169 protein-coding genes, 3 tRNA genes and 5 pseudogenes (1 of these 177 cut by a window edge) are annotated in these 178,354 nt (G+C 65.1%); 117 read left to right on the forward strand and 60 right to left on the reverse strand.

Annotated features, from left to right (window positions below; translation table 11 throughout):
• Positions 1-660, forward strand: the 3' portion of a protein-coding gene (gene gnd, locus BKA23_RS13345) for a phosphogluconate dehydrogenase (NAD(+)-dependent, decarboxylating) (RefSeq protein ID WP_145229252.1). The gene continues 354 nt to the left of window position 1, outside the view; the window shows 660 of its 1,014 coding nt (coding positions 355-1,014); its start codon lies off the left edge, out of view; the stop codon is at positions 658-660.
• Between the two features lie 165 nt (positions 661-825).
• Here the strand turns inward: gnd and BKA23_RS13350 are convergent, their stop codons facing one another.
• The gene (locus BKA23_RS13350; RefSeq protein WP_145229253.1) at positions 826-1,923 is read right to left on the reverse strand and encodes an alpha/beta hydrolase; all 1,098 of its coding nucleotides are present in this window, start codon (positions 1,921-1,923) and stop codon (positions 826-828) included.
• A 198-nt stretch (positions 1,924-2,121) separates the two neighbouring features.
• On the opposite strand from BKA23_RS13350, the gene recF reads away from it, so the two are divergent.
• The 10 genes from recF to BKA23_RS13395 all read left to right on the forward strand — a co-directional run bounded on the left by recF (position 2,122) and on the right by BKA23_RS13395 (position 11,236).
• Positions 2,122-3,264 carry a DNA replication/repair protein RecF gene (gene recF, locus BKA23_RS13355; protein ID WP_145229255.1) on the forward strand — a complete coding sequence of 381 codons (1,143 nt, stop codon included), beginning with the start codon at positions 2,122-2,124 and terminating at the stop codon, positions 3,262-3,264.
• Complete coding sequence (locus BKA23_RS13360; protein ID WP_145229257.1) at positions 3,261-3,875, forward strand: DciA family protein; 615 nt, start codon at positions 3,261-3,263, stop codon at positions 3,873-3,875. Before recF ends, BKA23_RS13360 begins: the two co-directional genes overlap by 4 nt.
• A gap of 83 nt (positions 3,876-3,958) precedes the next feature.
• Positions 3,959-4,771 (forward strand): hypothetical protein, encoded by an 813-nt coding sequence (locus tag BKA23_RS13365; RefSeq protein WP_145229259.1) that lies wholly within the window; start codon positions 3,959-3,961, stop codon positions 4,769-4,771.
• A gap of 200 nt (positions 4,772-4,971) precedes the next feature.
• Complete coding sequence (gene gyrB, locus BKA23_RS13370; RefSeq protein ID WP_145229619.1) at positions 4,972-7,110, forward strand: DNA topoisomerase (ATP-hydrolyzing) subunit B; 2,139 nt, start codon at positions 4,972-4,974, stop codon at positions 7,108-7,110.
• A 145-nt stretch (positions 7,111-7,255) separates the two neighbouring features.
• Entirely contained in the window at positions 7,256-9,877 is a 2,622-nt protein-coding gene (gene gyrA / locus BKA23_RS13375) for a DNA gyrase subunit A (RefSeq protein WP_145229262.1), read from the forward strand.
• Positions 9,874-10,476: a DUF3566 domain-containing protein gene (locus BKA23_RS13380; RefSeq protein ID WP_246104654.1), complete on the forward strand. Its 603-nt coding sequence runs from the start codon at positions 9,874-9,876 to the stop codon at positions 10,474-10,476. Before gyrA ends, BKA23_RS13380 begins: the two co-directional genes overlap by 4 nt.
• Before the next feature lie 130 nt (positions 10,477-10,606).
• A tRNA-Ile gene (locus BKA23_RS13385) sits at positions 10,607-10,683 on the forward strand.
• A gap of 29 nt (positions 10,684-10,712) precedes the next feature.
• A complete protein-coding gene (locus tag BKA23_RS17850; protein ID WP_211841719.1) occupies positions 10,713-10,838 on the forward strand; it encodes a DLW-39 family protein in 126 nt (41 codons plus the stop codon).
• A 48-nt stretch (positions 10,839-10,886) separates the two neighbouring features.
• Positions 10,887-10,959: transfer RNA gene (locus BKA23_RS13390), tRNA-Ala, on the forward strand.
• A 31-nt stretch (positions 10,960-10,990) separates the two neighbouring features.
• Positions 10,991-11,236, forward strand: a complete 246-nt coding sequence (locus BKA23_RS13395) for a hypothetical protein (protein WP_145229263.1) — start codon at positions 10,991-10,993, stop codon at positions 11,234-11,236.
• Positions 11,237-11,389: 153 nt separating this feature from the next.
• On the opposite strand, the gene BKA23_RS13400 is transcribed toward BKA23_RS13395, so the two are convergent.
• From BKA23_RS13400 to BKA23_RS13420, 6 genes are all read right to left on the reverse strand, one after another.
• Positions 11,390-12,025 carry a class I SAM-dependent methyltransferase gene (locus BKA23_RS13400; protein ID WP_145229265.1) on the reverse strand — a complete coding sequence of 212 codons (636 nt, stop codon included), beginning with the start codon at positions 12,023-12,025 and terminating at the stop codon, positions 11,390-11,392.
• Positions 12,026-12,077: 52 nt separating this feature from the next.
• Positions 12,078-12,524, reverse strand: a complete 447-nt coding sequence (locus tag BKA23_RS13405; RefSeq protein WP_145229267.1) for a hypothetical protein — start codon at positions 12,522-12,524, stop codon at positions 12,078-12,080.
• A gap of 177 nt (positions 12,525-12,701) precedes the next feature.
• Positions 12,702-12,983 carry a fumarylacetoacetate hydrolase family protein gene (locus tag BKA23_RS17855; RefSeq protein ID WP_211841720.1) on the reverse strand — a complete coding sequence of 94 codons (282 nt, stop codon included), beginning with the start codon at positions 12,981-12,983 and terminating at the stop codon, positions 12,702-12,704.
• Positions 12,984-13,145: a hypothetical protein gene (locus BKA23_RS17860; RefSeq protein WP_211841721.1), complete on the reverse strand. Its 162-nt coding sequence runs from the start codon at positions 13,143-13,145 to the stop codon at positions 12,984-12,986.
• Positions 13,142-13,825: a DsbA family oxidoreductase gene (locus BKA23_RS13415; protein ID WP_170226524.1), complete on the reverse strand. Its 684-nt coding sequence runs from the start codon at positions 13,823-13,825 to the stop codon at positions 13,142-13,144. The genes BKA23_RS17860 and BKA23_RS13415 overlap by 4 nt, the downstream gene beginning before the upstream one ends.
• A 66-nt stretch (positions 13,826-13,891) precedes the next feature.
• Positions 13,892-15,355 (reverse strand): DHA2 family efflux MFS transporter permease subunit, encoded by a 1,464-nt coding sequence (locus tag BKA23_RS13420; protein WP_145229271.1) that lies wholly within the window; start codon positions 15,353-15,355, stop codon positions 13,892-13,894.
• 90 nt (positions 15,356-15,445) lie between these two features.
• Between BKA23_RS13420 and BKA23_RS13425 the strand changes: the two genes are divergently transcribed.
• Positions 15,446-15,853 carry a winged helix-turn-helix transcriptional regulator gene (locus BKA23_RS13425; protein WP_145229273.1) on the forward strand — a complete coding sequence of 136 codons (408 nt, stop codon included), beginning with the start codon at positions 15,446-15,448 and terminating at the stop codon, positions 15,851-15,853.
• A gap of 110 nt (positions 15,854-15,963) precedes the next feature.
• Here BKA23_RS13425 and BKA23_RS13430 read toward each other — a convergent pair whose 3' ends face one another.
• Together BKA23_RS13430 and BKA23_RS13435 are read right to left on the reverse strand one after the other, a co-directional pair.
• Positions 15,964-16,347, reverse strand: a complete 384-nt coding sequence (locus BKA23_RS13430; RefSeq protein ID WP_145229275.1) for a helix-turn-helix domain-containing protein — start codon at positions 16,345-16,347, stop codon at positions 15,964-15,966.
• Positions 16,348-16,601: 254 nt separating this feature from the next.
• Entirely contained in the window at positions 16,602-17,042 is a 441-nt protein-coding gene (locus BKA23_RS13435; protein ID WP_145229277.1) for a MarR family winged helix-turn-helix transcriptional regulator, read from the reverse strand.
• Positions 17,043-17,115: 73 nt separating this feature from the next.
• Here BKA23_RS13435 and BKA23_RS13440 point away from each other — a divergent pair, with 73 nt between their 5' ends.
• Positions 17,116-17,487 (forward strand): VOC family protein, encoded by a 372-nt coding sequence (locus BKA23_RS13440; protein ID WP_145229280.1) that lies wholly within the window; start codon positions 17,116-17,118, stop codon positions 17,485-17,487.
• A gap of 54 nt (positions 17,488-17,541) precedes the next feature.
• Here the strand turns inward: BKA23_RS13440 and BKA23_RS13445 are convergent, their stop codons facing one another.
• Entirely contained in the window at positions 17,542-17,868 is a 327-nt protein-coding gene (locus BKA23_RS13445) for a YciI family protein (RefSeq protein WP_211841722.1), read from the reverse strand.
• Positions 17,869-17,892: 24 nt separating this feature from the next.
• Between BKA23_RS13445 and BKA23_RS13450 the strand changes: the two genes are divergently transcribed.
• Entirely contained in the window at positions 17,893-18,726 is an 834-nt protein-coding gene (locus BKA23_RS13450; protein WP_145229282.1) for a LysR family transcriptional regulator, read from the forward strand.
• A 28-nt stretch (positions 18,727-18,754) separates the two neighbouring features.
• Here the strand turns inward: BKA23_RS13450 and BKA23_RS13455 are convergent, their stop codons facing one another.
• The 3 genes from BKA23_RS13455 to BKA23_RS13465 all read right to left on the reverse strand — a co-directional run bounded on the left by BKA23_RS13455 (position 18,755) and on the right by BKA23_RS13465 (position 20,940).
• Positions 18,755-19,297 carry a chromate transporter gene (locus BKA23_RS13455; RefSeq protein WP_145229284.1) on the reverse strand — a complete coding sequence of 181 codons (543 nt, stop codon included), beginning with the start codon at positions 19,295-19,297 and terminating at the stop codon, positions 18,755-18,757.
• Complete coding sequence (locus BKA23_RS13460; protein WP_145229285.1) at positions 19,294-19,842, reverse strand: chromate transporter; 549 nt, start codon at positions 19,840-19,842, stop codon at positions 19,294-19,296. The genes BKA23_RS13455 and BKA23_RS13460 overlap by 4 nt, the downstream gene beginning before the upstream one ends.
• 282 nt (positions 19,843-20,124) lie before the next feature.
• On the reverse strand, positions 20,125-20,940 hold the full coding sequence (locus BKA23_RS13465; protein ID WP_170226525.1) for a LysR family transcriptional regulator: 816 nt from the start codon (positions 20,938-20,940) through the stop codon (positions 20,125-20,127).
• 80 nt (positions 20,941-21,020) lie between these two features.
• On the opposite strand from BKA23_RS13465, the gene BKA23_RS13470 reads away from it, so the two are divergent.
• Positions 21,021-21,944: an alpha/beta fold hydrolase gene (locus BKA23_RS13470; protein ID WP_211841723.1), complete on the forward strand. Its 924-nt coding sequence runs from the start codon at positions 21,021-21,023 to the stop codon at positions 21,942-21,944.
• Positions 21,945-21,950: 6 nt separating this feature from the next.
• Here BKA23_RS13470 and BKA23_RS13475 read toward each other — a convergent pair whose 3' ends face one another.
• On the reverse strand, positions 21,951-22,460 hold the full coding sequence (locus BKA23_RS13475) for a hypothetical protein (RefSeq protein ID WP_145229289.1): 510 nt from the start codon (positions 22,458-22,460) through the stop codon (positions 21,951-21,953).
• Positions 22,461-22,699: 239 nt separating this feature from the next.
• On the opposite strand from BKA23_RS13475, the gene BKA23_RS13480 reads away from it, so the two are divergent.
• Positions 22,700-24,088, forward strand: coding sequence for a DUF5956 family protein (locus BKA23_RS13480; protein WP_145229291.1), 1,389 nt, complete (start codon positions 22,700-22,702; stop codon positions 24,086-24,088).
• A gap of 434 nt (positions 24,089-24,522) precedes the next feature.
• Here BKA23_RS13480 and BKA23_RS13485 read toward each other — a convergent pair whose 3' ends face one another.
• From BKA23_RS13485 to BKA23_RS13495, 3 genes are all read right to left on the reverse strand, one after another.
• Positions 24,523-25,968, reverse strand: coding sequence for an MFS transporter (locus BKA23_RS13485; RefSeq protein ID WP_145229293.1), 1,446 nt, complete (start codon positions 25,966-25,968; stop codon positions 24,523-24,525).
• A gap of 51 nt (positions 25,969-26,019) precedes the next feature.
• The gene (locus tag BKA23_RS13490; RefSeq protein ID WP_211841724.1) at positions 26,020-26,937 is read right to left on the reverse strand and encodes a helix-turn-helix transcriptional regulator; all 918 of its coding nucleotides are present in this window, start codon (positions 26,935-26,937) and stop codon (positions 26,020-26,022) included.
• Between the two features lie 309 nt (positions 26,938-27,246).
• Positions 27,247-29,424 (reverse strand): MMPL family transporter, encoded by a 2,178-nt coding sequence (locus BKA23_RS13495; RefSeq protein ID WP_145229295.1) that lies wholly within the window; start codon positions 29,422-29,424, stop codon positions 27,247-27,249.
• 340 nt (positions 29,425-29,764) lie between these two features.
• On the opposite strand from BKA23_RS13495, the gene BKA23_RS13500 reads away from it, so the two are divergent.
• The 4 genes from BKA23_RS13500 (at position 29,765) to BKA23_RS13515 (ending at position 34,594) form a co-directional block, all read left to right on the forward strand.
• Positions 29,765-30,232, forward strand: coding sequence for a Fur family transcriptional regulator (locus BKA23_RS13500; RefSeq protein ID WP_145229297.1), 468 nt, complete (start codon positions 29,765-29,767; stop codon positions 30,230-30,232).
• 47 nt (positions 30,233-30,279) lie between these two features.
• Entirely contained in the window at positions 30,280-32,517 is a 2,238-nt protein-coding gene (gene katG / locus BKA23_RS13505; protein ID WP_145229299.1) for a catalase/peroxidase HPI, read from the forward strand.
• A gap of 251 nt (positions 32,518-32,768) precedes the next feature.
• Positions 32,769-33,788 carry an ATP-binding cassette domain-containing protein gene (locus tag BKA23_RS13510; protein WP_145229301.1) on the forward strand — a complete coding sequence of 340 codons (1,020 nt, stop codon included), beginning with the start codon at positions 32,769-32,771 and terminating at the stop codon, positions 33,786-33,788.
• Positions 33,785-34,594: an ABC transporter permease gene (locus tag BKA23_RS13515; RefSeq protein ID WP_145229303.1), complete on the forward strand. Its 810-nt coding sequence runs from the start codon at positions 33,785-33,787 to the stop codon at positions 34,592-34,594. The genes BKA23_RS13510 and BKA23_RS13515 overlap by 4 nt, the downstream gene beginning before the upstream one ends.
• Here the strand turns inward: BKA23_RS13515 and BKA23_RS13520 are convergent.
• Positions 34,576-37,746: an AfsR/SARP family transcriptional regulator gene (locus BKA23_RS13520; RefSeq protein ID WP_145229305.1), complete on the reverse strand. Its 3,171-nt coding sequence runs from the start codon at positions 37,744-37,746 to the stop codon at positions 34,576-34,578. The two genes, BKA23_RS13515 and BKA23_RS13520, sit on opposite strands and share 19 nt — an antisense overlap.
• Before the next feature lie 168 nt (positions 37,747-37,914).
• Between BKA23_RS13520 and BKA23_RS13525 the strand changes: the two genes are divergently transcribed.
• The 4 genes from BKA23_RS13525 to BKA23_RS13540 all read left to right on the forward strand — a co-directional run bounded on the left by BKA23_RS13525 (position 37,915) and on the right by BKA23_RS13540 (position 41,640).
• Positions 37,915-39,186, forward strand: coding sequence for an EfeM/EfeO family lipoprotein (locus BKA23_RS13525; protein WP_145229307.1), 1,272 nt, complete (start codon positions 37,915-37,917; stop codon positions 39,184-39,186).
• A gap of 17 nt (positions 39,187-39,203) precedes the next feature.
• Positions 39,204-40,460: a Dyp-type peroxidase gene (locus BKA23_RS13530; RefSeq protein ID WP_145229309.1), complete on the forward strand. Its 1,257-nt coding sequence runs from the start codon at positions 39,204-39,206 to the stop codon at positions 40,458-40,460.
• Between the two features lie 127 nt (positions 40,461-40,587).
• Complete coding sequence (locus BKA23_RS13535; protein WP_145229311.1) at positions 40,588-40,890, forward strand: ArsR/SmtB family transcription factor; 303 nt, start codon at positions 40,588-40,590, stop codon at positions 40,888-40,890.
• An 84-nt stretch (positions 40,891-40,974) separates the two neighbouring features.
• Positions 40,975-41,640 (forward strand): NIPSNAP family protein, encoded by a 666-nt coding sequence (locus tag BKA23_RS13540; protein WP_211841726.1) that lies wholly within the window; start codon positions 40,975-40,977, stop codon positions 41,638-41,640.
• Positions 41,641-41,783: 143 nt separating this feature from the next.
• Here BKA23_RS13540 and BKA23_RS13545 read toward each other — a convergent pair whose 3' ends face one another.
• From BKA23_RS13545 to BKA23_RS13555, 3 genes are read right to left on the reverse strand one after another with little or no spacing between them, the layout of a single operon-like run.
• Entirely contained in the window at positions 41,784-42,944 is a 1,161-nt protein-coding gene (locus BKA23_RS13545) for an alpha/beta hydrolase-fold protein (protein ID WP_246104655.1), read from the reverse strand.
• Positions 42,928-43,881, reverse strand: coding sequence for a Type 1 glutamine amidotransferase-like domain-containing protein (locus BKA23_RS13550; RefSeq protein WP_145229313.1), 954 nt, complete (start codon positions 43,879-43,881; stop codon positions 42,928-42,930). Before BKA23_RS13550 ends, BKA23_RS13545 begins: the two co-directional genes overlap by 17 nt.
• A complete protein-coding gene (locus tag BKA23_RS13555) occupies positions 43,878-45,092 on the reverse strand; it encodes an ATP-grasp domain-containing protein (protein WP_145229314.1) in 1,215 nt (404 codons plus the stop codon). The genes BKA23_RS13550 and BKA23_RS13555 overlap by 4 nt, the downstream gene beginning before the upstream one ends.
• A 76-nt stretch (positions 45,093-45,168) precedes the next feature.
• Between BKA23_RS13555 and BKA23_RS13560 the strand changes: the two genes are divergently transcribed.
• Positions 45,169-46,116 carry a CPBP family intramembrane glutamic endopeptidase gene (locus BKA23_RS13560; RefSeq protein ID WP_145229316.1) on the forward strand — a complete coding sequence of 316 codons (948 nt, stop codon included), beginning with the start codon at positions 45,169-45,171 and terminating at the stop codon, positions 46,114-46,116.
• Positions 46,082-47,380: a DNA polymerase IV gene (gene dinB, locus BKA23_RS13565; protein ID WP_145229318.1), complete on the forward strand. Its 1,299-nt coding sequence runs from the start codon at positions 46,082-46,084 to the stop codon at positions 47,378-47,380. Before BKA23_RS13560 ends, dinB begins: the two co-directional genes overlap by 35 nt.
• A gap of 86 nt (positions 47,381-47,466) precedes the next feature.
• Here dinB and BKA23_RS13570 read toward each other — a convergent pair whose 3' ends face one another.
• Complete coding sequence (locus BKA23_RS13570) at positions 47,467-48,744, reverse strand: hypothetical protein (protein WP_145229320.1); 1,278 nt, start codon at positions 48,742-48,744, stop codon at positions 47,467-47,469.
• 23 nt (positions 48,745-48,767) lie between these two features.
• On the opposite strand from BKA23_RS13570, the gene BKA23_RS13575 reads away from it, so the two are divergent.
• The 3 genes from BKA23_RS13575 (at position 48,768) to BKA23_RS13585 (ending at position 50,754) form a co-directional block, all read left to right on the forward strand.
• Positions 48,768-49,274, forward strand: coding sequence for a peptidylprolyl isomerase (locus BKA23_RS13575; protein WP_145229321.1), 507 nt, complete (start codon positions 48,768-48,770; stop codon positions 49,272-49,274).
• Positions 49,271-50,149, forward strand: a complete 879-nt coding sequence (locus tag BKA23_RS13580) for a rhomboid family intramembrane serine protease (RefSeq protein WP_145229323.1) — start codon at positions 49,271-49,273, stop codon at positions 50,147-50,149. The genes BKA23_RS13575 and BKA23_RS13580 overlap by 4 nt, the downstream gene beginning before the upstream one ends.
• 209 nt (positions 50,150-50,358) lie before the next feature.
• Positions 50,359-50,754, forward strand: coding sequence for a VOC family protein (locus BKA23_RS13585; RefSeq protein ID WP_145229325.1), 396 nt, complete (start codon positions 50,359-50,361; stop codon positions 50,752-50,754).
• 104 nt (positions 50,755-50,858) lie between these two features.
• Here the strand turns inward: BKA23_RS13585 and BKA23_RS13590 are convergent, their stop codons facing one another.
• Entirely contained in the window at positions 50,859-51,188 is a 330-nt protein-coding gene (locus BKA23_RS13590) for a VOC family protein (protein WP_145229327.1), read from the reverse strand.
• Positions 51,189-51,274: 86 nt separating this feature from the next.
• Between BKA23_RS13590 and BKA23_RS13595 the strand changes: the two genes are divergently transcribed.
• The 4 genes from BKA23_RS13595 to BKA23_RS13610 all read left to right on the forward strand — a co-directional run bounded on the left by BKA23_RS13595 (position 51,275) and on the right by BKA23_RS13610 (position 54,091).
• On the forward strand, positions 51,275-52,099 hold the full coding sequence (locus BKA23_RS13595) for a sigma-70 family RNA polymerase sigma factor (protein WP_145229329.1): 825 nt from the start codon (positions 51,275-51,277) through the stop codon (positions 52,097-52,099).
• A 57-nt stretch (positions 52,100-52,156) separates the two neighbouring features.
• On the forward strand, positions 52,157-52,855 hold the full coding sequence (locus BKA23_RS13600; RefSeq protein ID WP_145229331.1) for a hypothetical protein: 699 nt from the start codon (positions 52,157-52,159) through the stop codon (positions 52,853-52,855).
• Positions 52,856-52,891: 36 nt separating this feature from the next.
• Positions 52,892-53,524, forward strand: coding sequence for a chloramphenicol phosphotransferase CPT family protein (locus BKA23_RS13605; protein WP_145229333.1), 633 nt, complete (start codon positions 52,892-52,894; stop codon positions 53,522-53,524).
• A 102-nt stretch (positions 53,525-53,626) separates the two neighbouring features.
• Positions 53,627-54,091, forward strand: coding sequence for a GNAT family N-acetyltransferase (locus BKA23_RS13610; RefSeq protein ID WP_145229335.1), 465 nt, complete (start codon positions 53,627-53,629; stop codon positions 54,089-54,091).
• A gap of 442 nt (positions 54,092-54,533) precedes the next feature.
• Here the strand turns inward: BKA23_RS13610 and BKA23_RS13615 are convergent, their stop codons facing one another.
• Positions 54,534-55,130, reverse strand: a complete 597-nt coding sequence (locus BKA23_RS13615) for a P-loop nucleotide/nucleoside kinase family protein (RefSeq protein WP_145229337.1) — start codon at positions 55,128-55,130, stop codon at positions 54,534-54,536.
• A 598-nt stretch (positions 55,131-55,728) separates the two neighbouring features.
• On the reverse strand, positions 55,729-56,181 hold the full coding sequence (locus BKA23_RS18185; protein ID WP_342783616.1) for a cell division protein CrgA: 453 nt from the start codon (positions 56,179-56,181) through the stop codon (positions 55,729-55,731).
• A 79-nt stretch (positions 56,182-56,260) separates the two neighbouring features.
• Between BKA23_RS18185 and BKA23_RS13625 the strand changes: the two genes are divergently transcribed.
• The gene (locus BKA23_RS13625; protein ID WP_145229339.1) at positions 56,261-56,884 is read left to right on the forward strand and encodes an aminodeoxychorismate/anthranilate synthase component II; all 624 of its coding nucleotides are present in this window, start codon (positions 56,261-56,263) and stop codon (positions 56,882-56,884) included.
• A 111-nt stretch (positions 56,885-56,995) separates the two neighbouring features.
• Here the strand turns inward: BKA23_RS13625 and pknB are convergent, their stop codons facing one another.
• The 7 genes from pknB to BKA23_RS13660 all read right to left on the reverse strand — a co-directional run bounded on the left by pknB (position 56,996) and on the right by BKA23_RS13660 (position 65,682).
• Positions 56,996-58,807 carry a Stk1 family PASTA domain-containing Ser/Thr kinase gene (gene pknB / locus BKA23_RS13630; RefSeq protein ID WP_145229341.1) on the reverse strand — a complete coding sequence of 604 codons (1,812 nt, stop codon included), beginning with the start codon at positions 58,805-58,807 and terminating at the stop codon, positions 56,996-56,998.
• Positions 58,804-60,078: a serine/threonine-protein kinase gene (locus BKA23_RS13635; protein WP_145229343.1), complete on the reverse strand. Its 1,275-nt coding sequence runs from the start codon at positions 60,076-60,078 to the stop codon at positions 58,804-58,806. The genes pknB and BKA23_RS13635 overlap by 4 nt, the downstream gene beginning before the upstream one ends.
• Positions 60,079-60,142: 64 nt before the next feature.
• The gene (locus BKA23_RS13640; RefSeq protein WP_145229345.1) at positions 60,143-61,597 is read right to left on the reverse strand and encodes a peptidoglycan D,D-transpeptidase FtsI family protein; all 1,455 of its coding nucleotides are present in this window, start codon (positions 61,595-61,597) and stop codon (positions 60,143-60,145) included.
• 46 nt (positions 61,598-61,643) lie between these two features.
• Positions 61,644-63,005, reverse strand: a complete 1,362-nt coding sequence (locus BKA23_RS13645; protein WP_145229347.1) for an FtsW/RodA/SpoVE family cell cycle protein — start codon at positions 63,003-63,005, stop codon at positions 61,644-61,646.
• Positions 63,006-64,274 carry a PP2C family protein-serine/threonine phosphatase gene (locus tag BKA23_RS13650; protein WP_145229349.1) on the reverse strand — a complete coding sequence of 423 codons (1,269 nt, stop codon included), beginning with the start codon at positions 64,272-64,274 and terminating at the stop codon, positions 63,006-63,008.
• Between the two features lie 8 nt (positions 64,275-64,282).
• On the reverse strand, positions 64,283-64,762 hold the full coding sequence (locus BKA23_RS13655) for an FHA domain-containing protein FhaB/FipA (protein ID WP_145229350.1): 480 nt from the start codon (positions 64,760-64,762) through the stop codon (positions 64,283-64,285).
• Positions 64,759-65,682 carry an FHA domain-containing protein gene (locus tag BKA23_RS13660; RefSeq protein ID WP_145229352.1) on the reverse strand — a complete coding sequence of 308 codons (924 nt, stop codon included), beginning with the start codon at positions 65,680-65,682 and terminating at the stop codon, positions 64,759-64,761. The genes BKA23_RS13655 and BKA23_RS13660 overlap by 4 nt, the downstream gene beginning before the upstream one ends.
• A 272-nt stretch (positions 65,683-65,954) precedes the next feature.
• Here BKA23_RS13660 and BKA23_RS13665 point away from each other — a divergent pair.
• Positions 65,955-66,037: transfer RNA gene (locus BKA23_RS13665), tRNA-Leu, on the forward strand.
• 95 nt (positions 66,038-66,132) lie between these two features.
• Here the strand turns inward: BKA23_RS13665 and BKA23_RS13670 are convergent.
• The gene (locus BKA23_RS13670) at positions 66,133-66,927 is read right to left on the reverse strand and encodes an NAD(P)H-binding protein (RefSeq protein ID WP_145229353.1); all 795 of its coding nucleotides are present in this window, start codon (positions 66,925-66,927) and stop codon (positions 66,133-66,135) included.
• 34 nt (positions 66,928-66,961) lie between these two features.
• Between BKA23_RS13670 and BKA23_RS13675 the strand changes: the two genes are divergently transcribed.
• On the forward strand, positions 66,962-67,378 hold the full coding sequence (locus tag BKA23_RS13675; RefSeq protein WP_145229355.1) for a LysR substrate-binding domain-containing protein: 417 nt from the start codon (positions 66,962-66,964) through the stop codon (positions 67,376-67,378).
• Positions 67,379-67,442: 64 nt separating this feature from the next.
• On the opposite strand, the gene BKA23_RS13680 is transcribed toward BKA23_RS13675, so the two are convergent.
• Positions 67,443-68,078, reverse strand: coding sequence for a TetR/AcrR family transcriptional regulator (locus BKA23_RS13680; RefSeq protein ID WP_170226526.1), 636 nt, complete (start codon positions 68,076-68,078; stop codon positions 67,443-67,445).
• Between the two features lie 305 nt (positions 68,079-68,383).
• Between BKA23_RS13680 and BKA23_RS13685 the strand changes: the two genes are divergently transcribed.
• The 6 genes from BKA23_RS13685 to BKA23_RS13710 all read left to right on the forward strand — a co-directional run bounded on the left by BKA23_RS13685 (position 68,384) and on the right by BKA23_RS13710 (position 74,646).
• Positions 68,384-68,947: a PadR family transcriptional regulator gene (locus BKA23_RS13685; RefSeq protein ID WP_145229359.1), complete on the forward strand. Its 564-nt coding sequence runs from the start codon at positions 68,384-68,386 to the stop codon at positions 68,945-68,947.
• A gap of 46 nt (positions 68,948-68,993) precedes the next feature.
• Positions 68,994-69,926 carry an extracellular solute-binding protein gene (locus BKA23_RS13690; RefSeq protein ID WP_145229362.1) on the forward strand — a complete coding sequence of 311 codons (933 nt, stop codon included), beginning with the start codon at positions 68,994-68,996 and terminating at the stop codon, positions 69,924-69,926.
• Positions 69,923-71,791: an ABC transporter ATP-binding protein/permease gene (locus tag BKA23_RS13695; protein WP_145229364.1), complete on the forward strand. Its 1,869-nt coding sequence runs from the start codon at positions 69,923-69,925 to the stop codon at positions 71,789-71,791. The genes BKA23_RS13690 and BKA23_RS13695 overlap by 4 nt, the downstream gene beginning before the upstream one ends.
• Before the next feature lie 110 nt (positions 71,792-71,901).
• Complete coding sequence (locus tag BKA23_RS13700; RefSeq protein ID WP_145229366.1) at positions 71,902-72,684, forward strand: trypsin-like serine peptidase; 783 nt, start codon at positions 71,902-71,904, stop codon at positions 72,682-72,684.
• 91 nt (positions 72,685-72,775) lie between these two features.
• Entirely contained in the window at positions 72,776-73,591 is an 816-nt protein-coding gene (locus BKA23_RS13705; protein WP_145229368.1) for a hypothetical protein, read from the forward strand.
• Between the two features lie 230 nt (positions 73,592-73,821).
• Positions 73,822-74,646 carry an RNA methyltransferase gene (locus BKA23_RS13710; RefSeq protein ID WP_211841727.1) on the forward strand — a complete coding sequence of 275 codons (825 nt, stop codon included), beginning with the start codon at positions 73,822-73,824 and terminating at the stop codon, positions 74,644-74,646.
• A gap of 59 nt (positions 74,647-74,705) precedes the next feature.
• Here the strand turns inward: BKA23_RS13710 and BKA23_RS13715 are convergent, their stop codons facing one another.
• Positions 74,706-75,308: a hypothetical protein gene (locus BKA23_RS13715; protein WP_145229370.1), complete on the reverse strand. Its 603-nt coding sequence runs from the start codon at positions 75,306-75,308 to the stop codon at positions 74,706-74,708.
• A 109-nt stretch (positions 75,309-75,417) separates the two neighbouring features.
• On the opposite strand from BKA23_RS13715, the gene BKA23_RS13720 reads away from it, so the two are divergent.
• From BKA23_RS13720 to BKA23_RS13730, 3 genes are all read left to right on the forward strand, one after another.
• On the forward strand, positions 75,418-77,259 hold the full coding sequence (locus tag BKA23_RS13720; protein WP_170226528.1) for an ATP-binding cassette domain-containing protein: 1,842 nt from the start codon (positions 75,418-75,420) through the stop codon (positions 77,257-77,259).
• The gene (locus BKA23_RS13725) at positions 77,256-79,043 is read left to right on the forward strand and encodes an ABC transporter ATP-binding protein (RefSeq protein WP_145229374.1); all 1,788 of its coding nucleotides are present in this window, start codon (positions 77,256-77,258) and stop codon (positions 79,041-79,043) included. The genes BKA23_RS13720 and BKA23_RS13725 overlap by 4 nt, the downstream gene beginning before the upstream one ends.
• A 120-nt stretch (positions 79,044-79,163) precedes the next feature.
• Positions 79,164-80,390: a M20 metallopeptidase family protein gene (locus tag BKA23_RS13730; protein ID WP_145229376.1), complete on the forward strand. Its 1,227-nt coding sequence runs from the start codon at positions 79,164-79,166 to the stop codon at positions 80,388-80,390.
• Positions 80,391-81,440: 1,050 nt separating this feature from the next.
• Here BKA23_RS13730 and BKA23_RS13735 read toward each other — a convergent pair.
• Positions 81,441-82,004: an NADPH-dependent FMN reductase gene (locus tag BKA23_RS13735; protein WP_145229378.1), complete on the reverse strand. Its 564-nt coding sequence runs from the start codon at positions 82,002-82,004 to the stop codon at positions 81,441-81,443.
• 169 nt (positions 82,005-82,173) lie between these two features.
• Between BKA23_RS13735 and BKA23_RS13740 the strand changes: the two genes are divergently transcribed.
• The 10 genes from BKA23_RS13740 (at position 82,174) to BKA23_RS13785 (ending at position 90,773) form a co-directional block, all read left to right on the forward strand.
• On the forward strand, positions 82,174-83,679 hold the full coding sequence (locus BKA23_RS13740) for a toxic anion resistance protein (RefSeq protein WP_246104656.1): 1,506 nt from the start codon (positions 82,174-82,176) through the stop codon (positions 83,677-83,679).
• 9 nt (positions 83,680-83,688) lie between these two features.
• The gene (locus tag BKA23_RS13745; protein WP_145229380.1) at positions 83,689-84,216 is read left to right on the forward strand and encodes a hypothetical protein; all 528 of its coding nucleotides are present in this window, start codon (positions 83,689-83,691) and stop codon (positions 84,214-84,216) included.
• 43 nt (positions 84,217-84,259) lie between these two features.
• Entirely contained in the window at positions 84,260-84,814 is a 555-nt protein-coding gene (locus BKA23_RS13750) for a TerD family protein (RefSeq protein ID WP_145229640.1), read from the forward strand.
• Entirely contained in the window at positions 84,811-85,782 is a 972-nt protein-coding gene (locus BKA23_RS13755; protein WP_145229381.1) for a hypothetical protein, read from the forward strand. The genes BKA23_RS13750 and BKA23_RS13755 overlap by 4 nt, the downstream gene beginning before the upstream one ends.
• Before the next feature lie 44 nt (positions 85,783-85,826).
• Positions 85,827-86,414: a TerD family protein gene (locus BKA23_RS13760; RefSeq protein WP_145229383.1), complete on the forward strand. Its 588-nt coding sequence runs from the start codon at positions 85,827-85,829 to the stop codon at positions 86,412-86,414.
• A gap of 213 nt (positions 86,415-86,627) precedes the next feature.
• Positions 86,628-87,773, forward strand: a complete 1,146-nt coding sequence (locus BKA23_RS13765; RefSeq protein WP_145229385.1) for a DUF475 domain-containing protein — start codon at positions 86,628-86,630, stop codon at positions 87,771-87,773.
• Positions 87,770-88,360 (forward strand): TerD family protein, encoded by a 591-nt coding sequence (locus tag BKA23_RS13770; RefSeq protein WP_145229387.1) that lies wholly within the window; start codon positions 87,770-87,772, stop codon positions 88,358-88,360. The genes BKA23_RS13765 and BKA23_RS13770 overlap by 4 nt, the downstream gene beginning before the upstream one ends.
• 6 nt (positions 88,361-88,366) lie before the next feature.
• Positions 88,367-89,077 carry an HAD family hydrolase gene (locus BKA23_RS13775; RefSeq protein WP_145229388.1) on the forward strand — a complete coding sequence of 237 codons (711 nt, stop codon included), beginning with the start codon at positions 88,367-88,369 and terminating at the stop codon, positions 89,075-89,077.
• Positions 89,074-89,970, forward strand: coding sequence for a phosphoribosyltransferase family protein (locus BKA23_RS13780; RefSeq protein WP_145229391.1), 897 nt, complete (start codon positions 89,074-89,076; stop codon positions 89,968-89,970). The genes BKA23_RS13775 and BKA23_RS13780 overlap by 4 nt, the downstream gene beginning before the upstream one ends.
• Entirely contained in the window at positions 89,937-90,773 is an 837-nt protein-coding gene (locus BKA23_RS13785; protein WP_145229393.1) for a phosphoribosyltransferase family protein, read from the forward strand. The genes BKA23_RS13780 and BKA23_RS13785 overlap by 34 nt, the downstream gene beginning before the upstream one ends.
• A gap of 62 nt (positions 90,774-90,835) precedes the next feature.
• Here BKA23_RS13785 and BKA23_RS13790 read toward each other — a convergent pair whose 3' ends face one another.
• Positions 90,836-91,384 (reverse strand): dihydrofolate reductase family protein, encoded by a 549-nt coding sequence (locus BKA23_RS13790; protein ID WP_145229395.1) that lies wholly within the window; start codon positions 91,382-91,384, stop codon positions 90,836-90,838.
• 308 nt (positions 91,385-91,692) lie between these two features.
• On the opposite strand from BKA23_RS13790, the gene BKA23_RS13795 reads away from it, so the two are divergent.
• Positions 91,693-93,120 (forward strand): amidase, encoded by a 1,428-nt coding sequence (locus BKA23_RS13795; RefSeq protein ID WP_145229397.1) that lies wholly within the window; start codon positions 91,693-91,695, stop codon positions 93,118-93,120.
• Positions 93,121-93,143: 23 nt separating this feature from the next.
• On the opposite strand, the gene BKA23_RS13800 is transcribed toward BKA23_RS13795, so the two are convergent.
• The gene (locus BKA23_RS13800) at positions 93,144-94,733 is read right to left on the reverse strand and encodes an amidohydrolase (protein ID WP_246104657.1); all 1,590 of its coding nucleotides are present in this window, start codon (positions 94,731-94,733) and stop codon (positions 93,144-93,146) included.
• A 224-nt stretch (positions 94,734-94,957) separates the two neighbouring features.
• Between BKA23_RS13800 and BKA23_RS13805 the strand changes: the two genes are divergently transcribed.
• The 11 genes from BKA23_RS13805 to BKA23_RS13850 all read left to right on the forward strand — a co-directional run bounded on the left by BKA23_RS13805 (position 94,958) and on the right by BKA23_RS13850 (position 105,411).
• Positions 94,958-96,160 carry an OmpA family protein gene (locus BKA23_RS13805; RefSeq protein ID WP_145229401.1) on the forward strand — a complete coding sequence of 401 codons (1,203 nt, stop codon included), beginning with the start codon at positions 94,958-94,960 and terminating at the stop codon, positions 96,158-96,160.
• Position 96,161: 1 nt separating this feature from the next.
• Complete coding sequence (locus tag BKA23_RS17695) at positions 96,162-96,308, forward strand: hypothetical protein (protein WP_170226530.1); 147 nt, start codon at positions 96,162-96,164, stop codon at positions 96,306-96,308.
• Positions 96,308-97,819, forward strand: coding sequence for a sunset domain-containing protein (locus BKA23_RS13810; protein ID WP_145229403.1), 1,512 nt, complete (start codon positions 96,308-96,310; stop codon positions 97,817-97,819). Before BKA23_RS17695 ends, BKA23_RS13810 begins: the two co-directional genes overlap by 1 nt.
• A gap of 97 nt (positions 97,820-97,916) precedes the next feature.
• The gene (locus BKA23_RS13815) at positions 97,917-98,798 is read left to right on the forward strand and encodes a CPBP family intramembrane glutamic endopeptidase (protein ID WP_246104658.1); all 882 of its coding nucleotides are present in this window, start codon (positions 97,917-97,919) and stop codon (positions 98,796-98,798) included.
• Positions 98,795-99,442 carry an ABC transporter ATP-binding protein gene (locus tag BKA23_RS13820; RefSeq protein WP_170226532.1) on the forward strand — a complete coding sequence of 216 codons (648 nt, stop codon included), beginning with the start codon at positions 98,795-98,797 and terminating at the stop codon, positions 99,440-99,442. The genes BKA23_RS13815 and BKA23_RS13820 overlap by 4 nt, the downstream gene beginning before the upstream one ends.
• On the forward strand, positions 99,442-100,791 hold the full coding sequence (locus tag BKA23_RS13825) for a hypothetical protein (protein ID WP_145229408.1): 1,350 nt from the start codon (positions 99,442-99,444) through the stop codon (positions 100,789-100,791). Before BKA23_RS13820 ends, BKA23_RS13825 begins: the two co-directional genes overlap by 1 nt.
• Before the next feature lie 82 nt (positions 100,792-100,873).
• Positions 100,874-101,455: an RNA 2',3'-cyclic phosphodiesterase gene (thpR, locus tag BKA23_RS13830; RefSeq protein ID WP_145229410.1), complete on the forward strand. Its 582-nt coding sequence runs from the start codon at positions 100,874-100,876 to the stop codon at positions 101,453-101,455.
• A gap of 21 nt (positions 101,456-101,476) precedes the next feature.
• Positions 101,477-102,961, forward strand: coding sequence for a long-chain-fatty-acid--CoA ligase (locus BKA23_RS13835; RefSeq protein ID WP_145229412.1), 1,485 nt, complete (start codon positions 101,477-101,479; stop codon positions 102,959-102,961).
• Between the two features lie 32 nt (positions 102,962-102,993).
• Positions 102,994-103,452: a MarR family winged helix-turn-helix transcriptional regulator gene (locus BKA23_RS13840; RefSeq protein ID WP_145229414.1), complete on the forward strand. Its 459-nt coding sequence runs from the start codon at positions 102,994-102,996 to the stop codon at positions 103,450-103,452.
• A 23-nt stretch (positions 103,453-103,475) separates the two neighbouring features.
• Positions 103,476-104,564, forward strand: coding sequence for an App1 family protein phosphatidate phosphatase (locus tag BKA23_RS13845; protein WP_145229416.1), 1,089 nt, complete (start codon positions 103,476-103,478; stop codon positions 104,562-104,564).
• Entirely contained in the window at positions 104,557-105,411 is an 855-nt protein-coding gene (locus BKA23_RS13850; RefSeq protein WP_145229418.1) for an Fpg/Nei family DNA glycosylase, read from the forward strand. Before BKA23_RS13845 ends, BKA23_RS13850 begins: the two co-directional genes overlap by 8 nt.
• Positions 105,412-105,469: 58 nt before the next feature.
• Here the strand turns inward: BKA23_RS13850 and BKA23_RS13855 are convergent, their stop codons facing one another.
• Together BKA23_RS13855 and BKA23_RS13860 are read right to left on the reverse strand one after the other, a co-directional pair.
• Positions 105,470-105,766 (reverse strand): type II toxin-antitoxin system death-on-curing family toxin, encoded by a 297-nt coding sequence (locus BKA23_RS13855; RefSeq protein ID WP_342783617.1) that lies wholly within the window; start codon positions 105,764-105,766, stop codon positions 105,470-105,472.
• 66 nt (positions 105,767-105,832) lie between these two features.
• Positions 105,833-106,030, reverse strand: a complete 198-nt coding sequence (locus BKA23_RS13860) for a CopG family transcriptional regulator (protein WP_246104659.1) — start codon at positions 106,028-106,030, stop codon at positions 105,833-105,835.
• Positions 106,031-106,232: 202 nt separating this feature from the next.
• Between BKA23_RS13860 and BKA23_RS13865 the strand changes: the two genes are divergently transcribed.
• Positions 106,233-106,562 carry a rhodanese-like domain-containing protein gene (locus BKA23_RS13865; protein ID WP_145229423.1) on the forward strand — a complete coding sequence of 110 codons (330 nt, stop codon included), beginning with the start codon at positions 106,233-106,235 and terminating at the stop codon, positions 106,560-106,562.
• A gap of 23 nt (positions 106,563-106,585) precedes the next feature.
• On the forward strand, positions 106,586-107,434 hold the full coding sequence (pdxY, locus tag BKA23_RS13870) for a pyridoxal kinase PdxY (protein WP_145229425.1): 849 nt from the start codon (positions 106,586-106,588) through the stop codon (positions 107,432-107,434).
• Positions 107,435-107,519: 85 nt separating this feature from the next.
• Here pdxY and BKA23_RS13875 read toward each other — a convergent pair whose 3' ends face one another.
• A complete protein-coding gene (locus BKA23_RS13875; RefSeq protein WP_170226534.1) occupies positions 107,520-108,188 on the reverse strand; it encodes a TetR/AcrR family transcriptional regulator in 669 nt (222 codons plus the stop codon).
• Between the two features lie 130 nt (positions 108,189-108,318).
• Between BKA23_RS13875 and BKA23_RS13880 the strand changes: the two genes are divergently transcribed.
• Both BKA23_RS13880 and BKA23_RS13885 read left to right on the forward strand, forming a co-directional pair.
• A complete protein-coding gene (locus tag BKA23_RS13880) occupies positions 108,319-109,938 on the forward strand; it encodes an MFS transporter (protein ID WP_170226536.1) in 1,620 nt (539 codons plus the stop codon).
• A gap of 277 nt (positions 109,939-110,215) precedes the next feature.
• Entirely contained in the window at positions 110,216-111,190 is a 975-nt protein-coding gene (locus tag BKA23_RS13885; RefSeq protein ID WP_145229430.1) for a family 43 glycosylhydrolase, read from the forward strand.
• 1,166 nt (positions 111,191-112,356) lie between these two features.
• On the opposite strand, the gene BKA23_RS13890 is transcribed toward BKA23_RS13885, so the two are convergent.
• Positions 112,357-112,623, reverse strand: a complete 267-nt coding sequence (locus BKA23_RS13890; RefSeq protein WP_145229432.1) for a hypothetical protein — start codon at positions 112,621-112,623, stop codon at positions 112,357-112,359.
• Between the two features lie 203 nt (positions 112,624-112,826).
• Between BKA23_RS13890 and BKA23_RS13895 the strand changes: the two genes are divergently transcribed.
• The 3 genes from BKA23_RS13895 (at position 112,827) to BKA23_RS13905 (ending at position 116,006) form a co-directional block, all read left to right on the forward strand.
• Positions 112,827-113,840 (forward strand): phospholipase D-like domain-containing protein, encoded by a 1,014-nt coding sequence (locus BKA23_RS13895; protein ID WP_145229434.1) that lies wholly within the window; start codon positions 112,827-112,829, stop codon positions 113,838-113,840.
• An 879-nt stretch (positions 113,841-114,719) separates the two neighbouring features.
• Complete coding sequence (locus BKA23_RS13900) at positions 114,720-115,463, forward strand: TetR family transcriptional regulator (RefSeq protein WP_145229436.1); 744 nt, start codon at positions 114,720-114,722, stop codon at positions 115,461-115,463.
• Positions 115,464-116,006, forward strand: a complete 543-nt coding sequence (locus BKA23_RS13905; RefSeq protein WP_145229438.1) for a HutD/Ves family protein — start codon at positions 115,464-115,466, stop codon at positions 116,004-116,006.
• A gap of 30 nt (positions 116,007-116,036) precedes the next feature.
• Here BKA23_RS13905 and ppk2 read toward each other — a convergent pair whose 3' ends face one another.
• Positions 116,037-116,996, reverse strand: coding sequence for a polyphosphate kinase 2 (ppk2, locus tag BKA23_RS13910; RefSeq protein WP_246104660.1), 960 nt, complete (start codon positions 116,994-116,996; stop codon positions 116,037-116,039).
• A gap of 45 nt (positions 116,997-117,041) precedes the next feature.
• A complete protein-coding gene (locus BKA23_RS13915; protein ID WP_145229440.1) occupies positions 117,042-117,518 on the reverse strand; it encodes a DUF6328 family protein in 477 nt (158 codons plus the stop codon).
• A 129-nt stretch (positions 117,519-117,647) separates the two neighbouring features.
• Between BKA23_RS13915 and BKA23_RS13920 the strand changes: the two genes are divergently transcribed.
• Positions 117,648-118,853 (forward strand): ATP-binding protein, encoded by a 1,206-nt coding sequence (locus BKA23_RS13920; RefSeq protein WP_145229442.1) that lies wholly within the window; start codon positions 117,648-117,650, stop codon positions 118,851-118,853.
• 274 nt (positions 118,854-119,127) lie between these two features.
• Here the strand turns inward: BKA23_RS13920 and BKA23_RS13925 are convergent, their stop codons facing one another.
• Positions 119,128-119,916 (reverse strand): TY-Chap2 family putative peptide chaperone, encoded by a 789-nt coding sequence (locus BKA23_RS13925; RefSeq protein ID WP_145229444.1) that lies wholly within the window; start codon positions 119,914-119,916, stop codon positions 119,128-119,130.
• Positions 119,917-119,918: 2 nt separating this feature from the next.
• Positions 119,919-120,236 carry a hypothetical protein gene (locus BKA23_RS13930; protein ID WP_145229446.1) on the reverse strand — a complete coding sequence of 106 codons (318 nt, stop codon included), beginning with the start codon at positions 120,234-120,236 and terminating at the stop codon, positions 119,919-119,921.
• Between the two features lie 340 nt (positions 120,237-120,576).
• Here BKA23_RS13930 and BKA23_RS13935 point away from each other — a divergent pair, with 340 nt between their 5' ends.
• The 8 genes from BKA23_RS13935 to BKA23_RS13970 all read left to right on the forward strand — a co-directional run bounded on the left by BKA23_RS13935 (position 120,577) and on the right by BKA23_RS13970 (position 134,593).
• A complete protein-coding gene (locus BKA23_RS13935; RefSeq protein ID WP_211841728.1) occupies positions 120,577-121,065 on the forward strand; it encodes an NYN domain-containing protein in 489 nt (162 codons plus the stop codon).
• 263 nt (positions 121,066-121,328) lie between these two features.
• On the forward strand, positions 121,329-123,041 hold the full coding sequence (locus tag BKA23_RS13940; RefSeq protein WP_170226540.1) for an N-6 DNA methylase: 1,713 nt from the start codon (positions 121,329-121,331) through the stop codon (positions 123,039-123,041).
• Positions 123,042-123,150: 109 nt separating this feature from the next.
• On the forward strand, positions 123,151-124,548 hold the full coding sequence (locus BKA23_RS13945) for an N-6 DNA methylase (protein WP_246104661.1): 1,398 nt from the start codon (positions 123,151-123,153) through the stop codon (positions 124,546-124,548).
• Entirely contained in the window at positions 124,545-126,038 is a 1,494-nt protein-coding gene (locus BKA23_RS13950; protein WP_145229451.1) for a type I restriction-modification system subunit M, read from the forward strand. Before BKA23_RS13945 ends, BKA23_RS13950 begins: the two co-directional genes overlap by 4 nt.
• On the forward strand, positions 126,035-127,180 hold the full coding sequence (locus BKA23_RS13955) for a restriction endonuclease subunit S (protein WP_145229453.1): 1,146 nt from the start codon (positions 126,035-126,037) through the stop codon (positions 127,178-127,180). The genes BKA23_RS13950 and BKA23_RS13955 overlap by 4 nt, the downstream gene beginning before the upstream one ends.
• Positions 127,180-130,116: a type I restriction endonuclease subunit R gene (locus BKA23_RS13960; protein WP_145229455.1), complete on the forward strand. Its 2,937-nt coding sequence runs from the start codon at positions 127,180-127,182 to the stop codon at positions 130,114-130,116. Before BKA23_RS13955 ends, BKA23_RS13960 begins: the two co-directional genes overlap by 1 nt.
• A 380-nt stretch (positions 130,117-130,496) precedes the next feature.
• Entirely contained in the window at positions 130,497-131,864 is a 1,368-nt protein-coding gene (locus BKA23_RS13965; protein WP_211841729.1) for a hypothetical protein, read from the forward strand.
• Entirely contained in the window at positions 131,861-134,593 is a 2,733-nt protein-coding gene (locus tag BKA23_RS13970; RefSeq protein ID WP_145229457.1) for a phospholipase D-like domain-containing protein, read from the forward strand. The genes BKA23_RS13965 and BKA23_RS13970 overlap by 4 nt, the downstream gene beginning before the upstream one ends.
• A gap of 471 nt (positions 134,594-135,064) precedes the next feature.
• On the opposite strand, the gene BKA23_RS13975 is transcribed toward BKA23_RS13970, so the two are convergent.
• Positions 135,065-136,537: a gamma-aminobutyraldehyde dehydrogenase gene (locus tag BKA23_RS13975; RefSeq protein WP_145229459.1), complete on the reverse strand. Its 1,473-nt coding sequence runs from the start codon at positions 136,535-136,537 to the stop codon at positions 135,065-135,067.
• A gap of 91 nt (positions 136,538-136,628) precedes the next feature.
• Positions 136,629-137,969: an aminotransferase-like domain-containing protein gene (locus BKA23_RS13980; protein ID WP_145229461.1), complete on the reverse strand. Its 1,341-nt coding sequence runs from the start codon at positions 137,967-137,969 to the stop codon at positions 136,629-136,631.
• Between the two features lie 234 nt (positions 137,970-138,203).
• On the opposite strand from BKA23_RS13980, the gene BKA23_RS13985 reads away from it, so the two are divergent.
• From BKA23_RS13985 to BKA23_RS14005, 5 genes are all read left to right on the forward strand, one after another.
• Positions 138,204-139,694 (forward strand): CoA-acylating methylmalonate-semialdehyde dehydrogenase, encoded by a 1,491-nt coding sequence (locus tag BKA23_RS13985; protein WP_145229463.1) that lies wholly within the window; start codon positions 138,204-138,206, stop codon positions 139,692-139,694.
• Positions 139,695-139,762: 68 nt separating this feature from the next.
• The gene (locus tag BKA23_RS13990; protein ID WP_145229465.1) at positions 139,763-141,130 is read left to right on the forward strand and encodes an aspartate aminotransferase family protein; all 1,368 of its coding nucleotides are present in this window, start codon (positions 139,763-139,765) and stop codon (positions 141,128-141,130) included.
• A gap of 113 nt (positions 141,131-141,243) precedes the next feature.
• Positions 141,244-142,611 (forward strand): NAD(P)/FAD-dependent oxidoreductase, encoded by a 1,368-nt coding sequence (locus BKA23_RS13995; RefSeq protein ID WP_246104662.1) that lies wholly within the window; start codon positions 141,244-141,246, stop codon positions 142,609-142,611.
• On the forward strand, positions 142,608-144,164 hold the full coding sequence (locus BKA23_RS14000; protein WP_145229467.1) for an APC family permease: 1,557 nt from the start codon (positions 142,608-142,610) through the stop codon (positions 144,162-144,164). Before BKA23_RS13995 ends, BKA23_RS14000 begins: the two co-directional genes overlap by 4 nt.
• 52 nt (positions 144,165-144,216) lie before the next feature.
• Complete coding sequence (locus tag BKA23_RS14005) at positions 144,217-144,591, forward strand: cupin domain-containing protein (protein ID WP_145229469.1); 375 nt, start codon at positions 144,217-144,219, stop codon at positions 144,589-144,591.
• A 36-nt stretch (positions 144,592-144,627) separates the two neighbouring features.
• On the opposite strand, the gene BKA23_RS14010 is transcribed toward BKA23_RS14005, so the two are convergent.
• The gene (locus BKA23_RS14010; RefSeq protein ID WP_145229471.1) at positions 144,628-144,939 is read right to left on the reverse strand and encodes a hypothetical protein; all 312 of its coding nucleotides are present in this window, start codon (positions 144,937-144,939) and stop codon (positions 144,628-144,630) included.
• Positions 144,936-145,244, reverse strand: coding sequence for an AbrB/MazE/SpoVT family DNA-binding domain-containing protein (locus tag BKA23_RS14015; RefSeq protein ID WP_145229473.1), 309 nt, complete (start codon positions 145,242-145,244; stop codon positions 144,936-144,938). Before BKA23_RS14015 ends, BKA23_RS14010 begins: the two co-directional genes overlap by 4 nt.
• A gap of 150 nt (positions 145,245-145,394) precedes the next feature.
• Here BKA23_RS14015 and BKA23_RS14020 point away from each other — a divergent pair, with 150 nt between their 5' ends.
• Positions 145,395-145,772 carry a GNAT family N-acetyltransferase gene (locus tag BKA23_RS14020; RefSeq protein ID WP_145229475.1) on the forward strand — a complete coding sequence of 126 codons (378 nt, stop codon included), beginning with the start codon at positions 145,395-145,397 and terminating at the stop codon, positions 145,770-145,772.
• 72 nt (positions 145,773-145,844) lie between these two features.
• Positions 145,845-146,237: a DUF3290 domain-containing protein gene (locus tag BKA23_RS14025; protein ID WP_145229477.1), complete on the forward strand. Its 393-nt coding sequence runs from the start codon at positions 145,845-145,847 to the stop codon at positions 146,235-146,237.
• Positions 146,238-146,383: 146 nt separating this feature from the next.
• Here BKA23_RS14025 and BKA23_RS14030 read toward each other — a convergent pair whose 3' ends face one another.
• Positions 146,384-147,199 (reverse strand): acyl-CoA thioester hydrolase/BAAT C-terminal domain-containing protein, encoded by an 816-nt coding sequence (locus BKA23_RS14030; protein WP_170226542.1) that lies wholly within the window; start codon positions 147,197-147,199, stop codon positions 146,384-146,386.
• A 210-nt stretch (positions 147,200-147,409) separates the two neighbouring features.
• On the opposite strand from BKA23_RS14030, the gene BKA23_RS14035 reads away from it, so the two are divergent.
• Together BKA23_RS14035 and BKA23_RS14040 are read left to right on the forward strand one after the other, a co-directional pair.
• Complete coding sequence (locus BKA23_RS14035) at positions 147,410-147,775, forward strand: hypothetical protein (protein WP_145229481.1); 366 nt, start codon at positions 147,410-147,412, stop codon at positions 147,773-147,775.
• 24 nt (positions 147,776-147,799) lie between these two features.
• A complete protein-coding gene (locus BKA23_RS14040) occupies positions 147,800-148,045 on the forward strand; it encodes a hypothetical protein (protein ID WP_145229484.1) in 246 nt (81 codons plus the stop codon).
• On the opposite strand, the gene BKA23_RS14045 is transcribed toward BKA23_RS14040, so the two are convergent.
• A complete protein-coding gene (locus tag BKA23_RS14045) occupies positions 148,042-148,965 on the reverse strand; it encodes a LysR family transcriptional regulator (protein WP_145229485.1) in 924 nt (307 codons plus the stop codon). The genes BKA23_RS14040 and BKA23_RS14045 overlap by 4 nt on opposite strands.
• A gap of 94 nt (positions 148,966-149,059) precedes the next feature.
• Between BKA23_RS14045 and BKA23_RS14050 the strand changes: the two genes are divergently transcribed.
• From BKA23_RS14050 to BKA23_RS18255, 7 genes and pseudogenes are all read left to right on the forward strand, one after another.
• Entirely contained in the window at positions 149,060-149,665 is a 606-nt protein-coding gene (locus BKA23_RS14050) for a LysE family translocator (RefSeq protein WP_281287567.1), read from the forward strand.
• Between the two features lie 257 nt (positions 149,666-149,922).
• Positions 149,923-150,711: pseudogene (locus BKA23_RS14055) on the forward strand (IS256 family transposase); the annotation flags it as partial.
• A gap of 241 nt (positions 150,712-150,952) precedes the next feature.
• Entirely contained in the window at positions 150,953-151,093 is a 141-nt protein-coding gene (locus BKA23_RS14060) for an IS110 family transposase (RefSeq protein ID WP_145229489.1), read from the forward strand.
• Positions 151,094-151,210: 117 nt separating this feature from the next.
• Positions 151,211-152,458: an IS256 family transposase gene (locus tag BKA23_RS14065; RefSeq protein WP_145224741.1), complete on the forward strand. Its 1,248-nt coding sequence runs from the start codon at positions 151,211-151,213 to the stop codon at positions 152,456-152,458.
• 83 nt (positions 152,459-152,541) lie between these two features.
• The gene (locus tag BKA23_RS14070) at positions 152,542-153,609 is read left to right on the forward strand and encodes an IS110 family transposase (protein WP_281287568.1); all 1,068 of its coding nucleotides are present in this window, start codon (positions 152,542-152,544) and stop codon (positions 153,607-153,609) included.
• Between the two features lie 98 nt (positions 153,610-153,707).
• Positions 153,708-154,181 (forward strand): annotated as a pseudogene (locus tag BKA23_RS14075) (transposase); the annotation flags it as partial.
• 1 nt (position 154,182) lies between these two features.
• Positions 154,183-154,698, forward strand: coding sequence for a type ISP restriction/modification enzyme (locus tag BKA23_RS18255; protein WP_170226547.1), 516 nt, complete (start codon positions 154,183-154,185; stop codon positions 154,696-154,698).
• On the opposite strand, the gene BKA23_RS14080 is transcribed toward BKA23_RS18255, so the two are convergent.
• Entirely contained in the window at positions 154,626-156,002 is a 1,377-nt protein-coding gene (locus BKA23_RS14080) for an ISL3 family transposase (protein WP_246104663.1), read from the reverse strand. The genes BKA23_RS18255 and BKA23_RS14080 overlap by 73 nt on opposite strands.
• Before the next feature lie 99 nt (positions 156,003-156,101).
• On the opposite strand from BKA23_RS14080, the pseudogene BKA23_RS14085 reads away from it, so the two are divergent.
• Positions 156,102-157,058 (forward strand): annotated as a pseudogene (locus BKA23_RS14085) (type ISP restriction/modification enzyme); the annotation flags it as partial.
• Between the two features lie 416 nt (positions 157,059-157,474).
• Entirely contained in the window at positions 157,475-159,127 is a 1,653-nt protein-coding gene (locus BKA23_RS14090; protein ID WP_145229495.1) for a GIY-YIG nuclease family protein, read from the forward strand.
• Positions 159,128-159,245: 118 nt separating this feature from the next.
• Here BKA23_RS14090 and BKA23_RS14095 read toward each other — a convergent pair whose 3' ends face one another.
• Together BKA23_RS14095 and BKA23_RS14100 are read right to left on the reverse strand one after the other, a co-directional pair.
• Positions 159,246-160,538 (reverse strand): hypothetical protein, encoded by a 1,293-nt coding sequence (locus tag BKA23_RS14095; RefSeq protein WP_145229496.1) that lies wholly within the window; start codon positions 160,536-160,538, stop codon positions 159,246-159,248.
• On the reverse strand, positions 160,531-163,248 hold the full coding sequence (locus BKA23_RS14100) for a helicase HerA-like domain-containing protein (protein ID WP_145229498.1): 2,718 nt from the start codon (positions 163,246-163,248) through the stop codon (positions 160,531-160,533). The genes BKA23_RS14095 and BKA23_RS14100 overlap by 8 nt, the downstream gene beginning before the upstream one ends.
• 163 nt (positions 163,249-163,411) lie before the next feature.
• Between BKA23_RS14100 and BKA23_RS14105 the strand changes: the two genes are divergently transcribed.
• Both BKA23_RS14105 and BKA23_RS18260 read left to right on the forward strand, forming a co-directional pair.
• Positions 163,412-163,888, forward strand: a complete 477-nt coding sequence (locus tag BKA23_RS14105; protein WP_145229500.1) for a hypothetical protein — start codon at positions 163,412-163,414, stop codon at positions 163,886-163,888.
• A gap of 639 nt (positions 163,889-164,527) precedes the next feature.
• Positions 164,528-164,815, forward strand: a complete 288-nt coding sequence (locus BKA23_RS18260) for a DUF2752 domain-containing protein (protein ID WP_211841731.1) — start codon at positions 164,528-164,530, stop codon at positions 164,813-164,815.
• A gap of 478 nt (positions 164,816-165,293) precedes the next feature.
• Here the strand turns inward: BKA23_RS18260 and BKA23_RS14115 are convergent, their stop codons facing one another.
• The gene (locus tag BKA23_RS14115; RefSeq protein ID WP_145229502.1) at positions 165,294-165,992 is read right to left on the reverse strand and encodes a GntR family transcriptional regulator; all 699 of its coding nucleotides are present in this window, start codon (positions 165,990-165,992) and stop codon (positions 165,294-165,296) included.
• Positions 165,993-166,110: 118 nt separating this feature from the next.
• On the opposite strand from BKA23_RS14115, the gene BKA23_RS14120 reads away from it, so the two are divergent.
• From BKA23_RS14120 to BKA23_RS14170, 12 genes and pseudogenes are all read left to right on the forward strand, one after another.
• Entirely contained in the window at positions 166,111-166,401 is a 291-nt protein-coding gene (locus BKA23_RS14120) for a hypothetical protein (protein ID WP_145229504.1), read from the forward strand.
• Positions 166,398-166,751 (forward strand): ribbon-helix-helix protein, CopG family, encoded by a 354-nt coding sequence (locus BKA23_RS14125; RefSeq protein WP_145229506.1) that lies wholly within the window; start codon positions 166,398-166,400, stop codon positions 166,749-166,751. Before BKA23_RS14120 ends, BKA23_RS14125 begins: the two co-directional genes overlap by 4 nt.
• Positions 166,752-166,821: 70 nt before the next feature.
• Complete coding sequence (locus BKA23_RS14130) at positions 166,822-167,109, forward strand: transposase (RefSeq protein ID WP_145229508.1); 288 nt, start codon at positions 166,822-166,824, stop codon at positions 167,107-167,109.
• A 56-nt stretch (positions 167,110-167,165) separates the two neighbouring features.
• Positions 167,166-167,648 carry an IS3 family transposase gene (locus BKA23_RS14135; protein WP_170226549.1) on the forward strand — a complete coding sequence of 161 codons (483 nt, stop codon included), beginning with the start codon at positions 167,166-167,168 and terminating at the stop codon, positions 167,646-167,648.
• A 538-nt stretch (positions 167,649-168,186) separates the two neighbouring features.
• Entirely contained in the window at positions 168,187-168,759 is a 573-nt protein-coding gene (locus BKA23_RS18290) for a hypothetical protein (protein ID WP_484336727.1), read from the forward strand.
• The gene (locus BKA23_RS18295; RefSeq protein ID WP_484336728.1) at positions 168,705-169,628 is read left to right on the forward strand and encodes a reverse transcriptase domain-containing protein; all 924 of its coding nucleotides are present in this window, start codon (positions 168,705-168,707) and stop codon (positions 169,626-169,628) included. Before BKA23_RS18290 ends, BKA23_RS18295 begins: the two co-directional genes overlap by 55 nt.
• Before the next feature lie 107 nt (positions 169,629-169,735).
• Positions 169,736-170,203: pseudogene (locus tag BKA23_RS14150) on the forward strand (IS3 family transposase); the annotation flags it as partial.
• Between the two features lie 38 nt (positions 170,204-170,241).
• Positions 170,242-170,493, forward strand: a pseudogene (locus tag BKA23_RS14155) (transposase); the annotation flags it as partial.
• 1 nt (position 170,494) lies between these two features.
• Positions 170,495-170,767: a hypothetical protein gene (locus BKA23_RS14160; protein WP_145229512.1), complete on the forward strand. Its 273-nt coding sequence runs from the start codon at positions 170,495-170,497 to the stop codon at positions 170,765-170,767.
• A 288-nt stretch (positions 170,768-171,055) separates the two neighbouring features.
• On the forward strand, positions 171,056-172,294 hold the full coding sequence (locus BKA23_RS17705; protein ID WP_170226551.1) for a prenyltransferase/squalene oxidase repeat-containing protein: 1,239 nt from the start codon (positions 171,056-171,058) through the stop codon (positions 172,292-172,294).
• Positions 172,295-172,347: 53 nt separating this feature from the next.
• Positions 172,348-173,139, forward strand: a complete 792-nt coding sequence (locus BKA23_RS14165) for an alpha/beta fold hydrolase (protein WP_170226554.1) — start codon at positions 172,348-172,350, stop codon at positions 173,137-173,139.
• Positions 173,140-173,243: 104 nt separating this feature from the next.
• On the forward strand, positions 173,244-174,218 hold the full coding sequence (locus tag BKA23_RS14170; RefSeq protein WP_145229516.1) for a phosphotransferase family protein: 975 nt from the start codon (positions 173,244-173,246) through the stop codon (positions 174,216-174,218).
• A 19-nt stretch (positions 174,219-174,237) separates the two neighbouring features.
• On the opposite strand, the gene BKA23_RS14175 is transcribed toward BKA23_RS14170, so the two are convergent.
• Positions 174,238-174,927, reverse strand: a complete 690-nt coding sequence (locus tag BKA23_RS14175) for an ArsR/SmtB family transcription factor (protein ID WP_170226556.1) — start codon at positions 174,925-174,927, stop codon at positions 174,238-174,240.
• A 94-nt stretch (positions 174,928-175,021) separates the two neighbouring features.
• Entirely contained in the window at positions 175,022-175,594 is a 573-nt protein-coding gene (locus tag BKA23_RS14180; RefSeq protein WP_145229519.1) for a TetR/AcrR family transcriptional regulator, read from the reverse strand.
• An 83-nt stretch (positions 175,595-175,677) separates the two neighbouring features.
• Between BKA23_RS14180 and BKA23_RS14185 the strand changes: the two genes are divergently transcribed.
• Positions 175,678-176,559, forward strand: a complete 882-nt coding sequence (locus BKA23_RS14185) for an SDR family oxidoreductase (RefSeq protein ID WP_145229521.1) — start codon at positions 175,678-175,680, stop codon at positions 176,557-176,559.
• Between the two features lie 58 nt (positions 176,560-176,617).
• Here BKA23_RS14185 and BKA23_RS14190 read toward each other — a convergent pair whose 3' ends face one another.
• Positions 176,618-177,145 carry a nitroreductase family protein gene (locus BKA23_RS14190; RefSeq protein WP_145229523.1) on the reverse strand — a complete coding sequence of 176 codons (528 nt, stop codon included), beginning with the start codon at positions 177,143-177,145 and terminating at the stop codon, positions 176,618-176,620.
• Between the two features lie 213 nt (positions 177,146-177,358).
• Here BKA23_RS14190 and BKA23_RS17710 point away from each other — a divergent pair, with 213 nt between their 5' ends.
• Positions 177,359-177,502, forward strand: a complete 144-nt coding sequence (locus BKA23_RS17710; RefSeq protein ID WP_170226558.1) for a hypothetical protein — start codon at positions 177,359-177,361, stop codon at positions 177,500-177,502.
• Positions 177,503-177,626: 124 nt separating this feature from the next.
• Here the strand turns inward: BKA23_RS17710 and BKA23_RS14195 are convergent.
• Positions 177,627-178,354: VOC family protein (locus BKA23_RS14195; RefSeq protein WP_342783618.1), on the reverse strand; the 728-nt coding region annotated here is incomplete at its 5' end.

Consider the following 178,354-nt stretch of genomic DNA (forward strand, 5'->3'; position numbering starts at 1 on the left):
GGCAACAGCAAGTTCACCGACGACGCGAAGCACGCCGAGGAACTGTCGGCGAAGGGCATCGAGTTCGTCGACTGCGGCGTCTCCGGCGGCGTGTGGGGCCTGGACAACGGATACGGACTGATGGCCGGTGGCACCAAGGAGAACATCGACCGGATGATGCCGATCTTCGACGCGCTGCGCCCTGAGGGGCCGCGCGACGAAGGCTTCGTGCACGCCGGCGACGTCGGTGCCGGTCACTACGTCAAGATGGTTCACAACGGCATCGAGTACGGCATGATGCAGGCCTACGCCGAGGGCTACGAGCTGCTCGAGGCCAAGGAGATCGTCAAGGACGTCCCCGCTGCGTTCAAGGCATGGACCCGCGGCACGGTCGTGCGTTCCTGGCTGCAGGAGCTCATGGCGGCCGCTTTGGAGAAGGACCCCGACCTGTCGGATCTGTCCGGATTCGTCAACGACTCCGGCGAGGGTCGCTGGACCGTTCAGGAGGCCGTCGAGTATGGCGTGCCCATGCCGGTCATCTCGGCGTCGCTGTTCCAGCGGTTCTTCTCCCGTCAGGGTGAGAACTCCCCCGCCATGAAGGCCGTCGCAGCGCTGCGCAATGGTTTCGGTGGCCACGCGGTCACCAAGAAGGGTGAGAAGGGCATCGTCACCGATCACTGATCGGCGCAGCCCTGCTGACTGACCGGCCGACCCTCTGTCGGCAGTGGCCCGACGACATACGACAGCCGCGTCATACAACTCGGATTTCTCCGAACGTATGACGCGGCTGCTGTCTTTCCAGGTGCTGTCTTCCCAGGTGGCGCCTGTTCAGGTGGGTGTCGGCCGCTACTTGCGCGTGACCGGGCTGCGGTGGGATTTCTTGGCGCTGGGGGTCTGCGGACCCTCCAGCACCGTGTTGATCCAGGCGAAGACCGCCGGTTCCTCGTCGCCCCAGGTGCGCCAGTTGTGCCCGCCGGAGGACAGCACGAACGGTGTGGCGAAGACGGTGGGCCAGCGGATCGCGCGCTGCAAGGTGATGATGTTCTCCACCGGACTGTCCAGGTCCTGCTCGCTGGTAGCCGCCATGAGCTGCACCGGGGGCGCCGATCGTGCCAGCCAGACCGGGCTGTTCACCAGACGCAGGGTGTCGTTCGGTAGCACACTCGGGTCGCCGGTGAACGGGTCGGAATCCATGCCGGCGCCGATCCCGAAGATCTTGGGGTACTGCATCGGCAGCTTGATCGCGCAGAAGCCACCCGTGGAGAAGCCCGCGAGCGCCCACGCCTTCGGCGACTTGATGACGCGGAAGTGGCGCTCGATGAAGTTGGGCACGTCCTTGGCCAGCCACGTGGCGTTCTTGCTCTGTGGGGTGTCGGAGCAGTCGGTGTCGACATTGCCGGGGTTGATCGTCGGCATCACGATGATGGCCGGCTTGAGCTTCCCGTCAGCCATCATCCGGCCGAGCGTCTGCGGCATACCGCCCTTGGTGATCCAGTCGTGGGCCTCACCGGGCACGCCGTGCAACAGCATGATCACCGGAAAGTTCGTGTGCTTGTAGGCAGCCTCGGAATACTGCGGCGGTGTCCAGATGTAGATCTCGGCGGCCAGTCCCGAGGCCGGTCCGCGGAAGAACGTGCTGACCGTGCCGGCATCGGCCTTGCTGATCGTCGCCACCTGCGGCGGCGGTCCGGCCATGACCAGGTGACTGGGATTGTCGGTGCCGAGCAGGTCCGACCACGAGGCGTAGAGGCCGAAGTGGTTGTTGACCCAGGTGGCCATCAGCGCGATAGCGACGACCTGGCAGACCACGAGCATGAACAGTCGTTGCAGCGTCTTGACCGCGACCGGTCCGAGAACCCTGTTCCACAGCAGCAATGCGGCGATCACAGCCAGCACGGTCAGCACGATCAGCGTGTAGTAGAACGGCTGCCCGGTGAGGCTCATGGTGCGCTGGTGCTCCTGGTCGTGATGATGGTCCGGAACCCGGGCCGATCTGCTGACGTATGACGGAGGCATCGGCCGATCGGCTGATGAGAACCCTTGTCAATTCCCGCCAGGATGAAAGTATTTCGCGAGTCTGGATGTTTTCTGGACGTTTGATGTACGAGCGATAACGACGCGATCGCACCTAGACTCACTGGCGTGTTCGTGCGCCGGCTGATCCTGCAGGACTTCAGGTCCTACGCATCAGCGGACCTTGAGTTCGACGCCGGAGTGAGCACTTTGGTTGGCCTGAACGGCCAAGGGAAGACGAATGTCGTCGAGGCGCTGGGCTATCTGGCCAGTCTTTCCTCCCACCGAGTCGCGCAGGACGCCCCATTGGTGCGCGCCGGCGCGGATCAGGCGGTGGTGCAGGCGGTCGTCGAGCGGGACGGCCACCAGACACAGCTGCAGTTGGAGATCAATCCCGGCCGGTCCAACCGTGCCCAACTGGGTCGCTCTCCGCTGACCCGGCCACGGGATCTGCTCGGATCTCTGCGCACGGTGTTGTTCGCTCCCGAGGATCTGGCACTGGTCAAGGGTGACCCGAGCGAGCGCCGCCGGTTTCTGGACGATCTGCTGGTGGCTCGGCAACCACGCTGGGCTGCCGCGCGATCGGACTACGACAAGATCCTCAAGCAACGCAACGCTCTGCTGAAAAACGCTCGTACTGCAGCAGATCGGGGCGCAGCTTTGGCAACCCTCCCGGTCTGGGACACCCATCTGGCACAGGTGGGAGCCAACTTGGTCTATGCCCGATTGCGCCTGCTACGCGATCTGCAGCCCTATCTGCGGCTCGCGTATGACGAGGTCAGTGCCGGCCAGTCCGACGCACGCACAACCTACCGAAGCTCGCTGTACGACGAACTCGCCGAGCAGGTGGCCGCCGGTGAGGTGCCGGACGTCGCCGATCTGGAGGCCGGGTTCGTCAAGAGCCTGGAACAGCAGCGCGGACCTGAAGTCGATCGTGGCATCACCCTCGTCGGCCCGCATCGTGACGACGTCGTCCTTCAGCTGGGTGCGCTGCCGGCCAAGGGATATGCCAGCCACGGCGAGTCATGGTCCTTCGCGCTCGGTCTGCGCATCGCTGCCTTCCAATTACTGCGGCACGACCTCGGGTCTGATCCGGTGCTCGTGCTCGACGACGTCTTCGCCGAGCTCGACGCGGGCCGACGACGACGCCTGGCGCTGATGGTCGGCGATTGCGAGCAGGTGCTCATCACTGCTGCGGTCGGCGAGGATGTGCCCGAGTCGCTGCACGGCGGCCGATTCACCGTCACGCTCGGATCGGTGACCAAGGCATGACTCGACGTGGGCCAAGCAAGCCGGACGCATCGGCTGACGACCAGTCGGCTGACGATCCTGTAGAGGTCGCCGGTGGAGACGATAGGCCCGCGCTCGCGCCGGAGGATGCTGCCGAAGATCAACTGGTGGCTGCGCGTGATGCGCTCAGGAGGGCTCGAATCACCGCACGCGACAAGGGTTTTCGGCCCGGTGCTCCTGGGCGGCGGAAGCGGACGGCGGCAGACCTCGGCACCGGTCGTCGTCGTGACGACGGCCGTGACCCCGGGGTGTTGGGTGACCAGCTCGACAAATTGCTGGTGGAGCGGGGCTGGCAGGTGGACGTCGCGGCCGGCTCGGTGATGGGTCGCTGGGCCGAGATCGTCGGCGCGGATGTCGCGGCGCACGCGACGCCGGTCACCTTCAACGACAACGTGCTCACGGTGCGCGCCGAGTCGACCGCGTGGGCCACCCAGTTGCGCCTGCTCAGCTCCACCCTGATGGCAAGGATGGAGGAAGCGGTCGGACCGGATGTGGTGCAGGAGATACGCGTCGTCGGCCCCAACTCACCGAGTTGGTCACGCGGTGTCCGCAAGGCTCCCGGCGGCCGCGGACCGCGGGACACCTACGGCTGAGGCACCCGCACGGTTGGCTCAATGAGGGTCGATCCGCCTACAGTGGCCCGCACCAAGCAACCGTCAAGGAAGCAGTCAATAACGTGAGTCACGACCAGCCCGGTTCGGGCGACCCGCGCGGGGGCCGGGACGACTTCGACCATTTCTTCACCGATCGCAATGGTGGCGGCCAGCCGCCGCAGGACCCGGACGCCACCGTCTGGGGTGGCGCGGGTGAGCAGCACGGCCAGGCTGAGCAGGGTGCCTACACCCAGCGGATGCCGGCGCGACCTTACGAACCGCAGCAGTACGACGCCGAGTATGACGCCGGCTATGCCAACCAGCCCCGCGAGGACTATGGCCGGCCCCAGGGCGGCGGCTACTACGACGAGCCGCCGCGCAACGGAAGCAAGGCGCTGGCGCCGATCCTGGTCATCGTCGCCTCACTGATCGTCATTGCACTGGTGGCCTTCTTCGCGCTCCACCACTCGTCGTCCAAGGACAACGACGCCGCCACGACTCCGTTGCCGAGTCAGACGAGTCAGTCGACCCCGTCCACGACGCAGTCGCAGTCGCAATCTCAGAGCCCGAGTCAGACGCAGAGTTCGCCGGAGTCGAGCACCGACCAGTCGAGTTCGTCGGACTCTCCCTCGTCCAGCGCCAACCCGCTCTTTCCTTCGTCGGCGACAGCCTGCCCAGGAACCTCGGAATACGCGACGGGGCCGAAGACATCGTGCCCGTTCGCAGCGGTGGTGGCCTCCACCTACGCCGCCAAGAAGGATTCGTCCGGTAACGCGACCTTCTCGGCGGTCAGCCCGGAGACCGGTGACACCTACCAGGTCAGCTGCACCTCGGGGGACTACGTCACCTGTGTGACGACCACCAAGGCGATCGTCTACATCGCACCGTCGCAGTAGCGTCGCTCGCGTTGTACGGGCACGGGGACGTACAGGGAGTCGGTCGGCGGCCCGATTGGGCGGCATACGCGCATTGAGGCGGTGTCAGCGCACAACCTCACCGCGCCAGCCGGTAGACTGGTCACAGGTTTCGCGGCATACACCGTCAGCGGCTCGCCCTCACCCGAGGACGAGCCGCGTGTCTGCCCGGATCACCCGTGATGCGCCCAGCCCTAAGGAGCACTGTGCCCGACAATCCCGAGCAGAACCCGGGTCAGGACGACGTATCCGAGAACGGAGTGGTCGAGGGCGCTGCCACCGGCGCGCGATCAGCCGGAAGCATCGATGAGGGCGCCTACGGTGCTGACGACATCCAGGTGCTCGAAGGTCTGGAGGCCGTGCGCAAGCGGCCCGGCATGTACATCGGCTCCACCGGTGCGCGCGGCCTGCATCACCTGGTCTGGGAGATCGTCGACAACGCCGTCGACGAGGCGATGGCCGGCTACGGCGACCATGTCGAGGTCACGATCCTGGCCGACGGCGGGGTGCGCGTCCGTGATCATGCCCGCGGCATACCCGTCGAGGTCAACAAGGCGTATGGCGTCTCCACGGTCGAGCTCGTGCTGACGCAGCTGCACGCGGGCGGCAAATTCGGCGGCGGCGCCTACAAGGTCTCCGGTGGTCTGCACGGCGTCGGATCGTCGGTGGTCAATGCGTTGTCGACCAAGATGACCGCAGAAGTCCGCAGCGGCGGCAAGGTCCATTTCATGGAGTTCGACCACGGCGAGCCGGTCGCGCCGTTGCAGGTCGTCGGCACCACGGACCCCGATGACACCGGCACCACCATTGCCTACTGGGCGGACCCGGACATCTTCGACACGGTCGACTACGACTTCGAGACCATCCGTGCGCGCTTTCAGCAGTACGCCTTCCTGAACAAGGGTCTGGCGATCACGTTGACCGACGAGCGTTCGCAGAATGTCGACGACGCCGCCGAAGAAGAGGCACTGGCCGGCGCCGCCGCGCAGGACGGCGTCGAGGACGCGTCCGGCAAACCACGCACGATCACCTACCGCTACGACGACGGCCTGATCGACTACGTCAAGCACCTGAACTCGTCGAAGAAGAGCGACCCCGTCCACGACGACATCATCGCGTTCGAGCACGAGGACCCCGACCGGCTGCTGTCGGTCGAAATCGCGATGCAGTGGACCACGGCATACAGCGAGTCGGTGCACACCTACGCCAACGCGATCAACACGCACGAGGGTGGCACCCACGAAGAAGGCTTCCGCGCGGCGATGACCACGCTGGTCAACAAGTTCGCCCGGGACAACAAGCTGCTCAAGGAGAAGGACGACAACCTCACCGGTGACGACATCCGCGAAGGTCTGACCGCCGTGGTGTCGGTGAAGCTCGGCGAACCGCAGTTCGAGGGCCAGACCAAGACCAAGCTCGGCAACTCCGAGGTCAAGGGTTTCGTGCAGGGCGCTGTCCGCGAAGAGTTCGAGCACTGGCTGGCACAGCACCCGCGTGAGGGTCAGGCGATCGTCCGCAAGTCGGTGCAGTCGGCAGCGGCACGTATGGCGGCGCGCAAGGCGCGCGAGGCCACCCGGCGCAAGGGCCTGCTGGAGTCCGGCGGTCTGCCGGGCAAGCTGAAGGACTGCCAGTCCAACGACCCGACGATCTCCGAGGTCTTCATCGTCGAGGGTGACTCCGCCGGTGGCTCGGCCGTGCAGGGGCGCAACCCGCACAACCAGGCGATCCTGCCGATCCGCGGCAAGATCCTCAACGTCGAGAAGGCCCGCATCGACAAGGTGCTCGCCAACAACGAGGTGCAGGCGCTGATCTCGGGCTTCGGAACCGGTATCGCCGAGGACTTCGACATCAGCAAGGCGCGCTATCACAAGATCGTGCTGATGGCCGATGCCGACGTCGACGGCATGCACATCCGGACCCTGCTGCTGACGCTGCTCTTCCGCTTCATGCGCCCGCTGATCGAGGCGGGGTACGTCTACCTTGCGCAGCCGCCGCTCTACCGCATCAAGTGGAGCAACCGCGAGCACGAGTTCGCGTTCTCCGACAAGGAGCGCGACGGCCTGATCTCTGTCGGCACGGCCGCCGGTGGCCGGCTGCCCAAGGAGAACCCGTTCCAGCGGTATAAGGGTCTGGGTGAGATGAACTACCAGGAGCTGTGGGAGACCACGATGGACCCCGACCACCGCACCCTGTTGCAGGTCACGCTCGACGACGCCGCTGCCGCCGACGAGATCTTCGCGATCCTGATGGGCGAGGACGTCGAGTCCCGGCGAGGGTTCATCCAGCGCAACGCCAAGGACGTCCGGTTCCTTGACATCTGACGAAACACGCAATGGAGGTTGGCCGCGAGCGCAGCGAGTGGCCGGCCGCAATGGAGTGTGAGGAAGCTGTCACAGCGGCTCGACATCTGATGGTCGACACAAGCACCGCCATACACACTTATCGCCTTGATTGACAAGGAAGTTCATGACTGACGACACAACGCCGCCCGGCGGTGAAGGCCGGTCGAACATCGACCCGATCGACCTCAACACCGAGATGCAGCGCAGCTACATCGACTACGCGATGGCGGTCATCGTCAGTCGTGCGCTGCCGGATGTGCGGGACGGCCTCAAGCCGGTGCACCGCCGCATCATCTACGCGATGTATGACGGGGGCTACCGCCCCGACCGCGGTTACAACAAGTGCAGCCGCGTCGTCGGTGACGTCATGGGTCAGTACCACCCGCACGGTGACTCGGCGATCTACGACGCGCTGGTCCGTCTGGTGCAGCCGTGGTCGATGCGCTATCCGCTGGTCGACGGCCAGGGCAACTTCGGCTCGCCCGGCAACGACGGCGCTGCCGCTCCGCGGTACACCGAGTGCCGGATGGCGCCGCTGGCGATGGAGCTGGTGCGCGACATCGACAAGGAGACCGTCGACTTCGAACCGAACTACGACGGAAAGACGATGCAGCCGACGGTGCTGCCGGCGCGCTACCCCAACCTGCTGGTCAACGGCTCGGCCGGTATCGCTGTCGGTATGGCGACGCAGATTCCGCCGCACAACCTGCGTGAAGTGTGTGCCGGTGCGACCTGGCTGCTGAACAACCCGGAGGCGTCACGCGAAGAGCTGCTGGAGAAGCTGCTCGAACTGATCCCCGGTCCGGACTTCCCGACCGGCGCGCTGATCATGGGCCACAAGGGCATCGAGGACGCCTATCGCACCGGTCGCGGCTCGATCGTCATGCGCGCGGTCGTCAACGTCGAGGAGATCCAGGGCCGCCAGTGCCTGGTGGTCACCGAACTGCCCTACCAGGTCAACCCGGATGCGCTCGCCGAGAAGATCGCCATGCTGGTGCGCGACGGGAAGATCGCCGGAATCGCCGACCTGCGCGACGAGACCTCCGGTCGCACCGGCCAGCGCCTGGTGATCGTGCTCAAGCGCGATGCAGTCGCCAAGGTGGTGCTGAACAACCTCTACAAGCACACGCAGCTGCAGCAGAATTTCGGCGCCAACATGCTGGCACTGGTCGACGGCGTGCCGCGCACGCTGCCGGTGTCTGCCTTCGTGCGGTACTGGTGCGACCACCAGATGGATGTCATCCGGCGCCGCACCGAGTATCTGCTGCGTGAGGCCGAAGAACGTATCCACATCCTGCGTGGCCTGCTCAAGGCGCTGGACCAGCTCGACGAGGTCATCGCCCTCATCCGCCGCAGCCCCTCGGCCGACGCCGCCGAGACCGGGCTGATGGAACTGCTCGAGGTCGACGAGATCCAGGCCCGCGCCATCCTCAACATGCAGCTTCGCCGGCTCGCCGCACTGGAACGCCAGCGGATCATCGACGAGCACGACGAGCTGCAGGCCAAGATCGAGGACTACCAGGACATCCTGGCCAAGCCCGAGCGGCAGCGCGAGATCATCAAGGACGAACTCGCCGACATCGCCGCGCGGTATGGCGATGACCGTCGCACCCAGATCGTGCCCTTCGACGGCGACATGTCGATGGAAGACCTGATCCCCCAGGAGGACGTGGTCGTCACCATCACCCGCGGTGGCTACGCCAAGCGCACCAAGACCAGCGAGTACCGCTCGCAGCGTCGCGGTGGCAAGGGTGTGCGTGGCGCGAATCTGCGCGGCGACGACGTGGTGTCGCACTTCTTCACCACGTCCACGCACGACTGGCTGTTGTTCTTCACCAACACCGGCCGCGTCTACCGGGCCAAGGCGTACGAGCTGCCCGAGGGCAGTCGCGACGCCAAGGGTCAGCACGTCGCGAACCTCATGGCCTTCCAGCCCGGCGAACACATCGCCCAGGTCATGACGTTGCGTGACTACGAACAGGCGCCCTACCTGCTGCTGGCGACCAAACGTGGTCTGGTCAAGAAGACGCGCCTGGGCGAATACGACTCGCCACGGTCCGGCGGCCTCATCGCGGTGAACCTGCGCGAGGGTGACGAACTCGTCGGTGCAGGTCTCGCCGGCCCGGACGACGACGTGCTGCTGGTCTCGCGCAAGGGGCAGTCGGTGCGCTTCCACGACACCGACGAGGCGCTGCGACCGATGGGCCGATCGACCTCGGGTGTGACCGGCATGAAGTTCCGTGACGGCGACGAGTTGCTGAGTATGAACATCGTCGAAAACGGTTCTGACCCGGACGTCTTCGTGGTCTTCGAGAACGGTCTCGCCAAGCGGACCGCTGCCTCGGACTACCCGGTCAAGGGTCGCGCGACGCTCGGCGTGAAGGTGGCCTCGTTCTCCGACCGCGGTGGTGATCTGGTCGGCGCGCTGACCGTCGACGAGACCGACGAGGTGCTCGTGGTGATGGAGCGCGGCAAGATCGTGCGCTCGCGGGTCGATGAGGTGCGTCGCACCGGCCGGTCGACTCAGGGAGTGCAGTTCGCCGCTCCGGACAAGGGCGACTCGATCGTCGCCGTCGCCCGCAATGCTGAACGGGAAGTCGAGGACGATGAGGTCGATGGCGTACCGTCAGGCACGTCACCGGACGGCTCCGGTGGCGGTGTCGGCAATGCAACGGTCGATGCGGCACCCGATGCCGCGGATGCTGCGGCCGACAATCCTGACGACGAGCCTGGAGGCGAGCAGTGACCAGCAGCGACACACCGGACGCACGGGGTGGGAAGGCTGCAGCCAGGACTGCCGAGCCGGCGGCCAAGCTGCCGACTCCGGCCGGTCGCGGGGGCGCTGCAACGACCACGACGGCGCGCCCGGGCGCGGCGCGTCCCGCCGCCAAGAAGGCTGCCGGTGGACGCGGCGCGTCGACCGGGGCACGACCGGCGGCGAGGAGCGCTTCCGGCGCGGTTCGGCGGCCGGGCGGGCGTTCCACTCCCCGACGGGTGCGCCTGACGCTGTCGCGCGTCGACCCGTGGTCGGTGATGAAGATCGCCTTCCTGTTGTCGGTCGCTGTCGGCATCGCGATGGTGGTGATGATCGCGGTGCTGTGGACGGTGCTGTCCGGCATGGGTGTCTTCAGTAATCTCAACGATCTGCTGCGCACCCTCGATCGCGAAGGGTCGACCTTCAACATCCTCGATTACATCGGCTTCGGCCGGGTGGTGTCGCTGTCGGTGGTCATCGGCGTCATCGACGTGATCCTGATGACCGCGCTCGCGACGCTGGGTGCCTTCCTCTACAACATCTGTGCGTCGTTGGTCGGCGGCGTTCAGATGACCCTGTCGGACGAGTAGTCCGGCTGCGTGACCTGCGAGGCGAGCGAGAGCTGCGGCATACGTGCTCGTTTTGATTGTGGGGCACGCGGTGAGGTAACCTCGTGCGGCGCCTGCGACCGGCTATCGGTTGCAGGCCTGCATGATGAACGGGCCTATAGCTCAGTCGGTTAGAGCGCTGTCCTGATAAGACAGAGGTCACTGGTTCAAGTCCAGTTAGGCCCACCAACCCGTTCGACGATCTGTTGGAGTTTTCGATGTTCAAGAAGCTGCTCGCCCTGGCGCTCATCGCCGGTGCCGCCGTTGTCGTGAAGCAGAAGCTGGACCAGCAGGGCAACACCAAGGACCTGTGGGCCCAAGCCGTCGATCAGCCGAAGAGCTGACGCGACGCGACGAGATGCGGCGCTTGCCTCGTCCCGTCACCTGACCAAGGGGACTTAGCTCAGCTGGTAGAGCACCGCCTTTGCAAGGCGGGGGTCAGGGGTTCGAGCCCCCTAGTCTCCACTCCACGCGTCTTACTCGAACCCTCGACATCATGCTTGAGGGTTGGAGTGGGACGCTTCTTTTCGCCTTGGTGGTGGTCGGCCCAGCTCAGGGCTTGCTGCTGGGTGTCGGGATCGAGCAGCAGCCCGAAGGATGGGGTTGGCTCGGTGCGGATCGTGTCGTCGGCGTCGAGGTAGATGTGGGTGAGGAACGCCTGGTTGGCCATCCGGCGGATAGTCGCCGAGCCGCAGGCGTAGACGACCTGCCGGTCCCCGGCCAGCGCCAAGCACTCGTGTAGGTGGGTGCGGGCTGAGGCGACTACATGGCCTCGGGCGACACCCCGACCAGGGGATGGGGCGGCCTGGTGCAGTGAGGCTGACCGCTCGGCTTCTGTTGAAGTTCGATCACGTGGCATCTGCTCGCGTCGCCGTGACGGTGACAGCCGCGTAGGTCATCGTGAAGCTGTCTCCAACAGCGTCGATGACAGCACCTTTGCCCCCAAGTAGCACATCGAGCTTGTCTTGGGACAATTGGTTGAGCCCGCCAGCGGTGGGGAGGACGAGAGCCACTGGTCGCGCGTGCAGGTCTGCTGCCGATCCGTGCGCCATCGCTCTGGTTCGCTGAAGCGGCCTGCCCGGCGTATCCCGTCGGAGGTCTTGTCGAAGATTGGGGCGTAGGCGTCGGGGCCGGCGAACATGCCCTGAGAGAACGGTGTGTCGGACAGGATGCGGGCGTAGACCAGCGCAAGCGATTCCGCGAGGTCCGGTGGGAACTGGAAGGTGTTCCATAACGCCGCGAGCCGCCCGCCCGGGCGGAGAACCTGCGCGGCTTTGGTCGCGCCGGCCACAGGGTCGATCCAGTGCCAGGTCTGTCCGGCGATCACGATGTCGAACCTCCGTCCGGCGGGGTCCCAATCCTCGAACTTCGCGATTTCGACCTCGAACCCCTGGCTGCGGGCGAACTCGGCCATTCGGCCGTCAACCTCAACCCCGAGCACCCGACACCCAGCGGACTGAAAGCCCTCGGCGGAGATGCCGGTGCCGATCCCTACGTCGACCCGGGATGACTTGACGACGGCGTGCTGCATAGGAGCAGATGGGTGGGGTGGCACCCATCTGCTCCTATGCAACTCCGCCTGATCACAGGAGTTCAAAGTATCCGGTGTCTGAGACTACTTTGCTCGGGAAGACCGAACCCTTCTTGGCGGCTTCGCGCAGGCGACGGCGGAACTCGGGATCTTGGCTGTCGCCTATATAGAGACTGAGGTCCTCAGTGAGCCAGTGCGGTACGACGGCGACTCGGTGGGTGGTGTGCGAGTCGAGGTACCAGGTGATGTTGAGAACCGAGCCACTTTCCTGCTCGCACCAGGTAGTGATCTCGACGTTCGGTGCGACACGCTGGTAATAGATCCGCTGAATGGCTGATCGACCCGCGTGCGGCCCCTCCACCAGCGTCAGCTTGATGTGGTCCACTGCCATGTGGACGGGTTCGAAGCGCCACGGCTTCGGTTCGAACAGTTCGGCGTTGTCGTCGTACCAACCCCCTTCCCACCAGCGGAATGTCTTGCCGAGCATCGTGTCGACCATCGGATCTCCTTCGCGTTGTTCGGATCGTCAGTCACTGCAACTGTTGCGTGACGTTCGGCTTTCGCCAGACCTCTGGCTTCGGTTTTCTCGAGGGTCTGGCTGCATCGCCCGAGGGCGGCGACGGGCGTACCCGACGCAGTTTCTCGCCTCTGTCGAGGGATGCGATCGATGCAGCCGCTAGGGCGGCGGTGACCTGCGCTCCGTCGGGTGCGTCTGCGAGATCGGCTCGGCAGCGCCAAGGTCAATACCGAATCCAGGCGTCGGCTGCTTCTGTCCGATCGTGTTGCGCAAGTTGCCGATACCCTCGACGCCCGGCTCGACCACGTCGCCAGGACGGATCCAGCGGTTGAGTTCGAGGCCGCATCCTCGCGCGACGGTGCCGCTGCCGATGACATCGCCGGGCTGGAGCGGTTGGTAGGCGGACAGGGTGGAGATGACTTCAGCGAAGCTGAACAGCATCTAGCCGAGGGTGCCGCTCTGGCGCTCATCATCGGCATGAGCGTCTTTCTCTGTCGTGGTGCCATCAGGGGTGCCTGTTTCGGTGGTGATGCATTCTCCGGTCTCGACATCGCAGTACCCGGAGAGTTCGGCAGGGATGATTTCGGTGATGTTGATGTTCATTGGTCGCTCCATGCTTGGTTGATTGCGTTGGTGTATCCGCCGGTGTCGGTGGAGCCGGGGATCGCGATGCGGCCGTCGAAGACGGCGTACGGCACGCCGGTGATGCCGAGTTCGCGGGCTTGCGTCTCGTCGGCACGGACTGCGTCGGCGTATTCGTTGCTTGAGAGGACTGCTTCGACGCGGTTTCGGGGGATGCCGAGTTGGGTGGCCGTGTCGGTGAGGACGGCGTGGTCGTACACGTTGGCGTGGCCGCTGAATTGTGCTCGTTGGAGAACGCCGAGCAGTTGGTCAGCGAGTCCGAGGGTGTCGGCGAGATGAAGGACTCGATGCACGTCGAAGCTGTTGGCCAGTACCCGATCGCCGGTGTAGGGCAATCCTTCCTGGTGGGCGATGGCAGCGACCTTGTCCTCCATGCGCGCAGCGTCAGCGGGGGACAGGCTGTACTTGGCGGCGAGAAGCTCGAGGTTTGGCTTTGCTTCCTGCGACATGTGTGGGTCGAGTTCGAAGGAGTGGACCTTGACGGTGATGGCTTCGGCGTGCGGGGAGGCTGCGATGGCCTGGTCCAGCCGGTTCTTGCCGATGTAGCACCACGGGCAGGCGAGATCACCCCAGACATCAATCTGGAGCCGCTTGTCCGTTGAGGCTTTCGCGGTCGTGTGCGTTTGCGGTGAGGTGGTCATGTGAGGATTTCCTTTCGGCATGGGGATGAGGGCGCAGTTCCGGGCCACCTGTCGGCGCGGGCTGTGTCAGTTGGTGGCCGGCTCGGGGGCTGGCGGGGCAGGCACGGGCTTGGGTTTGGCCGGGAGCAGCGTGGCGATGAGGACTGAGGCGAGGCTGACCGCGGCGGTGATGACGAAGACGGTGCGGTAGCCGTGGACCACACCGGCAGCCGCGCTGAGCCCGTGGTGGTGGGCGGCGTCGGATGCTGCGATGGTGACCAGGATCGCGAGTCCGATCGCTCCGCCGACCTGACGTGACATGTTGACCAGTCCCGAGGCGAGACCGGCGTGTTGGCGGTCGATCCCGATCGTGGCAGCCGCGACGATCGGCACGAACATCAGACTCATCCCGGCCCCGGCGATCAGCAGCGGTCCCAGCACATGGGCCGTGTAGTCAGAGTGGACGGAGATTCTCGACAGCCACGCCATGCCTATGGCGGCGAGCACGCCGCCGACGATGAGCAGCATTCGCGGGCCGAAGATCGGCACCATCTTTTGGCTGGCGATCGCACCGATCGCCGTCACGATCGTCATGGGTACCAGGGTCAGCCCGGTGTGGATGGCGCTGCAGCCGAGAATCTGCTCCTCGTAGAGAGACAGGAAGTAGACGACGGCGGTCAACGTCACGCCGAGAGTTGCGAACAGGACGTTGGCGATGCTGAGTGGACGATGGCGAAAGATGCTGAACGGGACCAGCGGCGCAGCGGTGCGTGTCTCGATCGCCACGAAGGCCACCAGCAGCACGATGGCGGCGGCCAGGGTTGCGATCACGCGCGCTGACCCCCAGCCGCTTGTGCTCGCGTCCGACAGGCCGTAAACGAGTGCGGCCACCCCGAGAGTCGCCGTCACCGCGCCGGGAATGTCGAGACGACGCCAGTTACTGTCCGCCACGGAAGGAAGCAAGCTGACGGCGGACGCGAGCAGCAGGGCGACGCCGACCGGCACGTTGAGCAGTAGCACGTACCGCCAGCCCAGCGCAGAGGTGAGGACACCTCCAAGCACCAGGCCGGCCGCGCCGCCGATCGAGGCCGCGGCCGACCACAGGCCCAGCGCGCGGGTCCGGTGATGGTTCTCCATCGGGGTGGTGATGATCAGGCTGATGGTCGAGGGCGTCATCGCGGCAGCACCGAGCCCCATTACGAAGCGGGCCGCGAGCAGCCATCCACTGTCCTGGGCCAGCCCGGCGGTCAGGCTGGAGAGCGTGAAGATCACCAGCCCGGTTTGAAAGACGTTCTTTTGCCCGAAGAGATCCCCGGCTCGGGCGGAGAGCAACAGGAACCCTCCGTAGGTCACGAGGAAGCCGTTGATGACCCACTGCTGGCCGGTGATGGACAGCCCGAGCGCCCGATGTATGCCCGGTAGAGCGACGGTCACGATCGTGGTGTTCATCACCAGGACGAACTGAGTCGTGCAGGCGATGGCGACGATCACCCAGACCGGCACCCGGAGCTTCGGGGGGGCGGCGGGCTCAGCGGATTTCAGGCTGGTCATCGGGTTTTCTTTCGTAAGTAGAGGCTAGTTACTTGTTGTGCGTCACCACATCGTCTGTTATCTTTGCGTCATGCACAAGAAGGCACATTCATGTCAGTAGGGCACATCGGGACGCCCACCCCACTTGTGCTCAACGAGGACTGCCCGACCCGCGAGGTTCTCGACCGGGTGGGTGACAAGTGGAGCGTTCTGGTCATCGTCCTTCTCGGCCAGCGCACCCACCGCTTCAACGAGCTGCACCGCACGATCGAGGGCATCAGCCAGCGCATGCTCACGCTCACGGTCCGCGCCCTGGAGCGCGATGGGCTGGTCAACCGCACCATCTACCCCACGGTCCCACCCCGCGTCGACTACGAACTCACAGAACTCGGCAGGACACTGCTCGTCCCGCTCGAAGCCCTGAACACTTGGGCCAACTCCCACCGCGACGACATCCGAGCGGCGCGCGAACGACACGATGCCGAGACGGCGGACCGCACTGTCCAGGCAAGCGGTTGATCGCGATGCGCCTGCCGCTCTCTCGACAGCGGCAGGCGGGCCAACACCGAGGGGGACGCGGACGGTAATTCCACGCGGTCCCAGCGTCCGGTGATGTTTAGCGCGCTGATTCAGCCGGTTCGTTGCGTCAACGTCACGACCCTCCTGCGGCCACCCGGCCGGATCGTCACCGCTCGCTCCACCAGCACTCGCCGAATCGTCTGATCGGCCACCCCGAAGTGTTGACCGACGTTGTGCACCGTCCACCCTTCCCCGTACAGACGGACCGCCTCGTCAATCTGCGCCTCGGTCACGACCGGCCGAGTCTTGCCCGCATGAGCAACGTGCCGGGCGACCGTCGTGCGATGAAGCTCGTAGGTCTTCGCCAGCTCGCAGACACGAGCACCGGCCTCATACTCTGCGATCAACGCCTCAAACGCGGCCGGGGCGAGCCGCCGCTGTGCTTGCCGAAGCACCCGCACGTTCGGACCCCGCGCATCCTCAAACACCGTCACCGGCGGCTCCTGAGCCACCTCGGCCCCCTTCCCGACCCGACGAAGTAGCCGCCTGACCAGGGATTTTGCAGACGGCCAAGAGTTTGAGAACTCTCTACGTAGGTCCACTGCAAGCGTCCTACTCCTACCCGTTGTCATCATTGACGGGGATGCGGGTAGGACGCTTTTTGTATGCCGCTGATCGCCGGCCGGTGCCAGCGAACAGTCGTGGTTCCGCGGAATGATTCAGGGCACCGCGGGTGGCCTTGCCGTCGTCATACCTCAAGAAGCGAGTCGCGGCAGGTGGCAAGCAGCGCCAGGAGCCGGGTGAGATCACGGCCGGTGAGGTCACTGGTCATCGTCGACACGACTGCGGCAACCTCGCCGCGTGCCTGACCGACCAGCGCCGCGGCGGTCGTGCTGAGGGATGTGGCCCGCTCGCGTCGGGGGCCAGGGTCGTCGGAGCGTTCGACGAGTCCGCGCCGTTCAAGCCCTTGGAGAAGCACGTTCATGGCCTGGCGTGAGACGAAGGCGCGGCGCGCAAGTTCGGACCCGGTGATGCCGGGGGTGTCATGGAGGGCTTGGAGACAGGCGTATTGCGGCACGCTCAAACCGAGAGGACGCAGCGCTTCGTCCATGCGCTGATGCAGGATCGACTGGGTGGCCTTGATCAGTACACCCAACTCCTCCTGCGGATTCAGCGACCTGTCGTTCATGTCAACAGCTTGACAGACAATGGTTGAGTGTCAAATTATTGACACTCAACCATCACATGACCGGAGTAATTCGATGACTGCTACGACTGGACCCGACTTTGTTTCGTTCCAGGTGCGCAATGTGAAAACGTCCGCACGGTTCTACGAGGAAACGATCGGGCTCACGCGACTCCCTGCCCCGAACCCGGCCGCGGCGGTGTTCTCCGCCGGCGGCGTGGCGTTCGCGGTTCGCGAACCGCTCCCCGGTGTGGATCTTGACGCGATCAGCCAACTCGGCGCGGGCGTCGGCGTGTGGTTTCACAACGAGGACGCGACCGGGCTGCACGCGCGGCTGACAGAGCTGGGAGTAGCGATCGTGGCTGAGCCGACGGAGGGTCCGTTCGGAGTGCAGTTCTCCTTCCGTGACCCGGACGGTTACGTCGTCACGGTCCACTCCAAGGCGTAACACCGCTGTGACCTGGCTCGTCGTGACGTTCTCGGTGACGGGACCGGATTGCTCCTAGAGATCGGACAGTGGGGCACGACGGATCGGCTGGAACTCGACGACGGTGTGAGAAGCGAGTCCGGCCGTTGCGAACGGGTCGCGCGCGACGATGGCACGGATGACCTCCGCGGGATGGTCCCCAGTGAGAATCACCCCACCGGTGCGAGGCGTCTTAGGGCCGGAGGCCACGAAGACCCTTGCTGCGTATTGCTCGTCGAGCCAGGCGTTGTGGTCGGGCAGCGCTGCGTCGATCCGATCAAGGGATGCCGTGTAGTCGATGAGGATGACGAACATGACCTCGACGCTACGGACGAGACGCTGGGCCGAGAAGGACCAGATCACCCACGGTCCTATAGGTTCTGTCCTATGGGTCAGACCGATGCCGTCGACCAGATCTCGGTCCTGCACCTGCGTTACTTCCTCGCGGTCGTCGAAGAAGGCTCGGTGCGGGCGGCGGCTGACCGGCTCCGAATCGCGCAACCAAGTCTGAGCCAGCAGATCGGACGCCTCGAACGACGTCTGGGGATGCGCCTCTTCCACCGGCATCCCGCTGGTATGACGCCCACCCACGACGGCGAACAGATCGCCGCCGTGGCTCGCACGTTCATGGCCGGCTTGTGCAGTGACAAAGCAGGCCAACGTCCCGTGTCGCGTGTGAGTGTGCCCCGAGGAACAGAAGGACGAGTCCTCGGTCTGCTGCTCGACCGATTCGGTGACGGCGTGCAGTTCGTTCGCATCGACAGTGCTCGCGCGGCGCGTGCCCTTGCCCGTGGCGACGTGGAGGCGGCTCTGGTGCGGCATCCCCTCCCTCGCCTTGCAGCGGATTGTGAGGTGCTCGAGGTGTATGACGCACCGCTCGGCGTCGTCGCATCCGCAGAGCATCCGCTCGCGACCCGCCAGGAACTGGACTGGGTCCACCTTCGCGACCAGCGGCTGCTGTGGTTCGACGAACAGCGAGCGCCCGAGTTCGCCCAATGGCTCCTCGGTGTATGCCGCGAGCGGGGTTGGGATCCGCTGTTGTACGTCATGGATCCTGCGGGCAGCGGACTGGTGGATGATGCGCTCGCGCGCTCCTCGGATCTTGTCGCTCTTCGGCCTCGGCCGGACTCCACCGGACCGGCGATCACCTGGATACCGTTGACGGAGCCGCCGATCGAGCGCTACCTGCTCATCGGTCGGAAGCCGGTGGCACGTCGCTAGCAACCGAATCCGGTCAGCCCGAATCCGGTCAGTGCGTCGGTATCAAGCCTGTCGTGGACAGTGCCATCCCGGCGATCGCGCACCCGGCCAGCAGGACCAGCGGATGCAGACGGCGCACGAAGCTCAGGCCCGCGACTGCACCACTCATCACCAGCAGCAGCCATCTGATGTCCGTGGTCTGGATGATCACTGCCGCGCCGCCCGCCACGAGACCGGCGCTGACCGGGACGATGGCCGTTTGCAGGCGCTTTCGCCAAGGGCGGTCCGCGAAGCGATCCCAGCGGCCGGCGACGAAATAGGCGAGCGTCGAGGACGGCACGAACTTGCCGATGCTCACAGCCACGACGCCCGCGACACCGGCAACATGCCACCCGATGAGCGGGACGATCATCAGGTTCGGTCCCGGGGCGGCCTGCGAGAGAGCGAACATCTGGGAGAACTGCGCATTGGTGACCCAGTGGAACTGATGCACCACCAGCGTGTGCATCTGCGGCAGCACGGCGTTGCCGCCGCCGAACGACAGCACCGACAGTTCACCGAAGGCCAGCACGAGCCAGATCAGCTCTCTCATCGCGACTGCTCCGGTCGCACCATTAGCAGGGCGACCGCGGTGCCTGCGACCAGCACGATCGGCAACGAAATGCCCAGCAGCCAGATGGCGGCGAGCACTGCCAGGGCGACCACGGCTGCTTGCGGCTTCGCACGCAATGCCAGCAGCAGCCGGACGGCGACTCCACCGACCAGACCGGAGGCTCCCGCTGCCAATCCCCACATCGCCGCATGAACCAGCGGCTGCGTGTCGAATGCTGAATACACCGTCCACGCCATGATCACCAACAGCGTCGGCACCGCCAGCAGCCCACCGGCGGCACACACTGCACCGGCACGACCGTGGAACCGGCGACCGATGACGACCGACAGATTGACGACGTTGCCGCCCGGCAGGAATTGGCACAGCGCCAACAGCTGGGCGAATTCTGCGGCATCGAGCCAGCCTCTGCGCTCGACGATCATCCGGCGGCTCAGTGGGAGTACGCCACCGAATCCAGTCGCGCCCAGTACCAGGAAGCCAGTGAACAACTGCCCTTTGGTCGGGGTCTCCACCTCGTTCGTCATGTCAGTCCCTCCACCCACATATCTTCACGTCAAGATAATAATATCTCGATATCAAGATAGTTTTCAAAACGACCCGGGTGCGGCCGCATGGGGTGACGGCCCGCGGCATACAACGCGGAGCTGAGACGCTGGGGTCTGAACTCGCGTTGGTGGTCAATCAGCCTGCCGTCGTCATCGTCCGCCACACCGCCGCGAACTCGACGAGACGCGTCGCTGCTGGGTTCACGATGGCATACAACGCGGACGTTCGGGCGATCGAGGTGACCGACGTGCTGCCGCGGTTCAGGGGTGATCGGCACCCGACACGTACGCGGCCTTGAGGCTGCGCGCCGCGTGCACGTGCCGGGGCCGGTGCGCGAGGACGATCGGAAGGGGTGGGATGCCGTCCACGTCGAGATCGTGGCCTTGCACGGTCGCTCGAGGCAGGACGGTTGCCCCCAGGCCTGCCCGCACGGCACCGATGATCGCGTCGACGGAGTTCAACTCGGTGAAAGTGGCTGACCAGCCGCGTTGTTCGGCGATGCTGCGCAATCTGTCGGCGCAGACGCAGCCGTCACCGAATCCGAAAAGTTGGGTCACCGGCCGACGGATGCGCGCTCGGGCGAGGACGAGTGGCAGGCGGTCCAGGCGCAGCAACTGCAGGTCGGTGAGATCGCCGTTGTCGGCGACGATCGCGACGTCGAGCTCGTCGGACCGCAGCGCCGAGATGAGTTCGGCGGACGTGCCTGTGCTGAGTCGTATGCCGGTGGCCGGCATGGCGCTTCCGAGGTGGGCGAGCAACGGGGCCAGCGACGTGGCAGCGACGATTTCGATCGCGCCGAGGCGCAACGACTCCGGCTCGGCGGCTTCGGTCGTCGCGGCCACTGCTTGCTCGGCGAGGTCGTTGATCTGAGCCGCGAAGGGCAGCAGTCGTGCTCCGGCATCGGTGAGTTGCACACCGCGGGAAAGGCGCTCGAAAAGCGTTACGCCCAAGGATTTTTCGAGGCCCGCCAGGCGTGTGGACAACGCCGATTGGGTCATGCCGAGCCGGCCGGCGGCTCCGGAGATCGAACCGGTCTGCGCGACGATGCGAAACGCGGTCAAGCCTTTGAGATCCATGTCATCCATCGTATTGATAGATGCCTGCCCATCGATGAATCCGATATCGATCGACGGGCGGTCTCCGTAGGCTGGTCCGGGTGATCGACGATGTGCGTGGACGCCACGACACCGGTTCTGTGACGGGATCCGTCCTGCGGATCGTGTTCGAGGAGTACGGCGATCGCGGGTCACCGACCGTGGTCCTGTTGCATGGCTGGCCCGATGACGTGCACACCTGGGACGCAGTCGTGCCCGCACTCGTCGAGGCTGGAATGCATGTGGTGGTGCCCTACCTGCGGGGTTTCGGGCCGACCCGATTCCTGCACGACGACACGATGCGGTCCGGTCAGCTGACGGCGCTCGCTGCCGACGTCCGCGACCTGATGGACGGCCTCGGCATCGACGAGTTCATGGTGGTGGGGCACGACTGGGGCGCGCGGGCGGCATACATCTCGGCTGCCGTGTGGCCGGAGCGGGTGCGCGCATGCGTGGCGTTGTCGGTCGGGTGGGGTACGAATTCTCCGGATCAGAAGCTGAGTCTGGAGCAAGCCCAGAACTATTGGTATCACTGGCTTTTCGGACTTCCCCGCGGAGCCGATCTGGTGCGTGAACACCGCGAGGAGTTGACCGGGTACATCTGGCGGATCTGGAATCCTGAGGCCGACGACACAGTGCTGCACGCAGACTTCGAGGTCACCAAGGCTTCGTTCGACAATCCGGACTGGGCCGACGTGACGCTGCATTCGTATCGATCGCGCTGGGGTTTGGCGCCTTTTGATCCCGCGTATGCGGAGCTGGAGGATGCCGTCCAGCGGGCGAGCGCGATCGCGGTGCCGACGTTGGTGCTGCACGGCGCGGACGACCCCTGCAACGCGCCGACCACCTCAGCCGGCCGGGACGACCTGTTCTCCGGTGGGTACCGCCGCGTCATACTGCCCGGTGCCGGGCACTTTCCGCAGCGGACTGCACCCGAGGCCGTATGCCGCGAGCTCGTGCCTTTTCTCACCGGATCCCGGGGTTGATCGTGGTCAGCTGCCGGACTTGCCGGTGATCTTGACGTTTTTGTAGCCCATGACCAGGACCAGCACGCCCAGGCCGGCGAGTCCGGCGACGACGGTCAGTCCGATCAATGCCGCGCTGGGTGTTCCGGAGCGCCTGCCCAGGTCGTCGAGGCAGAAGATGCAGCCGGCGATGACGATGCAGAAGGCGATCGCGAATGCCAGACGGACCGGCGGATCGAGCATGACCGGGTCGCTCAGTTCGGCGCCGCCGCTGATGGCTGCGGCCGACACCGCGCTGCTGATCGCCTTCGCCGTGGCCTCCGGCGTGCTTTCGCTTCGCAGAGCCGTCCCGACGACGGATTTCGCTTGCGCGACGGTGAGTGGACTGTTCAAGGCGACGTGATCGACGAGTTTGGTTTCGTCCGAGTCGTTTTCGGTCATCACCCGTTGCAGGGCATCGGGCGACAGTGCGCTGGAGGAAGCGGGCGGAACGGTCAGCCGCTTGAACCGGTCGACGGGATCTTCGGCGAATTTCACGGACGTGCTCCTTCGCGATGGGCCGGTTGGCCCGGGATGACGACGATCGCGTCGAGCAACGTCATACTCGCGGATCGCTGCAACGCGCAAGGTGTTGCGGGGAGGTCCGGTCGCGTCGCCAGACATGACCTGGCAGTAGATGTCGTTATACGCGTCGGATAACGGCGGTTGATGACAGGTCAGCGGGGCGAGCGCCGCGTATCCGGCTGTCCACTGACGCGCGGCGCCATACTGGCGCGATGGGGGATCCATGGGGGCGTGACCAACCGGCGGCTGACGTCGAGATCGGCGAGTTGCCCGAGCGACTCGTGCGGTTGGCGCAGGTGCAGGCGACGGGAGTGCCGCTGACGCGTGTCGACCCGTATGCCCAAGGATTCCCCCAGCCCGAGGAACTCCCCGAGGTGCGGGCGCTGATGCGCGACGGCTGGCGACCACTCAGCAGTGCGCCGCTGTACTGCCTGCTGCCCGCCGCGTGGCCACCGGAGCATCGCACCTGGGTGCCCGATCGGCTGCCGACGGTGTGGATATCGGGCACCACCGGCGAGTACGAGGGCCGGATCTTCGTGGCGCCGGACGATCGGCTGGGCGACGACGGGCCCGAGGAGTCGGCGAAAGCCGCGGCCCACGATGCGGGTCTGCCGGGTCCGCCCCGCGGCCGGATCTGGTTGGTCCGCTCGCCGTGGCCACGGATACCTGTCGAGGTCATTTACTCGATCGTCTGGTGCGTCGTCGATCAGGCGAATCCGGAGGATCAGATCGGCGAGTTCTACCGTGCTGCTACGGAGGTGCTGAGGTGGAACGAGGAGCGCGCGTTGCGCGAGTGCCCACCCGACATACGTGCGCTGCTGGATGCTTGGACGGCGAGCGGCCGCACCGGTGAGGACACAAGTACAGTCGTCGAATTGCTCTTGACACCAACCACTCTCAGTGATGCGCAGAATCGCACGGGGCTTGACGAGGCGACTCTGCTCGCCTGGCTCACTGCACTGCACGGCATGTATGACGATGCGACACTCGAGGCGATCCGTCGTTGGAACGACCTCGGCCTGCCGGGAAATCCACCGCCTGAGCCGCGGCGATTCATGCGGCGGAATTTCGACGAACTCAAGGCCTTCGTCGACGGGGGGTTCGACCTGTATGCCGCGGACCGTCTCGAATACGCCGGTGTCGAGAAGGCGCTGCTGTGGCGCGAGGCGGGCTTCGACGAGGCCGACACCTACGAGCTGTTGCGGTCGGATCCCGATCTCACTCCGGAGGAGGCCCGGGCGTTCGACACTCTCGAAGTTGATGCGGATCTCGATGCTGGTCGGCGCCGGAGGCGTCGCAGCGAGTGGATTTACTACGGCTTCTCGGCGGCTGAGGCTGGGGCGTGGGCGGGCGCGGCTCTGTCGCCATACCAGGCTCGGCTCTGGCGCGCCCACGGTTGGCAACCCGGCGATGTGCCTCGCGGGCGACGGTTCCCGCCGCAGTTCGTTGAGGAGGGAGGATATGTGGCGGGATTCGTGGATCCCAGAACTGGCGAACGGATGAACTCGAGCTGGGACGAGATCGCCGACCCGCCGGGCACTCGTGGCCGTAACGCCCGTCGCCGGCGAGGTGACCCGGACCCGTGGATCAACTCCGATTGATGTGGATCAGCGAAAGTCGTGGTCCGGGCGGATGGACGAGGGCGGCCGCAGCGTATCGCGGTGACCTGGCAGATGTGGTCGCTATGGGTCCGATAACGGCGGTTGGTGACAGGTAAGCGGCGGAGGGCGCTGGCGCAGCAACCCGCCAGGTCGGAGCGCTGCGCGGTTTCCCGGGACCTGCCGCATTCGATCGGGTGGAGTCCACCACCCACACGTCGTCATCGACGACCTGGTGCGTGAGCCAAGTTCGGTGATCAGCCACGCCATCGTGCTCGCGAGTTTCCGGATCAGCGCCGACTCTGGACACCCTCATCCTCAGATCACAGCCGCCACACCGGCAACACCCTTTTGAATCATCCCCAGGGTCGTCATCAGCGTCGTATTACGACAACTGGTGCCAGGTCGACGACGGTCGCTGCCGCTGCTGGGCCTGTTCATCCACTGGTCCGGCCCGAAACGCTGCCCGCGGAGGGGCCGGATGGGACCAGGACAGCCGCTGCGACGCCAACAGCCATGAACACGGCGAGGGCGACGAAGGAAACGACAAAGCCGTGGAGCGTCGGCATGCCGTTGGTGACGCTGCTTGAGATGAGGGTGGCAACCACCTGGGTTCCCGCGGCACCGCCTACGAAGCGGATCACGCTGTTCATCCCGCTCACCTCGCCGACGTTTCGGCCGGGAACGGAGTGGACGACGACGGTGAACAGGGTCGCCAAGACGACGCCGAATCCGGCTCCGGCCAAGGTGAGGCTGATCATCATGTCGTAAGGGTGGCTGTTCCACAGCGCCATGAACCCGAATCCCACACCGGCCAAAGCCGAGCCACCGACGAGAGCGTGGCGCGGACTGAACGCCTTGGCGGCATGCCGCGCCAGCGAGCTCCCGATGCCCATGGCGACCACCAGTGGCAGCAGGTACAAGCCGATCTCCATCAGGGAGGCGCCATAGGAAAATCCGGTTGATGCCGGCAATTGGGCGAAGACCGGGTAGGCGGCGAAAGCGCCGTACATGCCGGCGCCTGCCATCAGGGCGAAGACGTTGGTGGTCCAGACGGCACGCTGCCGCGTGAGGCTCATGTTGATGACAGGGTTCTTGCTCTGCAGCTCCGCGATCACCCAGATGACGCCCACGACCGATCCACCGACGAGGAGTCCCAGTGTCTTGGCGGATGACCACCCCCATTGGTTACCTTCGCTGATTCCGAACACGACCGCTGTAATTGCAATCATCATCAAGGCGGCATTGGCCCAGTTGATCGTGCCCCCGGTCCTCACCTGAGACTCTCTGACGTAGAGCCACGTGCCGAGCAGGGCAAACAGGGTGAGGATCAGTGGGATCCAGAACAGCCAGTGCCAGCTGGCGTGCGGGATGAGCAGCCCCGGGAGGAGGACTCCAGCGCTGCCGACGCTGATGGTGCCCGTCAAGGCGGCAATGCCGCCCGGAACCCGCTCCTGGGGTAGCTCGTCGCGGACGATTCCGAACGCAAGCGGAAACAGTCCGCCCGCTGCTCCCTGCAGCGCTCGGCCGACGATCTCGAGCGCCAGCGAGCTGGAGACGGCCGAGATCAGAATTCCGACGGCCAGGATGGCCAGCGTGATCAGCAGGATGCGGCGTTTGCCGTACATGTCGCCGAGTCGGCCGAGAAGGGCCGTCGAGCCGGCACCGGAAAGAAAGAAGGCCGTCAGCAGCCAGGTCACGCCGGACTCGGTGGTGTGCAGCGTGGATTCGAAGAACGGCAGTGCGGGGACGAGAACCGACGCCAGTACTCCGTAGGCAAGGGCTCCCAGAAGCAGCGATCCTAGAATGAGTCTGGAATGGGCGGGCGGGGTGTTCGACGGCGGCCCCTGCAGGGTTTCGCCGGCTTTCATCGTTGAGGTCATAGATCGAGCATGATTCTCGATGTAATGGCGCGCTACTGGTTGCGCGTCGGATTATGCCAATGCGCCGCCAGGGCTCCGAACGTCTGACGGATCGGCCGTCTCCGGGTCGGCGATCGCCTGCTGATAGCGGCCCGGTGTCTGTCCGACGAGCGTGGTGAAGGCGCTGATGAAGCTGGTGGGATTTGCCCATCCGAGACGAACCGAGATCTCGGTTACCGATTTGCCGTCGCTGAGATCGATCAAAGCGCGCTGGATGCGTAGCAGGGTGCGCCATTGATAGAAGCTCATTCTGAGCTCGTTGCTGAACAGCCTGCTGAGGGTCCGGGCGCTGACGCCCGTGGCGTGGCCGAGCTCTGCAAGCGTCGCCGGATTTCCAGGTTCTTCATGCAAGAGGTCCGTGACTGCCTTCAGTCGGTCGTCGCTCGGCTCCGGCAGACGCAGAGGCTCCTCGGCGGCAGCGGCCAGTTCTTCCGCCATAACGGCCCAGAGCAGGGTCACCCTCGCCGCTCGGGCTTGCGTCCCTTCGGTTTTCAGCAGCGCGAGGTACGCCTCGCGCAGCAATGGGGTCACAGCAAAGACTGATGGCTGTTCCGGCAGCTGCGGGTACAGGCTCGACGGGACCTGCAGCAGGCCGACGTTCGTCTCGCCGTAAGCTCGTCGGCTGTGCTCGAAGTGCGGCGGCACCCAGGTGACTCGGCTCGCTGGTGCCATCCACGTGCCGGCCTTCGTGAAGGTGACAAGCGCCCCCGACGCAGCGTAGGCCAAGTGTCCGAAGTCATGAGCGTGGGCAGCGACAACGTCGCCATGGCTCAGCGGACCACAGGTCGAGGCGACAAACGTTGCCTCCGTATCGCAGGCTGCCATATCGCCGACGATAGTGGACGAGTCTCGGAGGTTCGCCTCGTCGAGCCCGCGCTCAGCGACGCTGAGCTGGCAGTAGTTGTCGCTATCGACGGTAGGTAACGACACTTGGTGACAGCTCGGCGGCGGAGAGTCGAGGCCGGCGCGTCGGTGAACGCACCAACTCCGCGTGGGACGAGATCCTTGACCCGCCGGGCACGTGCGGCCGTCACCCGCACGGCCGTCAGGAGCGCGGCTGTCACACGGCTGCCGTCACCCGCGCCGCCGGCGAGCGGAGACGGTGGCGGTCGATCGCGATGCCCGATCTGGGCGCACGCGAATCGACCTGGCAGCCGGTGTCGTCATCCCGCGCGGATAACGACAACGTCTGCCAGGTCAACCGGAGGTGGGGCCGAGTCACGCCGGCACGCGGCTCACTCAGGAGACCGGGGTCAGTTCGACGCCGCTCCTTCGCTGCGTGCTCGGCCGGGTGAGGCTGGTGCCTTCGACGTCGAGGTCGGGCAGGATGCGGTCCAGCCACCGCGGCATCCACCAGGCGTGCCGACCGAGCAGCGCGAGCACCGCCGGGACGAAGACCATCCGCACGACGAAGACGTCGAGGATCACGCCGAGCGCGAGCGCGAAGGCAATGACCTGAGTGGTCGGGTCACTGCCGAACGAGCCGCCGCCAAAGACGCTGATCATGATCGCCCCGGCCGCGATGACGACGCCGGCCGCCGCCGCGAATCCCCGCGTCAGGGCCTGACGCGGCGCGACTCCGTGCGCCACGTGCTCGCGCATTCCCGAGACGAGGAACATCTCGTAGTCCATGGAGAGACCGAAGAGCACACCCGTGACGATCACCGGCAGGAAGCACAGCAGCGGTGACGGGGTCAGGTGCAGCAGACCGGCGCCCCAGCCCCACTGAGCCATCGCGGTGACCCCGCCGAGCGTCGCGAGCAGACTGAGCACGAATCCCGCGGTTGCCTTCAGCGGCACCAGGATCGAGCGGAAGACCACCATCAGCAACAGGAACGCCAATCCGACGATCAGCCCCAGGTACATCGGGAAAGCAGCCATCACCTTCGCGGAGATGTCGATGTCGACGGCCGTGTTGCCGGTGGTCTCCACCTGCGGCGCGCCAGGCAGATCGGCTGTCGTCGTGGAGGATCGGAGCGTTGTGACCAGGTTGATGGTCGCCTGGTCGCTCGGCCCGGATGACGGCAGCACGGTGGCGAGCACGGTGTCGCCCTTGACACCGGTCACGAAGACCTCGGCCACGTCGGCGATGCCCTTGAGCCGGTGAGTGAGGGCGGTCGCATCGGCGCTGGTGGCCGCCGACGGATACGTGGCGAGCACCTCCAGCGGACCGTTGATGCCCTCGCCGAATCCCTCTGCGCGCAGGTCATAGGCCTGCCGGGCGGCGGTTGACGCGGCATACTGCCCGTCGTTGGTGAGTGAGGTCCGCATCGACAGCGCCGGTATGGCGATCGCGCCGAGGACGACCACCGCCGTGACGAGCGCGGCCATCGGTCGGCGGGTCATGAGCGAGACCCAGCGGGCGGCGATCCGACCCGGCGCGGCCTTCGTGGGTCGGGTGGGGTCGGCCATCCGGCGACGAGCGCGGCGGCTGAGCACACGAGGGCCGATCAGGCGCAAGAGCGCCGGTGTCAGCGTCAGCGACATGAGCATGGCAACCAGGACGGCGAAGGCACCGGCCAGTCCCATCTGGGTGAGGAACTGGATGCGGATCACGGCGAGTCCGGCCAGCGCGATGATCACGGTGGCGGCCGCGAAGACCACGGCGGATCCGGCGGTGCCCGTTGCGAGGGCGATGGAGTCGCGGACGTCCATGCCGTCCTTCACCTGTCGCCGATGCCGGTTGACGATGAACAGCGAGTAGTCGATGCCCGTGGCCAGACCCAGCAGTGTCGCCAGGACCGTCGCGATCGAGTTGAGTGATACCAAAGACGTTGCCAGATGGACAGATTCGAGGCTGACGCCGAGCCCGATCACGGAGGTGAGCAGCGGAAGGCCTGCGGCATACAGCGCTCCGAAGGTGATGAGGAGCACCACGAATCCCACCAGCAGCGAGATGCCCTCGGTGTTGCCGCCATCCGGCACGGGCACGAGTTCGGAGCTGGCCACGATCCGCAGGTGCGGGTCGGAGGTCTGTGCGGATGTGATTGCCGAGGTGACCTGGGTCGACACGTTCGCCTGGTTGGTCAGGCCGACGCTGATGAAGCCGATGCGTCCGTCCGGTGAGATGGTCCTGGGCGAAGTGGTGAACGGGTCGGCCGCGCTGGTCACACCGTGGAACGACGCGACGGTGTGCGTCAGGTGTCCGATCGTCGCGGCGTCCTGTGCGGTGAGGTGCTGACCCTCGGGTGCGGCGAAGACGATCTCCCCGGTGGTGCTGCTGCCACCGAACTCGGCGTTGACCTTGTTCAGCGTCGAGATCGACGACAGTCCGCTCACCGAATAGGTGTCGGTCATCGGCTTGCCCAGTGCGCCTGCGGCCACCACCACTCCGGCGAGCACCAGCACCCACGTGGCGATCACCCGCCACGGATGCCGGCTGCTGCCTCGGCCGATCCTGCTCAACCACGCTGCCATGACCGATTCCCTTCGTCGATGTCGGAGCCTTTGTCAGCACCGGATTTCATCGTTTCGGGGGACGGCTGCCGCGACGACCGACCGTGGGTGGAGCGCGGGTGGAGCTGTGCGCAGCGTCATCCACCCGGCGGATCGACCCACCGGTGGAGATCGCGGAAGGTGGTCCATCGCGTGCGGCGTCGGTGAGTCGCCACTTCGCGTTGAGCTGGCGGAAGGTGGCGTTATGCGTGTCGGACAACGACGTCGAGTGCCAGGTCAACCGAGAAAGTGCGCCCGCCTGGGCGGCCCCAGACGTAAGAAAGACTTGACTCAGTCCAAAATACCCGAAAGGGTGACACCCATGACCACGTCGACGGAGGCGGCGACGCCGTTCAACGGCAGCCCGCGATTTCGAAGCCACCCGCGCTTCGAGGACACGCTGCGTCGGGCCGGGTTGCGGGTCACGCGGCCGCGGACCCAGGTGCTGATCGCGGTCGAAGAACTTCCGCATGCCGACGGTGGTCGGATCCACGAGCGGGTCCGCGCCGTGTTGCCGTCGGTGTCCCGCCAAGCGGTCTACGACTGTCTCAACACCTTCGCCGAGACCGGCATCGTGCGACGCATCGAGCCCGCCGGATCCAGCGCCCGTTACGAGTTGCGCACTGGCGACAACCACCACCACCTGGTATGCCGCACCTGCGGTGTGGTCGTCGACGTCGACTGCGCGGTCGGCGAGGCGCCCTGCCTGACCGCCGCCGAGAGCCACGGCTTCGCGATCGACGAGGCCGAGGTCATCTACTGGGGTCTGTGCCCGGATTGCACCACCTGAGTTTCCACACCATCCACAACCACGCAACGACAGACGAAGGGACCGGTATGTCCACTGACGAGACCACCAAGATCGAGGGAATGAACGACGACTCCCCCGCCGACGAGGCCGGCAAGTGCCCCGTCATGCACGAACTCGTGCCGCCCACCAAGGGCGACGCCAACCAGCAGTGGTGGCCGGACCGTCTCAACCTGAAGATCCTGGCCAAGAACCCCGCCGTCGCGAACCCGCTCGGTGACGACTTCGACTACGCCGCAGCCTTCGAGGCGCTCGACCTGGCCGAGGTCAAGAGCGACATCGCCCAGGTGCTGACCACCTCCCAGGACTGGTGGCCGGCGGACTTCGGTCACTACGGCCCGCTGATGATCCGGATGGCCTGGCACAGCGCCGGCACCTACCGGATCCAGGACGGTCGCGGCGGCGCCGGCACCGGTCAGCAGCGCTTCGCACCGCTCAACAGCTGGCCCGACAACGGCAACCTGGACAAGGCGCGCCGACTGCTGTGGCCGGTCAAGAAGAAGTACGGCAAGGCGCTGTCATGGGCGGACCTGATCGTGCTCACCGGCAACGTGGCGCTGGAGACCATGGGCCTGCAGACCTTCGGCTTCGGCGGCGGTCGTGTCGACGCCTGGGAGCCGGACGACGACGTCTACTGGGGCCCCGAAACCACCTGGCTCGGCGACGAGCGCTACACCGGCAAACGTGATCTGGAGAACCCGCTCGCGGCTGTCCAGATGGGCCTGATCTACGTCAACCCCGAAGGCCCCAACGGCAACCCGGACCCGGCAGCAGCGGCATACGACATCCGCGACACCTTCAAGCGGATGGCCATGAACGACGAGGAGACCGTCGCACTCATCGCGGGTGGTCACACCTTCGGCAAGACGCACGGTGCCGCCAACCCCGACGAGTATGTCGGGCGTGAGCCCGAGGCCGCGCCGATCGACCAGTCCGGCCTCGGTTGGAAGAACAGCTTCGGCAGCGGCAAGGGTCGCGACGCGATCACCAGTGGCCTCGAGGTCACCTGGAGCCAGACCCCGACGCAGTGGAGCAACAACTTCTTCGACAACCTCTTCGGTTTCGAGTGGGAGCTCACCAAGAGCCCGGCGGGTGCGAACCAGTGGCAGCCCAAGGGCGGCGCCGGCGCCAGCACCGTGCCGGACCCGGAGACCGGTGAGCTGTTGCGCCCGCCGACCATGCTGACCACCGACCTCGCGCTGCGTGTCGACCCGGCATACGAGCGCATCTCGCGTCGCTTCCATGAGAACCCGGCCGAGTTCGCAGACGCCTTTGCTCGTGCGTGGTTCAAGCTGACCCACCGCGACATGGGACCGATCGAGCGTTACCTCGGCCCGGAAGTGCCGACCGAAGAGCTGATCTGGCAGGACCCGGTGCCCGCCGTCAACCACCCGCTGGTCGATGCTGCCGACGTCGCCGCGCTCAAGGCCAAGATCCGCGAAACCGGCCTGAGCACAGCCAAACTCGTGTCCGCGGCCTGGGCCTCGGCATCGACCTTCCGTGGTGGCGACAAGCGCGGCGGCACCAACGGTGCGCGCGTTCGCCTCGAGCCGCAGAAGGGCTGGGCGGCCAACGACCCGGTCGATCTCGCCGAGGTGTTGCGCCACCTGGAGTCGATCCAGCAGGAGTTCAACGCTTCCGCCGCCGGCGGCAAGAAGATCTCGATCGCCGACCTGATCGTGCTCGCCGGAGGCGTTGGCGTCGAGGCCGGTGCAGCCGCTGCGGGAGTCACCGTCGAGGTGCCGTTCACCCCCGGCCGCACCGATGCGACGGCCGAGCAGACCGACGTCGAGTCGTTCGAATACCTGGAACCGCGCGCCGACGGCTTCCGCAACTACGAGCGTCGCGACAACACGCTGCCCGCGGAGCACCTGCTCGTCGATCGCGCCAACCAATTGACCCTCAGCGCTCCCGAGATGACCGTGCTGGTCGGCGGTCTACGCGTGCTGGGCGCCAACAGCGGAGGCTCGCAGACGGGGGTCTTCACCGACCGCGTGGGCACGCTGAGCAATGACTACTTCGTCAACCTGCTCGACCTCGACACCACCTGGTCGGCGATCGATGGCAGTGACGACTACCAGGGCAGCTTCGCCGGTGGTCGCCAGTGGCGCGGCAGCCGGGCGGACCTCGTGTTCAGCTCGAATGCCGAATTGCGTGTCGTGGCAGAGGTGTACGCCAGCGACGACGCTCAGGAGAAGTTCGTGCGTGACTTCGTCGCCGCCTTCGCCAAGGTGATGGAGCTGGGCCGCTACGACCGCCAGAAGTAGTCGCCGTCCTGCGACGCTGCACCTGATGGAGGTGTGGCCGCGGTAGCGCGGTGCGTCAGAAATTGGCGGGTGCGTGCGAGGTTGCTGGTCAGGCGCGAAGCGACTGTTCAGCAACCTCGCACGCACGCACCGGCGAGATGTTCAGCAGGGGCCCGGCCGGCGTCAGCCGGCCGGGCCCCTGCTGCGTCATACGTGCGCGGTGAAACCGTGGTGTAGCCACGGTGAAACCGGATGGGCGCAGACTCGAAGGCATGAACACCACTACTGCTCCCATCGGTCTGGTGACCGCCGTGGACACCCCACCCACCGGTTTTGCGGTCGAAACCTCAGCAATCACAAAACGATTCGGCGATTTCGTGGCTGTCGATCGCATCGACCTCGTCGTTCCCAAGGGTCAGGTCTTCGGCATCCTCGGGCCCAACGGCGCAGGTAAGACCACCCTGTTGCGCATGCTCGCAACCCTGCTGCCGATCGACGGCGGCACCGCGCACATCTTCGGCGAGGACGTCGCTGCGCACCCGCACGTGATCCGCCAGCTGATCGGTCTGACCGGGCAATACGCGTCGGTCGACGAGGAGCTCACCGGCACCGAGAACCTGCGGTTGTTCGCCCGGTTGCAAGGCATGCCGCGCAAAGCCGCTGCCGAGACCGCCACCGACCTGCTGGAGCGCTTCGGTCTGCAGGATGCCGCAGGCAAGCCGTTGTCGACCTTCTCCGGCGGCATGCGCCGACGCCTCGACCTGGCGGCCAGTCTGATCAGCCGGCCGCCGCTGATCTTCCTGGACGAGCCGACGACCGGTCTGGACCCACGCACCCGCGGCCAGATGTGGCAGACGATTCGCGAATTGGTAGCCGGGGGCTGCACGGTGCTGCTCACGACGCAATACCTCGATGAGGCCGACCAGCTCGCCGACCGCATTGCCGTGATCGACCACGGCCACAAGGTCGCCGAGGGCACGCCCGATGAGTTGAAGACGCAGATCGGCACGGCGACCCTGCAGGTCGGACTGGCCGACGAGGGCGACCTGGCTCGCGCGGCGGATGTCATCGCCCAGGTGCTCGGCGAGGAACCCTCGCTGTCGCCGGAGCGCTCCCGGATCACCGTGCCGCTGCCGCTGGCGGACCGCGCCACCGACGTGCTGCTCGCGCTGCGCACCGCCCACCTGTCGATCGAGTCGATCGCGGTGCAGAAACCCACCCTCGACGAGGTCTTCCTGACCCTGACCGGCGACGGCGTCGACACCACCGATGGTCAGGAGGCCACCGCATGAGCACGCTCACCCTGACCGACCCGCGCGACCTGTCCCGGCACGTCAGCCTGCGGCATACGTTCTCGCAGATCCTGTCGATGGCCGGCCGCTCGCTGATCAAGATGCGACGCAACCCGGAGCAGTTGTTCGACGTGGTCTTCCAGCCGATCCTGTTCACGCTGATGTTCGCCTACGTCTTCGGGGGCGCGATCTCGGGCAGCACGCACAGATACCTGCCGCTGATCATCCCGGGAATCCTGGCCCAGACCGTCCTGACGGCGTGTATGGCGACCGGCACCCAGCTGCGCGAAGACATGGACAAGGGCGTCTTCGACCGCTTCAAGTCACTGCCGATCTCGCGGCTGGCGCCACTGGCCGGGCCGATGGTCGCCGACCTGGTGCGGTACACGATCGCGGTCACGCTGACCATCCTGATGGGCCTGGTCATGGGCTACCGACCGCACGGCGGTGTCGGCGGCGTCGTCGGCGCGGGCTTGCTGCTCATCTTCGCCGGCTGGTCACTGGCGTGGGCGTTCACCTGGTTGGGGACGATCGCCAAGTCTGCGCGCGCCGTGCAGGGCTACTCGATGATGGTGATGTTCCCGTTGACGTTCTTGTCGAACGCCTACGTCCCGACCACCTCCATGCCGACGTGGCTGCAGGACTTCGTCAAGGTCAACCCGGTGTCGCACATCGTCTCGGCGGCGCGCGATCTGATGAACCAGGGCGCGGTCACCGCGGAGGTCGGTTGGGCACTCGTCGGTTGTGTCGCGGTCATTGCGATCTTCGCGCCGCTGTCGCTGGTGAGCTACCGCCGCAAGATCTGAAGGCGCTGGTCGAGGGCGCTCTGCCACGACTCGATCCAGCTGCCGTCGTCCCACTCCCGCTCGAGCTGCGCGCGCGCCCGGTCCATCGCACCGGGCGCGCGTTGCTGTGCAAAGTCGCTGCCGCGAGTCCAGTCCATCGACGGGTAGGCCTGGTTGTAGCCCGCGCGGTGGGCGAGCACGAGCAGGGTCGCACCGGTCAGCGCGTCCGAGTCGTCGCGCGCGAGCAGCCACAGACCGAACGCGAAGGTGATGGCGCCCAGCGCCGGCAGGTCCAGTTGCGCCGGGAGGTCCGCAACAGCCAGCCGCAGCAGGTCGGCGCACTCCTGCGCCAGGTCGGCGGCGTCCGGGTCGTCCGGGCTGTGCCACGCATAGGTCGTCAGATTCGCTGCCAGGATGCCCAGGAGCCACGGGTTGCGATGGTCTTCGGTGGCGAAACCTTCCAGGTGTATGCCGCGGACCCGCCTGAGCGCGAGTCGTTGCAGTTCAAGGGCTTTGGGCAGGTCGCCCTTGGCGGCGGCGATCTCGGCGAGCGCCTGGTCGACGACCCGGTTGTTCGGCGCCTCCTGCGAGGCCAGCAGCAACTCGTTGTCGATCTGCTGCAGCACCTGTTCCGAGCCGCTCACATCACCGGCGTCGAGACGGCCGAGCGCGATGGTCAGCAGCGCCATGGCCGCGTCATAGTCGGCATGCAGCCGGCGCATCGGGCTGATCGCCGTCGCCGCATCACGGGCGGCCTCCTCTCGGCGGCCGCTTTGCACGAGCAGACCGGAGCGCTCGCCATACAGCTCGGCCGTCGCCCAGGGACCGTCGAGATCCGGGTCGAGTTCGGCGAGGGCGCGATCGAGCAGGGAGAGGGCCTCGGTGGTGCGACCGGCATTCTCGAACAGGTGGGCCAGCCAGCGGGTCGCCGCGCGCCGCACCCACGGCGACTCGTCGGCGGCCAGGTCGGTCAGCGCCCCCTCAGCCGCTTGCTGGCCGGCTGTCTCGGTGAGCGCCATCGCGGCCGAAGCCCGCAGCGAGCCCGAGATCGCGGGGTCGTCGCCCGGTCCGAGTTCGCGCAACCGGTTGGTGACGGCCGGGTCGGTGGTGCGACTCAGGAACGAGCTGATGATCTGGATCCAGTCCAGCAGAACTCGCTGGCTGTCCAGGGAGTGCGGATCGGTGACCACCGGATCGACGGCGATGCGGGTCATCGCCTCGCGCCGGGCGAAACCCATCGGGATGCGCGAGGTGACCTGCCACAGCCACAGCAGCATCCGGCAGATGTCGACCGCAGCCTCGATGTCACCAGAGTCAACCGAATCATCAAGCACCGCAGTGAGATTGACTTCTTCATCCCAGAGCTTGTCGACGACGTCGACCTGAGTGCTGCCGTGCACTCGGTCGGCCAGGTCGCGGCACAGGGCCTGCGCCCACCGGCGAAGCGCCGCACGTAGGACATCCGTGTCGCCCGCTTCGGCGAGACGGTCGCGGCCGAACTCACGGACGGTCTCGAGCATGCGATAGCGCACCCGGCCGGCGCCGTCGGACTCATAGGTTTGCAAGAGGGAGTGATCCAGGAGCGTCTCGACCGCCGTGAGGCCATCCGCATCTGGTGAGGTATGACGCAGCAGCACTTCCGCATCGCTGAGGTCGAATCCGTCTGGGAAGACCGACAATTCACGCAACGCCCGCTGCGCAGACAGGTCGAGCATCTGCCACGACCAGTCGATGACCGCGTGCAGCGTCTGATGGCGCTGCGGAGCATCGCGGATGTTGCCGCGCAGCAAGGCAAATCGCTGGTCGAGGCGGTCGCGGATGTCGGCGACGGACATCACTCGCGTGCGGGCAGCGGCCAACTCGATGGCGAGCGGAAGGCCGTCGAGTCGGTCGCACACCTGCGCGACGGTGTCGGAATCCAGCGTGATGCCGGGGCGGGCAGCGGTCGCTCGATCGGTGAACAGCTGCACCGCCTGTTCCCCGGACAACTGTGCGAGCGGGTAGAGGTGTTCGGCGTGGATCGCCAGCGGCATACGTGAGGTGGTCAGCACGGCCAGATCGGGGAGTTGGGCGACGAGCGGACCCACCAGCGCGGCTACCGCCTCGATGATCTGCTCACAGTTGTCAAGCACGAGAAGCGTTGGTGCCACCGCTAACTGGGTGACGATGCGAGCGCGCGGGTCGGTCACCTGATGGCGGTCGGAGACCTTGTCACGTGCACCGATCGCGGCCAGCACCGTCGGCTCGAGGTCGTCGGCCTGGGTGACGCCGACGAGCTCGATGAAGTGCACGACAGGTTGCCTGGCTCGCGCGGCGACCAGGTGCGCGATGCGGGTCTTGCCCAGGCCACCCGGCCCCAGGATCGTCGTCACCTGCCGAGTCGCGACCGCCGCGGTGAGCGCCTGCAGGTCGTCGTCGCGCCCGATGAAGCTGGTGCCGTCGGTGCGGACGCCCTGCTGCACCGGGTCGTCGCTGGCCAGCAGTTCACGGTGCAGTCGCTGCAGTGCCGGTGACGGGTCACCACCGGTGCGTTCGGCGACCGTATGACGGTGACGCTCGTATCGCTCGGCCGCGTCAGCCAGGCGCCCCGCTGCGGCCAGGCTGCGCAGGTAGTCGACCAGGACGTCGTCCTCCGGCAGCGCCGCTTCGGCGAACGGCGCCAACAGTTCGACCGCCTGTTGGTGGTGGCCAAGGCGGCTGAGTGCACGCCCGTGCAAGGCCCGGCAGTCGGTGACGGCGGCGGCGACGCGGTCACGGATCTCGGCCAGCGCGTCATCGACCTCGGACGGCCTGGTGGCGGCGGGCAGGTCGGCTGCGAGGCGGTGCACGGTGGCCCAATCGCCTTGTCGTGCAGCGGTTTTCATGGCGGTGCAGGCGTCCAGGGTGGCCAGGGCATCGACATCCGTGCGTGCCAGACCGAGGCTGTAGCCACCTGCGGTGTGCTCGACCACCTGTGCGGAGCTCTGCTTGCGCACCCGCGACACCAGCACCTGCAGGGCCTTGCGCGCATCAGCCGGCGAGGCCTCGCGCCATACGTCGGCAATGAGGTCCTCGGGCGAGACGGTGCGGCCCTCGGCCAGCACCAACGCCGCAATCAGGGCGTGGCTGCGGTCGCCGGGGAGCGGAGTGCCGTGCCAGCACACTGACTCCAGAACGGTCAGTGCGGCAGCCACCTGAGCATGATAGGTCGGAGCACAGACGTCACCGCGCGACTTCGTCCGTCGAGCGCCCTCGAGATCTTATGGTGGCGCGGTGCTGCGGCGGCGACCTCGGGCCGGTGGTTCATCGAACGTTCGCCTCGATACGCCGATCCGGCCACGAGTCTGTGACAGCATGCCGTGGTGCCCTCACCGACCGATTCCGACGCTCAGCGCGCGCCACAGCGCCGCGGCCGGATCGTCGCAGCAGGCGTCGTCGTGCTGGTGGCGATGGGTGCCGGCACGTATGCCGCAACCCGGCACTCCGGCTCCGCGCACACGGGCGCACCCGCGTCGAGCGGCTTGACCCTCAGCAATCAGCAGTGCGCGCCGCAGTGGCGTGGGATGCCCGCGGGCCCCGGCACCTTGACGATCACCAATCACGCGGCCGTCGTCGCCGAGGTGCTGATGATCGACAGCCGTGGTCGCACTCTCACCCAGATCGAGACTGTCGCTCCCGGCACCACGGCGTCGGCGCCGTTGGTCGTCGGCGCCGGGAAATACCGCATCCAGTGTCTGCTCAGCACCGGCACCGTCCTCACCTCGCCCACGGCGACCGTGACCGGGACGTCGTCGGTGCCGGTGCCGGCCGCGATCGCCAAGGCCACCGACGCCGAGCTCCAGCCGGCCGCGGACGCCTATCAGACGTACGTCGACAAGACCCTCGCCACGTTGGCCACCCAGGCCGCCACCTTGGAGACGGACATCGCCAGGGGCAAGCTCACTCAGGCGCGCACCGATTGGCTCGATGCACAGTTGACCTGGTGCGCGATGGGCGCGGCATACGGCTCGTTCGGTCAGCTCGGCGACGAGATCGACGGCCTCGCGCAGGTTCTGCCGAACGGCGTCAACACCACCTCGTGGGAGGGCCTGCATCGCATCGAATACGGCTTGTGGCACGGGCAGTCGGCGGCCACGCTCAAGCCCGTCGCGCAGCAACTCCAGGCGAACATCACCGCGCTGCAGGGTGTGCTGCCGATCCCGGGCGGTGTCGCCGACACCCAGCGGTATGCCGCCGTCGCGCCGTCAGATCTGCCGGTGCGGGCGCACGAGATCCTGGAGGACACGTTGCGCGATCGGCTGTCCGGGCAGGCCGACTACGGATCCGGCACGGAATACGAGCAGGCTGCGGCGGACGTCGCGGCGACCAAGGTGGTGCTCGGCGATCTGACGCCGATGCTCGATGCGCGCACGAGTTCGCTTGTGCCAGAGGCGAATGCGGATCTGAGTGCACTGAACGCGGCGCTGAATGCGACGAAGTCAGGTGGCCACTGGCAGCCGATGAGCCAGGTCCCGCAGACCGAACGTATGGCGGTGAACGGGACGCTCGGCGCGGCGCTGGAGGTCCTGGCGGATGTGCCGCAGCTGCTCGGCGAGGTCGACCCGCACAACGCGGCCGTGGCGAATCCGGACTGACGGAGGGGATGACGAACATGGGTGTCAGCAGGCGCGGATTCCTGACCGGTGCGGGTGTCGGGGCTGCCTCCGGCGTGCTCGCGGCTGGGGCGACGGCCGCCGCTGCGGCATCGTCGACCGCCTCACCGTCCGGTATGCCGGGGGATGGTGCCGACGCGAGTCCATCGCCGGCGCGCAGTTTTCCGTTCGAGGGGCAGTATCAAAGCGGAGTGCTGACGCCGCCGCCGAGCAGCAAGCAGAAGCACGCGGCCTTCGTGTCCTTCGACGTGATCGCGTCGTCGTCGGGTGAGTTGAAATCGCTGCTGCAGACGATCACCGCGCGCTCGCGGGCGCTGACGGCGGGAGGGGCTGCGCCATACGCGGGGGTCGGTGCACCACCGGCGGACAGTGACATCCTCGGCCCACAGATCCCGCCGTGCGGGCTGACGGCGACCGTCGGGCTCGGATCCTCTTTGTTCGATGGGCGATTCGGGCTAGGTGCGAAGAAGCCGAGCAAGCTGACGCAGATGCCGGTGTTCACCAACGACTCCCCCGAGGATTCGTGGATGCACGGCGATCTGCTGTTGCAGCTGTGCGCGGACGAGCCGGACGCGATCCACCACACGCTGCGCGATCTGACCCGGCACACGCGCGGTGGCATGCAGATGAAGTGGCGGATGGACGGGTACAACTCGGTGCCTCGGCCGTCCGGCACCTCACGAAATCTGTTGGGCTTCAAGGACGGCACCGCGAATCCGACTGGCAACAATGCGAGTTCACTTGTTTGGGTGGATGCGGCGAGCGAGCCGGCGTGGGCACGCGGCGGCACGTATCAGGTGGTGCGACTGATCCGAATGCTCGTGGAGTTCTGGGATCGCGTGTCGATAGAGGAGCAGGAGGACATGTTTGGGCGGCGTCGCGACTCAGGTGCACCGTTGACCGGCAACACCGAATTCGACACTCCTGACTACAAATCCGACCCGTTCGGTCTGGTGATCCCTACCTCGGCGCACATCCGGCTGGCCAATCCGCGCACGCCGCAGACCAACAACCAGCAGCTGATCCGCCGGTCGTACAACTACGATCTCGGCATCGACGCCAACGGCAACATGCAGGCCGGGCACGTCTTCTGCTGCTTCCAGCAGGACGTCCAGCGGCAGTTCGCGACGATCCAGCAACGGCTCGCTGACGAGCCGCTGGTGGACTACGTGCAGCCCTTCGGCGGCGGCTATTTCTTCGTGCCACCGGGCGTGCGCACTTCAACCGACTACATCGGCAGCGGCCTGTTCACCTGAGTCCCTTGTCCACGTGCGAGGACAACAGCATGACGGAGTCCGGGCCGTTACCGAGGTGATCCGGGCGGACGACGCGGCTTGGCGGCTGGCCTGACTTCCGATGGGCAGGTCGGCCTATGCTCGTTCGGTGATCGACGAAGACCACCCCGATCTCGCCGATGTCGCCATCGTGGACGCCCTGCGTGCACTCGCCGACCCGACGAGGATGCGCATCGTGGACGCCCTGCGCCACGTGGATCGCGCCGAGTGCGCTGCGGTGTATGCACCACTGGGGCTGACGAAGTCGAATGCCACCTTCCATTTTCGCGTGCTGCGCGAATGCGGACTACTAGTACGAACACGGGAAGGGCAGCGGCAGTACGCCGCCCTTCGGCGAGAAGAGTTCGATCAACGCTTCCCTGGCCTGCTCGGCGCTGTCTTTGACGAGTGACTGTCGTTTCCGAAGGTACAACGAAACTTGTACTCTCATTGGGGACGACGACACCGCCGTCCCTGACGACAGATGGAGGCCCACATGTCCAAGCCCGACGTCATCACCGGCGACGACCTGCCGCAGGAACAGCAGCGGATCCGCTACGAACTGGCGACGCTTGATTTTCGGCTCCCGGATGCTGACCGTGCGATTGCAGGTATACAGCCCTGGGTCACCAGCGACGACGCGCGAGGTGAACTCCTGGGCGCATGGCAGACCGAGCATGGCGTGCTCGGCCGCGCGTACGTGTTGCGCGGTTTCGTCGACCAGGCCGAACTCGACGCCGAACGCTCTCGCGCCCGGTCCAGCACAGCGCCGTTCGGCCGACCCGAGCATCTGTGCGATCTCACGCTGAACAGCTACGCACCCTTTCCCTTTGTCCCGCCGGTGCGGCCGGGACTGTTCGGTTCGGTCTACGAGATCCGCGACTACCACCTGGTGCCCGGAGGCCTGCCCGGCACGATCGACGGGTGGCGCCAGAAGCTGCCTGGCCGGCACGTCGTCGATCCGATCACGATCGTCATGTATGCGCTGGACGGACCGGATCGCATCGTGCACATCTGGCCGTTCGCCGGCCTCGACGAGCGTGTCGAGGTACGTCGTCGCCTGGTCGCCGAAGGCAAGTGGCCGCCCCCTGGCGGGCCCGAACGCATCCTGCACGGCACCTCCACCATGGCCTGGCCGTTGCCGATCTCGCCGTTGCATTGACCGCGGCCGACATCCGTCGATGGAGTTGACGCAGCAGCCCGAGCGACACGTGAACAACACGTTGAGTGGCTGGGCGAGTCGCCCGTCAGGCTCGGCGCCTGGGCGGCAGGAAGCTGAGGCGACTGCCGTGAATCAGTGAAAAGCTATTCGTAGTAATACTTTTGGGGCCCAGGGAAGACCCACGACAGGGCGTCACGCAGCCGGTCGCGCCAGTCTTCCCAGGAGTGCCCGTCACGAGCTTCGACATACTGCACGCGCATTCCGGTGCCCTCGAAGACCGGGATCATCGAACGGTTCGGCACGATGAGCGGTTCGTAGATGCCGCACGAGATGAACAGCTGATCGGCGACACGGCGAGGCTCGGCCCGGTAGCGGTTCATGAATCGCACCACCGGATCGAAGACTTCACCGCCCCCGTGGTCGTTGCCGATGTCGGTGAACACGAACGAGCCCGACTGCAGGATCAGTGATCCGAAGACATCCGGGTGCCGGTATGCCGTCGACAGTGCCGCCACCCCACCGAAGGAAGCACCCATCAGGGCACGCCCGGACGGCTTTGCAATCAAAGGCAATTCGGACTCCAGGCGCGGCAGCAACTCTGCCTTCACGAAGCGCGCATGCTGCACCGAGTTGGCGTACTCACGGTTGCGGTCGCCCGGATTGATGAACGCCACAACGGTTTCGGCCATGTCCATGCGGTGGATCAGGTTGTCCAGCACCGTCTTCATCGCCGCATAGTTCAGGTAGTCGTCTCCGTCGTGCACGATCAGCAGCGGATAGCTGTGAGTGGTGCGAAAACGCGCGGGAAGGTAGACGCGACAGGTGGTTTCACGTCTCAGCGCCGCCGACGCCACTGCCAGATCGATGATCTCGCCAGGGCGCACATCCTCCTCCGGCGTGATCCAGTCGGGCACGACATATCCCGTCGCCTGGCAGACCGACGACGATCCGACCGGGCTGTTGGCCACATGCGGATTGAGCGGGTCGTTGCCCTGTTCGTAGTGCTCGCCGCGTCGCAGCTCGAGCTGATACTCCACCCGCGACCCGGCCGGCAGTTCGATGACCACGAACCACAGGCTGGTGCCGCTGACCCGCCGCATCGGCACCTGCTGCGGCTGCCCCACGATCCGATGACGCACCCACACCTCGTCAGCGTCGCCACGAAACAGGAAGGTGCACTTCACACCTTCGACGATCGGCACTTCGTGGCGCTCCAGGAAGCGATCGATCATGCTCTCGTCCAACGGTTTTCGCGCGCGCAACCGGTTGATCGCCAGCGCCTTGGCCTTAGCCAACGAACTCACCCGCCGTCGTCATCTCACCGTTCGCCCCGATCACCGGGCTGTATGGCGCAAGGCTCCCGTCGGCGGCCACAGCCACGCGGGTCCCCGGGTCCAATGGCACACAGCGCGCCGGCGCGAAGCGCCGCACCATCGCGGCCATCCGCTCGGCGTCTGCCATCCGCAACCGCTGATGAGCCGACGGGAAGACGACGATGTCGTGCAACAGGCCCAGCCCTCCGTCATACACCTCGGGGCAGCGTGGCCCGCGCGAGGCGTTGTCGTTGAACAACACCACCTTCTCGGTCAGTGCCATCGCGCCGGCCGACCAGGCGATGATCGGACGCTGACCCAATCCGGCCGGCACGACGTTGAAAAGGTGCAGTGCGTCGAGCAATTCGGAGACATGGCCACCGGGCATGACCACCGCTTCGGCCTGCCCGAGCAGCTCGGCGACGGCCTCGCGATGCGCCGCAATCGGCTCGCGCTCGTGCGGCCGCATCTCCGCATAGAACGCAGCGTGCACCTCGCGCAACCGCTCCAGATGCCGGCGATCCAGTTGCCGCAGCACCGCTTCGGCATCGCGCAATGCCAGCTCGCGCACGTGTGGGTTGCGCTCGCTCTGCGCCTTGATCTCGTCGATGGCGGCGACCGTGTGACCCACGCACAGCAGGTAGAGATCCTGCATCTCGGCGATGACCTCGTGGCGCCGGCGGTACGCCGCGGCGAACTCCGGATCGCCTTCGAGCACGTCCTGCATCCGCGCCCACAGCGTCAGGTTGACCGCCTCCTCGCCCAGATGCGCGGCCAGCTCGCGATCCTCGGCCGACTCGCGCTCGAGCCACCCAGCAGTGATCGTCGCGAACGGCCCGGTCAGCCCGAGCGCTCCGACGACCTTGTCCAGCGCCGGTCGGCGCTGTGGTCCGAGGAGCGTGATCGCAGCGTTTTCAACGGAATTCACTCTGCGTGAACCTGCACGGTGCGGCCCACGTCGTCGAGCATCCCGCGCAGCACGTCGTAGTCCGGGTGCCGCAGCCGGATCCACGCATTGGCCATGTACCCCGCCTCGACCGGCTGGGTGGGGGCACCGACGGGCAGGTGCGCGTCGATGACCCATTCGGCATACCGATGCTGGATCTCGTCGATGCCGTCGATGTGGGTGATACGACCGTCGCGGTCGGGCCGCAGTGCGATGATGCCCGCGGCATACGCCCGCGAGGGCCGGTGCCAGACCTGGCCGTGCACGATCGCGTCAGCCCATGCGCGATAGATGTCCATCTCGTTGCCGACGGCATACAGATCCCAGCAGCCGACACCAGGTGGCCGTGCCCCGATCTCACTGAACCGCAAGCCTTTTGGCCCGTTGAAGTACTCCATGTGCGTCGCCGACGTTTGGATCCCGAGCACCTCGTTGACCCGCTCGCCCAGCTCCCGCAGTTCGCCGTAGAAACCGGCCGAATCGACGCGATTGGTCGAGATGTACTGCGGACTGATCCAGCGGGTGCGCATCGCCTCGAGCACGCCCGGGTAGTAGTGGCAGGCGAAATCCAGCGCGATCCCGCCGTCCACCGACACCGTGTCGTAGAACCCCTCGTGCCCCTCGACGAACTCCTCCACCGCGATCGACTCGACCCCGGTGTATGACGCAAGCGCCGCCGCCAACTGGTCCTCGCTGTCGAGACGCATCGTGCCCGAGGCGCCGGCGCCGTCACGGGGCTTGAGGATGATCGGAAACCCGTGCTCATCGGTGAACGCACGCAACTGCTCCAGGCTGCCCACCGCAGCCGATGCCGCTGTCGGCACACCGGCCGAGCGCAGCGCCTCCTTCATCGCAGGCTTGTCGCGGCACAACCAGGTGGTGCGCACCGACGTGCCGGGGATGCCGCACTCCTCGCGCACGATCGCGGCGGGCAGGGTGTGCGCCTCGATGGTCGCCTCGAGCCGGTCCACCCAACCGATCGACTGGAAGTGCTGCACCGCCTGGCGCAACTGGTCGACATCGGTGACCGAACCCACCTGGTAGTAGTGCGTGATCCACGACTGCAACTCCTCGTCGAGCCACTCCCAGGGCGTCTCGCCGACCGCCATCACGGTCGCACCGACCGCTGCGAGCGCGCGCGGGTACTCGCGTTGGTTGCGCGGAAAATTGGGTTCGACGAAGACGACGTTCACGGTCAGCCAGCGTATCCGTGCGAGCACACCCGCGACGCCATGACCGACCTACCGATGATGGGGTTAGCGTTCACCCATGATCACGCCCCCGACATACAGCCCGCGTCGCCGTGCTGCGGTCATCTCGCTGGTCGTGCTGGGGTATGTCGTGGGCTTCGGGCTGGCCGATTTCGCAGCCATCGCCTACCTGCGCGATCCGAACTTCACGATGCATATCGGCAACCGGGTCCTGCAGGTGATGTTCGCGCTGGGGTATCTCGCCGGCTTCCCGATCCTCAGCCTCGTCATCGCGGCGATGGCCATGTCGCTGCTGGGCCGGCCGGCGCTGCGCGAGTGGGCGATCGGGCGGCCGCGCAGTGAGCGCGGCCCGAACGCACGTGGCGGCGCGGACGCGTGGTCGGCATTCATGTTCGTGGCGGCGATGTGGGTCGGCACGATCCTGTCGCTGTTCCTGCATCTGCCGAAATCGACTGCGAATGACGGCAATCCGGTCTGGTTGCAGATCACCCGCTCGTTCTTCGCCGGCATCGGGGAGGAGCCGATCGTGGTCGCCGCGCCGATCGTGGCCTTCCGCTGGTTGACCGCGGGTCGCCGGGTGAGCAAGCCGGCGTTGGTGGCCTTCTTCGCGGGGCTGGTCGTGATCCGGATGTTCTACCACCTCTACTACGGATGGGGCGCGATCGCGCTGCTGACCTGGGCGATCGTGGTGCCGATCGTCTATTGGCGGGTCGGGAGGTTGTGGCCGCTCATCGTGGTGCACATCGCCTTCGACATCTGCAGCTTCCTTGGGCAGGACGGCAAGGCCGCAACCGCCGCGGGCAGCATGGTGCTGATCCTCGGCACCGGGCTGCTGCTGTCGATGTGGCTGGGTCAGCGGTACCGCCCCAAACCGCCGGCCGGTATGACGCAGCCACCGCCATACGTGCCGCCATACGGCCCGCCATACAACCCGTTCGGTATGGCGGGGCCGCCACCGGACATGCGAACATATGTTCGTGACAGAGGGCGGCATCCTGCACGCTGATCTCGACTCGTTCTACGCCAGCGTCGAGCAGCGCGACGACCCCCGCCTGCGCGGGCGGCCCGTGGTCGTCGGAGGCGGAGTCGTGCTGGCCGCCAGCTACGAGGCCAAGGCCCACGGCATCCGCACTCCGATGTCGGGTCGCATCGCCCGCCAGTTGTGCCCGGGCCTGATCGAGGTGCCGCCGAGATTCACCGCGTATGCCGATGCCAGTCGCGCGGTCTTCGACATCTTTGCCGACACCACTCCGCTGGTGGAGGGCATCTCGATCGACGAGGCCTTCCTGGAGGTCGGCGGGCTGCGCCGGGTCAGTGGCACACCCACCCAGATCGGTGCCGCGTTGCGACGGCGGGTCAGTGCCGAGGTCGGCCTGCCGATCTCGGTCGGCATCGCCGCGACGAAGTTCCTGGCGAAGGTGGCCAGCGCCGCCAGCAAGCCGGACGGCCTGCTCAGCGTGCCGGTCGGCGGTGAGCTGGCGTTCCTGCATCCCCTGCCCATCGAAGCGCTGTGGGGTGTCGGCAAGGTGACGGCGGGCAAGCTGCACGATCGAGGGGTGGTCACCGTCGGTGACCTCGCCGCGCTGAATCCGGAGGTGCTGGTCTCCATCGTGGGACCCGGCGCGGGGCATCACCTGCACGAACTCGCGCACGCCCGTGACCCGCGCCGGGTGCGCACCGGAGTCCGGCGGCGATCGATCGGTGCGCAGCGCGCGATCGGCCGCGGGCGGCATACCGGCGCTGAGCTCGACGCGACGCTGGTGGCGTTGGTGGACAAGGTGACCCGCCGGCTGCGCGCGGGTGAGCGGGTGGGGCGGACCTTCACGCTGCGACTGCGATTTGCCGACTTCACCCGGGCGACCCGCTCGCGCACCGTGCCGCGCTCGCGGGCGGGCACGCAGGGGTGGCTCGCAGTGGGACGGGAGCTGCTCGAGGCGGCAATGCCGATGATCGCCGACCGGGGAATCACGTTGCTGGGCATCAGCATCGGCGGTCTGGAGGAAGGCGACACCGAGCAACTGGAGCTGCCGCTGGCCGGGCTGGGGTTCGGTGACGGGTCGGTGGCGTCCGCTGCAGGTGCCGTCGCAGTGCCGATGGGAGGGCAGCGCGCGACACCGGACTCAGCGCGCACGTTGGACGGTGCGCTGGATGCTGTGCGTGATCGGTTCGGTATGGCGGCGGTCACCAGAGGGGTGCTGCTCGGCCGTGACGACCAGGGGGAGATGCCGATGCTGCCCGACCCCGCACACGCCAAGCGCCATACCGGCTGAACACATATGTGGGGAGTCACCGGATCCGGTGACTCCCCACATATGGTCGCTGCGTGGCGCAGAGCGCCACGGGCAGGTTCTGGACCTCAGTCGCGCGCCGAGTGACGACCCCGACGCGTTTCGCTCGGTGCGGTGTCGGTGCCGACCAGCTTGGCGTCGACCTTCTTCTCGATGTCGCCGACCAGGTCGCCGCTGTCCGTCGATGCCGCGCCGACCGAGCCGGTGCCCGGGTTGGTCGGCGCGCTCGCCGCGGGGGCGCCGACGCGCTCGACCGGCGGCAGCGGAGCGTCGGCAGCCTTCTTGGCCGCGGCCTTCTTGCGGCCGGAGATGATCAGCGCCGCGGCACCCGCGCCGGCCGCGAGGCCGAGGACGATCAGCAGACCGCCTTTCTTCTTGCGCTTCTTCTTGGCCGCGGGCAGCACGGTCTCGACACCGTGGCGCGCCTGCTCCGGCAGGGCGTCATACGCGTGCTGCCCGGCAGCACCGGCAGATGCGGCCGCCTGCTGGAAGCGCGGCAGCCACTCGTCGTGGAACAAGGCCTGGATCTGGTCCAAGGTCACGCCGGCAGCGGCGCCGGCGGCAGCGACCGGTGCGGCGATGTCGATGGCGGGAGCGTTCTTGCGCGCCTTCTTGGCCGCACGACGACCCTGCTTCTTCGAGGCTTTCGTGACCTCGGCCGCGGCGTCCTTGACCTCCGCGGCGACGTCGTGTGCCGACTCCAGCACGTTGTTGCGCTGTGCCTTCGCGGTCTTCTTCAGCTGGTTGGTCTGCTTGGCGGCCTTCTTGCGGGCGGAGCGGGTCTGCTTCTCAGCGGTGCCGGCGGCGTCCTGGATCTGCAACGACGCAGCGGCAGCGATCTGCTGGGCGCTCGCAGCTGCCTTCTTTGCCTTCTTGGCCGCCTTCTTCTTGCCGGCCTCAGCCTGCGTGGCGACCTGATCGGAGAGATCCTCGACCGTGTCGGCGACCTGGCTGCTCTGCTCGGCTGCGGCGCTCGCGACCTTGTCGGAGTGCTCGGCGACCGCGTCGCGGATGGTCTCGACCTGTTCGCCGACCTTGTCCGCCAGCGCGGAGGACTTCTCGACGACAGCCTCCTTGGCGTGCGGGGCCTTCGCCTCGAGGGTCTCGACCGCGGCGCTGACGGCGTCGGCAGCCTGCTCGACCACGGGCGTGAGCTTGTCCTTGACGGCGTCGATTCCGTCGACTGCGGCGGACGAGAGATCGGCTGCCTTTTCGGTGACGGCGTCGCGGCGCGAGGTCGTTCTGAGCACGGTGGAGCCCTCCTTGATGTGGCGTTCCTCCCCATCCTGCCAACGAAATCCGATCCCCGCCAATGAACTACCGGGGTGAGTGGTGGGCACCGTCATACCTGGATGCGAGACTTTGACCCATGATCGCAACACTGAAGACCAACCACGGGGACATCAAGATCAACCTGTTCCCCAACGACGCTCCCGAGACCGTCGACAACTTCGTCGGCCTGGCCGAGGGCACCAAGGCGTACAACGACGACGCGGGTCGTTCGAACCCCACCCCGTTCTACGACGGCCTCATCTTCCACCGCATCATCCCCGGCTTCATGATCCAGGGCGGCTGCCCGCAGGGCGTCGGCATCGGTGGCCCGGGTTACCAGTTCAAGGACGAGTTCTCCCCCGAGCGCAACTTCAACGCGCCCTACATGCTCGCCATGGCCAACGCCGGCAAGGGCACCAACGGCTCGCAGTTCTTCATCACCGTCGCCCCGACCAACTGGCTGCAGGGCAAGCACACCATCTTCGGTGAGGTCGCCGACCAGCCCAGCCGCGACGTCGTCGACGCCATCGCGGGCGTGCGCACCGGCGCACAGGACAAGCCGGTCGAGCCGGTCGTGATCGAGAAGGTCACCATCGAGAAATGAGCAACCCCAGCGCCGACACGTCGTTGCCGACCTGCCCCAGACATCCGGATCAGGTCTCCTTCGTCACGTGCCAGCGCTGTGAGCGCCCGACGTGCGCTCAGTGCGAACGACCTGCCGCGGTGGGCATCCAGTGCGTGGATTGCGTCAAGCAGTCCAGCAAGGATGTCCCCCGGCAGGTCTCTCTTTTCGGCGGACGTATGGCGCATGGTCGGCCCGTCGTCACCATCGGTCTGATCGCCGTCTGCGTGGTCGTCTGGCTGGGGCAGTTGGTGAACTCGTCGATCACCAACGACCTCGTCTACGCCCCGTGGCAGACCGGCTCCGAGCCGTGGCGCATGCTGACCTCGGCCTTCGTGCACTCGCCGGACACGGTCTTCCACATCGCGTTCAACATGTATGCCCTGTGGATCTGCGGACAGTACCTCGAGCCGTTGCTCGGTCGTGCCCGGTTCCTGGCGCTCTATCTGATCTCGGCGTTCGGCGGGTCCGTCTGCTACGAGCTGCTGGCGTCACTGCCGACGCGCACTCATCTGAGCAGCGGTTGGCTGACACCCACCCTCGGCGCTTCGGGCGCGGTTTTCGGGCTGTTCGTGACAGTGCTGGTGCTCAACCGGCACCTCGGCCGCGAAGTCGGCTCGGTGATCGCACTGATCGTGATCAACGGAGCCATCGGATTCATCGTCCCCAACATCGCGTGGCAGGACCATCTCGGTGGCGCGATCATCGGTGGCGTGTGCGCCGCGGCGATCGTCCTGCTCGGCAGGGAGCGCCGCAACCTGCAATGGGCCGCGCTCACCGGCGTGGTCGTGCTGCTGGTGGTCATCGCGGTCGTGCGCTACCAGACCGTCGACCTGCCCTTCACCATCGTCAGCTGACGAGCCGCCATCCGTGCCGCTGCTCGCGGCGGGCATGAGCCGAAGGCTGGCAGAGTGACCTACCTGGAAATCCGAGACCCCCGCTTGCGTGTGTTCCTGCAAAATCTCGGAGGGTTGCACGACCACGACGGCACGTTGACGCCGCTGCGTCTGCAGCCGCCAGAGGTTCGGGCGGCTCGACATGACCGGCTGGGCCATATGCTCGTTCGATGGTCACAAAACCGATCGAGCCGAGCTATCACTCGATCAACCAGTTCTTCGTCGTCGACGACGCCCCGGCATTCATCTCATTCCTGGTGACAGTCTTCGACGGCATTGAGGCGCGAGACCGCGATGTCCGCGCCGATGGGACTGTCGATCATGCCGACGTCGCGATCGGCGACTCTCACGTCATGATCAGCGACCCGGCTGCTGGTCAAGATGCGCGCCCCAGCGTCAGCTATGCCTACGTCCGCGACGTTGACGCGGTATTCACTGCCGCCATGAACGCTGGGGCAGAACTACCCGTCGAACCCGCAGACAGAGCGTGGGGGGATCGTGTTGGTGGATTCACCGACCCCTTCAAAAATCGGTGGTGGATCGCCACCCCGAAGCAATGGCGCTGAACGCCCGGCGCTGATCAACTCGTCCCCAGAGACGTTGTCCAGCGAGGACAGCAGTTGGCTCCCTCGTGCTGGAACTCCGCCACACGACGAACCAAGCGACGGACCTAAGTGGCGTCGCAGGTGAATCCGAAACGCGCGCCGGACGGGTCCTGCACCACGGCTACACGTCGCCCTCCACCTACTTCTTGGGGAGCGTCGAGCACACTGCCCCCAGCATCGGTGACGGCCTGGATCGCCGTGTCGAGGTCGGCGACGTGCAGGTATGCCGTGACGACCTGTGCTCCGGGCACCAAGCCGATGTGCTGGCCGTCGACCTCGAAACCGACGTAATAGTCCGCGTCCGCAATGGGCGAGGTGCCCAGCAGCTTCGCGTACAAGTCGCGAGAGGCAGCGATATCGGTGGTCGGGATCAGGATGGTCTGGAAATTTCCCACGGTTCGTACTCCTGGTGTCGATGGTCTGTACTCGTATGACGCATTGCCGGCGAAAAGTGTGACTGCGACTGTGCTGGACTTTGCGCATGGATGACCAGACCCGCCGGTTCGAAGCCGAACGTCCACGGTTGACGCGCATCGCCGAGCGACTACTGGGTGATCATGCGGAAGCCGAGGACATCGTCCAAAATGCGTGGATGCGGTTGGCGCGCAACGAGATTGACATCGAAAACCTGCCTGCATGGCTCACCACTGTGACGACCCGGTTGTGTCTGGACCGACTACGTAGCAAGCAGCCGGAGACGGCGTCAGACCTTGAACCGGATGAGGTCGCACCCGACCCGGCCGACCAGATCGTGCTCGCCGACGCCGTGGGAGACGCGCTTCATCTTGTGCTGGAGCGGTTGAACCCCTCCGAGCGGGTCGCCTTCGTTCTGCATGACAGTTTCACTGTCGATTTCGCCACTATCGCCGAGATCCTCGATGTCTCGCCGGCCGCAGCGCGCAAACTCGGGTCACGCGCACGCACCAAACTCGCTGCGACACAAGACATTCCGTCCACACCCACGGACGCCACCGTCATCGATGCCTTCCTGCGAGCGGCTAAGGGCGGCGATCTGGACACGCTCGTGATGTTGCTCGCGCCGCAGGTCGTACTCGAAGGCGCCGACGACGCAGCCCGTGCGATGGGCACGCCACGTCTCGCCGGCCGCTCACAGGTCGCGCGCCTGCTGAACGGTGGTGCGAAGACCGCATTCCCGGTCTTCATCGGGGAGCGTCCGGGAGCCGCCTGGCTGCACAGAGGTCAGTTCAAGGTCGCCTTCGAATTCACCGTCGAAGACGGCGTTGTATGCCGCATCGACCTACGCGCTGACCCCACAGTGCTCGCAGCGGTCCATCGCCGAACCTGATTCGCAACACCCCCAATCCAGTTGCGTGGTAGCCGGATTGATTGCAGCCTGAGTGGTATGTCCGGAGCAACGCGTGAGATCGCCGAGAGCAACGATGCACTGCTTACGAACCGCTTGGTGGTCTCTGCGGCACGGGTCTGCGTCGACGCGCTGTCCCCGCTCAGTACACAAGACTGGAGATCAGTACGTGCCCACGACTTGGAGTGGTCGGTGTGGGACACGCTGGTGCACCTCAACGATGACCTGTATTTCTACGCAGCGCAGATCTTGTTGGCGAGTGAGAGCGACTACATCTGCTTCGAGTTGTCTGCTGATGATCATGCCGACAGCCAACGCCTGCTGACGGCGCTCACAGTCAATGCTCGGTTGCTTGCGGCAGTGGCGGCCGACGCGGATCCGAGCGCCCGTGGCCACCATGTGTTCGGAGCTTCCGATCCCGCCGGCTTCGCGGCTATGGGCATGGTGGAGAGCCTGATCCACACCTATGACATGGTGCGCGGCCTGGATGAAGAGTCGACGTGGCAGCCACCCGACGATCTCGCCGGACCTGTGCTGAGACGTCTGTTTCCTCACGCGCCACACGGAGCAGACGCGGGCCCGGGTGAGGTCCTGCTTCACATGTGTGGACGGATCCCACTAGGAAACGATCCGCGACGATCCGACTGGCGGTGGTACGGCGACGCACAGCACCCGTTGAGCGCCTCGTCTCAAGCAGTCCTAGTAGGGGATGGTCTACGGGCGCAGCGGCAATACTGAACCTGATTCTTGCCGGGATTCGAAGGGACACATGGTGTGGCTGGTCAGGTGATCGTGCTGAACGGCAGTCCTCGGGCTGGTAAGTCGAGCATCGCCACGGCGATTCAGGAGTCGTTTCCCGGCGTGTGGATGAACGTTGGCCTCGATACCTTCAAGAACGCGACACCGGAGAAGTTTCAGCCGGGGATCGGCTTGCGTCCTGGCGGTGAACGCCCAGATCTTGAGCCGCTGGTGATGAGCCTGTACCTAGCTATGTACGAATCGATCGCCGCACACACCCGCCGCGGAGTCAATGTCGTCGCGGACACTACCCACCATGACTCCTACTCGCGGCCGCTGAATGTGCTTGCGGCGTGCGCGTCGATCGTGGCCGATGTGCCTGTTTTGTTCGTAGGAGTGCGGTGTCCTATCGATGTCGTCATGCAGCGTCGGATCGCGACCTGGGGCTCAGGTTATGAAGCTGATGGTTCGATCCCGCCGCCGGTGCTGCGCTGGCAAGAGGCGGTGCATCGTTCCTGGACCTACGACATGGAGGTCGACTCATCACGGGCCACCCCAAAAGAGTGCGCCACTGCGATTTCGGATCACCTGGCAACCGGTCAACCGGGAACCGCTTTCAAGAACCTCGCTGGAGTGCATGCAGCACGGCCAGAATCAACATCTCACTAGACCATCGGCATACGGATTCTGTGGTGACGTTTACGAGCGTGCCTCAGCAAGCAGCCGAACAAGTTTTCGATCAGGTGGCTGACGACGTGGCAGGCTAACTAGATGACTGTGGTGGTGCGTGCCTACGAGGAATCCGATCACGACGATGTTCGATCTATGGCGGACCGGCTCACTGCCGGAGTTGCCCCGTGGCGAGACACGGAGAAGGTCGCCGGTGCAGTTCGCAGTTGGGTCGTCTCCTCAATCGTGGCCGCCGACGGGGAGGATGCCGCGATGTTCGTCGCGGACGTATCCGGTGTGATTGCCGGCTTCGTGTCGGTGACTCAGCAGCCGCACTGGTCCGGCGAGGTGGACGGTTACATCGGTGAGCTCGTCGTCCGAGCCGATCATGAGGGGTGCGGGATCGGGCGCACCCTTGTCGCCGCTGCTGAGCGCTGGGCACGTGAGCGCGGACTCGCCAGGATTCGTCTTGCCACTGGGGCCGCGAACCAAGGTGCCCTGCGTCTCTATGACGCTCTTGGCTACGAGCAAGAAGATGTCATCTTGAGTCGGGCCATCGAGTCATAGGCGGCTACGACCCGTCGTGCGGTCCTGCGGTCGACGGCCAGATTGCGCTGTCGGAGCTGACGTGTTCCGATAGCTGATCCTCGTGTGGGACAAGTCTTAGCTGGTAGCGGGTGCTGTAGGAGCCGACGGCGAGGCCTGCAGGATTCGGTAGCCAAGTCGAGACCAGTCAGCGCCACAGCGTCCCCGTTCGCCGATCCTCAAATGACACAGTCGAGCGGCTCGCCGGGCAGCGGGCGCCGCCAAACGACCTCTGGTGGCAGACCTGCCACTAGATCCAGGCCATATCACGAGGCGTGTCGCGAACCGAAACACAAAATTTGCGACAGTCTCTGTCGGAGCGCTCTATGAACATCGCAGCCTCCGAGTTTCGCACGGTGATAGCTGCCACGCGCGCGATGCCTGGTGAAACGATGACAATCGACCGCTTAGGGATGCCGCACACTCAAGGTTTTCCCGCTGCGACCCAAGATTCGACATTGACCGGTATCGGTTGGGCCGAGAGCCAGGACTGTGCCACTTGCGCAAGCTGTTCCGGTTCTCCGGTGTCGGAGCGTAGTTGTAGCGCTTCGCGCGTGTAGGGATAGTCCGTAGCGCGTTCACGCACCAGTTGTTCGGTCAGGTCAGTCGCTTGGTGTTCTGCACTGGCGCGGAATCGCCGGACGCCCTCCTCCACTGAGACAACACACTCGACAACATGGACGGCCGTCGTCGACGGAAGCGCCTGCAGTATCCGTGCCAGGCTTTCCCGCTGCCAGCGCCGGCTATATGTGCATTCCACCACCGGAATTCGACCCCGTTCGATGAGCGCTAGTGCCATGGCGTGTGCGACCTCATAGGCCAGCATCCGGTCAGCCACTCCTCGCCGCGACCCGGGAAGCAACGCATCAAACACAGCGTCGACATTGACGTAATGCCAGCCCGATTCTTCCCAACCCGTGCCGAGAACTCTGCCTACTGCGGACTTGCCCGAACACGGCGGACCCGCCAACACCACCACGTTCCCCGGCCGCCCTGCCTCTCCACTCCACAACGATTCCATAGCTGATTACTTTCTCTCGCGATCAGGTACTGTCGCGAGCAGAACCCGAAAGCTCGATATCTCTTGCTGGCGACTGCTGCACGGACAGCAGACATGCTTCCAGGCCCACCTGGTCGGACAAGCCAGATCAGGTGTCGCCTCTCCGTGCAGCAGTCCCGTCCCGTATGACGTTCGTCTTACGGGATAACCGTAGGTCAACCACGTGACGGGCATTACGCCGTCCCATATACCCCGCCCGCAAAAATGCCCGGTGAAGGTTGCTCAACCGGAACACCTCAGCGCCGGTGGCGGCTGTGGAAGTCTGATCGAAGTTACAGCGCTGTAGTTTTCCACTGGCTGTGGATAACCCTGTGGACGGCACATCTGACGGCTGGACTCGGGTGCGAACGCCGTCGGGTCGGGCCGAATGGCGACCGATCTGAATTACATCGGTGTAGTTATCCACGATCTGTGGATAACCCTGGGGGTAACGGTTCGGCTGGTTGCGTCGCCACCGGCTGACGTCATACCACGATGCCGGACGAAGGCACGGCTGAGCGAGCCCTACCAAAGGAGACGACTGCGGCGGACGCGAGTGTTCGGGCGGTGACGGCGTCCGTCAGCGCCAGCGGGTCGTCATACCGAACCCGATGAGGATCAGGACAAACCCGATCACCATGTTCCCCAGGCCGATGCCGGGGATCGGGTAGTCCTCCTGCGAGAGGTAGTACGTCACCAGCCAGAACAGCCCGACGAGCATGAAGCCGCACATGGTCGGCACGAACCACGAGGCGTTTGGGCCCGCCGCGACCTTGACCGCACGCTTCTCGGCCCGCACGTCGGCGCCCGGCCGCTTCGCGGACGCGTCCGCCTTGGCAACTTTCGCAGTTTTCGCCGGCTTGGCAGACTTCACGTCGTTGGCGGACTTCGCGTGATCAGTGGGCTTCGCGGCCTTGGCAGGCTTGGTTGCCGCAGCGGCCTTCTTCGCGGTTGCGGTCGCGCCATCGACTTCCGCTGCGGACTCGGCAGTCGAGGAGGTCTCGTCGCTGGACTTCTTGTCGGGCTTGCTCACTGCGGCTCCTGCGATCGGCGGGTGTCAGAATTGCGACCAGACTATTTCACTGCCGCTCAATGATCATCGAGGTGCCACCGTGACGAGCATTCTGGTCGTCGACAATTACGACAGTTTCGTCTACACCATCGTCGGTTACCTGCAGCAGCTCGGCGCGCAGACGACGGTCGTGCGCAACGACGCGGTGACCGCGGACGAAGCAGCGGCATACGACGGGGTGCTCGTCTCGCCCGGCCCGGGTACGCCCGAGGCGGCGGGGGTTTCGATCGCGATGATCGAAGGCTGCGCGGCACGTCGGCAGCCGATGTTGGGTGTGTGCCTCGGGCATCAGGCGCTCGCCGTCGCGTATGGCGCAACCGTCGGACGCGCGCCCGAACTCCTGCACGGCAAGACCTCGCAGATCGTGCACGACGGTCAAGGTGTGCTGGCCGGCCTGCCGAGCCCGTTCACAGCGACCCGCTATCACTCACTGGCGGTCGAATCCGCAACGGTGCCAGACGAACTCGTGGTCACGGGTCGCACCGAGAACGGGATCATCATGGCGTTGCGCCATCGCGATCTGCCGCTGCACGGTGTGCAGTTCCACCCGGAGTCGGTGCTGACCGAGGGCGGCCATCGGATGCTGGCCAACTGGTTGCAGGAGTGCGGTGCGACCGATGCCGTCGAGCGCAGCCAGGGTCTCGCACCACTGGTCAGCGCCTGACCACACGCCCTCTGGGACACCACCTTTCGTCACCACGTCCGTCCGGATGTCGACGATGACCAGCGTCGAACATCGGAAACGAACCGACCGCCGTCCGCCGGAAGCTGCTGCTCAGTTGTCGCCCGGGGACTCCGTCCGGCTCGGCGTGCTGCTCGGTGGCGCGGAGGGGCTGCTCGGCGACGGGCTGCTCGGCGAGGGTGACGGCGTCACGGTCACCAGCAGATAACCCACCTTGAGTGTCACCGTCGAGTTGACGTTGACCGAGGAACCGGACTGCGGATCCGTGCTCTGCACCACATTGACCTGATTGGGGTCGGTGACAGGAGAGCCCTTCACGATCGTGGCCTTCAGGTGAGCGGCGGCAAGCGCGTTCACCGCGTCAGCACCCTGCATGCCCACCAAGCCGTCCGGCACCTGCACCTTGCCGTTGCTGACGTTGAGGTAGATCGTCGTCGACGGGTTCTGCTCGGTGCCGCCGCCGGGGTTGGTCGAGGTGACCTGGCCCGCGGCATACTGCGTGCCGGAGACATTCTGGTTGCCGAGCTTGTAGTTGTTGAAACCGTTGTTCGACAACTCCTTCTCGGCATCCGCAACCGACTGTCCCGCGACATTCGGGACCTCGACGAGGCCCGATCCGCTCGAGACATTGACCGTGATCAAGGTCGACAACGCGATGCGGTTGCCGCCGCCGGGGTCGGTGTTGATGACCGCGCCCTTGGGGATGGAGCTGTTGGTGACGGTCACGGCCTTCAAGTTGTCGAAGCCGGCATTGCGCAGGTTCTGTATGGCGATGCTCTGGCTCTGACCGTTCACCGTCGGCAGGGTGGCTTCTTTGGTGCGGTTGTTGTTCATCACCAGCGCGCCGATGCCCAGGATCGCGAGCAGCGCCACGATCACCGCGGTCACCCACAGTCCGGTGTGCCGTTGCGGTTTGGTGGATTCGTCGATGTCGCGGGTGAAATCGCGTCGCGGTGGCTCCGGCGTCGGCGCGACCGGCTGCCGGTTGAGCACCGACGTCGCCTCGCCACCTGCCGCGAGAGTGGCCATCGCGGCCTCGCTCAACGGCTGACCTGTGCGAGCCGCCTGCAGATCGGCACGGAAGTCGGCCGCATGCTGATAACGCTCGTCACGCCCCTTGGCCAGTGAGTGCAATGCGACAGCATCCATCGCGCGCGGCACCGACGGTTCGAAGACCGAGGGCGGCTTGGGGGTGTCGGTGATGTGCTGGTAGACCAGCGAGACCGGTTCACCGATGAACGGGGTGCGCCCGGTCATCAGCTCGTAGAACACGCAACCGGCGGAGTAGAGGTCGGATCGCTCGTCGACCGTCTCACCCTGTGCCTGTTCCGGCGACAGGTAACGCGCCGTGCCGACCACGGCCTGCGCGGAGGTCATCGTCGCACCGGTGTCGGCGAGTGCGCGGGCGATGCCGAAGTCCATGACCTTGACGCTGCCGCCCTTGGTCAGCATCACGTTGGCGGGCTTGATGTCGCGGTGCACGATGCCCTTGTCGTGCGAATACTCCAGCGCCGACAGGATGCCCATCGTGATGCGCGCGGCCTCGTCCGGGGAGAGCTTGCCTTCGTCGTTGAGGATCTCGCGCAGCGTCTGGCCGTCGACATACTCCATGACGATGTAGGGGATGTCGACCTTCGCACCGCCGGTCTCGATGAAGGTGTCCTCGCCCGAGTCGTAGACCGCGACGATCGCGTGGTGCGACAACCCTGCGGCCGACTGCGCTTCGCGACGGAAGCGGGTGAGGAACGAGGAGTCACGTGCGAGGTCCGCGCGCAGCATCTTGATGGCGACGGTGCGCCCGAGGCGGGTGTCGTGGCCCAGGTGGACCTCCGCCATACCGCCGCGGCCGATGAGTTCGCCGACCTCGTAACGGCCGCCGAGGATGCGTGGAGTCTCAGAGGTCACGAGCTCGCCTTCGGCGTGTAGGTCTGGATCGATCCGCTGAACGGGCCACTGTCAGGAGCAGTCGGCACCTTGGGTTTCGAGGAGGATGAGGTGAGGGCGACGATCACCACGATCGCGATGACGACCACGAGCGCGCCGATCCCGCCGAACAGCACCATCTTGTTGCGGGCGAGGCCACGACCGCCGCCTGCACCTGAGGTGTCGGCGTTGCGCTGCTGCGCCCGCGACTCGGGAGCGGTCACCTGGTTGTGCCTCGAAAGCGTGCCGGAGCCGGGAGCGACAGACTGGGGACCGCTGCCGGGCGCGACGGATTGCTGACCGCCGGACTGGTGATCTCCACGTCCGGGCAGCCGATGACCACCCGATTGCGGACCCGGCTGCCCACCGGACGGTCCCGGTGGGGCCTGCGGCTGCGGTGCCGGCGGCAGGGAGTGGACGTCGTAACCCATCTGCTCGCTGTCACTGATCGCCTGACGCAACGCCCGGCCGAACTCGAAGGCGGAGTTGGGTCGTTGTGACGGGTCCTTCTCGAGGCCGACGTGCACCACCGCGCGCACGGGCGGAGGGACCGTGGACGGCAACGGCGGGGGCGCGTCGTTGACGTGCTGCAGGGCCAGCGCCACGGCACTGTCGGCGTTGAACGGCCTTCTGCCACCGAGCATTTCGTACGTCACGACCGCCAGGGAGTACACATCGGTGAGAGCCGTGGTCTCCTGCCCCATGGCCGCCTCGGGAGCGAGGTACTGGGCGGTTCCCATCACCTCGCCGGTCTTGGTCATGGCGACAGAACCGACGGCGCGGGCGATGCCGAAATCGGTGAGTTTCACAACACCGTCGGGCGTGACGAGCATGTTGGCTGGCTTGACGTCGCGGTGGATCAGACCTGCGCGGTGGGCCGCGTGCAGTGCGGACGCTGCTTGGTGCATCAGGCCCACCGTGTCGACCGGCGACAGGGCGCGGCGCTCGCTGATGATCTTCGACAACGGCTTCCCCGGCACATATTCCATCACCAGGTAGGCCAGGGCGCCGTCCTCGCCGTAGTCGTAGACCTGCGCGATGTTGCCGTGGGTCAACGCTGCGGACAGGCGAGCCTCGTTCCGGAAGCGCTCGGTGAAGCCCTCTTCGTCGGTCAGGCCTTCCTTCAGCAGTTTGATCGCGACGGTACGACCGAGGATCTCGTCCTTTGCCTGCCACACCTCGCCCATGCCACCGGCCGCGATGCGGTCGGTCAGGACGTACCTGCCACCCAGCTGATCGCCTTGTCTGCTCATCGCTCCACCACCTTCGTCGGCGTCACCACTGTCACTGCTTCACCACTGTCACTGCCGCGCGCTGTCATTGCCCCAACACTGCTTCCATCACCTGCTTGGCAATCGGTGCGGCGATGATCCCGCCGGTTGCGTCCTGACCCACGGTTCCGCCGTTCTCGACGATGACCGCGACCGCGACCTTGGGGTTGGTTGCCGGGGCGAACCCGGTGAACCACACGTCGGCGTTCTCACCGCTGCCGTGCTGCGCGGTGCCGGTCTTGCCTGCCACCTGCACCCCCGGGATCGCCGCATTGGTGCCCGTGCCGCCGGTGACGACGGACTCCATCATCGTGGTGAGCTCGGACGCCACCTGACTGGAGATGGGGTTGCTGAACACCTTCGGAGAGGTGCTCTGGATGACGTCGAGGTTGGTGTCGCGCACCGACGACACCAGGTATGGCGTCATCTCCTTGCCGCCGTTGGCGATCGCCGCGCTGACCATTGCCATCTGCATCGGCGAGGCGCGCACGTCGAACTGTCCGATCGAGGACTGCGCCAGTTGCGGCAGGTTCAGCGTCGCGGGGAACACGCTGGGGGTGACACTCATCGGGATCGACAACGGCTGCCCGAAGCCGAACTTCTGCGCCATGCTGCGCACCGCGTCCTGGCCCAGCGCCATGCCGACCGAGGCGTATGCCGTGTTGCAGCTGATCTGCAGGGCTTTGATGAATGAGACCTTGTCGTCCGGGCCGCACGCATTGTGGAAGTCGTTCGGCAGATAGTTGTCGGTGCCGGGAAGGCGCAACTCCGCGGGCCCGGGCACCAGGGTGCTCGGGGTGTATTTGCCGGAGCTGAGAGCCGCAGCCGACACGATCAGCTTGAAGGTCGAGCCGGGTGGGTACAGGTTGCCGTTGATCGCCCGGTCGACGAGCGGCTGCGCGGGGTCGTTCAGCAACTGCGTGTAGGCGTTCTGCGCGGCTACGAGGTTGTGGCTGGCCAGCGGATTCGGGTCGTATGTCGGGCTGGTCACCAGCGCCAGGATCGCGCCCGTCTGCGGGTCGAGGGCCACCACCGCACCGCGCTGATTGCCCAGCGCCTTGGTCGCCACCTCCTGGGCCTTGGCGTTCAGCGTCAGCTGCACACTCGCGCCCTGCGCGGGCTTGCCGGTCAGCACGTCGATGATGTGCCGGTAGAACAGTTTGTCGGAGTTGCCCGACAGGAAGCTGTCGTACGCCCGCTCGACCCCGCTGGAACCGTAGGTGAACGAGTAGTAACCGGTGGCGGTTGCATACAGCGAGCCCTGCGGGTAGGTGCGCAGCCACTTCAGGTCGTCGTTGGTCGGTTTGGACACCGCGACGGCTGTGCCGCCGACCAGGATCGAGCCGCGTTCCTTGCTGTATGACGCGAGCAGCGTGCGCCGGTTGCCGGGGCGGTCGTCCAGTGACCGCGCCTGGAAGAACTGGATGATCGTGGTCGAGACCAGCAGCGCGCAGAACATCGCTGCGGCGACCAGGCCCAATCGGCGGATGGGTACGTTCATCGGGACCACCTCGTGGCGTCGGCGCAGCGGTGATGGGTCGTGGCGGTCATCTCACCTTCACCACCTGGGTGTCGTCGGAACCCAGCTGCGCGACGCGCTCCTCGACCTCGGGTCGCCGCGCTTGGTCACTGATCCGCAACAGCAACGCGACGATCACCCAGTTCGCGAGCAGCGACGATCCTCCGGCGGACAGGAACGGCGACGTCAAGCCCGTCAACGGTATGACGCGGGTGACTCCGCCGACGATCACGAAGACCTGCAGCGCCATCGAGAACGCCAGCCCGCTCGCCAGCAGCTTGCCGAATCCGTCGCGGCAGGCGATGGCCGTCCGGAGCCCGCGTTCGACGATGAGCGCGTACATCACCAGGATCGCGAACAGCCCGATGAGCCCGAGTTCCTCACCGAACGAGGGGATGATGAAGTCGGAGTTGGCGTAATAGGTCAGCTCGGGGTGACCTTGCCCGAGGCCGGTGCCGAAGATGCCGCCGGCACCCATGCCCATCAGGCCCTTGGCGATCTGGTCGGACATGTTCGGGTTGAACGGGTTCAGCCAGAGTTCGACCCGCTCGCGGAAGTGCGCGATCAACAGGTATGCCGTGTAGCTGCCGGCCAGGAACAGCCCCAGGCCGATGATGATCCAGGAGCGGCGCTCGGTTGCGACATACAGCATCCCGACGAACAACCCGAAGAACAGCAGCGAGGTCCCGAGGTCGGACTCGAACACCAGCACCCCCAGCGACGCCAGCCAGGCGATGATGATCGGGCCGAGATCGCGAGCGCGCGGCAAGGGCAGTCCGAGGAACCGGCGGCCGACCAGCGAGAGCGCGTCGCGCGTCTGCACGAGGTAGCTGGCGAAGAAGATGGTGAGCAGGATCTTCACGATCTCGCTGGGCTGGAAGGAGAACCCGCCCAGGCCGATCCAGACGCGAGAGCCGTTGATGTTGCGGCCGATCACCGGCAACAGCGGGGTCAGCAGGAGCACGACACCAGCGGCACCGAAGGTGAAGGTGTACCGGCGCAGGCGGCGGTGGTCGGGCACCAGGAACAGCATCCCGATCGCGGCGGCGACACCGACAGCGGTCCACATCAGCTGCTTCGGCCCGGCGTGCGGGTCGCCGGGCGCCAAGTCGATGCGGTGCACCATCACCAGGCCGAGGCCGTTGAGCAGGGTCACGATCGGCAACAGCACCGGATCGGCATACGGCGCCTTCCAGCGCAACACCAGGTGGAAGATCAGCGCGACCACCGCGAACCCGCCACCCAGCGTCGCCAGGTCGACAGGAACGGTGTCGTTGATCGCCAGACCCACGTTCGTGTAGGCCAGCAGCACGATCACGAGTGCACCCACCAGCAGGACCAGTTCGGTTCCGCGGCGGGTCTTGGGCGCGACGGTGCTGACGACGCTCACTCAGCAGCCGCTTCCGTCGGAGATCGAGGTCTGGCAGTCGACCATGTCGGAGCGCAGGTTGTCGATGATGCGCAGTGCGCCCGCGCGATTGTCGGCGGTCATGCTGCGAGAGATCACCCTGGTGCGGTCGTAGCTGGGCAGCTCGTTGACCGAGATGTCGGTGGTGGTGTCGACCGAATGCAGCCGGATCGGGCCGAGATTCTGCGAAATGCCTTGGTAGATGGTCACTTTGCCGTTGTGGTCGGCGATGTAGTACTGCTTTTGAGTTGCGGCATAGCCCAGCCAGGCGGCGGCGACCAGGATCACCACCACGACCAGTGCGAGCAGCCAGCGGCGCAGCTTGCGGAACCTGCCGGTCTCACCTTCCTCGGCCAGTACCGGCTCCTCGGGCTCGGGCTCCGGTTCGGCGACGGCGTTCACCGCGCGACTGAGGGCGGCCGCCTTCTCCGCCGGTGTCTGAGGGGTGGCGATCTCCTGAGTCGGCACCACCGCGTGCGCTGCTGCCGCCCCCACGACCTGCGGAGTGGTCGAGACGGTGTCGGTGGAGTCGACGACATCGGCGACGACGACGGTGACATTGTCGCGCGCGGCCGCCTTGAGCGAGATGGCGATCAACTGGTCGGCCACGTCGGCGGCCGTTGCGCCGCTGGTCACGATGTCTTCGATGGTCGCCCCGGCGACGTAGTCGGACAGGCCGTCCGAGCACAGCAGATAACGGTCGCCGACCTTGGCCTCGCGCAGCGACAGGTCGGGCTCGTCGTCCTCGCGGCCGGTGAGCACCCGCGTGACCAGTGAGCGCTGCGGGTGGTGCTCGGCTTCGGCAGGGGTGATCCGGCCGTCATCGAGCAGCGCCTGCACGAAAGAATGGTCCTTGGTGATCTGGGTGAACACCTCGTCGCGCAGCAGATACGCGCGTGAATCACCGATGCTGGCCATCGCGAGCATGTTGCCGCTGCGCAGGAAGGCGATGAGCGTCGTTCCCATGCCGTCGAGTTCGGGCTCGGCGTTCATCTCCTCACGCAACCGCGTGTTGGCGTCACCGACCGCGGCGCTGAGCTGCTGCAGGGCGTCGTCCGCGCCGTACGACTCGCCGTCGAGGCCGACGAGTTCACCGACGACCGTCGAGCTGGCGATGTCACCGGCGGCGTGACCGCCCATGCCGTCGGCGAGGATCAGCAGGTCGGGCCCGGCGTAACCGGAGTCCTCATTGCGTGTCTTGGAACCCAGCCCGAGGTTGGAGCGGGCTGCGTAGCGCAGGGCGATCGACATACGGTCGGTTACTTCCTGAGTTCGAGCAGGGTCTGGCCGATGCGGATCCGGGTGCCCTCACCGATCGGCAGGCGTTCGCCGACGCGCGTGCCGGCCACGAAGGTGCCGTTGGTGGAACCGAGGTCGTCGATCATCCAACCGTCTCCGTCGCGATAGATGCGGGCGTGCCTGCCACTGGCGAAGTCGTCGGACAGCACAAGGGTGCACTCGGGGTTGCGGCCGATCAGCACGCCGCCGTCGGTGAGCGGGACTGTGCTGCCGCGCATGGAGCCTTCGATGATCGCCAGGTGCGTGGGACCACGACGTATGGCGCGGGGTTGTCGCGCGGGTGGTGCGGATGCACCGGCAGCCGCGCGCCGGTCGGAGTTGCGGGCGACGACGCGGACGCCATACAGGTCGCGACGCAGCACGGACACGACGATGAGGATGAACCCCCAGAGCAGGGCCAGCAGTCCGAAACGGATCGCCGTCAGGGTGAGTTCGCTCAACGGCTGCCGCCTTCGTGGACGATCATGCGGGTGCGACCGACGGTGATCCGGTCGCCGTCGTGCAGGTGGGTGCTGCTGATCGGGTCACCGTTGACGAACGTGCCGTTGGTGGAACCCAGGTCGCGAATGCTCATGATCTGGTGCGGGCCGTCGAGCGTCACGCGAATCTCGCTGTGCCGCCTGGAGATTCCCGGGTCGTCGAGCATCACGTCGGTGTCGTCGTCGCGGCCGATGACGGTGATCGCCCCGAGCAGCGGATAACGCTCGCCGTCGATGTCGAGCCACGGGCGCTGCTTGAGCTTGCGCGGCGCGGCGGGGCTGGGCCGGTAGTCGTCGCGACGTGCTCCCGGGGCTGCGGCGGGTGCCTGGCCGACGGCGGGCACCGAGGCGGTGGGGGCTGCAGGCTGCGCCGGGTATGGCGCCGCCGGTGCCGCGTAGGTCGGTGCCTGCTGCGGAGCGGCAAACCCGGGACCGGCAGGACGTGTCTGCTGCTGTGGTGGTGGCGCGGGGCGCTCGGCGGGAGCCGCGTCATACGTCGGCTGAACCTGGCGGGCGGTCGAGGGGCGCAACACGAAGACGCCGGTCTCGAGTGAGTCGTCCTCGACGAAGTGCACGCTGATCGGACCGCCCGGCGAGTAGCGCTGACTCTCGGCGTGCTCGGCGGCGCTCGCGATCAACTCGTCGGCCAGGTCGGCCTCGTGCTCGGTGAGCGCGTCGAAGTCGGTCGGGCTCAACTCGATCGTGAACAGGTTGGGCACCGTGAGGCGTTTGCCTTTGCCGGTGGAGGCGGCGCGGTCGTCCATGGCGCGGCGGATCTGGCTGGCGATCTCGACCGGCTGGACCTTCGAGCGGAACGCCTTGGCGAAGGCACCGTTGACACCACGTTCGAGGCGGCGTTCCAGTTTGTCGAAGAGTCCCACGATCGGCCGTCCTCCTTGTCTACTGGTCCACTGGCTGGTGTGGTGCACGGTGTCTGCTCTGGCGGCGGCCTGTTGTTCGGGCGGCTCGGCGCACACGGGTGCGCCCGGTCATGGTAACTGGGGCGGTGCCGACCTTTCGGCATACGCGCTGTTGACGGGCTGGATGACCGATCGGTTCCATGCGGCGGATCGGGCGCGTGATGGGCGTTGCGCGACAGAGGGGCCTCAGTTTGGTGAAACCGGCGTGGACAGGGCACACTGGTCCGGCACTCGCGCGAGTGGCGGAACGGCAGACGCGCTGGCTTCAGGTGCCAGTGTCCGAAAGGGCGTGGGGGTTCAAATCCCCCCTCGCGCACAACAGCCCCAGGTCTTGGACCTGGGGCTTTTTGTATGCCGAACAGTCGATGCACCGACCTGTATGACGGCCGCGCTCGCAGTTCTACTGCGATGTCAAGCGGTGATCGCCGGTGCGAGGACAGCGTCGACCCATTCGGTGAACGTGGTGCCGCCACCCGTGCCGTCCGCGGGCGGATACACCCCATCAGCCTGCGCCTCGGCCATCTCCACCATCGCCTGAGCCATCGCCTGACTCGCACCGAAGGATGCGAGTTGATCGCGGTAGTCGGCCATCGACGTCTGCCGATAGGAGACGGGCCCGTGCACCGCGTCCGAGATGATCTGCGCAAGCTCGGCGGGAGTGTGGTCCTGCGGCGCCCGAACGAGAACTCCGGCGTCGCCGGTCCACGACCGGTCAGCGAGAAGTCCGGCAGCGACGCGTGCGATGTCGGCGGTCGCGACCGTTGCAAACGGTGCGCCCGGTTCGGCCGGGAGTTCAAGGATGCCGTGGTCACGGATCGACTGCGTCTGATGCAGCAGGTTCTCCATGAAGAACGGCGGCTGCAGCGACCGATATGCGGCACCACTGCTTTCGAGCACCGAATCCATCCGCCAGGCGGACCCCAACAGTCCGCTCGGGCCGGTGTAGCCCCTGCCGAGCGATGACACCGCAACGACTCGGTCGACGCCGTGTTTCTGGACGGCTGCGGCGATCGGCTGGGCGAATGCCAGGTAATGGTCGGTCGCGTCGGGAGCGCGGAAATTCGGCGGGATCAGGACGAACAGTGCGTCCGCACCGACCAGCGCGGTGTCGAGCACCGTTGAGTCAGCATGGCTTCCAGCGATCGCGTCGGCGTTGTCGCGCACGGAGTCCGGCGGACGGGACGGATCGCGAGCGATGAGGCGCATGGGTCACCCGCTCGGTCACACAGCACGATTGCGTATGGCAGACATCGAGTCGCAGCACCGACAGTCGGGCCCGGGCGCGCACGTCTATGTGCCCGAGGGGGAACAACGGCCTCGGTTCTCCGATGTCGCGCAGATGCTGCGGCAGGTCGAGCTCGGACGGATGCTCACGTTGTTTCCGGCCTCACTCGCGGGCCGCTATGTGCGACCGGAACTGATGTGGCGGCCGGTTGAGGACGCACCCGATGCGGCTTTCGTGGTCGCGTGGGCAAGAGACTCGAGATCAATGGCGGTCGCAGCCTTTGTGCGCGCAGCGACCACGGTCGCCGGCCGGCGGCTCGGCGCCGACTGCGCGCGAATGATGCGCGACGCAGAGACAGCAACGCGGCCGGCGGCCGCACGACCTCGGGGCGTGATGCCCGAGTCGCCGGCGCCGACCGCGTCGATAACCTGACAAATTTGAGTAGATCTTGGCAATACCCAAAATTTACTGTTCAGTATTTAGATAGTGCGGATTTCTACTTAACCGGAAGAACGCTCTGCAAGTCGTTCTTGAGTTCGTCGGAGACATTCGAGTCGCCGATGGTCTGCTTGCGCACCGCACGCTGGAACATGCCGTCGATCTGGGCGTCCATGATCCATGCCGGGATGCTCTCGTCCGCGCCGAGCTCCGCCAGCCGCGCGTGCATGCGTGCCAGGGCGTCTTCCCACGGCTTCTGCAGCATCTCCGAGTGCTCGCGCAGCTCCTCGTCGAACAGGCTCTGGTTGCGCAGGTCGTAGCGGATGCGGTGCAGGTTGGCGCTTTCGGCCAGGCTGGCGCACAGTGCGTCGGTCAGTGCGGCGGTGACGCCCGCGACGTCAGAGGCAGCCTCGATGGCGCCACCGGCGTCGATCTGAGTGCCCTGGCGTGCGATTTCGACGCACTCGGCCACAAGCTCGTCCTTGCTGGCGAAGTAGTAATGCACCATGCCATGGGAGAACCGGGTGCGCTTGGCGACGTTGCGCACCGAGACGTGCGCGTAGCCGTGCTCGCTCCAGGTTTCGACCGCAGCAACCGCCAGGTCGTGGCGTCGGTGTTCCTGGTCGGTGCTGACACGGCGTCGGCCGGACAGTCCTTGTTCGGTGGGAGGTGCGTATGGGGTCGTCACACTCATGTTGTCAATCCTCGCGTGTCTGTTGTCGAGAACGGATGGGATTCTCGATGTGGATCGTCGGCAGGCCGGAGTCGGCACTGTTCGTGCGTCGTCCGGTCGACCTCCCTGGCCCGCGTGCCAGTTCACGGTGGCGTACGGGTCAGGGTTACTCAGATAGGGTGGGGGCTCTCGACGGTTTCTGTTGGCCGAGTGTCCTGCCTCATCTGAAAAGAACATTAACCGGTATAGCTTCGAATTGTCCAGTCACTTGTCAACTAATTACCTAACGCGCATAGACGCCCGCTCTGGTCGGACGACTTAGCCGCATGCCTAAATCGACACGGACACGATCGGGAGCGCTCAATCTCGCGGCTCTGACGGTTCTCGGAGTCATCGGGGAGGGTCCGACACACGGGTTTGCGATCGTCGGGCTCTGTGGTGCTGACGGGCAACTCGGGCACGTCTGGCGCTTCTCGCCCGCAGTGGTCTACCGCGAGTTGGCGCACCTGGTCGACGTGGGCCTGGTCCATGAAGACGGTGTGGACACCGATGGACCTGGCCCGGCGAGAACCATCGTCGTCATCACCCCTGAGGGCGAGAAGGTGCGAAGCGAATGGCTGGCTCGGCCGGTACAAAGAGCGCGGGACGTGCGTTCGGAGTTTTTACTCAAACTTGCACTATTGGATAGGTCGAATATCGACTCCGGCGCTCTGCTCGCTGTACAGCGAGAGGTAATGGCGCAACGATCCGCGTCGCTACGTGATGAGATCGCCGCAGCCGCGCCCGGCTTCGAGCGCACCCTGCTGCTGTGGCGGTTGACCTCGACGCAGGCCGTCGTGGATTTTCTGTCCACCGTTGGTGCTCAGCGGGCCGGCCAGGATCCGCGGTGATGAGCCACTAGTCACTTTGAGAGTAGCTGCTGCTAGTTTGCTCTCCGTGACTCTCTTCACTCGCCGCGCGGCGCTGACCACCACTCTCTTCGCTGCGGGCACCGGGCTGCTCGCAGCGTGCGGATCGTCGGGCAGCTCCGGCAAGACGGGCGCTTCGTCGTCATCGACCGCGTCAGGAAGCCCGAGCGGTGCCATGACCGGCTCCGGGACAGTCAACGTCCTGTATGCCGGATCCCTCGTCGATCTGATGGAAAAACAGATCGGTCCGGCGTTCAAGACGAAGACCGGATACACCTTCACCGGTTTCAGCGCCGGATCCACCGCTCTCGCCGCCCAGATCAAGGGCAAGGTCCGCAAGGGCGATGTCTTCGTCTCCGCCAGCCCTGACGCCGACACGCTGCTCATGGGCTCGGCCAACGGCGACTGGGTGAGCTGGTACCTCACCTTCGCGACGGCGCCGCTGGTGCTCGGCTACAGCACCAAGAGCACGTTCGCCGAAGACATCAGGACCAAGCCCTGGTACGACGTGATCACGATGTCCGGCTTCCGCGTCGGCACCACCGACCCCAAGACCGACCCGAAGGGAAAGCTCGTGGTCAAGGCGCTGACCGACGCCGGCAAGGAGCACCCCGCACTGCTGAAGATCATCAAGGACACCAGCACGATCTTCCCCGAGGAGACCCTCGTCGGTGACCTTCAGTCGGGTCAGCTGGACGCCGGATTCTTCTACTCCAGCGAGGCGAAGGCCGCCAACATTCCCACGGTGCCGCTGACCGGTCAGGACCTCAAGGCGAGTTACACCGTCTCGGTGCTCAAGGGCGCGCCCAACGAGTCCGGCGCCGAGGCCTTCGTGCAGTACCTCCTCGGCTCCGAAGGTCAGGCGGTGCTGACCTCGGACGGTTTCAGTCTCGTCACGCCGCCCAAGACGACCGGGACCGGTGTGCCCTCGTCGATCGCCGGGCTACTGTCCGGGGCGTGACCCTCGTTCGTGCCGTTGCCGGCAGCAATCGTGCATCCGGCACGGCACGTCGTTCCCCGCTCGCCTGGCTCGGCGCGCTGCTCGTCATCTATCTGGGCGTGCCGATCGTCGCTTTCCTGCTACGACTCGCCGGATCGCACGATCGCGGTTTCGGTGAGTCAGGACTGTGGGCCGCGGCACGCACCTCGGCTGTCGCGGCCACCGTCTCGATGGCGATCGTGGTCGTGCTGGGCGTGCCGCTCGCCCACTGGCTGGCGCGGTCACGCACCCCGCTGACCCGGGTGGTCGGCGTTCTGGTGCAACTCCCGCTGGCGCTTCCGCCGGTGATGAGCGGCATCGTGCTGATCTATCTCGTCGGTCCCTACACCTGGCTGGGTTCGTTGACCGGTGGCCGGCTGACCGAGTCCACCGCCGGAGTGGTCATCGCCCAGACGTTCGTGGCCGCACCTTTTCTGGTCATCTCGGCCCGGTCGGCCTTCGAGTCCATCGACCCCGCCTTGGACGATCTGGCTGCCACACTCGGCCACCGACCGCTCGCGCGATTCTGGCGGGTCGATCTGCGGGTGGCCGCACGCGGCATACGGGCCGGTGCGTTGATGACCTGGCTGCGGGCGCTCGGTGAGTATGGCGCGACGGTTCTGCTGGCGTACCACCCCTACACGCTGCCGGTGTTCACGTACGTGCAGTTCAGCTCATCTGGAATTCCCACCACGCAAGCGCCGACCGCGCTGGCGCTTGGAGCAGCCGCAATCCTGTTGCTGATGGCCGGTTTTCGGCTACCGGCTCGCCTTCGTCGGCGACCCGCCGTCGTCACGTTGCCGCCGGCTCATCATCCCGCGGAGTCACAACCGGAGCCGGTCGGCTTCACGGTCGACGCGCGAGTCGGGGAGTTTCACCTGCAGGCGACGCACCACGCCGACAGCCACCGCATTGCCGTGCTGGGTGCCTCGGGCGCCGGCAAGTCGCTTCTGCTGCGCTCGCTGGCCGGATTGCTCGGGCCAGGCGTCGGGACCGTCACGTATGGCGATACCGACGTTTCCGCAGTGCCGGTCGAGCGGCGCCGACTCGGATATGTGCCGCAGAACCACGGCCTGTTTCCAGGCCGAACAGCCTGGCAGCAAACGACGTTCGGCATACATGCCGACCCAGGAGCGGCCTCGTGGTGGCTCGACACGCTCGGCATCGCCGGTCTTGTGGATCGTCGTCCAGAGCAACTCTCGGGCGGGCAGCGGCAACGAGTGAGCCTGGCCGCCGCGCTCGCCGGACAGCCGCGACTGGTGTTGCTCGACGAACCCTTCTCGGCGTTGGACACTCCGGTGCGCCAGGAGTTGGCGGCCGAGTTGCGCAGGCTGCAACGCGAGAGCGGCTTGTCGACCGTGCTGGTCACGCACGACCCGCAGGAAGCAGCACTGCTGGCCGATGAGCTCCTGGTGCTGGCGGATGGGCGCATCGTCCAATCCGGCTCTGTCGCTGAGGTTTTCGGCGCGCCGGCCACACCGCAGGTCGCTCGCCTGCTCGGCATCGCCAATGTGCTGCCCGCGCAGGTGACCGATGGCGGCATCGACGCCGGCGGGGTGAACATCACGGTGAGTGGCGCGCTCCCTGCTGCCGGCGAGGCGATGTGGTGCGTGCGGCCGGAGGATGTCCGTTTCGCCACCGACGGTGCGTATCCCGTGCGGGTGCACGACATTGCAGATGTCGGCTCGCATCTGGCCGTCGACGTGGCGCTGGGATCGCTGCGACTTCGCGCGAATGTGGCGCGCGCAAGTGCTTGCGACATACCGGACGTCGGTCGTGACGGCCGGGTCGAGATCGATCCCGCGGCGGTGACCGTGTGGTGTCAGGAGCCTGCCGTCGGTCATTGACCGATGCCATGCCGTCGGCCGATGACGCACAGCCGGCTCACAACTGGGGCCAGCGCGAGGCATGGGCGGGGTTCATAGCGTGATCGTCGTTCCCGATCGGAAGGACCGTCATGATGGTGATCCCTGGTCTGGCGCTGGCGTTCACGCTGGCGGCCAGCACAGTGACCGCTCCGGTGACCTCATCTGCGCCTGCGGGCGTGCCCGTCTCAGTCCACACCTCCGGCAATGCGACCGTCGGAGCGTTGTTCACCAGCGGCAACGCGGGCGGAAAACACAGTTGCACCGCCTCCGTGGTCGCATCCTCGACACAGAATCTGATCGTCACGGCCGCGCACTGTGTCAGCGGCACCGGCGCCGGGATGACGTTCTCCCCCGGTTACGACAACGGTGACTCCCCGTATGGCGTCTGGCGGGTGACCGCGGCATACGTCTCTTCTGCGTGGAACAACGGCGGTGACACCGACGACGATGTCGCGATCTTGAAGGTCGCGCCGAACACGGTGGACGGGGTGACCGAGCAAGTGCAGCAGGTCGTCGGGTCGAACGCGCTGGTCGGCGCGCCCACGACGGGCACGTCGGTGACGGTGACCGGCTACAACGCCGGTTCCGGCGACCAGGCGATCACCTGCACCACGCCGGTGACTCTCACCGGTGACAGTCCGACGTTCACGTGCGGTGGGTATGTCGGCGGCACCAGCGGCAGCCCGTTCCTCGTCGACGACAACGGCACGTCCGAGGTGTCCGGCGTCATCGGCGGCCTGCACCAGGGCGGCTGCACCGACTGGACGTCATACAGCGCTCCCTTCGGCAACCAGGTGACTGAGTTGGTCCAGCGTGCCGAGAGTGTTGCCGCGGGTGACGTGGTCGCGGGCGCCGGCTCGGACGGTTGCTGACCGGTGGCTGCGGCACGTGCTCGGGTTCCCACCTCGCGGCGCCGACCTGGCCGGTCTTGGATCGCTGAACACGATCATGTACAACGAGGGCATGACAGCAGCAAGAGTCGGGTGGGAGTGTCTGGCGAGACTGGACTACGCGCCGCTGACGGTCAAGCCTGACCCGCATTCCCTGGACGCCTACCGGTCAGAGTGTGAAGTGCCGGGGTATGACGACGCCGTCGGCTTCGACGCTGAGAAGGCCCCGGAGATCCAGCGCAAGCCGGATGAATCACTATGGCGTCGCCGTTATCAGCTGAGCAGCTTTGCCAGGGCCAACGGCCTCACCTACGCGTTCCGGTCGAATCCGAAACGGTGGGCGGGAATGCCCGCCAAGCTTCCGCGCCCCTCCGGCGGCTCCTTCGACGACGTGTCGAAGATCCACGACGTGCTGGAGGCTGTCAGCAACGACGGCCGCGGATTCAGGACAGCTGCCATGGAACTCACTCAATGCAGTGGCGCGGTCACGGGCCGTGACATCACCTTCAGCCACCTCATCGTCGTCGCGGTGCAAACCGGCACATTGTCCGAGCAGGTCTGCCTGAAGCACCGCACGCGCCAGCATCTCGACGCCCCGGATCTGCTTGAGGCGAATTATTCACCAGGCGACCTGTTCGCCGGCTCGAAGACGGTGAAGGACACAGCCGGCCATTACGACCGCGCCCGGCGCGTGCTGACCCCGGAGTTGTCGACGCTGATCTTGCAGGTGGCGCCGGGCTACGACCTGTACATGTCGAGTGACTGGTTGTACCTGATGAAGTCGTACGCCTTCGCCGACGAGCACAAGAAGAACGCCGACCCGGACCTGCTACGCGAACGATTCGAGATCGCGGCGCAGATCGGTGCTCACACCATCCGCAGCGCCTGAATTCGGACGGTCCTGATGCGAAGGCTCACACCCGGCACATTCGCCGGAGCCAACCACGACACGGGTGGCGGCGAGTGCGTGCGTGGTGACAAACCTGGTGATGCGCAGCTGCGAGGTTCGACTCATCGGAGCCGACCATCACACCTCGGGGCCGGACCTGATTGTCGGCCTGATCCTGGGGCCGTGTCCGCGCCCGATCGTCCTGCCTGGCGCACGGGAAGCGTACCGGCGTGAGTCGGCGAGTGCAGCGGATCCGAAGCCGGAATGCGACCTTTCAGCAATGGCAGACGCTGCTGACCAATCGCACCAAGCGGCACCGGGCCGGGCAGTTCGTGGTGCAGGGCGTGCGGCCCATTTCGCTTGCGCTGCAACATGATTGGGACTTCGAGGTGGTGCTGCGCGCCATCGGTGCTCGGCCTTCGCAGTGGGCAGCGGACGTATGGCGGCAGGCTCCCGGCGACCGTGTCGAGATCCCGGCAGAGATGCTCGCCGAGCTCGCCGAGCGTGACCAGGATCAGGAGCCGGAACTCGTGGCGGTCGTGCGGATGCCGGCCGACGACCTCGACCGGCTCGGTGGGTCACCTGCCCTCATCACGGTCTTCGACCGACCCACGCAGCCGGGCAATCTGGGCACCCTCATGCGGTCGATCGATGCCTTCGGCGGGACCGGCCTGGTGGTCACGGGACACGCGGCGGACCCCTACGACCCGCGCGCGGTGCGAGCGAGTACCGGGTCGTTGTTCGCCGTTCCGACCGTGCGCACTCCTTCGAGTCAGGACGTGCTGGACTGGCTTGCTGTTCAACGGGATTCGGGTGTGCCGTTGCAACTGCTGGGCACCGATGAAGGCGGCGAGGAGGATCTGCGCCGCGTCGACCTCACTGGACCTACCGTGCTCGTCATCGGCAACGAGACGCGCGGGCTCAGCCGCGGCTGGCGGGAGGCCTGCGATCGGATCGTGAGCATCCCGATGGTGGGTTCGGCCAGCTCGCTGAACGCCGCGACGGCCGGATCGATCGTGCTGCACGAGGCGGTGCAGCAACGGCGGGCGCCGTAGCTGCGCTCACCGTTCCGGAATCTGCCGTCATCGGTGGGCTTCGCGTATCGGCATACAGCTCAGGAGCTTGTCGGCGCCATGGAGATCGACACGAGGCAGCCCGGGAGTGAGGGATCCTTCCGATCGCGATCCCGCCACTTGTCCCGCAACGCCTCCAGGTCGTGCTGCAGTTCACGCATGTCGGGTTCGGTGAGGTACATGCCGCTGATGCTCTGGTGCCTCGGGACCGACCTGGCCGACCTGATCCGCGGACCCGGAACCCGGTCGAAGTGCCCACTGCGCTCATCGAAGTGAATGCGCACGCAGCCACCGACCACCCACTCCGGCGCGGCAGCGATAAGCGACTGGGTCATCTGTTCGTTGGCGGCGCGCATCTGTCGGGCGAACAGATCATCGGGGAGCAGGCTCGCGGGCACGACGAATTCCGTTGCCACCGTGCGATATCGCTTGATCGCCCGACCCTTGCGTGCAGTCACCGACTCGATCTGCAGGAGATGGTCTGCGTGGAGCGTCTGAACCCAGTAGTGCGTCCTGCTGAGTGACTCGCCGAGTATGGCCGCGGCCTCCGCGACAGAACGAGCCGCCTCGGAGAACGGAAAGAGATAGTGGGCTGCTTGCGGTCGCATGAGCGATGTGGCCATCGCCGGGTCCGTGACGTTCACCTACTCAGAATATGCGCTAGCAACCGAAATAGGTTCGTATTTACTGTCGCTTGCCGTGGCAACTCTCGATATATCGCGTTTTACACCTGGGGCGGTCGGCCGGAGGGTCGTGATCTGGTTCGATCGCGAATTGCACTTCGCGCGGATGACGTGGCATGCGTCGCCGCCGTTGACGGCTGTCTGTGCGGCGCTTGTGGCCGTGCGCGGGTTCAGCGTCTGGCTTGCGGTCTACGCCAGCGGCCATCTCGTCCAGTCGATCGCGCAGCGAGACCACGACGCCTGGCACTGGCTGGTCTTGGTGGCAGTCGGCGTGTGCACCGAGCCGCTCGCGAGCGCGTGGCAGGACTCTGCGGTTGCTGGACTGCAGGCACGGTTCACGCGGCAGCAGGTTCTGCTCCTGAGCGAAGCGGCGCTGGCACCGCATGGCATCGAGCATCTTGAAAACCCTGAAAGCAGAGCGAGATTCAACGAGATCGAGCAGTATCTGCGCAACTACTTCGGCCTTAATGCCATGCAGGGCTGTTGGGCGGTCGCCGGATTTTCGGCAATCGGAATCGGCGGCATGGTCGCAGTCGGGCACTGGTCCTGGTGGGGAGCTGTCGTCGCGTTCACCGGCTACCGCGTCATGCGAATCTCGTGGCGGGCCTACCTCGATGTCGTGCTTCGGGACCTGGTCGAAAACGGCAGCGTCGATCGCCGACGGGCCGACTACCTGCGAGCACTGCCGCTCGAACGCGGCGCAGGGAAAGAGTTGCGGCTGTTCGGAATCACTCCCTGGGTGGTGACCGGTTTCGCGGAAGTTTTCCGGCAGGCGATGGTCGATGTCTGGGACCGCCGCTGGACAGCCCTGCGACCGGCGCTCGGCTGGTCGCTCGTCGGCACCGCCGCTCTCCTGGCGACCTTCGCCTGGGTGGGGCACAGCGCGTGGAGCGGCGACACATCCGTGGCCACGCTGGTGATCGCGATGCAAGGCATCGTGCAGATGGCCGGCCTTGGACCGATCGGTGACTACAGCGTGCAAGCGATGCGAGCGCGTTTCTACGAGAACGAGATTCGCGAGTTACGCTCGGCATACGGTTTCGGGCCGACGCTGGCCGAGCCGCACGCTGCGGGGCCCGGGACGAGACCGATGGCTCCGGCGATGCAGGCGCTTCCCGTCGACGTCACGGATGTGACGTTCACGTATCCCGCTCGCGATGAGCCGGTTTTCAAAGGACTCGACCTGCACATTCCCGCAGGGCAGTCCGTGGCAGTCGTCGGCGTCAACGGGGTCGGCAAGTCAACGCTGATCAAACTGCTGTGCGGGCTGTATGCCGCAGACGTCGGCAGCATTCGGATCGGCGGCGGAGATCCGGCAGTCGACGACGCGGTGCGGCGCAAGGTGGCCACGATCTTCCAGGATTTCGTGCGCTATCACCTGTCGCTGCGGGAGAACGTCGCGTTGCCGCTGCTCACCTCCGGACAGCCTGACGAAGGTGACGACATCGCCCGTCAGGCTCTCCACGATGCAGCCGGCGACGACGTGCTCGCCAGGGTCGACGGTGACTGGGACACAGTGCTCGAACCCGGATATGCCGGCGGCACAGACCTTTCCGGTGGCCAGTGGCAACGAGTTGCCATCGCACGAGCCCTTGCTGCGGTGGCGACGGGCGCCGGAATTCTGGTGCTGGACGAACCCACCGCCGCCCTTGACGTGCGCGCCGAGGCGGAGATCTTGAGTCGGTTCCTGGAAGTGACCCGAGGGGTTACCACGATCCTCGTCAGTCACCGGCTCTCGAGCGTGCGCCATGCCGACAGGATCGTTGTGCTCGGCCCGAACGGCGTGGTGCAGGACGGCTCGCACGACCAGTTGCTCACAGAGGGAGGCGTGTACGCAGACATGTTCCGCCTGCAGGCGTCCCGGTTCGAGAAGGCAGCAGTCGGCATCGTCGCCGAGGAGGATCAGCAATGAGATACAACGCTCAGTCGATCGGCCTGATCCTGCGGACATCGTGGCGGATTCAACGCAGCGCCACGATCGTTGCGTTCTTCGAGACCTTTGGGCGTGCGCTGGAATACCTGATGCCGTTGTTCGTCGGATTCGCCGTCACCGGTGTGGTGAATCACCAGGCGGCCTATCTGGTCGGTGGACTGTGCGGAGTCGGCGCCTCTCAGGGGCTGGCACCCTTGCTCTCCATCGTGGGGGTGCAGTCGCGGATCGGCCTCAACGAACGCGTCGGCCAGTTCTTCGATGCACAGATCGGCCGGTTGAGCGGGTCCACAGCAACCTTGAACCACCTGCACGATCCGCAGTATCAGGACCAGATGCACACACTGCGTGAGCGGATGGGCGCCCTCGGCATGGCCTACAACTCTCTGGTCAATGCGGCCAACCAGCTTGTGACACCGATCATCACGATCGTGGTCGCCGCGTCCGTCGACTGGCGGCTGTTGCTGCTGCTGGTGGTGGCGGTCCCGGCGACCTTCACTGCGCGCGCGAACATCGCCTGGGAGAAGCAGGCCGAGGACGACTCGGCGGAGGCAGGACGTCGAAGCAAGCATCTCGGTGATCTCACGCTGGAGCCGGTCCCCGCGTCCGAACTGCGTGTCTTCGGCGCTCGCCGATTGGTGCGGAACCTGCTTGGAATCCACTCACTCGAGTGGCGAAAGCCGTTCACCCGTGCTGAGATTCGCGGATCGTTCATGGCCACCGTGGTAACCGTGGTGTATGTCGGGGCATCGATCGGGATTCTGGCGTGGCTGCTGCATGACGCGCTTGCCGGCCGGTTGTCGGCCGGTCGCTTTGCCACCGCCGTGTTGGTCGTCGGTCAGTTGCGTGACGCGGTGAGTTCGCTGCAGAGCAGCACGCAGAATCTGGCCCAGATGCTGCGCACAGCGGGGAGGTACCGCTGGCTGGTCGACTATGCCGAGGGTGTTGCGGCGGACCATGCAGGCGAGGGCGCGCCGCCCGCCACGTTGCGCCACGGCATCCGGTTGGAGGGTGTGACCTTCCGCTACCCCGGATCCGAGCAGGACGCGCTACGTGGCCTTGATCTCGATCTTCCGGCCGGGGCCGTGGTCGCGGTCGTCGGCGAGAACGGTGCCGGAAAGTCGACGCTCATCGGGCTGTTGACCGGGATGTTCGACATCGCGGACGGACGAGTGTTGGTGGACGGCGTCGATCTGAGGGCGATGTCGCTGGCCGCGTGGCGTGAGCGCTGCGCGGGGGCCTTTCAGGACCACCTCCGGCTCGAACTGACGGCTGGGGAAGCGATCGGCGTGGGCGATCTGCGCGAGGGCCGCATACCGGGCAGTCCGGCTCTGGAAGGTGCTCTGGCAGACGCCGCCGCCGGTGACGTGATGAGAGCCCTCCCAACGGGATTCGCCACGCAGCTCGGACCGTCCTGGCCAGGGGGTGTCGACTTGTCCGGTGGCCAGTGGCAGCGTCTCGCCATCGCGCGGGCCATGTTGCGCGCCTCACCGCTGCTGCTCGTGCTCGACGAACCGACATCGGCCCTTGATCCCGCGACGGAACATGCGTTGTTCGACCGGTATGCCGCGGCCGCGAAGACCACGGCGCGAGCGGGCGGTGTGACGATCATCGTGACCCATCGGTTCTCCACGGTCGCCTCAGCCGATCTGGTGGTGGTTCTCGCCGACGGCCGCGTTGCGGAGCAGGGCACCCACGCCGAGTTGATGGCGGCGGGCGGCGCTTATGCGCAGCTCTACGGACTGCAGGCAGCCGGATATCGCTGACGCCATTGTCAACGAACGATGCGGCACTGGGTCCGAAGAAGCCCTCGGGCGTGTGCTTTCGGGCATTCGGCTGCTGCTGATGCACCTGTGAGCGGTCGGTGATGTGGTTGGGTTCGAGGCATGGCTGATCGCACGCGTTCTGCTGCCCGGACCCTGCAGTTGGCGGAGGAGATGGCGGATGACCTCAGCGCCATACGTAGGCGGTTGCACCGGCGCCCGGAGATCGGGTTGCGGTTGCCGGTGACCCAGCAACTGATCGTCGACGAACTCGCCGGCACGTATGACGAGTTGCACCTCGGGGCAGCGCTGGATTCGGTTGTTGCAGTGATCCGCGGCGGTGCCCCGGGCGCTTCGGATGGACCGGTGGTGCTGCTGCGCGGCGACATGGACGCCCTTCCGGTGACTGAGGCCGTCGAATCGTCATACACCTCAGAGGTTTCCGGTGCGATGCACGCGTGTGGGCATGATCTGCACGTGGCCGGGCTGATCGGCGCGGCACGGATCCTGCACCAACGGCGCGAACACCTGGCCGGTGACGTGGTGCTGATGTTCCAGCCCGGCGAGGAGGGCCCCGGTGGGGCGATCCCGATGCTCGACGAGGGTCTGCTCGACGTTGCCGGACGACCAGTCGATGCGGCATACGCGCTGCATGTCTTTTCGGCGGAATACCCTCGTGGGCAATGGTTTTCGTTGCCAGGTGCCGTCATGGCGGCAGCGGACGAGGTGGCGATCACGGTGCGCGGACGCGGCGGGCACGGCTCTGCGCCGCACACAGCTCAGGATCCCGTGCCGGTCGCCTGCGAGATCGTGCTGGCGTTGCAGACGGCGGTGACGCGTGGATTCAGCGTCTTCGATCCAGTGGTGGTCACGGTCGGGTGCATCCAGGGCGGCACGAAGGACAACATCATTCCCGACGACGCCACGCTCGGGGTGACGGTGCGGACGCTGAGTCCGGCGAACCGCGAGGCGGCGGCGGCGATGGTGGAGCGGGTGGCTCGTGGTGTGGCGGCCGCGCATGGCTTGGGTGTCGACGTCGTGTGGGCCGACGGCTATGCACCCACGATCAACCATCGTGCGGACTACGACCTCGGGCGCGAGGTGGTCGCCGACCTGTTCGGGGCTGATCGCTACGTCGACCGCGATTACCCCGAAATGGGTTCGGAGGACTTCTCATTCGTGCTCGAACGCGTGCCTGGTGCGTATTTCATGCTCGGCGCCTGTATGGCGCAGGATCCGGCCGCGGCTCCGGACAACCATTCGCCGCGCGCGGCCTTCGACGACTCGGTGCTGCCGGATGCCGCGGCGTGGCTGGCCGAGATGGCGTTGCGCCGGTGCGAACGCGGTTGACGCGATAGCTGCGGCATACGTAAGGCCTGCTCATCATCGAACAAGCCCACCCCACGTTCGCGAACGTGGTTGACGCGATAGCTGCGGCATACGTAAGTCGCCGATGCGGTCGATTTTGGCACCTCACGGACCACATACAGCGCATGAGTCCCAGAAGCCACACACAAGTCGCCGATTCGGCGGGTTGGGGTCGTGCGCGGCCAAGCGGGCGCCGCTGGTCGTCGTTCGCTCTGCGAAATGTCGGTTTTGGTCGGTTTGCGTGATCGTTGCCTCCGCGAGGTGTCGGTTTTGGTCGCGGTGGTCGGGTGGTTCCGGCAGATCCGGACATCTGGTGGGGATGGGTCATCCGAAAGTCGCCGATTCGGCGGGTTGGGGTCGTGCGCGGCCCTGCGGGCGCCGCTGGTCGTCGTTCGCTCTGCGAAATGTCGGTCTTGGTCGGTTCGCGTGATCGTTGCCTCCGCGAGGTGTCGTTTCTGGTCGGTTTGCGTGACCGTCACGTCGCGAGATGTCGTTTTTGGTCGGTTCGCGTGACCGTTGCCTTCGCGAGATGTCGTTTTTGGTCGCGGTGGTCGGGTGGTTCCGGCAGATCCGGACATCTGGTGGGGATGGGTCATCCGAAAGTCGCCGATTCGGCGGACTGCATGCTCTTGCGGGCGCCGCTGGTCGTCGTGCGCTCTGCGAGGTGTCGGTTTTGGTCGGTTCGCGTGACCGTTGCCTCCGCGAGATGTCGGTTTTGGTCGCTTCGCGTGACCGTCACGTCGCGAGATGTCGTTTTTGGTCGGTTCGCGTGACCGTTGCCTTCGCGAGGTGTCGTTTTTGGTCGCGGTGGTCGGGTGGTTCCGGCCGATCCGGACATCTGGTGGGGATGGGTGATCCGAAAGTCGCCGATTCGGCGAGTTGCGGGCGGCCTCGTCGGCTCCGTTGGCTCGGGCCAGGCGTGGCCCCCCGGTTCAGGTGCGGCCCCTCAGGCGTTGCTCCCCGGTTCAGGCGTTGCCCCCGGTTCAGGCGTTGCCCCCGGTTCAGGTGCGACCCCCGCCGCGGCGGCGCGATTCAGGCGCGCAACGGCTTCAGCGCGCCGGCCCAGCGGGTCAGCTGCGTCAGCATCGCGTCGAGATTGCCGGCCTGGTAGTCCCTCGGCGCCATCTCGGCGAAGTCGACCATGTCGTCGTAGATCGACAGCGACACCTGTGCGCGCACGGTCGCGATCTGCACCTCGCCGAGTGTCGCCTTGAGCGCCTCACCGGCTCGCAGACCACCGCTGGATCCGTAACAGATCAGCCCGGCGGCCTTGTCATTCCACTCCGTATAAAGGAAGTCGATGGCGTTCTTCAGCGCCGCCGACACCCCGCGGTTGTACTCCGGGCTGACGAAGACATACCCGTCATACTCCTCGATCAGCCGCGACCAGCGGCGGGTGTGATCGTGCACGTAGTGCCGTGCGGCGGCGGGTTCGGGCTCGTCGAGCAGCGGCAGTCCGACATGTGCCAGGTCGATCAAGTCGTATGCCGCATCGTCGCGACGGCCGGCGAGATCGAACGCCCACTCCGCGACGGCCGGCCCCACACGGTCGGGACGGGTGCTGCCGATGATGAACGCGATCCGCGGGAGTGTCACGACTTCGAACTATAGGTGCCCCTTCGCGCGTTACCCAAGGGAACGCCCCGGCCATTTGCGCAGTCTGACTGCAGGCGCGGGTGGGGGTGTCCGAGACCCACGCATGTACATAAGGTGAGATCCGAACCGGGGGCCGTGGAACGACCGCGGCACATAGGAGGCGTCAAACATGTCCGACCTCGATCTGAGCGGTGGGCTCGGCGATCAGTGGCAGAACAGCAACGGCCAGCAGGCAGGTAGCCCGCTGGGACAACCGCAGCAGCCGTATGCCGCGCAGCCCGGTCAGCCGCAGCCTGGTCAGGGCCAACCGGCATATGGGGCGCCACAACAGCCCGCCCCCCAGGCGCCCTACCAGCAGCCGCCGGTCCCGGTGCAGACCCAGGCGCCGATGGCCCCGCAACTTCCGCCGGTGGCTCCGCCCAGTTCGACGTCGTTGGTGCTCGAGGCTCCTCAGCCGGTGCCGGTGATCAACGAGCAGCAGGCAGTGCAGGCGGTGCCGGTCGCACCTGAGGCGCAGACCGAGCTCGACCGCAAGGCGGAGGCCTTCGTCGGTGAGCTCACTGCGATGGACATGAAGGCCCCGGCCTTCAACGACAAGGTCAACTCCATCATCAACATGGGTGACGCTGACATCCGCAAGTCCTCGGACGTCTCGAACCGTATGCTGCAGCGCCCGGCCGCGCAGATGGGCAAGGACTCCGCACAGAGCAAGGTCAGCGGCACGCTGATCGACCTGCGCCGCACGGTCACCGACCTCGACCCGAATCGCGCCGACCTCAAGGGCGCCAAGAAGGTCCTGAAGTTCCTGCCCGGCGGCAACAAGATCGAGAACTACTTCGCGAAATACCAGTCGGCGCAGAGTCACATCGACCAGATCATCCGGTCACTGGCCAGTGGCCAGGACGAGTTGCGCAAGGACAACGCTTCGATCGAGGTCGAGCGCAACAACATGTGGCAGGCCATGCAGAAGCTCGGCGAATACAACCAGCTGGCAACAGCACTCGACGGCGCGGTCGAGCGCAAGGTCGCCGAACTCGAGGCCGCGGGCCGCACCGAAGATGCCCAGATCATGAAATCGGACGTGTTGTTCGCGGTGCGCCAGCGCCGGCAGGACATCATGACCCAGATGGCGGTGTCGGTGCAGGGCTATCTGGCCCTGGACCTGGTGCGCAAGAACAACCAGGAGTTGATCCGCGGCGTCGACCGCGCACAGACCACGACCATCGCAGCGCTGCGCACGGCCGTCATCGTCAGCCAGGCGCTGGCCCAGCAGAAGGTCGTCCTCGACCAGATCACCGCGGTCAACGCCACGACCTCCAACCTCATCGAGGCCACCTCGGAGCAGCTCAAGGTCCAGGGCACCCAGATCAACCAGCAGGCGGCATCGAGCACGATCGAGATCGAGAAGCTGCAGCGCGCCTTCGACAACGTCTTCGAGACGATGGACACGATCGACCAATTCCGTTCGCAGGCAACGCAATCCATGTCCCAGACGATCGGTGCCCTTGAGGGCCAGGTGCAGCGGGCCAAGCCCTACCTCGAGCGGTCGATGCGCGGCCAGGGCATCGATGCCACCACCTCGGCGACCTTCAACCCGACCGGTCAGCCGCAGCAGCTCGGCCAAGGCCCCACCCCGCCGCAGGCGCCGTATGGCGGCGGCCAGCCCGGCCAGTAGGGTCGCGGTGTGGGACTGCTGTCACGACTGTTCGACCCGGACGGCTCGTCTCGCCAGCTGCGCGCCAGCACGGTCGGTCAGCTTCGCGAGGCAGCTGCAGCACCGTTGCGCCCGACAGAGCCCGACTCCCCCGAAGAGCTGCTGCAGCGCACGCAGGCGCTGATCCTCGAGATCAACTCCAGCGCCGCTGACCTGCCGGGCATCGGCGTGGTGCTGGCCCGCGCGGTGACCGACACCGTGCAGGCGGCTCTCACCGGGCCTGACGCAACGCGCATCGACATCAACGTGCGGGTCGCGTTCAATGCCACGCTCACCGACTACCTCCCGGGATCGATCCGGGCGTATGTCGCAGCCGTGCGCTCGGCCGGTCGCGATGGCGAGGCTCAGGCCACAGATGCACTGGTGGAACAGCTGACCACGCTGCGGCGCAGCGTCGAAGATCTCGCGCGTGCCGGGCGTGACCGTGACATGAGCGCATTGCAGGTGCACGGGCGGTTCCTGGAGGACAAGTTCAGCCAGTCCGAGCTCAACCTGTGAGCCGCCGGACCAGATCGACGACGAAGGACGCATCGTGAGCCCGATGGCCAAGGGGGCGAACATCGCCCTCCGCAGAGAGATCCCGAACCTCACCGGGGTCGTGGTCGGCGTCGCCTGGGACGGTGGTGGCGAGCGCTCGCTGACCGACAACCTGGCGCTCATGACGATCCTGGTCGGTGCCGACGGCCGAGCGCTGTCACCGGACCACGTCGTCTTCTTCAACCAGTTGGTGTCGGCGGATCTGTCGACCGCGCAGCTGCAGCAGGCACTCGGCGGCGACGACGAGCAGGTCGAGGTAGACCTGGATGCCGTCCCCGCCGAGGTCGAGCGGATCGTCACCGTGCTCTATCTGTCGGAAGGCAGCGGCAACACGCGCACCCTTGGGCAGTTGCGCAGCCTGGTGGTCCGAGTGCTCAACCTCGACGGCGGTGCCTCGATCATCTCGACGGTCAATCTCGCGGACGGCCTGCAGAGCGAGACAGCGCTCAAACTCATCGAGCTCTACCGCCACAACGGCGAATGGAAGCTGCGGGCGCTCGGCCTCGGTTACACGGCTGGACTCGCAGGAGTGGCAAAGGAATTCGGGGTGCCGCTGTGACCCAGCGGACGGATCTGCCGTTCCTGCGGCGCCGGTCTCTTCGCCCGCCGGCGCCGCCTCAGGCACCGGTCGCCTCAGCACCGGTCGCCTCAGCACCGACGGCAACTCCGGCCCCCTCTTCGGTGCCACCGGCACCGGCGAGCACCTCCCTCGATCTGAGTGGGCCGCCGCCTGCCGCGGCCGCAGTGTCGGCCGGAACCTCCCTCGATCTGAGTGGGCCGCCGCCTGCCGCGGCCGCAGTGTCGGCAGGAACCTCCCTCGACCTTGGCACGTCCACCCCGGCCACGGCATCGGCTGCTGCGCCGCCGCCCTCGCAGACGAGCACTTCGCTCGACCTCGATGCCCTGGCAGGTATGCCGCAGGCCCCCGCGCCGCGCACCTCCCGGCACGCGTTGCCGCCGTCGCACGACCTGCAGCTGCCCACCATCGGCTCCGACGAGCGCCGGATCCTCACCGACCGCGAGCCGGTCGTGCATCTGACGCGGCTGCAGTCCGCGGCCGGCAGTCTCGAGGTGCGCGTCGCCGTGGCGACACCCAGCGAGGTCGCCCTCGGTTTTGTCTTCGAGACCGGTGACCGTCGCGAATCCGTTGTGCTGCCGGGGCTTTCCCAACAAGGCCCCGACCCGCGCTCGCCGATCTTCCGCGCCACCACCAGCGGCGCAGCGATCAATCTGCGGCGGGTGAGCGATGTGCACCGATTCCTGCTGTTCGCGGTGCCCACCCGGCCGAGCAAGCAGATGCCCGGCGGCACCGTCGCCCTGACGACGTATGCCGGTGCCCGTCTCGAGTTGCCGCTGGTCGCCGGCCCCACCTTCGGCGCCCAAGCTCTGCTGACCGGCCACGTCGTCGAAGGGCGCATCGTCATACGGGCCGAGCACGACCCCTATTCGGGCACCCTGCAGCAGATCTGCGGGGCCTACGGCTACACCGAACTGTCCTGGCGGGATGCCTTCACACCTCTCGTCTGACCACCGACTACAGAGCGCAACAGCTCTGCAACGAAAGGAAACTCATGGCAGTCAGCCTCAGCAAGGGCGGCAACATCTCACTGGCCAAGGCAGCACCCGGCATGGTCAACGCCGTGATCGGCCTCGGCTGGGATCCGCGCACGACGGACGGAGCGCAGTTCGACCTCGACGCGTCGGTGCTGCTGCTCGCGGCCAACGGCAAGGTCCGCCGCGACCAGGATTTCGTGTTCTACAACAACCTGTCCGGCGACAACGGCGCGGTCGTGCACCAGGGCGACAACCGCACCGGTGAAGGAGACGGCGACGATGAGCAGATCAACGTCTCGCTCAACCAGGTGTCGGCCGACGTCGAGCGGATCGTCGTCGTCGCCTCCATCGACCAGGCGGAGGCACGTCAGCAGAACTTCGGTCAGGTTGCCGATGCCTACATCCGGATCTACGACCTGGATGACCCGAACAATGCCGACAAGGGTGTGCGGTTCGATCTCGGTGAGGACGCCTCGACCGAGACGGCGCTGATCTTCGGTGAGTTGTATCGCCACGGCGGCGAGTGGAAGTTCCGTGCCATCGGACAGGGTTACGCCGGCGGACTGGCGAGCGTCATACGTGAGTTCGGCCTTGACGTGAACTGATATTCGGCTGCACTTCGCCTGAATCAGGCAGATGCTCGGGCCGACGGTGGGGAACCCGTCGGCCCGAGTCGTCGTTGGACGGGCCGAATACCCCGGTGGGACACTCGGGCACGCAACCGGTCGGCACACGTCATCCGTCGACCGGATCCGTCGGTCGGCAGGCCGGCTGAGCACCCCGCCCATCACGCCCGTCACGCGAGAAGAGCACTCACCTTGCAAGCCCTGAAGCATTTCCGTATCGATTTTCTGATCACCGTGATCGTCCTGGCGATCGCGTTCGTGTACGACAGCTGGACCGGAATCTGGCTGTGCGCGATCCTGATCGTCGTCGAGATCGTGTTCTCCTTCGACAACGCCGCGGTCAACGCCAAATATCTGGTGCGACTCAACGACTTCTGGCAGAAGATGTTCTTGACCGTCGGCGTGCTCGTCGCGGTCTTCGGGATGCGGTTGATCTTTCCCTTCGTCATCGTCTGTGTCTCCGGATCGATCAGCCCGATCAGAGCGCTGCACCTGGCGCTGGAGAAGGGCGACCCGCACGTCCCCGGCACCTACGGCTACATCCTCAACGAGGCCCACCCGAGCATCGCGGCCTTCGGTGGCATGTTCCTGCTGCTGCTGTTCCTGGACTTCATGTTCGACCCCGACCGCGAGACCACGTGGCTGTCCTGGATCGAGAAGCCGCTGCAGCGTCTGGGCAAGCTGGATGTCCTGTCCGTCGTCATCGCCGGTGTCTTCCTGCTGGTTGCCAGCGAGACCCTGGTGCACAAGACCGCGGTCCACACCGACGTGCAGATGCGCTCGATCGTGCTGTTCTCCGGGCTGCTCGGCATCGTGCTCTATCTCGCGGTCAGCGGCCTCTCCCAACTGATGGAGAGCCGCGAGGCGGCCAAGGACGAGGAGTTCGAGAAGGCTGACGCACGGTCCACGGGCCAGACGGTGCTGCTGGCCGGCAAGGCCGCTTTGTCGATGTTCTTCTTCCTGGAGGTGCTGGACGCGACCTTCTCCTTCGACGGTGTGATCGGCGCCTTCGCGATCACCCCCGACCCGATCATCATCATGATGGGCCTGGGTGTCGGCGCGATGTACGTGCGATCGATGACGATCTTCCTCGTGCGCAACGGGACGCTGGCCGAGTACCGCTTCCTGGAGCACGGCGCCCACTGGGCGATCGGCGCGCTCGCGGTGATGCTGGTGCTGAGCATCAAGGTGCACCTGGGCGAATTCGTCATCGGCGGGGTGGGCATCGCGCTCATCGTCGCCGCCTGGATCTCCTCGATCCTGGCCAACAAGCGTGAGGCTGCGGCAGAGGGGCCCGCAGCTTATGAGAACACCACGGATGAAGGAGCACACGTATGAGCGTCAACCTGTCCAAGGGTCAGACCGTCGACCTGCGCAAGCAGGACGGCGGCCAGTTGAGCCGGGTGCGGATGGGCCTGGGGTGGGACGTCAAGGTCATCACCAAGAAGGGTCTGTTCGGGGGCACCAAGCAGGTGCAGCGCGCGATCGACCTCGACGCCTCGGCGCTGGTCATCAGTGGTGGTCGTGTGATCGACACGGTGTACTTCGGTTCGCTGCGCTCGGCGGACGGCGCCATCCAGCACACCGGCGACAATCTCACCGGTGCCGGCGATGGCGACGACGAGTCGATCATCGTCGACCTGCCGCAGGTGCACGGCAGCGTCGAGCACATCGTCTTCGTCGTGAATTCCTACAGCGGCGAGACGTTCAGCGAGATCGACAATGCCGTGGTGCGGGTCGTCGACTCGGCCGCGGGTGACACCGAATTGGCGCGCTTCGCGCTCAGCGGGTCGGGCCCGCACACCGCTCTGGTCATGGCACGTGTGTCACGCACGGGTGCAGGGTGGGCGTTCACCGCGATCGGAACCCCCGGTCAGGGTCGCACCGCCCGAGACCTCGAACCGCTCGCGCTCGCAGCTGTCTGAGTTCGGATGCCGACCAACCACGCCTCGGGTGCCACGCACCCGAGGCGTGCCGTCGCAGGGGTGTCGCTGGACATCTGGGGCACGCTGCTGGGCAGCGACCCCGACTTCAAGGCGGCGCGCAACCGACTGCTGCGGGATGCGTTGCTTCCCTCGGTCGGTGCCGAGCAGTTCGACCAGGTGATGCGGCAGGCCGACCGCGATGTCGACGACGAGTGCGCGCGGACCGGCGCCGATGTGGGTTTCGTCGGTCGGATCGTCGCCTGCCTCACCCGGTTCGGTATGCCGCAGAGTGTCGCGCTCGACGCGGTATCGGTGGCCTGTGACGACCTGATGTGTCAGCAGGAGGCGCTGGCGCTCATGCACCCGCCGCGACCACTGCACACCGAGCTGCCGGCGGCGGTGCTGGAGTTGCAGGTGCCGGTCGTGTTGACGAGCAACACCGGCATGCTGCCGGGAGCGCTCATGCGGAAACTGTTGGCGTTGGCCGGTTTTGGCGGTGTCACTGGTGTCTTCTCCGACGAGGTCGGGGTGGCGAAACCGGCGCCGGCGATCTTCGGCGAGACGCTCGCGGTGTTGGGGCTTCCGCCGCCGGACGTGCTGCACGTCGGTGACAACCCGGTCGCCGACGTGGCCGGCGCGCGGGAGGCCGGTCTGCAGACGGCGCTCGTCATACCGGACGGACTGTCGACGCTCGCGGTGCTGCGAGAGCTGTCATGACCGTGCAGCGCGTGATCGCCCATCCACTGACCGGACCGGCGTCCCGACCGGTGGACATGCGCACCGGTGCGGCTTTCGACGCCGAGACCTATTCCCTGATGAAGCACGGCGACTTCTCGGCCGCGCTCACGTTCGGCGCCGAGGTCGCGACGCGACTGCTCGACGAATGCCGCTGGCTGTTGACCGAGGAGCGCCCGGTGTTGCTGCCGGTGGCTTGTCACGTCACTGTTCCCAGCTGTCATCTGCTGGCCGAGGTCGTTTCGATACACCTCAACACGGCGCGCAAGGGGATGCCTGCCGCGCAGATCACCGATGTGCACAAGAGCTCGGTGACGCACATCGACTACGCCCGCTCCACCGAGGCCGAACGGCGGAGAGACCTCTCCGGGATCGCTTTCGAGCTGGTCGAGCCGGTCACCGGCGCCAATGTGGTCGTCGTCGACGACATCCGCGTGACGGGTATGGCGGAGCAGACGATGCTGTCGGTGCTCGAAGGCGCGGGGGCCACGCGGGTGATCGCGGCATACGTCGCGTCCTGTGATGACGCACTGGCGGCGGAACCGAGCATCGAGAGCCGACTCAACACCGCTCGCGTGCGGTCGGTGTTGGATGTCCTGCCGGTGGTGCGCTCCGGTCACTTCCGGGTGACGATCCGGTTTCTCAAGCGGCTGCTGGGTGAGCCGGAGACTGCGGAGTTTCTCGCGCAGTGCCCCCGGCCTCTCGCGTGGGAGCTGCGCACTCAGGCGGAACGGAACGGCCGTGACTTCGTTGCGGCATACCCCGAGGGGATGCGTGCACTGCGCGAGGCGACACCGGGCTGGCCCGAGCGGCCGGAGCCGATCGAAGGGGAGGTGTGGGGATGGCGAATGGGATCGACGACCGAAAAGCACTGATACGGCTGCATTCTCAGTACGGACTGCCTGCCAACGGCCGTGTCGAACGCGTCGGCTACAGCCGCTTCAAACATGGTGATGCGGCGATCGGCCGTGGGTATGCGCGAGCCCTGGCTGCGCTTGTCACGCCGGAACTCTCGGCCGAGCGGGTGATGGTCACGACATCCGGCTTCGACCGGGTGCCGCCCGCCGCGCACAGTCTGCTCGCGCCGTTCGCGGCCGAGGTGCGGCGGCGACGCCCCGACATCGCCGTCGAGACTGTGAAGGTCGACCGGCGTGGGGTGTCGTCCGACGACTATGCCCGGATGACGACGACCCAGCGTGCTGCCGAGATCGGCGCGGACCGACTGAGTGCACCTGCCGGCGTGGCTGGTGCGGTGGTGCTCGCACTCGACGACATCCGCGTGACGGGCACCCACGAGCGTGCCGTCGACCGCTGCCTCAGCGAGGCGGGTGCTGCAAGCGTCTGCCATCTGTATGTCGTTGACGCGTCGAAGTTTTCGGATTGTCCGCAGGTGGAGGCGGTGCTCAATTCCGTGGCGGCCGCCGATGCTTGCGCGTTGCTGTCGGTGACCCGCTCGATGCACTTCGTGCCCAACGCACGGCTGTGCCGTCAGGTCGTGCGGTTGCCCGCGGAGCAACTGACGACCTTCGTGCAGGGTGCGGGCGAACGACTACTGGCATGGCTCGACTGGGCGATCGAGACCGACGGCCTGGCGGGCCTGCCGTCATACGCGTGCGGGGTTTCGGCCTTCCGGGCCGAGGTGAGCGCGCAGCGCGGCATCGGCGTTGCCACCGGCTGACACGAGCGCACGACTGTCCGATGTGAACCCTCGCTGGTGCGGTTTCCCGTCGGCGTCAGGCGTCAGGCGTCGGCGTCGCGCTTGCGGTAGGTCAGCATCGCGTTGCCGACAGTCGTGATCTGACTGTCGATGAGTTCCAGCCGCACCGGCTGCTCGATGCCGTCGAACAGCCTCTTGCCGGTGCCGCCGGACGCCGGGTGGATCGTCAGCGTGAGGGCGTCCAGCAGGCCGGCGACGAGCAGTTCGCGGATCACCGAGATGCCGCACACGGTGATGTCGCCGCCATCCTCGTGCTTGAGGCTGGCCACGTAGTCGAGCAGATCACCGTCGATGACGGTGGAGTTCTGCCAGGCCAGCGGCCCGGTCAGGGTGCGGGTCGCGACGTGCTTGCGCATCGGGTTGATCAGCAGACCGAAATCCTCGTTGTGGTCGGGCCAGTAATCCGCCCACTCGGTGTAGATCACCCGGCCCATGATCGCGTCGGTCACCGCCGCCATCGCCTCACCCATCGCGGTGCCCTCCTCGGCGCCGAAGCTGTCGAACTGGAACAGATTCGGGCTTTCGACGACTCCGTCGATCGAGCTGAACAGGTGGGCGACGACCTTGCGCATGAGTGATCCTTGACGGTGGTGGCGGACGGGGTGAGTGTCCAAGAGTCTGCCTGTCGCGAGGGCTTTTGGGTGGTGAAACCGGCACATCGCGATCGGGCCCGCGGCAGGGTCCTGCGGTGGCATTCGAATGGCACTCTGCAGTGCCCCGCGCTGTGGGGCACTGCAGAGTGCCGTCCAGGAGGTCCGCCACACATCCCCGCGCCCAGCCCAGGACCCCTGCCGGCACGGTGATCCGGAGTTGAGGGGGGGTCGGATTCACCCGCTCCGGGTGGCCATCTGCGATCGGGCTGGGCGTACCTTGTGCGGCTATGAGCACGGATGCCGCACCTGCCACCCGAGTCCACGCGTTTCGCGACGACGCCCTGGGCGACCTCGATGCAACCGGCGTCGCCGACCGTATCCGCACCGGCGAGATTACCGCCAATGAAGCCGTCGATGCTGCCATCGAGCGGGTGCAGGTGGTCGACCCGCAGCTGCATGCGCTGATGTACGACGACTACGAGCGGGCACGCGAGCGCGCCGCCCGATCGATCAGCTCCGGTGAATTTGCAGGCGTTCCAATGGTTTTCAAGGACAACATCCCCGTCGGTGGGATGCCGATGACCGAGGGTTCGCTGGCCTTCCCGAAGGATCCGCAGCCCAAGGACGGAGCCGTGGCGGCGCAATTCCGTGCCACCGGCATGATTCCGGTCGGCACCTCCACGATGCCGGAGTTCGGCTGGACCTGCTCGACAGAGACGCGCCAGTTCACCACGCGGAATCCCTGGAACACCGGCTTCTCCGCCGGCGGAAGTTCCGGTGGGTCGGCGGCGCTGGTCGCCTCGGGCGCCATACCGATCGCACACGGCAACGACGGAGGCGGTTCGATCCGCATCCCCGCCGCCATGTGTGGCCTGGTCGGACTCAAGCCGACACGGGGGCGGCTGCGCACCAACGAGGGCAGCGCGACGATGCCGGTGCGTATTGTCGCCGACTCGGTGCTCGCGCGGTCGGTGCGGGATGTCGCGCGCTTCTATGTCGCGGCGGAGCGCCAGCACCACAATCGTCGCGTGCGTGCGCTCGGCGATCCCCAGGCGCCGCTGCACCGGAGGCTGCGCGTCGGCATGCTGCTGGACGCGCCCTTCGCGTCGGCCACCGACGCGCCGACCCGCGCCGCCGTGGAGGCATTCGCGAGGACGCTGGAGTCATTCGGTCACATCGTCGAGCCCTTCGATCTGAAGGTTCCGCAGACCTTCGTCGACGACTTCAGCCGCTACTGGCAGCTGCTGGCGATGCTTGCGTCATACGGCGGGAAGCTGTTGTTCGACAAGGGATTCGACAATTCCAAGGTCGAACCGCTGACCGCCTATCTTGCCAAGGAGGGGTTGCTGAACGTGTGGCGCTCGCCGGCATACATCGCACGGTTGGGGCTGATGAGCGCGTTCTCGCGGCGGATGTTCCACGGCGGACCGGACCTCGTCCTCACGCCGGTCCTCACCAAGGTGACCCCGCAACTCGGCTACCTCGGACCGGAGCTCCCGGGCGAGGAGCACTTCCGCCGGCTCGTCGATCTCGTCGGTTTCACACCGCTGCAGAACGCCACCGGCAGCCCCGCGATCTCGCTGCCGTATGCCGCAACCGACAGTGGCCTGCCGATCGGTGTGATGCTCACCGCCGATCACGGTCACGAGAGTTTGCTGTTGCAGGTGGCGGCGCAGGTCGAGCACGCGCACCCGTGGGCACGGATCCAGGACTGAACCTCGGCGCCGCCGGCGAATGCTCAGCGCGACCAGCGCGTTTCGCCGCCGACGACTGTCTGCAGCACCTGGGCGGTGCGAATCCGCAGCGGTTCGTCGGCAATCAACTCAGGATCGGTGATGTCGGTGTCGATCGCGATGAAGTCGGCCAGCCGTCCGGCGGTGAGCCGGCCCTTGCGGGTGAAATCACCTGTCAGTCGCGCAGATCCGGCTGTGTGTGCCGCGATGGCCTCGTTGATCGTGACGCGCTCGTGCGGCTGCCAGCCACCTGCCGGTGTGCCGTCGAAGCGCTGCCGGGTCACGGCGGCGTGCAGTCCGAAGAACGGGTTCGGATCCTCCACCGGCGCGTCCGATCCGAAGGCGACCGCGACTCCGGCATCCAGCAACGTCCGCCAGCCGTAGGCCACCAGAGGGCTGTCCGGCAGCATGGCCTCGCACAAGGTGATGTCGCTGGTGCAGTGCGTCGGCTGCATCGAGGCGGTGACCCCCAGCTGCGCCATCCGGTGAACGTCGTCCGGTTGCAGGAACTGGGAGTGCTCGATGCTGAGCGTCATACTCGTGCCGGTCTCGGCGCGCAGTTGCTCGTACGCACCCAGCACCGTGTGGGCGGCTTGGTCGCCGATCGCGTGCGTTGCCACGGCGATTCCGGCATCCGTCGCGCGTCGAGCGTAGGCGAGGACCTGCTCGTGCGACAGCACCGGCATGCCGTGGTTGGACTCGTCGCCGCGGAATCCGTGGCTCATGTGACAGGTGTGCGAGCCGAGCGCGCCGTCGCTGAACAGCTTGACCGGACCCACCCGGAGCCAGTCGTCACCGTCGCCGGAACGACGGCCCTCGGCGATCGCCGCGTCGAGGTGAGTGACCGGAATTCCTTTGGTGACACGGATGTTCAGCCACCCGTCGGATTTCATCCGCAGGTATGCCGCACGTGCGTCCTCACCGTCGAGGTCGGTGACGCTCGTCAGTCCGACCGACAAGAGGTGTTCCTGTGCGGCGGCCAGCTGGTCGGCGAGATCGCCGGAGACGGGTGAGGCGTAGACCCGCTCGACGGCCTCACAGGCGGCTTCGCGCAGGATGCCGGTCGGAGAGCCCTGGTCATCGCGCGCGATGACTCCGCCCGCCGGATCGGGAGTGTCGAACGTGATGCCGACGGCGCTCAGCGCCGCGGTGTTGACCCACATCGTGTGGCCGTCGATGCTGGCCAGCGCCACGGGATGGTCGCCACTGACGCGGTCGAGGTCATGCCGGGTCGGCTGCCCGGGCGGGGTCCACTTGTTGCTGTCCCAGCGACCGCCCATGATCCAGGCGCCGGACGGGATCGTCTCGGCATACTGCTGCACGTGCTGGAGCGCCTGCTCGAGGGTGGTCACCCGGCGCAGATCGAGCGCTGCCAGCTCGCGCGCAAGGCTGGCGGTGTGGATGTGCGCGTCGTGCATCCCCGGCAGCACCAGCGCTCCGCCGAGCTCGACAACGGTCGCCTCGCGATGCTGGACGGCCAGGCTCTCGAAGTCGCCGATCGCCAGGATGACGTCATCGTCTGCGAGCAGTCCGGTGGCATACGGTCGCTGCGGGTCGCCGGTGTAGATGCGGGAATGGCGGTAGAGCACGGTCACCTTGCAGAGCTTAGGCATCGCCGGTTCGAGGGCCGCACGGACGACTGTCAGGCTGTCGCGGTCGCGTCATTACGGGTCGTCGCGCGGCGCGTCATACAGCACCGGAGCGGGTATTCGGGGTTTGATAAGGCGTAGCCATGCTCTTCGAAAGGTGGTCGGTGCGTTCGCTTTTCGCGGCAGCCGGTGCGTTTCGCAGCAGCGACGACGACTGACAGGAGCACTTCGTGGATTCCGCGGACACTGCGGCGCCGGACGGTGCCGGTTCGCCAGACCCGGACCGTGACGAGCCGTCGACGCGGCGCGTGCGCAAACCCCGGTGGCCCGCGCTGGTGCTCGCAGTGGTGGTCGTGCCGGCGGTGGTCGCTGCAGCCGGTGGGGCAGTAACGCGGCACAGCATCCAGGACACCCTGCACACGCAGGCCGTCGACGCCCTGCAGAAAGCCGGAATCACAGGCGTTTCAGTGCGTTTCGATGGCCGTGACGCCATCCTGACCGTCGCCGACGCCAGTGACGAGACGCGCGCGGCCGACGTCGTCGCCGGCGTCCAGGGGGTGCGCTCCGTCACCGACGCCACGGCCACCGCCGTGCCGAGCCCGGTCTCGACGTCGTCGGCATCGCCCACCGCCAGCTGCTCCGGGCTCAACGGCAAGATCAGCGCGCTGCTGTCTGCGAACAAGCCGAGCTTCGGGTCCGGGTCCACGCAACTCAGTTCGCCGTCGAACCCGGGTTTGGATCAGATCGCGACTCTGATGAAGGGCTGTCCGACGACGCGTTTCCAGGTCGCCGGTTACACCGACAACACCGGTGATGCCAGCACGAACCTCACGCTCTCCCAGCAACGTGCGCAGACGGTCGTCACCTATCTCGTGGCCCACGGTGTCGCCGCCGGCAATCTGACCGCCAAGGGCTTCGGCCAGGCCGACCCGATCGCCGACAACGGCACCAGCGCCGGGCAGGCGGCGAACCGCCGCATCGTGATCACCGAGCTGACCGGCAGCGCGAGCGCCTCCGCGTCGCCGAGCCCCTCGTCGAGTTCCAGCGCCTCGGTGAGTGCGGCGTGTTCGAACCTCAACGCCACGATCAGCGGCGACTTGTCCGGCAATCAGCCGGCCTTTGCGGTGGGCTCGACCCAGTTGGCCCCAGGTGACAACCCGACGCTGGATCAGATCGCAACCACGATGAAGGGCTGCGCGAGCGATGCCTTCGTCGTTGCTGCGTACACCGACAACACCGGCGATCCGGCGAGCAACCTGGCGTTGTCCCAGGGGCGCGCTCAGGCGGTGCTGAATTACCTTGTCAATCAGGGTGTTCCGAGCGGCAGTTTGTCTGCGCAGGGGTACGGCGAAGCCGATCCCATCGCCGACAACAGCACGAGCGCGGGCCAGGCGGCCAACCGGCGCATCGTGATCACAGTGGCGGGAGGCTGACATGAAGTGGTTGTTGCTGCAGACCTGGATGTGGTGCCTGCTGGCGTTCCTCGTGGGAGCGGCGATCTCACTCGCCGTTGCCTACCTGGTCTTCCCCTCCGAGCGTGACGCCTTCGCGGACGGCCCGCAGGAAGCAGGGCAGCGCTGATGATCTGGCTGTTGAAGCACGAGATCCTCTGGATCACGCTGTCATTCGTCCTCGGGCTGGTCGTGACGTGGGTCCTCGTCTCGCGACCGGCGACCCGACAACGGCCGGTGCGCCGCCAGGGGCCGATCCCGGCCGAGGCGCTCGCCGCCCACGGTCTGACACCGGTCCGGCCCGGTGAGCGGGAGCGCATGATGCGCAGCATCGAAGCCACGCGCCGCGTCGGTGCGCCCAATCCGGGGGCGCACAATCCCGAGGTCACTCCGGTGCCGCTGCTGATCGACGACGAGATCGAAGATCTCACCGAGTCGTATGCCGTGTGGCCAGATTTCGCCCGAGGCGCCCATCGGACGGGCGATGCCACCGACGCAGCGACCGACACCGGCACCCCCGACGACGCCTCGCTTCCTGCCGACGGTCGCACCGATGCCGACACCGAGGCATCGGACGGCTTCGATGCCGATGAGGTCGTGGAGCCACACGACACGGGAGCGCCCGAGGTTCCGCCGTTGTCGCCGTGGCTCGCCGGTCCTGGCGCCATCGACGATGAGGTTGAGGATCACCGCCCCACGCTGGGGTCCCTCGCGCGAGAGACCGAACGGCAGTCAGCACAGTCGAAACAGGCGGATCGGTTGGAACGTTCGGAGCCCGACACCGATGGCGAGAACGCATCGGACATCCACCGATCGGCACACGCCGCGATCGCGGCCCTGCGGCCGCTGCACGAGCAGCAGCCGGCCGCGCCGGCCGCGCCGGTCGCGGATGAACCGGCGGCGGGACATGTCCCGGTCGAACCCGATCAGCGCAGCGCCGCAGGGGTCGAACCGCGCCCCGTCGATGCGGCCGTGTCCGAGCCGGTAGCCGTCGAGCCGACCGTCGGCGATCCCGCACTCCTGGATGCGGCGACGCCGGAGGACCCCGTCTCGCCTCACACCGGTGAGGCACAAGGGGGTCTGACGCCCTGGTTCACCCCCGACCTCGCCACCGTCGCGGAGCCCGGCGACCCGACGCTCGCCCCGGGTTCGGTGCCGATCGCGCCGGCAGGCGACGCGGTCACGTCCGAGTCGGCCGCACTGCCGTCGGAGCTGTCCGGGCCGGATACCGCAGATGCCGCTGCGCTCGTCCAGCGATTGCACACCGCACCGGTGGCCGGGTACCCCCTCACCTCCCGGCATACGTTCACCCCACACATCCCGGCGGAGTCGGACGCCGACGTCGACCCGATGGTGCGACGCTTCGGCGAGGGCGCTGCCTCGCCCTACGCCGACGGGCGCGGTCCCGAGGGCTACACCGTGATGGGCAACACCGACTCGATGCTGTTCCACACCCTCGACAGTCCGCTCTACCGCGACAGCCCGCTGTACCGGGCCACCCCGTCGAGGGTGTGGTTCCGTGACGAAGCGACAGCGACCGCTGCCGGGTTCACGCACTGGGACCGCAGCAAGCGCCAGGAGCCCGGGAAGACCTTGGCTGACGGCATCCCTGACTTCAAGCGCACGTCACGCGACGGCTAGCTCGAGGTGCGCACCGTGTCATCCATTTCAACGAGTGACATCGAGATCTCGATATCACTCGTTGAAATCGATGACGGCGTGGTGATGGGATGACCCGGTGAGCGAAACTGCGGCGGTCCACCCCACCGGTGGGGCGGATGGCGCGACCGGTGTGGGTGCTGGTGCCGGCAACGGTGGGCGTGGCGTGCTGCGGAACCTGTGGCGCGGTCCTCTGCGCGTTCCGCGCTCGCGCCAGTCACCGCGGATGATCGTCATCGAGACGGTCTTGTTGCTGCTGGTCAGCCTGGGGTCGTCGGCGATCTACTCGATCCTGTCGATCATTCGTGCGCTGCAGTCGAATGTCGCGCTCAATCAGCAGACGTCGTCGCTCAACAACGCCCAGGCGAGCCAGTCGTGGCTCGACCTGATCTATCAGCTGGTCGGCGTCGGCCTCGGCGTCATACCAGCGATTTTCGCGATCTACCTGCTGTCTCGTGAGATCCGTCGTCCGCTGCGCTACCTCGGCCTCGACCGTTCCCGCCGGATCCCCGACACGGTGCTGGCGTGCCTTCTCGCGGCTGTGATCGGATTGCCGGGTCTTGCGCTGTATGTCGCAGCGCGTGACCTCGGCTTCAACACCACCGTCGTCGCAGCGAATCTCGGCAACACCTGGTGGGCGCTGCCGGTGCTGGTGTTGTCCGCCATACAGAACGCGGCGCTCGAAGAGGTGGTGATGGTCGGCTATCTCTACACGCGGTGGAGTCAGGCCGGTTGGCGGCTGCCGGTGATCATCGTGACCTCCGCGGTGATCCGCGGCAGCTATCACCTCTATCAGGGATTCGGTGGGTTCCTGGGCAACATCGTGATGGGTCTGATCCTCGGAACGGTGTACGTGCGCACCCGCCGGGTGCTCCCGCTGGTGATCACCCATTCGATCCTGGATACCGTGGCGTTCGTGGGATACGCGCTTCTACACACACATGTCAGCTGGCTGTCGTGACACCGACCTTCACCAAGATCGTCGCCGACAAGGTCACCTGCACGGTCAACAAGATCGTTTTGCTGCCGCCCACCTCGTTGACGATCAAGGCGGGCGAGAACATCGCCATCACCGGTCAGAACGGTTGCGGCAAGACGACCTTCCTGCGGGTGCTGACCGGCAACCTGCGCCCGACCGGCGGCAAGATCACCCGTGACGACCAGCCGATCGACGAGCGTGACCCGGCGACCCGCCAGGTCATCGCGCCGCTCATCGGGCCGGTTGCGGGTTTCCGCGATCTCACGGTTGCCGACCATTTGATCATGGTCGACCAGACATGGGGCGGCGACCGCGAGGGTGCCTGCGAGCGGATCGCCGCGGTGCTCAATCGTCTTGACATACTGCAGTTCGGAAACCGGTTCATGCACGAATTGTCTTCCGGTCAGCGGCAATTGGCTGAACTGTCGATGGTGCTGCTGCGGCCGTCGGCGCTGCTGGTGCTTGACGAACCCGAGCAGCGTCTCGACGAGGGTCGCCGGACGTTGCTGGGCGAGGTGTTGCGTGAGCGGATCAAGACCGGCTCGTCAGTCGTGTGGGTGTGCCACGACAAGGCGATGGCTGAGGCGTCCGCGACCCGCATCGTGCGCTTCCCACAAGGCTCCTGATGGCCGACGTCGCCACCAAGGACGAACGCGAACGCCTGTCCGACGCCTACGAACTCCGCTTCAAGGGCGAGGGCGGCCCGCTGTCGGCGGCGTTGTTCGGCGCCTACCTGCTCGGTCTGCTTGGTGTCGTCTACGGCTCGGTCCTGTCGCACTACGTCTTCGACACCTATCCGGCCGACAAACGCTGGATCGTGCACAATCCGCTGCTGTCCATCGCCGCGGTCATCGTCATCCTGTGCTGTATGGCGGGGGCCGCCTTCCTCGCCGGCCGCACTCGCGGGCCGGTGCTGCCCGAGCCGGGGCAGATCGAGTTCATCGTCGCCACGGACCTCCCGCGCCGGCTTGCCCTGCGCGACTCGTGGCGCGGCGCGCAGCTGGTCGTCATCGCGACGCTCACCTGCCTGGGCGTCGCAGTGCCGGCCGGCCTGGCGCTCAGCGGTGGACCCGGCATCGGGGTGCTCATCGGATGTGTGCTCGGGCTGCTCGGCGGCATCGTGATCGTGCAGTGCTGGCTGCGCGGGCAGGTCCGTGGACACGGTCCGATCGGCGGGTTTGCCACCGGTCCGATGCTGGATTCGTTGCCCCACCAGGAGCTGCTGACCCAGTCGCTGATGTCCGAGGCGGTCACGACTGCGCTGGTCGCGGCCGACACCAGACGCGCTCGGGCGCAGGCGTTTTCGTTGAAGCTGCGGCGTCGCCCCGAGCGCATCCGCATCGCCGGGCGCTATTTCACCGTGGTCATCGCAGATGTCTACGGACTGCTGCGCACCGGTGTGTCGTCGCTGGTGTGGCTGGTGGCTGCGATCGTGACGGTGGGTGTGGCCAGCAGCGCGAGCATCCTGCACGCCAAGTCGGTGTTGTTGCTGCCGGTGTTGCTGTTGCTGGTGCACCTGAGCGCGTCCGGCCTGGTCCGTGGCCTGCAGTCGCAGGCGTCCGCGGCCGGAGAGCAGTCGTTGCTCGGACTGCCCTGGCGAGTCGAGTCGGCGCTGCACCTGGCGCCGTTGCTGGTGCTGCAGTTCGTCGTGTCGTTGCTGGTGGGTCTGATCACCGGCGTCGGTGCGCTCGCAGTTGTTCATGCGCTGGCGCTGGTGCTGCTCATTGCCGGGAGCCAGTTGCTCTATGCGCACAAGGGACCACCGCCTCCAGGTCTGATGATGAACGGGCCTGGTCGTGGCGTCGGATTCCTGTGGGCGATTCACCCGGCATTGGTCGTGCTCGCGGCCGGTTTCGCCTTCGGCCTCGGCGCCGAGACGGCCGTGATCGTCGGCGCGATCGTGTTGTGGCTCGGTCACACACGTGCAATGGCCCGGTTCGCGCCCGCGAAACTGCGCGACAGCATGCTCAGCTGACGCCTACGGCGCGACCGCACCGCGACCACGGCGCGAGCTGGGGGAATCTGTCCGCTTGACGGGCACGGTTCACTTGATGGCGATGAGTCGCATGTTCGTGGCGGTCGTCCCGCCCCTGCCAGTGAAAGAAGACCTCGCCGAGTTCCTGCAGCCACGCGCTGAGCATCCGTGGATCGATGCCGACCAGTGGCACGTCACGTTGGCCTTCCTGGCCGATGTGCAGGACGCACGCCTGGACGATCTGATCGATGGGTTGACCGCGGCCGGCGCGAAGCGAAAACCTTTCGGACTGCAGCTGTCCGGCGCCGGCGCCTTTCCCGATCCGAGCCGTGCGAAAGTGCTCTGGATGGACCCCACCGGAATGCCGGGCGACCTCGCCGAACTCGATCGGCTGGCTGCCAACACCCGCGCTGCTGCCGCACACAGCGGAGCTGCGCCCGACGGACGGACCTTCCGTCGGCACCTGAGCGTGAGTCGACTCAGCAGGCCCTCGCAACAGATGCGCTGGGTGCAGGTGCTGGACACCTATCGCGGACCTTGTTGGCAGGTCGAGGACTTCGAGCTCATTCGGTCGTATCTGGGCGAGGGGCCGCACGGCCGGCCGCGTTACGAAACAGTCGGGACATTTCCACTCGGCGTGTCCGGACCTGCTGCGCAAACGTGAGCCGCGCCATACAGTTGCGGCATGACCAACCTGGCAGAGAACCTCAAGGCGACCGCCGTCGCCCACCCGGATTCGATCGCGATCCGCCTCGACGATCTGACCATGACGTATGCCGAGTTGCGGGATGCAGCAAGCAGATTCGCGACCTATCTGGTCGAGCGTGGAATCGCCGCCGGCGATCGTGTCGCTCTGTCCCAACCGAACCTGCCGACCTTCCCGGTCATCTTCTACGGGGCGCTCTGGGCGGGCGCCACCGTCATACCGATGAATCCGCTGTTCAAGCCGCGTGAGATCGAGTACTACCTGTCCGACGCCGGGGCGTCCTTGATGTTCGGGATGCCGGGCGACGCCGCCGAGGGCGCGAAGGAGGCGGATGTCACATTCGAGGCGGTCACCCCTGAATGGCTCGGCGGCGATTGGCGCAACAGCGAGCCGATGCCCGAGCCGGTCGCCCGCGAGCGTGACGACACCGCCGTGCTGCTCTACACCTCCGGCACCACCGGTCGGCCCAAGGGCGCCGAACTCACGCATCACAACCTCGATTCCAACTGCCATCTCGTGGTGCGCACCCTGCTGGAGTCGGACGAGACCGACGTCATCATGGGCTGCCTGCCGTTGTTCCACGTCTTCGGCCTCACCTGCGGCCTGAACTCCGCGGTGTTGTGCGGCGCAACGCTGACGCTGATCGCACGCTTCGACCCGGCCAAGGCGCTGGAGGTCATCGAGCGTGACAAGGTCACGATCTTCCAGGGCGTGCCGACGATGTACAACGCCATGCTCGGCGCGGCGGACGGGCACGACGCCGACCTGTCGTCGCTGCGCACCTGCTGCTCCGGCGGATCGAGTATGCCGGTGGAGGTCATGCGTCGCTTCGAGGAGCGCTTCGGCGCGAAAGTGCTTGAAGGATATGGGCTTTCGGAGACGTCACCGGTGGCGTCCTTCAACCTGCCGCACCTCGAACGTAAGCCCGGATCGATCGGTGTGCCGTTGGAGACGGTGCAGATGCGCCTTGCCGAGCGTGACGGTTCGGACACTCCCAAGGGCGAGATCGGTGAGATCGCCATACGCGGGGATCTGATCATGAAGGGCTACTGGGGCCGCCCGGAGGCGACGGCCGAGGCGATCCGCGACGGGTGGTTCTACTCCGGCGACCTGGCGACCGTCGACGACGACGGCTACTTCTTCATCGTCGACCGCTCCAAGGACCTGATCATCCGCGGCGGCTACAACGTCTACCCCCGCGAGATCGAGGAAGTGCTCTATGAGCACCCGGATGTCGTTGAGGCCGCAGTGGTCGGGATTCCCGATGAGCATCTCGGCGAAGATGTCGCGGCATACGTGGTGCTCGCACCGGGATCGAATCTTGATGCCCACACGTTGCAGGAGTGGACCAAGGAACGTGTCGCGGCCTACAAGTACCCGCGGCAGATCACGTTCATCGAGGCGCTGCCCAAGGGCGCGACCGGCAAGATCCTCAAGCGCGAACTCCGCGAGCGGCAGGGTTGACATTACATAGTTCAACTATGTAACTTTGTGCCATGAACGACGAACTGAACGACACCGGATCGCGGCTCCTGTCGGCTGTCGCCCGGCTGAATCGGTGGGCGACCCGTCATGCCGAATTGCGTATTCCTCACGCCCAGGCGCGCCTGCTCGCGCTCATCGACCAGGTCGGCCCGGCCCGGATCGGTGAACTGGCGGTAGCTGACCACTGCAGTCAGCCGACCATGACCACGCAGGTGCAGCGGATCGAAGCCGCCGGGTGGGCGTTCCGCACCAGCGATTCCAAGGACGCGCGCGTCGCGATGATCGATCTCACGCCTGCGGGTCGCGCTGAGTTGCAAGAGCTCCGCATTGCGCGCGCCCGCACCCTGGCGCCGCAGTTGGACAAGCTCACCGACGACGAGCGGCATGCGCTGGAGAGCGCGACCGAGATCATCCTGCGTCTGGTCAGCGACAGTTACGAGCCGACCGCGGGCAAAACCAGCGTGCAGTGAGGCGCGCGCCGTAACCTGACCGTATGTCGCACCGGCACCCTGCTTCGCGCCTCGAGGACGCGGTCAACCAGACCGTCGCCCGTCGCCTCGCCAAGCGCGGCTGGCGCCTGCAGGTCATGCCGTTCATGGGGTATGGCGGTGCGGATTTTGCGCGGATCATGGGTCGGGTCGTGCTGGCCAAACAGGGCCAGCCCGTGACGGCGCCGACCGCCGATGAGGCGCCGGCGCGGCGCGGTTTCCGTGCATTCTTCACCGCGCCGCTCGCCGATGTCGACGTAGTCGTCCGATGTGGCGGTCAGACCGTCGCCGCGACCACCGATCGCGGCGGTTACATCGACGTGGAGGTCCGCGACCACGGTTTCGCGCCCGGGTGGCACACGGCGACGATCACAGCGCAGGATGTCCACGCCGAGGCACCCGTGCAGATCATCAGCGCCGAGGCGCGCTTCGGAATCATCAGCGACATCGACGACACCTGTCTGATCACCACACTGCCGCGGCCGATGATCGCTGCGTGGAACACCTTCGTGCTGGAGGAGACTGCCCGCAAGGTGGTGCCGGGGATGCCGGCGATGTATCGCTCGCTGCTCGCCGCGGATCCGCATGCGCCGATCGTGTACCTGTCGACAGGGGCATGGAACACCCAGCCGATTCTGACGCGCTTCTTCCGACGGCACGGATTCCCGGCAGGTCCGCTGCTGCTGACCGACTGGGGGCCTACCACCGACAGCATCTTCCGCAGCGGTCGCGAGCACAAACGATCGACGCTGAGACGACTGGCACGGGAGTTTCCGGACATCAAGTGGTTGCTTGTCGGCGACGACGGCCAGCACGACCCGGTGATCTACGAAGAGTTCGCACTCGAACAGCCCGAGCATGTCGAGTGCATCGCCATACGTCAGCTGACGGCGACGCAGCAGATGCTCTCTCACGGGCACCCGCTGGCCCGTGACGACCTGCGCGGCCGGCCGGTGCGCGTGATGGTGTGCGAGGGTCCGGATGGCTTCGCGTTGCACCGGCTGGTGCGCAAAGCGCGCGCGGCTTTCGACGAATTGGCAATGTCATCAACGGGTTCCGATGACACAGCTGCACTGGAGCAACATCATGCCTGAGCTGCCAGAAGTGCAGGGGCTGGTCGACTTCCTGCGGGGGCGCATCGTCGACGAGGCCGTCGCCGGCATCGAGCTGGGATCATTCTCGGTGCTCAAGACCTTCGACCCGGCGCCGCAGGCGCTCGCCGGACTGCTGGTCACCGACGTGACGCGGCACGGCAAGTTCGTCGACATCGACGTCGACGGGATCCACCTGATCTTCCATCTGTCGCGTGCCGGCTGGCTGCGCTGGTCCGACGCGTTGTCGACCACTGTGCTGCGGCCGGGCAAGTCCCCGATCGCGTTGCGGTGCAGGTTCGCCGACGGCGCCGGCTTCGACCTGACCGAGGCCGGCACGCAGAAGCGGCTGGCGGTCTACCTGGTGCGCTCGCCGGCCGAGGTGCCCGGGATCGCGTCGCTGGGCCCCGACCCGCTGGAGATGTCGCTGGAAGAATTCACGGCGCTGTTGGCGGGGCGTCGCATGCAGATCAAGGGCCTGCTGCGCGACCAGTCGGTGCTCGCCGGGGTCGGAAATGCGTACTCCGACGAGGTTCTGCACGCGGCCCGGCTCTCGCCATACGCGATCGCGGGTTCCCTTGACGGTGAATCAGTTTCGCGGCTGTATGACGCGCTTCGCGGCGTCCTGTCCGATGCGATCGCGGCGGCGTCGGGCAACCCGGCGAAGGAACTCAAGGACGTCAAGCGCGCCGGGATGCGCGTGCACGGACGCACCGGCGAGGCCTGCCCGGTGTGCGGCGACGTGGTGCGAGAGGTGTCGTTCGCGGATCGGTCGATGCAGTACTGCGCCACCTGCCAGACCGGTGGCAAACCGCTGGCCGACCGGCGGATGTCGCGCCTGCTGAAGTAAGCCGCCGGCCGCACTCTCGATGCACGTGCGCGCTGGGGGCGCACCCTGCGGGCGGCTGTCAACTGTGCCAGCCGGCCAAGGTCGTGGCGATCAGAGCCAGGTCACCGTGGCCGCTCGCAACGGCCATGACGAGGTCGAATGCCGGGTCGTCCGGTGCTTGGACGTCGATGCCGTTCAGGCCGTAGAACACCACGGTCGAAAGCCAGCCGAGACGCCTGTTGCCGTCGACGAGCGCATGGTTGTCGACGAGTGACTGCAGCAGCGCAGCGGCTTTGCGGTCGATGGTTGGGTACGCCTCCTTGCCGTAGAGCACGGCTCGCGGCCGATGTGCCGCTGAGTCCAGAAAGTCCGACATCGCGCACCGGTCCGAGGCCGAGATCATCGACGAGCGAGAGCAGGTCCTCGACAGTGAGATATGAAGTCATTCGCCGAGGCGCTCCAACACCTCGGCATATCGCTCGCGCGCCCGAGCCGACAGCTCGCGCACCTGCAACTCGTGTCCGCGTCGGGCTGCGGCCTCGCGAATCGCTCGCACTGTCGCCTCTTGTCGGCTCACGCCCTCCGACGCGGCGAGTTCGGCCAGTGTCTGCTCATCTTGCTCGGACAATCGCAAAGTCATCGCCATACCTGGTGATACCAATCTGGTATCACCTCTGCGTTGACTGAAATGTCTGGCAGCGGTCTTGACACGAACCGCCGGGCGGCGTTGTTCGGACGCCGTGCGGTGCCCCACATGGCGGGGCAGCGCAGAGTGCCGCTCGAACAGCCCCCGTTGCGGGGCGGGTTCGCACGACCGGCCCGGCATACAGCACGATGGAGCCATGAGCCACCAGTTGAACCCGAGCGACCTGACCGACGACGCCGTGATCCTGGACGTGCGCGAACAGAACGAGTGGGATGCCGGTCACGCCGCGAACGCGATTCACATCCCATTGGGCGAGCTGCCGGCCCGTTTCGGCGAGCTGCCCGAGGTCGACGAGGCCGATCCGCTACCGGTGATCTGCCGGGCCGGCGGCCGCTCCGCGCGTGCCGTGGCATGGCTGACGCAACAGGGCTACGACGCGGTCAACGTCGACGGCGGCATGCAGGGGTGGCAGGCCGCCGGCAAGGCGATGACCACCGACGACGGTTCCGACGCCACCGTCATCTGAGGCCACCGCTCCCGCGAAAACCCATGAAGATCCTGTCGATCCAGTCCTCCGTCGCCTACGGTCACGCCGGCAACAGTTCGGCAGTCTTCCCGCTGCAGCGCCTCGGTCACGACGTGTGGCCCGTTTACACCGTGCACTTCTCCAATCACACCGGGTATGGCGAATGGCGCGGGCCGGCCTTCGAGCCCGACACAGTGCGTGACGTGATCACCGGCATCGAAGAGCGCGGTGTGCTGCCCAGTTGCGACGCTGTGCTGTCCGGTTATCAGGGTGGGGAGCAGGTGGGCGAGGTCATTCTCGACGCGGTCGCGCGGGTGAAGGTCGCCAACCCACGCGCCGTCTATTGCGCCGACCCCGTCATGGGGGACGTCGGCCGCGGCTTCTTCGTGCGGCCCGGCATTCCGGAATTCATGCGCGACAAGGTGATTCCGGCTGCCGACATCGTCACGCCCAACCAGTTCGAACTCGACTATCTGACCGGTGACGAGGTGCGCTCGGTGGCCGACTTGCTCGCTGCGGCGGATGCCGTGCGCGACCGCGGACCACGCACGGTCTTCGTGACCTCGGTGCAGACAGACGAAACCCCTGCGGACTCAGTGCAACTCGCAGTTGTCAACGACGACGGGGCGTGGCTCGTCACGACACCACTGCTGCCGATGTACGTCTCCGGGGCGGGTGATGCCACAGCGGCGATCTTCCTCGCTCACCTGCTTGAGGAATCCGCCGCGGAAGCACTCGCCGACACTGCGGATTCGATCTATTCGGTCATGGAGCGCACAGATCGCGCCGGCACCCGAGAGATCCAGCTCGTGGCGTCCCAGCACGAAATCGCGCATCCAGCAAGGCGTTTCGAAGCAGTGCAGCTGCGCTGAAGCGCCGGCGTGACAGACCGCGGCATACGTGCGCAGGTATGCCGCGAGGCCAGGGCGGCAGCGGTGATCTGCAGGTGACCGCTGGTCAGGCCCGGGCGTTGGGCGCACCGAAGCGCAGGCCGTCGAAGACCAGATCGACCAGCGCGAGCGAGGTCTCCTGTCCTTCGGGTGACGTGGACGCGAGGCAGATTCCGCCGAGCGCTCGGATGAGTTCTTCCGGTGTGGCGTCGGCGCGAACGGCGCCGGCGACGATCGCGGGAGTCAGCACCCGGGCAGCGGACTCGCGCATGACGGCGCGGGTGTTCTCGAAGGTGGAAGGGTTGCCCTGCATCATCGTGCGCAGCAGGTTGATCATGCCCATCTTCACCGCGTAGTAGTCGACGAATCCGCGCATCCACTCGTGCAACGCCTCGCCGGGCTCGTGCAGGCCGGGCAACTGGTGACTTCGCTGTTCGAGCGCGTTCACCTGGTCGCCGTAGACGGCAAGCACCAGATCGCAGCGCGTCGGGAAGTGTCGGTAGAGCGTGCCGATGCCGACGCCTGCACGTCGCGCGATCTCGTCCAACGGCACGTCGACCCCGTCGGCGGTGAATGCACGGGCCGCTTCGTCGATGAGCTTCTGGCGGTTGCGGGCGGCATCGGCTCGCAGCGGCTTTGCAGGCTCGACTGATGAGCAATCGCCTTCAGTTGCAGCAATTTTCGTGCCTTCGGCTACAGCCGTGGCGCCATCTGCGGGCGTCTTTGCCGCGCTCACCTTGGCCATTGTGCGTCACACCTCACAGGGCCTCCGGTTGCATAACCGGAGGAACCCTCCGTATAGTTCTAACCGGAGCCAAGCTCCGCTTCTTATTCATGGTACCTCGCTCTCGCGAAGGACACATCTCGTGACTATTGCTACCAGACTCGGCCGCCCCTCGGCCGACGACAACATTTCCACCGACGCCATCGCCTCGGAGGGCGCGACGTCGACGAACCCGGCGTCGACGCCGCACTTGGCCGAAACCCCGACACCGGTCAAGCGCCGGTATGCCGGACTGATCCTGGCCGTCGTCCTGATCACCCAGCTGATGATCGTGCTTGATTCGGCGATCGTGAACATCGCGCTGCCCGACATCGGCTCCCAACTGCACATGACGTCGACTTCGCTGTCGTGGATCGTGAACGCCTACACCCTGGCGTTCGGCGGACTGCTCATGCTCGGTGCCCGCGCGGGTGACATCCTCTCCCGGCGCAACACCTTCCTGGCCGGACTTACGATCTTCGTCGCGGCCTCGCTGTCGGGCGGTGTCGCTCAGGACCAGACCCTGCTGCTCGCGTCCCGTGCACTACAGGGTGTGGGCGCTGCGCTGCTCGCACCGTCCGCGCTGGCGATCCTGATGTCGATCTACACGACCGGTCGTGACCGCACCCGTGCGATCGGCTACTACACCGTGGTCTCCGCTTCCGGGGCAGCCATCGGTCTCATCGCCGGCGGTGTCCTCACCTCGGTCGCCTCGTGGCGCTGGGTGTTCTTCGTCAACGTGCCCATCGGCATCGTCGTCCTCGCCATCGGGGCGCGGGTGTTGCCGCGGGCGAAGCTGCAGCGCGGTTCTGTCGATGCAGTCGGTGCGGTGCTGGTGACCCTCGGAATGACTTCTCTCGTCTACGGATTCATCCGCGCTGCCTCGGATGGCTGGGGTGACACCGGGACGCTCGCGGCTTTCGTCGCCGGCGTCGTGCTGCTGGCGGCGTTCGTGTCCATAGAGCTTCGCGTCGCCGCGCCGATCATGCCGCTGCGGCTGTTCGCCGATCGTGACCGCGCCGCGGCATACGTCGCACGCCTTCTGCTCGTGGCCGGCTCGATGGGGACGTTCTTCTTCATGAGCCAGTACATGCAGATCGTGCTCGGTTGGTCGGCCTGGCAGTCCGGTCTGGCATTCCTGCCGATTCCCGTCTGCGTCTTCACCGCGTCTCAGCTGGTATCGCGCGTCATCGCGGTGCGGGTCTCGACGAAGGTCATCGCGGCCGTGGGCACCCTGCTGTCCGGCATCGGGCTGGCGCTGATGGCGACCCTGGGCGCGCACAGCACATATGCCGACATGATCCCCGGCCTGGTGATCTTCGGCCTCGGCAACGGAATCGCGTTCGTACCGTTGACGACTGCCGGTCTCAGTGGTGTCGCCCCGGCGGACACTTCGGTGGCCTCGGGTCTGGTCAACGTCACTCAGCAACTCGGTGGGGCGCTCGGCCTGGCGATCCTGGTGACGGTCTTCTCCACGGCGGGCTCGAACCCTGCGGTGGCGCCCGGCTCACCGGCGCACGCCGTTGACGTCTTCGTCAATGGCGCGGACCGCGGGTTCCTGGTGGCCGGCGGCATGCTCGCTGTGGCCTTCGTCCTGGTGGCGCTGGTGATGCGCCGCCCCAGCCGTGCTGCCTCAGCAGCTGCGCCGGTCGACGGCGACGGTTTCGACGCAGCCGAACTGATGGCGATCGAAACGGCGACCGAGGCTCTCGCAGAGGCCTGATCGGTGTGCCGGGCCGACTCCGGCCCGGCACCTGGCCGTGGAAACCGGCCCGGCACATGACCGTAGAAAAGTGTAGAAAAGGACCCCTTTTCTACACTTTTCTACGGTTCGGCCGCTGCTGCCTTGCAGCGCTCGCGCCAGTCGCTCACGCTGGGGCCGCTCTGGATCGAGCCTGGGAGCTCGCACCGAATCACCCGCCCTCGTGTTGACACGTCACCAACCCGTGGGCAACGTCGAAGGCGCGACCGAGCAGTGAGTCCATCGGCAAGGGGAAGCAATGAGACGACGTTCAGGCATGGTGGCGCTGGCCATCGGAGCAGTGGCAGTCATGGGGGTGGTGCCGGCTGCGCACGCCTCGACGGGCACCTATCCCGCACCGCGAGTCGGCTCGAAGATCACGACGGCGAACATCGCCGATCCGAGCATGCTCAGCGGCGAACACAACGGGCATTACTACCTCTACACGACCGGCTCCGGCGGCATCGCCGTCTACCGCAGCACCAAACCGGGCAGTGGATACACCTACGACCGAACAATCAGTTTCAAGGGGTACTCCCTCCAGTGGGCGCCGCACGTCGAATATGCCTCCGGGCGATATTTCCTGTTCTTCACCGCGGAGCACAACACCTCTCAGCACTGTGTCGAGATGGCGGCGTCGTCGACACCCGATCGCGGCTACACGGCATACGGCGCCTTGAAGTGTGATTCCCAGATCAACCAGGGCTGGGAAGCGATCGACCCGACCGTCTACGAGACGGGATCACACAACTACTACCTGGTATGGCGCCGCGGTCATGTCGTGAACTTCCCGGGCGGGCAGTACCAGATCATGGCGGAGGCCATCACGCTGCACGGCTCGGGCAAGCCGGTCACGATGACGCCGAAGAAGGAGGCATTCGCGCTGACGCCGATCCAGAACAGCGTGATCGAAGCGCCGAGTCTGGTGTTCCACAACGGCCGGTTCTGGCTGTTCGTGTCGCGGAACGCGTACAACACCGCGACCGGGCCTTCGGCATACCTGACGCAGGTCTGGTCGGGCACCAAACTTGGCATGTTCACCAATCGCGGGACGGTGATGTCGTCCGGGGCGAAGTACGGATATGGGCCGGGCGGCGGCGAAGCCACCCTGACGAACGGCACGACGTATTTCGCCTACGAATTCATCACGGCCGGCTCGGGCACCAACCATGTGACACGGCACGTCGATATCGCGACCATCTCGTGGAAGTCAGGATCGCCGGTCGTCGGATAGCGCCCGCAGTCACCATTCCCAGCGCATGCCGTGCACCCCGGCGACGGCGTGTGTTCGACGACCATTGTCACCATTCCCCACGTGTTGATGGCGAGTTCGCGGACGACGATCTCGTGACCTTTGTTGTAACTGGGTCGGCGAATCTGCAGCATTCGGCTCGGGAGGTGGTCCTTGGGACATTCGACGTCAAGGGAGAACGTCGTGCCGCTGCTGCGAAAGCCTTTGAGCGCGCAGCGGGCGGGCTCTTCCTCCATCAGAGATCTGGTGCCGTATCGCACGGTGGCGCCGTACGAGCAGGTCTCGCCGGACGCCACCGTCCAGATTTGTCCAGATCCTCAAAGCGGACCCGTCTTCGTGTCTACCGTGAACGGCGTTCGGGTGTGTCGGTTGACGGCCCGGAGCCGATGCCTTTCAAGGGGAGAGCGTCGTCCCCGGGCCGCCGACCGACCGCCCGCAGCATCGGTGTGCGGTTGATCCCGAGCGTGGCAAAGGCCTCTTCGGCCGCGATGGGGAGATCGGCTATCCCCGAGTTTGCGCGAACAGCGCCGCGCCACTCGCGTCCCTCATCCGCCAGTGTCACGGAAGTGACCCGATCGCGGTCAATGAGGGGCGATTCCGTCCCACTCGCGCGCGGTGGAGGCGATTGCGTACCACTCGCGGATGGCCAGGGCGCGCCCGCGTCATTCGCGTCACCTCATCCGCCAGTGTCACGGAAGTGACCCGATCGCGGTCAATGAGGGGCGATTCCGTCCCACTCGCGCGCGGTGGAGGCGATTGCGTACCACTCGCGGAAGGCCAGGGCACGTCCGCGTCATTCGCGTCCCCCTTACCCGCCAGTGTCACGGAAGTGACCCGATCGCGGTCAATGAGGGGCCATTCCGTACCACTCGCACGCGGTGGAGGCCATTCCGTACCACTCGCGGATAGGCAGGGCGCGCCAGTGTCACGGAAGTGACCCGATCGCGGTCAATGAGGGGCTATTCCGTCCCACTCGCACGTGGTGGAGGCGATTGCGTACCACTCGCGGATAGGCAGGGCGCGCCCGCGCCAGCCGCAAGTGCCCAGGGCAGATGCGCCCTGCGCTGACCGGACGCGGCAGTGAGTTGTCAGCGGTTTCAAAGCGCCAATTCTGCTGACAAGTAGTGCTTTTCGACGCCAGCGTCGGTTCAGTCACCAATCTGCTGCAGGAGTATGACGCTGGAGCGAATCGCGGCCCGCATGTCAGCGTCGGCACACGGGTCGCTCTCCACCTCGATCAGCGAGCGGATCACCTGCTCGCGCGTTTGCTCGTTTCGAGCGACGTCGCGATCGGACCGTCCGGCAAGCGTGGCCAAGATCTCTTCAATCGACATGCGTAGATCGGCTACTGATGGCGGGTAGTCCGCGGTCGGGTCGTAGCTGTAGGGCTTCAACAGGTCGAAAGCCTGTGACACGCGTCGGTTGTCAGCTCTATTCACTGTCGCGACTCCCGTTCTCGGCGGAGATTGGCGCTCGCGCGGACTCTTGACCAGATGTTGACCGCGCGCTGACTGAAGCTTCGACCGCAGTTTGCGAATTTCCTGGGAAACCTCCAGGAAGCCTGAGAAGCATAGCGATTCGTCACTTACGTCATCCCGACGACGCCTCAGGAGGCGCCATGCCCCGTCGAATTCCCCGTCTCACGGTTGCGCTCGTCGCGACGACCGCCTTCGGTGCGGTCGCTGCCGGAACCGTCACGGCCGCAGCTCCCGCGCACGCCAGCACCAGCAGCGAATACACCCTCATCACCGAGCCCGCCGACAACTACCAGCAGATCTACACCTTCATCGACAGCGCCAAGAAGACCCTCGACATGACGATGTACGAGCTGGTCGACACCACGGCAGAGCAGGACCTCGTCGCCGATGCCGCACGCGGGGTCGACGTGCGCGTCATACTCGACACGAATCTGGAGAAGTCGAACAACCAGGCGGCATACACCTACCTGACCGATAACGGCGTGCATGTGGTGTGGGCCAACACGACGTATGCCGCGACTCACCAGAAGACGATCACGGTGGACGGTGACGAGTCGGCCATCATGACTGGCAACCTGACGTCGCGCTACTACTCGACATCTCGTGACTTCGCCGTCCTCGACACCAACAAGGTCGACGTCGCAGCGATCGAGAAGGTCTTCAACGCCGACTACTCGCACACCGCGATCACGCCGACCGATGGCGACAACCTGGTGTGGAGCCCGACCGACGCCGAGACGAAGTTGCTGGGCGTGATCAACTCCGCGACCACCTCGCTGAACATCGAGAACGAAGAGATGAGCTCTTCTGCCATCGTCGATGCGCTGTGCAATGCCGCTGAGAACGGCGTGCAGGTCGACGTGACGATGACCGACAACAGCGACTATGACAGCGAGTTCACCCAGCTGACCGACGCTGGAGTCTCGGTGCATCTGTATGCCGAAGACGCGCCCCTTTACATCCATGCCAAGGTGATCGTCGCCGACGCCGGCCAGAGCGACGCCCAGGCGTATGTCGGTTCGATCAACTTCTCGACGGCTTCCATGACCAAGAACCGCGAGCTCGGCTTCATCACCAGCGACTCCGCGATCGTGAACGGCCTTAATTCCCAGCTGTCTTCGGACTTCGCCGGCGGGACTGCCTACAGCTCCTGAGACCTCCGACAGGTATGCCGCAACTGGGCCCCACGTGCACTCGCGTGGGGCCCTTTTTTGGGCGTCGGATGACTTGCCTTTGTGGCGCGCACACCTAGCTGAAAGGGCGAATCAACGCCAGTTTGGTCTGCGGTCCCATTGCCACACTGTCTCATCCAGGATGAAGCTGAATGGCACGCATTGGCTCACCGGTCTCTGCGGATCTTCCCCTTGAATTTTACGGAGGCGCGGATGACGCTCCGAATACAAAGACAGCCTGCCGAAATCCGGGCATGATCCGACGCATTCGCCCGTAGCAATGGGACAGAAAAATACCGGATTGATGAGTGCGCCGGTTTATGAACAACGTTGGCCCTGCACTCAGAAAGCGATCAGGGAATGATCGGGAAGTACGATACGAAATATCAGTCTTGATCACGTGGATCCCACTTTTCGTGGATCGGATGCAGAGGGCCATAGTCGGGCCGACGATGAATCTAGGAGCATGACGCGCTTGCTGACGTGACGAAAATCGTTGCACTGCATAGGCTTTGGGAGATGGGTGAGAGGACCAAGGGAGCCAAGGGCGGCACGGTCGTCGACGATCATCTGAGCAGTCCGTCCACAAAGTGTGGAATAACTGGTGTCCAAGACGGTTGTCCATGAGACTGTAGGGGTCGAGTGATCTTCTGATGGCGTTGAGTGCAGGCCAGCACGGTTGGGCCGGCCCAAGGCGTGAATGGAGTTGGGGAAGACGGTGGCCACTACACGAGCCATGCGTCGTAACGGGAGGAAAAATGGGGGTCCGAGAAGGCCGGGAAAACGTCACGTTAAACAGTAAGTGGCACTTATTCGACGAGTCGCATTGTGACTTGTCGCGAGAAAGAGAAGAATAAAAGCGTGAAGAATGTTTCCGATGCTGGCAAGCCGCAGTTTGGTGAGGACGTGGCCACCGAATGGCTGTTGGGCTCCGATGGAGCGATGAGTCTCCGCATGGGCCGGGCGTCCGCTGGTCAGGGACGAAGCGGCGAGCCTGCCTTGGGGAAGGCGGCGGATCACTACGTCCGCCGCCTTCATTTCATCACAGCTGCGATCGACCTGTGGGGCGCCTGCGGCTACTCCCACGTGACCATCAGCGGTCTCGCGGAACGCACCGGCGTGACGTATGGCTCGATGCGTTCGTGCTTCGCGAACAGGGATGAACTTGTCCAAGAATGTGTTCGAGTGGCGCGAGAAAGGATCGGCCTCGACAAATCGGGGTACGTTGCTGCAGCGCATGACGCGAATCAACTCGTGGAGACGTTCATCGATGATGTCTGCACAAGTATGCGAGTACACGCATCGCTCCATCGGATTCGATATGACCTGCTGAGCCAGAGCATGTTTGATGAAGGTCTTGTCGCTGATGCACAGTCGATTCATGCGGCGTGGATGAGCGGAATCAGCGGCTTTGCCGAGCGCCTTCACGCATTGGGTGGGTCGGGATCGGATGCCGTAGTCACAACCCGGGTGATCGAGGATTTGTTCGCTCGAACGATGCATCGTCACACGGTGGACAGCGCCGATGCCGCTCGCTTGCTGGCGGCTGACCTCCGGGCGTATGTGGAGCACCTGCTCGGCCGCACGGCAGATGAAAGCATCTGAATGATCCGCCTCGCGGACGCAAGGACGATGCCATGGTTGGGCGGCGGCGGTATCACCCACGAGTTCGCACGGCATCCGGCAGAAGGCGACTTCGGCTGGCGGCTGAGCGTGGCGGAGGTGCAGCAGGACGGCCCTTTCTCCCGGCTCGATGGTGTCGACCGGGTGATCGTGCTCTGCTCGCCCGGGCGGATGGTGCTGCATGTGCCGGATCCGCTCGAGTTGCAACGGTTTTCGCCATACGTCTTTGACGGTGGTGCCGACGTCCGCTGCATCATTCCCGACGGGCCGACGCTCGATTTCAACGTCATGACCCGGCGCGGTGTGTATGTCGCGGACGTGGTGACCCTCGCGAACGAGACCGCGGACATCGACGTGCCGACGGACGGGCTTGCCTTCGTGTTCTGTATGGACGGCACCGTGACGTGCGGCGACGAGCTGCGCACGTTCGACCTGGTTCAACTGGACAAACCTGCAACTGTCGACGCCGGAGGCGGCGCAGCAGCCGTTGTCACGATCGTGGCGGCACGACCCGGCGTCGCCTGACCAGGTGAGGGAGTCGCGCAGCGGCATACGTCATCGGCCGGACCGATAACCGCCCTGGAATCCGTTCTCGCCCTCGTCCAGGATCTGTTTGCCGGAGCCGACGATCTTGGGGTCGGGGTAGCCGATGATGGCGCGGTCCTTGTTGGGGTAGTCGAGTTTGTCGAGCACAAATCGCATCGCCTCGATACGGCCGCGCTTCTTGTCGTTGGATTTGATGACCGTCCACGGCGCCCACGGGGTGTCGGTGTGCTCGAACATCGCCTCTTTGGCGTCGGTGTATGCCGACCACTTGTCGAGGCTCGCCAGGTCGGTCGGGCTGAGTTTCCATTGCTTGACCGGGTCGACCGCTCGGCTCTCGAACCGGCGGATCTGCTCCTGCCGCCCGACGGAGAACCACAGCTTGACGAGCGTGATTCCGGAATTCACCCACATCTGCTCGATCTGCGGGCACGAGCGCATGAACTCGGCATACTGCTCGTCGGTGCAAAAGCCCATGACATGCTCGACGCCCGCGCGGTTGTACCAGGACCGGTCGAAGAACACGATCTCGCCGCTGGCCGGAAGGTGCTGCACATATCGCTGGAAATACCACTGCGTGAGTTCGCGCTCCGTCGGTTTCTCCAATGCGACAACGGTGGCGCCGCGGGGGTTGAGGTGCTCGGTGAAGCGTTTGATGGCGCCACCCTTGCCGGCCGCATCACGCCCTTCGAAGGCGATGACCACTTTTTGCCCGGTTTCTTTGACCCACGCCTGCATCTTGAGCATTTCGATCTGCAGCGAGAGTTTGATCCGCTCGTACTCGCCGCGGGTCATCTTCACGTCGTACGGATAGCCGACCTTCCACACTTCTCCGCTGCTGTCCGGCAGCTTGAGACCCTTGCCGCCCATCATTTCGGTGAGACCCGGTGTGGTGCCGGTGTCGGTGCGACCGTCGTGGACGGTCGGTGCAGGCTGCGCGTGCTGTATGGCGGGAGTCTCGTTGTCGGTCACGTCCACAGTTTGCCGGTTGCCCCGTCGCGCGTGCACGAGTTCGGGTCAACTACCGGAGCGGCTGACTCCGAGGGGAAGGGCAACCCACACGATGACGAAGATCGCCACGGCGATCACGGCCGCGACGATGCCGGCGACGAAGTTTACGAGCATGCTGAAAACCAGCATCAGCACCAGCGTCATCGTGATGCCGAGAGCGGCCAATCCCGCCTTGGCCAGCCGGTTTCCGAGGGTCAGCAGCATCTGCCGGTCGTGGTGACGGAAGAGCAGCCGGTGCGAGCTGACCGGTGCGATGAGCAGCATGGTCGCCCCGATGCCGAACGCGAGTGCCAGGCCGTAGATCCACTTCTGCCGCACTTCAAGCGATGCGAATCGCTGCTGGAAGGGCAGTGTCACGAGGAACCCCGCAAGGATCTGCACACCGGTCTGCGTGACGCGCAGTTCTTGGAGCAGTTCTCGCCAGTTGCGATCCCGGATCTCGTCGGCCGAGCTGTCGTCGTCGGAGTGCGCGTCGTTGTTCATCCTCCAGTTCTGCCACACCACGCCTACTGGTCGCGAGATCGCACCCGGAATCTCACCCGGCTGGGCGACACGATTGCCGGCGCTAGGCAAATATCAGGTGAGCGGTAGAAAGCGGCATACAGTCCTCGCGTGGATCCGATACGCAATCCCTATGCGCCCGGCGCCGGGCAGCGCCCGCCGGAACTGGCCGGCCGCGACGAGCAACTTCAGACGTTCAACGTGGTGTTGGAGCGGGTGTCGCGTGGGCGGCCCGAGCGGTCGGTCGTGCTGACCGGGCTGCGTGGCGTAGGCAAGACGGTGTTGCTGAATGCGTTGCGGTCAGCGGCTGTTCGCGCCAAGTGGGGCACCGGCAAGCTAGAGGCCCGTCCGGACCAGCGGCTGCGTCGGCCGCTGTCGTCGGCGCTGCATCAGGCGGTTCGCGAACTCGGACACGCGCAGACCGAGGACGTCGACCAGGTGCTCGGCGTGATCAAGTCGTTCGCGCAACGGGATGCCGGGACCGGCGCGAAGCTGCGCGACAAGTGGAGCCCCGGCATCGACGCGCCCGCCGTCACCGGTCGTGCCGACTCGGGCGACATCGAGATCGATCTCGTCGAATTGCTTTCTGACGCAGGCGGATTGGCAGCCGACCTCGGTCGCGGCATCGCGATCTTCATCGACGAGATGCAGGACCTGCATCCCGACGACGTGTCCGCGTTGTGCGCCGCGTGCCACGAGATCAGTCAGGCTTCGCTGCCGGTGATCGTGGTCGGCGCGGGACTGCCGCATCTGCCGGCGGTGCTGTCGGCGTCAAAGTCATACAGCGAGAGGCTTTTTCGCTATTCACGCATCGATCGGCTGCCGCGCGAGTCGGCGGACCTGGCGCTGCAGTCGCCGGCCGAATCCGAGGACGCCAGCTTCGAGCCGGCCGCCCTCGACGCAATGTATGACGCAACCGGTGGTTACCCCTACTTCATCCAGGCCTACGGCAAGGTCGCGTGGGATGTCGCACCCAGCACACCCGTGACCGCCGCAGACATCGCTGTTGCGGCCCCTGCGGCGGAGGCTGAGTTGGCGGTCGGATTCTTCGGATCCCGTTATGACAGAGCGACTCCCGGCGAACGCGAGTACCTGCGTGCGATGGCCGATGCCGCCGGTGAGTTGCCCGTCGAGGAGCGGGACGAGGTGGAATCGGTGCCGACGGCGGCGGTCGCGGCGGTGCTGGGGCGCAAGCCGCAGTCGCTCTCGCCGGCGCGCGACGCCTTGTTGAAGAAGGGCCTGATCTACTCCGGCGAGCGGGGACGCATTGCGTTCACCGTCCCGCACTTCGGCCGCTACCTCCGTACGGCGGGTTGACGCCCGGCGTCACGGAGCATCATGGGATCAGACGGACGAGTCCGTGCCTTGCTCTGCGGCGTCCAACGCTGCTGTTACGACGTCCCTTCAGTTCGCTGATCTTCAGTCGGTGCTTTTGGGCGTGGAGGGTCTCCCACGGGATTTCTGTATCCATCGCGATCTTGTGAGCAGTGATAGCGACGAAATCTTCGTATAGATCCTGATCGCGGATGGTCAGTGCTGACCATCCAGTGCTGGTCCCCGTATCCGCGTCGCACCAGCGCGACACCGCGGGCTAGGGCAGATCGGGACCGATGGTCTGGACGAGCAACCGCGTCATCCCTGCGCCGGATTTGCGCTCCCTGGATAACTGGAAGTGCTCCGTGCGAGTCCACAGGTCACCGTCGTCGCTGAGGGCATATCGAGCACGATCTTCGCCTCCGCGGATCAGTAGCCACACCCTTGGGCGATCCTCATCGGAGTGAGCGGCCTGCCATTCGCGATGGTGCGGATGCAGGTCCGCCGTTCGCTCGGTCAGGTCATGACTGCCGCTGTAGGAATACCACGGATACTCCGAAGCCATCTGAACCGCAAGGAATTGCGCGATCCATCGCAGCGAGAGCGAGCTGGGTGTACTGGCCGGAAGCCCATTCGATGGTGGCATCAAGCCGAGGTCGATTTCGCGTCGCCAGATCCACTGACGAATCGGCATCTCCACTGCCTTGAACGGGTTTGGATCAGACGACTCTGCAGACCGATACGCGGTTGAGGCCTCGGACTCGACAAGATCTCCCCATGCTGAAGTCCACCGAACGACCGGACCACCCTCGGTGTTGACGCTCGCACCGGTTCCCGTGCGGTTCACGTACAGCACGCTCTTCAATGTGGCGCGGTCACACAGTGCCAGGCAGTCATAGGGAACGCCGTCAATCGGCCACGCGTCGCGGATCCAGAACCGGCCCGGATGCCGGCGAACCATTTCGGTCAACAGCCGCCAGGCAGTCACCTCGGCCAAGCGCCGCGGAAACTGGCTCGGCGCATAGTTCTCCTCGTCATCGAGGTCAAAGTGCTCCAACGCGAGCATGCTTACACCTCCAGGCCGTCGACCACGTAGGGAGCGTCGTCATCGATTTCAACCAGCACCGAAGCAACATCATCTGCGGTTGATGAGTTGTAGGGGTCCGTGGGTTTGAACTGCACCGATTCGAGTAGCTCCCGCAGCACCGCACCGGTCACCACGGACTTCATTTCCGCGATGTTGTATCGAGTTGGTGCCATCTTGCCCGCCTGCGCGAGTTGGAACGTCGCGTGGAGAAGGTCCGTCGCAGGCCCAAACAGGCCGTTGTGGAACGACAGCAGACTCTCGCCAGCGGCAGTCTCGACGTAGAAATCGACAGTTGTCACGGTGTTGGCCTCCCTGTGTGCCCGCGGTGCCTTGGAGTATGCCGCAATGTCTAACCCCCCGTCGCCAAGGTGACGTCGTAACTGCACCAACACGGACCGGCGGTCCTGGCGCCTCGCTTTCGTTTGATCAAGGGCTGTGGGACGTCCTCGGCGATGCGGTTCGGGTGCTCTTCGGGCAGCTGGCCCGACCCAACCACACTGGTGTGAATGCATCTCTGAGGCAAATAACTGTGAATCTAACTTCCATGTTGACACCCGAAATGGATCATGCCATGCTTCCTCTACCGGACCACGAGGATCGGATTCACATAGAGATTTGGATTATTCGATGTACACAGCAATGGCGGAAGCGCTCCCGCTCAAGAAGCGTGCACTGCGAGGGCGGCGACTCGTCCTGGTTGACATTGAGAACGAGATTGGTGGCGCCGTCATCGACGAGGCAGAGGCCGCGCTGGCGCAACACGCGATCGACGAAGCCATCTGCTTGGCCGGATGCGATCAGGTCGTCATTGGCGTGAGCCACATTGGAGTGTTGCCGACGTACCTGGGCTGGCCGGGATGTCGCATCGTCGTGCGATCGGGCCCGGACGGTGCGGACCTCGCGCTCTTGGAAGTGCTGAACAAGGAACGCATCGCGGAGCGGTTCGACGAGGTGGTCCTCGCATCTGGTGATGCCATCTTCGCCGATGCTGTTGCCGCTCTGGGTGCGGCTGGCGTTTCGGTCACTGTTCTCACGCGGATCGGGAGCTGTTCGCGGCAGTTGCGAATGGCTGCAGGTAAAACTGTGTATGTGGATGCATGCGCGGCGCGATTCGGAGGTGTGGCGTGAAGAGTTCATCCGGAGGCCTTGTGTCCCCCAGCGACATGGCCGACATGGCTGGGGTGTCGCGAGCCGCGGTGAGTAACTGGCGCAAGCGAGACGAGGAGTTCCCCGGTCGCGTCAGCGGTTCAGCGTCGAAGCCCCTGTTTTCTCGAGAGGACGCAGTTGCCTACCTTCGGGCCCGGGGGTACAGCCCGAGTGAGGGTGACGCACGGCTTGCCGTCTGGTCGGCGATGAACCTCTTGCGGGGAAAAGTTACGACGGAGGAGTTGGTGGAGCTTCTGCTGGCTGTTGCGGTTGAGCAGATGACAGGTGGAGACACCCGGTCTCTTCGTCCGCGGGTCACTGCCGAACCCGTCGTGAACATGAAGAGGGTTCTCGCGACGGTCCCGCCTGAGGAACTCGCCGATGTCACGGACTTCGCGCTTGAGCGCCTTGCTCGAGCTCAAATCAAGATGGGCGCAGACTTCGGATTTGTCGGGTCCCGAACGACGAAGCTTCTTGCCAACCTCGCTGCTGCCAGAAGGCCCAAGACTCTGTACGACCCGGCGTGTGGCATTGCTGCGGCACTTCTCGCGACAGTTGGCCTCGGCGCGACACCAGAGCGTCTGATCGGGCACGACGTAAACAAGCGAGCGCTCACGATCGCTGCTCAACGCGCCGCGCTTCAGAATGTGGAGCTCGAACTGACGTGCACGGATGTCGTTGGCGAGGATGTCGACCCCGACCTCCGTGCTGACACGATCATCGCGGAACCACCATTCGGGCTCCGCCTCACGAATGCGGATCGCCTGACGGATCGTCGCTTTGTCGCCGGTCCGCCACCGGCTGCCTCAGCTGATATGGCGTGGTTGCAGCATGTGATCGCACACCTGACCGACGAAGGCCGCGGATATGTGGTAACCCCGAATGGCCCGCTGTTCCGGGGAGGTCAGGAACGAGCGATACGTGCCGAACTCGTTCGCCGTGGATGTGTTGAAGCCATCGTCGCGCTGCCCGGAAAACTGCTGCCGCATACGGCTCTCCCGCTCGCGGTGTGGGTGCTGAGACGGCCCGCCGAAACGCAGGCCGACGGCGCCGTCCTCTTCATCGACGCGACGATGGAACCCGCGCCCGAGGACTCGGTTGCGAAGTGGCTGAACGATCCGTCGTCATTGGACGGCGTCCCGAACCGTGTTGTGCCGGTGACTGATGTGCTGGTCGGCGACGCTGCTCTTCAGCCTGCCCGTTGGGTCGAGCCAGAGACTCCCGAACCTGCCGAGATAGCAGGGCGCTACTCCTCCGGTTGGCACATCATCGACCAGGAGATTCAGGAGCTACGTGCTGCAGGGTCATCGGCAGCCCCCGTTCCAAACTTCCCTGCAGCCCGTGTGATGACGATTGGTGAACTCATCGATCAGGCAGTCCTCGAGGTACGTGCCGGGCAAACCAAGCACAAGCTTGAGGAGCTTCCGGCCGACGTACGTTCTCGGGTCGTTACTGCCACTGACCTCCGAATGAATGAGCTACCGACGCACGACAAGTTTATCGATCACGCAGACCTGACACAGCCCGGAGATGTTTTGGTCAACACCACCCCGGCCATCCGCGCGCTGGTGGACGCCAGCGGAGGCAATCTGCCGACGGCCGGCCTCCACCGCATACGTGTGCTTGCCAGTGATGCCCTCGCCGCGGAGTACCTCTGTGCGGTGCTTGCGGGCCCTTGGAACGACCGCTTCAGAGGTGGCAGTACCGTCCAACGAGCGCGGCTCCTCGATCTGGAGATTCCGATGCTGCCGTTGGCCGATCAACGTGCCGCGGTCGACGCGCTGCTCAATCTTTCACAGTTGCAGTCGCGGGCGAAAAGCCTTGCCGATGGCGCCAGCAACACGGCGACCTCCTTGCTCGAAGCCCTCCGCTACGGTGCGTCATTGACTGACACTTCGACAGGCGATGTCGGCGATAGCCAGGACAATGCTGAGAAGGCCACGAAGGGGACCAAGTGACCGCGCCGCACATAAGTCTTGCCGAGCTGGAGAGTTATCTCGGCAAGGCCGCAGATCTGCTACGGGGCAGCATCGATCAGTCCGACTTCAAGTCGTACATTTCCCGCTGATGTTCCTCAAACGGATCAGTGACGTCTACCTCGAGGAGTATTCGCAAGCCCTCGATGAGTCGAATGGTGACCACGAGTTTGCAGGATTCGCAGAAAACCACCGATTCGCGATTCCGCGGGGAAACCTCTGGCCGGATATCCGCAACCGCACAGAAAACATCGGCACCGCCTTGCAGACCGCGTTCCGAGAGATCGAGAAGGCTAACCCTGACACCCTCTACGGCATCTTTGGCAACGCCAGCTGGACCAACAAGGACAAGCTGCCCGACCGCAAGCTCGCCGACCTGATCGAGCATTTCTCCACCAAGACGCTGTCCAACGCGAACGTAACACCGGACGTGTTCGGCAACGCGTATGAGTACCTGATCAAGCGCTTCGCGGACCAGTCCAACAAGAAGGCGGGTGAGTATTACACGCCGCGGTCCGTCGTCGCGTTGCTGATCAACATCCTCGACCCGCAAGAAGGGGAGACCATCTACGATCCGGCCTGCGGCACCGGTGGGATGCTAATCGAGGTCATTGAGCACGTGAAGGCCGCCGGCGGTAGCCCCAAGACGCTGTGGGGCAAGCTCTACGGTCAAGAGAAGGTCCTTGCCACCTCAGCAATCGCCCGCATGAACCTGCTGGTGCACGGCGTCGAAGACTTCCGGATCGTTCGCGAGGACACCCTCCGCAGCCCGGCGTTCTACGCGGACGACAGTCATCTGGTGCAGTTCGACTGCGTCGTCGCCAACCCACCGTTCTCACTCAAGAACTGGGGTGAAACTGCCTGGGCAACCGACAAGTGGGGCCGCAACGACCTTGGCGGGGTGCCACCGAAGGGCTACGCCGACTGGGCATGGGTGCAACACATGCTCATCTCTGCGAAGTACGCAACGGGCCGAGTTGCAGTTGTTCTCCCGCAGGGCGCGTTGTTCCGTCAGGGCGCCGAAGCACGCATCCGCACCGACATTATGAAGAGCGGTGCTGTCGAGGCGGTGATCGGACTCGCTCCCAATCTCTTCTACGGGGCAGGCCTGGCCGCGTGTGTCCTCATTCTGCGGACGAAGAAGCCAGCGAATCGGCGGGACCAGGTCTTGTTTATCAACGGTGAGACCTTGTTCAAGCGCGGTCGTAACCAGAACACGCTTGAGCCGTGCCATGCCCAGCAGATCCTCGACGTCTACGAGGGGTATGCCGACGTCGAGGGCCTCGCACATGTTGCGTCGTTTGAGGAGATCGCCGGCAACGGCTACAACCTCAACATCCCTCTGTATGTCTCACCGGTCGACACCGGCGAGAGACTCTCACTCGCCGACGCGCTGGCTAACCTCGAGGCGGCGCATGGCGAGGTAGTCAAGACCCGGGCGGGGTTAGAAGCAGAGTTGGCGAAGTGGGGACTGGGGGAGATCGCGTGAGCAAGCAGATCACTCAACGCGAGTTGGAGACTTACCTGTGGGGTGCAGCGGTCGTGCTCCGTGGGCTGATCGACGCCGGTGACTACAAGCAGTACATCTTCCCGCTCGTCTTCTTGAAGCGGATCTCGGACGTGTATGACGAAGAGCACGCGGGTGCGCTGAAGATCTACGACGATGAGGTACTGGCCGATTTACCGGAGAATCACCGCTTCGTCATCCCCGCTGGATGCCACTGGTCCGACGTGCGTGAGACGTCGCAGAACATCGGCGAAACCCTGAAGATGGTCTTTCGTGAGATCGAAGCTGCCAACCCCGACACGCTTACGGGCGTGTTCGGCGACGGCGACTGGGGCAACAAGAACCTGCTGCCCGACTCCACTCTGAGCGATCTGATCGAGCACTTTTCCACCGAGACATTCACCATCGCGAACTTGCCTGAGGACGAACTCGGGAATGGCTACGAGTACCTGATCCGGAAGTTCGCGGACGACTCGGGTCACACCGCGCAGGAGTTCTATACGAACCGCACTCTCGTTCACCTGATGACGCAGATGCTCGAACCCCACGCGGGCGAGTCGGTGTACGACCCGACCTGCGGTACCGGCGGCATGCTCATCTCCGCCGTGGCGGAGCTCAAGAGGAGAGAGAAGGAGTGGCGTAGCGTCCGGTTGTACGGGCAGGAACTCAACTACGGCACCTCCGCAATCGCCCGGATGAACCTGTTCCTGCACGGCATCACCGACGGACACATCGCCCACGGAGACACCCTCGCCCGGCCCGCGTTCCTGAACGCCACAGGCGGACTCGAAACGTTTGACATCGTCCTGGCCAACCCGCCGTATTCCATCAAGGCGTGGGACCGCGCGAAGTTCGCCAAGGACCCGTACGACCGCAACAGGTGGGGGGTCCCGCCGCAGGGTCGAGCCGACTACGCGTTCTTCCAACACATCGCCAAGAGTCTCGACCCCAAGACCGGTCGCGCCGCGATCCTCTTTCCCCATGGCGTGCTGTTCCGCCAAGAAGAAGGAGCACTGCGCGAAGCACTCGTGAAGTCCGACCTTCTCGAATGCGTGCTCGGCCTCGGAGCCGGACTGTTTTACAACAGCCCGATGGAAGCCGTCGTAGTCACACTCCGCGCTACCAAGCCGGCCGAGCACAAGGGCAAGGTTCTCTTCATCAACGCGGTCAACGATGTCGCCCGCGAACAAGCGCAGTCCTTTCTCCGCGAGACCCACCAGAAGAAGATCCTCGACGCCTACCGGGATTTCGGTGCCGTCGATGGGTTTGCTTCGGTCGCAACGCTTGACGAGATCGCCCTCAGGGGCCACAGCCTGGCCATCCCGCTGTACGTCACTGGAGCGAAGACTGCCGATGTTCGCGACCGGGTCCACGTGACTGACTCCGTCGCCAACTGGCGCGCCGCTGCCACCGAATCCGAGGCGGCCATCGCCGACATTCTCACGCGCCTCCGATCGGAGGCGCCCGCGTGACTCCTGATATCGACAAGTCGAGTTGGAAGCGAGTCGTGTTCGGCGACGTCATTGAAAGCATCACCGATCGTGTCGACGACCCGTCGGCAGCTGGGGTTGATCGTTACGTCGGGTTGGAGCACCTCGACCCAGGGGCCATGACTGTCCGGCGCTGGGACACACCGGACAAGGTCGCCGCGCAGAAGCTGCGCTTTCAGAGCGGTGACGTGATTTTCGGTAGGCGCCGCGCGTACCAGAAGAAGGTCGCGCTTGCGGAGTTCGAAGGCATCTGCTCCGCGCATGCACTCGTGCTTCGCGCTTGCGCCGACTCCATGTACCCGGACTTCCTGCCCGTGTTCTTGTCGAGCGACTACTTCCTCGACCGTGCCGTCGCCATTTCGGTTGGCTCGCTGTCACCAACCGTGAACTGGCGCGACCTCAAGGTTCAGGAATTTGACCTCCCACCCCTCGACGAGCAGAAGCGCATCGCCGACCTCCTCTGGGCCATCGAGCGCCACCGGATGGCAGTGATCGACACCGAAGTGCCACTCACCAGATGCCAAACACCGCTCATGGAAATTGAGGCGACTTCGTACGTCACGGTTGGCGACGTTGTGCTGACTGCCAGGAGTGGCGCGACTCCTCGGCGTTCCAACAAGGCCTACTACGGAGGAGAGATCCCATGGCTGAAGTCGGGAGAGGTCACAGGGGATGGGCTTCACGCCACCGCTGAGTCGATCTCTGCAGACGGGCTTGAGAACTCCGCAGCGTGGTTGGTACCGACTGGCGCCGTGGTCGTCGCCATGTACGGAGACGGTAAGACGCGCGGTCAGGTCGGACGGATTGCGAGGCCCATGAGCACGAATCAGGCAGTCCTGGCCCTCGTCGCCGACGAGTCCAAGGTCGACCCAGACTTCTTATACTGCTGGCTCCGTTCACGGCAGGAGGAACTGAGGGGTAAGGGCGTCGGCGCAGCTCAGAAGAATCTGTCAAAGGGCCTCGTCACGTCTGAACCATTTCCAGACTTGCCCGTGCAGGACCAGTCGTCAGCGGTTGCTCAAGTCATCGCGATCGACCAAGCGCGGGACCAATTGCGCTCGGAAGCTGACGAACTCGCAGAGCTACGGGTGTCGTTTCTTGCGGAGATATTTGGGGGCAACTGATGGCGCAGTTCAACGAGGCGAATTCAGTGCGCGATTTCGTGCGGGACGTGGTCAGGTCGAGCGATGTTCATTTCGTTCCGGGCAGCGAGTTGCCACGTCGTCTGGACGAGGTGCTTTTGGAGGGAGCTCTCAAGGAGGCGCTGATCCGGCTGAATCCGGAGATCGAGTCCGAGCCGGCGAAGGCCGACGAGGTGATCTACAACCTGCGAGCGATCTTGTTGTCGGCTCGCACGACACCGCATCCGGTGGTGGCCAACGAGGAGTTGATGACTTGGTTGACGGGTCAGAAGTCGATGCCGTTCGGAGCGAACGGTGAGCACACCACCGTTCGTCTGATCGACTACGACCACCTTGACGACAACTCGTCAAACCAATGGATGGTGTCGACGGAGGTGACGTTCAAGCTTGGCCGGTTGGAGAAGCGGTTCGACTTGGTGTTGTGGTGCAACGGGTTCCCGCTGGTGGTCGGTGAGGCGAAGACGCCGATCCGGCCGGCATACACATGGATCGACGCTGCAGCCCAGATTCACGACGACTACGAGCAGAGCATCCCGCAGTTCTTCGTGCCCAACGTTTTTTCCTTCGCCACCGAAGGCAAGGACTTTCGGTACGGCACGGTCGGGATGCCAGTTGAGCTGTGGGGTCCATGGCGTGAAGACACAACTGACGAGAACGCGCCCGCCAAGATCGGGCTGGTCACGGTCCGTGAAGCCGTCGAAGGTGTCCTGAATCCACGGGCGGTTTTGGAGTTCGTGAGGTTCTTCACCCTCTACGCGACGGACAAGAAGCACCGCAAGATCAAGATCATCGCCCGGTTCCAGCAGTTCCAGGCAACCAACCTCATTGTGGAACGAGTCCTGCTCGGCAAAGTGAAGCAGGGCTTGATCTGGCACTTTCAGGGGTCAGGAAAATCTCTGCTGATGGTGTTCACCGCGCTGAAGCTGCGGGCGATGGCCGAGTTGACCAACCCGACGATCCTGATCGTGGTTGACCGCATCGATCTGGACACACAGATCACCGGCACCTTCAACGCCTCGGACGTGCCCGGGCTGGTCTCCACCGACTCTCGTGCCCAGTTGCAGAACCTGCTGAGTCAGCGGGCGCGAAAGATCATCATCACCACGATCCACAAGTTCGGTGAGGCACCTGGTGTGCTGGATGACCGGCAGAACATCATCGCGATGGTCGACGAAGCCCACCGGACACAGGAGGGCGATTATGGGCAGAAGATGCGCCAGGCGTTGCCGAACGCGTTCTTGTTCGGCCTGACCGGGACACCGATCAACAAGCGCGACCGCAACACGTTCATGTGGTTCGGGGCACCGGAGGACGCAGGAGGCTACCTGTCGCGCTACACCTTCCACGACTCGATCCGCGACGGTGCCACCCTCCCGCTGCACTTCGAGCCGCGACTGTCGGAGTTGCACATCGACCAGGAGGCGATCGACGCAGCGTTCGACGAGCTGGCCACCGAGGAGCGGTTGAGCGAGTCGGACAAGATCGCGTTGTCGAAGAAGGCCGCGTCGATCGAGGTGCTGATCAAGACACCATCGCGGATCGCGAAGATCGCTGCGGACATAGCCGAGCATTTCCGCGCCAAGGTCGAACCGCTGGGCTTGAAGGCGCAAGTCGTGGTCTACGACAAGGCCTCCTGTGTGGCCTACAAGACCGAGTTGGACCGGCACCTCGGGCCGGATGTGTCGACGATCGTGATGTCCAAATCCCGTGGTGGCTCACCGGATTGGGCGCCGTGGACCCCGGGCGCGGACGAACTCGAGCAGGTGCTGGCCCGGTTCAACGACCCGGCGGACCCGCTGAAGGTCATTATCGTCACCTCCAAGTTGCTGACCGGGTTCGATGCCCCGATCTTGTTCTGTCAGTACTTGGACAAGCCGTTGAAGGAGCACACGCTCCTGCAGGCGATCACCCGCACCAACCGCGTCTACCCACCCGACAAGACGCACGGCCTGATCGTGGACTACCTGGGCATCTTCGACGACGTGGCCAAGTCGTTGGCGTTCGACGAGAAGTCAGTGCAACAGGTCATCTCCAACATCGAAGAGTTGAAGAAGCAACTCGCGCTGACGATGGAAACCGCGTTGTCGTTCTTCCCCGGCGTTGACCGGACCATTGGCGGCTACGAAGGACTGGTGCAGGCACAGTCAGCCATCGCAGATGAAACCACCAAGGATGCCTTCGGGCTTGCCTACAGTGTCGTCTCCCAATTGTGGGAGGCGCTCAGCCCGGACCCGATGCTCGCGCCGTACCGCGACGACTACCGGTGGCTGACCGACGTCTACGAGTCCGTGCGTCCGTCGGATATCTCGGGCCGGCTGGTGTGGCACGCCTTGGGTGCCAAGACGATCGACCTGATCAACGAGCACGTTCAGGTCGAGATCCCGCAAGGTGACGAGACGATCGTGCTGGATGCGCAGACGATCGAAGACCTGATGACTGGCAAACGCCAGGATGTGCCGGTCGAAGAGATCGAGAAGCAGATCACCGCACGCATCGCACGCCACCTCAACAACCCCGTCTTCATCGAACTCGGACAACGCCTCAACGCGTTGCGGGACAAGTACGCCGACATCCAGCAGTCCAGCCTGGAGTTCCTGCGTGAGCTCCTCGAACTGGCCCGTGACACCGTCGCTGCAGAGAAGGAAGCCAATGATGTCCCACCGGAGGAGAAGGGCAGGGCCGCGCTCACCGATCTGTTCGAGGCGCTCAAGGGCGAGCACACACCGATCATCGTGTCCAATGTCGTCGACCGCATCGACGAGGTCGTCAGGGCTGTTAGGTTCGAGGGCTGGCAGTCCACGATCCGCGGAGATCAGGAAGTTCGGCAGGCGCTGCGCAAGACGTTGTACGTCCAGTTCAAGATCCGGGACAACGACGTCTTCGAAAAGGCGCTGAAGTACATCCGCGAGTACTACTGATGCCCGCGGCGACAGGCAAGGGAACCGGGTGGGGCTGGGACCAGACAGGTCCCGCCTGGGGTGTCCGGGCTTTCGCCCCGAAGTCTGGCCAAGACCATCTCGGACTCGGATCCGTCAGTTCCGACCGGATTCTTCCGGCCCTATCGCCGGGCATAAACGTGTTGACTGTCCATCCACGCTATTGGTCGTTCTACTCGTGGGTGCTCGACGAATTTTGGGTCCGTGAACTTCCGCGCACACGGCGAGCGTTCACAGACTTTTACCGCCCGCGGGAAGCCCTCTTCGCCATGTCGTGTCATGTCTGCGAGGCGCCCGAGCACGGGACATTGTTGGCAAACGTTGTCGGAAGCCGACGCGTTGGACCACTGGTCGACGAGGACATGTTCGATCCCGGATTCGACTACATCAAGGAGCCGCTCGGCGGTTACGGGCTGTACTACCGCTCCGCGATGGAGCAGACCGGCGTCGTCATTGTCGCGCGACCCTCCAACGGCTTCCCGTTCGACGCGCCCACGCCCACCGGGCGCGCCCTCGCTGACGCCTTTCGCCGCGCTATCGCTGGCACCCGGCTCATGGTCGCCCTCAATAGCGACCCCACAAACCCCATCCCGCGAGATGACCTGGTCGACTTCGCCAATTCGGCGTGTCTGTGTCAACTTCAAGTCGCGACCGACTACGACCTCCCTCTGCTGCAGGACCTCTTCCTTCATTCTGGAGTTTCCGATGAGACAACCTCCCGCAGTCAGACATTGCGTTTCCTGCTGGATCTGAGCCAATGCGCACCTGCCTGGCCGATCTACCAGGACACGTTTCGACAACTCATCTATTTCCGCACCTTGGGCGGACCTGAGTACACGCCACGACCTGAACTGCTCGACGTCGCCCGACGCTGGCGCGTGTACCAAGGGCGCGAATACTTCGCGTTCGTGTTCAACCGCCTCCTGCGGTGGGTTACACGCCGCGGTCTCGATGAGACCGAGGCTGGCCTGACTCCGATGCCGCTGGAAGACGTATGGGAACTCGTCGCTGACGCGATCAACGACGGGACCCACAACCCTGACATGAACCTGGAATTGCCATCGGTCACCGCCGATACCGCCGCCGGGGACCTACTGAGGGAGCTGAAGGACGGCCTGGACATCACCGGGTCTGCAGATGCTCCGTGGCCGCGCGACGAGACCCGCGATGAACACGCGCTCTACGAGGCTTGTCGCTACGTCGACGTCGACGACGGAGCAACACTTGTCGCGCTGCTCGCGTTGCTACTTCTCGTTCGCGAACGGTTCGGCTTACCAGAACGCGCCGCCGAATTCATCGACGAGCGACTCGTCCTGGCTGAGGGCGGCGCGCTGCGCATTGGCATGTCCAGGTTCATGCATCTGCTGAATCAGCGCATGCTGCGCAACCCGACCCTGGCTGAGCTGTTGCAGTGGCTCATCCAGGACTTCGTCATCGTCCAACACGAGCGCGTGGCAGCAGCCAAGCTGCCCGACGACACCTACCGGCTTCGTCGAGTCGGTGGCAGCCTTCGCTTCTTCCCACAAGACGTGCCGGTACGGCTCAACGACAGTCGTTTCGGAGCGCTCAGCACCATGGTTCATGAGTTGGGTTGGGCGACGCCATTTGCGTTGTCGAACAGGAAGCTGACCCGGTCGGGCCGGGCACTGCTCGTCGACGGTGATCTTCCAGCTGGTGCCCTCGCGGCCGCTTCCGAACAGTTCGAGGTCGAGAAGCCGGCGACAACATGAGCGCGGGCCGCACTGAAAGTACGAGTCTGGTCGTCCCCGAACTGCTTCAGGGCCAATGGACGACGGCCATCATCAGTACCTTCGGTGCGAATCTGACGTTCTTCGAGTCGCGCCTGATGGGCCAACTCGCGCAAGTTCCGCTCCGGATCATCCTGGCCGATGGCCAACAACTGCTCCGAGGCCTGGAGGAGGCAGCGCGGACGGGGCAACGGCACAGGTTGGCAAACAAGGCGTACGTGGCGGCGCCAATACGGCACCCGCATGCGGCCCACGCCAAAGTCATACTTCTGCTTGGGCCGACCAGTGGCAGGCTGATCGCAGGGTCGGGCAATTTGAGCTACGACGGGTACGCGTCGCCCGGCGAACTCTGGCACGTGTACGAATACGACGACGACCAGCCCGAACACCTCAAACAGTTCACCGCTGCTAGGGCCTTCTTCGACTCTCTCGCCGACCGCAAACACATCGACCCTCCTGCGATCGATTTGCTTCAAACGGCCTGGGGCAACTCAACGTGGCTCCCGTCCGAGGTGCCCGCCCAGGCCTCCCTGGTCAACAACTTCGACCGCCCGCTCATCGCACAGCTGCGTGACGCGGCGTCTGACCCGGTTCTAGAGATGGTCGTACATGCGCCATTTCACGACAAAGACTGCGCGGCGCTCGACCAGTTGCTCACAACCTTCCAACCGAAGCGGCTTCGCCTCCTGGTCACCCACGCAACATCCGCTGAAACTACGAGCATTGAACGAATTCTCGGGGCGGACCCGTCCCGGACAGTCGAGCTCGTAGACGTAGTGGACGAACCATCCACATACCTGCACGCGAAATGGGTACATCTGATCCACAGCAAGAGCGAGACGCTCTTGACCGGGTCGGCGAACCTCTCACGATCGGCTTTGCTCCGAACAACCGCCGCAGGCAATATCGAGGCAGGCATCATTTCTGCTGGCGCGCGCGGCGCGTTCGATGGAATCTATGCACACGTGCAGCGGCAGCCAGTAACGAACCTCGGCTCTCTTGGGCTCTCAATACACGAGGTCGCGCCTGACGACGAGGCAGTGATCGACGGCCTCGTTGCCCTGTGGAGCAGGTTGGATGGTAACCAGCTGGCAGTCACGTTTTCGGCTGCCGTGCCACTAACCTCGAAGTTCCAGCTTGAAGATGACGCCGGGGACGAGCTAGAGGTCGTCTCCGTCACGATCGACGACAACATGGCCACATTTGTCCTCGCCAAGAGATCGGCTGATCGTCTTGCAGAAGGTGGGCGTGTGGTGGTCTACGTCGACGGCGATGCCGACCAGCGCAGCGTGATGTGGCCGTATCACCTCCGAGATTTGCGACATCGCCTCAAGATTGCAGGGCAACGGGAGCAACTTCCCCGTGTCGGCACCCTCCCTGATCAAGACGCGGAGCTATACGACCTACTTCGCGAGCTGGACCAAACACTGATCATCGATCGTGAGGCCGCATGGCGGATTGCCTCGCCGGGGAAGACGGCTGACGACGGTGGTGGCGGCAGCGATAGTGGGGATGTCGTTCGTCTTGACGAACTCGATTGGGAGCGCGTCCGTCGCGATCCCCGATACCGCGCATACAACCCTCGTGGACGTGCGCCGGGGACAGCGCCAACTGATATCCAGGTGATACTCGCGGCCATAGCCAGGCGGCTAGGTGACCTCGGAATCTCGTCACCAGACACCGGCAGCGACGATGACGACCTGGCGCATGAGGGCGACGTCGGCCTGGACGCGAACGACGAAGCCACCGACGACGAGCTCGAGGATGAACTGACGAGACATCGGTTACCGGTCAGCACCCGCACCAGGATGGCGTTCGATCGCTTCGTTCGGCGCTACGGCGACGCGCTCTCGGACAGTGGCTTCGTTGACGACTTAGGGCCGGTTGTCGCCGTCACGAACGCAGTGATCTTCAACCACATCCTCTCCCGCCTGCTCGAAAGAGAGGCCGTTTCGCCGCGCTATGCACTCGCAGCCCTGCTCGCAACGTGGCAGTTTCTGTGGGGCACGTGCGAAGAAGGCGGGGTGACCAAGGGCCTCGATACCGAGACACTCGATGTTGTCCGCACCATCCTGAAGGACAGTGAGTCACGAGCCGAGACGTTGCGAGGCCTTGTCAGTGCGCTCGGTTACGAGGACGCAGAAAACGTATGGACTTCGCTTCGCAATGTGACGCGATACCTGCTGACTGATTCCGAGTTCGCTCTTGACGCGGTGTTGGTGTCCGAAGCCGCCGGTGATCCGAGCATGAGTCTCATGGTGCTCGATGAGCTCACTCAACTGGCCGAATGGTACGCCGAGCGCGAGCTCTTCGATTTTGTCCTCGCTGGCGTCGGCTTGCCGGCCTCGGCTGCTGGGTGGCGAGTAGAAAGCGTCCGGCGCGCTGGCCGTGATTACCGATCGGTGACATTCATCGTCCACCCGCCGGTTGAAAAATTGACCGTTGAGTTGATGCGTGATCTCCTCCAGCGGGCGGCCGTTGCAACGTACTTCGCGGGCAACGATGGCGATTACATCCGAGTTCGCTTGGATGGAAACGGGAAGTCCGTTGCGTACTGGGATGAGGCTGCCGGTGAAGGCGTCGTGATGGTCGATGACGAAGTTGAAGAGCTCGACCCGATTGACCCACCGTGGCCAGTATGGAGCCTTCGCCTTGACGACGTTCGAAGTGAACTCGATGCAGCCGCGCCTTCGCAGGCTGAACCTGCATGAGCGTGGTACTTATCAGCTGTCTCTTCAGTGGTTGTTAAATGCGCCCATGGTAAGGGATGGCGATCGATGCCGTGGTGTTAATCGCCGGCATCCCACTGACTGTCATCGCGCCTTTCAAAACAGTAATTTTCACGAGATTTATTTCCCTGGGTCAGAGATATACAAGATTATCATGGATTCAAAGGCGATATTCACCAAGGAAAGGCGCGATGCAATAGAAAGAAAACGAATTAATAATGAAGCGCGCCAGGATGTTTGACTATAAACTTAGCTATAATCGTTACGTCTGACATAATTGCGTCGATCTGTGCAGTATTGACGATTTTATTCGTCTATCGTATGAATGGATATTGAGCGGTTACACGACTGCGGGTTGACCATTTGATTCGACGCGCCGACAGTCGCTGTCCGCATCTTCTGCCTCGTCCGTACTTCGGGCAAACGTGTCACCCGAAGTACGGACACGAGAATCTACGGCATGGCGAAAATCGTTCGGTGCCAGTCCTTGTGCGCATCGCCGGTGGTGTCGAACATGACGTGCTTGACGTTGGTGTATTCGTCGAGCGCGTACTGGCTCATGTCCTTGCCGTAACCGGACTGCTTGTAGCCGCCGTGCGGCATGTCGCTCACGATCGGGATGTGGTCGTTGATCCACACCGCGCCGGCGCGTATGTCGCGGGTCGCCCGCAGCGCACGGTGCACATTGGTGGTCCACGCCGATGCGGCCAGGCCGAAACGGCTGTCATTCGCCAGAGCCAGCCCTTCGTCATCCGTGTCGAACGTCAGCACGACCAGCACCGGTCCGAAGACCTCGTTCTGCACGATGTCCGAATCCTGCGCTGCACCCGTGATCAGCGTCGGCCGGTAGTACGCACCTGGCCCTTCGGGCGCGAAACCGCCTGTCACAACTGTGGATCCGGCGGCGCGTGCCGCGTCGACCATCGCAGCCACCCGGTCGCGATGCTGGTGTGAGATGAGCGGCCCCAGGTCGGTCGCGGGGTCATCCGTCGGGCCGAGGACGACGCGGTCATACAACTCGCCCACCGCGGCGACGAAGGCGTCATACAGCGGGCGCTGCACGTAGGCGCGGGTCGCGGCCGTGCAGTCCTGACCGGTGTTGATCAGCGAACCCGCCACCGCACCATGGGCGGCTGCCTCGAGATCGGCGTCGTCGAAAACGACGAAGGGCGCCTTGCCGCCGAGTTCCATGTGGGTGCGCTTCGATGTCGCTGCCGTCGCGGCGATGATCTGCTGCCCGACCATCGTCGACCCGGTGAACGACACCATGTCGACCTGCGGATGCGCGATCAGCGTCGCGCCGGTCGTGGCTCCCGGGCCGGTGACCACGTTGAAGATCCCGTCGGGCAGCCCCGCCTCGGTCGCCAGCTGCGCGAAGCGCAGCGTCGTGGATGGCGTCAGCTCGCTCGGCTTCAGCACGATCGCATTGCCGGCGGCGATCGCAGGCAGCACCTTCCACGCGGCCATCTGCAGCGGATAGTTCCAGGGCGCAATGGATCCCACGACCCCGACGGCCTCGCGACGGATGCTGCTGGTCGTGCCTGCGGCATACTCCCCGGTCGCCTTGCCCTCCAGGTTGCGCGCGGTGCCGGCGAAGAACGAGGTGTTGTCGATGGTGCCCGGCACGTCAAACTCGCGCGCCAGCCGGATCGGCTTGCCGGCCTCGCGCGACTCCAGTTGCGCGAGATCCTCCGCATCGCGTTCGAGCAACGCCGCGAGCTTGTTCAGCACCCCGGCGCGCTCGCCGGGCGTGACTCGCGACCACGAGTTGTATGCCGATCGCGCGGCTTCGAGCGCACTTTCGACATCGTCGGCGCTCGCGACGTCGACCGTGTCGAGCTGTATGCCGGTGGACGGGTCGATCAGTTCGAGGGTCTCGTCGGCGGAGCCGTTTCGGAGCCGGCCGTTGATGTATTGATATGGCATGACGGGCCTTTCTGAGCCGTGAAATGCAATGAAGTCAAAGGAAATTCAACAAGGCGCGCGAGAGCGCGACGTGAGCGGATCTGTCTGGTTATCAACGGAATCCGGCGCTGTTGCCGACGGCCGCCGCGGCGGCGAGCTCGGCAGCGACGCGATCGTGATCGTCGGCGAGGGAGGCGGTCGTCACGCGGACGTGTGCTGATGTGGCGTCCGCACGCACGGTGAACGGTGTGCCCGAGGCGACGCCGATGCCCCGACTGGCCAAGCGCACCATCGCCGCCGCCTCGTCGACCACGGGCAGCCACAGGTTGATGCCATCGCGCGCGTGCACCTCGACACCGTGCTGCCGCAACCGGTCGACCAACGCCTCACGCCTGCGGGCGTATTCACAGCGGGCAGAAGCGATCTGGGCGGCGACGGCGTCATCGGTCAGCAGGGTCAGCAGCAGTGACTGCAGCAGACGGGAGGTCCACCCCTGGCCGAACAGCCGCCGGTCGATGATCGGGTTCAGCAGAGCGGCCGGACCACCGATGGCCGCCAGTCGCAGGTCCGGACCGAAGGACTTGGAGAAGCTGCGGATGTGCAGCACCCGGTCGGGCAGCAAGTCGCCGAGGCTCACCGCGGCGGCGCTGGCCACGTCGCCGGTCGCGTCGTCCTCGACGATCAGCGCGTGATGCGAGCCCAGAGTGTCGGCGAGCTCGCGGGCGCGCTCGGCGGTGAGTGATGCGCCCGTGGGGTTCTGGCCACGCGGTTGCAGGATCACCATGGCGGGACGGAACCGCGTCAACGACTGCGCCAAAGCGCCTGGCAACAGACCGTTTTCGTCGATCGCAACACCGTGGGCGACCGCGCCGATCGAGTCGAGGATGTCGAGGATCGGCGGAAATGTCGGATCCTCCACCAGCACCACATCGCCGAAACGCAGATGGGTGTCGGCGATGAGCTGCATGGCGTCCATTGCCCCGTCGACGACGGTGACAGCTTCGATGGCGCTCGGCCAGGTCGACAGCAGCACCTGCGTCAGGCCCGGCAGGACAGGGTCGTCGAGATAGCTGGTCGGGCGGGCACGGCCGGGTAGCGCCTGCAACGCGGGCGTGATGTCCGGCAACAGCTCTGGGTCAGGCACCCCCGTCGACAGGTCGAGGGTGAAGGAGTTGCCCGACTCGAGCGCGCGCCGGTAACGGCTGGGCCGATGGGTGCCGGTGGCCACCCGCGTGCCCCTGCGGCCGTCGGTGGCGATGGCGCCGGATCGGGTGAGCAGCGACCATGCTGAACTCACCGTCGTCGGTGAGACCTGCAGGTCCCCGGCCAGGCTGCGGATCGGTGGCAGCACGTCACCTTCGCGCAGGTCACCGGTGCGGATCGCCGCAAGCACGGCGTCCGCCAACCCGCGGCTGGTCCGCTCGGTGAGGTTGAGGCGTGCTGCGTCGAACATTTCGTCACAGTACAACGTGTGGCAAAAAATGACAGTAGGTGAAGACGCGCCAGTTTCACATCATCTTGCGCATCGCCGACCACCAAAGCCACATCGCCCGGTATGACGCGGATTCACCGCACTTCAGCGACGGACCGGCACCGTCATACATCTCGATGCACCCACGATCAAGAAGTTTTGTAACAGATCAAAATAGGCATTGTGTCGCGCGTCACCATGTCGTACGTTGCGGTTATGACTGAGCGCATCGGGCAGTGGATCAACGGACATCTCGTCACGTCGGACGCTGCGACAACGTCCCCCGTGTTCAACCCCGCGACCGGTGAGCAGACCGGTGCGCTCGAGTTCGCGACGCCGGCCGAGATCGACGATGCCGTCCGCAGCGCGACCGAGGCCGCCCGCGAGTGGCGTCTGTCGTCGTTGTCCAAGCGCAGCGCCGTGCTGTTCGCCTTCCGGCAGATCCTCCACGACCGCTCCGACGAGCTCGCCGCGATCATCACCGCCGAGCACGGCAAAGTGCTCGCCGACGCGCACGGCGAGATCGCCCGCGGCCTGGAAAACGTCGAATACGCCTGCGGTGTGCCGGAATTGCTCAAGGGCGGCTTCAGCGAGCAGGCCGCCTCAGGGGTCGACGTCTACTCGATCCGTCAGCCGCTCGGCGTCGTCGCCGGCATCACCCCGTTCAACTTCCCCGCCATGGTGCCGCTGTGGATGTGCGCCAATGCGATCGCCGCAGGCAACGCCTTCGTGCTCAAGCCCAGCGAGAAGGATCCGTCGGCTTCGCTCTGGTTGGCGAAGGCGTGGCAGGAGGCAGGGCTGCCCGACGGAGTGTTCACCGTCATACAGGGCGGCAAGGACGCCGTCGATGCGCTGCTGGCCCACGAGTCCATCGCGGCGATCAGCTTCGTCGGCTCGACGCCGATCGCGAAGTACATCTACGAAACCGGCACCGCCGCGGGCAAGCGTGTGCAGGCCCTCGGCGGCGCCAAGAACCACGCGCTGGTGCTGCCCGACGCCGACCTCGGCGTTGCCGCCGACGCGATCGTGTCAGCGGCATACGGCGCGGCCGGTGAGCGCTGTATGGCGCTGTCCGTCGCCGTGGCCGTCGGTGACGTGGCCGACAAACTCGTCGACGCGATCGCCACCCGACTGCCGAAGCTGGTCGTCGGCGACGGCACGAAGCCAGGCACCGACATGGGTCCGCTCATCACCGCCGAGCACCGTGACAAGGTGGCCGGATACATCGACGCCGGAGAGGAATCCGGCGCCACGGTCGTCGTCGACGGACGCACCGGCGACCTGCCCGAAGGCGGCTTCTTCCTCGGCACCACGTTGCTGGACAACGTGACCACCCAGATGAGCGTCTACACCGACGAGATCTTCGGGCCGGTGCTCGACGTCGTCCGCGTCGACACCTACGAGGAGGGCCTGGCGCTGATCAACGCCAACCCGTTCGCCAACGGCACCGCCATCTTCACGCGCGACGGCGGCGCGGCGCGGCAGTTCCAGTTCGACGTCGAGGTCGGCATGGTCGGCATCAACGTGCCGATCCCGGTGCCGGTCGCCTACTACTCGTTCGGCGGCTGGAAGGCCTCGCTGTTCGGCGACACCCACATGTACGGCCCGGAGGGCATCAACTTCTACACGCGCGGCAAGGTGGTCACGTCACGGTGGCCCGACCCGGCGACATCGTCGGTCGATCTCGGCTTCCCCCGCACCCGCTGAGGTCGCCACCACCTCCACCAGTCGTCGCCGAGCGGCGGTCGTACGGCCCGCAACCCGAAAGGCACACCATGAGCAACCCGTTGGCCGGAATCCCCACCCAGGAGTCCGAGGTCCGCAGCCTGGACCGGGCGCACGTCTTCCACTCGTGGTCCGCGCAGGCGAAGATCGACCCGCTGCCGATCGCGTCCGCGCAGGGCTCGTATTTCACCGACTACGAGGGCAATCGCTATCTCGACTTCTCCTCGCAGTTGGTCAACGTCAACATCGGCTACCAGCACCCGCGGCTGATCGCGGCGATCCAGGAGTATGTCGCAAAGCTCGCGACCATCCAGCCGGCCTTCGCCAATGATGCGCGCTCGGAGGCCGCACGACTGATCACCGAACTGGCCGGTCCGAGCTTCCGCAGCGTGTTCTTCACCAACGGTGGAGCCGAGGCCAACGAGAACGCCATCCGGATGGCGCGGTTGCACACCGGACGGCCGAAAGTCCTTGCGGCATACCGCAGTTACCACGGCGCGACGCACGGGGTGATCGGTCTGACCGGTGACCCGAGGCGCTGGGGCACCGAGCCCTTCACCGTGCCGGGCATCGTGCACTTCTGGGGGCCGTACCCCTACCGGTCGGCGTTCTATTCGCAGACTCCGGAGCAGGAGACCGAGCGTGCGCTGCAGCACCTGCGCGACACGATCATGGTCGAAGGTGCCGGCACCATCGCCGCGATCATCCTCGAACCGGTCGTGGGGACCAACGGTGTCCTCGTGCCGCCTCCGGGATACCTGGCAGGTGTGCGACAGCTCTGCGACGAGCACGGCATCCTGCTGATCGCCGACGAGGTCATGGCCGGCTTCGGCCGGTGCGGCGAGTGGTTCGCCGTGCATCACTGGGATGTCGTGCCGGACCTGATCACCTTCGCCAAGGGCGTGAACTCCGGCTATGTGCCGCTCGGTGGCGTGATCGTGTCCGACGTCGTCGCGAGCACCTTCGACGACCGCGTCTACCCGGGCGGCCTGACGTACCAAGGACATCCGCTGGCGTGCGCCTCGGCGGTCGCGTCGATCGAGATCTTCAAGGACGAGAAGATCCTTGAGAATGCGCGCTTCCTCGGCACCGATGTGATCGGCCCGGAGCTGGAGAAGATCGCCGACAAGCACCCGTCTGTCGGTGAGGTCCGCGGGCTCGGTGTGTTCTGGGCGGTGGAGTTGGTCAAGGACAAGACGACGCGCGAACCCCTCGTGCCCTACAACGCCTCGGGTGCCGCCGCCACGCCGATGAACGACTTCGCCGCTGCCTGCAAGGCGCGCGGCATGTGGCCGATGACGCACTTCAACCGCACCCACGTCGTGCCGCCGTGCACCACCACCGAGGCCGAGGTCCGCGAGGGTCTGGCGATCCTCGACGAGGCGCTCGACGTCGCAGACTCCTTCTGCGACGCCTGACCTTGTGTATGCCGTGACCCGGGCAGCCCGCCCGGGCCTGTCGGCATACCCGATCGCGGCCTGATCCCTGCGACCCATTCGAACGAAAACCCAATGAAGAGGGTGACTTTCGCGTGTCCTACGAAGCGATGTACCGCGATGCGCGACGCATTCCGTTCTGGCTCGACCGGGCCGAGCGACCTGCTGCGCGCGAACCGCTGACCGGCGACCTGAACTGTGACCTGGCCGTCGTCGGCGGCGGATTCAGTGGTTTGTGGACGGCCCTGCTGGCCAAGGAGGCCGACCCCTCGCGGGATGTCGTGCTGGTCGAAGGCGACCGGTTGGCGTGGGCGGCCAGCGGTCGCAACGGCGGATTCTGCGCGGCCAGCCTGACGCACGGTTACGACAACGGCGCGACCCGCTTCGGTGAGGCCGCGATGCCTGAGATCGAGCGACTCGGTATGGCGAACCTCGACGCGATCGAGGCCACCGTCGAACGCCTCGGCATCGACTGCGATTTCGAGCGGACCGGCGAAGTCGACGTCGCAACACAGCCGTACCAGTTGGCAGAGTTGGGCGACGGCGACGACGTGCTCGATGCCGCCGCCATACGTGCCGAGCTGGACTCGCCGACCTTCCTCGGTGGGGCGTGGGACAAGACCGGTGTGGCGATGCTCGACCCGGCGAAGCTGGCCTGGGGGCTGGCGGCCGCCGCCGAATCGCTCGGCGTGCGGATCATCGAGCAGACCCCCGTCCGATCGCTCAACGCGGAATCGTCCACCGTCGAGTTGCGAGCCGACCACGGCGTCATACGTGCCGAGCGGGTTGCGTTGGGCACCAATGTCTTTCAGCCCTTGTTGAAGCGGCTGAGGTTGTTCACCGTGCCCGTCTATGACTACGTGCTGGTGACCGAGCCACTCACGGACGCGCAGCTGGAATCCATCGGCTGGCGCAACCGGCAAGGCTTCGGCGACAGCGGCAACCAGTTCCACTACTACCGGCTCACCGCCGACAACCGCATCCTGTGGGGCGGGTACGACGCGATCTACCACTTCGGTCGTCAGGTGAAGCCCGAGTATGACGACCGCCCCGCGACCTACGAGACGCTCGCCGGTCATTTCGTGCAGACCTTCCCGCAGCTGGCCGGAATCCGGTTCAGCCACCGCTGGGGCGGCGCGATCGACACGTGCACGCGCTTCTTCTCCTTCGCCGGGACGGCTGCCGGTGGGAAGGTCGCGTACAGCCTCGGCTACACCGGCCTCGGTGTCGGCGCGACGCGCTTCGGCGCGCAGGCGATGCTCGACCTGCTCGACGGCCGCGACACCGAGGTCACCCGCTCTCCGATCGTGCGCACCAAGCCACTGCCGTTCCCACCAGAACCGTTGGCGTATGCGGGAATTCAGCTGACGCGCGGTGCGCTCGCGCGGGCCGACGCGCATGAGGGCCGGCGCAATCTGTGGCTGCGTTCGCTGGATCGCCTCGGGTTGGGATTCGACTCATGACGGTGGAGAAGTCCGCGCACCCGACGTCCGGTCCGGCCGGCGCAGGTGATGGTGGGGCCGCGCTGCGCTCGGTCGACGTGCTCAAGCGTCAGGTGCGCACCCTCCCGCTGGTCGGCCTGATCTTCTTCAGCGTGTCCGGTGGGCCGTTCGGCCTGGAGGAGAGCGTCAGCAGCGGCGGCGCCGGCATGACGATGCTCATGCTGCTGGTGATCCCGGTGCTGTTCGGCATCCCATGCTCGCTGATGGCTGCCGAACTCGGCTCGGCGCTGCCGGTGGAAGGCGGGTACTACTACTGGGTCAAGGTCGGTCTCGGCAAATTCGCGGCCTTCACCGAGGGTGCCTGGCAGTGGATGAACAGCTTCCTGGACACCGCGCTCTACCCGATCGTCTTCGCCGACTACCTCGCCAACTACTGGGGCGGCGTGTCCCGCGGTCGGCACGTGTGGTTCTCGTTCTTCAACGGCCAATTCAGCATCGACACGCACTGGGTTGTCGCGGTGGCCTTCATGATTCCGTTGGCGTGGTTGAACATTCGCGGGTCGCGCCTTGTCGGCGACAGTTCGCTGTTGCTGATGGTCGTGGTGCTGCTGCCGTTCGCGGTGCTGTCCGTCTACGGGATCGTGCACATCATGCAACACGGCACGTGGAGTGACGCCACGTCACCGTTCACGCTGCCGGGGCAGAGCAACTTCAACGCCTTCGGCGCCTGCCTGGGTGTGGTCATCTGGAACTACATCGGCTGGGAGAACCCGTCGACGGTGCTGCCCGAGGTCGACGAGCCACGGCGAACCTTCCGGCGGGCCTTGATGATTGCGATCCCGCTGATCACGATCAGCTACGTGCTGCCGATGATCGCGGCGCTCGGGTCGGGTCTGCACAAGAACGACGCTGACTGGCAGGACGGCGACTTCGCGAATGTCGCCCGGTTGCTCGCCGGGCCGTGGCTGTTCTGGGTGCTGTCGATCGGCGTGATGATCGCACAGGTCGGACTGTTCTCCTCGTTGCTGATGAGCGGGTCACGCGTGCCGCGGGTGCTTGCGGCCGACGGCTATCTGCCCAAGTGGGTCGCCAAGGATCACCCGAAGCACAAGACACCCGCAGCTGCGATCATCCTGTCCTGCGTCATCTTCGCGGTCTTCTGCACGATGGATTTCTCCGCGCTGGTCGATGCCGATGTGCTGACGAACATGGCCGCGATCCTGCTCGAGTTCGCCGCCTTCATCGCGTTGCGCCGCAAACTGCCGGGTATGGCGCGGCCCTACCGCGTGCCCGGCGGAATGCTCGGAGCTGTCGGACTGGTCGTCTTTCCAACGGTTTTCACGATCTGGCTTGCCTGGAGCAGCTTGACCCAGGAGCCCGCAGCCTTCTGGATCGGCATCGTGATCCTGGTGCTCGGCCTGCTGTTTTACCCGCTGGCCAAGCGCACGCTGAAGAAGGGCGAAGCCGATGCTCCGGTGTTCAGCGACCTGGTCGACCTCGGCCCCGGCGTCGACACCGAGCAGGCCATGCGCTCCGGTCTGCTGGTGGCCGAGCGTGTGCCGGCCGGTGCGTGACAGCGCACCCCGACCGGCCACCGACCGAGACGTATGACGTGAGGATGTTCCGATGAGACAGCGGTTGTACGTTCCCGATGTGACTGCGGGCGAGTTGGCGCAGTCGTGTCCGCCGGGCACGAGCGTCGTGCAGGGAGAGCCGACTGCGGCATACACGGAGTTCGGCGGTGACGGTGATGGCGACGCTGTCGCCGACGACGGCCTGGACATCGGCCTGTGGGAGATGACGCCGGGCATCGTCACCGATGTCGAGCAGGACGAGTGCTTCCTGGTGGTCGCGGGAGAGGGTTCGGTGACCTTCGAGGACGGCACGACGCTCGCGTTGCGGCCCGGGACCCTCGTGCAGCTGCACGAGGGTGAGCGGACGACATGGACCGTCATACGCACGCTGCGGAAGGTCTACGTCGCCGGGCGCATCGCACACTGACGAGCGCTGTCGCGGTCGATCACCCCCAATGCCTCGTCAGGGCGAGGTGAAGTCATCGTGGTCGCCGACGCGTCGCCAGCGGCATCGCAGTTCACCATCGACGGTGATCAGTTCGACCGTCGCTCGGCCGTCCGCGCTGGCAAACGACCACGTCATCTCCAAGATGCCGGGAGCCGATCGCACGGATTTGATGCGCAACGATTGCGGCCATGGCGTTGCCGGGTCTTGGGCGAAGGCATCACATGCCGGCGCGAACTTCTCTTGAACGACCTTTCGGAAGGCGGCAGCGTGCTCACGTTTCAGTCGCTTGTAGTCGCTGTCGAACGCAGCAGTCGTTTCGAATTTCACTCGGAGTCGAGGTCGTCGAGGTGCTTCAGGAATGCATCGGTGGATTCGTGAACTGTCACGTTGCCCGCTGAGGTGTGCTCATCGACCTCGCGCTCGCGCTGCTGCCAGCGTTCGGCCCAGAACCACCGCTGATCTGCGGGGACAGGCAAGGCCGGGCGTAGCTCGATCACGCCGTCGGCGCGCTCGGTGATCTCCAACTGCGCGCCCGGTTCGTCCAGGTGAAGCCGCCGACGAATGTCGGCCGGGAGCGCAACAGTGCCGCGGCTCTGGACGCCGACGTAACGCGGGGCGGGCGACGTTGTCATACGTAGATCATACTGCCGCTCAGCGGTATTACAGCAAAGCAGCTTTCTTTCAGTTGCTCTGCAATGGCCCACATGTTGGGGCATTGCAGAGTGATGTCGGAGTGGCTGCGGCTAGTGGGGAGTGTCAGCGCTGCGGCATAGCCTTCACGCATGCGCACTGCACGGCTCTCGCTCGATCGTCCGCGGCACAGCGACCTGGCCGAATTGTTCGCCATCTACAGCGACCCGCGAGTGTGGACGCATTACCCGAGTCATCGGCATACCGAACCGGCGACGACCGAAGTGATGCTGCAGCGCTGGATCGACGGCTGGGCGAACGACGGCTTCGGCATGTGGATCGTGCGGACGCTGGACGATTCCGCGATGCTCGGGCACTGCGGATGCACCGTGCGGGCGGGTGCCTTCTGGAATCTTGGCTACTCGCCTGGTCTATGCCGATCGCGAGCTCACCCCGAACGAACTTGCGGCGACCCTGCGATGAGGTCGTCCTCGGAGGCCGCAACGGGTGTCGACGCAGTTGCGGAATGATGGCCCGATGGGGAGCACGGGGAAATCAGCCCTCGGCGGCGCGATCGCGATCAGCCGGAGGGCGTGAGCAACATGAGTCCTGAGAATCTGCACGAGTTCTTTCTCGGTTCGACTGGGGTGGCCGGTGCGCTCATCGGTCTGCTCTTCGTCGCGGTTTCCGTCGCCGGCGACAAATCCGCTGCGGCCGCCATCCCGCCGGAGTTGTATCGGGTTCGTGCCCAAGCTGCACTCACGACCTTCGTGAACAGTCTGGTCGTCTCACTGGTGGCGCTGATTCCCGCAGATGCGCTGGGTACGACCGCTCTTGTCGCTGCGCTGATGGGATTGGCGTCCGTGGTCGGGTCGTTGTTCGTCCTGCTCAGACGGCACCAGTCGAGGGTCAGCAAACGGGATGTCACGCTGCTCGCGTCACTGTTCGTCTTGTTCTTGTGCGGTCCCAATTATCCGCAATTCCTGCGACGCTGACTCTTGATAAACAGTTTTGACCTGTTGGGGGGATCAGGTCGTGCACGACTTTGCGGGTGTTCTGCCCGTTCCACCTAGCACCGACAGAGACAAGAAACTCGTCGTCGATTGAGCATTCTCTGTCGAGACAGCGGAAGTGCTGGTCCTTAACGGGTTGTGGTGAGTTCGTTCAGGATGACGGGCCATGCTTGAGACCCGAGTTCGCGATCAGCGTTTTCGTTCCCACCCCGCATCATGGTCGCGCCCGTTGTGACTGGGTGCTCGCCGGGGAGGATGGTGCGGTGCCCAGCGTGAGGATGGACGATCAGCTGGGTCACGAGGCCTGCCTGTGCACGATGCGCAACGATTCGCTGGGCGTGCGCGACACTGGGCCAGACTTGATCGTCCCCGCCGGCAACCAGCACTAAGCGGTTGATATGTTCCACTGGGATTCGCGCGGTGGTGGCAGCGTGTCCTGCTGTGCTCCAGGACTTTTCGTACAAGGGTCGGAAGTGGGCCGGGGTCTGTGCCACGTGCTCGTTCCAGTCGAACGGCACGTACGGCAGTGCCTGGCCGCGGAGTGTCCAGTGCGATGTTTCGCGGTCGCCGTCGTAGCCGGCCCACACGACGTCAGAGGGCGCGAACGCGATGACTTCCGCGACGTCATCAGACAGTGCGCCGACCAGCAGTGCCGCTTCCGACCCGAACGAGGTACCGGCGACCCACACCCGGTCACACTCAGTCTTCAACCAGTCGATGCGTTGAAAGAACGTTTCGAGTGGGATCTCCCAGGGGCTGGTGTGCTGGCCGGTGCCACCGAACCATCGGGTCGACTCCGCCAAGCATCCATGTTCAGCGAATATCCGCGCTCGATCGGTATCGATCCGGCCGCTGGAGCCCGCAAGAACCAGGACGCCGGTGCCTGTCGGTCGCTCGGGTGCCCACCGCACACCGTCCGGATCGGAAAATTCAACGGGAAACACATCGCCATTGTGTCGGTGCACGCCATCCGTGCCATGACCGCCGCCTCAACCGCTTGCTAGAGGGATCGTCTTCGGATCATCCACACTGCCCGCACCCCACGCGACGCATACTCTCGATAAGAGGTTTTCGCCCCTCCCGAGCCTCGGTCCGTTCGCAGGGTCGTGATGATCGGATCGGGTCGCGGAGTGTTCAGTAGGGGGATCGCTAACGTGACAGATTCGCAGCGGGTCGACCTGCGGGCACTGCTGGGCTTGTGCGACGACACAGACCCTGGTGAGACTGCTGACGTGACCCGAGCAGGCGCCAGAGATTCCTCCTGGCATGACCATGACGTCGCGATCGCTGCGACAGCCTGGTTGGCGGCGCCCCGCAATTCCGACGCTTACCGGCGTCTGGTCGAGGCGGTCGACCGGCGGAATCAGTGGCTTCAACCCGTGCTCACCGAATCGAGCGAGCAGCCCGAGATTCTCGATGAGGTTGGGGCTGATCGGCCGCCGGCCAGTGTCGGCGACGTTTTCGGCGGGCTCGACGCGAGAGCGGCGCTGGAGCGCCTGCGGCGAGGAATTGACGGCTAGGTGTCAATCGCGCAGGGTCCGGGAATGGAGCCGCCCCGCGGGCCGGATCGACTGCTGAATGCGTCCTGGCCGAAGTATCCGCGGGCAGTGAAGCTGGCACCTGAGCCGATCGAGGTCGAGGTCCGATTGGTGTGGGATGACGGCGAGGAATGGTGCCGCGGCCGACCTGACCGGTGGACTCAGCGACACGTGTCCGTCAAGCTCTGGCATCCACGAGTCGCGCCGGTGCAGGGGGTGTGGGTCGCGCCGGACGACGTGCGGCGTGTCTAGCTGTGCGGTTCGTTGCTGGGGTTGCGGAGTGAGTGGCGTATCGAGCTGATCGCGGCGGTGATGGCGGGTTGTTGTTGCGCGGTATGTCGGGTCACGGCAGTGAGGCGGCGGTTCATGGGCCGGGGAAGGGTTGTGCGGCCTAGGCGTTCCTGATGGGCGCGGGTGACGAGTTCGGGCAGTAGTGCCACGCCTGCCTCGGCGCTGACGAGGTCGGCGATCGTCAGGAGTCCTTCGAACTCCCACCGCCGGAGGGGCTCGGCTTGTAGCTGCTCGAGGAAGTGGTCTCCTGCGATTCGAGATCCGTGGCCGCGCGGAGCGGATATCCACACGTGGCTGCTGATGAGTTGGGCGAGTTCTTCACGTGTCTGTGGGGCGTTGTAACGGCCGGCGGTGGCTGGGTAGGTCAGGTGGATGGGGTCGGTGTGGAGCAGGTAGGGGCGTAGTCCTTCTGGGGGTGATGCCGGTGGGGATGCCCATGAGTCGATGACGGCTAAGTCCGAGCGGTGCGATGTGACGTCGAGCAGCGCGGTCTCCGCGCTGCTCTCTTTGAGTGTTAGATCTAAACCGGGGTGGTCCGCCTGGAGACTGATCAGGCTCGTTGCGACGACGGCCGCCAGGTTGGGGATGGTCGTGATGACCAATCTGCCGGTAACGGTGCCAGCCAAGTGCGCTAGTTCCGATTCGATGTCCTCAGCGAGGGCGAGAAGATCTTTCGAGCGTGCTACGAGTGCGCGGCCAGCAGGAGTGAGGGAAGCAGAGCGGGCCGTGCGTTCGATCAGCGCGGTCCCCATCTCGCGCTCTAGCCCCGCTAGTTGTTGCGACACCGCGGACGGGGTGTATCCAAGAGCGGCGGCGGTGGCGCTGATCGTGCCGAACTCGCCGAAGCGTTGCAAGGTTCGTAGGCGAAGCAAATCGAGCATCAGTCCTCCTTACTCTGGGCACCATAATGTTGCGCTTTTATTGGTGCTTGCAAGGCACTAGACAGGAACCATGCCTACCGCATCCACGCTGTTGATGTTCCTCGTCGTGTGTCTGGGCGTAGTTCTTGTCCCAGGACCATCGAACATGTTGATACTCAGCTGCGGGTTGAGTAGGGGTCGCCGCTACGCAATGGCTGCGGTCACCGGTGTGGAGACCGCTTCGGCGGTGCGTGTCGTGGCGACCGCCGCCGGACTAGCGACGCTGCTGGCATCCTCGCCGACGGTGTATGCACTCATCCGGTGGGCAGGAGTCGCGTACCTGATCTGGCTCGCGGCGCAAGCGTTGCGCGGCCGAGACCACAACCCGCCGGAACCGTCCCAGGGGCACTTGCCCGCCGGACAGGGACTGCGCGGCGCTGGCCGCGGTTTCGTGGTCGCGCTAGCGAACCCAAAGATGGTGATCTTCTTCCTCGCCCTCTTTCCCCAATTCGTGCACCCCGGCCGCGGTCCTGCCGCGGTGCAAATGCTGCTGCTCGGCGCGATCTTTTGGTTCCTCGGAGCGGTCTGGGATATCGCCCTTGCCCTGGCCTCCGATGCAATCGGGGGGCGCCTACGAGACCGGCCCAAGATCCGTCGCGCTCAAAAGCACCTAGAGGTCATCACCTATCTCCTTCTCGCCGGCTGGGCAGCACTTACCTGAGCACAAAACCTTCAAGGTCGACCAGCGAGGGGTGCACCCGTCTCGATAGACGATCACGCTGACTCTCGATGAGCGGTTTCTGAGGGACTGTCCGGCGAACGGTGTAACTGGCCTGACACGCCGACCGTGGTTGGCGGGGAAGGTTTGTGATGACCGAAACACTGGCGGCTGTGCCGCTTGAAGATGATGCTGTCCCTGTTCGTGCCGATGAGGCTGCGCCGATACCTGCCGCGGCGGATGAGTCTGCGGCGGTGGTGATGCCCTCGGAGCGGGCGATGATCGCGCAGCTCGTGCGCGCCGCGCGTGCTCGTGGTGATGATCTGACCGGTCCGGACGGGTTACTGAAGCTCTTGACCAAGACGGTGTTGGAAACTGCCTTGGATGAGGAGATGAACCAGCACTTGGGCTATGACAAGCACGCCGTGGCGGGCCGTGACGGCGGCAACTCCCGCAACGGGACCCGTACCAAGACCGTGCTGACCGACAACGTCGGCCCGGTCACGATCCAGGTGCCCCGCGACCGCGACGCCTCTTTCGACCCAGTCATCGTCCGCAAGCGGCAACGCCGACTGGGTGATGTCGACACGATCGTGTTGTCGTTATACGCCAAGGGTTTGACCACTGGTGAGATCAGCGCGCACTTCGCCGAGGTGTACGGCGCGAGCCTGTCCAAGGACCGGATCAGCGTGATCACCGACCGTGTCATCGGTGAGATGACCGACTGGTGTGCTCGACCGTTGCTGCCGGTGTACGCGGCGATCTTCATTGACGCGATCTACGTCAAGGTCCGCGATGGACAGGTCGGTAACCGCCCGTTCTACGCCGCGATCGGTGTTGATCTGCAGGGCCGGCGTGACGTCCTGGGGTTGTGGGCCGGTACTGCCGGGCACGGTGAGTCCGCGAAGTTCTGGATGAGTGTGCTTGCTGAAATGAAGAACCGCGGTGTCACGGACGTGTTCTTCATCGTGTGTGACGGCCTCAAAGGATTGCCCGACAGCGCGAACACGGTCTTCCCACTCGCCACGGTTCAGACCTCATCTATGCACCATGGGTGTGGCGGGATAGTCCCGCTGGTTGTCTGCGCCGTCGCGGGTAGGACCGATTCAAACGAGTTGCCCTCGAGGTCCACACGCAGACCCGTCCGCCCGTGGCGGGGCAGGCTCGACATGATTGGCCAGCGGGAGCAGCGCCTACCCGTTCCGGGTTGAGCGCCGAGATGAGGTTCCGAACAGTCGAGCCCGCCGCGCATACGGCATCAGGCGACCCGAAGTTCCCGGAAGGAGCAGCATGGTCACCACCGAAGCAGAACATCCGCACGCGATGTTCGCCGGCATCGATTGGGGCGGCACCCACCACCAGATCTGCGTCGTCGACCACACGGGCACGATCCAGGTCCAACGAAGAATCGAACACACGGTAACCAGTTGAGTCCCGCATAGTGGTGTAGCGCGGTCGCCGTGATCGTCCTGGTAGTGGACGTGGGTGCGGCCACCGCGTGATCCTTCGAGTGAACGTCTCACTGCACTCTCGAATGGAGTCATCACGATGACCGCACCACATATTGTCGACCCTGCCAGCTTGCTGAGCGAGGCCTTGTCCGAAGCCAGTCCGGATCTGATGCGCAGTCTGTTGCAAACGGTGATTAACGCGTTGTTGTCCGCGGACGCTGACGCGGTCGTGGGCGCCGAGTACGGTCGTCCCTCACCCGAGCGGTCCGCGCAACGCAACGGGTACCGTCACCGGCCCTTGGACACCAGGGTCGGCACAATCGACGTCGCGATCCCGAAGCTACGCACCGGGACCTACTTTCCCCAGTGGCTGCTGGAACGACGCAAACGCACCGAGTCCGCGTTGATCACCGTGGTCGCGGACTGCTACCTGGCCGGGGTGTCTACCCGCCGGATGGACAAGTTGGTGAAGACATTGGGCATCGACTCACTGTCGAAATCGCAGGTGTCTCGGATGGCAGCCGATCTCGATGGCATCGTCGAGGACTTCCGGCACCGGCCCTTGAGTGATGCGGGTCCGTTCACGTTCGTGACCGCTGACGCGCTCACGATGAAAGTGCGTGAAGGCGGGCGGGTGATCAACGCCGTCGCCTTGTTAGCGACTGGTGTCAACGGGGACGGCCACCGCGAAGTCCTCGGCCTACGGGTAGCCACCTCAGAGACCGGGCCGGCGTGGAAGGAGTTCTTCGCCGACTTGGTCGCCCGCGGCCTGAGCGGTGTCCGACTGGTCACTTCCGACGCCCACCACGGCCTGGTGGAAGCGATCGGCGCGAACCTACCCGGCGCGTCCTGGCAACGCTGCCGCACGCACTACGCCGCGAACCTCATGAGCGTGACACCGAAAAGCATGTGGCCAGCAGTCAAAGCGATGCTGCACTCGGTGTATGACCAACCCGACACGGCCAGCGTGCATGCCCAGTTCGACCGGCTCCTGGACTACGTCCAGGAGAAGCTGCCCGACGTGCACGCCCACCTCGACGCTGCTCGCGCGGACATCCTGGCGTTCACCACGTTCCCCAAAGACGTGTGGACCCAGATCTGGTCCAACAACCCCACCGAACGCCTCAACCGGGAGATCCGCCGCCGTACCGACTCCGTCGGCATCTTCCCCCACCGGGCCGCGATCGTGCGCCTGGTCGGAGCCGTCCTGGCCGAGCAAACCGACGAATGGGCAGAAGGACGCCGCTACCTCGGCCTCGACATCCTCACCCGATGCCGCATCACCCCCACGCCCGGCACCGAACCCCAGATCGGAGCTGATCACCTACCCCAACTCACCACCTAAAACCTCAACAAGGAGAACGCACCCCGCTACACCACTACCAGGGACTTGACCCGGTAACCGGGTTCACCGAAATCGACCGGCTTCTGGACGCTTTCGCATCTCGAGGAGTCCTACGGGTATCCATCGAACGGGCCGAGGGAATCCTGGTCGAGCACCTCCTTGACCGTGGTGAGAGCGTGTTTTGCATCTCGCCGAAGATCTCCGCTCGGGCCCGGGAACGATACCGGGTTGCCAACACCAAATCCGACGCCTTCGACGCGTTCGTCCTGGCCGACACCCTGCGCCATGAACACGTGCACTGGCGGCCCCTGAGCCGGCCATCCGCGCTGACCGCTCAGATCGCAGCGTTGTCCCGGGACCGAGAACGAGTCATCGTGATGCAACGCGCCGTGGAGTCACGGCTCCGCGCCGCGTTGGAGGCCTACCACCCCGCGCCGTTGCACCTGTTCTCTTCCCTGGACCGCGACATCACCCTGGCGTTCATCCGCGACTACCCCACCCCCGCGGCAGCCGCCCGGGTCACCGAAGACCGGATGCGACGATTCTGCGCCCGACACGGCTACACCGGCCGCGTCGAGCCAGCAGCCCTGTGCGACCGGTTACGTCCGCACCTACTCACCGCAACTGACGGCACGATCACGGGAAAGCACACGGCAGCCTTGATGCTGGTCGATCAACTCGAACTGCTCAACACCAACATCCGCACGTACAACGCGATGTTGACCCCGCTGGTCAGCGCACACCCTGACGGGCCAGTCTTCACCAGCTTCCCCGGCATCGCCACCGTGATCGCCGCGACCATGATCGGGGAAATGGGCGACGACAGAGCCCGATTCCCCACCGCCGCAACCCTGCTGGCCGAAGCAGGCCTGGCCCCGGTCACCCGCGCATCCGGACGCACCCGCCAAGTCCGCTTCCGGTACGCCGCGAACAAACGACTACGGCATAGCATCGACTGGTGGATGACCGTCGCCGCCCGCGAAGACCCCTGGTCAGGCGACGTCTATGAACACGCCCGCAACGCAGGCCAGGGCCGCTACCGCGCCTACCGCGGCCTGGGCGCACGCTGGACCCGGATCCTGTGGCGCGCTTGGACCGACCACGAACCGTTCGACCCCACCCGCGTCCACCACCAAGCACCCGCGGCATAACCCCACCAGCACCACCAACCGGCAAGACAACCCCAGCCTCGCCGGCGCCCCCACCTGCCCACTACCCACCACCGCCACACCCACCCAGGTTGACAGCGGGAGTCTGCATCATCCATCTGATCCGTGGCTCGTTTCGGTACGCCTCCAAGAAGTACTGGGAGAAAATGGCCAAAGACCTACGACCGATCTACACCGCACCCTCACGGGATGCGGCGTGGGCGGCGTTCGAGCAGTTCGAAGAGACCTGGGCAGCCCAATATCCGGCGATCTCGACGCTGTGGCGCGACGCGTGGGAGCGGTTCGTGCCGTTCCTGGACTACGACGTCGAGATCCGCCGGGTCTTGTGCTCCACCAACGGGATTGAGTCATTGAATGCTCGTTACCGGCGTGCGGTCACCACGAAGGGCCACTTCCCGACCGAACAGGCCGCGCTCAAAACCTTGTACCTGGTGACCAGGTCGCTGGACCCCAAGGGCACTGGCCAGGCACGCTGGACCATGCGGTGGAAACCAGCCCTCAACGCGTTCGCGATCACCTTCGCCGACCGCATGCCAGCAGCGGAGAACCTCTAAAATGAACAACGCCAGTTACACCGTTAACCGGACACTCCCGCTCTCCGCTGTCGCTGAGGCAAGAACTGTAGTGGGGTTAACTGTCAGGGATATTACACCCAACGGTTTTGGTGACTGGCTAAATCAAAGGCGCGATGATTTCGAGCATTTCTTTCCCGTGTCCACCGGTGTAGCAAAAAATTCATTGTTCTCAGTAATATCAAATGGTGTGAAATCGCAGCGGGATGCATGGGTATGGAATTTCTCTAAGCGTGAGCTCATCTCAAACGTCGGGAGAACAATCGATGTATTCAACGAAAAATCGAAGTTGCTAGATGGATCGGCGCCACCGGTCGATCAGGTCAGCTGGTCGCGTAGGATGTCTCGCCTCGCCTCGATTGGAAAATCTTTTTCCCTCAATCGTGATCAGGTCCGGGTGGCCTTCTATCGACCTTATACGGCTCTTCATACCTGCGGTGGGGGTAGGTGTTCGGGGTGGGTGAGTCCGCCGCCGATGAGGAGCATGCGTAGCCGGTAGTTGTGACGGTTGCGGAAGCCTCGGGCGACGCGGCGGTGGAGTTCGATGAGGCCGTTGATCGCTTCGGTGCCTCCGTTGTTGGCGCGGCCGGTGGTGAAGTAGGCCAGGAATGCTTCTTTCCACCGGTTGAGGGTCTTGCCGAGACGGCGGATCTCGGGGATCGGGCAGTTGGGGAAGGAGTCGAGGATTTTGGTGGCGATGGTGCGTCCGGTAGCCAGGTCTTCGGCGGCGTAGGCGCTACGCAGTTGCTGGGCGGCTTGCCATGCGATGGACACTTCTTCGTGTGCCTCGTGCGCGTTGATGGCCGCGGTCAAGCGGGCTTTCTGCTTGTCGGTCAACCGGTCGGGGTTACAGCGCAGGATGGTCATGATCGAGTAGAGCGGGTCACCTTTGCGGCCGCGGTGTCCGAGGGTGTCGTGCTGCACCCGGCGGCGCACGTCATCGACGGCGTCAGTACCAAGCTTGACGACGTGGAAAGCGTCCAATACGGCTGTAGCGTCTTCTAATTCGTCATCGATTGCGTTCTTGTACCCCTGGAACGGGTCGAGCGTGGCGACCTTGATGTGGTCCCGGAACGTGTGGTTGCGGGCCTTGAGCCAGTCGGCGTACACGACCCCGGATCGGCCGGGTACCAGGTCCAGCAGCCTGGCCCGGACGCGCCACTGTCCTTTGTTCTTCCCGGAGGTGACCTGGTGGCGGGTCAGGTCGACCATCCCGGTCAGCTCTTTGGGTCCCCGCTTGATGGTGGATACGTGGTGCCAGATGTGCTCGTCCACGCCTAAGGTCCTCACGCCGTTGAACCGGGTCGGGTCCGCGTCCATCGCTTCCAACAGCGGCTTGATCGCCGACCAGACGGTGCGCCAGGTCGTGCCCAACTGCCGCGCGATGCCCTGCACGGAGGCGTTCTCGCGGCGGATCTGGCGGATCGCCCACCAGCACGCCCGAGTGGTCAGCAGCGCCCGCGGCGCGGCGACCCGATCGTCCTGCTCAGTGAAACCCTTCGTCCCGCAGGAAGGTTCGCTACAAGACCACGTCCGCTTACGCCATCGAACTCGCACCGGCCGCCCGAACGACGGCGCATCGATCAGTTCGTGAACCCGACGGCCATGACTCTCGGCGACCACCCCACAGGCGGCACAGCCCATCAGCCCAGCCGGTGATTCGACCGTCACGATCAGCCCGTAGTCACGTTCGCCGACATCGGTCACGTGCAGGCCAGGTAAGCCGACCAATAGGTCGCACCGGGCGCAACACGAGCCAGCAGAGCATGCGCGGGCACACCCGCACCCCGTAGGGTCAGACATCGTCGAGGTCCTTGAGATCAGAAGAGGTAGAAGACCTTCCGATCCTCAGGGACCTCGACCCTTCACCAGCTCAAGCCACCCCTCGGCTCGTCGCGCTCACCCCCACCCCAAGTACGAAGAGCCCCTTATACCAAGGCGTTTCTATATGCTTCAAAGGACCTCGTTGACGAACCAGGGAAGACTAGATTTATGTTTCCTGGAGCACTGCGAAATAATGCGATTTACTGTACAGCTCCCGGCGGGTCTTCATCGTTTGCAGTTTTCGCAATTGACGAGATCCCAGATCTTACAATGCCAGGCGCTGGAAATCCCGGTCAGATTCTTGCTCGCTGGCGGTACGAACCTGACGATGGGACGCTCGCCCTCAATGTGCTTGAAGTCGTCGATGGGTACCGGAAGATCGACAACATCACCGACGAGGCACTGGCGAGATTCGTTGCCGCGTATGGTGATTCGTTTACCAAGGACGACATCTTCCACTACGTCTATGGTCTTCTGCACTCACCGGACTACCGCGACACCTACGCGGCGGACTTGAAGCGGATGCTGGCACGCATCCCGCTCGTGGCCGATGCCAAGCCGTACGTCGACGCTGGCCGTGCACTGATGGAACTGCACTTGGGCTACGAGAGCGTTGAGCCGTACTCGCTGGCGGGGCTGCACGACCCGTCGTACCCCGCTGTCGAGGCTCGGGCGGCGTTCGAGTTTTTCCGGGTTCAGAAGATGACGTTCCCAAAGCAACGAGATCCGGAGACCAAGAAGCTCGTGGCCGACAAGTCGAGCATCGTCTACAACAGCAAGATCACCCTGTCAGGTATCCCCGAGGATGCTCACCGGTACATGCTTGGGTCTCGCTCGGCGATCGAGTGGATCATCGACCGTTACCAAGTCAAGACTGACAAGGCATCCGGCATCGTCAACGACCCGAACGACTGGTCACGCGAGGTCAACGACCCGCGGTACGTCATCGACCTGCTGGCTCGGATCGTGACAGTCAGCGTGGAGACGACGAAGATCGTGGATGGTCTGCCCGCGCTGGATGTGCGGGACAGTTAGCTCACGGTGCTTGCTCATTGGGGTGTGGTCCATTTGGTGAAAGGGGGAGGGCTGTGGCAGTCGAGGTCGCGACAGTGATTGCGGTAGAGCCGTATAACAATCGCTTCGCCCCAGATGTGTGGTTGCCCTCGATCCTCACGGATCGAGACGGGCGGTCAGTGCGGCTGGCGCCGGGGGAGGACGATGTGTATGTCGGTGATGTTGTCCTGCTTCACGAACAACCTGGCCGCGCACGGTCGTTGACCGCAACGGTTATGCGGGATCGTCGCACCACGGTTCCGGTGGGGCCGTGGTTGACGCATTGCCCAGCGTGCGGTGCCGTCACTGTTAAGGAGAGCAATTCCTTCAGCGGTGGGGATCGCCGGTGCACGAATAGGATCTCGTGCAGACCACAGATCCATGGCCGGCTGCGGTGGATGGCCGGCGAGGATGCGTTCGATCTTCCAATGCTCAGGTCAGTCAGCAAAGACCTCTTGGAGTGCCGGGTATTGATCGATGAGCGGGGCCTGTTCGAGCTGACCGCGGAAGCACTGCAGGAGACGACACGTCCTGCACCGTTCGACGGTCAGAAGCGTCAGGCGGTGTTCAACCCCATCCACGCCCAGCGCTTCATCACACATTTGGAGCAGACGCGTCAGGTGTCGGCTGCGCGGGTGTTGACCGCGCTGGAACAGGGGATGGGTCTGAGTCGGGAGTCTGCGCGGGCCGGCACTTCTCATCGTGCATCGCAGTGGAGCCTTCTTCGATGGTTCGGATCTATCCACATGATGGCGGATGCGACAGCACAAGAGCTCGCGACGGGGCTTCTTCGCGATGCCACCAGCCGCGGAGTGAGCCCTAGGACACAGGCGTACTACGAGGATTGTGCTGAACACATGGCGGCGTGGTTCGCGTTGCCGTGGAGCAGGGACCTGCTGCAACGGTGGGATGCGGCTGGTATCCGGATGCGCGAGCCTCGCTCTACCTGCCAGCGGACCATTCCCGGAACCAAGGTCACGATGGTTTCGGCCCCAGAACGATCAACAAGCTCAGACGGTCACGAGATAAAGCCGATCACCGAACAGGATCGGGAGGCGGAGCGAAGGCGGACACGGGACGGGTCGCGTGCGGTTGACGACGTCTACCGCCACGGCGGACATGTCATTCGATCTGATGACGCCGACTACGTGTACTGCCCGGAAAACCCATCTTTGGATGTCGTCGACACCCGGCAAGGGTTCCGGACTGTTCTCACGCGCAGCGAGTTTCACCGATTCTTGGCCAAAGGACCCGGAGCGGTCCCGCCCAGCACCCCAGCCGCGGACAGTATGTGGGCACAGATCCGGGATGCCCACCCTGGCGCATTCCGTATCGGTTCTCGTGGCCAGCTCCCGCAGCACCCGGCCGTTACCTCAGCGGGAGCTTTGTACATGTACACCCGGGCAACCGGGCAGATCGTGGTGGTTCTTGCCGGCAGCCTGCAGTCGGCGATCGATGCGCTTGAAAGCGACTCGGATGTCGCCTTTGCTCGTACCCGCAGCGTGTGGGTACCTGGAAGCATCGAAACGCTGCGCCGCGACAGTCCGGTGTTACGGGACGGGTCACCGAGTCCGCTGCAGCGCGGCCGGACACGACTCATTCAATCCGAGGACGATTGGGCCAATGTTCCGCACATCGCCGGTATCTATCGGATCCATCTCATCGACGAGCTCGGCCCCAGCGTGTACATCGGCCGTAGTCAAGACCTTCGTATCCGGCCACGTCGTCACGAAAAAACCGCCGGTCGGTCATGGAGCGATGGGACCAGCCTGGGCATCGTAAAAATTGAGCTGATCCGCGTCAAAGGCAACGACCAAGGGCACGCCTGGTCGATGTTCGATCTGGATAACGCCGAAGCTCTACACATCGCCCGCGCCCAAGAACGTGCCCTGCAGGGCGGGCCACGGGTTTTGAACATCACCGGTGGGCGCAACGGGCCACCGAGCCGTCCACGCAGCCAGATGTACGTCTGGAAGGCCGAGAGCTCGAACCCGCCTCTCGAACAGGCCCCAGGCTGGATTTTAAAAGGCGAACCAGAATCTTACTTGTAAATTGAGATCACGCTCAAATGGCACGACTCAGGAGCCGGTCCCCCCGACTGACCGGTGCGCATTCGGTTTCTATTCGCTGTCGCGAGTGGTGTGCTTCCTGGCGCCTACCCTCGAGATGTCACGGGCGCCCGATGAAATCTCGAGGGTAGGGACGGGCTGGCTGGGTGGTCACCACGGTTTCATGTTCCTTGCGCGTGTTTGTCCAGCATGCGTGCCACAGATCGATGGGGATGACGTTCCCCGCGCCATCGTCGCGACCGGTGTCATTGATAACGAATCCGGTCAACTCTCCACTCGACTTGTCCCGGACGGTTCCCGTGACCTGGACGGCATGGTTTGTCCCCGACCGCCCGTCAGCGTCGTAGCAGATCGGTGATTCGAACGGGGACAGACGCCACATCTCTGTGGCATCCAAGGCCGTTATGACTCCCCGCCCGGCCTCGACGTATTCCGCGAGTTCTTCGGGGCTCTGCGGGTACTCGATCGTATTTTCGATCCCATAACTCTGCAGTAGCTCGTGACGATTCTGCCCAGTGGTGCCACCGTTCAGTTTGTTGGCATCCATTGTTCCGTCTGGGAGGACCTCGTCTTTGTGGCTCGTGTCGCACAGTCCCGCTGCGGCAGCACGATCGACTACAGCGCCTTCTGTGACGTTAACGCCGAACTCTCGTGCCATGGCGGCCACTGATGCCAGGCCGCAGTCATTTTCATAGCCTTTCTCATTGCGGCCTTGCTGGTGCCACTGGTCTGCGCGGCTCACTGGATTTCCGCCTAGTACGTCACCGCCATTTTCCCGTCTCGCTAAAGCTGCTTTGGCGTCGTTGATGACTCGCTGCTCCTTCGGCGTATGGGCATCTGGTGGCATTTCTGGCGGATCGTTCTGGTCAAGCTGAGCTGCATCAGTCGAGTCTTGGAATTCTGCTTCTGTCGCTGGGCCGAGGTTCTTGGAATCGAATCGATTTGCGATAGCAGTAGTCGGCTCTTCATCCATGACACGCTGGTCATCGATCGCACTCCGACTCGGACCCTGTTCGAGAGGATCAGAAAGTTTGGATTCGGTTGCTGAGATGGCCTCGCCACGTTCAGGGTCTATCGTTGTGTCGCGCAAGATACTGCGGTCGGTGTCCGTCTCGCTGGAGTTAGGGCGAGCCATCAATGTCTCTGGCTCTGAAGACGGGTCGACACAATCGTCAAGGTGATGTATTGGCGAGGTGCGATCTGTGCGTACCTCCGAATCCGCATCGGTCAACGAATCGGCTTTGGAGTCCGAGGGAGGAGAGTTGTCGGCAGTATCGTTCGTGGGTCCTATGTCGTCTGGCTGTGGCGTGTAGTCGTCTAGGTAATCGATATCACGATGGGCTGGAAAATATTTCTCGGCAACGTTGTTGTCGCCATTCTCCCTGTTATCCATTAGGTGTTGTTACCTTCCGCACGATATGTTCGAGATTCTGTCTGGTTTTATCATTCGCTTGTCGGATGGCGAAGGCGTAACCATCAATCGATGCGTGCACTGCGGCGCAGTAGGTTGTTTGGACTTCGCTTCCTGCTGTTCCGGCTATCAGAAGTGCGGATGAGACGAATCCTTTTTCTTTCGGGAGTTTAGAAGCCGCTCTCAGCGGGTCCTCTAGTTGGTTTGCGATGGTCCGACCGCGGCGTCGGACTTCGGGCTCGCAACCCGATGGGCAAACGCTTGAAGCGCATAGTCCGTAAGGGCGAATCTGGTAGGTTCTATTTCGGTGTTCGCCCATGTGTTCTCGGACTTCGGCGGTGGTCACACCCTGCCGGGTGTTGATTCCTTCGGCTGGCAGGATTTTTATAAGTTCAGTTTCATCACGTCCCGGCCATCGAGCGAGCAGTTCCCCTGCAGCTAATCGTGCGGCAATGTGTCGTGTGGGTTCATCGGCGCGGAGGTCTTTCAGCATTGCCTCCCTGTCGTCGTCGCTGAGCATCGAATGGATCAGGCGAGTGTTCGTGTTGGCAACTGCGGCGGTTGCGAGCTGGTTAGGGTGCTGGGAGCTGAGGATGAATCCTTCGCCATTCGCGCGTAGCTCTGCGATGGCTTCGCAGAAGGCACGCACGGCGTCTGCGCGGCCAGTGCCTTCGGATTCAGACTGCCTGCCGCTGTCCTCGGTAAGGAGCCGATGTGCTTCTTCAAGGATGGTTACATGCCGCAGCTGGCTGGGGCCACGTCTGGTGGCTTCTGCTTTGACGCGCTCCAAGAGAAACGAAGAGACAATCATTTTTTCGTCGCGATCGGCGATGTCGTCCAGCTCGACAACAAGCGGTTTGGACAGGAGCTCCAGAAAATCAGATGAGCGTGTCGTGTCCAGGAGGCGGCCTTTGCTTCCCTGCAGGAGGCTTTCCAGTCGAACCTTGAACGCTAGCCCGATATTTTTTGCTTCACCGAGGTACCCCACGCTGTTAAACACGGTGTCGTACGCGCGGAGCAGGTCCCGGATGGTCGGTGGCTCGACGTTATCTTCGATGGTGGTGTCGTCGTCCCATCCAGCATTTTCGTACACGAGAGCCAAGGCCTTGGTGAGAATCTGAGGTTGCGGAGCGAACAGTGGTAGCGCCATCTTCAGCGCTGATAGGACGGTTCCCTGGTATGACTCACACCGGACGCCGGGTGGCGGCTCGAGAATGTTCAAGCGCAGGGGAGATACCGAATCGTTGCCCAGTGTGACGACGACGAGTTGTTCCATGCCATCCATCATCAGCAGCGATCGGTACTCGGTCTTCCTCGTCTCGATCGCGAGGAACGGAATCGCGTGGTCTGTCCATAGTTGATGGGCCAGGCTCAGAACGGTGGTCGTTTTCCCGGCGCCGGATGCCCCAACGACCAGCGTATGCCGATTGATCGCGTCGAGTGGAATGCGTTCCTCACGTCCGCGTTCGCCGTGGCTGAGGGTGTAACCGAGGTATAAACCGTCCGACATATCGTCGACATCGTGGTGACGTCGAAGTGTGATTGCCCGTGAGAGGGATATCCCTGGGACACCGGACTCGTCCGGTACCGGCAGGACGAGCAAGGAGGCTGCGTCGCTGATGTCGTATAGGTAGGGCATGCGCATCAGAGAGAATGGCGCGCGCTCGTGTTGCCAGATGCTGTCTCCGCCCCAGGGAGCCAGTTCCAGGGTGTCGAAGCTGAACGCAGCTTGCTGGGTTGTTCCTGGCGTTCGTGGTGCTTCGACCGTCATTATGTGGGGCTGTGTTTCGTCGCGGCGCTCACCCAAGGCAGTCGCAAGGGATGTAGCGACAGTGACCGCGGTCTCTGGGAGCCCGCGAACGGCGAAGCGAGCGAGCAGAGGCCGCTTGAGGCGGCGAAACATGTTTTGCCACTTGTCTAAGGCAATGCCAGCATTTGCACATGCGGGCAAATACTGAGCGTTTCCGTAGAGATCGTACTCTGTGTGGGATTCTGAGAGCTGTTCAAGGTTCGTCATGATCGTGCCGAGTACATTCAGCTCCACAGGGTGAAGCTCAGTTTGCTGAAAGAGGAGACTCACTTCTACTCGGCTGGTTGTCTGCATCAACCGCGACCAAAACTTCGTCCACCCCGAGCCATCGCCAGTCGAGGAGTCGACTGCGTAATAGAACTCGGCCGGGATGTCATCCCACTCGGGGAACGTCACATGCTCGCGACGCCGTAATTCAACGATCGCCCAGCCCAAGTCCTGAACATCGACAGACGTCCCGTCGAACAATGGTTGTTCCGGGGGTCTTGTCTCAAAACCGTGCGGAAGCTGCGATCCTGCAGCCGCCACGGCGAGACCGGGCACCGGCGAGAGCGGTTGACGAGCCATTGCCGACAAGTAGGTACGGATCCGTGTACCTACCGCACCAGGCTGGGCGACGTAACGAACTTCAAAAGCCGAGCACCCTGGCATCAGAGCGGCATCGGCGAGCACCCCCAAGCCTGTCGAGCGCATGACCTGCCACGGCTGACGTTCCTCAGCGACGAGATCCGCGCTGCGGGGGGCACCAACCACCTCGAGCGTGGCGTACGTGTGGCCGGTCTGCTCGAACCACGTGGGAGGCCCAGGGTCGTGCCACAGGGCAGCCCGACCGTAGACAACGGACGTCACAGGAAGCGCCCGGGATGCGATCTGATCTGGCACACGGCTGACTTACCACGTCTCACCCCCTCGTGGCTAGGTCATGGGACGCGAACACGAAAATCACTTAATCCGTGGACCGGATGCACTTTGGGCCGCTACAGTCCCCCGGCATGGGCGTGTCAACCGGGTACCGCCTCCGAGTGCGACGAGGGGTGAATTTCCGATGCCAGACGAGATGCACGGCAGCTTCGACTACATGGTCAACGGTGCCGCTCACAACGGCCCGTTGTTTTTAAAGACCGTCCAGGATAGATGCAACGCTCAAGATCTTGGGATCAAGCTCGCTCCGAAAGCAGCAGGCAAAGGGCGAACCGTTATGCATGGCGAAGTCGTGATGGGTAGAGCGTTCCGGGGGAGGGTTCCGTTTCACTTTCAGGTGTTCGCGGATCGAAAGGGACCATTGCTGCACGTCGGCTACCAACTCACCACGACGGACACGCCTGCCGGTTATGGCTACCGCGGCAGAATGGGCGAGGCCATGTATGTGGGTCAGCAAAGAGTGATCGCCGACCCGGACACTCAACGCCAACTCTCGGGAATGATCCAAGCGTTTCATTTGGTCGTATTCGACCCGACTCTTCGCCAACTTGTCGAGTCCGTGGGGGGAAATATACCATCAAACGGATTCATGGGTGCGTAGGACAAACTTCTAGAAAGAGCGGCATCATGAGTAGCGCAGCTGCCTTATTTGTTGGCACGTGGGCGGGTGGCGCCGTGGTCGGCGTCGGACTGTACGCACTGTCCAAGAAGCAATTTCCGGAGAAGTGCACCGAGAAGACTGAGCGGTTTCGGGCACTCACTCTCGTTGGCCTGATTCCGTGTTGTGGGTTTAATATTTTTGCGTCAGTCATTTACTATGTGATGTTCATAGGAAAAGCAAAATTCGACGATGTTCGTGCTGGGCGAACTAAAGGGGAATTTGAACGCAGCCTTGGTGAAACACGGTCGGGTTCTGTAGAGTCTCGAAATCCTTTTGGAAGCTCCGATAGACAGGATCCGCCGCCGGCTCCGGAGGCGAATCCATTTGGTCCGAAACCGACTCAAGATGAAGGTCGTTCAGGAGACCAAAATCCGTTTGGTTCCACTTCGCAGTCTCAGTCTGGAGGTACATCAAACCCGTTTGGCGAGGGGACAACTCATGGCGCAAGTAGCGGAACTACCGAGAACCCATTCCCTGACTAGGCGTGCACGTCGGGCAGTGCCTTCTGAAATTGTTGTGCTTGGCTTGGCCGCGGGGGCTTCCGTTGTCCTCCAGCGCGTTACGCACGAAGTGTGTCCTATGTACGCCGCAACGGGGCTTTATTGCCCCGCGTGCGGCGCAACGAGATCGGTATACGCACTTTTGCGGGGAGATTTCACCGCGGCACTCGTTTACAATGCAGCTCTTATCGCCAGTATTTTTCTTATAGGAACACGCGCACTTCTCATGCTATGTGGCTATGACCGATCGGTCAGAAAGATTGACCAATTGGTAGGTTCCTGGTCAATTCAGTCATGGGCAGCGATTGCAGTCTGCTGGACGATAGTAAGAAATCTATCTATCATGCACGGTATTCTTCGTCCCTAAATGAGGACCGCGCTAACGGCATGATCCTGAGGCGGGCGCCCCTCGGCGCGGGGGAGGGAGCTGGCCTTGGGAGCACTGACCATGACCCCTGTTCCAGTGGTTGGCGGTGTCCCAGCCATCAGTCTCCGAGAACCCGGACCCACGAGGCCTGAGTAGTTCGTCTGCATGTTGCGCGTCGCGCAGGACCGCGCTGGCCGGTTACCGGCGCCGGGATTTGTGGATGTCGGTGGCTGCTTGGGTGATGTGGGTGGAGGTGTGACTCGGGCCTCGGCAAAGGCGGTGTGTCAGCGGTGTGACCTGCGGAAATGTGTGATTCCGGGTGGCGTGTTGTGTCTGGTGGGCGTGGGGCTGGTGATGATGATGGGGAGTTCTCACACAACCGACGCGACCAGAGAGCCCCGCGCCGCTCGTCGGATGCCTGTTCGGAGATGGCGAACAAAAGAGCGACGGCCAGCCCCGCGAAACCGGCGCGGACCGCTTAAGGGCGGAGGTATTTGTGGATCTCGCTGGCCGCTTGGGTGATGTGGGCGGCGGTGTAGCTGGCTTCGCTATCGGCGATGAATTCCCCGCGGCCGCGGGGGCGTCGCAGGAACGTCACCCTCACCTGTTCCTGGCCGGTGTCATCAGTGCTGATGGTGAGCAGGATGGTGCGGTTGCGGCGGGTAAGGGTGGACAGGACGGGCTCGGGCCACGTGTCGGGTTCCGGTGGGGTGGCGCCGACATGCTCGGCCAGCCGGCGCAACGCCTGCAGAGCGGCCGACGCCCCGGGTTGATCGCTAGTCGCGATGTCCGATGGCGTCGAGGCCACTGCACCTGGGTGGTCTGCGGGGCCGGGCACGGGGGAGGTGGTCGGTGTATCGGTCGGGGCCTGGCGTTCAAGGTAGGCGATCGCGCGGTCCACGGTCGTCCGGGCCTGGTGTAAGGCGGTGAGCAGGTCGGCATGGTTAGCGCCAGCGGTGGCCGTGGCGGTGACGAAGGTGCCGTTCCCGTGGTCGGTACGCACCAACCCGTCATCGGCCAGCACTTTCAGCGCGGAACGGACTGTGTTGATGCCCGGCACGCCCAGGTCACGTTGTAGCTGCAACAGGGTCGGTAACCGGTCGCCGACCTGATACGTGCCGTCGAGGATCTGCGCGCGTAGTTGTGCGGCGATCTGCTGGTACCGGGGGACACTCATGCGATCAGTGTATTTTGTATGTCAACTACTCAGAGTATGTGACTGACTTGACATAAGGTACATTATCGGCTAACTAAAACGGCTACAGTATTGCGCTTATTTGATGTAGCATGTCAGTATGGTTCCGCAGTGGACAGACTCGGCCGACAAGCACGGCGTGGCGCGTGGTGATGCCGTTTTCGTCATCTTGAACGCGACGTATGTCGATGTGCTGGCGGACGAGCCGCAGGAGGAAGGACGCATCCGGTTGTTCATCGGTCTGCGGCACGCGCAGGCATTGCCGACCGATGAGGTCGAGGTCTTGGTGCACGAGTACCCCGACCACCCTGGACGGGAGGCTGTGATCTTCCACGTACAACCACTGAGTGCCAAGTACCGCCGTTACCGACAGGAGCACCCGAAACCATGAGCACCGAGATCGACTATGACGCCCTCGCGGCGCGCCTGACGGACCCCGACTACCCGGTGAGCAGCGCCGGGCAGGTGAAGACCGGCGATGCGGCCGCTGCCGAGGGGCGTGCGTTTCTGTTGCGCGAATACGGCTCTGAGGAAGCGATCGCCGCAGCCATGAGTGTCAGCCGCGGCCGGCCCCGCGTCGGAGACGCCAAACGTGGACCGTCAGCTACAGTTCGCGGACGGATCAGCGACACCGACTACGCCGCGTTCAAAAAGCTCGAAGAGGCCACTGGGCGGACCCAGAGTGACCTGGTGCGTGACGCGGTGCATCAACTCCTGACGCAGCACAAACTCGTCAGCTGAGCGGTGGGGTCTGCCCAGACTTTGGTTGACACCTGACCTGTGAGGATTTCCTCGCTGGAAGGATGTCACTATGCCCAAGCCCTACCCCAAGGAGTTCCGCGACGATGTCGTGGCTGTCGCTGGCAAGGGTGATGCTCCGTTGAAGCAGATCGCGAAGGACTTCGGGATCTCCGAAGGCTGCTTGTCGAACTGGATGAAGAAGGCCGACATCCAGGACGGCAACCGTCCTGGTCTGACCGAGATCGACCGGTCCGAGTTGCGTGAGGCGAACAAGCGGATCCGGCTCCTGGAGCAGGAGAACGAGGTCCTACGCCGTGCAGCGGCCTATCTATCGCAGGCGAACCTGCCGGGAAAATAGTCTTCCCGCTCGTCCGTGAGATGGCCGCGACCGGTGCCCCCGACTCAAGGGTCAGGGTGCCGGTCGCGGTGGCGTGCAGGGTGCTCGACCTCTCCACCCAGGGGTACTACAAGTGGCTCAAAGACCCAGTGTCTCAGCGTGATTGGGACGACGCGCACGTCATCGACGTGATCCACCAGATCCATCAGGACGATCCCACCCTGGGCTACCGGTTCATCGCCGACGAGCTCGCCGACGCCGGTATCGCGGCATCCGAGAACCGTGTGTGGCGATTGTGCTCGACCGCAGGCGTGTTCGCCTCCCACCACCGCCGGCGGGGCGCATCGGGCAAGCCCGGCCCCGCTGTGCACGATGACCTGCTCGCGACCGTCGGCGATCACGGCCGGGTCCGTCACGACTTCGTCGGTGCCGCACACAGGCCGAACCAGATCTGGCTGACCGACATCGAGCGCCACGAGGCGCTGCTGAACCTTGCGGTGGTGAAAGGACACCGCTGGCGGCTTGTCGCAGCGGGCCGTTTGAAGCTGAGGACAGTCTGATCCCCGGGACGGGGGTGAGGACGCAAGCAGTCCTGACAACGACGGGACGGGCCAGTACTGCCAGATGGCTCGGGTCCGGCTAGCAAGACGGAAAGGCGTACGTGAGGAACCACCGGCTGAAAGCCTCTCAAGAGAGCCACCACCTCGAACCTGGCGGATCTGGGGTGGGTTGCAGTGCGCACCCGTGCGACGACGCCGATGCTCTCGGGCATCGCTGCGCTGTCGGGCGGGGAACTTCTTTGCCGGGTGATGTCGCCGGCGGGAAGGCCACGGTGAAGGCCTGCGGCGTAGCCGTGGCGATGCTGCAGGGGCATAGGTGGGCGCCGACCCCGTCGAAGGGTTCAGTAGTGAACGTGGGAACCACCGCGGCGGTCCCCGCCCCGGACAGCCAATGGCTGGCCGCAGGGAACGCGCGTCGCCAGCGGATGCTGTCGTGGTGGGGCGGAGGACCCGTAGTAGTCCGAGGCCGGGAAAGCCGGTCACATGGCGAAGGGGTCCAGCGTGATCGCAGTACGTGCTGCCCGTCAGGAGGCCGCTGGTGAAGTCCGGCGATCCGTGGCCCGACCTCAGTGAGGCCGAGTACCGGGTACTGATGATGCAACGCAAGCTGCACCGTTGGGCGGTGGCCGAGCCTGGTCACCGCTTCGATGACCTTGCCAACCTCGTCTATGACCCGGCGTTCCTGGCCGTGGCATGGGCGAGGGTCGTGGGGAACAAGGGAGCCCGCACTGCGGGGGTCGATGGTCTGGCTCCACGTAAGGTCGGGCTCGGCGCGGCCGTGCTGCTGGAGGGTCTGCGAGCAGACCTGAAAGCAGGACGATTCGCACCGCTGCCAGTCCGGGAGAAGACGATCCCGAAGACGTCGGGCAAGGTCCGGCGACTGGGGATCCCCACCGCCAGGGACCGGGTAGTGCAGGCCGCGCTGAAACTGGTGCTCGAGCCGATCTTCGAGGCGGATTTCAAGCCATGCTCTTATGGCTTCCGTCCGAAGCGGCGGGCCCAGGACGCCATAGCCGAGATCCAGTACCTCGCGACACCGACCCGTAACTACGAGTGGTGTTCGAGGCTGATATCGCGGCGTGCTTCGACGAGATCGACCACACCGCCCTGATGGGGCGGGTACGCGATCGTGTCGGGGACAAGCGCGTGCTGGGCTGGGTGAGGGCGTTCCTGAAGGCGGGCATCCTCACCGAGGACGGCCAAGCCACAGGGACGCTCACCGGCACTCCCCAAGGCGGGATCCTCTCGCCGCTGCTGGCCAACGTCGCCCTGTCCGTGCTGGACGAGTACTTCACCGACAAATGGGTGGGGTACGGCCCGGAATGGACACGCGCCAAGTACCGCCGCCGGGGCGGCGCGGTCATGCGACTGGTCCGCTACGCGGACGACTTCGTCGTGATGATCGCCGGAACCCGCGGCGATGCCGAGGCGCTATGGGGCGAGGTCGCAGCAGTCTTGGCGCCGATGGGTCTGCGCCTATCGGTCGAGAAGACCAGAGTGGTCCACGTCGATGACGGGTTCGACTTCCTCGGCTGGCATATCCAACGCCGGTCCTGGCGTGGTCGACCCGGCAAGCAGGCGGTGTACACCTATCCATCGAAGAAGGCTCTCGCCTCGATCGTGGGCAGGGTACGCACCCTGACACGAAGAGCAGCACACCGTACCCTCGCGGACCTGCTGCGCCGGTTGCATCCGGTGCTGCGGGGCTGGTGCACATACTTTCGCCATGGCGTGTCCGCGCGCACGTTCGGCTACCTCGATCACTTCGCCTTCTGGCGGATCGTGGGCTGGCTGCGCAAACGACACGTCGGGTTGAACATGCACACCGTGGTCCGGCGCTTCCTGCCGGGCTGGCACATCAGCGCCGAGGGGATCGAGATGTTCCGACCGGAGGCGTTCCCCGTGGAGCGTTACCGTTACCGCGGCACCAAGATCCCCACCCCATGGTCGATCCCGCAGGTGGCTGCCCCGACGGCGTGAGCACGTGGAGAGCCGGATGCGGTGGAAGTCGCACGTCCGGTTCGGAGGGCGGGCCGGGGAAACTCACCAGCCGAAAGGCTGGCAGAGCGCCCCGGTCCGACCCCTACTCCGAGCACCCCACCCGCGAGGGCAAGCTCTACTTATGCGCGGTCAAGGACTGCTACTCCAACAAGATCGTCGGGTACTCCATCGACTCGCGCATGAAGTCGGGCCTCGCGGCCGCAGCGTTGCGCAACGCGATCGCGCTGCGCTCGCCCGAGAACACGATCGTGCACTCGGACAGGGGCAGCCAGTTCAGGTCGAAGAAGGTGCTCCGGCTGCTGAAAAACAACGGCCTACGCGGCTCGATGGGCCGTGTCGGGTCCAGCAGCGACAACGCCGCGATGGAGTCGTTCTTCTCGCTGCTGCAGAAGAACGTCCTGAACACCCGCCGCTGGGACACGCGGGAGGAACTACGCCTCGCGATCGTGGCCTGGATCGAAACAAAGTACAACCGCCGGCGTCGTCAGCGAGCCCTGGGCAAGCTCACCCCAGTCGAGTTTGAAATGATCTACGCGGCCGCAGACGCGGCCTGAGAACCATCAACCCCGAGTATCAACCAAACCTGGGGCAGTCCCTCGAGATCCGCCGGGTCTTGTGCTCCACCAACGGGATTGAGTCATTGAATGCTCGTTACCGGCGTGCGGTCACCACGAAGGGCCACTTCCCGACCGAACAGGCCGCGCTCAAAACCTTGTACCTGGTGACCAGGTCGCTGGACCCCAAGGGCACTGGCCAGGCACGCTGGACCATGCGGTGGAAACCAGCCCTCAACGCGTTCGCGATCACCTTCGCCGACCGCATGCCAGCAGCGGAGAACCTCTAAAATGAACAACGCCAGTTACACCGTTAACCGGACACTCCCCCACCCGGATGACGTTGGCGCCGCACAGACACTCGCTGTTCTGGTGGTCTTCTCGTTCGTGACGGGGATAGCGCGGGCGTGGGAACTGATCGGTGCGCCGGCATCGATCAGCGTCGGACACGAGAGTCTGCAGCTTCTGCGCGAAGAAGCAGCCGAACTCTCCGAGCACAACCACACGTCTCACCGGCGGCTGACCGGTGACGACGACGCTCCGGCTGCGCCTCAGGAGCCGTGATCCTGACGGGCACGACTCTGACGCGGCGGAGGGCCTAGGGCGGTACCGCATCCGGTCCTCCGGCGAGACCGGCTGCGGCTGATGCGCCAAGGCAGTACGCTTCCCGCGGATGCACCCTGCAGGGGAAGCCGGTCAAACTCCGGCGCTGACCCGCAACCGTAGATCGAGCGACCACCCAGCCGCGCGATGAGCCGGACTACCTGCGCATCCAGGTCGGTCCCGCCGCGGTCTGCGGGAGCGCATCGCATGCAGCAGACCGCGCTCCCCTGTTTCGCGGAAGGCTCATCGATGTCACCCATCACTCTCCTGCGCGCCGGTCGCACCGGCACCCTCGCGCTCGCCTGCGCCGGCATCGTGGCGGTCGCCGTCGCCGCTCCGGCGTCGGCTGCGACTCCGAACGGAACCACCGCTGCGGCATACCTCACGGGCCGGCTCGCTGCCGGCGGCGGTCATCTGTCGACGAGCGGCTACGTCGACTACGGACTCACGATCGACGCGATTCTCGCGCTCGACGCCGCCGGCACGGGACAGTCCGCCGCGAAGACTGCTGCGGCATACGTCTCGAAGAATGCGGCGCAATACAACACGTACGACTCCGACCTGTATGCCGGTGCGACCGCGAAACTCATCGTCTTCGCCGAGGCGCAGGGTCTGCCGACGAGCGGCTACATCAAGCAGTTGCTGAGCCTCGAGCAGAGCACCGGACAGTTCAAGGACAAGTCGGTGTACGGCGACTACTCCAACACGATCGGGCAGTCGCTGGCCGTGATCGGCTTCAAACGCGCCGGACAGCCGAATGCGAAGGGCGTGGCGTTCCTCGCCGCGCAGCAGTGCGGTGATGGTGGGTTCCGGATCTCGTTCACCGGCACGTGCACCAGTGACGCCGACGCGACCTCGATGGCGGTGCAGGCGCTTGCCGCTTCGGGTGGCCACGCGGCTGCTGTGACCAAGGCCGTCGACTATCTCGCCGGTCAGCAAACTGCGGCCGGTGGCGTCGTCGATGCCGCCGCCGGAAGCTCGCCCAACGCGAACTCCACCGGTCTCGCGGCTGTGGCATTCAAGCTGGCCGGGCGCACCGCCGATGCCGAGAAGGCGCGCAGCTTCGTCGCGAGCCTGCAGTACGGTTGCTCGTTCCCGGCAGCTTTGCGAGGCGGAATCGCTTACGACGCAAGTAGTTTCGCTGCCCAGAAGGCCAAGGGAGCAAGTGCGACCCCGCAGGACTCGGACACGCGGTCGACCGCTCAGGCTGCGCTCGCATACACCCAGGTGCCGTATGTCGCAATCACGGCGGGCGGCTCCGCCACCGCGCCGGCGCTGAATTGCTCGACCAGTTCACCGGCGCCGTCCACCAGCCCGACATCCGCGACCGGCAGCGGTTCCGCGTCGGCCACCACGACCGGCCCGGTTGTCGTCACCGACGGTGGCGCCGGCGGCTCGAACAACGAGGTGATTGCCGCGGCTGCCGTCATGCTCGGTGGCGCAGCGATCACCGGTGTCGGCATTCGTCGCCGGTTGCGCAACCGCTGAGCAGCGGCGGGCGTGCGCCATGCGCTGTCGGTGCCTTCGGCAATGATGGCGTCGTGGCGCACGCGTTTGCAGATGACGGAGCACGACTCTGGTTCGACGTGAGACCCGGATCCGATGATTCGCGGCGTCCCGTGGTGCTCGTGCAGGGGTTGGCGCTCGACCATCACGGGTGGGATTCCTCGATCGCTGACTTCGCCGACCGACCGGTGATCGTGTTCGACCACCGGGGCACCGGGAACAGCGACGACACGTTCCCGCAGTCGTGGTCGACGCGCGATTTCGCGCGCGACGTGATCGCGGTCCTTGATGCCGCACGAGTCGACCGGGCGCATGTCTACGGGCATTCAATGGGCGGCCGGATCGCCCAGTGGCTCGGCGCCGACCACCCCGACCGGGTCGTCTCGCTCGTGCTCGGGGCGACCACGGTCGGCGGTGATGGCAGCGTCCCGCGCTCGGCTGAGGCTAGTGCGGCGTTGGCTGCCCGCGGCTCCGCGCTGACCGCGTTGTTCTATCCGGATGCGTGGATTGCCGAACATCCGGCAGAAGCATCGAGCGTCATGCCGTCCGCAGCGTCGGCTGAAGCGATGGGACACCATCTCGCAGCGGTCGCACTGCACGACGGCCCCGCGCCATACAGCATTGGCGTCCCGACACTGGTCGTCCACGGCAGCGAGGACCAGTTGGCCGTTCCCGAGAACGCACACCTGCTCGCCGATGGCATCGAAGGTGCCGAGTTGCTCCTTCTGCCCGGTGCCCGGCACGCCTACTGGGCGGCGAATTCCGAAGTGCACCAGAAGGTTTCAGCATTCTTCGCACAGCACGACGGAGATGCCGACGACAGCTAGTTGCATGCGGGGTCATCTCAATTGAGGTCTTCCACGTGCTGGCTGACGATCTGAGAAATTCCGAGATCGCCCGGCTGCGAGGGTCATTCGCTACGGTCGAGTTGATGGACGTTTCCACGATCCCCGCCGCTCTGGGTCTGCCAGGAGACGTCATGTCTTGGGACGCAGTTGGCGGAGCGCGGTCCAACCGGCTGTTCCACGTGACCACCACTGCGGGTCAGTTCGCGGTGAAGCAACTGCTGAATCCGTGGGATGACCCTCAGTGGCTGGACTGGCTGCACGAAGCGGCCGGATTCGAGCAGGCGTGCATCGACGCCGGCGTCGCTGCTGCCGCGATCCACCTCAACCCGGAGGGTCATGTCTTCAGCCACGTCGACGATGCCTGGTTCCGCGTCCACGAGTGGGTCATCGACGGATATGCCTGTATGCCGGGTCCGGTATCGCCGGACGTCGCGCGAGCGGTCGGGCGCGAGCTTGCCGTCATACACGGCGTCGGATGGCAGCCGAGTCGTGACGACGTCTTCCCGACTGTGACGGGCGACCAAGCGAACCAGTGGCCCGAGTTGGTGCGGAGTTTGCGACGGGTAGCACCGGAGTTCGCTGCGATCGCCGACTTGGTGTCAGAACCCGTTGCCCAGATCGGGGAGTGGTTGGCCGAGCCTCGGGTCGCCGAAGCTCCGGTGATGTCCCACGGAGACCTGGATCCGAAGAACCTCGTGCTGGCCGGCCGGACGTGGCTCGTCGACTGGGATGTCGCCATGCCGTGGCGACCGGTCGATGAGGTTGCCCGCACGGCGATGAGTATGGCGAACTGGTCCGATCCGAGGATCGCCGTGGCCCTCCTGGCGAGTTACGAGGCCGAGGCCGGCATTGCCCTCACGTTCGAACGAGATTGTCTGACAATGGATCTCGCGATCGGTCTGGATTGGCTGGCCCGGTGTTTGCGGCGCGCCAGCGGGCTCGAAGCCTGCAGCCCTCGCCGAGCCCAGGAGGCTCGTGAGCAGGCGGTCGCGCAAGCGGCATCGCTTCGAGGACGCGTCGTCATCGCGGATCGCGTCGGCGAGTGGCTCGGCCGCTGATCACTCCGGCTGACGATGTTCAGCGGCTGAACATCTGCCGTTCTCCCTCGTCAGTGAGTCGAACGCTGCGTGGGTGGCTGGTGCGCACGATCCAATCGTGCGCGAGCGCGTGTGCCGTCACACGATCCATCAGCGTTCCGGCGAGATGCGGTCGACGCTCGGTCCAGTCCATGCACGGTCGGATCAGTTCGTTCCCGACGTCCGCAGTGATGTCGATGCCGCGAGCAATGAACCATTGGCATCCCTCGTGGGTGAGTTGTGACGCCTCGTCGATGAACGCACCGTCGAGCAGGTGATCTGCGAATCGAACTCCGATAGCTCCGGCCAGGTGCCGATAACAGGTGCGTCCGGCGGCGAGTTCTCGAGCGTGTCGCTGACCGCGCAGGCTCGCTACCGGTGGCCGATCCGGCGCAATGAGGCTGAGGCTCTCCAGGGCGGCCGCGACCTCCGGCCCAGCGAGGCTGACGTACGTATGACGACCCTGCCGGACTAGTCGCACCAGTCCGGCAGCGCTGAGATGACCGACGTGCTCGCTGGCGGTGCTGCGCGCGACTCCGGCATACGACGCGAGTTCGCCCACCGTCCAAGCAGTCCCTGTCAGGAGCCCCGTCAGCATCTGGGATCGAGACGTGTCGGCAAGAGCTCGACCGACGACCGACAGATCGGGGCCCGTCGTCAGACGCGGCATCGATCGATCGAGGGAGGACATGAAACCAGTCAACCGCTTCGTCGTGTCGGCTGCGGCCGAATGATCGACCGACCGAGTCATGGCTCCCACCGTCACGAGCCGGGTACGCCGGGTGTCAGCTCAACGCGTGGGTTGCGGCCTGTAGTTCGTCGAGGGCGTGCACCGCGTATGGCGCGAAAGCGTCTGTCCGATCACCGTCGGACCAGGTCGCGAAACCCTTCTTGATCGCAAGAGTTCCAAGCTCGCCGGCAAGCGCTGCCGTCATCTCCGGAACGCCTCGCTCGACCAGCGCCTGCGTCATCGCCGCAGCCATGCTCACCGACTTGAGGGCATCGCGTTCTTGTAGTTCGGCGCTGCTGGCCACCGCCGCCGCCAGCCGCGGAGCGATCTGGCGGGTGACCTCGCCAAAGGCAGTCGCGGCGTTCTCGAGGCCCGCGGCCACCGCCGCAAGAGGGCTCGCGTCTGCGGGAGCCGCACTGATCCCCTCGGCGAGCAGTGTCGACAGGGCCTCCTGGCCGGCGACGAGAAGTTCGCGCTTGTCGGGGAAGTGGCGGAAGAACGTGCTCTTGGTGACCCCCGCGCGCTCGGCGATCTCGGCGACCGTCGTCGCGTCGTAGCCCTGGTCGGCAAACAGGTCGACGGCGGCCATCACGAGGCGCTCGCGTGCGCCCGGTTCCCAGCGACCCATGAACCCAGTCTATTCGACGGGACCTTTGTCCCATCATCGTGTAGTGTGACGGGACATTAGTCTCATCACTGTAGGAGGTTGACATGCAGGTCTTTCTGACCGGCGGCACCGGTCTGATCGGAACCGCCGTCACGGCCGAATTACTCGCGCACGGGTATGACGTGGCTGCGCTCGTCCGATCGGACGCGTCGGCGCAGGTGGCTTCGAAAGCCGGAGCTGAGCCGGTGCGGGGTTCTCTGACCGATCTTGACGTCATTCGTCAGGCAGCCGGCGCCGCCGACGGCGTCATACATCTCGCATTCGGCAACGACTTCACCAGCGCCGAAGCGCTGTCGCAGAACATCGCAGAGGAAGGTGCCGCTCTCCTCGCGGTGAGTGAAGCGTTGGAGGGCAGCGGCAAGCCTCTCGTGAGCGTCTCCGGAACCCCTCGGGTCAATGGGCGACCGTCAGTCGAGTCAGACCCGATTCCGCTGGATGGACCGGTCGGCGGGCGCGCGCGTGTCGTCACCTCGGTGCTCGGGTTCGCTGACCGCGGCGTGCGCACGAGCACGGTGCGTCTGCCGCGCACGGTCCACCGTGATGGCGTGGGTGGGTTCGCGGGCATCCTGACGGGAATCGCCCGACGCACCGGTGTGTCGAGCTACCCAGGCGATGGCAGCCAGCGCTGGCCGGCTGTGCACGCGCTCGATGCTGCGACGTTGTTCCGGCTCGCTCTCGAGAAGGCCGAGGCGGGCACGAGTTGGCACGCGGTCGACGACGAGGGGGATGCCGTCGTCGACATCGCCGGCGTCATCGGTCGTCGCCTCGGCGTTCCGGTCGAATCGGCGCCGGTGGAGCAGTTCGGGGCGCTGGGCGCGATCTTCGCGGCAGACCAGCCGGCATCGAGCGAGCACACTCGGCGCGTGCTGGGTTGGGAGCCGACGCATCCGCGACTGCTCGCCGACCTGGAACTGATTGAGCCGTAAGGCTTTCCGGCATCGGCGTCGCTCTTCGACGACCTAACGATGAAGTCATCTCTCGACGTCAGTCGCGCGGCCACACGATCGTGTTGTCGCGTGAGCTGGCCCCGGGGCTGCGCTGGGCCGTCGGTGCCGCTTGGCCGACCGCGGTCATTGTCGTGATCTCCCAGTGGTCCGGAACCTCCAGCGTTGCGGTGAGCGCCTCCTTGTCGAACCCGCGGAACTGGCGGCACGCGAGACCCATGCTGTGCGCCTGGATCGTCATGTGGGCCACCGCCTGTCCCAGGTCATAGGCGGCGAATTCGCTGTATTTCCAATCAGTATCAGCGACATACAGGTGCGAGAGGTTGACCACCAGCAGGCTGGCTTGCATGGCCCACGGGCGAGAACTCCCCGCGAGGTGCGGGGTCAATTGATGCCAACGCGCGTCGCCTCGACGGGCCGCATGAAACGCCCATGGTTGCGAGTTTCCGGCTGATGGCGCCCACCGTGCGGCCTCGAGCAGCAGGTCCACCTCGCCAGCGGAGATCTCGTGCTGCATGTCGAATTCGTTTGGACTCCAACGCTGTTGGAGGACGGGGAGCAACTCCATTCCGACAACGATATGTGGTCCACGTCGTTGTGCTGCGCCATGATGCCCTCATGTCGATGGACGTCTTTGTCCAATGGTCCTATGGTGCGGACCTGCTGGCCGTCATACGTTCCGCATGACGCGCTGCGACTGGAAGCGTCAGGAGACCGGATCGGTCACATCGGAGGGCCGCGAAGCTGCGACCGCCGTGCTACGTCCGCAGATGCTCGGTTCATGTCGCTGTCGCTGGAAGCAGAGCGATCCCTGAGCCCACCCGACCTGCTCCTGATCAACAGGCCCAACGCGCCGGTGAGCAGGACGATCGCGATGACGAGCCACACCAACAGCATGATCATGTCGTTTCCCCCTCCGAAATGAGTGCCTTCTGCAATCTAGACCTTCGGGCAGCCGAAGCGGCGGGAAAACTGCGCGAGCTGTATGACGGGGCGCGTCAGGCGCGAGGCGTCGTACAGAGCGTCGTCGGTGGGTCTTGGCGGCGCGGTCAGTCGCGGTTCTGCCAGGTGCAAACGCAGACCTCGTTGCCTTCGGGATCGGTGAGGATCCAGAACGCCGGAGCGCGGTCGTCGCTGACGAGGAGGCCGCCTGCTGCGAGGGCGGCTTCGATCCGGGCGTCGGCGTCGTCGTGCGGCACCGCCAGGTCGAAGTGGATCCGATTGCGCTCGCGGCGCGGTTGATCCATCTGCTGAAACCACACAGACGGGCCCACTCCGCACGGATCCACCAGATCGGAGGCGGCGTCGACAGCGTCATACCCGAGCACCGCCTGCCAGAACGGGCGCACGCGAGGGATGTCCATCGCGTCGATCGCTATCGCGAGTGCCTGCACGGAGTGATGCGCGGGATGCGGGACGGTCTGATGGCTTGTCGCGCGGAGCGCGTGGGTGATGGCGTGTGCCAGGTCGACGTCGCGGGTGGTCACCCCGAACCGTCCGCGCGTCTCGAGGACGAGCTCGACCCGGTCGGCGCCTGCATTCACCCGCAGATGATCGTTCGCGTCGGGTCCGGCAGCATCGACGGCGAGCTGTATGACGCTGCCGGCGTCGCGCAACGAGTCAACCTGTATGGCGGTGCTGAAGTAGTAGAGCAGGTAGCGCCAGCCGATGTCCTCGACGGCAGGAGACGCTTGGCTCTCGGTCAGAATCGTGTCGGTCATGTCGCCACACCTCTCGTCGGATTGGTCGCGCAGCGTCAGGCGAGCCGAGTCAGACG

The sequence above is a fragment of the Rudaeicoccus suwonensis genome (assembly GCF_007829035.1).
Lineage (GTDB): Bacteria > Actinomycetota > Actinomycetes > Actinomycetales > Dermatophilaceae > Rudaeicoccus > Rudaeicoccus suwonensis.

What these genes read in the sequence shown, in the direction of transcription:
- BKA23_RS13465 (WP_170226525.1), bottom strand. Translation starts at nt 20,940, where the DNA reads ATGGATCTCAAAGGCTTGACCGCGTTTCGCATCGTCGCGCAGACCGGT.
- BKA23_RS14015 (WP_145229473.1), bottom strand. Translation starts at nt 145,244, where the DNA reads ATGACAACGTCGCCCGCCCCGCGTTACGTCGGCGTCCAGAGCCGCGGC.
- BKA23_RS17695 (WP_170226530.1), top strand. Translation starts at nt 96,162, where the DNA reads ATGAAGTGGTTGTTGCTGCAGACCTGGATGTGGTGCCTGCTGGCGTTC.
- BKA23_RS13990 (WP_145229465.1), top strand. Translation starts at nt 139,763, where the DNA reads ATGAGCAACCCGTTGGCCGGAATCCCCACCCAGGAGTCCGAGGTCCGC.
- BKA23_RS13775 (WP_145229388.1), top strand. Translation starts at nt 88,367, where the DNA reads ATGCCGACCAACCACGCCTCGGGTGCCACGCACCCGAGGCGTGCCGTC.
- BKA23_RS14105 (WP_145229500.1), top strand. Translation starts at nt 163,412, where the DNA reads ATGCCAGACGAGATGCACGGCAGCTTCGACTACATGGTCAACGGTGCC.
- BKA23_RS14060 (WP_145229489.1), top strand. Translation starts at nt 150,953, where the DNA reads ATGGTCACCACCGAAGCAGAACATCCGCACGCGATGTTCGCCGGCATC.
- thpR (WP_145229410.1), top strand. Translation starts at nt 100,874, where the DNA reads ATGAGTCGCATGTTCGTGGCGGTCGTCCCGCCCCTGCCAGTGAAAGAA.
- BKA23_RS13455 (WP_145229284.1), bottom strand. Translation starts at nt 19,297, where the DNA reads ATGAGAGAGCTGATCTGGCTCGTGCTGGCCTTCGGTGAACTGTCGGTG.
- BKA23_RS13850 (WP_145229418.1), top strand. Translation starts at nt 104,557, where the DNA reads ATGCCTGAGCTGCCAGAAGTGCAGGGGCTGGTCGACTTCCTGCGGGGG.
- BKA23_RS13915 (WP_145229440.1), bottom strand. Translation starts at nt 117,518, where the DNA reads ATGAACAACGACGCGCACTCCGACGACGACAGCTCGGCCGACGAGATC.
- BKA23_RS13965 (WP_211841729.1), top strand. Translation starts at nt 130,497, where the DNA reads ATGTTCGATCCCGGATTCGACTACATCAAGGAGCCGCTCGGCGGTTAC.
- pdxY (WP_145229425.1), top strand. Translation starts at nt 106,586, where the DNA reads ATGAAGATCCTGTCGATCCAGTCCTCCGTCGCCTACGGTCACGCCGGC.
- BKA23_RS13770 (WP_145229387.1), top strand. Translation starts at nt 87,770, where the DNA reads ATGAGCGTCAACCTGTCCAAGGGTCAGACCGTCGACCTGCGCAAGCAG.
- BKA23_RS13530 (WP_145229309.1), top strand. Translation starts at nt 39,204, where the DNA reads ATGGGTGTCAGCAGGCGCGGATTCCTGACCGGTGCGGGTGTCGGGGCT.
- BKA23_RS13980 (WP_145229461.1), bottom strand. Translation starts at nt 137,969, where the DNA reads ATGTTCGACGCAGCACGCCTCAACCTCACCGAGCGGACCAGCCGCGGG.
- BKA23_RS13970 (WP_145229457.1), top strand. Translation starts at nt 131,861, where the DNA reads ATGAGCGCGGGCCGCACTGAAAGTACGAGTCTGGTCGTCCCCGAACTG.
- BKA23_RS13570 (WP_145229320.1), bottom strand. Translation starts at nt 48,744, where the DNA reads ATGACGGTGCCCACCACTCACCCCGGTAGTTCATTGGCGGGGATCGGA.
- BKA23_RS13515 (WP_145229303.1), top strand. Translation starts at nt 33,785, where the DNA reads ATGAGCACGCTCACCCTGACCGACCCGCGCGACCTGTCCCGGCACGTC.
- BKA23_RS14180 (WP_145229519.1), bottom strand. Translation starts at nt 175,594, where the DNA reads ATGGGTCGCTGGGAACCGGGCGCACGCGAGCGCCTCGTGATGGCCGCC.
- BKA23_RS14040 (WP_145229484.1), top strand. Translation starts at nt 147,800, where the DNA reads ATGGAGCCGCCCCGCGGGCCGGATCGACTGCTGAATGCGTCCTGGCCG.
- BKA23_RS14020 (WP_145229475.1), top strand. Translation starts at nt 145,395, where the DNA reads ATGCGCACTGCACGGCTCTCGCTCGATCGTCCGCGGCACAGCGACCTG.
- BKA23_RS14115 (WP_145229502.1), bottom strand. Translation starts at nt 165,992, where the DNA reads ATGAGTGTCCCCCGGTACCAGCAGATCGCCGCACAACTACGCGCGCAG.
- BKA23_RS13685 (WP_145229359.1), top strand. Translation starts at nt 68,384, where the DNA reads ATGCCTAAATCGACACGGACACGATCGGGAGCGCTCAATCTCGCGGCT.
- BKA23_RS13600 (WP_145229331.1), top strand. Translation starts at nt 52,157, where the DNA reads ATGTCCGGAGCAACGCGTGAGATCGCCGAGAGCAACGATGCACTGCTT.
- BKA23_RS13560 (WP_145229316.1), top strand. Translation starts at nt 45,169, where the DNA reads ATGATCACGCCCCCGACATACAGCCCGCGTCGCCGTGCTGCGGTCATC.
- BKA23_RS14080 (WP_246104663.1), bottom strand. Translation starts at nt 156,002, where the DNA reads ATGTCTGACCCTACGGGGTGCGGGTGTGCCCGCGCATGCTCTGCTGGC.
- BKA23_RS13835 (WP_145229412.1), top strand. Translation starts at nt 101,477, where the DNA reads ATGACCAACCTGGCAGAGAACCTCAAGGCGACCGCCGTCGCCCACCCG.
- BKA23_RS13895 (WP_145229434.1), top strand. Translation starts at nt 112,827, where the DNA reads ATGCCCCGTCGAATTCCCCGTCTCACGGTTGCGCTCGTCGCGACGACC.
- gyrB (WP_145229619.1), top strand. Translation starts at nt 4,972, where the DNA reads ATGCGCCCAGCCCTAAGGAGCACTGTGCCCGACAATCCCGAGCAGAAC.
- BKA23_RS13360 (WP_145229257.1), top strand. Translation starts at nt 3,261, where the DNA reads ATGACTCGACGTGGGCCAAGCAAGCCGGACGCATCGGCTGACGACCAG.
- BKA23_RS14005 (WP_145229469.1), top strand. Translation starts at nt 144,217, where the DNA reads ATGAGACAGCGGTTGTACGTTCCCGATGTGACTGCGGGCGAGTTGGCG.
- BKA23_RS14065 (WP_145224741.1), top strand. Translation starts at nt 151,211, where the DNA reads ATGACCGCACCACATATTGTCGACCCTGCCAGCTTGCTGAGCGAGGCC.
- BKA23_RS13420 (WP_145229271.1), bottom strand. Translation starts at nt 15,355, where the DNA reads ATGACCAGCCTGAAATCCGCTGAGCCCGCCGCCCCCCCGAAGCTCCGG.
- BKA23_RS13845 (WP_145229416.1), top strand. Translation starts at nt 103,476, where the DNA reads ATGTCGCACCGGCACCCTGCTTCGCGCCTCGAGGACGCGGTCAACCAG.
- BKA23_RS13975 (WP_145229459.1), bottom strand. Translation starts at nt 136,537, where the DNA reads ATGCCATATCAATACATCAACGGCCGGCTCCGAAACGGCTCCGCCGAC.
- BKA23_RS14160 (WP_145229512.1), top strand. Translation starts at nt 170,495, where the DNA reads ATGAACAACGCCAGTTACACCGTTAACCGGACACTCCCCCACCCGGAT.
- BKA23_RS13780 (WP_145229391.1), top strand. Translation starts at nt 89,074, where the DNA reads ATGACCGTGCAGCGCGTGATCGCCCATCCACTGACCGGACCGGCGTCC.
- BKA23_RS13810 (WP_145229403.1), top strand. Translation starts at nt 96,308, where the DNA reads ATGATCTGGCTGTTGAAGCACGAGATCCTCTGGATCACGCTGTCATTC.
- BKA23_RS13675 (WP_145229355.1), top strand. Translation starts at nt 66,962, where the DNA reads ATGGCAGACATCGAGTCGCAGCACCGACAGTCGGGCCCGGGCGCGCAC.
- BKA23_RS13395 (WP_145229263.1), top strand. Translation starts at nt 10,991, where the DNA reads ATGCTTGAGGGTTGGAGTGGGACGCTTCTTTTCGCCTTGGTGGTGGTC.
- BKA23_RS13350 (WP_145229253.1), bottom strand. Translation starts at nt 1,923, where the DNA reads ATGAGCCTCACCGGGCAGCCGTTCTACTACACGCTGATCGTGCTGACC.
- BKA23_RS13405 (WP_145229267.1), bottom strand. Translation starts at nt 12,524, where the DNA reads ATGGTCGACACGATGCTCGGCAAGACATTCCGCTGGTGGGAAGGGGGT.
- BKA23_RS13740 (WP_246104656.1), top strand. Translation starts at nt 82,174, where the DNA reads ATGTCCGACCTCGATCTGAGCGGTGGGCTCGGCGATCAGTGGCAGAAC.
- BKA23_RS14120 (WP_145229504.1), top strand. Translation starts at nt 166,111, where the DNA reads ATGGTTCCGCAGTGGACAGACTCGGCCGACAAGCACGGCGTGGCGCGT.
- BKA23_RS13635 (WP_145229343.1), bottom strand. Translation starts at nt 60,078, where the DNA reads ATGAGCAGACAAGGCGATCAGCTGGGTGGCAGGTACGTCCTGACCGAC.
- BKA23_RS13435 (WP_145229277.1), bottom strand. Translation starts at nt 17,042, where the DNA reads ATGAACGACAGGTCGCTGAATCCGCAGGAGGAGTTGGGTGTACTGATC.
- katG (WP_145229299.1), top strand. Translation starts at nt 30,280, where the DNA reads ATGTCCACTGACGAGACCACCAAGATCGAGGGAATGAACGACGACTCC.
- BKA23_RS14170 (WP_145229516.1), top strand. Translation starts at nt 173,244, where the DNA reads ATGGACGTTTCCACGATCCCCGCCGCTCTGGGTCTGCCAGGAGACGTC.
- BKA23_RS13750 (WP_145229640.1), top strand. Translation starts at nt 84,260, where the DNA reads ATGGCCAAGGGGGCGAACATCGCCCTCCGCAGAGAGATCCCGAACCTC.
- BKA23_RS13945 (WP_246104661.1), top strand. Translation starts at nt 123,151, where the DNA reads ATGTTCCTCAAACGGATCAGTGACGTCTACCTCGAGGAGTATTCGCAA.
- BKA23_RS13860 (WP_246104659.1), bottom strand. Translation starts at nt 106,030, where the DNA reads ATGACTTTGCGATTGTCCGAGCAAGATGAGCAGACACTGGCCGAACTC.
- BKA23_RS13595 (WP_145229329.1), top strand. Translation starts at nt 51,275, where the DNA reads ATGGATGACCAGACCCGCCGGTTCGAAGCCGAACGTCCACGGTTGACG.
- BKA23_RS13785 (WP_145229393.1), top strand. Translation starts at nt 89,937, where the DNA reads ATGGCGAATGGGATCGACGACCGAAAAGCACTGATACGGCTGCATTCT.
- BKA23_RS13615 (WP_145229337.1), bottom strand. Translation starts at nt 55,130, where the DNA reads ATGGAATCGTTGTGGAGTGGAGAGGCAGGGCGGCCGGGGAACGTGGTG.
- BKA23_RS17710 (WP_170226558.1), top strand. Translation starts at nt 177,359, where the DNA reads ATGTCGCTGTCGCTGGAAGCAGAGCGATCCCTGAGCCCACCCGACCTG.
- BKA23_RS17855 (WP_211841720.1), bottom strand. Translation starts at nt 12,983, where the DNA reads ATGCTGTTCAGCTTCGCTGAAGTCATCTCCACCCTGTCCGCCTACCAA.
- BKA23_RS13790 (WP_145229395.1), bottom strand. Translation starts at nt 91,384, where the DNA reads ATGCGCAAGGTCGTCGCCCACCTGTTCAGCTCGATCGACGGAGTCGTC.
- BKA23_RS14090 (WP_145229495.1), top strand. Translation starts at nt 157,475, where the DNA reads ATGGCCGGCGAGGATGCGTTCGATCTTCCAATGCTCAGGTCAGTCAGC.
- BKA23_RS13730 (WP_145229376.1), top strand. Translation starts at nt 79,164, where the DNA reads ATGGCTGATCGCACGCGTTCTGCTGCCCGGACCCTGCAGTTGGCGGAG.
- BKA23_RS13985 (WP_145229463.1), top strand. Translation starts at nt 138,204, where the DNA reads ATGACTGAGCGCATCGGGCAGTGGATCAACGGACATCTCGTCACGTCG.
- BKA23_RS14050 (WP_281287567.1), top strand. Translation starts at nt 149,060, where the DNA reads ATGTTCCTCGTCGTGTGTCTGGGCGTAGTTCTTGTCCCAGGACCATCG.
- BKA23_RS13450 (WP_145229282.1), top strand. Translation starts at nt 17,893, where the DNA reads ATGGGTCAGACCGATGCCGTCGACCAGATCTCGGTCCTGCACCTGCGT.
- BKA23_RS14000 (WP_145229467.1), top strand. Translation starts at nt 142,608, where the DNA reads ATGACGGTGGAGAAGTCCGCGCACCCGACGTCCGGTCCGGCCGGCGCA.
- BKA23_RS13700 (WP_145229366.1), top strand. Translation starts at nt 71,902, where the DNA reads ATGATGGTGATCCCTGGTCTGGCGCTGGCGTTCACGCTGGCGGCCAGC.
- BKA23_RS13725 (WP_145229374.1), top strand. Translation starts at nt 77,256, where the DNA reads ATGAGATACAACGCTCAGTCGATCGGCCTGATCCTGCGGACATCGTGG.
- BKA23_RS13865 (WP_145229423.1), top strand. Translation starts at nt 106,233, where the DNA reads ATGAGCCACCAGTTGAACCCGAGCGACCTGACCGACGACGCCGTGATC.
- BKA23_RS13960 (WP_145229455.1), top strand. Translation starts at nt 127,180, where the DNA reads ATGGCGCAGTTCAACGAGGCGAATTCAGTGCGCGATTTCGTGCGGGAC.
- BKA23_RS13485 (WP_145229293.1), bottom strand. Translation starts at nt 25,968, where the DNA reads ATGACCTCAACGATGAAAGCCGGCGAAACCCTGCAGGGGCCGCCGTCG.
- BKA23_RS13580 (WP_145229323.1), top strand. Translation starts at nt 49,271, where the DNA reads ATGAGCAACCCCAGCGCCGACACGTCGTTGCCGACCTGCCCCAGACAT.
- BKA23_RS17705 (WP_170226551.1), top strand. Translation starts at nt 171,056, where the DNA reads ATGTCACCCATCACTCTCCTGCGCGCCGGTCGCACCGGCACCCTCGCG.
- BKA23_RS17860 (WP_211841721.1), bottom strand. Translation starts at nt 13,145, where the DNA reads ATGAACATCAACATCACCGAAATCATCCCTGCCGAACTCTCCGGGTAC.
- BKA23_RS14095 (WP_145229496.1), bottom strand. Translation starts at nt 160,538, where the DNA reads ATGGATAACAGGGAGAATGGCGACAACAACGTTGCCGAGAAATATTTT.
- BKA23_RS13440 (WP_145229280.1), top strand. Translation starts at nt 17,116, where the DNA reads ATGACTGCTACGACTGGACCCGACTTTGTTTCGTTCCAGGTGCGCAAT.
- BKA23_RS13935 (WP_211841728.1), top strand. Translation starts at nt 120,577, where the DNA reads ATGGCGGAAGCGCTCCCGCTCAAGAAGCGTGCACTGCGAGGGCGGCGA.
- BKA23_RS14175 (WP_170226556.1), bottom strand. Translation starts at nt 174,927, where the DNA reads ATGTCCTCCCTCGATCGATCGATGCCGCGTCTGACGACGGGCCCCGAT.
- BKA23_RS13905 (WP_145229438.1), top strand. Translation starts at nt 115,464, where the DNA reads ATGATCCGCCTCGCGGACGCAAGGACGATGCCATGGTTGGGCGGCGGC.
- BKA23_RS14190 (WP_145229523.1), bottom strand. Translation starts at nt 177,145, where the DNA reads ATGGAGTTGCTCCCCGTCCTCCAACAGCGTTGGAGTCCAAACGAATTC.
- BKA23_RS13640 (WP_145229345.1), bottom strand. Translation starts at nt 61,597, where the DNA reads ATGAACGTACCCATCCGCCGATTGGGCCTGGTCGCCGCAGCGATGTTC.
- BKA23_RS14130 (WP_145229508.1), top strand. Translation starts at nt 166,822, where the DNA reads ATGCCCAAGCCCTACCCCAAGGAGTTCCGCGACGATGTCGTGGCTGTC.
- BKA23_RS13885 (WP_145229430.1), top strand. Translation starts at nt 110,216, where the DNA reads ATGAGACGACGTTCAGGCATGGTGGCGCTGGCCATCGGAGCAGTGGCA.
- BKA23_RS13705 (WP_145229368.1), top strand. Translation starts at nt 72,776, where the DNA reads ATGACAGCAGCAAGAGTCGGGTGGGAGTGTCTGGCGAGACTGGACTAC.
- BKA23_RS14045 (WP_145229485.1), bottom strand. Translation starts at nt 148,965, where the DNA reads ATGCTCGATTTGCTTCGCCTACGAACCTTGCAACGCTTCGGCGAGTTC.
- BKA23_RS13670 (WP_145229353.1), bottom strand. Translation starts at nt 66,927, where the DNA reads ATGCGCCTCATCGCTCGCGATCCGTCCCGTCCGCCGGACTCCGTGCGC.
- BKA23_RS13925 (WP_145229444.1), bottom strand. Translation starts at nt 119,916, where the DNA reads ATGCTCGCGTTGGAGCACTTTGACCTCGATGACGAGGAGAACTATGCG.
- BKA23_RS13480 (WP_145229291.1), top strand. Translation starts at nt 22,700, where the DNA reads ATGGGGGATCCATGGGGGCGTGACCAACCGGCGGCTGACGTCGAGATC.
- gyrA (WP_145229262.1), top strand. Translation starts at nt 7,256, where the DNA reads ATGACTGACGACACAACGCCGCCCGGCGGTGAAGGCCGGTCGAACATC.
- BKA23_RS13840 (WP_145229414.1), top strand. Translation starts at nt 102,994, where the DNA reads ATGAACGACGAACTGAACGACACCGGATCGCGGCTCCTGTCGGCTGTC.
- BKA23_RS13540 (WP_211841726.1), top strand. Translation starts at nt 40,975, where the DNA reads ATGTCCAAGCCCGACGTCATCACCGGCGACGACCTGCCGCAGGAACAG.
- BKA23_RS14125 (WP_145229506.1), top strand. Translation starts at nt 166,398, where the DNA reads ATGAGCACCGAGATCGACTATGACGCCCTCGCGGCGCGCCTGACGGAC.
- BKA23_RS13400 (WP_145229265.1), bottom strand. Translation starts at nt 12,025, where the DNA reads ATGCAGCACGCCGTCGTCAAGTCATCCCGGGTCGACGTAGGGATCGGC.
- BKA23_RS13825 (WP_145229408.1), top strand. Translation starts at nt 99,442, where the DNA reads ATGGCCGACGTCGCCACCAAGGACGAACGCGAACGCCTGTCCGACGCC.
- BKA23_RS13680 (WP_170226526.1), bottom strand. Translation starts at nt 68,078, where the DNA reads ATGAGTGTGACGACCCCATACGCACCTCCCACCGAACAAGGACTGTCC.
- BKA23_RS13795 (WP_145229397.1), top strand. Translation starts at nt 91,693, where the DNA reads ATGAGCACGGATGCCGCACCTGCCACCCGAGTCCACGCGTTTCGCGAC.
- BKA23_RS13510 (WP_145229301.1), top strand. Translation starts at nt 32,769, where the DNA reads ATGAACACCACTACTGCTCCCATCGGTCTGGTGACCGCCGTGGACACC.
- BKA23_RS13495 (WP_145229295.1), bottom strand. Translation starts at nt 29,424, where the DNA reads ATGGCAGCGTGGTTGAGCAGGATCGGCCGAGGCAGCAGCCGGCATCCG.
- BKA23_RS18260 (WP_211841731.1), top strand. Translation starts at nt 164,528, where the DNA reads ATGTACGCCGCAACGGGGCTTTATTGCCCCGCGTGCGGCGCAACGAGA.
- BKA23_RS13760 (WP_145229383.1), top strand. Translation starts at nt 85,827, where the DNA reads ATGGCAGTCAGCCTCAGCAAGGGCGGCAACATCTCACTGGCCAAGGCA.
- BKA23_RS13575 (WP_145229321.1), top strand. Translation starts at nt 48,768, where the DNA reads ATGATCGCAACACTGAAGACCAACCACGGGGACATCAAGATCAACCTG.
- BKA23_RS13500 (WP_145229297.1), top strand. Translation starts at nt 29,765, where the DNA reads ATGACCACGTCGACGGAGGCGGCGACGCCGTTCAACGGCAGCCCGCGA.
- dinB (WP_145229318.1), top strand. Translation starts at nt 46,082, where the DNA reads ATGTTCGTGACAGAGGGCGGCATCCTGCACGCTGATCTCGACTCGTTC.
- BKA23_RS13650 (WP_145229349.1), bottom strand. Translation starts at nt 64,274, where the DNA reads ATGTCGATCGCCCTGCGCTACGCAGCCCGCTCCAACCTCGGGCTGGGT.
- BKA23_RS13855 (WP_342783617.1), bottom strand. Translation starts at nt 105,766, where the DNA reads ATGTCGGACTTTCTGGACTCAGCGGCACATCGGCCGCGAGCCGTGCTC.
- BKA23_RS13415 (WP_170226524.1), bottom strand. Translation starts at nt 13,825, where the DNA reads ATGACCACCTCACCGCAAACGCACACGACCGCGAAAGCCTCAACGGAC.
- BKA23_RS18255 (WP_170226547.1), top strand. Translation starts at nt 154,183, where the DNA reads ATGAACAACGCCAGTTACACCGTTAACCGGACACTCCCGCTCTCCGCT.
- BKA23_RS14185 (WP_145229521.1), top strand. Translation starts at nt 175,678, where the DNA reads ATGCAGGTCTTTCTGACCGGCGGCACCGGTCTGATCGGAACCGCCGTC.
- BKA23_RS13585 (WP_145229325.1), top strand. Translation starts at nt 50,359, where the DNA reads ATGGTCACAAAACCGATCGAGCCGAGCTATCACTCGATCAACCAGTTC.
- BKA23_RS13425 (WP_145229273.1), top strand. Translation starts at nt 15,446, where the DNA reads ATGTCAGTAGGGCACATCGGGACGCCCACCCCACTTGTGCTCAACGAG.
- BKA23_RS14025 (WP_145229477.1), top strand. Translation starts at nt 145,845, where the DNA reads ATGAGTCCTGAGAATCTGCACGAGTTCTTTCTCGGTTCGACTGGGGTG.
- BKA23_RS13460 (WP_145229285.1), bottom strand. Translation starts at nt 19,842, where the DNA reads ATGACGAACGAGGTGGAGACCCCGACCAAAGGGCAGTTGTTCACTGGC.
- BKA23_RS13610 (WP_145229335.1), top strand. Translation starts at nt 53,627, where the DNA reads ATGACTGTGGTGGTGCGTGCCTACGAGGAATCCGATCACGACGATGTT.
- BKA23_RS17850 (WP_211841719.1), top strand. Translation starts at nt 10,713, where the DNA reads ATGTTCAAGAAGCTGCTCGCCCTGGCGCTCATCGCCGGTGCCGCCGTT.